The following is a 166,476-nucleotide window of genomic DNA, read 5'->3' as shown; positions in this document are numbered from 1 at the left end:
GCGAAAGTCAACAAAAAAGGGTGGCGAAGCCACCCACACATGTTGATGAAGAGCCCCTTTTTATTTATTCAAGTCAACACGAATTAATTGATGAAGAATATGTCCCGAAATTTAGTAGCCAATGTGCAGAAAATGAGGGCGAATTGACAGACCATCTGCAGGACGATAAATACAGATATTGGACCTGCGATAGAATTTTAAAGCCTTCTGTTTCTGCAAAGCATTATCTGTACGAACGTGCGCTGGAACTGAAAACCAACTGTGCGGAATAGGAACGTTTTCCTTTGAAAATTGAAAACTGGTTTGATGCGTAAAATCCATATAATACGCTATGAATCATATAGAAAGAAGTTTTCACGTTTTATCAAGGAATAGTTCAAAAACGCAATAAAAGCTCCTTCTCGTGGAAAATGCATTTTATAAATTCTTAGTATGAAAAAGATCGTTCTCTTAATTTGCCTTTGCTGCGCACTTGCCGCTGCAGAAGAAAACAGACACAAGTGGATTGTGGATGTGGGTGGCGGTTTTGCCTTTTGGTCCACGTTTGCTGACTTTGGTCTGGGGATGAGAGACTTTGACAGCGAAGAAGTGCAGGATGAAATTGATGGTGGCACCAATTACATTGTGGTGAACCTCGGCGCCCGTTACCAGCTCGCAAAAATGTTGGAACTTGGCTTTGCCACCGGCTACGAATATTACGCCTCCAAGGTTCACCCCTACCATAACGAGAAAGGCTATTTGAAATACGCCGACATCAAGGATAACCATATTGTTCACCTGGCTGTGGAATCGAAGGTGGACTGGGTTGGTTTTCTTGACCATGTGCAGATATACTCTCGTCTAGGTTTAGGCGGAGTCCTGGAAATTTCAAAGGTGGACGATTATGAGGTTGGCTTTGGACTGCCGAATTTCCAGTTCAGCCCCATTGGCATTGAATATGTAGGCACGGTGGGTTTTTATGCAGAGGCTGGTGTTGGTTACCGAGGCATTTATTCGGGCGGCGTGAGCTTTAGATTCTAGGCTATCATGATTAGAAATATCATCCGAAAACTAATGGCCTTTGTTACGGCGTTTTTTTGGACGGACAAGTCCAAGGTGTTTTCGGGTGTGTTGGCTTGCTTCTGGTCGGTGCAGCATATTGCCTGTGCCTATGGTACAGACGATGGCTTAGAATGTGACGATGATTGCCTTTACGATCCCGTAGTCGATACAGTTACCACGTTGGGTGATTTACCACCTTGTGACTATATCGGAACGGATGACGTTCCAACCTTTGTGGCAAGTGAAAATGCAGACTATTACTGCAGCGAGCATCAGTGGCTTTCAGCAACAGAAATTCTTTGCGAAGAAAAGCCGCCCATAAAGCCCTTTGAATACGAATTCTTCACTGATCCTCGGGATGGTTATGTCTATCGGCTGACAAGGATTGGTTCGCAGACATGGTTTGCCGAGAATCTCCGTTTCAAGACGGAAAAATCCATTGCTCCCGATGGCGAACTGTTTAACGTAGTGGGTCGCTATTATACCTGGAAGGATGCTCAGACAGCCTGCCCCGAAGGATTTCACATTCCTACTTCTGAAGAATGGAAGGAAATGTGGTTGTTTGTTACCGAGGATAATGGTTGTGAGAATGTAGGGACCAGCTTGAAAACGGATAGCCTCTGGAGCGAATATCTTAGGCCCAGTACAAACATTGTTCAGGGGAACGAAGATGAACTTGTTGGAACAAACCGCTACGGATTCAATGCCGTTCCTGCTGGCACCTGTTTTGAAAAATCCGACGAACTTTATCTTCTAGGACACTTGACCCGTTTTTGGTCAAATGATAACTACCGTGGTAAAATCGTGGCAGATTCCTGGGTTATGAATTTTTGGGGTGACAATTTCTTCGATGACGAGTCTGTGGATCCTAATTGGCGAATATCCGTCCGTTGTATAAAGAATATGGAATGAGAAACTTCTATTGCGTAGAATTCTTGGTCAAAATTGACGTATGAAAAAGGCTCCTTTTCAGGAGCCTTTTGCTTAATCGTCTTCTTCTTTTGGAGAATTCATCATGCAGCGAATAGGGGCGAGGTTATACTTGCTGATATCGCTAAAAACAGCTTTGTGATTGTTAAGGAGGCACATACAGATGGCATTTTTGCTGGGGTAAGTGTTTCCTATTGTAGATGTCCATACGCATTCTTGCAGCATCGACAATCCATAAGTGTTTTCGCCACCGTAATCTGTATAATCTCCATAATAATCTCTGTCCATCCAACCGCTAGCCGATTTTAGGTATAATCCTGCGGTTTCCGCTCCACCGACGAATTCAAAAAGATCTTCGTAGTTTCGTTTTGTAGCCAAATGCCAGCCATCTGGGCAGATGCCTGTTGGATTTTGTTGTATGTACCACGACTTGTAAACATCGAAATTTAAGGCATATCCATAGCCCACCCCTTTCATGTCTGTAGAATAGACTGCGGCGGAATCTGCTGCTGCTGCCCAAGTATAGTATCTGCCCTCTTCGGTGCAATTATCGTTGTCATAATAGCACTCGTTTTCATAGATAACGCGTTTGCCATTCTGGTAGATCTTATATATAAAGTCCAGGTTCTGGGCCATCCAAGTCTGTTCGCCGATTTTTATGGTGTTGTACACATGCTTGTTACGAATGTCCAAAACTTCTCCGTATTCGCCCTTTGCCAAAAGATCCTGATTCAAGTGTTCTGTTGGAGCACAGACGTATTTGTCGCAGTCGTAGGTGCCTAGGGGCATTACCGGAGTCGGGTTCTGGCTGGAGCTGGACAACGCTACACTAGAGCTGGATTCCGTGATGCTGGAACTTGATTCCGCAGAACTTGAACTGGGCTGGATTTCTTCTGTAGAGGACGAAGTTGCCGAGGATGAAGATTCTTCGGCTTCGCTAGAACTGGAATCGTCTTCTTTGGAACTGTCGTTACTGGAGGACGACTGCGGCTCTGAACTGGAGCATGAACCTGCATCGACATCGTTGCTTGACGAATGCTTATCGTCGGATTCGGATGTGGCTTCGCTGCTAGAGCTGGACTTGGCATCTACACTGGAACTGGATTCTTCCTTTTCTTCATCCTTTGACGAGGAACTTTGGGCTGTAGAAGATTTGCCGGATTCGGAGTCGTCCTTGTCGGAAATCCAGCTTGTTCCATCGCATTCGTAGTAGGCGTCTTCTTTTTCCACAAAAATGACTTCGCCCTTTCTATCGGAAACGCATTTTCCCAGATTGAAGATGGTTTCTACTCGATCATTTTTGGAGCTCTCGTTATCCGAGGTCGATGTGGAGGTTGAATCTCCACAGGATAGAAGAAGCATGCTTCCGACAGAAGCTACTAGCGTTAGTCCTACAATGCGCATGAGAGGCTCCTGTTTTTAATTAGTCCTTGACGCAACGAAGTGCGAATCCGCGATCCTTTTCATTGTACGATGCTTCGTAACTACGAATTGCACTTTCTCTGTAGTCGAGGTACCAATAAACTGCGCCGGTGTACTTTGTTGCTTCTGTTGCACTCCAGAAGTTGGCGAAATACTTTGCGTCGTCAAAAGCGTATCTACTATAGCTTTCGCTAGGATCAGCGTATCTTCCGTAATAAGCGCCTGTTGCAATGGCCGAGAATCCGTAGGAATCCGCGGAGGGCTTGGAGCTAGTTGAGTACGGATACCATCCCTTGGAGGACTTCATGATTCCGGTGTATGCTCCTGTAGAACCACCTTCCATTTTTGAAATGTAATTTCTCACCTGGAGCCATTCGGCGTTGGTGGGAACATGCCATCCATCGGGGCAGATACCCTTGTGGGGGCTTTCGACCAGGAAGTCGGCGATGGTCTTTGCATACTTAGGATCTAAATTCATTGCTGCAGTCCAGCTATAAAGACGACCGCCTACGTTGCAGTTGGCTTCTACGTTCTTGTAGCACCAGCTGTTGTCGACAAGGTTTGAATTGTTCTTGTCGTAGTAGTTCAGGTTTTCGGCCATCCATGTCTGCAAACCGATCTCAGTAGTCTTATAGGTCTTGCCATCGCGGGAATCCTTGAGGGTTCCGTACTTGTAGTCCGGATTCAAGTAGTATTCCTTCGGGTGGTCGTAAACGGTTGAAACTCGCCAGTTGCCGTTGCCTCCATCGCAGACATATTCCGTTTCACGGTCATACGCATCAAAGAGGGATGCAAAAGTTCCTTTTTGGGAGGCTGTACAGGTTTTGCCGAGTCTATTTTCGTTGGCGGTGGGGTAGCGCCATTTGGTGTCGTCGCAAGCGTAGAATTTGCCCAGGTTGTCGCTGTAGGCATTTGTCATCTTGATTTTTTCGCCGTCACGTTCGCCGTTGCAAACGCCGATGCCGTATACATTGCCAACAAAGAGGCTGATGTACTTTTCAAAGTTGGGAACGGTTCCTCCAAGTTCTTCAAGCTGAGTCCTTGTTTTGGAGAATTTTCTTGTGGTGTCCATGGCCCAGTCGGCTGCCTTTACCTTGGCGGCAGAATCGCTCCACAGACCGTCTTCTTCAAAGTCTGTAGCAAGAACGGTCAGGCGGCTGGTCATGTCTACGTCGCTCAAGCCTTCCTGGAGCAGGATTGATGCAGCCAGAAGCTTTGCGTCGTCTTCAGAGGTTCCGAAAATGGAAAGGTCTTCAAAGGCGTGATTGTTGGTCGGCCAGCCGAAGGCTGCAAGGACTTCCTTTTCGGCCTGGGACTTGGCGGCGGGAATGTTCTTGAACTTTCCGCTCTCGACAAAGAGATTCACGGCTCTCTTGTAGGCGAGATGGCCGAGGATGTTGATGTTTGCCGAAGTACGTCCGTTCAAGTCAATCAAGGATTTTAGACTCACCTGGTTGGCTGTCGTTTTAGCCGTATTTTCGTTGTAATAGTAGCCGTTTGCCTGGAGCAGGGCGTACTGGCTCTTGAGGGTTACCTTAGTCGAGGTGTAGGCGCCGAGATCGGATGTAACTTCCCAGTCGAATGTGGTGCCAGTCGGGTCCATTTCGTCGTCAAGTTCGGACAGCTTGATTGTCGTACCCGACATGTATGGGCCCTTTTCGGCAACACCAGTGAATGTCATCTTGGTGATGGCAACGTTTTCTACGACCTTATCAGAGGGAACGATGCTAGAACTGGATTCCTGAATGCTGCTGGAGCTGGATTCAGGAGTGCCGCTGGAGCTAGAATCGTCGGTGTCGTTGGAACCGGGATTTTTGGAGTCAGAGGATTCGGTCTTGTCAGGGGAGGATCCGTTTGAACTTTCAGGATTTTCAGTTGAAGAGTTGTCCTTTTGGGAACTGGAGGATCCGTCTTTTGCCGATGAGGAAGACTTGTCATTTGCAGAAGATTTTCCGTCTTCCTTGTCTCCGGTTTTTGAAGAAGAAGATTCGGACTTGCCGATGTTCTTCCAATCGTCGTTGACGCACTGGTAATCGGAATCTTCGTCCTCTACGTAGACAACATCACCTTCTCTATCAGAGGAGCATTTGCCTAGGTCATAGATGGATTCCACCTTGGTGGCGTAGGAATCCTTGTTTTCGGTATTAGACCCTGTAGAGGAATCATCTCCACAGGCAACGAATAATAGGGCTGCTGCACTTAAGGAAAACAGTTTTTTCATTCACACACCTCATTTGTCTTTTCGTACAATATAATTTTTTTACGCGATTATAGCTCGCCTAAGTGGAGCCGAATTCGAACTATTATGGGCGTTCAAACTCATATGATTCATTGCGAATCATATAGAACGGTTTGTTTCTTTGAAAAAGTGTGTTCCCGGTCACAGTGCTGCTTATTTGGCTGTTTTAGACTTATTGTGTGTTGAGGATAAAAAGGGAATAACCTACATTTGTAATAAATGTTGATATGGGCGTTGTTTCGCCTGAAGTAAAAATTTTTAGCGGGATGCTGGTATGAATAAAATTAAGTTGTCCGTCCTTGCAGCCTCCGTTTGTTCCGCCCTTTTCCTGGGCGCATGCGGAGAAGATTCTTCCACTGGATCGAATTCTGATGACAAGGTAACTTCCGAGACCTCGGTTGAGACTATCTACGATTTGGGAAAGTGTTCTTCAGAAAGAAAAGGTGAAATCATCTTTGTTGAAGAAAACGATTCGGATTATTTGTGTGATGGGGACAACTGGAAAAATCTTGGAACTCCGGAATCCTCCGATTCCAAGGACATGTCCTCCAACTCCAAGGAAGATTCTTCTACATCCAACGGTAATTCCTCCGATTCAAAGGACAACGTTTCCTCGACGGATAAGTCTTCCGATTCCAAGGACGGTTCGTCTTCTGCATCCAAGGATGAAAATACGTCTGTAGACAAATCTTCCGACTCCAAGGATGTTTCCTCGTCCTCGAAGGATGAACCCTCCGAAACTCCGGGCTCGTCCAGCAGTTCTGTGGTAAGTTCCAGCAGTGTGGTAGAGTCCAGTTCCAGTGTCCGCGGGCAGAATGAGGTCGTGGCCGATGTGGCTGTTTCTAAGCAGACCTTTACCGGCGTTGCCCAGAAGGGCCCCTTTACGGCTGGTTCCGTTGTGAAGCTGTCTGAATTGGACGATGTGCTGGATCTTACGGGAACTTCCTTTGAATGGGAAGTGACTACCGATCTGGGTGAATATACTTCTTCCAAGGTGACCTTGAGAAGCCAGTATGCGTTGATGCAAGTCAACGGTTTCTACTACAACGAGAATACAGGCAAGACTACTACGGGCCAGTTTACCTTGAAGTCCATGGTAGACTTGAATGAACGCAAATCCGCCAATGTGAACATCCTGGGTCATCTGACTCATAAGCGAATTGTAAACCTGTTTGCTGAAAGCGGTAAGTACAAGAATGTGCCTGCAGCAAAGTCCGCCGCAGAAAAGGAAGTGATGAACTCCTTCCACTGGACTGTCAATAACCATGCATTTGAAGACTTGAATATTTTCGGCAGTACCGAAGATGATGCCAAGCTACTTGCTGCATCGATTCTTCTGCAGGGTGATTTAAGCGATGCTGATTTTTCTAGCCGACTCGCTTCCTTGACCACCGATTTTGAAGATGATGGCGTATGGAACGATTCTGCCGCAAGAATCGCTGTGGCAGACTGGGCTATGGATACTACTAGGTCCTTTAGTAAAATCCGCGAAAAATTGCTTGAAGTGGGCCCCCGCGTTCCGAACTTCGAAAAGTATATCTACCAGTTTGCGGGCATTGTGTATGACATTGGCGTCTGCTCTGAAAATAGGGACGGCGAAAAGGTCAAGATTACGAACCCCTACAGTAAGAACCTAGGTCGAGAATACATTTGCGATAGCGGTAAGTGGCGTAAGCCGACTTCTACCGAAAAGCGTCTAGGTTTCGCATGTGCCGGTAAAAACAAGGGAACCATTGTACACGAAGGAACCACTAATGGAAATTTGGATTGGTTCTGCCCCGGTGACGGAAACTGGAGGCGGGCAGGAGTCTACGACTATCCCAAGAGCAACTATTTCAATCCCGTTATTAGTTACGGAACATTGAATGATTCCCGCGATGGAAAGATTTACAAGACCATAAAGATTGGAACCCAGACTTGGATGGCGGAAAACCTAAATTACTATGACAAGAATAATGCAAATTTACAGAAAAGCACCTGGTGTTATGAAGATGTAGAAGAAAACTGCGAGGTGGGCGGTAGGTTCTATACTTGGGCCGCTGCCATGAACCTTGACCCCAAGTACAATTCCGATTCTGCATCCGGAACGGGAGTCATCAAGATTCCTCATCAGGGTCTGTGCCCTGCGGGTTGGCATGTTCCTGGTACGGGCGAGTTCAGCGTACTTAGGGAGTATGTGGCTATGAGGGAAGGCTTCTCAAAAATTGACTTCAATGATGGTTCCGGACAGCTGAAGTCCGTGCTTGGCTGGCATGATTTGAAAAGTCCCTTTATTACGCCCCGAGATCCGTATGGATTCTCTGCAATTCCCACTGGAGCCTACTATGGTTCTCATAGGGATCCGGATGGGCAATTCAGCCGGTATGTCTTTGACGATGCCAGTTACTATGCCAACTACTGGTCTGCTTCAGAGGGCAAAAAGGCTACGGGTGCTGTTTACTGGTTCCTTGAGTACGGCAGTAGTACCTTTGATTATCACGACGCCCAATACAACGACAAAGACAGAGGCTACTCCGTTCGTTGTATAAAGGATTAATAAGATTCAGAACTTGAAGGAAAACTGCTATGAATAAGTTCGGTATTGCTGGTTTAATCTCTATTGCAGGCGCTGTATTTTACGCCTGTGGTGATTCCACGTCTTCAAATTCCACAATGGACTTGCCTGGGGATCAGGAAACTGTTACCGAGGTCGGCTCAGTGTATGAACTGGGAAAATGCAAGGACGACCGAAAAGGAACCATCATCTTTGTCAAGAACGAGAATAGAGAGTATGTCTGCTATTCTGGAAAATGGTCCCCTCTCGATGAAATCGGTTCTGTCGAGGAATCTTCTTCCAGCGTTCAGAAGGATGAACAATCGTCAAGTTCTGAAAATGGAAAATCCTCATCAAGCGTAGGGAAGGATGAATCATCGTCTAGCCAGGATGAGGGTGAATCTTCGTCAAGTCAAGATGAGGAAAAGTCCTCGTCCAGCCAAATGAAGGATGACGCTTCTTCAAGCAGTCAGAAGGAAGATACTTCTTCGAGTAGCCAGAAAGATGAACCTTTGTCTAGCTCCCAGGATGTGGAGGACAACCCGGAAGTCAAGGACGATGTGTCCTCTTCCAGTGAACAGAAAGAGGAATCTTCATCAAGTGTCAAGAGTGAAGAATCCGCTTTTTTCAAGGATCCTCGTGACAACCATGTGTATAGGATTGTAAAAATCGGCAATCAGACCTGGTTTGCCCAGAATCTGCAATATGCAGGTCCTGTAGGAAGCTCCCGATGCCATTCCGACGATTATATACAATGCGATGTCTACGGTCGCCTGTATCAAAGGGACAAGGCCATGACGGCGTGTCCCACAGGCTGGCATCTTCCTTCTCTTGATGAATGGAAGGTTCTTTTCGAATATGTGGGCGGAACCAATGTTGCTGGCATCAAGTTGAAATCTAGAAGCAACTGGGTTCTACAGGAAAACTTTGAAAAGTACGCTGGAATAGATGAGTACAATTTCTCAATATTGCCTGCTAGTTTTGCTACGTCAACTGGAGTCTATGGGTCAACAATCAAGTTTGACTCCCATCTTTGGACATCCTCCGTTGATGCTGATGGCTATAACGTGATGGTCTATTTCTTGCATAGCATGGGTGGCGTTGGAATAAGCAGTGTCTCCGAAAATCTGTACTATTCTGTCCGCTGCCTTCAGGATAACTAGTTCTGCATAATCTTTATCTAGAGGCTTTATTATGAAGTTTGGTTTTTGGAAAAGTTTGATGACTGCTTGCGTGGCGACTTTTGCCTCGTCTGCATTGGTTGCTTGCGGTGGTGACTCCAGCTCTTCTGCGGAATCTGGGATTTCCAGTGATTCCGGCCCAAGCGAAGAAGAAATTGCCCAGCGTTGCTATGAAAAGTTCGGTACGACGGAAGACGATACCTGGGCCACAACCCTTTCGGGTAATCAATTCATTGGCAAGCAGGTTTGCGAAAGCATTTCGGAATACATGAGCTACCAGCTTGCTTTCTATGCAAGGTGCACCTCTGCGGATTATAATTCTGCAAAGAACCGCTTCGATATCGAGGTCATTACAGAACAGAAGTATATGCATATCTGGGCGGAGATGGATGGCTGCAGCTATAAGCTGGGTACCGATGGCGACATGGAACCGCTTATTGCCAAGGGTCGCCAGTGGACTTTGGATGACTGCCTTTGCAAGGAAGAGGCTGAAAAGACCCTCTATCGAGAAATCAAGCCCGAGGAAAAGGTGGAATCATCTAGCTCTTCCGAGGATGTATCCTCCTCCAGTGTCATCTTGAATGAAAACGCCGGGGTTGATAGATCCAGTTCTTCGTCCAAAACAGAATCCAGTTCCTCTGTGGAAAAGGTCTCCAGCAGCAGCCAGCCTGTAGTAGGCGAATTTGTGAAGATTGGCGACCAGGAATGGATGACTAGGAATCTCGATGTAGATGTGGAAGGAAGTTCCTGCTACGGCGACAAGCCGGAAAACTGCGAGAAATATGGCCGCGTTTATACATGGTCCATGGCCATGGGCATTGACATTTCCTACGACAGAAAGAAGTACGGTGTGACCAAGGAACCACACCAGGGAATTTGCCCCGACGGTTCCCACCTGCCAAGCCATGAGGAATGGAACCAGCTGAACGAATTCATCAAGGCAAATCCGGAATACCTAGCCTATTTCCAGAACCAGTACGGCGGTGCCCTCGATTACCACGGTTATTACAGGGACGCAGGCACTGAAGTGAACTTCATGAGTTCCACGGAATACGACGTGTCAGGAACCTCCTATCCCTATGAGTTCGCCTGGCTCTGGTACATTCACGACGACTATACCTATTTCTACAAGGACAACGGCCACAAGTACACCGGTGCCTATGTCCGTTGCGTAAAAGGCAAAGCCGCTCCCAATACGGCGACCTCTTCCTCTTCTCAGAATTCTAGTTTATCTTCGTCTAGCAAGGCGGCTCCGATTCTCGAGGTAGCCGAAGGCTGTGACGACTATGGCTACAACAGCAACTGGGAATACTTGAATCCTGATGTGGAATACGGCTGCATCTTTGACGAACGTGATAGCCACTATTACAAGACGGTCATTGTGGGCGATCAGCTGTGGATGGCCGAAAACCTGCGCTATGAAGCAACCGCCGGAAGTTCCTGGTGCTTTAACGATGAACTAGACGAATTCGGCGATTGCAACAAGTATGGTCGTTACTACGGCGGCAACGCCATTACTACAGACGACCCCGTCTGCCCCGAAGGTTTCCGCATGCCTAGCCGAAGCGATGTAAGCAAACTTATTGAATACATGAAAAATCAAGAAGCGGATGTAGAAATTTTCATGGCAAAGACGGATCTGTGGGATCTGCCCAATGAAAACGCTTTTGAAGGAACCAATGCTACAGGACTTACTATGCTGCCGGGCGGCCTTCGCGGTTACGATAATGGACGTTTCTATGAGACCGGCGTTTATGCGGACTATACCCACCGATTCCACATGTGGCTAAGCGACAAGTATAACGGCCTTGTGGGCAATTACACATTTATGTTTGGTAATATTACCCAGTGGGGCGGCACTTATTCCATTACCGATAAGGAACGCGGCTTCGGAATTCCCGTCCGTTGCATCAAGGAATAGCTCGGCGCTACACCGGCGTCTTGCTTTTTTCGCCGGCGATTTCGCGGACTAGGCGGGGCACCAGATAGCCGGGAAGTTTTGTGCGGATTTCCGCAACCAGGGCCTTGGCCTGTTCGTCGTTGATTTCGTAGTGGGCAACGCCCTTGGCATGGTCCAGCTGGTGGATGTAGTAGGGGAGGACTCCCTGCTCGAAAAGCTTGCGGCAAAGCCTGGTCATGGTGTGGGCCTTGTCGTTTACATCTTTCAATAGAACGCATTGATTTAGCAGAGTCCAGCCGCTATACCTTAGCTGGCCGAAGATGTTCATGCTTTCTTCGTCCAGTTCGTCGGGATGGTCCACGTGGCTTACCAGCACGCAGTCGAAGCGGGCGGGCAGATCCCTCAGGAATTCGAAGTGCTGCTGCACCAGGTCGGGACGCATTACCGGCAGACGGCTGTGGATGCGTAACGTGGTGACGCTGGAGTGGTCTGCTATGGCCTCGATCAGTTTCTGGAACTTGGAGGGGCTGAGCATCAGGGGGTCGCCTCCCGACAGGATGATTTCCCAGATATCGGTGTGGGTGTCGAGCCAGCTGCCAACCTCCAAGGCTATGTTAGGGCAGCTATGGAACGGGTAGTTCCGGCGGAAGCAGAACCTGCAGCGGACACCGCAGGTGGCGGTTGTAACAACCAGCGCCCTGTTGTCGTATTTCTGGATGACGCTTTCGCTTTTGCCTGCAGGAAGGTCTCCGACAGGATCGTCTACGAAGCCCGGCACATCCGCATACTCCTCTTTTGTGGGGAGAACTTCACGCAGTAGGGCCGCCGGTTCCTTGGCGTTCTTGATCAAGTCGGCATAGTGCTTGGAACAGCAGAAAGGGAACGTGGGGGCGCGGTCCAAGTTGGCTAAATAGGGCGTATTGCCGATCAACGAGGCAATTTCCGGACCCAAATAGTCCAAAAAGTCTGAAATTTGCGTGAATGTTAATGCGGTTTGTTCCATTTCATTACTAAATTTAGCAACATAAATATCAAAAAGAGGATAATATGGGTACTGTAAGCACCAACGAATTCCGCAAGAAGCTCAAAATCATCGTCGACGATCAGCCGTACGAAATCATCGAAAACCAGTTTGTGAAGCCGGGTAAGGGTCAGGCTTTCAACCGCGTTCGTATCAAGAACCTGGTTACCGGCCGTACTCTCGAACGTACCTGGAAGAGCGGTGACACTGTTGAAGAAGCAGATGTAACCTTTACCGAAATGACTTACCTCTACAACGATGGCGAAACCTGGTACTTCCTGGATAACGACACTCAGGAAACCATGGAAATCCGTAAGGAAAGCCTCGGTGGCTGCGAAGTATGGCTCCTCGACGGTGCAACCGTTGAAGTGACCTGGTGGAAGGACCCGAAGTCTCTGGCTACCATCCCTGTTGAAGTGATTCCGCCGACCTTCGTTGACCTCATGATCATCGACGCTCCTCCGGCAGTTCAGGGCAACACCAGCGGTAACGTTCTCCGTGAATGCACCGTTGAAACTGGCGCCAAGGTGATGATTCCGCTGTTCATCGAAAACAACACCAAGATCCGCGTGGATACCCGCGACGGTTCTTACCTCGAACGCGCTAAGTAATTCATCGGGCAGGTTGCCTCCGTTCACTTGGCACTTTGTCGGGTGAGGAGCGCGTACTTTCAGGTTGAATTAAAAAAGCCTCGGTTAATAGCCGAGGTTTTTTGTTTGCCTTTAATTCAATTTGTTTTAGGGAGGAAGGTTGTTCTTATTTCAATGCGTCGCGGTAGGCCTTGGCTACGGCGTCGGGATTGTCCGACTTCAGCCAGCTTAGGGTTTCGGTGCCGCGGTAGCTCCAGGCGAAGATGTTGTCGATGCCGGCCTTGCGGCTTTCGGTGACTGCGATGGCAAGGTCGTTCTCTCGGCCGCCCTCGATCTGGTAGGCCTTGATCCACATCTGCACGTCCTTGCCGTACTGCCTGGCGACATCGGTCAGCTTGCGGGCGGTCTCGGCGTACTTTTCGCGGACCCATTCCTCGGCGGCTCCCTTTTCCCAGTAGGGGTCGCTGGCCACTTCGTCTACGGATTCCAGTCGGGCAACCTTGCTCCAGTCGTCGAGGCCTGCAGGGAACCAGGGCGGAAGCATGCAGACGCAGTTGCGCTTGCCTCGGGCGTGAACGTCTTCCGTCATCTCCTTCAAGAAGTCGATGAGGCTGTCTTCGCGGAACTGCAGAACGTCGCGGGCCTGGTCCGGCTCCATCTGGTCGAAGGTGGCTGCAGGCATGTCGTATCCAAAGCGTTCGCGGAACTTGGCGCAGCATGTGGTGCAACGGCAGCTCCAGTTGCTGAGTCCGCCTTTCTCGAAGTAGAAGTGGGGCTCGTCCCAGAAGATGGTGTCTACCTTGGTGTTGCAGACGGACTCAATCCACTTGTGCATGTACTCCCTGAACTTAGGGTTGCTAGGGCAGGCTGCAACCTTGGGCTTTCCGTCCAGGGCCACCTGGCACATGTCGTGATCCCGGGCGGTAAGCTCGGAGTAGGCCTCACCGCCAAAAACGCGGCCTATACCCCAAGGATTTACGTAGACCTTCAGGCCCAGGTCCGAGGAGCCGTCTACGATTTCCTTCATGGTGTCGAAGTAGTACTGCTGGTCCTCTTCGCTCCAGGTGTGGAGTACGGCGTTGAATCCTGCGGTCTTGATGTCGGACATGTCCGCAAGAACATGCCTAGGGGAGCGCACGCCAAAGTAGCTTACGCCTTTAATCTTTACTTCCATAATCTTTCCTGAGATTTGTTTCGGCAAGTCGGATGCGGACTATTCGTTGCCAGCCCACTGGGGGGAGCCGTTACGCAGAAGGACCTGTTCCAGGGTTGCTGCCCATTCGTCTTCGCTGACAGGGCGGCGGATCCAGTAATAACTATCGTCGCTCTTGGGAAGCGGCATGGTGTCGGGCACAATTTCTACAATCCAGGATTCGGGGATGCCGTCGTGGAGCTGCTTGCTGAACTTGAGGTTCTGCTCGGTGGGGCGGTCTGCATGGTCCAGGATGATCAGTGCCGGGGATTGTCCTACGATGAGGGCCGTCTCCAGCAGGTTGGTTGCATCCTCTACGGAATTGCAGGTATACATGGTGGCGTCGTCTGCCAGGTCTCCATGCTCCAACAGCCAACGGAAGGTCCATTGGCTAAGCTTGTCCAGGCTACCTGGAGAAGAGGGGGCTATGAAGAATATGTGTCCCATGTCCATAAATTTAGATTAATTCTCTTTTTTTTACGATTCCTGAGTTGATGTTTTTGCCCTTTTTGATCAGCGCGGCCTAATTATGAGGTATGAATTATGATTTATCAGATTTAATAAGGCGCCTTTGACGCGATTATAGATCTCGCACTTCGTACATCGTAATTCGTAGTTATATTTTGCCCATGTTTCCCGATGTCCCTGAATTTCAGTTTATTGATAAATTGCTCAAAAACGCAGCTCCCTTGAGGGAAAATTCCCCAAAGGTTAGATCCTGGCTTGGGGTTGGGGATGACTGCGCTATTTTTGACGGCTGGCTGGCCACCAAGGACCTGTCTGTAGAGAATTCCCATTTCAGGTTGGACTGGTCTACGCCGGAGCAGGCTGTAGAGAAGCACATCGTGTCCAATGTCTCGGATATTTCCTCTATGGGAGGTCGTCCCCGCATTGCCTTTCTTGGGCTGTGCCTAAATCGGAACTGGCCCGAGGAAATCAGGAATCGTGTTCGTGACGCCTTTGCCCAGGGCTTTGCCAAGCGGGGAATCACCTTGCTTGGCGGTGATACTGTTTCCGGAGACGTGGGCATGTTTTCTACCACGTTGCTAGGGGAACTTGCCGGGAATGAACCCTTGCTCAGGTCCGGTGCTCGTACGGGGGATAATTTGTATGTAAACGGGACTTTGGGAAAGTCTGGCGCAGGACTTTGGCTCCTGATGAATCATCCAGAAGACAGGAGCCTGTTCCCGGAGTTGGTGGAGTACCATTTGAATCCCCGGATCAAGGAAATGTCTGGCGCAACCCTGGTGGAACTTGGCGTAAGAGGGGCCTGCATGGACATCAGCGATGGACTGTCTTCGGAGCTGAACCATCTTGCCGGATCCTCTGGCGTAAACCTGCGGATTTTTGAAGAATTGCTTCCCATAGACCCGGAAGTAAAACGAATGTGCGACCATTATGGCCTAAATCCTCTGGAATTTGCCTTAAATGGGGGTGAGGAATACCAGTTGCTTTTCTCCGCCGCCGATTCAGATAGTATATTTAGTGGCGAAAACAAAAATTTGGGTAAGGTGTATCGGATTGGATTGGCCCTGAATAAAGGCGCGTCGCCCAAGGTCGAAATGCTTTGCCTGGATGGAGAAGATAGGCCCGTGCAACCGCGGGCATGGTCACATTTATGATTAGTAATACGAAGATGAATTTAGGTCAGCTTCTCTTGCGCCAGGGTGTCCTGGACGAAGACCAGCTGGCTCATGCCGAGGCGGAACATAAGCGTACCGGTCTTATGCTCAGCAAGATCCTGGTTCGTCTGGGCATGGTGAGCGAAGATACCCTTACAAGCATTCTGGGTGTGCAGATGCAGTCTACCACCAAGATGCGTATCGGTGAGATGCTCCTTGCGCAAGGTTTCATCAATGAAGAACAGCTGAATCAGGCTCTGGAAACTCAAAAGTCTTCCGGCAAGCGCCTTGGACGTACCTTGGTGGATTTGGGCTTCATGCCCGAGGAACGCCTGATCGAGATTCTGTCTAGGCAGTTCGAGGTTCCCTACGTCAAGCTGGATTCCTTTGCCATCGACCCGGATGCCTACACCTACCTTCCCGAAGACATGTGTAAGCAGTACAAGGTTGTTCCGCTCTTTGTTCAGAATAACGACGACGCCCGCTTTGGCCAGCGTTCCGTAATGACCATCGCCATGACGGACCCCACCAACATGCGAACCATCGGTGTGGTCAAGTTCAAGGTGAAGATGGATGTGGACGTTGTCATGGCTTCCGAAGCCGACGTCCAGAAGGCTATCGAACGAGTTTTTGCCGGTCATGGCGCTACCGAAGAATCCTTGGCCGACCTTATCGGCGAGTCCAAGGAAGGCGAGGAACTGGAAACCGTCGAACGTGGCGCAAACAACGACGAACCGGAACTGTCTGACGAAGAAGGCCGCCAGGTGGTGAAGATCGTGACGACCCTGATTCACGAAGCTATCGCCCGTAAGGCTTCCGATATTCACCTGGAACCTCAGGAAACCTACCTGAAGCTCCGCTACCGTATTGATGGTGACCTGCAGGTCATGTCTCCCATTCCTGCTCGTCTCATGCCCCAGATTCTTTCCCGTATCAAGCTGCTTTCCAAGATGGACATCGCAGAAAAGCGTAAGCCCTTGGATGGTCGTTTTACGGTGCGCTACAAGGGTTCCGAAGTTGACCTTCGTGTGTCTTCGTTCCCCATCTCTCTCCGTAAGCGCGGCGTTTGCGAAAAGATCGTTATGCGTATCTTGAACCCGAACTCCGGTCAGTTCCCCTTGAAGGACATGGGCTTTGACCCCCGAGTTCTCAAGCAGTTCATCGACGCCATTAACGCTCCTAACGGCATCGTGCTTGTTACCGGTCCGACTGGTTCCGGTAAGTCTACTACGCTTTACGCATCTATTGGTGAAATTCTTGATAGTACTATTAACATTTCTACCATGGAAGACCCTGTGGAATTGAATATCGACGGCGTCAACCAGGGACAGATCAACAATGCGGCCGGGTTTACGTTTGCCGCGGGCATTCGTGCCTTGCTCCGTCAGGACCCTGACGTGATCATGATCGGTGAAATGCGTGACCAGGAAACCTCTTCAATGGCTATCGAAGCTGCTTTGACGGGTCACTTGGTCTTCAGTACCTTGCATACCAACGATGCTGCCGGTGCATTCCCACGTCTTTTGGAAATGGGCCTGGAACCCTTCCTTGTGTCTACTGCAATCAAGGGCGTTCTTGCTCAGCGACTTGTCCGTCGTATCTGTAAGAACTGTAAGGAACCCTACGAAATTTCCCAGGAAATGCGCGACGAACTTCACCTGTCTCCGGATATGCAGTTCTATCATGGCCGTGGCTGTGAAAAGTGCGACGGTTCCGGTTACAAGGGTCGTGCCGGTATCTACGAGTTCCTGGTGCCTAACGAATCTGTTCGTAACCTGATTATCAAGCGTTCTTCCGGCGACGTGATCAAGCGCGCCGCTATGCAGGAATGTGATATGATCACCTTGCGTATGGACGGTATTTCCAAGGCTCTGCAGGGCATTACCACGCTGGAACAGGCCGTGGGCGCATCCGCTGCGGATGACTAATCCCTCCTAGGATTTGAAGGCTCCTGGCGAAAGCTGGGAGCTTTTTTTATGAGAAAAAGTTTTTATGAATTTGTTCAATGTTGTTCTGGTCGGTGTCGTTTCCGTGGGCACGCTATGTTTTTCTGCTCCAAGGGATGTGTACTTGGAAGATGGCAATATCAAGGCTGCAAAGATTGGGAACCTGGTATGGACAACCGAGGATGCCGGTAACGCGGCCCTGTTCTCCGAGATTGACTTGACGAACGCCTGCCCTGTGGGGTGGCATGTGGCAAGGATCGAGGACTGGTCTAATTTGTTTAATGCCATTGGTGCAACTCAGCAATGCCAGAGCTTTGGTTATGAAGGTTCTTCGGATGAATGCGACTATTATGTCTGGAAAAACGCCGGGTTGCTTTTAAAGGAAAAGTCCTTCAAGGGTTTGGACAAGTTCGGCTTTGCGGTACTTCCCAACGGGGATGCCTTTGGTCGAAAGGGGTACCAGGCGACCTACTGGGCCCTTGGCGGAAACAACAACTGGGTTTGTTTTTCTGATGAAGACTACGCCTCTGATTACTGCGGGCAGGATTCTGGTGAAAAGTATCTGGTTCGTTGCGTAAAGGACTAGGTCCTTGATTCCCCAAAATACTATATTGCACATTTGTATAGACTATTGGAGAGTTCATGGCGAATATTGTTGATGGAAGCGTTCTTGATAGGGAATTGAATCCGGAGCAGGCTGCTGCTGCTAAGAAGATTGACGGCCCCATGCTGATTCTTGCCGGTGCAGGTTCGGGAAAGACCCGTTGCATTACCTATAAGATTGCCCATCTTGTTTCTAGCCATGGGGTGGATTCCGACCGCATTCTTGCGGTGACTTTTACCAATAAGGCCGCTCGCGAGATGAAGGACCGTATCCAGAAGTTGCTGGACGCACGTCTGTCCTTCAGCTGGATGGGAACCTTCCATTCCGTATGTCTCCGTCTGCTTAAGCTTTGCCTGTCCAAGGAATCTGTCGTAGCCGCCATGGCTGGGCCAAACGGCAAGTGGTACGACGGTAATTTTTCCATCTACGACGATGACGACCAGAAGCGAATCCTCAAGGAAATCCTGAAGGACGACATGGGGGATGACTTTGACGCCGCCGAGGTGAAGAAGATCCATGGTGCAATTTCTAGATACAAGAATACGGTTCTGTATGGCGTCAACAAGATGCCCCAGCTGCAGACTCCCGATGTTGCATTACAGCGTGCAGACTACAGCGATGAGGAGCGCCGCGCCAGATATTATGCGGCCTACCAGAAAAAGCTGATGGAGTCCAATGCCATGGACTTCGACGACCTGCTGTTCAATACAGTCTACATGCTGCAGAAATTGCCCAACCTGGCAACCCAGCTGGCAACCCGCTTTCAGTACGTTGTGGTGGACGAATACCAGGATACCAACGACGTCCAGTATGAACTGTTGAAGTTGATGATCAACGCCCAGAAGAACGTTACCGTGGTCGGTGACGACGACCAGAGTATCTACGGCTGGCGCGGTGCGAACATCAAGATTATCCGTAATTTCCATCAGGACTTTACTCCTGTGACTATCGTGAAGCTGGAACGGAACTACCGCTCCACTGCAAACATCGTGAAGGGCGCCGGTTCCGTAATCGCCCATAACGTGCGACCTGCCGAGATGCAGAAGGTGGTTTTCTCCAAGCAGGAGGCCGGCGAACTGATTCATGTTCGTCACTTTATGGACGACCGCTCCGAGGCAAGCACCATTGCCGATACGATCGCCAAGGCCGGTCCTGATTTCTATTCCAAGACGGCTGTGTTCTACAGAACCAACGCCCAGTCCCGCGCCCTTGAAAAGGCATTGAACGACCGCCGTATTCCCTCGGTCATTTTCGGTGGAACAAGGTTCTGGGACCGCAAGGAAATCAAGGATGTTATCGCCTATCTCCGCTTGCTGGCCAATGACCGCGACGATGCCGCCTACCTTCGCGTTATCAATACGCCGCCCCGTGCCATCGGAAAGACTACCGTAGAGAATATTCTAGAACGAGAACGCAACGGCGAAGGATCCTTCTGGGACAATCTGTTGCAGGAGGCAAACAGCCCCGGTCGCGCCGCCCCAAAGCTGAAGGGCTTTACCGACCTTGTCCTGGGTTGGCGCTCCCTTATTGCGGCAGGGGAGACTCCGCTTCCCATTCTTGCAGAACGGGTCATCAAGGACATTGGCTATAAGGATTTCCTGCGTAAGGAAGATGAAATTACTGCAGACGAACGCATCGGCAACTTGGACGAAATGGTGAACGCCATTCGCGAATTTGACGAAGACCATCCCGGTGCAACCTTGGACGCCTTCCTTCAGGATATCTCCCTTTTGACCGATGGTGACAAGAAGGTGGATACCTCCAAGGGCATGGTCACCCTCATGACCATCCATATGGCCAAGGGCCTGGAATTCAATACGGTCCATATCGCCGGCTGCGACGAGGAAATCTTCCCGCTGGTTCGAGGCAGTATGACCATGTCTATGCAGGAGCAGAACGAGCAGATGGAAGAGGAACGCCGCCTGTTCTACGTGGGCTGCACCCGCGCCGAAAAGACTCTGTACCTCTATCATGCAGAACGTCGCTTCTTCCAGGGAAACATCCGCCCCTTCGCTCCTTCCAGATTCCTGAAAGAACTGGACCCGACCGTAGTTGACTTCGTTCCCTGTAACGATTTCGGTGGTGGTTTCGGCAACAGCTTTGGAGGCTTTGGCGGAAACGACTTTAACCAGGATTTCTCCGGCGGCAGCGGTTACAGCAGGCCCATGCGTCCCAATCTTCCGCCGCCGATCCCCCGCAGGCCTTCCTCCGGCAGTTTCAGCGGTTCATCCCGTGGATACGGAAGTTCCTATGGCGGCAACAGCTACAGTGGTGGCTACAGCCGTCCTTCCGCGGTTCCCGATTCCGTCCGTAAGAACGACAAGCGCATCGTTTACCGCAATCCGGTAAAGATGGCTGCCCCGGCGCCTGCCGCTCCCTCCGGCCCTCACGTGGTCTACGACGAGTACAGCGAGAATCCCTACCATCCGGGAGTAAGGGTGCGCCACGCCAAGTACGGCATCGGCGTCATCCAGAAGTGCTACGGTACCGGAGACAACGCCCGTGTGGATGTGCGCTTTGCAAACGAGTCTACCACCAGGACCATTATCCTGAAGTACGCCGCCCTGCAAATCATAGGATAAAAGTGAAAGATGAAAAATGAAAGATGAAAAATGAAAAGCAAATCATCCTTCATCCTTCATTCTTCATTGTTTTGCAACCTATGGTTGACATCGGCTCGATTTATTTTTGCTAAATTAAGCTTCGTATTAGAAAAAGAGGCAATATGCTTGAACGTGAAGAAGTATTGAAATTGGCAAAGCTTTCCCGCCTGAGCGTTTCCGAAGAGGAAATTCCCGCTCTCAAGGGTCATCTGGACAACATGCTCAACCATCTGGAAGCTCTCAAGGCTCTGGACCTTTCCCATGTTGAACCCATGACCGCTGTCGAAAACGGCGCTACCATCCTCCGTGAAGATGTTCCCGTACAGGGCTTCTCCCTGGATCAGGCTTTTGCCAACGCCCCGGCAGTGGAAAACGACCACTTTGCCATTCCCAAGGTGATTGGCGGCTAGTCCGTCTCATTTTTGGGGGTAAAACATCTAATGTCCGTCCATTGTGTCGTTCCGGCCCGCATGGGTTCATCCCGCTTTCCGGGAAAGCCCCTGATTAAGATTGCCGGCAAGGAGATGATTGTGCGGACTCTCGAAAGAGCCCTGCTGGCCGAGTGCTTTGAACGCATTGTCTGTGCCACGGACTCTGAACAAATTGCCGAAGTAGTTTCTAGGGCCGGTTTTGAGTTTATCTTGACCGGCCCTGCCCATACCGGTTCGGACCGTGTGTCCGATGCCGCCAGGGCCTTGGATCTTGACCTTGTGGTAAACCTTCAGGGTGACGAACCCCTGGTGGAACCCGATGTTCTTGCCCGGGTTGCTGCAGACCTTGAACAGCATCCCGACTGCTGGGTGACGGTGGCCTGCCCGCTGAAGCCCGAGGAAGCCATGGTCAAGACCGTTGTTAAAGTTTTAGTAAAAGACGGTCTCGCCGTTGATTTTACCAGGGAAGTGCCTCCTTCAGAAGCCCACCTCTGGTATCAGCATCAGGGCATCTACGCCTATTCTAGGGCTGCCCGTGACGAGTTCTCATCTTTACCGCAGAATCAGGTGGAACTGGAACGTTCCCTGGAGCAGATGCGCATCTTGGGCCGTCGCCCGATCCGTATCGTCCAGAGTGAATATCCGTCCATCTCTGTGGATGTTCCCTCCGACGTTATTGCGGTGGAAGGGGCATTACGTAAGTTCTCTAGATAGTTCCTAGATACGTTATTAGATGAGGATCAACATGCGAGAAATAAATGAATTCAAACGAAAAGAAAATCCTTAACCTGGCCGTCTTTCTTTTTATCCTTGGGGTGGTGATTCGCTTTCTGCCCTGGGGCTTGCCTTCCATAGAAACTTTCCAGGTGGGGGAGCCTGTTGTGGTTCCCGTTTCGGACCCTGCTCCTGGGGGTGGGCTCGCTCTGGAATCCGACGGATCGCCCTCTGTGCCCCATAAGGAGGCTCTGTCTGCGGAGAGCCCGGAACTCTCCAATCAGGATTTTACAGACAAAGTAAATAGAAAGAAGGCGAAATCGACGAAGCGGAAGGTTCATTTGCCCCTGGCAATTAACAGCGCCTCTGCCGAGGATCTTTGCGCCTTGAACGGGGTTGGGCCTAAGCTTGCCGAGAAGATTGTTGCCTACAGGGAGGGGGCTGGCCCCTTCAAAACTCCCAAAGACCTTGAAAAAGTGCCCGGAATTGGCAAGAAAAAGTTGGAAGCGATGCTTCCTGGGGTGATTTTTGATTAAATTTTTAGGTATAAAAATCTATCTAAGTCGTTGATATTATGAGTGATACGAATTTATACCTAGGAATTGAAGCCGCTGATGCTTCTTTGAAGGTGGCCCTTGTGGACGCTAAGGAACGTCGTGTTCTGAAGACTGCTATTCTCGAAACCGAGACTAGCCCTCTCGACGATGTCTATGCCTTTGAAACAGTCCTTGAGGGCTGGATGGAATATGCAAAGATCGAAAGCGTCGATGCAGTCTCGATCTCGATTCCGGCCTTCCGCTCCATTGTCCGTCAGATTTTTGTTCCTGGCGAAGCCGCTGGCAATCTGGACGAATACCTCAAGTGGTATGTATCCCTCATTACCAACACCGAGGCCGATGCCTATATCATCGACCATCAGGTACTGCAGGGCGATGCAAACCTGGGCCTTACCGTAATGCTGATTGCCGTTCGTCGTGAATGGGTGGATAATCTCCGTAAGGGCTTCCGCAACAAGGCTCTTGCTCCCAAGGCCATGGACGTGGATGTGCTGTCGCTCATGAACTTGATGGATTTTGCTGAAAATGTCAACGAACTGGAATGCGTCATCAAGGCTGACTACGCCGGCGTGACCATGGTCTGGCTTACCAAGGATAACCTGCGCGCCTTGCGCTGTGTCTCTACGTTGTCCCTTGTGAACAAGTCCCGCGAAGAGGCTTACCAGATTCTTGCCGATGGCATTGCTGAACAGATTAAGCTGGCCAAAGAGGAAGATGCTTCCGTGACCACCAGCTTGGTAAACCTTTGCGGTGAAATGGCTGCCGACCTGATGTTCGTGGAAAAGCTCCGCCAACAGCTCACTGACTGCCAGTTCACCTTGATGGATTCCTTCTCTAACCTTCGCCTGCCTGTGGAGGCCGAGGATGCTGCCGCTGTGCTTAGCTGCACTGGCGCCATCGGTGCCGCCCTGAATGTGATGGAGGGTGTATGATTCACTTGAACTTGATTGATGCTGCTGAACGTCTGACTACCGTGGATACTGTTTCCCCGGTACATGTGACCAGCATTGATGACCTGAACAAGAAAAACCGCAAGAAGTTTGTAACCTCCGCTGTTGCAGCTCTTTTTGCCGTGGTTGCTTTTAGCTGCTTCCTTAGCGTGTGCGGTGTTCCCGCTCCGCTTCAGGGCTTGCTGCCTCCGGCTTACCTGTCTTTGATTGGTGCCGAAGATCCTAGCCGCTCTGCCCTTGCCTCTGGTGTGGGTCAAAGGACTTCCGCCGGTGGTTCGCTCGAGGCTCAGGCCAATGCCGCCGCAATGGCTGCCCAGCAGCGCGACAACATGACCGCTAAGCAGGTCGTGGGCGAAATCAATCCCCAGGCTCTGTACAACAACAAGCGAGTTGATTACGCAACTTACCTGCCGCTGGAAAAGGCTTCCTACCAGAAGTCTGCCGTGGGTCAGTTCGTAGCTTTCCTGAATACGGCAACTCCGGATGACGTGGGCTTCTCTGACTGCGTCTTCGAGGCTCCCAACTTCTATTACGTCCGTGGCGTGGCTGCCAAGCCTACTTCCCAGCGTAGCTTCCTTGACCGCATCAAGAGCGTTAGCTCGGACTTCAAGACTCCTCCTCTGCCGGAAAATGCTCCTGCCACAGATATTACCGCTTACGGTCGTTACAACGTGAACAACCCGAACCTGGCTTCTGTGGGCGCCTTTGTTCCCTCTGCCGATGCTGCCAACGAAATCAAGAGTCTGAAGGCTCTTGCCAGCAACAGCAAGGTTCAACTGGCTGGTCTGGACAAGCCTGTTGTCGAGGACTTCGGTGTGTACAAGCGCTATGCCTTCAATGCAACAAGCTCTGCTGATTTCAGCGATCTCCAGGCTTTCATTTCCGCTTATGCCGCATCACCTCTTCGCGTAGGCGTAAAGAAGCTTGAAATGAGACTTGTCAAGAAGGACATTGCCTCTGTTATCCGCTTCGAAATGTTCGTTACTCCGTAACAGTTTGTAGTCTATGCCTATTCGCATTACAGGCGGACTTTTGCGGGGGAGGAACGTGCCGTCTCCCGATACATCCAAGACAAGGCCAACAGCATCTCGAACTCGAGAGGCCTTGTTCAATATTCTCCAGGACGTAGAAAACTTCAAGGTCCTGGACTTGTTCGCTGGAACAGGCATCATGGGTATCGAGGCCATTAGCCGCGGTGCTGCTACGGTGACTGCCGTGGAAATGGCTCACGTTCAGGCTCAGCTGATTCATGGCGCTTACAAGAGCTTATCCTTGCTGGATAAACTTACTTTGTTAGAAAAGAACGTGCTTACCTTGTCTCGAAAGGATGTCTGTGGTGATGATGGCTTTGACTTGATCTATGCGGATCCTCCTTTCAAGGGTGTAGAATACCCTGACTTGCGCCCGTTTGTGGAATGGCTCAATCCTGGTGGAGTCGCTGTTTTTGAAGCCCCCAGCCGCGATTTGCCTGCATGGGCCAAGGAAGCCGAAGAGGCTGACGTTGCCCGCATCCGCAAGTACGGTGAATCCTCCTTGGTTATTTTCCGTAAAGCTTTGTAGATTGGATCCCATGAGGTTTCGGTTATGGATTGCAAAATGAAAGAACCCGAAAATAAGATAAAATTGCCGGAGGCCGCTGCCGTAAAAATTGCGGTCTTTGCAGGATCCTTTGATCCTTTTACAATAGGCCACCTGGATATTGTAGAGCGTGCCGCGTCCATGTTCGATGAACTGTGGGTATTGCTTGCGGTAAATGCCTCCAAGAAGTATATGCTGTCACAGGATGTTCGCTTGGAACTTGTCCGCCGCGCTGTGGCTCATTTGCCCAATGTAAAGGTAGCCGCCTTCGATGGGCTAACTGTTGATTTCATGAAATCCGTGGGAGCCAAGTTCTTGGTTCGTGGAATCAGGACCGGCGCCGATCTGGATTATGAGCAGACCGTTTCTTGGAACAACAAGATCCTTTACCCTGAATGCGAAACTGTTTTGCTTTCAAGCGCACAGGAACACTTGGCTATTAGCAGCACCGTTGTCCGCGAACTTTTGAAGTGCGGCGTTGCCCACAACGAGAACGGTGGCGAAATTTTGACCAGGTATGTTCCTGCAGGCCTGATTGACTTGCTTCTTGAAAATTTTGGAAAGTAGAAAATGAGACCATTTAAGTTTTTGCCCAAGTGCTTGCAGGTTTTGCTGATTGCCAACGCCGTCGTATTCTTCTTGGCTTTTGTCGTAGGAGGAATCCTTGGCTTGCATATTAATTTGCCTGGCGTAGGAGACGGAAATCTTAGGGAATATATTTCGATCTTTGGCGCCTTCTGGCCCTTTGCTCCCGAGCAGGCCTGGCGCTTTGTCACCTACATGTTTGTCCATGTGGATTTCTGGCATTTCCTGTTCAACATGCTGATGCTTTGGATGTTCGGCAGTGAAGTTGCCGACATGATGGGGCCGAAGCATTTTACAGGAATGTATTTCTTCTGCGGTATCTTTGCCGCTGTGTTCAGCCTGGTCATGCACTGGGTTGGCTTTACCCATAGCCCCATTATCGGTGCGTCTGGCGCCTTGATGGGAATCTTTGTGGCCTACTACAAGTTCTTCCCCAATCGCATGCTTTTGATGTTCTTCTTTTTCCCCATGCGCATAAAGTACGCCATGTGGTTCATGGTAGGCATCGATGTATTCATGGCACCTTCTGGAGATGGCGTTGCCCACTTGGCTCACTTGGGTGGCGTTGTGGGAGGCTTCCTCTACATGCATCTTTATGAAGGTGGTTTCGGCGGGTTGCTTTCCAAGGCGGAGCGGGCGGTCAAGAATGCCCGTGCGCCCAAGTTCAAGGTCCGCGACGGCGGTCGCGACGAGTCCCGCGGCAATAAGGAGTCTGACAACGTCAAGGAACCCGAAGTCCTGGAGGGCGAGGTGTTCTATGTTGACGAAGAAAAACGCATGGATGAAATTCTCAGGAAGGTCAGCAAGGAAGGCCTTAATTCCCTGACAGATGCGGAAAGACAATTCCTGCTGAAGGCTGGCGACAAGATCCGTCGTCGCCGTGGAGGCTTGTAATGAAGACTGTTCTTGGTGTTGGTGCCGCCCTTGTAGATATTCTTGCCAATGTCAGTGACGAATGGATGGAATCCCAGGGAGTCAAGAAAGGCGGAATGAATTCCGTAGATTGGCCCCAGATGGAAAAGTTTCTGAAGGCCCTCGAGAATCCTTTGCGCGTTCCGGGTGGTTCTACCTGCAATACCATGGTGGGCATTGCCAAGTTAGGCGGCAAGGCAGCCTTTATCAGTAAGGTGGGCCGAGACGAACTGGGCGAACTTTTCCAGAAGCATTTGGTTGATTCCAAGGTGGAATCCAGAATGGGCATCGCCGATGCCGCCACGGGTTGCGTGTTCAGCGCGGTAACTCCCGATGCGGAACGCTCCATGTGGACATTCCTCGGTGCATCCAGCAACCTTGGGGAAAATGATTTTACTCCCGCCCTCTTCGATGGGGTTGGCTTGCTTTTTGCCGAAGGCTATAATGCCTTTAATACGGAATGCTTCAAGAAGTCTTTTGCTCTAGCCCGTTCGCTTGGTGTGGAAACCGCCCTGGATTTCAGTTCCTTTGGTGTGGTGGACGCCTGTCGCAAGACCTTTGACGAATTATTCGAAGACAAGATGATCGATATCGTCATTGCAAACGAGGATGAAGCTTTTGCCTATGCCGGAGTCAAGGAAGAGGCTGCTTTGGATGAAATTGCCAAGAAGGCCAAGGTGGCTGTGGTAAAGCTAGGCAAACGCGGTGCCCTGATTGCCAAGGATGGCGTGGTAACCCGGGTTGGCGCCGGTGCCGCAAAGGCTATCGATACCACGGGAGCCGGCGATCTTTGGGCTGCAGGATTTATCTATGGCTACATGAACGGCTGGGATATGGAACGTGCCGGTAAATTGGGCAGTGTGGTTTCCAACGAAGTAGTCCAGGTCATGGGCGCCCAGATTCCAGAAAGTGGCTGGGACCGGATTCGAAAAGAGCTGGATTAGATTGTTTGATTTGTGTTTTGGAGGATTGAAAATGAAAAAGTCTATCAAGTATGTTGCTGCGGCATTGATGCTTGCGGCTACAGCCTTTGCCCAGGATAAGGACGTTTACATTCGCAACGTGTGCGATACCTTGCCTGAAAGTAAGAAGCCCGAGGTGAAACTTGCCCTGGCCTATGTGGAAGAAACCACATGGACAACGGACTATAAGTACGAAAACGAAAAGGATAAGCAGACCACTCGTAAAAAGAGCCTCGACGAGGTTGTTCCCTTGAGGAAAAAATTTGAATATGGTCTGCCTGTTTCCGTGACGGCAAGTTGTAGCGAAACCGAGAACAACATTTACGAGGAACTGAACTGGAATGGATCCCAGTGGGATGCTGTGTATAAGAACTATGCTACGGTCATCATGGATATCCATGGAAATACGGTAGGACAGTTCAATGAGGAAAATACCAACAACCTGTTGCTAATGTCCCTTGGAACATTGCCGGAAAACAATTCCTACAAGGCTTATGAAATCCTTCCGTCAAAGTCCTATGAATTTCAGTTTGAATGGTGGGCTGTGAATATTGTCTACCGTACGGAAACCATCACCAAGACAGAAAATCCTGATGGAAGTTCCAAGACTGAGGTTCACAATGCCTACTCGACCAAGTCTTCCTTGGGCAATGACTACGAATCTGTCATGAAAATTGCCAAGTTGTCTTCTGTGGCAAGTTCAGTGACTGACGTTTCTTTCCAGGTTCTTCACGGCGTGATGATGGATTCGACAAAGATAAAGCCTGAAGAGCTGTTCTCCAGTTCTTCCGAGGCTACAAGCAGTTCTTCCGAGGAAATCGCATCTTCCAGTAGTGTTGAATCTAGCAGTAGCGTCAGCTCCAGTAGTTCCTCAAGCGAGGTTGCCACAGGAATTGTCCGTCTGGATAAACGCCCGGTTCAGAATGCTCGTAGCGAAATGCGTCGTCTGGACGGAACCTCCGTGAAGAATAACGAAAAAGTTGTTCCTGGTGTATACTATGTGAAGGGGGCAGATGGCCTCTGGAAAAAGCAGATGGTGCTGCCTCGCTAATATTTTTTAGAAATAACGGGTTGTCAAATTCTTGGTTTGCTATATTGTGGACATGAAGAATTTGATTGCTACTCTTTTTGCAGTCGTCGTTCTTTCGGCGACTTTTGCTTTCTCTGAACCAGCCGTTGCGACCGCTGAAAAATCCACTCCCGCTGAAAATGCAGCTCCTGCAGCAGAAGTTGCAAGTTCTGCCGAAACGCCTGTGGCAGGCAGCTCCGAGGCCGCGCCGGCAGCCTCTGTCGAAGCGGAACTGAAACAGGAAATCGCTGTCAGGGATAGTGTCATGGAACTCCAGGCTAATTCCTGCTCTGTAGAAAAGGATTCCCTGAAGAAATCCCTGGAAGTGGAACAGGCAAAGAGTGCCAACTGGGAACAGAGCTACAATACTCTTAAGCAGAATAACGCTGCTTGCGCTCAGGCTTTGAGTGTTTCCATTGGAGTCAACGAAAAGAAAAAGGAAAAGGAAAGCATGGATCGCCAGCAGGCTGCCATGATGTCCTCTACAGCCTTTATGGGCGGCCTTGGTCTTGGCATGCTCCTGTTTTGGTTGATTTTCGACTAACTTACGAGGGCCACTAAGATGGTTCGAGTCTATGCCCGAATGCTCCTAGCGGCTGCCTTGATTTTGCCCGCCTCCTTGTTTGCAAAGAAGGCGGTTTTTGCTGATGGCCCTTTTGTTAAGGGAAATGTCCTTGAAGAGTACTCCCGCATTGAGTTGAAGACGGCTGAAATTGCCGCCTATATGCCTGCTACGAAAAAGCTGTTCGTGGTGGGGGACGAGAACGTGATGGAGGTGGTGGACCTGTCCGACGCCAAGAATCCAAGACGTATTGAGTCCTTTATGCTGGATGGGGAAGCTACCAGCGTCACGGCCCACGGAAATTTTGTGGCGGTGAGCCTGCTTGCAGACCCTGCCTGGGAACGAGGGAACGTAGAACTGCTTGAGGTTACAGAGGGCGCGGTCCGTAAGATGGGCGTGTATGGAGTCTGCTTCCATCCCGACATGCTGACCTTTACTCCCGATGGCAAGAAAATCCTGGTTGCCTGCGAAGGCGAACCCAGCGAAGACAAGTTGCACGATCCCGAGGGTGGAATCGCCATTCTGGATATGGACTTGATTTCTCAAGGTAAAAATCCCGTGATAACGATTCCTCTCCACGAAGCGGATTTTGAACCGGAATACATTACGGTTTCAAAGGATTCGAAGACTGCCTGGGTAAGCCTGCAGGAAAATAATGCGCTTGTTCGTGTGGATGTGGAACACGCTCATGTGGATACGATATTTGACTTAGGCTTTGTGGATCATACCCAAAAGGGTTTTGCCTTGGACGCGGTAAAGGATGGCAAAATCCGCATCGAAAATGCGAACATCCGAAGCCTTCGCCAGCCCGATGGAATCAAGGCCTTTGAAGTGAATGGCAAGACTTACGTGGCTACTGCTAATGAAGGGGAGGATGGTGCCAAGGCGAATCCTCGATTTGCAGAAACAGTTTGCGGTAAGGATCCAAACTGCAAACTGATGTACGGGACCCGTTCCATTTCCATCTTTGACGGAACCACGGGAAAGCTTGTATGGGATTCCGGGGAACAGCTGGAAAGAACTTTCGCAGAAGTTGCGCCGGAGTATTTCAACTGGAATTCCAAGAAAGGAAAGAAGAAGGTGGATGCCCGCAGTGATGACAAGGGCTGCGAACCGGAAAATATTACAGTGGGAAACTTGAAGGGCGCTGATGGAAAAATTCGTCGGTTGGCCTTTGTTGGATTGGAACGCATGAGTGGTATCGCCACCTTTGACTTTACGGATATTGGAGTCAACGGCAAGATGCCGAAGTTGGTTGGTTACTACATGGACCCCAAGGATCGCGGTCCCGAAGGCGTACTTTTTATTTCTGCAGAAGAAAGCCCCGTTGCAGGCACCGCTCTGCTTGTTGTGGGCTACGAATACAGCAAGACCCTTGTGATTTATAAAGTGAAGTAAAAACGGACCCCGAATTCGCTAAATAACGGCTTCCGGCCACGGGTGTTTGGGGTATCGTCCTCTCAGTTCCTTTCGTAACTCAGGATAGGTGTTTTTCCAGAATCCCGTAAGGTCCCAGGTCTTTTGCATGCTGCGGAAATTTGGCGCCAGAATGTCGTAACGGACTCGCAGTTTCTTGTCTGCAATCCAGTGCTCGCCTGTAATTGGCGAAGCTATTCCTGAGGCGCGGTCCACCTGCATAAAGTCCTCGATGCGGGCGGAAACTTCAATGAGGACGCCTTCTGCGCTCTGGGTCATGAGGTTACTGCCTGGCGTTCCCGGCTCGGGAACATCGACTTCCTGATAAGTATAGCGGGCCTTCTTTCCGTTGGGCAATACGAAATGATCCGGGAAAGTCTTGTGAAGCCACTGGAGCATGGACTTCCCGAAGTACTCTTCTAGAATGTTGCGGTAACGGTCTTCGTTCAGGTCTCTAAGGAGGAAAATGCCGTTGGTGAATTCGTCAAAGATCAGTTCCATGTCTTCTTCGTTGAATTCCGGCAATGCGAACTCCGGATAGAGTTTTGCCGCAAGGCGCATCTTGATGAGAAGCGTTTGCAAATCTTCTGTAAGGTAACGCCCGGTCCAGTTTTCCTTTTCAAGCTTTTCCTTCCAAGCGTCTACGGTCAGTTCCTTCAGCTTGGTTAGTACCGCGGGGGAGGCCTCCTGCGGGAGAATTTCACGTTCGGCGGATCCCTGGATTTCCTTTCCGATAAAACGTTCTTGGCCGTTGCGCCACAGCAGTTCGTATCGTGCAGGCTCGTCGTTACCTGCGATAAACTCCTTAGCAACAGGAACGTAAAGATTCAGACGAAGTTCTATCTTGGAACCAGTTCCGGTACGGAGCATTCCCATGGCCAACAGGGCGAAGGGCGGTTCCGCGACCTGCAGGCGAATTACGTTCTGGTTTTCAAGCTTGTAGGCTCCTGTAGACGTGGGGGAGGCCAACCTGTCAGGATAGGACTTCAGCAACAGTTTGATGGTTTCGCTTTCGTTGTTGGGAGCAGTCCTGTAGTTTTCTTTCTTGCAGTAATCCTGCAGTTGCCTTAAGGTCAAGGTTACTTCGCGAGGAACGCTGACGGATTTGCTTGCCGTGTCATTTGCCAGCATCATAAGGCTGACAGGCTGCTTGTTTTTCTGCAGGGCTTCTCCGCCGGAGTGGATCCAGGCCATGGCAGAAAGAGTTAAGTCGCTGATTCCCGATTCCTTGGCTGAAATAAGCATCAGTGCCAGGTGAATGTCTGAAAGGGGCGTGTGTATTGCCTGAAGTCCAAGGGAGGTGATTGAACCATCTTCGGACAACATGCCCAAGCGCTTCAATAGAGAATTTGCGGTGGCTTCACGATTGCCTGGAATTGCCGTGGGAAGAATCAGCTTGAGTGCGCCTGCATCGTCAAGATATTTTTCCAGTGCGGCCTTTTGCAGAATGAGTTCCGTCGGTTCAATCTGCGTTACCTCAGGAATGATTCCCTTGGGCATACGCTTTTCTGCATCTTCGCTCCAGAGGCGTATGGCGCAGCCGTTCTGTGTACGGCCGGAACGTCCCGAACGCTGTATGGCGTTTTGCATGGAAATGGGCGCCGTCCTTAGTACGTTGACATTCTCGCTGTCGTCGTATTCGGATATGCGTTCCACACCGCTATCCACCACGCCGCTTACGTTTGGTACGGTTATGGATGTTTCTGCAATGTTTGTGGTAAAGATGACTCGCGGGTTTTCCGTTTCCTCAAAAATACGGTCCTGGGTCTCCCGGTCCTGACCGCCGTACAGTTCAAGAAATTCCGCAGAACTTGTTCCCAGGGCTTCTTCTGCGGCTGTCTTGCATCGGGCGATTTCGCCCTTGCCTGGCAGGAACACCAGGGTGGTTTTCCAGATGTTGTTGGCCTTCAGGGTTCGTAGAGCCCTTACCACTTCCGCTTCCTGGGGATTGCCTGTAATGGGGGCCTGGTTCAGGATCTGTACCGGGTATAGAGGGTGGCCAAGTTCGAGGCATTTCACGCCGAGGGCAGTTTCCATTTCTTCCCGGTTCAGTTTCGCAGACATAACCGCGATTCTCGGAACCTTCGTTGAGTGTTGTTCGCCGCCCTTCGTATCCGTGGCCTGGAGCTTAAGCAGGTAAGAGAACAGAAGGTCCATGTCGGCCTTCCGTTCGTGGTATTCGTCGAACAGAACCCATTCCGCGTCCATCTTGCCGTGGAGCAGTTCCTGCAAGAAGTTTCCGTAGGTCTGGAACAGGATGCGGGTTTCCGCAGACTTGCAAGTGTCCTGTCTGAACTGGTAACCGACGGTCTTGCCGCAGGGCTCGTTATGCAGTTTCGCAGAATATTGCGCCAGAGACAAGGCGGCGATTCGTCTGGGCTGCAGCACCACTACACGTCCACTGCAATGTCTGGACAAGAACCAAGGGATATAGAGGGACTTACCCGAACCAGTGGGCGCTTCCACCAGCAGGTTTTTGGAGCTCTCCAAGGCTGCTTCCAGCTTTCCTTCTTCTTCGGCAATGGCTAGGTCGTTGTAATGGCGCATGACGATTAACAATTAACAATGAACAATTAACAATTAACAATGAAGAATGAGTCGCTTTTCACTTTTCATCTTTCATTCTTCATTTTTCATTTAAAAAAAGCGCGACTTTCATCGCGCTATTTCTTTAAACTTAAACCTTTAAGCTTTAGGCTAGCCGCGGGGGAACTTCAGCTTTTCGCCGGTAGCCACATCCACATAGGGCTTCTTGCCTTCGCGGAACTTCTGGTTGATGACCAGGTTCTCGATACGGCGCTTGACACCTGCGTCAGTCTTGCAGAAGAAGTAGACGACCTTGTTGGTGCCCGGCACCAGGAACATGGCCAGCTTGTACTTCTGCTTAACGGCGTTGCGGAACAACTTCAGGTCTTCCTTCTTGGGGATGACGTAGCTGCTACCATCCTTGATTTCGCAAATCATGTCGGCATCGGCCAGGAGGGCTTCGGACTTCTGCTTGAGGGCGGCGAAGTTGGGCTCGGTGTTCTTCTTGATGGTTTCAACGCTGAAAGCGCCACCGCCTTCCTTCAGTGCCTTGCGGACACCGCGGATGGCAAAAATAACCAAGACAATAACTACCAAAAGAATCAGGTAGGGCCAGTAGTTGGCGAGAAAGTCTAACATAGATACCTCGAATATCTCTTTGTTCGCTGCCAAATATAGAAAAATAAGAATCGATATTTATGCAGTACCCGTGTTAAATATTTTATCTTTTGACCCATTAGAGGTCCCATGTTTCATAAATTGAAAAGAATCTGTGCAATTTGTACCCTTGCCCTTTGCTCTGTGGAAGCGGCAGCGGCTTCTTGCGCTGATGGGACTAAGATCGGGGCTATCCGTTTCGAAGGCCTGGAACATACCAAGCCCCGTGTGGTGGAACGGGAAATTCTTCACAAGGTTGGGGACGCCTACTCCGCAGAAACCTTTGAATCCGAAAAGCTGAAACTCCAGGATCTGGACCTCTTTACCGACATTTCCGCGGAATGTGAAACCTCCGGTTCTTCCGCGACCTTGACTTACAGGTTCAAGGAAATTTTCCGCTGGATTCCGTCTCCTGCAGGCAAGTCCACTGACCGCGATGGACTGATGATAGGCCTTGCCTTGGCGAACTTGAATGTGCTGGGGGAGGACATTCGAGCCGAGGTGCAATACCGTACGGCGGTAGACCCGATTTTTGAAAGCAACGAATATGCCTTCTACGCAAGTTCTCCCTACCTGTTTGGAATTCCGCTGGGCTGGAACTTTGAATTCCTGAGGACGGACAGCTGGGACGATATCCGCGGTTTCCAGGATGACAGTTATCTGGCTGACCTGGATTTGGATTATCAGTTCTCTGCCAATATGTCCCTGCTTGGAACCTTGGCCTTTCGCTCTTTGAAGAATGCTGCAACCCTGCCCGAGGCTGGCCTTGGCTTTGCCTTTGATTTCCGCGACAGCAAGCTGGACAGCCGAAAGGGCGTGTACTTCGAGTACATGCTGACCCACGTTGGCATGGGCGATACGAGTGATTCGGGTTGCAATATTAATGCAGTTGAAAATACAGAAGCTGCTGGCTGTAACGGCATGGGTGGCGAAAATTTCTGGGAGTACCTGGTGGACGCCCGGGCATATTTCAGCCTTTGGCGATTTGTTACGGGAACCACAGCCCTTGTGCGAGTGCGCCCCGGCGATGTGGAGCGCTATGACTACTTCTACCATGGCGGTGCAAACACCTTCCGCGGTCACGAGGCCGACAGCAATAGTATCGGAGTTCACGAAGCCCTCCTGACCTTGGAAGAACGTTTTGTTCTGCGTGAGCGAAAGCCGGCTTCCTTGTGGGGAATCAATTTCTTCTATGGAGTCCAGTTGGTGGCTGGTCTTGATGGAAGCCTCCTCTGGGATGAGGGAACTCCCAGCTGGAAGAATTACGAAGGTGCTGTCTATGGTGGTCTTCATCTTGTGATTCCTGCGCTGGATCGCGTTCGCTTTGAAGTCGGTTACAGCCCAGACCGTGGTGAACCCGTCTTCTATTTTGGTTTGTTCGACAAGACGACCTCTGCTCGCTGGCGCAGCAGGTAAAAAGCTCGAACCTGGCGCCTCGAACCTACTTGACTTTTTATAAATAATTGCTAACTTTTCGTTACATATTCTGAAAAACAAAAAAGATTAAAGTCCATGGTGGACTTTTGTGGAGTATAAATGGCTATTAACTATTTGGATTTGCCTATCGGACGTAAGTATCCTTACGAAGTGGATTGCGTCGTTGAAATTGGTAAGGATACTAACCTCAAGTACGAGTACGATGAACGCCTTCACGTTTTCCGTTTGGATCGTTGCCTTCTGAGTTCCATGAGCTATCCCTGTACCTATGGTTTTATTCCCAGCACTAAGGCCGACGATGGCGATGCCTTGGATATGCTGATTTACAGCCCGGCTTCCATGATGACCGGTAGCGTTTGCACTTGCCGTGTGATTGGCGCTCTTGACATGACCGACGGCGGCAAGAAGGACTACAAGGTTTTGGGCGTGCCCGTGTTCAATCCCCGTCCGATCAAGGACATTACCGATGTAGACCAGATGTTCCTCCGCATTACCAAGAACTTCTTCCAGAACTACAAGGAATTGGAAGGCAAGGATGTTCAGATTGGTGAATGGATGAATGCTGAATTTGCCCGCGAAAAGGTGATTGTGGCTCATCGCGCCTACTTCCAGAACCAGGTGCAGATTCCTGAAACCTGCTACCAGGAACCCGAAGGCGTCACCAACCTCCCTCCGGAAGAGCTTATTTAGGGCGAGTGTCGCGAATAATCATCGCAAAAAAGAAAAGCCAGCGTTAAGCTGGCTTTTTTTGTATTCACTAGAAAGTTCTTACCTGTACCGGAATCTTTTGCACAATCTTTCTGGCCGTATCCTCCAGGAAATCCTTGGGCAGCGGCAGCACATCGGGAATCATGGTCTGGCGGATCACCGTGTAAAGCTGTACTTCCACAAAGTGCTCCGGACAGGAATTGTAGATGCGGGTAAGATTCTGGATGTACTGTTCCACTTCCGTTTCGCTGGGGGAGTCTCCCTGGAGACTGCACTGCATTGTCTGGATGCAGATGGGGTACATCTTGATGACTTTTTCCAGGTTGGAAAGAATGGTGTCGAACTTCACTGCGGAACGGTTCATTCGCTTGTACCATTCCTCGGTGCCTGCGTCCAGCTTTGCCCAGATTTCGCCGTCGCTTTCCAGCAGGTATTGCAGGGCTTCTTCCACCTTTTCGTTCCCAAGACGGCTTGCGTTGGTAATCAGGCGCAACTTGAAATTACCAAGACCGCTGGGATCATCTTTTGTATACTTTGTCTGAAATTCCTTCTGGATTTCTCTCATGCGCTTGCACACATCAGGAAATTCCTTGACGATGGTGGATTCTCCGTCTCCGGAAAGGCAGAGGTCCTTGATAATCTTCTTGTCAGAAGGTACGTTCCCGAAGAAGTCGCACTTGTCGAATTCGCCGCTTTCGTAGAATGCCAGGAACTGTCGCAGTTCGCGTTCTACGCCGTCTACGTCGATAGGTACAGAGGGATGGCCGTCTTGAGGGCCGCTCTGGCAGTAAGCGCAGGAAAAGGAACACTTATGGTCGGGATTCAGGTTTATACCGACGGAGAGCCCGCCTGCACGGCGGCTGATAACGGGATAGACCCAGGTGTTGTCTTTCCAAAGGCGGGAGTGGTCGCTCCACGCTGCAATCAAAGCCTTTTCTTGTTCAGTCATGGCTTAAATATAAAAATAGAAGGCCTTTGTTTGCTACATTTCAAATATGCAGTTGCAAAAAAAATTGACAAGTTTTTTCTTGAAAGCCGCTTTTGTGTCCTTGGCCGTTTTCGCCTTGGCCATACCCGCTGCTGCCGACGGCATTATGCCTCAGGCTCTTTCTGCAGGTGGTGCGGTTACCCGTGATAGACAGTTGAATGAAATCCGTGAAGTGATGCGTGGTGGTCGAGGCGGCTATATTGATGCCGGACTTTATTACACCCCTTCTTCGGAACAGCTTCCGCTCCAAAGTCAATATGGTGAACATGACGGTTATGCCTTTAGGCATCATTTGGCTGGTTTTGGATCCGGCTATGTAGGCAATAACAACCATGTGGGATTCCTCCTTTGGTTCGACCGCTCCGGTTGGGATGGTGAGGATTTTCTGTTCTTCCCGCAGTATAATGATTTTGCCATGGAACGTTCCGTAACAACTTGGGGCGTTACCTACACCAATACGGTGGCAAACATGACTCTTGCTGCCGGTATGCAGCACCAGAATGTGGAACATGTCGGCAAGATCTATCCTAACGAGGATGATTCCCTGGCTTACAGCTGGGCTCACTTGCGCTGGAATAATATAAGTGTTCAGGGAAACCTGTACAAGTCCGACTGGCGTAGCGTCCGTATTGCTCTGGACCTGGAATCCCGAATGATCTATGGTGGGCGAGTGAACGGTCCGTTGACCTACCTGCCCAATATCGACTTGACCATTTTCAACAATGACGACGACAAGAACCTTCGCGTTACCTGGGAACAGAACCTGTTTGCCCAGCGCTTTTATGCTAAGGGAATCTTTGATGTTAACGACAAGAAGTTCCACTCTGCAACCTTGACCTATTATCCAGACCCTTCCAGAATGGTGGGCTTCGAGGCTTCCTGCCTGTGGCGTGGTGACGACTATAGCGATGTGCTGATTGGTGGTGCCATCGACCTGCTCTTTGTTCGACTCAGCTATAATTCTGCTTACGATTACGACAATTTCTTTGGAGCAAAGGGAACCTTCCTTGCCGAAATCAAGTTCAGCTTGGCAACCATCGATGGATTCCTCTTTGGCAGGGGTGCATCCAAGACCGCTCCTCTTGAAACCAGTGTGCTGAAGCAGAAGAACAAGGACATGCCTCCCGAGGGTGGCCTGATGCAGGCTAATCCTGCCGAGCCAAAGACTGTAGAGGCCAAGGGTGTCCGTTATGAAAGGGCCGGAGGTAAGAAGTAATGTCTGGATTTAAAAAGTTTATGCCCCTGGCTGTAAAGGTTCTTTTTGTCTTGGTGGTTTCTGTCTGCCTTTCCGGCTGTATCAGCCATTATGTTGAGGAGTCCACCAGCCGTCTCCAGGTAGAAAACGCCACTGAGGATTATTCCATCTTGGCTGTGGATGTGGTCTCCATGGATGGGCAGTCTTCCAAGTCCTGGATCAAGGAAACCGTCCTTCCTGGTGAGCGCAGTCGCGTGGTGGAAGAAGACTGGGTCGGGGAGTTTACACTCCGTTTCAAGTACACCAAGTCCACGGATGGTTCTGGCGAAACCCTGGTAGATACCCATAAGTTCAGTCTGGAAGGTGGAAGTTTGTACTTAGTGGTTGAATCCGACGGGGATTCTTTGACATATCGCTTCCGTTAACCCAACGATTTTAGCCTATTTTCTAGATTTAGCCTGTGCAGATTACAAAACTAAAGATTTTTGGATTCAAGTCCTTTGCCCAAAGGACCGAAGTGAATTTCCCTACCAAGGGCCTTACGGCTGTGGTGGGTCCCAATGGTTGCGGTAAGTCTAACATTACCGATGCTATCCGCTGGGTGCTTGGCGAACAGAAGGCCGCTGCACTTCGTATGGGCAAGATGCAGGACGTGATCTTTAGCGGTACCGAAGAGCGTGCCGCCATGAGCCTTGCAGAAGTCTCCATCGTCATCGACAACAGCGATGGAACTTTGAATTCTGAATATTCCGAAGTGGTGGTTACCCGCCGCGTCCATCGTGACGGTTCCGGCGAGTACCTGATCAATAACCAGGAATGCCGTCTTCGCGACGTCCATGCCCTGCTTTTTGACTCCGGTCTTGGTTCCAGTACTTATTCCCAGATGAACGCCGACATGATTAAGGCGGTTCTTTCTGACAAGGCCGATGACCGTCGAGTTCTTTTCGAAGAAGCCGCAGGCGTCAGCAAGTATAAGCAGCAGCGTAAGGAAACCCGCCGCCAGTTGGAACGTGTGCAGATGGATATGGACCGCGTCGAGGACAACCTCCGTAATGTCCGCCGTTCTGTACGTATGTACGAAACCCAGGCCGAAAAGGTCAATGAATTTAAGCGCTTGAATAGGCGCCTCCGTGAACTGGACCTGTCTATCAGTATCGACAAGTACGAAGACATGAAGGACGGTCTTTCTACCTTGGATACCACATCTCGCCGTATGAACCACGAGGTGGAATCTGCAAAGACCAAGGCCACGGAACTCCAGACCAAAATCGACGAGAAGAAACTTCTCATTAGCGAAGACGAAACCGCCTATCGCGACTTGGAACGTGAAGTCCAGAAGGCTACCATTAGCCTTAACGACTTGAACAACAATTTTGGACGAATCCGCGATACCATTTCTGCCTTGGAAAGCGCCAATGATAAGGCCCAGGAAGAAATCACCCGTAGTCAGGGCAAGGTGGAGGAACTGACGGTTGAACAGTCCCGCCTTGAAGAAGAAAATGCGGTTCTTGGTTCCGACAGCGACATGGACGAGATGAACGCCCTGCTGGAACGTGAACGCGAAGTATTGCAGGTCATGCGCGACAAGCTGGATGACCTTCGCCAACAGTCCAGGGAACTTTCCAACGAACGCCTCCAGGCAACCAACAAGGCCAACTCCCTCAGGAGCCGCTTTGAACGTATGGATGCCGAGTCTGCCCTTCTGCAGGGCAACCTGGAAAAGTGGAACAACGAAATTGAAGGCCTCAAGTCCCAGAAGGCTGAGGCCGAAGATGCCATCCGCGATATCAAGGATGGCGTGGACCAGGCTAACGCCAACCTGGAACGTCTTGAAGAACAGAAGTCTACCCGCGAGGATCGTCTGGATGGCGAACGCGGCGAATTGACTGATGCCCAGAAGAAACTGCAGGATCTGAAGAACGAAGAAACCCGTCTCCGCTCCAGAATCGACGTCCTGCAGAGCGTGGCTAACGAAGGTACCGACGCCAGCCGCTGGCTTGTAGAAAACAAGGCTGAGCTCATAGGCGGAATCCTTTCCGAACGTATCGAGGCTGTTCCCGAATATGCATCTCAGGTGGAAGCTGCCCTTGGCGACTTGATGGATGCTGTCATTGTCTCTAACGAAGGCAACGCTTCTGAAATTGTGGAATCCATGAAGGGCTACAACGTGGGGAAGGCGCTTCTCGCCCTTACCCAGGTTCCGGCTCCCGCATATCAGGGTACCGTAGACGGTGCCGGTGTGGTGGGCTGCCTGAACCAGTTCGTCAAGGCCGATGGCGAAATCAGCGGTTGGCTCTCTGGAATTCTGTCCCGCTACTATGTGGTGGACTCCCTCCAGACTGCGCTTTCGCTGGCCAAGAACATGCGTGACCAGGACCTTTGCTTTGTGGCTCCCGATGCCATTGTACGTACCAGCGGTCTTGTCAGTAGCGGTGCGGCTACCTCCGGCGCCCTTTCCCGCAAGAACGAAATCGCCGAGGCTAACGCCCTACTTGAAAACGTGCTGGCTGAAGTTGAAGTCCAGACTGAGGAAATCGGCCGCCTCCAGGACCTTGTGGACGAAGACGTCCAGATGCTGGAATCCATCGTAGATGAAATTCGAGAACAGCAGGAAACCCAGCGTGGCGCTAACTCCGCTGTTGCAATCCATAACAATACGGTCTTGAGCTGCGAGCGCCGTCTGAACCAGTTGGAAGCTGAAGTCCAGAACGCCATGGCCAAGATTCAGGCTGCCGAGGATTCCAAGAACAGCGATGCTGAACTTGCCGAAGCCCAGTCCGCCGTGGAACGTGCAGAAGAACAGTATTCCTCTGTCAACGACCAAATGTCCGAGCAGGAAACCATGTATCGCGAAAAGGAAGAAGAAGTTCGCGAACTGGAACGCGCCGCTCAGGACAAGAATGCAAAGCTTGCCCAGAATACCAACCGCCTTCGTGGTATTGCCGAACAGATTGAATTCCTGGAAAACTCCATCCGCAATCGCAATGCAGAAATCGAGACCAACCTCCAGAATATCGACAAGAACAACGAAGACTCCAGGGATCTGGAAACCCAGATCCAGAGCAAGGATTCTGAACTTCGTGACTTGGAACAGCAGCGTGACCTTGCCCGTGAGAAGTACGAACTTGTGTCCGGCGATATCGAAGACTGGCGCTCCGAAGTAAACACCCTTCGTGACGACATGATCGAAAAGATGAAGGAATTGAATGATGTGGGCCGCCGTCAGGAAGCCTTGCAGGCAAACCTGGATCGTCTGGTGGAACGCATCACCAATGAATGGTCTGTAGATCTCGCCAATCCCGAAGACGTTGAACGTGTGGAATACAGCCAGCCCGAAGCCGATCGCGAAGTCCGTGAACTCCGCGGCAAGATCAAGGAACTGGGCCCTGTCAATGTCAACGTGATGGAAAACTACGAAGACGAAAAGAAGCGTCTCGAGGAAGTGGAAAAGCAGTTCGACGATCTCGATCGTGCCCGCGCCTCTCTCGACCGTACCATCACCAAGCTGGATGACATCGCCCGTCAGCGCTATCTTGAAACCTTCAGCCGTATCCAGAAGAACTTCCAGTTTGTCTTCAGTAAGCTGTTCCTGAACGGCGAAACCAAGATGAGCCTTGTGGAAAAGGTGGATGAAATGGGCAAACCCATGGATATCCTAGATGCAGACATCGAAATCAACGTTCGACCCACCGGTAAGAAGATGCGCGGCATCAAGGCCCTGTCTGGTGGTGAACACGCCTTGACCGCTACGGCCTTGCTGTTCGCTATCTACATGGAAAAGCCGTCTCCCTACTGCGTGCTGGACGAAGTGGATGGTCCTCTGGACGACGCCAACGTGGGTCGTTTCATGGCACTCCTCCGCGAATTCAGTAAGCAGACCTTGTTCATCGTGGTGACCCATAACAAGCGTACCATGGCCGAAGCCGATATGCTTTACGGTGTGACTCAGGAAATCAAGGGCATTTCCCGCATTGCGAGCGTCCAGCTGGCCGATGCAACCAAGTTCGCAATCTAAGGGTAGTTTTTTACGTCATCCTGGAACGAGCGAAGCGAGTGATGGGATCCATGATCGAATCGGCTCAAGGTAAAGCAAAGGGTATTCTCTACGGTTGTGGTGCCGCCATCTGCTACGGCACCAATCCTCTGGGAGCCCTCTTCCTTTATCGTGAAGGACTCACTCCGGAAGCAGTCCTGTGTTACCGTTTTGCGACGGCCGTATTCCTGCTTTTCCTGTTGATGCTTGCAAACCGCATGAGCTTCAAGGTTGAACGCCGTGGGGTTCCTGTTCTTGCCGTTCTCGGCTTTCTCTTTGCTGTTTGCGCCTTGGCACTTTACGCATCCTTCAATTACATGGATGCAGGCCTTGCCTCTACCTTGTTGTTCCTTTATCCATTGGAAGTCGCCTTGATCATGGGGCTTTTCTTTAAGGAAAAGTTGAACTTGACTACGGCTTTGTCCATCGCCATATCCTTGGGAGGGATTGCGTTACTTTACAAGGGCGGTGAAGGTGGCTCTGTCCTCAATACAACGGGGCTTTTGTTGGTACTAGCTTCATCTTTTGCGTATGCCATTTACATTGTGATTGTAAGCAAGGCGCGCCTGAACATGGGGGCGGTAAAACTTTCTTTTTACGCCATGATTTTCTGCCTCATGTTTCTGTTGTTGTATTCTGTAACCTTGGGAAGCGGAACACCTCCGGTCTTGACGTCTGCTAGCCAGTGGGGGTGGGCTTTAATGCTTGGCTTTGTTCCAACGGTGCTCTCTCTGGTGTTTATGGCCAAGGCAGGAAAGTTGGTCGGTTCTACGCCTACGGCGATTATGGGTGCCTTGGAACCATTGACTGCTGTGGTTATTGGCACGGTGATTTTTGATGAATCATTGACCTTGCGCATAGTCCTTGGAATTATGCTGATTTTGGCTTCGGTGGTTCTTTTAGCTTTAAAAAAGAAGTAAATTTCGATTGTTATATATTTCTTATTTGTGTAAGTGGGGTTTGTTATGTTGAAAAAATTGTGGAATACGTTCATCTATGCTGGCTTGACCAAGGATGAATGGCTGCAGGTAGAAGATCGCTTCCTTAAGGAGAATCATTCCTTGCTGACCGCTTTTTCTACGGTCGTCTGCATACTGATGGGTCTTCTTGCTGTTTACACGTATTGCTTTGATGATGTTTATGTGGCGAACGTTTTGCCCTACAGCATGCTGTGCATCTTGCAGCTAGGGATCTTTTGCCTAACCAAGTTTGTTGCTTCCAAGCATCCGGCTCTTATAAATATCCTGATAGTAACCTTTGCTGCAACCATGTACGCCTTTGGCATCGTGCTAGGTTCTGTCTTTGATACGAGCAACTACGCCTTGGCTTTCATCATCCTTATTATCGTTGTTCCCCTTATCTTTTTTGACCGCCCTGTCAGAAGCTTGACCTTGGCCTTTATCATGAGCATTATTTTCGTACTGTTCTGCTACATGTACAAGGATGCTCGCGTATTTAGAGTCGATGTATTGAATGTTTGTGTGTGGGGTATTGCAAGCATTGGATTGAGCTGCGTCTTTTCTTCTATCCGAGCAAGTAACCATCTTGTGATTAAGCAGAAAATGGAGGCTGAAGAAGCTTTACAGAAATCCATTCACAGTCGCGAAGAGCAGATGGCTGTTTTCCAGTCCTTGGGTAATGTCTTTTCTTCGCTGTACTATGCGGACATTGAAAAAAGGACTTTTGTCAGCCTGACCAATAACAAGGTCGTTAGAGACGTAATTGGCTCTGAAGGAGACGCCGTGGAACGGATTACCTTCTTTGGATACAACAAGGTCCGTGCGGAACATCGTGCTGATTTCTTCAAGTTCATGGACTTTAATACCCTTGAGGAGCGTCTGCGTGTTTCTCCCATTATTGCCTCACAGTTCCAGTCTACCCTGGTTCTGGATAACCGTAACGAATACGAATGGGCGGAAGCCTACTTTATTGCAGTGAAGGATCTTGAGGAAAGTCCTGATGCTCCTTTGAAGCATGTCATTTTTGCGACCAAGACTATCAATGATGAAAAGCTGAAGGAACTGGAACAGATGGATAAGTTGCAGAAGGCTCTGTCTGCAGCCCAGTCCGCAAATAAGGCCAAGACCACCTTCCTGAACAATGTAAGCCATGACATCCGTACTCCCATGAACGCGATTATCGGATTTACGGGCCTGGCCAGAAATCACATTGATGACCAGACGGTTGTAGGCGATTACCTGACCAAGATTTCTACATCAAGTAGTTACCTGCTGTCGTTGATTGATGATGTCCTCGATATGAGCCGCATCGAAAGTGGAAAAATCAAGCTGTCTACCAAGGTTGAATCCTTGCAGGAAATTGCAGATGAGTTAAAGACCATTATTGCCGAAGATATTCTTGCAAAGCAGCTGGAACTGAGTGTTCGTTTTGAAGATGTCAAGCACGACAAGGTTATTTGCGATAAGCAGCGCCTGATGCAGATTTTGCTTAACTTGCTTAGCAACGCAATCAAGTTCAATAGGGAAGGTGGCAAGGTTGATTTTAAGGTCAAGGAACGTTTCTCTCCGGTACCGGGATTTGCATCCTTTGAAATCAAGGTTCGCGATACGGGCCTTGGCATGAGCGAGGAATTCCTGAAGCTGATCTTCCAGCCCTTTGAACGTGAACAGACCAGTACGGTCAGCGGCATCCAGGGAACGGGTCTTGGCATGAGCATTACCAAGAATCTGGTGGACATGATGGCGGGAACCATCGAGGTGAACAGTGCCCTTGATGTTGGTACTGTATTCAATGTCCAGCTGAACTTCAGAATTGGAGAGAATACTCCCGACGAAAAGAATGAGCCTGTTGAGGCTAGCAAAAATCTGTCCGTTGAAGACATGAATCTTCTGAAGGGAAAGAAGGTGCTTCTTGTGGAAGACAACCACATGAACCAGGTTTTCGCTCAGCATTTGCTCAAGGATACCGGAGCCACAATTGAACTTGCCGAAAACGGCTTGGTTGCCTGCGACAAGTTGCTTGAACGAGGTGGCGGCTATTACGACCTGGTCTTGATGGATGTTCAGATGCCTGTAATGGATGGCTATGAGGCAACCCGCAGAATTCGTGATTTCTCCGACAGGTCTCTGGCCTTGGTTCCCATTGTGGCTATGACCGCCAACGCCTTCGAAGAAGACAAGAAACTAGCCTTCTCCTACGGAATGGACGGCCATGTGGCAAAGCCCATTAAACTCGAAAACCTGCTGACGGTTCTTAGAACCGTGTTTTCAAAGTCCTAAGAAAAGGTTTGAAAAGTCGTAAAAAAAGTCCTGAGATTTCAGGACTTTTTGACTTAGTATTGTAGGGTGCCGACTGCAGTTGCGCGGTATCCTTCGTAGTCGCCGAAATAACGAGAATATCCTGCGCGGATTGTCATCCAGCGGCGTGGGGCGAATTCCAGGTTTCCTCCCAGTTCCACATAGTTCAAGGTGGTGGCGTCATCCAGGAACTTCTTGTCGGTGGCGCTTTCGGGAGTGTGGATGTCTGCAATGTTGCCGCCGAAGGCGGTGTCCTTGGCTACGGCGCTTCCGTGGAGCGTTCCCTTGAGGAAGGCGTCCTTGAGGAATCCGGTCTTGAAGGTATAGGCTCCGCTTAATTCGGCGTAGAGTTCCTGGCTATTGGGACCAAGGTCTGTACCCAAACTCTTTGTGTAGCTGGCGTAAGTATAGGCGCCACCCTTATGATGTGTGTAGACCCAGGGCTCTACGCGGGTATATTCCGTATACCAGTTCCAGTAAGTACTTCCCAGACGGATGCTGTCGCGGGCTACGCCGACGGAGGCCGCCCACTTGTTGCCCCACCAGGAATCGTCAAACATGCTGGTGGGTGACTTCATGTCGTCCCACATCAGTTCTCCGTAGAATTCCCAATGGGGAATGGTCTTGACGCTAAGGTCAAACGACAGCGAGATGTTGTCCTGGTCGCCCTGCAGGTGCTCCTGGAAGACGTAGGGAATGAAGGGTATCATGTAGGCCCACTCAAAGTCGCGACCGCTGCTGTCTGCGTCCATGTTAGGATTGCTTCCGGCGGGTTCAACGGTAGAGCCGTATAGGGATGTCTCGGAAAGCCCTAGGGTGATCTTTGCCGGCAGGCTCAGGTCTAGACGATGGGCGTGCAGATACTTGCCGAAGTTCTTCTTCTCGAAAAGCTTCATGCCGTACTGGGTATAAACCACCGGGCCGATCTCGAACTGGTAACCGAAATAAGGCGTGGGAGCGGCTTCGTGAATACGGCTGGTGGAATCTTGCCAGGGCCTGTAGTTGTTTTGTTCGCCGCGCAGTATCACGTGGTTTCGTCGGGCGGGGCCCCAGGCCAGGTAGTCAAAGCCGGCCAGCAGCTTGACCGCGTCCAGGTCGTAGTTAACGTTGGCGCCGAACAAGTCCCAAGTTCGCTTGGTGTCGCTTTGCTTGTTGTAGGGAAGGCCTTCGTTAGGATTGTAGAAATGGTCTGCGATGTCGCGGTTGGTGTAGTCCGTGTGGATCTTTACCCTGGCGTCAAAATTCAAGCGGCTGGTAAAGTGGCCATCCAGAAAAAGACGGACAGACATGGAATTGTCATAATGGGTGGGGGCGTTATTCTGCCCGGGAATGTTCCCGAAGTTGGTAACGGCCACGGAGTCCACCAGCTGGCCATGAATGTTCACCTGATGGTTCTTGTCGGCGTTTTCAAAGGAAATGTGGGCCTGGGCCGGATTGGAAAGAAACCCGACGGAGATGCCTGCGAAGGCGGCGGCCGAACATACAAACTTGAAAAAACTTTTCTTAAACATGGTCATAGAAACCACCGTTCTTTATGATAAAATTCCTGAAGGCGTTTCGTGATGAAATAATCCTTAGGATGGTCACCACACGATTGAACTGCCCGCGCTTTAGACGGAGGCCCAGGCTAATCAGCAGCCCTACGAAAATACCGTAGGCAGGGAAGCCGTTGGATCTTGCGAAGTGAATGCGGTTACGGATCATCAGGCAGTCGATGAAGAAGGGAACGCCGCCCTTACGGATTTCGCTGCCGGTACTGGAGCCTATGTGATGGGTAATCACGCTGTCGGTTGCCCAAGCCAGGGTAAGCCCTGCCTTTTTTGCCTTGAGACAGTAGTCGCTTTCTTCGAAGTACAGGAAGTAGTCTTCGCTGAGGGGGCCGATCTTGGCTAGACACTGAGGCGAAATCAGGAAGGAAGAACCTTCGATGTAGTCGAAACGTTCCGGCTGCTGCAGACTGCCGCGCTTGACGGAAGCGAACTTGGGATGTACAAGCCCGACGCCGCCAGAGAAATTCCCGTTGGAATCGTAGATGGCGGAACCCGTTATGCCTGCGCCGGTCTGTTCCGCTTTTTTCAGCAGGTTCTCCAGCGCGGTGGGCGTCGGTTCCGTATCGTTGTTCAACAGCCAGACGTAATCGTCGGGCGTCTCCTCCATGGAACGTCTAATGCCCTGGTTGCATCCGGCGGCAAAACCTAGGTTTGCAACATTCCAGATCCATTCCACGTCCAGATCAAAGCTTTCCTTAAGGAAGGCTGCCCTGGAGGTTTCGGTGCAGGAATTGTCTACCACGAATACACGGCGGGGCTTGACGGTCCCTCTTTCAAGGGCCCTAAGGCAGTTGATGGTCTTTGCCTCGTTCCTGAAGTTTACCAGTACGGCTTGAACGTTCACAGTAACCTCGGGAACCTAGCTTTTGCCTAGGAATTTCGTAGCGAAAGGTGCGCCCACAATACCGTAGGCCACCAGGGGAATAAACTTCAGTTTGCTCTCGATGTGGGGGAAAAGACTGCGGGCATTCCTTGCTACCCATAAAACGTAGGACGGCAGGAAGTAGCGGGACAGTCGCGTTTCCGTATAGCTGACGTAGGTGGTCAGGAAATCCTGGTCGGCCTTGCTCAGCTTTTCAAAATGGGGAACCTGGGTCAGCATCTTTGCCCACTGCAGGTTAAGCTTCAGGTTACCCGTCCAGGTATGGCTGTGGCCAAGGCCGATGGCATTCTGGTTGTGAATGCGGTACTGGATGACGGGTTCCTTGATGGAACGGTATCCGTTTCTTGCCGCAGCGCAGAAAGTAATCCATTGATCGTGTACGGGAACATCTACGGGAATGGGCAGAACGTCGCCAAGGAGGCTAGACCTGAACATGACCATGCAGCCGGTAACGTTTGTAAATCCGGTCATAAGGGCTCGCAGGGTCAGACTTTCGGGAATGTGGTCCAGTTTCCTCCAGGATTCTGCAAATACCTTGCCTTCTCCGTCAATGACCTGGGCGTCGCCAAAGACCATGTCGGGGCAGGTTCCGTTTGTATCCGCCTTCTCCATTTCATTCAAGAGAATTTCGTGTTTTCGGGGGAGCCAGATGTCGTCTTGGTCGGCCAGGGCGATGAACCCTTCTTCATCAGGTTTCAGTTCCTTACCGAAGTAGTCCCGGGCCATTTCCAGGGACTTTGAAAATGCGGCTCTGTGTCCCTGGTTCTTGGGTGAAACGAAGATATCCAGGGGGAGTTTTTCCTTGTAGCTTTCAAGAATGGAAACGGAAGAATCCTTGGAACCGTCGTCTACCACGATAATCTTTTCGGCGGGCCTTGTCTGGGCAACAAGAGAATCCAGCATCTGACCTAGATACTTTTCTCCATTATAGGTTGCCATTACTACGCAAAGCTTTGCCATGGGCTACAATATATAAATATTGATTTTTTTATAATTGATGATGTGAAGAAAATCCTTTTTATTTGCGACAAGAATGAATGTACCAGCTTTGGCCGGTTGACCTTGAACTTGATTAAGGCCGTGGCTGGAACTTTTGAAGCCCATGTGCTTTGGCTCAAGACTCCCAAGTTTTTCCCGGATCCCGAGAAGACTGCCGAGGGGGCCAAGCAAGTGGTGGACTCTTCGCTGTATACGTCCCATGAAGTGTGGGCCAAGTCCCTGTACACCGGATTCATTTCGTTCCGCAATCCTTTGAAAAAAGTGATTCGTCAGGTTCAGCCCGACACTATTTTCTTTATCCGTCCGGAACTGGGATTCCTGATTGGTGCAGCCAAAAGTGCAGCTGGTTCCCAGGCAAAGACTGTGATGTTTGTTCACGATACCTTCGCCGAGACTCTTTATCCGGGCAGCGTCAAGTTCAAGCTGTTGAACATGTTCTACATCAAGCCTACGGTCAAGGCGGATTCGTTTGTCTATAATTCGGAATGGACCCGCGGGGAGGCTGCTTCTCATTTCGGCCCCCGTATGGCCAATGCGCCTGGCACTGTCATCGGATGCCCCATTGACAGTGCCCTGTTCTGCAAGCCCGAAACGCCCATTACGCCAGAAGAAAAAAAGGCGTTCCGTCGCAAGTACGGCATGCGCAATTACGATGGCATGTGTCTGAATGTGAGTCTTGATGAACCTCGCAAGAATATCGAAACCTACTTCGAGATTGCAAGGCTTCGCCCTGATGTAGCATTCGTTCGTGTGGGAAAGTTTTCTGAACGTCATCGCGAAATCATTAACGCTAAGAAACTGCTGAACGTTTTTCATTTCAGCCAGTTCAACGCCGAGGAACTTCGCGACTTCTACCGCCATAGTGACTTGATGGTTTACCCCAGCCTTCTGGAAGGTTTCGGCCTGCCGCCGCTGGAGGCGTTAAGCTGTGGCACACCTGCGTTGGGCGCCGCCACATCTGCGGTCAAGGAAAATCTGGAGGGAGTCTGCCCCCTCATTGATCCGCCTACAGACGCAGAAGCCTACGCCAAGGTTGTCGACCGCGTTCTCGCCGGAGAAAAGGTTGTGGACGAAGAAAAAGCAGCGGAACTACTGTCCCGCTGCTCCATGGAAGAATTCTCGAAACGCGTCTTGGCTGCCTTGCACCCGGTAGAAACCGAAGTGATTTCCTAGATACATCTCGCTAAACGTCATCCTGGAGGGGCTCCGCCCCGATAGGAACCAAAGTGATTTCCCAGATACATCTCGCCACACGTCATCCTGGATGGTTCCGCATACGTCATCCTGGAGGGTGCCCTGCACCCGATAGGATCCAAAACAATGTCCATAGATCCTATCACTCCACTACGTTCCGTTCCAGAATGACGAAAAAGAATAAGCTCCGATAGGAATCAGAAACGTAAACTACACACGTCATCCTGGAGGGGCTCCGCCCCGATAGGATCAAAAATGTCTAAATATGACATTTGAATATGTGTATCTTTCTCAGCATCATTAGGAGGCTAGAAATGCAGGATAAATCATACACATACATCTTATTCAATAAAAGAAATGGAACATTGTATATTGGTGTCACCAGTAACCTTAAGAAGAGAATATCTCAACACAAGAATAAGACGTTTAAAGGCTTTACTCAAAAATATGGAGTTGATAAGCTAGGGTATTTTGAAGAATTCTCAGGAATTCGATTTGCTATAGCGAGAGAAAAATCCTTGAAGAATCTGGTGCGACGCAAAAAGATTGATTTGATAGAGTCTGTTAATCCTGAATGGCGAGATTTATTTTTCTTGTTGTAAAAAAGACTTCTCTGTGGAGAAGTCTTTAGGATCCTATCGCCTCTTCGAGGCTCCAGGATGACGTTATGAAGTCTTAAGTCCTTTGGATCCTATCGCCTCTTCGAGGCTCCAGGATGACGTTACGAAACTCGATGCTTCATGACATGGATGTGACGTCTTCCTATCGGGGCCTTGCACCCGGTAGAAACTATTTCTTCCAGACGCCGATGAGGCTCTTGTTCTTGCGGAATGCAAGCCACAGGGTAGGCCAGATCAGAATCAAATCGCGGATCAGGCTGGTCCAGGCTTCCGCCTTGTCCTGAGCGCCTTCCAGTTCAAAGCAACCGCAGGTGATTCCCAGGTCGTTCCACAGGGCCCATGCCAGAGCGATGATAAAGCTTACGAACATCCAGAAGATGGCGAAAGCACTTTCCTTGACGAAGGGGGTAAAGATCATGGCCAAGCCGAACCACAGCTCAAACTGGGGATAGACCAGGGCGAAGAAGTTGTTGGCGAAATCCACATGCAGTGCAGAGAAGAACTGGTACTGCGCAACCAGGGTTGCAAACTGGTGTGGGTCCTGAATCTTGTAGATGCTGGCGAAGATGAACATGCCGCCGATACCCACGCGGAACAAGGTTTCCAGGGCGCGGATGGCAAAATCCTTCTGCAGTCTGTAAGCAGGAACGCAAAGCCCGGTTGCAATCACGATGGCGCCAAGGCCAACGTGAATGTTGTAGCGGTATGCCTTGGGCCACAAGTCAATAAGCCAGTCCTGGTCCGTAAAGGTAAGGAAGGATTCCGGGAAGGAAATTTCTGCAACGCCGATAGCCACGAGGACGGATGCCACCAAAAGCAGTGCGGCGGAGAAAACAGTCTTTTTGCAGCAGGCGCAGGTCATTAGAGTACCTCCGCGGGCTTTTCAAGAACGTCCTGGGTTCCAATCCATTCGACGGACTTGGCGTCGCTGGCTCTGGGGTCGCCCAGACGGATGTTGTTGATTACAGCAAGGGCGATGCAGAATGCCGCAATGCCCAATAGGACAATCCAGTTCAAGGATTTAAGATAGGTGAGGGTCCAGCCCCAAATCTTTTGAAATTTTTCTTTCATACTTTAAAAATACAAAATATATAGGAATTGACCAAATTCTAACCTTTATTTATGCTATCTTTAAAATATGAAACTTAGGGGTGCTGCATCTGAGTGGGTGTGGCTGAGATACACCCTTTGAACCTGTGCCCGTAATGGGGCCGAAGGAAAAGTGAGGTTCTTATGGAGTCTCTGCAGAGACCGTTTATGAATTCCCGCAAGGTCTATGTACCGGGAAAGATTTATCCAGACATTCGCGTTGGTATGCGCGAAATTGCAATCGAAGATCCGGAATTTCCGTCTATCACTGTTTACGATACCAGCGGACCTTACAGCGATATCGAAACAAAGATTGACGTAACCAAGGGCATTGAACGTTTCCGTGAAAGCTGGATTATCGAACGCGGTGACGCCGAACAGCTGGACGACATGACTTCCGCATACGGACGCGCCCGCCGCGAAAATCACGACCTGGACCACCTGCGCTTCAATGCGGAACATCATCCCATGCGCGCCAAGGCTGGCCACAAGCTGACCCAGCTGGATTATGCCCGCGCAGGCGTCATCACCAAGGAAATGGAATACGTTGCCATCCGCGAAAACCAGCGCATCGACGAACTGGTTGCCGCGGGCAAGCTGAAGGCAAACGGCAAGCCCATTACGCCGGAATTCGTTCGCGACGAAATCGCCGCCGGCCGCGCCATCCTTCCGGGTAACATCAACCACCCGGAATGCGAACCCATGATCATCGGCACCAACTTCCTGGTGAAGATCAACAGCAACATCGGAAACTCCGCCATTACCTCTTCCATCGAAGAAGAAGTAGAAAAGATGGCTTGGTCCGTACGCTGGGGCGCAGACACCGTCATGGACCTTTCCACCGGTAAGCACATTCACGAAACCCGTGAATGGATCATCCGTAACAGTCCGGTACCTATCGGAACCGTGCCTATCTACCAGGCTCTTGAAAAGGTGAACGGCAAGGCAGAGGAACTGACCTGGGAACTTTACCGCGATACCCTGATTGAACAGGCTGAACAGGGCGTGGACTACTTTACCATTCACGCAGGCCTTCTCATGGAACACATTCCCATGTGCGCCAAGCGTACCACAGGTATTGTGAGCCGCGGCGGTTCCATCCTGGCTCTGTGGCAGATGCGTCACAAGCAGCAGAACTTCCTGTACACCCACTTCCGCGAAATCTGCGAAATCCTGGCCCAGTACGACGTTGCTGTTTCCTTGGGCGATGGCCTTCGTCCGGGTTCTCTGGCAGACGCCAATGACGAAGCCCAATTCGGCGAACTGGATACCCTTGGCGAACTGACCAAGATTGCCTGGGAATACGGTGTTCAGGTGATTATCGAAGGTCCGGGTCACGTGCCCATGCACAAGATTCAGGACAACATGGCCCGCCAGCTGGAAAAGTGCCACGGTGCACCCTTCTACACTCTGGGACCTCTCACTACCGACATTGCTCCGGCTTACGACCACATTACATCCGCTATCGGTGCCGCCCAGATTGGCTGGTACGGAACCGCCATGCTTTGCTATGTGACCCCCAAGGAACATTTGGGCTTGCCGGACCGCGACGACGTTCGCGCAGGCGTGGTGACCTACAAGCTTGCCGCCCATGCTGCCGACATCGCCAAGGGCCATTTTGCAGCCCAGTTCCGCGACGACGCCCTGAGCCGTGCCCGCTTTGATTTCCGCTGGAACGACCAGTTTGCTTTGTCCTTGGATCCCGAAAAGGCCATGGAATATCACGACAAGACTCTCCCTGGAAACCAGGCAAAGTCCAGCCATTTCTGCTCCATGTGCGGCCCCAACTTCTGCAGTATGCGCATTACCCGCGCCATCCGCAATTTTGTGGCAACCGGTGAAATTGGCGACGTTTAATCCTTGGTAAAACGGAGCCGCTAACAAATCCCGACGTTTTTAAGACGCCGGGATTTTTTTATGTGTAAAAATGACTTTATTCTGTAATTTGATTGTATATTCAAGTAAAATAGTGTTGAGGTTAGGATAGTCGAATGAAAGTCAAGAATTTTTCCTTTACAAACGTTGATGATTTCAAGAGGGCACTTTTTGTGCTTAAGGCCGAGTTGGGTTCCGTGGATCCGACCCGTCTGTACTTTCAGATTCATTCCGTAGTCCTCGACGAACAGAAACTTCAGCCGGTGTGGAATGCCATTGAGGAGATGTTCCCTGGTACACCCTGGTTTGGCAATTCCACCAGCGGAAATATCGTGGATTGTGACGGCGCCGCCGAGATTTCTGTGACGGCCACCATCTTCGAGAAGGATTCTACCCGCTTTAAGCTGTTCCAGTACGACTTGGGCTCTGCTCCCTCCTGCGATATTGCCAAGCAGATTGTTGCTGAATCAAAGAACCATCCCTGGGTAAAGGCCATCGAGATGTACCATACCATCTCTGCGGAATCTACTACCAGTTTTTGCGAAGGCATGGATGGCCTTGCTCCCGAAATCCAGATGTTCGGAGCCATAGTCTGCTCTCCCGACATAACCAGTTCCAAGAGTTGCGTTTTTTCCTCCGAAGGGGGCTTTAACAGCAAAGGCCTGCTGATTCTGTTCTTTGGTGGAGATGAATTCTATGTGGAATCCCTTAAGATCAGCGGATGGAAATCCATCGGTAGGCACTTCCTGGTGACCAAGGCCGAGGGGAGCACTTTGTATGAACTTGGGGGTGTGCCTGCTTACGAAATTTACCGCAAGTATCTTGGCATCCAGAACGACGAAAACTTCTTCTACAATGCGTTGGATTTCCCGATTTTGTACGAGCATAACGGAACAAGCATTGTGCGTGCCCCTGCCGCCAGTAATCCCGATGGTTCCTTGACCATGAGCTCTGACGTGGAGGTTGGTTCCGTCATTAGCCTGTCCTATGGTGAACCTCTGACCATTGTGGATTCCATCCAGCAGGAAAGCGAAAAGATCAAGAAGATGAATCCCGATGTGCTTCATATTTTTGACTGTGCCGCACGTAAGGCTTTTTGGACGGGCCAGGATTCAACTCTTGAAATCCAACCGTTCAAGCATATTGCAGGCTCCTCCGGATTTTTCTCCCATGGGGAGTTCCTGAGGGAAAAGGGCCACCTGAATCAGCATAACATCACGCTGGTGGTGGCTGCCATGCGCGAGGGATACGGCAAGGGCTTGCAGGCTTCCGCGTATAGAAAGCAAGAAATCAAGACGTCCAAGCTTCCTCTGGCAGCCCGCATGGCGACCTTCATTCGTGAAACTTCTGCCGAGGTTGATGAACTGAACAAACAGCTGGATGCCTATAAGCGCCATTTCAACGAAACCCGCTGATTTCTGCGACAAACCATCCGCGACAAAACATCCGCGACGAACCATCCGCGTCGAAGTTTGCAATAATTCGCTGTCGAAAATGCAAAAAGAAAAACGTCCCTTTTCGGGGACGTTTTTTGTATTCGATTGAAATATGACGAGGTGCGGTTTGCGTCGGTCAGGAATTATTGGACGTCAATCTGTACCTTGTACATTGCCTTGCCCTTGTGGTTTACCAGTTCGCTACGGGGAGCGGTTTCCACGGTAACGTTCTTCTTGGTGACACCGCTTTGCTGCTGCAAGGTCTTGAGCAAATCCTGGTTGCGCTTCTTGGCCATTTCAAGGATTTCTGCTTCCAGGGTCTTGCGGTCCAGCTTGGAGGCATTTGCTGCAGCGTAGGCTACATAGGCGCTGTCCTTGTCATCGATGGCGATGATGCTCTTTTCGTCAAGCTCGTTCAAGGTTGTCTTGCCTTGGCTCTGCTTGTAGAAATCGGTTTTCAGCTTGCGGGTTTTGTAGGCCTCAACAGTCTTCTTCATGTTGAAACTCTGAACAAAGTTCATCTTGAGTTTCGGGTCCTTGGCTAGGGCGGAAACCATCTTGCTTGCCTTGGCGTAGTGCTCGCTTTCCAGTACGTTGTTCAGCGGGTCGATGACGATTTCGTCGTTCTTGCCTAGGTCAAGGCCCACGGCGCTTGCTCCGCTGTTGGCAACGTTACCCACAATCTTCAACGGAGAGAGGGCTACCTTTACCAGCAGGTTCATCACGGTCTTCCATACAATCTTCAGGTAGGAGAATTCCGGATCCTGCAGGTTGCCCTTCACCGGAACATCAAACTGGATCTTGTCATCCTTGTCCTTAAGGATGTACAGGCCAACCTTCATGGGAACGGTGAATTCCGGGTCTGCGTTGGGATCCTTGTCTGCCACGTCGATGTTGTAGATGTCGATGGTGTTCTTGCTGTCTAGCTCGTACTTGTTAATCTTGTTGTCGCTGGCGAAGGCCATGGTGCCGGAGCTGATGGGGTAGCCGGTAAAGTGATAGCTGTAGGGGCTGAAATGCTTCAGGGCCAGGTTCTTGACGCTGATGTAGGCGTCCATGGTGCTCATGTCGGAAAGAGCTCCCTTGTACTTTACGGAGAGGCTGCCGCCCTCGGGGAAGGCTGCGCTTACATTGACTGTGCAGGGGGTGTCAAAGTTGATGTTGCTTCCGTTGACGGTAATGCCGCTGACCTTGTAGTTGAAGGGCTTCTTGATGGTGTTGTCGTTGGCGGAAACGGAGGTGTTCTTTACCAAAAGCTGATGCAGAACGAACTTTAGAGGCTTCTGTTTTTCGGCGGCCTTGTCTGTCGTTGCTTCAGCCGGCTTGGCTTCGGATGAATCCGCCTTGGCGACTTCTGCAGGGGTTTCCGTTACGGTGGCGTTATTGAGGGCTGCTGTGGTGGAGTCCGTGGAATCCACTTCTGCTGTGTTGCCCTTGGGATTCAGCAGTACGTCGATATTGGTCTTGCCGCCCTTGTACAAATCCAGGTGGGCGAAGGCTCCGTCGACAATGACGGAATCCACTTCGAAATTCATTTCGTTCAGGTTTGCCTTGGCGATACCGACGCCAACGTGGTTCACGCCGATGGTCTTTTCGGAGACTTCTGTCAGCACGATGCTGTCCAGGCCAACGGTACCCTTGACGTTGGATGCCAAAACGTCATTGACGTTTCCGTTTACGTTCAGGTTGACGCTCAGGGCGCCACTGAAATCCTTGTAGTTGATGAAGTCGTTCATGTAGGGCTTGACGCATGCCAGGGCAAACTGGTTCAGAGCCACTGAAACGTCGAAGTCCTGGTTCCGCATGTTGAAACTGACCTTGACGCCCAAGTCTCCGCCGTCAGCAAACTTCAAGTTCAGACCGATGTCTGTAGCCTTGTTGTTGAAGTAGACTGCGGGAATACCCAGGGAAAAATCCTGGATGTGGAACTTGGAGCCCACCTTGCGATCTTGATAGATGATATTGCCCTTTTCAAGAACGATGTTTTCGATGGCTACACTGAAACCGATTGCTTCGGAAGGGTCCAGGTTCATGGGCTTGTTGGCGTCGGCGCTGTCCACGGAAGCGCTGTCGGCAACAGCCACGGTGTCGGCCACTGCGGCACTATCTACCGCGGCGGAATCTGCGGTGCTGTCGGCGGCGGCAAACTTATCCAGAATGTCGCTGAAGTTGAAACGGTCTCCGTCCTGAACCACCTGGGTGTACAAACCCTTCAGGTAGATTTCGCTGACGCTGATTTCCTTTGAAATCAAACGAGTTGGGTTCACGTTGATGCGGAACTTGTCGAAGGCGACAAAGGGCGTTGCTCCGTCCTGTTCGTAAATGGCGAACCCGTCTACGGAAACGGTAAAGGTAAGAGGACTGAAGCTAATGCTTTCGATCTTCATCTTGCGGCCAATCAATTCCTCGGAATGGTCAACCACGTAGTCCTTGGCGACTGAAGGTGCAATTTTCAATGCGGCAATTACGATGACGAAAAGTACCGCGAGAATGATGAGGGCGATATAACGTTTCTTCATGGCTCTAAAAATAGAAAGTTGATACGAGAACCAAAACAGACAAAAATGATTATTATATTATTTCATGGAAAAGTGGTGAATTGTATGGCTTGTCAAAATGTTTTTTCTTTAAGGGGTGCAACTTTTTTTGCGATCCTCCTTGTATCTTTATTTACACAAAATGTATTGGCTCAGGAATCTGCGGAAAATCCTTCCGATGCATCTGCTTCTGATTGGTCCTTTTCTCTTACAACCCTGGCGGCCAGTTATGTTGAACGAAAAATTGAAACGGGGAATGATCACTTTGCTTCGGTGGCAAGTCCCTTCGACGGCGCCAAGGCCTTGACTACCTTTAATGCCACGTATACGTTGCCCACACCCTTGGGCTCACACTGGTTGCTTAGTGGCGCCAATGTCGAATTGACTGGAGCCTTGGAACTTTCACCTGTTTCCTTGCGACCCAAGTTGGGCGTTGACTTTACGCCTGTTCCTTTCTTGGTTTTTGGTGCGGGTGCGTCCATTGGTTCCGGCTGGAATCCTCTTGGATTTGATGGCATGAGCAAGTACAATTTCAAGAAGGCGGAATACGAATCCCTGACACCCTTTGCTCACTACTATTATGATTACTGGGCCTCGGCTACATTCCAGTTTGATACGGGAGCCTTGATTGAGGGTGATTGGAGCCATGTGGTAATGGTGGCTTCGTACAAGTGGATTTATCAGGGCATAACAGGCGTGGATGATGGTGAAATTTGGGAGTGGCAGGTGTTTCCTGGCTGCGCCAACGGCTGGCAATATTCTGTAACAGGTGTTCTTGGTTACCAGATGCCCCTGGTGCTGAATATGGTTGGTGTCATGGGCGAGTTCTACGGTCACTATGATCCCGCCGACTATGGAAAAGTTGGCCGTACTTTCGATGGCGATTTCATGTGGATCGACTTGAGTCTCCTTATGAGTTTTAAATTGAATGAAACGAATTCTTTGACTACTCTCTACACTGTTGAGGGGGAGCGAAGCTTTGCGACCAAACACGAAAAAGCCGATGAGGAACCGCTGTTGGTAAAGACCGGCCGAGAATGGTTCTTCTATCGAATTGCTCTGAGCTGGAATCATAAGTTCTAGTTTTGAAGTTCGTCGTAATTTAAAGGCCCCTGTGAAATTTGGAGCCTAGTCTTAGGGTGAGGTTTTCTATTTTTGTAAATGATGGAAAACGATAAATCCAATAAATTGAACGTCTTGATTTTGGCGGCTGGTTTGGGAACAAGACTACGTCCCTTGACCAACGATGTGCCGAAGCCCTTGGTTCCTGTGGTGGACAAGAGTATCCTAGAGCAGCAGGTCATTAAGGCTAGGGCGATTGTTGATGATGCAGCAATGGCTTCTGATAAGGACTGCGCAGGGGTTCGTCTTCATGCTAATGCCCACTATTTGGCTGAACAGGTTGTGGCCGAAGGGGAACGCCTTGGCTTTGAAAAGGTCTGGGTGGAACCGGAAATTTTAGGAACGGCAGGACCCTTAAAACGTATTTGGCGAGAAGGATACCGCGGTGGACTCTTGATTATGAACGGCGACGCCTACTGCAGTTTTGACTTGAAAAAGTTTGTAGAAAATGCGAAACGTGCATTTGCTGCGGGCGCACAGAATGGTTCTGTCGCCGACTCTCCGGAGAGTACTGCGCCGGGCGTTGCCTTGCTGGCAGTGGATTTCCCGAAGGTGAATACTTTCCGTGTGGATGGGGAAGGTCGCCTGGTGGGTGTGGCTGGCCGCTTTGGTTCTGAAGTGGGGGCTGCCGCTACGTTCTCGGGAGTTTCCTATTACAGCGACGAGGCTCTGGCCCGCATTGCCGATGGGGAGTTTGACATCCGTGAATTCTGGAAACAGGAAATTGCCGCAGGCCGCCCGCCCTTTGTAGACATGAGCCAGATGGATGCCACCTGGATTGACATGGGTTCGCCCGAGGGCTTGTGGAATGCTACCGCCGCCCGCTTGGCTGAACTGGGTGTAGATTCCTGGCAGGATGACCGCTTGACGGTAAGTGGCAAGAATCGCTCTATCGTGTTCGCGGGCGCTGACCTTGCGGAAGGCGAAGTGGTGCAAAACGAAATCCGCGGAAAAGATTTTAGCTGGAAGATTTGACCCCGGTGTCATCCTGAGCGATTATACTGTGTCGTCCAGAGGAGCGAACCTTCAGAGTCATCCTGAGGAGTAAGCCTTCTGTGTCATCCTGAGGAGTAAGCCTTCAGTATCATCCTGAGGAGCGAAGCGACGAAGGATCTAGAACGTTTAGAATTAAAGGAAGAAAATGCGAAAATTTAGAGTTGTCTTAGTTGAACCGGAACATCCTCACAACGTGGGCTTCGTGGCCCGCGCCATGCATTGCTACGCCTTGGATGAACTGTACATTGTTTACCCCAAGCGCAACAAGGTCATCGAAAATTCCTACCACACTGCAGCCAACAGCCACGACATTCTGGACAAGGCGACCATCGTCCATTCCTTCCAGGAAGCTATCGGCGATTGCTCTTGCGCAGTAGCCTTCAGCCGCCGCATTTTCGGTAGCGCTATCAAGCATTGCATGGTGCCCGACTTGTCTGACATGTTGCCGGATGACGGAACCATCGCCTTGGTGTACGGTCGCGAATCCTGCGGCCTCGCTCTTGAAGAAGTGAACGCTTGCACCTACCAGTGCGAAATTCCGGTACCGGGCCTCATGAGCTTGAACTTGGGTCAGGCAGTTTCTGTTTCGCTGTACGAACTTTGCCGTTCGGGAGCGCTTGCCAACGGCGAAGGCCGTGCCAAGCGCGGCTCCAAGGGAGCCTGCGAAACCCAGCCCGCCACCATCGACCAGATCAACGGCTTCAAGAAATTCCTGGACCGCTATTTGACAGGTCAGTACCACGACCAGGCCTGGCGCGACAACTTCCTGAATACCTTGCTCCAGCGCCTGCACCCCACCCGCAACGAACTGAGCGCCTTGTTCGGCTTGCTTCGTAACGTCGCCGGAAAGCCCGCCCGCTTGGAACAGGCCGAAGACCGCGCCAAGGCTGCTGCCGCAAAAGCCGCAGAAGCAACCTCCGTTGAAAATTCGGAATCTGCGGATAAGTAAAAACACGTCATTCTGAACGAAGTGAAGAATCCAGGGGAAAACATGGCTTCAAAGAAAATCACCATCCAATATCTTGACGACACCATCCCGCGCCTTACGTATGTGGGCGGAAAGTCCGACTGGATCGACCTGAGTGCGGCAGAAACTGTGACCCTCAAGAAGGGCGAGTTCAAGCTGATCCACCTAGGGGTAGCCATGAAGTTGCCCGAGGGCTACGAGGCACACCTGGCTCCTCGCAGTTCCACCTTCAAGAACTTTAAGATCCTGCAGACCAATTCCGTAGGCGTGGTAGATTCCAGCTACTGTGGCAAGGGCGACTGGTGGAAAATGCCGGTGTACGCCACCGAAGACGTGACCATCGAAAAAGGCTCCCGCATAGCCCAGTTCCGCATCATGGAAATCCAGCCTACTCTGGAATTTGAAGAAGGCGATCTCAATGACAAAGACCGCGGCGGCTTTGGCAGCACCGGCGTTAAATAATCTTGCTGCAACGCTTGTTAATCAAATCGTTAACTAATGCGTTGGTTTTTGATGGAATTTCGCCATGATTGGTTAACGAAATCGTTAACAAGCGCTGAAAATCATTTTTTTGCAAAAGATGCTTGGAAAACGGTAAATTCTGGATTTACAAAAATTGTAAAACAAAAAGTGTAAAAACGTTGATTTTTACACAAAATGTAAAGAAAATGCCGAAAAATGCCTTTTCTCTCGTAAAAATAGGCAAAAAACTTGTAGTTTTGTTTTTCACTCTTTGTTATTTTTCCCACTGAAAAATTTAAAATAAACTCTCAAAAAGCCCCCTATAAGGACCTTTATTATGGCAAAAATCGCTATTCTCGGTTATGGTAACTTGGGCCGCGGCATCGAATGCGCAGTCAAGAAGACTAAGGACATGGAACTGGTTGCAGTGTTCACCCGTCGTGATCCCGCTACTGTCAAGATTCAGACCCCGAACATTCCCGTTCTCAACGTCTCTGAAATCGAAAAGTGGGCCGACAAGATCGACATGCTGGTGATCTGCGGCGGTAGCGCTACTGACCTTCCCAAGATGACTCCGGAAATGGCTGCCAAGTTCAACGTTATCGATACTTTCGACACCCACGCCAACATTCCTACTCACTTTGCAAACGTTGATGCTGCCGCCAAGGCTGCAGGCAAGATTGCCATGATCTCCGTGGGTTGGGATCCGGGTATGTTCTCCCTGAACCGCGTCTATGCAAACGCAATCCTCCCTGATGGCAAGGATTACACCTTCTGGGGCAAGGGCGTTTCTCAGGGTCACTCCGACGCTGTCCGCCGCATCAAGGGCGTGAAGAACGCCAAGCAGTACACCTGCCCGGTTCCGGAAGCTCTTGAAGCTGTCCGTAGCGGTTCCATGCCTGAACTGACCACCCGTCAGAAGCACACCCGCCTTTGCTATGTGGTTCTTGAAGAAGGCGCAGATGCAGCCTACGTCGAAAACGAAATCAAGACCATGAAGAACTACTTCGATGAATACGACACCACCGTAAACTTCATCAGCGAAGAAGAATTCAATGCAAACCACAGCGGTCTCGCTCACGGTGGTTTCGTGATTCGTACCGGCAAGACCGGCATGAACAACGAACACACCCACGTGATCGAATACAGCCTGAAGCTGGACTCCAATCCGGAATTCACTACTGCTGCAGTGATCGCGTTTGCCCGCGCAGCACTTCGCATGAAGGCTGAAGGCAAGACCGGTTGCTTCACCGTTCTCGATGTTCCTCCTGCATACCTGAGCGAACAGAGCGGCGAAGAACTCCGCGCACACTTGCTGTAAGAGTTCCGCGCAGCCTCGTGGCCGCGTTAGCCTGGCTTTTTTGAAATACTCCCCGTTACAAGACGGGGGGTATTTTTCTTTTAAAATATGGACATGTGCCCTTGATTACAGAATGTTCGCCTTGTTTTTTACTAAGTTATGGACAGATAGAATTTAACACTAGTGTGTTTTACGGGTTTTCTTATGCAACGTTTTGAGAAAAAAGTTTGGTTGTCTAGTCCCACCATGCATGGTGATGAAATTAAGTTCGTTCAGGAAGCTTATGAAACTAACTGGATGAGTACCGTTGGCGCAAACATCAATGAAACGGAACGTCTTGTTGCTGAAAAGGTTGGCTGCAAATATGCTGTTGCCTTAAGTGCTGGCACAGCTGCTCTTCATCTTTGTGCAAAGCTGGCCGGCGAGGCCCTTTACGGAATGCCCAAGGTGGGCGAGGGTAGCCTCAAGGGGCGCAAGGTTTTTTGCAGCGACATGACTTTTGATGCTACGGTGAATCCCATCGCCTATGAGAATGGCGAGGCTGTTTTCATCGATACGGAGCGTGATACTTGGAACATGGACCCCGTTGCGCTCGAAAAAGCTTTTGAAATCTATCCTGAGGTCCGTTTAGTTGTCTTGGTCCATTTGTATGGAACTCCTGCCAAGGTAGATGAAATTCGCGAGATTTGCCGTCGCCATAATGCGCTAATTATTGAAGATGCTGCAGAAAGCTTTGGCGCTTCCTATAAGGGTAGGCAGACTGGAACCTTTGGCGATTTCAATGCCATTAGCTTTAATGGCAACAAGATCATTACAGGAAGTGCTGGCGGCATGTTCCTTACCGATTCGAAGGATGATGCTGAAAAGGTTCGTAAATGGAGTACCCAGAGTCGCGAAGCCGCCAACTGGTATCAACATGAAGAAGTTGGCTTCAACTATCGCATGAGCAACGTGATTGCTGGCGTTGTTCGTGGCCAGATGCCTTATCTCGAAGAGCATATTTCTCAGAAGAAGGCTATTTACATGCGATACAAGGAAGGCTTCAAGGGACTTCCTGTTCAGATGAATCCTTATGATGAAAAGAATAGTGAACCGAACTTCTGGCTCAGCTGTATGATTATTGACAAGGAAGCCATGTGCAAGCAGGTCCGTGGTGAAACGGATGCCTTGTATATTCACGAGAAAGGCAAGAGTTGTCCTACAGAAATCTTGGAAAAGATTGCTGCAATGAATGCAGAAGGTCGCCCAGTGTGGAAACCTATGCATATGCAGCCTATCTATCGCAGTCATGCGTTCATTACTGCACAGGGAAATGGCCGTGCTCGTACCAATGCCTACATCGATGGATCTGTTGAAGATGTTGGCGCTGATATCTTTGCTCGTGGACTTTGCCTCCCTAGTGACAACAAGATGACCCCGGAACAGCAGGATGCGATCATCGCGATTATTCGTGATTGCTTTGAGCAAATCAAAATTTGGCTGATAAAAAAGGGAAGTTGATTGCTCAACTTCCTTTTTTGCATAAAGTAATCTTCTTTTAGAAGCTCAGATCCACGCCCAAGGCCACAATCTGGTTTTCTCGGTCGTAGTTGTTCTTGCCGTAGGCTTCCTTGTCGCCCTTCCATTCGTAGTAGAAGCTGTGGAAGTAGCCGGCGTTGATTCGCAGCCAGTCGGTGGCACGGAAGGCGAGGCCGCCGCCGTAACTGTTGGCGTCTACGTTCATGTTCATTTCTGTCAGGTACTTGTCGCTCACGCCAATGCGGGAGAACTGAGCGCCTGCGCTAACAGTCCAGCGATTCAGGAAATCCCATTCCATGCCAACCAGCATTTCGTTGGTGCCGTCCAGATATTTTTCAGCACCGTTGGCGTAGTTGGCGGCGGCATCAAAGAACCTGTGGTAACCCAAGGATCCGCGGAGGCCGTCGATAAATTCGTATTGCAGACCGAGGGACAAATAGCTGGGCATGTCAGCATCGGTCTTTACGCCGTCGGCATAATTCTCGAAGCTGCTGGCAAGAACCTTGGGCATGTCCTTGGTATCGTTCTCCAGTTCCAGGCGGGTGCGGTACTCGAACTTTGCAGCCGCGGTCAAACGCTTGTACTTAAAGTCGACGCTCAGAATCGGAGTGACGCCGAAGCCGGTCTGGTCTACGTCCATCTTGGCCTTGCCCATACCCAAGGTAGACAAGTCGGCGTTCACCTTGTAGTTGTTGGTGGCGTAGTTGAATCGTGCGCCCACGTAGCCGGAGAAGTATTCCATGAACTTGTAGGCTCCACCCAGGGTGAAACCGAAGATGTAGCTGGAACCTTCCAGATCTGCACTTCCGCCCAGGTCGCTAAGCAGTTTGCCCGGGGTAAGAGGGTTGGCGAGGGTGAATGCGTCAAACATGGGGAGGCCATCGTCGTAAGTGACGGTTCCGCCGCCGCCTGCGATGGTGAATGCTCCGGATACGGTTACATTATTGTGGTGCCAGGCGGCAAGAAGGCTAGGCATGCTGGGGACGAAGGCCTCGCCTTCGTATTCCTTCTTTGCGCCGGTAGCGAACGTGGTGTTAATGATGCGGCTCTGCCAGACAGTCTGAGTGTTCAGGGACACGTTCCATGTTTTTTCGAAGAAGGCCGTTCCTGCAGGGTTTGCGTAGACAGCATCTACGTCAGTGCTGGCGTCGCGGGCCACGTTGCGGATGAAGTGCGCAGACTGGTTGGTGTTGTGGGTGAGGCCGCCGGCAATTGCTGCTCCGGGAATAACCATAGCCAAGGCCAGGGCGGACTTTAAGCCGAAAGAGAACTTCTTCATGATATCTCGTTTGTTTGTAATGATTCTTTTCGGCGCAAAGATACAATAAAAATTACTTACAAACGAAATGAATAACTTACCATTTTCTTACAACCGGGAAGGCGCTTTTTTGATTAATTTCCACGAATTATCTATATTTGTGTTGATGTACAAGAATTTCTTTAAGCGAATCATTGACTTTTTCTGTGCTTTGGCTGCAATAATTTGTTTGAGCCCTCTTCTGCTGTTCTTGATTGTGGTTGGGGCCATCAAGATGAAGGGCAATCCCTTCTTTACTCAGCCTCGTCCGGGCAAGAACGAACGTATTTTCAAACTAGTGAAGTTTCGCACCATGACCAACGCCCGCGATTCCCAGGGAAACTTGCTCCCCGATGACGTGCGCCTCACCAGTTATGGAAAGTTCCTGCGTAGCACCAGTTTGGACGAACTGCCGGAACTCTTTAACATATTGAAGGGCGACATGGCTGTTATCGGACCGCGCCCTCAGTTGGTTCGCGACATGGTGTTCATGACACCCGCGCAGCGTAAGCGACACACCGTGCGTCAGGGCCTTAGCGGTCTTGCTCAGGTTAGCGGCCGAAACGCCATCACTTGGGAAGCAAAGATTGATTACGACCTTCAGTACATCGAAAACATTACCTTCTTCGGTGACGTGAAAATTATCCTTACCACCTTGAACAAGGCTTTCATTAAGCGCGCAGACATCACTGAAGAAGATTGCGATACGGCAACGGATTTGGGGGATTATCTGCTTGCGTCTGGCCGCATCAGCCAAACCGAATACGACGAAGGCCAGAAGCTTGCAAAGAAACTGATTGCAGAATCCTGCTGATTTACGCGACGCTGTGCTAACTAATGTAACACAGTGCAGACTAGCGTCACGACGAGCGGACTAGCTACGCTTTTCTTCGATGGCTGCAGTAAGCATCGGCACGACGTCCAACTTGCGGCTAAGCCTGCGCTGGCAGAAAATAACGCCCGGCAGAATCGATTGCCCGAATGCTCGTTCGGCAATGCCTTGGCAAGTTTCGCTTCTTCCCAGAATTTCGCTTTGATTCCCGTCTTTGTCTAGAATTTCGCTTCCGCAATATAGAATGTAGGACGTTTCCTTGAATCCCACTCGGCAGAAAGCCATGTGGTAGGGGGCGTTCGAGGATTCGCGCCTAACGATCTCTTGCATCACCGAAAGCATTCTTTGGTTGAACGAGTCAATGGATGATTCGTCGTTCCAATCCAGACTCCCAAGGCGGAATCGCAGTCCGGCAATTTCATAATCCTTGGCGTCGGAATTGAAAATTTCCTCGTCGGTCATGCCATCAAAATTTTTGGCAGCCTTGAACATCTCTTTATAGATGCCGTTGATTTTCAAAAGCTCGTTTTCGAAGGGAACGTTTTCGTCGTCAGCAAGGATCTTTACAAGTTCGTTATAAATGGCTCGGTCTACAGAAGTGCAGGTGACCTTGGCATGATTCAGCGTGTCGGACAAGATGCCCGCGAGTAGAATCCTGGCGACGAACGGCGTAATCTCAACGTTCAGTTCCCTATAGCTGGTATAGACGATGCTGCAGGTGGAACCCACGGGCATGTACTTGGCGTAAAGCAACTTGGACTCAGTGATGTCGCCAATGCCGTGATGGTCGATGACCTGAAGGATTCTCGCGTCCCTTGCGCCATCGATAGCCTGCGCGTAGTCACTGTGGTCTACAAGAATCAACGGAGCCTGTGCCTCAACGTTGTTCAAGATTTCGGGTAATTCAAGGTTGAATGCCTTGGCCGCGTAAACCGTCTCGTTGTTCGCTTTCCCTGCCATTTTGGCAGTTGCTTCGTAGCCCAGTTGCTGCATCAGATGGGCGTAGGCGAGGGCCGACATCACGGAATCGCCATCGGGTGTCTTGTGCCCAATGACGATGGCTTTGTTCCAGTTTAAGGCGGCAATGGCTTCGCGGTAAAAATTACACATGGGAATTTATTCCTTTTGGAGTAATCAAAATATAATTCAATTTTGTATAGTTATATAAAAGAACTGCTTAGCAAAGTTCTTGCCAAGAATAAGCCCATGGAAGAAATTGTTGAATTTTCTGGACTCTCTGGTTTGAAAAATCAAACTGAATCTTGCAGGCCGAACATCTCTCGTAAATGACTTTTCCGCCTCAAGGGAACTGGTTTTACAGAGAGAACCCTTGACTTGGTGCATCAAATGGATGTATATTGTAATGGTTGGATTCGTAGCGAATGCAAGGAGATTCTGAAAGTGGATTTTGTGAGACCCCCGTATAAGACTGTGGCAGATGCCATCCGCGAAGAAGCTATCGAAGAAACTACAGCTTCTGTTACCGCATCCGTAACAGAGTCCGTTTCTCGCGCAGCGATTATCAAGGCTCTCATACGAGGCAAACTGACTTTGCAGGAAATTGCCGAGGATAACAGCGTCTCCGTAGAACGCGTGCTAGAAATTCAGGCGGAAATGCAAAAGTCGTAAAAAACCAGCAAATAAATTTCGAAGCTCCCGACCATTTGGCCGGGAGTTTTTTTTGCGATAAAAATTTGTATATTTGCTGCTGCATTGCAACATCAATGCTTTTTTATATCTGGCGATTCTTTTTCTCTGCGCGTCTTTTTGCAGATAAGAATTAGCTCGCAGGATTCGGCCCAGTCTAGGCGATTCTTCTTTTGTTATATGAACGCTGTTTGGCAAATACTTGCCAAGGTCTATAATGAATAAAAAACTTCACGACTCCTTTTGCAGGGGAGTTCTTTCCCATGTTCCAACATTTTTGGAACTGGTCCACTACCTTACAACCGTCGACAACGAATTAAAGAATGTCGTCGATCTTCTTGACGAAAATTCCTTTGTTCGCATTCCCGGGGATTACAGCAACACGGAAACCATCGGTTATGCAGATCTCGCGTTCCTTGCCAAGCTGAAAAATTCCCTTGGAAGTCCTGTTCAGCTCAGCGTAGGATTTTTGCTGGAACACAAGTCATACCCCGACGACGGTGTGATGATGCAGCTCCGCAAGTACAATTATCACCTGATGTTTGAACACATGGCGGAAAATGCAGGTAAGGGAATTCCTTCCATCGCAATCATTCTTTACAACGGTAGGGAAATCTGGAACCCCTTGACTAAAGAGGTCGCCGCCTATCCAAAAGAGTTTCAGAAGTTTATGCTTCCGTTCAAAGGGATGATGCTTGATGTAGAAGATGTGTCAGACGAGGCTGTTGAAAAATTCGGGCCACGGCTTGCAGCGCTCATTTGCTCGTTGAAGTACGCTCGAGCCCCTGATGCAAACCGGGCATCGTTCAGTCATATTGTCGATAGAGTGCATACAGAACTTCCCAAAGAAGAGTCCCTTGACATTCTTCGTCAAATGGATGTATATTTGAATGGATGGGTTTTCCAAAATTTCATGGAGGCATTTAAAATGGACTTTATTCGACCTAATTACAGAACCGTTGGCGATGTCCGGTTTGACGAAGGCGTAGAAAGTCATGCCGTGGAAACCGCCCGAAAGATGCTTGCCAAGAATAAGCCTATGGAAGAAATCATTGAATTCTCTGGGCTCACCGAAGATCGCATCCATGAAATTCAGGCGGAAATGCAAAAATCGTAAAACTCCGGCAAATAAATTTCGAAGCTCCCGACCTAGCGGCCGGGAGTTTTTTTCGATAAAAATTTGTATATTTGCAGCTGCATTGCAACATCAATGCTTTTTTATATCTGGCGATTCTTTTTCTCTGCGCGTCTTTTTGCAGATAAGAATTAGCTCGCAGGATTCGGCCCAGTCTAGGCGATTCTTCTTTTGTTATATGAACGCTGTTTGGCAAATACTTGCCAAGGTCTATAATGAATAAAAAACTTCACGACTCCTTTTGCAGGGGAGTTCTTTCCCATGTTCCAACATTTTTGGAACTGGTCCACTACCTTACAACCGTCGACAACGAATTAAAGAATGTCGTCGATCTTCTTGACGAAAATTCCTTTGTTCGCATTCCCGGGGATTACAGCAACACGGAAACCATCGGTTATGCAGATCTCGCGTTCCTTGCCAAGCTGAAAAATTCCCTTGGAAGTCCTGTTCAGCTCAGCGTAGGATTTTTGCTGGAACACAAGTCATACCCCGACGACGGTGTGATGATGCAGCTCCGCAAGTACAATTATCACCTGATGTTTGAACACATGGCGGAAAATGCAGGTAAGGGAATTCCTTCCATCGCAATCATTCTTTACAACGGTAGGGAAATCTGGAACCCCTTGACTAAAGAGGTCGCCGCCTATCCAAAAGAGTTTCAGAAGTTTATGCTTCCGTTCAAAGGGATGATGCTTGATGTAGAAGATGTGTCAGACGAGGCTGTTGAAAAATTCGGGCCACGGCTTGCAGCGCTCATTTGCTCGTTGAAGTACGCTCGAGCCCCTGATGCAAACCGGGCATCGTTCAGTCATATTGTCGATAGAGTGCATACAGAACTTCCCAAAGAAGAGTCCCTTGACATTCTTCGTCAAATGGATGTATATTTGAATGGATGGGTTTTCCAAAATTTCATGGAGGCATTTAAAATGGACTTTATTCGACCTAATTACAGAACCGTTGGCGATGTCCGGTTTGACGAAGGCGTAGAAAGTCATGCCGTGGAAACCGCCCGAAAGATGCTTGCCAAGAATAAGCCTATGGAAGAAATCATTGAATTCTCTGGGCTCACCGAAGATCGCATCCATGAAATTCAGGCGGAAATGCAAAAATCGTAAAACTCCGGCAAATAAATTTCGAAGCTCCCGACCTAGCGGCCGGGAGTTTTTCCGTTCAAGGGGATGATGCTTGCAAACCGGGCATCGTTCAGTCATATTGTCGATAGAGTGCATACAGAACTTCCCAAAGAAGATTCCCTTGACATTCTTCGTCAAATGGATGTATATTTGAATGGATGGATTCATAGTGAATTCAAGGAGATTCTGAAAATGGATTTTGTGAGACCCCCGTATAAGACTGTGGCAGATGCCATCCGTGAAGAGGCTATCGAAGAAACTACAGCCTCTGTTACAGCTTCTGTTACCGCATCCGTAACAGAGTCCGTTTCTCGCGCAGCGATTATCAAGGCGCTGAAAGGTAAAAAACTTTCTGTGCAAGATATTGCCTCTTACAATAGCGTCTCCGTAGAACGCGTGCTAGAAATTCAGGCGGAAATGCAAAAGTCGTAACCTCCCGGCAAATAAATTTCGAAGCTCCCGACCTAGCGGCCGGGAGTTTTTTTGATTTTCTTCCTATAATCGTCCATTTTGGACGGTCTATGCCGCGTATTTTATCGTTCTGCTTTGATGATTTCGACTCGAAAATGTAAATTTAAGTCAATAAATAATATAGGGAAGTGTTGAAAAATTGCTTTACGAAATAGCGCATATTGTAAAGGACAAATGCTCGTGCATATGGAATGCCATCGAATGGGGTAACTCGATGGTGTTTGTGTTGCAGCATCGCAACGGCTTAAAGCAAATTCCGGAGATCCTGGAACGTAATTCCAAGGATTACCAAATTAAGCTTGTCGAGCCTAGTGATGTGGAGGATTTGGCCAAGTTTTTTGAAGACCAGCCCAAGGAGGCCTACGAGTTTTTCAAGCCTCACGGACTCGATCGCCAATCTCTTCACCAGATTGCTCGGTGTAAGTCTTTCTTGACCTTTATCGTCAAAAGTGGCGATACGGTGGTTGGCTACTTCTTCCTCCGCTGCTTTATGAACGGAAACTGCTTTAGGGGCAAGATTGTTGACTATCGCTGGCAGGGAAAGGGCATTGCTAAACTTATGGGCAAGATTATGACCGAGATTGCCGTAGCTCTTCATGTTCGGATGTTCGGAACCATTGCTCCTGAAAACTATGCTTCCATGGCGTCGTCCAAGGCTGTGAATGAAGTCAAAATCCAAAGAACATTGGATAATGGCTATTACTACATCGAGTATCTGCCGAAGAAGTAGGATGTCCTTGTTATGAAAGTTCTTATTTTGGCAAATAAACCGACAGGATTGTATAAGTTTAGGGGCGAGTTGTTAAGCGCCTTGCTTGCTTCAGGGCACGAAGTGATCCTGTCTGTGCCAAATGGTGACTTTGTCAAAGAAATGGAACAGATGGGGTGCAAATTCATAGAAACCCCTGTTTCGAGGCATGGAGTCAATCCGTTGACTGATTTAAAATTGTTGGCTAGATATAGGTCAATTATAAGGTCTGTTAGACCGGATATTGTATTCACTTATACGATAAAGCCGAATGTCTACGGTGGATATGCTTGTCAAATCTGTGGCGTGCCTTATGTGGCCAATGTGACGGGCTTAGGTTCTGCAGTTGAAAATGGAGGCCTACTTCAGAAGATTACCCTCGCCTTGTATAAGACAGGTTTACGCAAGGCTCAAAAGGTCTTTTTTCAGAATTCCGAAAACCGTGATTTTATGCTTAGGCATAATGTCGTTGGCCCCTGTAGTGAATTGATTCCCGGCAGTGGAGTAAATCTTAAGCATTTCTCCCCACTTCCGTATCCTGGTGAAGAAAACGTCAATTTCGTCTTTATTAGCAGAATTATGCGCCAAAAGGGTATCGATCAATATTTGGAAGCGGCACAATATATTTCAAAGAAATATCAAAACGTAAAATTCCATGTTTGCGGATACTGTGAGGCTGAGTACCAGGGAAAACTGGATGATCTTGTAAAGGATGGAACTATCATCTATCATGGCATGGTCCGGGATGTTCGCGAAATTCAAAAATTGAGCCATTGCACCGTGCATCCGACTTTTTACCCGGAAGGCTTGAGTAACGTTTTGCTTGAAAGTAGTGCATGCGCAAGGCCTATTATTACCACGGATCGAAGTGGTTGCCGAGAAGTGATCGATGATGGCGTGAATGGTTTTGTTGTAAAGCAACGGGATTCTCAGGATTTGATTGAAAAAATTGAAAAGTTCCTTCAACTTTCATGGGAAGACCGCAAGAAAATGGGGGAGGCCGGTCGCCTTAAGGTTGAAAAGGAATTTGATCGCCAGATTGTTGTTGATGCGTATTTGAAGGAAGTTGGTTGTTAAATGGATGGTTATAAGAAGCTGATAAAAAGCGCAAGCTTGCGCAGAAAGATTCTAAATATTCTTCAATTTATTCCTGATTCTTTGATGCTTCGGTTTCAATATCGTGTCAAGCTACATCGATCATTGAATTTGAAAAAGCCTTTGCGCTTTACTGAGAAAGTGCAGTGGTATAAGCTGAATTATAGAAATCCGGTAATGCATCAATGTGTTGATAAGTTCCTTGTTCGACAATTTGTGGAATCTAAGGGCTTGAAGAATATTCTTGTTGACTTGTATGGATACTTTAGTTCTGTCGATAAAATTGATTTTGAAAAATTGCCAAAGAGTTTTGTTATCAAGACAACTCATGGTGGTGGGGGAATGAATGTGGTTGTCTGCTCGGATAAATCAACACTTGATTATGATCTGCTTAAACAAAAATTGATTTTGCCAAAACATCCGGTGAAAAAAACTTTAGGCCGAGAATGGGCTTATAGTGGTTTGATGCCTGGAATTATTGTTGAAGAACTCTTGGTTAATACGGATAATCCTGATGCTGGAGTGAATGACTATAAAATATTCTGCTTTAATGGAAAACCAGAATATTTGGTTGTGGATGTTGATCGTTATATTGGCCATAAACGTAATTTTTATACAGCCAATTGGGATCCGTTGAATGTGTCCAGTGATTGTCCTCAGGCTGATTACGATATTCCAAAACCAGATAATTTTGATGAAATGATTAAAATTGCTTCAAAATTGTCAGAAGATTTTCCGTTTGTTCGTGTTGACCTGTATAATATTTCTGGCAAGATTTATTTTGGTGAGTTGACATTCTATCCGTGGAGTGGTTACGTTCAATATACCCCGGATGAAGCTGATTTTGACTTTGGAAGATTTTTCTGTGTTTAAGTCAAAGAGGAAATGAAATTTTGACTAGTCCAATACGAATACTTCAAGTTTTTGGAGCGTTGAATCGTGGTGGCTCTGAAACCATGATAATGAATCTATATAGGAATGTTGATAGGTCAAAGATTCAATTTGATTTTGTAAAGCATACGGGTGAAAAATGTGCTTATGACGATGAAATTATTTCATTAGGTGGTCGCATTTTTTCTGCACCAAACTTTAAAATTTATAACATTTTTAAGTATAAAAAATGGTGGAGAAATTTTTTCAAAGATCACCCTGAATACAAAGTTGTGCATGGGCATCTTTTTACAATAGCATCCGTATTCTTTGATGTTGCTCATGAATTCGGTTTGGTTTGTATTGGACATTCCCATGCGACAAAATCTCCCATTTTGTCGTTGAAAACCTTGTTGCGTAAACCGTTTATTAATCGCTTGTCAAAAACATCTGATTATCGATTTGCATGTTCTGAAGATGCCGGACAATGGATTTATGGAAAATCGTCGTTTACTGTACTGAAAAATGCCATAGATTCTCAACAATATATCTATTCGGAAGAAAAGAGAGCTTTAATTAGAAAGGAATTCTCTTTGGATGGAGAATTTGTAGTTGGAAATATAGGTCGTTTAACAGAACAAAAAAATCAATCCTTTGTTATTGATGTCTTTGCAAAATTTTACCAAAAATATCCAAATTCTGTACTAATAATTGTTGGTGTAGGAAAACTTGAAAATTTCCTAAAGAATAAGGTTGATTCTTTGGGGCTGAGTGGTTGTGTTCGTTTTACGGGGGCTCGGTCCGATATCCCAAGTATACTTTCTGCCATGGACTTGTTTATTTTCCCTTCTTTATTTGAAGGTTTGGGTATTGTTGCTGTTGAAGCTCAGGCTGCAGGATTGAAAACGATTTGCTCAGATAGGGTTCCTAGAGAGGCTAAGGTGTCAAATCTTATTGAATATCTTTCTTTAGAGGCTCCTATGGATGTTTGGGTTGATCGCATGTTGGATTCGTGTGAAACTTCAGAACGAATGAATATGCGAGACAATATAATTACTGAAGGATATGATATAAAAACGACTTCGGAATGGTTGCAAAACTTTTACCTAAAGTTGAAATGAATTGTATGGAAAAGACTTTTTTACTATTGACTCAAAATATGATTGGCAATTTTGCCACATCGGAATGGGCGAAATATGACGTTCCTGCCTATCTTCCTTTTTATAAAGTGAACAAATTTTTGCGTGGGATACGACGCTTATGGATGCAATTTCATATACCATTTGTATCGGTGTGGTATTCAAAAAAATGGGTAGAATTGGCAAAAAAAAGTGATGTCATTATCGTCCACATGACTCGTATGACGCTAGACTTGCCTCTTTATATAAACAAACTGAACCCTAAAGCAAAAGTGATTGCGTGGTATTGGAATATAGTTAATTCTTCTACTAACCCCAAAAAAGTGAAGGGAAATTGTGAATTTTGGTCGTTTGATCCAAATGATTGTTTAAAGTATGGAATGAAATTTAATCACCAATATTACTTTAAAACATTGGTGAAAAATACAAAAGAAACAGAACAAGACGTTTTTTTCTGTGGTAGTGATTCCGGTAGAGGCGAAACACTGGTGTCGTTGTACAATGAATTTACAAAGATGGGACTTAGATGCTTGTTCAGAATTGTATATCCCCTGCATCAAGGAATTCCTGAATCTTTAAAATCAAAATCGGTTGATTACAACGAATTACTTGAACAAAATGTTAAAAGTAAAGCTTTGCTTGAAGTTGTTCGTCCTGGACAAGTTGGGGCGACTGCTCGCCAGATGGAATCCCTTTTTCTACAAAAAAAATTGATTACAAACAATGAAAGCGCCGCGAATGAATCGTTTTACAATGAGAATAATGTATTTATTTTAGGAAAAAGAGAACTGAAAGATTTGAAAGATTTTGTCTTATCTCCCTATGATCATAGTTCTGATATGTTTATTGAACAATATGATTTTGCAAGCTGGCTTAAAAATTTTTTAGAAGATAAATGATTTCTTTAGCCTGCGTAATAGGAATTTTGTTGTTCCTTTTTTTGGATTTCAAAATAGTCAGAAATCTTGCTAGTCCATTAGTATTGGCTGGTGGTATTTGGCTTATGCAGTACATTTTTGTTTTGATTTTTATGCCGTTGTCTTTTTCTGATGATTGGCGAATGGGTTTGTTTTTCATATGTTTCGTTTCTTTTTTCGTTGGGTTTAAATTTTTTACATATAATCGTTTTTCTACAAGTTTTTGGAGATGTCAGAAATATGCGTGGAATCCAATTATAAGGATTCCGCTAATTATTTCAATGTATGTGTTTTCTGCAATAACTATTGCCAAATGTTGGAGCGAATTAAATGTGCGTTCCGCCTCAATTTGGCAGACTATGATTTATTGCATGAATGAAAATGACTTGTTTGAAAGTGGAATTTCCGTGATTTTTTTGAACCTGATTCCCATAATTTTTATGGTATCTGTTGGAATTTTTACCTATAATCCCTCTTCTGAAAATCGCAACAATATTTTATTTATGTTGCCGCCGACCATGTCGATTTTATTATTCTCTTCTAGAGGTGGGTGGTTTTTACTGTTAATAGCATTGGTTTACATCTATGTATTTGTAAAAGAAGTGTCTAATAAGAAAATACTAGTATTTTCAACGGTGATGTTGGTTTTGATGTTTTTTATATGGGGATATTCATCGCTTGATAAGTTTGCAACAACGTATGCTCATTTGAGTGATTTTGAAAAACTTCAATATCTTTTTTCTAGTTATTTCATCAATCCAACTTTGAATTTCTTGTATTTGTTTGATAATATTCAAGAATTTGGTTATGGAAAGTACACATTTAGATTTATTTGCGCGGTGTTGTCTTCGCTGTTTCCTGATGTTGAAGTTGTTGAAACGATTTCTCCGTTTCTGTATTTGAATGGTGCTAAATCGAATGTGTATACTGCGGTTGGTTGGGTTTTTCGAGATTTTGGCATGATGTGGGTGTATTTTGTATTTTTTGTTATGGGTATATTTTATGGGTTTATGTACAAAAAGGTTGTAGAAACAAAAGAAATTTTTTTTGTTGTTCTGCTTTCGGTTATGATGACTCCCATTGCTTATTTCTTTTTTGATGATATTTTCTTTTCTCGTTTTTCATTATGGCTTCAACGTTTTATTTTCGTACTTGCTTTAACTAGTCCTGTGTTGTTAGTAAAAGAGAGATAGCTGCTAGATTATGCCTTCTGTCCTTAAAAACATATCTTACACGTTTCTGTCCAACATTGTTTGTTTGCTGGTTTCTGTGTTTGTTGCCTTTTTTGTTCCAAAGGCCTTAGGCGTAGAAAATTACGGTTTCTTTCAGTTATACCTTTTTTATATCAACTATACTGGTTTTCTGCATTTTGGTTGGGCTGATGGAATATATCTGCGGTATGGTGGCGCTTATTACGAGTCGTTAGATAAAAAACTTTTTCAGTCCCAGTTTGGGATATTCTGTCTTTTTGAAAGTGCCTTTAGCATCTTATTCTGCATTTGCGCTTTGAAATTTGCCCCCACGACAGAGAAAACGGTTGTATTTACCTTAATAGGTTTATGCATTCTTTTTTTAATGCCCAAAACTTTTTTGCAATATGTGCTGCAAGCGACTAATCGAATCAAGGAATATTCTTTCCTGATTATGATTGAACGAGCTTGTTTTGGTTTTGGTTCGTTGCTAATTGTGTTTGTTGGCTTAGATAGTTTTGCCCTTGTTATAGCTGCGGATTTGTTTGGAAAGTTTGTTTCCATGTGTTATGGAATCTTTCAATGTCGAGATCAAATTTCACTAAAGATTTCTGTTTCAAAGAAGGTCTTAAAAGAGGTTTATGAAAATATTTGCGTTGGATCAAAACTGATGTTTGCAAATATTGCGAGTCTACTTATTTTAGGACTGGTTCGTTGGTCTATAGAACGTAAATGGGATGTGTCTACTTTTGGTAAAATATCTCTAACCTTGACAATCTCTAATCTTGTTATGGTGTTTATCCGTTCTGTATCTATGGTTTTACTTCCTACTTTGCGGAGAATTGATGAATCAAAGTATTCGGAAATTTATCGTGAAATGAAAGTGGGACTGATGCTTTTCACGTTTGGGATCTTATTTGCCTATTATCCCCTGTATGTCTTTTTGACATACTGGTTGCCAAGTTATGCCGATTGTTTGAAATATATGGCGATACTGTTCCCTATATGCTTTTATGAAGGAAAACTCAGTATGCTTGTTGAAACGTACTTAAAAACACTTAGAATGGAAAAAAAGATCTTTTTTACGAATCTTTTAACTCTTGTGTTGAGCGCCGTTTTGACATGGACGAGCATATTCCTCTTGGAGAATTTGACTTATGCGGTTTTTGCTATTTTGATAATATTTGCGTTTCGAACATCGTTGGGTGAGTTTTTCCTTTCTAAGAAAATGCAACTGTCATTTGTAAAAGGTTTGATTATAGAATCGTTTATGATTGCTTGCTTTGTTTGTTCAACATGGTTTATTGACGGCTTTAGTGGATTTTTGCTGTATTTGCTTGTATACATGACTTTTCTTTTTGTTCATCGGCATTATTTGAAAAATATTATTTGTCGAATAAAAAATCGTCGGAAGCTTTAGCTTAATTTTTTTTTGATTTAATTTGAAAAAAACGATCATGATTAATAAAAAAATCAACAACTTTCTTCAATTTAGCTTGAAGCTTATCCCAGATGTTCAGGATAAACTTTCCCCGGCTGAATGGCTGGAGTTGTTTGATTTTGCTGTAAAGCAATCGATGCTGGGGATTTTTTATTCCGGGGTGGAACGATTGCCCGCGGATTTAAGGCCGCCAATGGAATTGGTCTTTCGATGGTCTTTTGAAACGGAACGTATCCGCGGCCTTGGCAAGAAAATGTCTGAAATTTCATCGGAGTTGACAAGGCTTTTTGCGGAGCAGGGGCGCCGCAGCGTTATCCTGAAGGGTTGTGCAAATGGTGTTCTGTATCCTGACCCAGAACTTAGGCAGTCTAGTGATGTCGATATCTGGATAGATGGATCCCGAGAAGAAACTCTTGAACTGATAAAAAAACTTGGCCTGCAAGATGGCATGACGGTCGGGGAACATGATGCACAGCTTGCGCCCAAACACTTCTTGGTGCCAGTGGAAATTCATTTTAAGGCTTGCTCTGGCAACAGGAATCCCTTTTCCAATCGGCGGTTGCAGAAATTCCTGGAAGGGGAGCTCGTGCATGTTCCTTCTTGCGAAACGACCTTAAAAGAAGGGCGCTTTAATGTTCCGACAATGACGTTTGCTATGGCGATGCAGCTTTCCCACATTCAAAGGCATTTTCTAACCTTGGGAATAGGCTTGCGGCAGCTTGTGGACTATTTCTTTTTGCTTAAGTCGTCTACAAAGGCTGAACGTTCTGAATTTGGTAACCATCTTGCCGACTTGGGCTTGAAACATACCGCAGGGGCCCTGATGTGGGCTCTTCATGAAATGTTGGGCTTGGAACCGGAATATTTTGTGTGCCCTCCGGATGAACGTCGTGGCCGCGCTCTTTTAGACGAGGCGTTTGCTTCGGGCGACTTTGAACGTCATTTCGATAGGAGAGGCCGGTCTGTCTTTGTTTGGTGGTTGCGTAACAAGGTTCGCCTCTTGAAAATGCTCTCCTTTGATTTTGTAGAAGTTGCGTGGCAGCTTTTTTTCATGGTTGTAGGCTTTGTTTTTTACATTCCAAAACGCCTTAAGATGGCTGATGACATGGAGAAAATGTGAAAATTTGCCCAAAAATCTGATTTTTGAGTGATTTTTGTGACGTATGTTACTTGCAAGTTCTTTGTAAATTTTTAAATTTGTGACAAGTTTTTTTAAGATGTAGGTTATATTATCATGAATAACGCTCTTAAAGCTACATTGTTTGCCGGTATTGCCGGATTTGTGGGTGCTCAGGCTGCTACCCAGTATGGTGGTATTTCCATTGAAGAAGTTGATGGCAAGGTTGTTGCCACGATTGATGGCGAATCCACCGAGACTATCGATATTCCCGAAGATGTTGTTGTAGACGAGGTCGTCTACGTTCGTAAGGGCGCTCCTGGTTACGTTCCCGAAGATCATAATGCCGCCGGTCAGGCAATCCAGACCATTGTAGTCCCCTTTACCTCTCCCTTTGGCTGCTTCTCTGGTTTCCAGCTTTTTAGAGTTGTCGATATTAAAAAGGATTGGGACGGCGGTCCGTGGAAGGCTTACGCTCAGCAGAACGTGGACCCTCTCGAAGCCAATACACCCTACATCATGGTCCCCCATGATGAAAAACTGGTTCTTAAGAAGAACGATTCCCAGTGCAGCAGCAAGCAGGTTACCTTCAATACTTCCGAGGGTATCAAGAAGGTTGCTTTCGGCAATTGGGAATTCCACGGAACCTACGAATACAAGAAGTGGGCTGAAGGTGATCCCGACCTGGGCTGCATCTTTGGCTTTGCCGGCAAGAACAGGCCCGACATCAACGTTACCGAAGGTCAGTTCGTAAAGGGTAAGGCCGGTGCTTCTATCAAGCCCCTTCGTGCTTACCTGTACTACAACAAGAACGCCACTGCCGGTGCTAAGCGTACCGCCCTGGCTTCCAACGAAATTGCCTCTATTGAAGAACTTCCGTCTTCTATCGATGTCGAATTCCTGAATGAAGAAGGCAAGCCCATGGCTATTGGCCGCATGAATACCTCCACTGGTGCTGTAACCATGCAGGACCGTTGGTTCGACCTTAAGGGTCGTATGCTCGACCATAAGCCGACTGTTAAGGGTACTTACTATCACATGGGCCAGAAGGTCATTGTCAAGTAGGAGTTGAATATGATTAAGAAAGAATATAAAGCTCCGAAGATGAACATCCTGGACATGAAGTCCCAGATGAGTTTGCTGTCTTGCTCTGGTTTCTCTGACTGTCCCGATGCTACCGAATACGATGACGAATTCGGTTTCTTTAACCGTCAGGACAAGAACCGCCAGGCTTAGTCTAGTGGAATCTATTTACAAAGTTGCCGGGCATTGCTTTTCTGTTTGTGTGCAGAAAGGTGCCCAGGCTGAAATTTTTAAAGGGCTCATGGACAACTATGCGCCCTTTTTCGTGTCTGCGGGGCAGCCGGCGGGGCAGTCCGCGGCTGAATCGGAAAAGCCTGCGTTGGTGTTCTCTCTTGAAATTTGCGATGGAGAGCCGCCGCGGGATTTTGATGTAGAGATTACCCAGGACGATGAGGGCCAGGAGATTGTCTGCGGTCATACCGCCAATGGCGATTCTGTCTTTGAGTTCTTCCACGGTAGGGTTTCTGCCGGTGTGCTGGTTTGTACCAACAGTTATTCTTGTGGAACGTTGTATGTAAACGACGACTCGCCGAAGTTCGCCCTGGACAATGCCCTCATGATCATGTTCGCGCTTGCGACCGCAAATAAGAATACGGCTCTGTTCCATGGTGCTGTGGTAAGCTACCAGGGCAAGGGCTATATGTTCCTTGGCAAGAGCGGTACGGGCAAGAGTACTCATGCCCGCCTGTGGCTCAAGCATATTGCTGGTACGGAGCTGGTGAACGACGACAATCCGGTTGTGCGCCTGTATGAAGACGGTGCCGTGATTTACGGTTCCCCGTGGAGCGGCAAGACCCCGTGCTACAAGAATCTGCAAATGCCGTTGGGGGCTGTGGTCCAGTTGGAACAGGCCCCGGCAAACGAGATTTCTCGTTTGAACGGGCTTATGGCTTATGCGGTTCTGGTGCCCAGCATTTCGGGCAAGCGTTGGGACAAGGCTATTGCTGATGGTCTACACAAAACTGAAAATGCCTTAGCCCAGAATGTTCCTGCGTTTTATTTGAAGTGTCTTCCTGACCAGGCTGCCGCGGAACTTTGTAATAGGACCATTGCCGGCGACGTTCCTGCCTCCAAAATTGCCAATGTACCTGCCTCGGCAGAAAACGGCGGTTCGCAAAGAGATTAGAAAATGGTTGGCGATATTACCATCATCGAGGAGGCTGTCCGCCTGGTGGGTGAGGGCGTTTCGGTTACGTTCCCTGTGAGGGGCCGTAGCATGTTGCCTTTCATTATCGGCAGTCGCGAAAGTGTTGTACTCCAAAAGCCCGAAAAAGTCTGGGTGGGGCAGGTTGTGCTTGCCCTTGCCGATTCCGCCGATGGCGTGGGTTGGGCTGGCCGAAAAAATCATTACGTTGTTCATCGTGTAGTAGCAGTTGATGGCGATCGCGTGACCCTTATGGGCGATGGCAACCTTGCTGGCCGCGAGTACTGCGACATTGCCGGAATCAAGGCCGTGGCAACCCATGTGGTAGATGCCAAGGGCCGTCGTCACGATCTCTATTCGGGCCCTCGATGCGCTGCTGCCCGGCTATGGGGCCGCCTGCAGCCTGTCAGAAAATGGTTACTTTTGTTTTATAGAGTCTTAGAAAAGGTAAAGCTTGTATGAAAATCAAGAGCGGATTTGTATTGCGTGAAGTCTGTGGCGAACAGGTAATCATGGGCGAGGGCCTTGGGGCGCTGGACTTTGGGCGTTTGCTTTGCCTTAACGAAACGGCGGCGTGGCTTTGGAAGGCTGCCGAAGCCGCAGGCGAATTTACAGTGCAAAGTCTCGCCGCAGCGCTTTGCCAGGAATATAATGTGACTACGGAACAGGCCGAGGCCGACGTGGCGGGCATTGTTGCCGAATGGCAGAAGGTTAACGTTATCGAATGAAGTACGTAGCCTGGCTTTGGCGCAACACGGCAGGTGCGCGGGCAAGCATTGCCTTGCGCGTCCTGGTGGGCATAGCCCAGGTAGCCCTTGGGCTGTCCGTGGTGTGGCTAAGCAAGGAATTCATCGACGTTACCATACATACCGGATCCAGCGAAGATATCGTTAAGAATATTGCACTGCTTGTGCTTGCTGTTGTTGGCGGCGTAATCTTTAGACAGGCGGGCTTTTACCTTATTGTGTCGGCCTCTGTCCGCAAGACCAACGAGCTTCGCCTGGAAATCTACAGAAAACTTTTCAAGACAAACCTCTATGGCGACGAACGTCTTCATTCCGGCGACGTTACATCCAGGTTGTTCAAGGACATCGAGACTGTAAGCGATGTGGCTACCTCCGACATTCCCCAGATGATGGTAACCATGATCCAGCTGGTGGGTGCGTTCTTGATGATGCGCTGGTTCGACCCGCGCCTTGCCTGGTTGTTGCTGCTGCTTTCGCCGGCGGTAATGGTGTTGGGTAAGCTTATCGCCCACAGGCTCAAGAACATGACGCTCCAGATTCGTAAGGACGAAAGCCGCGTTCAGGTGCATGTGCAGGAGTCAGTGGAGCACAACGAGGTCCTTCGTTCCCTGGATAGTGAATCCTGGATGAGCGGCACCCTGAACAGCTTGCAGCGCGGGCTGCAGGGCAACGTTTTGCGTCGCGCCCGTTTTACGACCTTGACCCGATTCCTGCTGGGCTCCGTTTTTGGACTGGGCTACATTCTTGCCTTTATCTGGGGCGGTCTGGGCCTTAGGAGCGGGGCGATTACCTTCGGTGTTATGACCAGTTTCTTGCAGTTGGTTGGCCAGATTCAGCAGCCTATTTTCAGTATGCTGAACATGGCGCCCGACTTTATCCATGCAACCGCCAGCATCGACCGACTGGAGGAACTGGGCGCGCAGTCCCAATCCGCGCTTCACCCCGAGCAATCCCAACTCGCGCAGCCCGGGCTGGTCCGCTTTTCCGACGTTACCTTTAAGTATCCCCATTCCGATCGAAAAATCCTTGAGAATTTCTCCCACGAGTTTAAACCGGGCAGCAAGACTGCGATTATGGGGGAGACCGGCATTGGAAAGACTACTTTGTTCCGCTTGATTCTCGGCTTTGCCCAGCCTGAATCTGGCAACGTTGTTGCAGATAAATTAAATCTTGTGCTGGTTCCTCAGGGAAATTCCCTGATGAGCGGAACCATTCGCAGCAACTTGTTGATTGCAAAGCCCGAGGCAACCGATGCCGAGCTGGAACGTGCCATCCATACGGCCTGTGCAGACTTTGTGATGGATTTGCCCCAGGGCCTTGATACGGAACTGGGCGAGCGTGGCCTTGGCTTGAGCGAAGGTCAGGCCCAGAGAATCGCCATTGCCCGCGGCCTTTTGCGCGAGGGTTCCGTGATGCTCCTGGATGAAATCAGCTCCGCGCTGGACGAATCCACCGAGGCTGAACTTTACCGCCGCCTTTTTGCGGAGTTCCCCCACAAGACCTTTATCTTGATAACCCACCGTTCCGTGGTGGGTGAACAGTGTGACGAACGTCTCATTTTGGCGTGAAAAAGCCAAAGAATTGCCCTTTTGGGGCTTTTTTTTGTATGTAAAAAACTTACAATATTCTATCTTTTAATTGTAAATTTTAGAATACGATTTTTAGATGAAAGAAAACAATCAAAACACCGCTCCCGCCGCAGCTACAATCAACCTTGCCGCCTTGCAGGGTGTAAAGCCTGCCGATACAATCACCCTTATCGATGCAATTGCCATTCTGTGGAAGCGTCGTTTTCTTCTGCTGTTTTTTGCACTGATTGGTGCAGGCATTGGCGTTTTCATGGGCAACTGGATTCGCCCCCAGTACAGCAGCGATGCCTTGCTCAAGTTGGATGTTAAGGGTAACAAGGCCGGCCGCGCCATGGGCGAGATGGGTATGCTTCTCGAAATGGCTAGCCCTGCCGATGCCGAAATCCCGGTGATCAAGAGCCGAAAGGTGCTTAGCTACGTGGTAGATGCCGAAGCCCTTTGCTATAACGCAACTCCCATTGGTTTTATGGAACGTATTACCCACCGCGAAGGCCGTATGGACCTTGGTGGGCTGACTCTGCCCGTGGAAAACCGTGGTGGCTGGACTGCAACAATTACCGATGAAAATACCTACGACATGTTCAGCCCCGATGGTAAGAAAATCCTGAGTGGCGAGGTGGGCGTCGAGGCCTTTGCCGTTTACGAGGGTGATTCTGTAAGTATCCTGGTAAATAAGATTAAGGGCAAGCCCGGCCAGAAGTTCGCTCTTTCTTCTACATCTCCGTTGAAGGCTGCTCGAGCCTTGGCTAGGTCTCTTAAGGTTGCCGAACAGGGCAAGCAGACCGGTGTTATTGGCATCAACTTCTCTCACCGCTATCCGGACCGTGCTTCCTCTATCTTGAATACCGTGGCTAATGTGTATTTGCGTCAGAACATCGAAATGCGCAGTGCCGAAGCAGAAAAGACACTGGGATTCCTCGAAGCTCAGCTCCCCGGTATTAAGGCAAAGCTTGATTCCGCCGAAAAGAAATTGGCTGATTACCGCCACAGCGTTGGTTCCGTGGACATGTCCGGCGAAACTAGGGCTCATCTCGAAAAGGAACAGAACCTGAATATGCAGTTGCTGGCCTTGGAACAGCGCCGCCAGGAAGCCACCCGACTTTTCAAGAATGAACATCCTTCTGTTCAGACCATCGTAAAGCAGCAGAACAAGGTTCGCGGTGAATTGGCCAAGTTGAAGTCTTCTGCCGCAAAGATGCCTTTGACCCAGCAGGAAATTTTGAGCCTGCAGGAAGAAGTGGCTGTGAACAATGCACTTTACACCTCCATGCTGAACAACATCCAGCAGCTGCAGGTGGTTCGTGCCGGTGAAGTGGGTACCGTGCGTGTGGTTGACTACGCTGTTGAAGACCCTGTACAGACCAAGCCCAAGAAGGCTAACATTTTGATTTGCTCCGTTGCTGCCTCCTTGATGGTGGGTGTGCTGCTGGTGTTCCTGATCCGCATGCTCAAGAACGGTGTGCGCAATCCCCTTGAAGTGGAACGCGAAACCTGCGTTAGCGTTTACGCCAAGATTCCTGAATCCGGAAACAAGGCTCTTAAGCGCCGCCGCCGTATGCGAGAACTCCCTCTGGTGGTTCATTCACCCGAAGATGCCGCCAGTGAAGCCCTGCGCAGCTTGTTCACCGCAGTGGAATTCTCCCTGAACTCCGAAAAGCCTGTTATCATGGTGGCGGGCCTTGTGGCTGGGGTAGGTAAGTCCTTTATCTCCAAGAACCTTGCTGCCCTCTTTGCAAATTCCGGCAAGAAGGTGCTCTTGATCGATGCCGACATGCGTCGTGGCGTGGTTCACAGCAAGAACTCTCACGGCTTGGCCGAGACCCTTGCTGGCATGTACACTCTTGACGAGGCTATTGCCGAATCCGAAATGCAGGGGCTTTACGTAATCGGTGCAGGCCATGCCAAACAGGCTCCTACCGACTTGCTCCATGGCGATACCTTTGGCAATCTTCTTGAAGAAGCCAAGTCCAAGTTCGACGTTGTTGTGGTGGATACTCCGCCCATTAGCCTTGTTGCCGATACAGAACTGATTCTGCCCTTGGTGGACTTTGCTCTGTATGTGCTCCACTATGGCCGCCATTCCATGGACCAGGTGAAGGAAGCCCTGAACAAGATCGACCGTTTGAGCGAAGCTCCCAAGGCCTTTGTAATGAACCACTGCGAACGCGAAGGTTCTTACCGCGAATACGGTTACTATGGCCAGTACGGCTACTACAAGCGCCGTCGATAATTCTGTAGTTGTTTGTTGTAGGGAATGTTTGGTATGAACAAACTGAAGGAATTGTTTAGCAGTTTTAGGATGCGCAAAAGGGTGTTGGCCTTGACCGATGCCTTTATCGTGGGTGTATCCGGTTTGATCTCGAACTTTCCGCTGCCGTTGTTTGCTGACCGCATTGGCCGTGGCGACTTGCTGATTGTCTTTTTGGTTAGCATATTCTGCTGCTTCAGTACCTTGCTGTTCTTTGGCGCCTACAACAAGCTGTGGCGTTACTTTGGCAAAAAGGATTACCTGATTTGTGCTTACGGTACAGTAGCGGGTATTGCCGTTGCTGCGTTCCTTATCTTTATTATTCGTGGAGACCTGTTCTGGGAATTTGCTATCCTGCACGCTATCATAGCCTCTGCGGGCATTTGCCTTTTCCGCGTGCTGTTCAAGGACACTTTTGTGACCTTGGTAGAAACGGGTCACAAGGAAGCCGAGGTCAAGCGTACCTTGATTGTTGGCGCTGGCTCCGCATGCGATATTTTGCTTCGCGAAATCCGCAACAGCCGTACTAGGGATGGCCACAACGAGGATTCCTTGGCCAGCAAGATTTACCCGGTTTGCATTGTGGATGACGATCGCCAGAAGCTGGGAACCTTTATGCACGATGTGGTGGTGGCCGGTGGTACCAGCCGCATTCCCGAAATCGCCAAGCACGAACGTATCGAGCAGATTGTGTTTGCCATTCCCAGCTGCCCCCCGGCAGACCGCCGTGCCATTCTCGACATTTGTGGCAAGACCGGCTTGCCGGTTAAGGTGTTGCCCTTTGTGGGCAGCCTTCTTGACGCATCGGGTATTGGCGATGGCTCTACTAATTTCGTTAACCAGATTAGAGATATTAAAGTCGAGGATCTGCTTGGACGAGAGGCTATCAAGTTCAATAATGCAGATATCCGTAATTTTATCCAGGGCAAGGTTTGCATGGTATCGGGTGGTGGTGGCAGTATTGGTAGTGAACTTGTGCGCCAGATTGCAAAGTACAATCCGAAGCAGGTCATTATTGTAGACATTTACGAGAATAATGCCTATGAAATTCAGCAGGAATTGGTGATGGAGTATGGCTCTAGGCTGGATTTGGTTACAGTGATTGCCAGTGTTCGTGACTACTTCCGAATGAATGAAATTTTCAAGAAGCATACTCCGGATGTTGTTTTCCATGCTGCTGCTCATAAGCACGTACCCTTGATGGAAAACAACCCTATGGAGGCTATTAAGAACAACGTAATTGGCACGTTTAACATGGCAACTCTTGCCTTGCAGCATAATGTGGGCAAGTTTGTAATGATTAGTACCGATAAAGCGGTGAACCCCACTAACGTGATGGGGGCAAGTAAGCGTTGCTGTGAAATGATTGTTCAGTATCTTGCCCAGCAGGAGGGGAGCTCTACTGAATTTGTGACGACACGCTTTGGAAATGTTCTTGGCAGTAATGGCTCTGTGATTCCTTTGTTCAAACGTCAGATTGAGCAGGGAAAGCCTGTTACTGTGACTCATCCGGATATCATCCGTTATTTTATGACTATTCCTGAGGCTGTGAGCTTGGTTCTGGAGGCCGCAAGTCTTGCCAAGGGCGGTGAAATTTTTGTTCTTGATATGGGACAGCCTGTAAAGATTGTCACCCTGGCAGAAAACTTGATTCGTATGTACGGTAAGGTTCCTTACAAGGATGTAGAAATCAAGTTTACGGGTCTTCGTCCTGGTGAAAAAATCAAGGAAGAACTTCTGATGAACGAGGAAGGCTTGGAGAAAACAAAAAATAAGCTAATTTTCATTGGAAAGCAGATTGAAATTCACTCTGATTTTATAAATCAGCTTTGGGAATTGAAAAATGCGGCTAATGAAAATAAGGATGAGGTTGCCATTGCCGCTTTACGTAAAATTGTGCCGACATTTACGACTCCAGAGGCTTTCAACAAAAAAGTTATTGGATAATAGGTTTTTCTGCCTATAAGAGAGAAGCTCATAAAGATGGGCTTCTTTTTTTTTATTTAGATTTAGAAGCGATTAATATAAGGATTTTTATTATGCAGATTCTTTTGTGCGGTGGTGCGGGCTACATTGGTAGCCATACGATCATTGAGCTGGACAAGGCCGGCCATTCCGTTGTGGTGGTGGACAACTTGGTGAACTCCAGCCAGGAATCTCTCCGCCGTGTTTCCGAGATTATCGGCAAGCCGGTTCCTTTTGTAAAGGCCGACGTGCGCGACGCCGAGGCCATGGACAAGGTGTTTAAGCAATACAAGATCGACGCCTGCATTCACTTTGCTGGTCTCAAGGCTGTGGGCGAGTCTGTTGCAAAGCCCCTGGAATACTACGAGAACAACATGAACGCCACCTTCGTGCTGGTGGATACCATGCGCAAGAACGGCTGCAAGAACATTATTTTCTCTTCTTCTGCAACGGTGTACGGCAATCCGGCTGTGATTCCCATTACCGAGGCTTGCCCCAAGGGCGAGTGCACCAATCCTTACGGCAAGACCAAGTCTATGCTTGAAGAGGTGTTGAGCGATGTGCAGAAGGCCGACCCGGAATGGAACGTGGTGCTGCTGCGCTACTTTAACCCCATCGGTGCTCACCAGAGCGGCCGCATTGGCGAAAATCCCAACGGCATTCCCAACAACCTGATGCCCTACATTACCCAGACTGCGGTGGGCATGCGCAAGGAGCTGGGCGTGTTCGGCAACGACTACGATACTCCCGATGGAACGGGCGTTCGCGACTATATTCATGTGTGCGACTTGGCTGCCGGCCACGTGTGCGCGCTGCAGGCTATCGAGCGTAAGTGCGGCCTTGCCGTGTACAACCTGGGTACGGGCCACGGTTATAGCGTGCTCGACGTTGTGCATGCCTTCGAGAAGGTGAACGGCGTAAAGGTGCCCTACAGCATTAAGCCCCGCCGCCCGGGTGACATTGCTACCTGCTATTGCGACCCTGCCAAGGCCAAGGCCGAGCTGGGCTGGGAAGCCAAGTACGGTATCGAGGAGATGTGCCGCGATTCCTGGAACTGGCAGAAGAACAACCCCAAGGGTTACGAGGGATAGGTTTTATGAAGTTTGCAAAGAGTCTTGCTGTGCTGGTTTTTGGCGCCGTGTTGGGCGGCCAGGCCATGGCCCAGGATGTGAACCATTTCGAGTACTTTGACTGCTGGCTTGAGAAGGCTGCAAGCATTGTGCCTGCGGAACGTGCCCGCATTGGGGCCAAGATCGACAGCGATGCTGTTTGTGGATGTTTCAAGGTTCGCGAGAAGGGCGGCTTTGGCTGGCGCGGTAACGACGAGCCCAAGCAGATTACCCGCGTGTACGAACTGCCCAAGCCCCGCCTGATTTCTTGCGCCGACGGTTCCTGCGATAACGGAAACGCCCTGCAGCAGTGCATGGACAATGTGCGGCAGACCAGCTTTGCCTTGTCTGACTTTGTAGACGGCCACCCTATGGCCGGCGTTGTACCTCTTGGCTTTGACGAAGGCTGGGAGATGACTCCCTTTGGCGAATACTTTAACAAGCGTGCGGATCGCGCCCGCGATATCACTTGCTTCTTGAACGTGCACGGCCGCCCGGATGCGGATCCGGCGGGGGAACGTAATAGTTCTGGCGTGTTCAGCGTTTCGGGCCTGCCGAAGAAGCTGATTCCCGAGGCCATGGGCCGCTTTACGGACTATAGCGACGTGCGCTGCCTCGACGGTGGCGAGCTGACGGGCTTTGCTTTTAACGGCTACAAGGAGAACGTGCGACATGTGGACGCACAGGGCTTGCTGAGCGGCGAGGAAATCGGCTACATGAACGACCCCACGTACCCGACCCGCCAAGACAAGAAGTGGGGCCAGGTGCTGTGGACATCTAACTATAAGAACGGTATGCGCGAAGGTGTTTCGACTTTCTACAAGTCCAGTGTTTATGATGGAGTTAATAATTCCACGTACTACTTTAAGCATCTCGAAGTGCCTTACAAGCAGGGTTATGTGGATGGTAACGTCAAGATGTTCAGCGACAAGGGCTTCTTGATGGCCGAGTTCTCTGTAAAGCGCGGCGGTCTCCACGGCCGTACCGTGATTCACAACCCGTTCAAGAAGAAGAATGTGAACCTGACTTTTGCTGCCGGCAAGCTTGAAGGCTTTGTGGACTTCGGCGAGTTCGGTGGCGTGTTCCACGAGGGCCTGCCTAACGGCGTGGTGACCTTCTGGTCTGTTCAGGATACCTGCTACGACTGGATGCCCGGCGCAACTCTCTGCTATACGGAACGAGTCAAGAAGCGCCAGTGGGGCGCCTACAAGATGGGCGTATTCCAGGGTAAGATGGAATGCTATAACGGCAGCAAGGGCGGCCTTGATATGAACTGCCCCGACCCGGTGCTGGATTCCATTGCCCGCGACCCCCACGAGATTGCGCGTGTTGCCCGCGAAAAGTCCGAGAAGGCTAAGGCCGAAGTCAAGAAGGCTCAGGAAATTCTTGCTGTTGCCCAGCAAGATCTGAAGCGCGCCGAGGAGACCGCCGCCAAGGCCGAGGAAGAGGCTGTTGCCGCCGAGAAGGCTGCTGTTGCAGCAGATTCTGCCAAGGCTGCCGGAGATGGTGCAGCTGTTGGCAATGCCGCCGCTGCAGGCAATAGCGCCACTGCAGATAATGCCGCCTCCGCAGACAATACCGCCGCCCCTAAGGCTGGCTCGGAAAAATCAGCCAAGGCTAAAGGTAAGGCCAAAGCCGACAAGAAAAGCAAAAAGAAAAAGTAGGCTCGGTCGGTTAGCCGCTTAATAGGCTGGTTGGTCGCTCAGAATAAACGCGAAATTGGCTCAAGTTAGGACTAAAACCTCGCAACGACGGGTTTAGTCCTATTTTTTGTACCCACCGGGTAATTTTGGGCTGTTGTATTCGCTGTGTGTAGGACTAAAAGTTGTGCCCACGCAGATTAGTCCTAGATTTTTAAGAAATTTACAGCAATTTTTGTTACTTTGTCTGAAAAATCTAGGACTAAAAACCACCACCCCGAAGATTAGTCCTAATTTTCCCCAGAAAACACCCCAAAAACGCGTTACTTTGTATAAAAAAGTAGGACTAAAAGGCGTACATCATCCTTTTAGTCCTAAAATTGGCATAACGGCCGCATCAAACGGGCTCGTCAAAAAGATTTAATCATGAATGCTGTTCTTAAGGCTTTCGATTAAGCGGGCGAAGCTGGGGTCGGTTTCCATTTCCTTCTTCACGCTCTTGATGGCGTGAACTACGGTAGAGTGGTCCTTACCGCCGAAGCGGGAGCCGATGCTCTGGAGGCTGATGGGGGAGCATTCGCGCATCAGGAACATGGCGACCTGGCGTGCCTTGGAAATTTCCTTGGTACCGCGTCCGGATTCGATAAGCTTTGCTTCGGGCACTTCGTAGTGCTTGGAGACGGTATGGAGCACTGCGTCGAGGCTTACGCGGCGGCGGAGCGTCGGGGCGATTTCGGCCACAACCTTCTGTGCAATGCTCATGTCGATATCGTGGTTCAGCAAGCTGGACTGAAGCGTGAGCTTGATGATGGCGCTTTCCAGGCAACGGACGTTACTTGCGATGCTTTCGGCAAGATAATGCAGAACTTCGTCACTGATTTCAAGGTGACGTTCTTCGGCCTTCTTGTGGAGAATAGCTTCGCGGGTTTCTACGTCGGGCGGCTGGATGTCTACCGTAAGGCCCCATGCGAAACGGCTCACCAAGCGGTCGGAAAGGTTCTTGACTTCGGCGGCGGGTGCGTCGGAGGTAAGCACGATCTGCTTGCCGGCCTGGTGCAGTGCGTTGAAAATCAGGAAGAATTCGTTCTGGGTTTCGTACTTGCCGGTCCAGTTCTGGATATCGTCGATCAGCAGGATGTCTACTTCGTTACGGTAGAAGTCGGACATTTCGGTGATGCGCTGTTCACGCAGGCACTTCATGTACTGCTGGGAAAAGTCTTCGGAAGTCAGGTAGCACACGCGCTTGGCGGGGTCTTCTTCCAGGATGTAGTTACCGATGGCCTGCAGCAGGTGGGTCTTGCCCAAGCCGCTGGAACCGTAGATGAACAGCGGGTTGTACTGGGTGCCGTCGGGATTGCGGGCTACAGCGAGGGCTGCGTTGAATGCCAGCTGGGCCTTGTCGCCGGGCACGAAGTTCTCGAAGCGGAAACTGCCGGACAGGGGAACGCTGGGCTTGATAAAGTCCTTGAAGGTGTTCTGGGAATTCACCATGGGCTGCGGGATAGATTCCTGCTGCTGGAACTCGAACTCGATGGGGGATTCGTCGTGGGTGGCTTCTTTCCAGCCGAGGCGAATCAGTTCCTTATAGGCGGAGTAGACAGCGGTGTCTAGGCCGGCGGGAATGGTAACGATGGCGTGACCTGTTGTAAGGTTTGTCAACTTGGTCTGAGCGAAATAGGTCTTGTAAACCGTGTCGGAGAGCATTCCGCGGAGGTAGTTCAAACATCTTTCCCATTCAACTTGCATCTTGATTCCTTTGCCGTCTAAAATCTATCAACAATTAGGTTATCAAATGTAACAAATTTACGAGAGACTGTTGATAAGTTTTGCCCAAAAGGTGCAAAAGATTGTGTAAAATAAAAGTTTACATTGTTCGTAACTATTTGATATTCAACGGGTTGCAAAAGCGAGTTTGTTGAAAATTGGTGTTTTTGGTCTAAAAAGGGCAATTTGCCCCGCTTTGGGGATTGTTGATAAGATGGTGCGCCTGGATTTTCCTAAATTTGGTATGTTATGGATATTCTGCCTACTATGGACTATTGGTTTTGGACGCCCGTGCTTTTTTGGGTGGGCCTTTTTTTCTGGTTTTATAGGGTTTCTTACCCCACTTATCTCAAGAAACAGATGAGAAAGGGTAAAAAATGGGCTTTCGTTCCCAAGTTTGGGGGCCAAATCGTCTTTTTTGACGTGTTTTTTACCCTGGTCATGGCAATTTTCTCTGCAGTTCCCGCCATTTGGGTGGTTTATCGCTGGACCACGGAGGAATGGTACCTGGGTTTGGCGGTTTGCCCCGTGTTTTTGATTGTGGGCGTGGTCATGTGCAAGGTGGCCAACAAGAAAATCGGAGATTTGTTCCAGTCCGCTTATTTCTTGGAGTACCGTAAGGTCCGTTACAAGACCGAAATCAAGGGTAATTTCAGAAATGAGATGGATGTGCATAACCAGACTATCTGGAGCTTTACCAAGAAGCTGAAAAATGCCGAGGCCCACGGCCGTTTGTGGAAGTATGTGAATGCCATGGCCAGGACCAAGAAGATCCCTCGCGACGTTTATGCGGAGACCATGTATGGCTAATATTTTGGATCAGGTTGGGATGGGCGAGTCTGTGCTGACTGGAAAGAAGGCATGGAATTACGCCGAAGAGATTTTGCTGCAGGTTTCCCGCACGTTCGCCCTGAACATCAATGTTCTCAAGGGCAAGTTGCACAAGAGCATTCTGCTTGCCTACCTGTATCTGCGCATTGCGGATACGGTGGAAGACGATCCGGACATGACTGCGTCGGAGAAGGAAGTTCTGCTGGACAAGTTTGCGAAGATTTTTAGGACGGCGGAACTGCGCGAGGAGGACGTTAGCGCTTTCGAGGAAGCGCTGCCTGCTGGATGGCGGGCCCGCGGGACTGAGCCCTACTTTGACTTGTGCTTGCATACTCATGCGGTGGTCCCGCTGTTGAAGGAACTGCCGGAGGTGTATGCGGCTCCTGTTCGTGATGTGACGATCGAGATGTGCGGCGGCATGGCGAAGTTTGCCAAGCGCCAGGAGGCCGCCCTCAGTTCCGGATGGTTTACGCTTGAAAGCGTGGCGGAGCTGGATGAATACTGCTACTATGTGGCGGGTATCGTCGGGAAGCTCCTGACGCACTTGTTTGCTGCAGACACCTGCCTTATTGGGGATGCCCGCAAGGCCCAGATGCAGAAGCTGGACGTAAGCTTCGGTCTGGCACTTCAGGTGGCCAACATCGTGAAGGACTGCCGCGAAGACTCCGAACGTAGGGTCTGCTTCGTCCCCGAGGAAATCTGCCGCAGGTACGGATTCGAACATAGCTACGATATGTTTGATGGCGGACGCCTGGCTGCAGCTGACGCCGCGGGCGAACGCGCTGATTTCGAAAAGCGTCGCGCCGCCGTGATGAATGAACTGGTTCAGAAGACGTGGAAACATCTAGAAGACGCCATCGCCTACACCAAGTTGATTCCCAACGTCAAGATGCGCACCCGACTGTTCTGCCTGTGGCCGCTGTTCATGGCCGCGGAGAACATGAAGCTTATTGGCGACGGTTCGTCGATCTTCGCCAGCGACAAGAAGGTGAAAATTACCCGCGACACGGTGAAGGAAATTGTGAAGTCCACCATGAAGCATTTCTACAGCGACAAGTGGATCGATAAGAAGTTTGGTGAGGTTCGTTCCTAATGAAATTTTATAACAAATTGCCATTCCATATCGCCATCATTATTTTCAGCATTGTGTCTGACCAGCTCACAAAGCTGTGGGCCTTGGCTCGTTTTACCAACGAAACGGGCGCGCCCAATCACGAGGTCATCAATGTGATTGGAGAACTGGCCCGCTTTCAGCTGGTGTTCAACAAGGGTGCCGCCTTCAGCAGTCGCCCTCAGGACCTGATGCCCTTCTTGCCGCCTTGGCTCTTTTTCCTGCTTTTGTCCATCGTTGCCTCTGTTGTGCTTGTTTGGTTCTACAGGAGTATTGATAAGCGCGACTACTTGAGCCGTATGGGCGTTGTCATGATTATGGGCGGTGCCGTAGGCAACTTCATCGACCGCATGCGCCTGCAGATGGTTGTAGACTTTATCGACTGCGATTTCCCTGACTTTATTATGACTCGTTTCCCCACCTTCAATGTGGCGGATTCCTTTGTGACTGTAGGCGTTGCCCTGGTGATACTTTCTCCTGTGATCTTGAAGAAACTGCATAAGCAGATCAAGGAAGAGGAAAAGGCTGAGAAGGAAGCGAAAGCTGAGGTAGGTAAGGCTGAATAGCTGCTGCCCAAACGTTGTTAAAAGGATGTTTGACGATCTGATGCACGTTTGATGTTCGTTTAAAATTCGTCTGCAGTCGTTTGATAAACATTTTAGGACTAATAATCGAAGTGTCGGTTATTAGTCCTATTTTTTTTACTTGTGCTACGGATGCGCTAGGACTAATGTTTGCGGTGTTTGTAATTAGTCCTACGTTTTGCGCTTTTTTTCGCTGGGGCTTAGGACTAGAGCGCGGGGGCGTGAGATTTAGTCCTATGAAAAAGCTCCTTTGAGGGGCGATTTATGCGAAATGCTAGTACTAAAAGGTGTTGTGGGAAAAATTAGTCCTATGGCAGCGTCGTAAACCGCAATTTTACTAGGACTAATTGAACATTCTCCCCAAAATAGTCCTAAAAACAAAGGCGAATCGCTCAAATGGGGTTGCCTAGCCAATTCCATGTAAACAACTGATTGCAAAATGATGCAATTTGTGCGAAATCCTAGTTCGAAATGTTGGAATTTGAGATATTGCCTGCGATTGGTTTATCTTGTTGTTTACTTAGAAGGAGATTATCTATGGCTGAACGTTTACTGTCTGCGGAATTTTGCAATAGCCTGAAGTCTCAGGTTTCAATGCTGAACGAATTGTATCAAGAAAAGCTTGCGGCTGTGAAAAATGCGCCCAAAGGTCGATTGCGAATAATGCAACAGGGACCAAATAAGCTTCCTCGCTATTATTTAGTGAAGGGGAAGTATTCCAACGGAACGTATCTTGATGGCAAACATTTCACCGATGCTTGCAGGCTGGCACAAAAAGCGTATGATGAAAAGCTGTTAGCAGAAATTGCGAAAGTAAGAGGCTCATTGAATGCGCTGTTGGCCAAGATGGAAAAGACTGATCTTGATGGCGTTTATGAAAATCTCCTGGAAGGGCGTAGAGATGTAGTCAATCCGTTTAGGCTTGGCCTTTCGGATTTTGCGGAACGATGGCAAAATGTTGAATACGAGAGGAAACCGTTTGAGGAAGATGGCGCAAAGATTCAAACGTCCATGGGATTCTTCGTTCGGTCCAAGTCGGAAATGATGATTGCCGATACGTTGTCTTATATGAAAATTCCCTTTCGTTACGAACAACCGCTGAAAATTCGCGGGATGGGAACCGTGCATCCTGATTTTACATGCTTGAACAAACGAACCGGGAAGGAATATATATGGGAACATCTTGGTATGATGGGGCAGGAGGAATATGCCTGCAAGGCTATCGAAAGACTTCGTCATTACCAAAACGCCGGGTACTATTTTGGTGATAATTTGATTTGTTCAATGGAAACCAAATCGTTGCCGCTTAATTCGTCCATGGTGAAAAAGATTGCCGAACATTACTTGGTTTGATTTTTCTATTTTTTACATGTATGAATTATCTTGTAGACGAAAAGAAGAATGGTGAACGTATCGACAAGTTTTTGACGAGCGTTCTTGAAAATGTGTCCCGCACCGACGTGCAGAAGATGATCGCTGCCGGCGAGGTGAAGGTGGGTGGGGTGGCCACTCCCAAGAACTTCCGTGTAGAAACGGGCATGGTGGTGGTCTGTGGCGAAATTCCCGAAAAGGAAGCAAGCACCCTGGAACCTCAGGAAATTCCTCTGGATATCGTTTACGAAGATGACGACATTGTGGTGATCAATAAGCCCCGCAACCTGGTGGTTCATCCGGGTAATGGCGTGAAGGATGGAACCTTGGCCAACGGCTTGCTGTACCACTTCAAGGAAAATCTTTCTACGGTGAATGGTGCGCTGCGCCCAGGTATTGTTCATCGCTTGGACAAGGATACTCCGGGTCTTATGGTGGTGGCAAAGAACGATAACGCACACCGTCACTTGGCTCACCAGCTGGAAACCCGCACTTTGCATCGTACTTATAATGCATTGGTGTGGGGCCATGTTCGTGACTTGGAAGGTACTATCGATGCTCCCATCGGTCGCAATCCCAAGAATCGCTTGAAGATGGCTGTGGTCAGCGGCGGTAAGGAAAGCCGTACGCACTATACTGCCAAGAAGTTCTTCAACTTCGCTACTTTGCTGGAACTACAGTTGGAGTCTGGCCGTACCCATCAGATTCGCGTGCATAGCCGCTACATGGGTCATCCTGTTGTTGGTGACCCGCTGTACGATGGACGTGAAGGTTGCATTAATCGCGTGTCTCCCTTGATGCGTGAATACGCCGAGAAGGTTTTGGAAATCGCGCCCGCCCAGCTGTTGCAGGCTGTGAAGATTGAACTGATTCATCCGACCACGGGAAAGAAGATGAAGTTCAAGGTTCCTCTGGAAAAGCCTTTCGACAAGGTCCTGAAGCTGTTGAAGAAGGAATGTCCCGAAGACGCTCCCAAGTTTGATGTTGAAGACGATACTGCGTTCCGTGAACTGGACCCGGAAATGCGTTTTGAAGATGATGGCGATGATTACTTCGATGAATACGCAAGCGATGAAATCCTGGCCATCACTCCGGAAGAGGCTGCTCCCTACAAGGAACGTAAGACTCGTGCTCAGCGCCTGGCAGAACGTAAGGAACGTGCTGCCGCCCGCAAGGCCAAGGCTGCAGAACGTAAGCTCATCAAGCAGATGAAGGCCGCCCGCCGCAAGGGCATTGCTGCTGAAGACTTCGTTGAACCCGGTTACGAACCCACAATTGACCCGAACCTTTTATAAATGAACAATTAACAATGAATAAAGCAACGACGTTATTAATTGTTCATTGTTAACTGTCAATCATCAATTATTATGTCTTCTTATTTCTTTATCGGTGTTGCTGGTGTTGGCATGAGTGCCATCGGTCAGTACTTGGTGGGCCGCGGTGTTGAAGTTCGCGGTTCTGATCGTCAGTTTGGTGAATATCTTGCAGGCAACTGCGAGAAGCCCCGGGTTATGGAACAGCTGGAAGAGTGCGGTATCAAGTGCTTCGCCCAAGACGGCTCTGGTGTAACTGCGGATCTTTCCGCCGTTGTGGTCAGTACCGCCATCGAAGATACCAATCCGGATCTGAAGCGTGCCAAGGAACTTGGTGTGAAGGTGATGCACCGCAGCGAAATGCTGGCCAAGATTTCCAAGGAAGCAAAGACCATTGCGGTTAGCGGCACCAGCGGCAAGTCTACTGTGACTGCCATGATTTACCACATTTTGCAGTACGCCGGATTGCAGCCCTCTGTAATGACCGGCGCAGGCCTTGTGAACCTCCAGAAGGAAGGCAAGATCGGTAATGCTGTCAGCGGCAAGGGCGAATGGCTTGTGGTTGAAGCTGACGAAAGCGATGGAACGTTGGTCCGTTACGAACCCGAAGTTGGCCTCATCCTGAATGTGGACAAAGATCACAAGGAAATGAGCGAACTGCAGGAAATCTTCGGCAAGTTCCGCGACAACATTTTGAATAACGGCAAGACTTTGATTGTGAATGACGCTCACCCGCTGGCAAAGCCTTTCAGCCAGGATCGTCACAACGACTTCGGCACCGAAAGCTATGTGGGCGTCCAGGGCATTGACTTCCGCACGGATGGCCCGGCAATTGTTTTCCGCTGCCGTCACAACAATGAACTGGTGAAGTTTACCGTGCCTATGCCGGGCCGCCACAATATGGAAAATGCCCTGGCTGCAACCGCTGCCGCGTTGCAGGCCGGCGTAAGTCTTAGGACTTGCGCGGACGCCCTCAGCTCCTTCCCGGGCGTGTTCCGCCGCCATCAGATTCTTGGCACCTTCAACGGCGTGACTCTGGTGGATGACTTCGCCCATAATCCTGCAAAGATTTCTGCCAGCATCAAGAGCGCCCAGGGCTTTACCTCTGGCCGCGTACTTGCCTGGTTCCAGCCCCACGGCTTTGGCCCCACACGTTTCCTGCGCAACGACCTGGTGGAATTTATCAACAAGGCTCTGCGCAACCCTGGTGCAGAAATTGGCGCTGGTTCCAACGACCGTATGTACTTCAGCGAAATCTACTACGCTGGCGGTACCGTGACCCGCGATATTTCCGCTGGCGACTTAGTTAACGATTTGATTAACAAGCACTCCGACGCCATCTACATCGCGAACCGCAATGAATGCGCCGCCGCCATGGTGGCCGACGCCAAGCCCGGCGATACCATCTTGCTCATGGGCGCCCGCGACCCGTCTCTGGAAAAGTTCGCCCAGAGCGTGCAGAAAATGCTGGAAAGCAAGTAGGGCGCTCATGCCGTGAGCCGTAGGCGACTCGTATCGACAATCCGTCGCAGGCGAGAGTGAGGCTCATCTGTAAACAGAATAAAGCGAATATCAAAAAACGCCCCGAAATTTCGGGACGTTTTTTTACTTAAAACAGAACGAACGCTGGTTAGAAAAGCGGTTTTTCGTTTACTTACTTTCGTGCTTGCTCATGCAGTGCAGGCTACCGCCTTCCTCAATGACGGTGCGGCAGTCGATGCCGATAACCTTCAACTTGGGGAATACGCTTTCGAAATACTTCTGTGCGACAGCGTCCTTCGGGCTCTTGTACTTGGGGAAGATGAGGGCGCCGTTCACGTGGATGTAGTTCATGTAGCTGGCCGGAAGAATCTGGCCGTCTTCAAGAACGCGCTGGGGCGGCATGGGGAGGGTGTCCACCTTGGCCTTCTTGCCGTAGTGAGCCTTCATGAATTCTTCAATCAGGTGCTTTGCCTCGGCGAGTATGGGTGTGTTGGGACTCTTCTTGCTTTCTTCCCAGCACATGACCACGCGATCCTTGGTGACAAAGCGGGCCACGTTGTCGATGTGTCCGTCGGTGTGGTCGCCGTGGAGACCGTGGGGGAGGATCAATAGGGACTTGAGGCCGAATGCGTTGCAAAGTGCCTTGATGACTTTGGTCAGGTCCTTTTCTGCATTGCGGTTCTTGCCGATGAGACAGTCCAGAGTGGTGATGCCCAGACCGTCGCCGTTGACTTCGATGGCGCCGCCTTCAAAGATGTAGGGAACACTCTTGTCCATCTTGTAGCCAAAGGCTTCCGCGATGGTTTCGGGAATCTTGTCGTCGTGATTCCAGGGAGGGAACTTGGCGCCCCAGGCGTTGAACTGGGTCTGGGAAATAACGGTCTTGTCGCCCTTCTTCATGAAGAACGGACCATAGTCACGGATCCAGATGTCGTTGGTCTTGAGGAAGATGACGCTTACCGGGAAGGGGCGGTCGGCCAAGGCCAACTTTTCGTCAAAGGTCAAGAAATTCTTGGAAGGGATCAGCACGTTCACCGGCTGGAATTCGCTGATGGTCTGGATCAGGTTGATGTAGAACTTGCGAATCTTTTCACCGCGTTCGCCGTACCAGTTCTTCTTGTTGTGGGGGAAGGCGAGCCAAGTTGCCGCCTGTTCTTCCCATTCTGCAGGATAACGCAATGTGTTGTTCTTTGCGGTTGCCATAAATACTCTTTAAATGAAAGATGAAATGTGAAAAATTAAGAATGAAATAATCGAAGCGAGGAGTCCTCTATAATGAAGCGCGAAGCGCCATTAATATCATTTTTCATCCTTCATTTTTCATTGTTAATTTCCTAGTCGCACCAGATTTTCAAGATATCACCGTACAAATCCACGCGGCGGTCACGGAAATGGGGCCACCAGCGGCGATTGAATTCGGTTTCGCCCAGATCGATTTCCACAATGGATGCGCCCAGGAAGTCCGTGTCGCATTTCTTGATGAGGTAGCCATCGGGGGCTGCCACAAAGCTTGTTCCCCAGAAGGTCAGTTCCCCTTCGGTACCGATGCGGTTTGCTGAAAGCACGAAGGTGCGGTTTGCGATGGCGTGGCCACGCATGACGGTAGTCCAGCTGTCCTGCTGGCGGGGGTAAAGTTCTGCGGGTTCGGATTTCATCCAGCCGATAGCGGTGGGGTAGATCAGCAGGTCTGCGCCCTTCAGGCTCATGATGCGGGCTGCTTCGGGGAACCACTGGTCCCAGCAAATCAGAACGCCAATCTTACCGGCAGAAGTCTTGATGGGCTCAAAGCCGGTGTCGCCGGGAATAAAATAGTACTTCTCGTAGAAGGCGGGGTCGTCGGGAATGTGGCTCTTGCGGTAGAGACCTGCGATGCTTCCGTCACGTTCAAACACGAAGGCGGAGTTGTGATAGATTCCGCGGGCGCGCTTCTCGAAGAAGGGGAAAACCACTACTGCGCCTAATTCGCGGGCAATGTCCTGCCATTCCTTCACGATTACGTCGTCTTTTTCGATTGCCATATCGAAGAAGTCTGCGTTTTCTTCAAAGGGGAAATAAGGTGTGTGGAACATTTCCGGGAGAACGAGGATGTCGATTCCCTGGCCTTTCAGCTTGAGGGCTTCGGCCTTGTACCATTCATTGTTGGACTTGGTGTCGCCAGTCCACTTGCCTTGCAAAGTTGCGGTCTTGATTTTCTTCATGCAAATAAATTTAGAAAATTTGTCTATATTATCCGTCCGGAATTTTCTAGAAGGAGAAAATATGAAACAAAAATTCGCTACTATGCGTTGCGTAGCAGTCGCTTTGTCGGTGCTTGCCTTGCTTGCCTCTGTTGCCGGTGCTGCAGAACGTTACAAAGACAGAATGTTCGAAGTGGAAGTGACCAAGGATTGGCCCATTGCTCAAGACGTTCCGCATCTCAGTGAAACCCATTTTATTACCGAAGCCCTGGAAAAGGTTTCCGATGTGAAGGGTGATGGCACGGTCGCTTATTTCTACAGCAGCGAAAGCAAAACCAAGAACAAGTCTATCCTTGTGGATGTGTACATGCCCAAGAAGGATACGGTGACTGATCGCCCCATGGTTATCGTTTCCCATGGTGGAGCATTTGTTGCCGGCCATAAGGACGACAAGTCCCAGAAGACTGTTGGCTATTGCGATTCCCTGGCTGCTCGCGGTTACGTGGTCATGTCTCTGGAATATCGCCTTGGCGTGACCTTGGAAGGCAAGGAATGCCCCATCCTGGATAAGACCTGTCAGCTTTCTATTGATAGCGCTAACTTTGCCCGCTCTGTGTATCGTGGCGTTCAGGATATCCGCGCCGCCGTTCGCTTTGCTCGCAAGAATGTAGAATCCCTGGGAATCAATCCCGGTCGTATCTACCTGATTGGTAACAGCGCTGGTGCAATCCTCAGCCTTGAAAACATCTATGCTTCCTCCGAGAAGGATTTCCCGTCCTACATTGAGAAGGAACCTTTGCTAGGCGCTCTTGATGAATACGGCGAACCCGGTACTGATTCCCGCGCCAATGGCGCCGCATCCCTGTGGGGTGCTGTTCACAACTTGGATATGATTGGCGACAACGAGACTCCGGTGCTTTTGATTCATGGCACTGACGACGGTACGGTTTACTTCAAGACGGGTCGCCCCCTGAGCAACGTGGCTGGTGTATTGACAAACCTGATGCCCAGTACTGCAGCATCCATTGCAGCAATCGGTCTTGATTTGCACGCTCCCACTCTTTATGGTAGCTACGTCATTGATTCTCTCTTGACTGCAAAGAAGATTGAACACGAAACCTACTTTGTGGAAGGCGTCAAGCATGAATTCTACGATGACGATCCCAAGTACGCAAAGGAAGTCCAAAAGCGTGTATTTGATTTTCTTTATAACCTGACCCAGGGCCCTGCCGGCGTCGTGAAGAATCCGGCTGTGATGTTGACTCGTGCTGCTGCCGTACACATGGGCGAAAACAACCTGAGCTTTAGCGTGAGCCGCGGTTCTAACCTGAAGTACGTGGTGGTTGACCTGCGTGGCCGTGCCGTTATGAACGGCGTTGCTTCTGCTGGCAATACTGTGGAACTGAATGTCTTGAACAACGGCGTATACGTCCTGAAGGTTCAGGGCGAACGCGCCATCAAGTTCGGCATTAGAAAATAAGATTAGCGGAGGGTGTCCCTGACGAATCCGTTTTCAGGGGCGCCTTCAAATACTTCGAATGCACTGGAGCCGATAACGGCTCCATTTTTGTATGCGGTTTCCACGCGGTAGATTCCGGGTGGAACGTTCTTCTTCTTGGAGAAGCTTCGGAAACCAGACTCGCGGCCGCCATTAATGGTCATGCGGCTAGAGGATATCTTGTCTGTCAGTTTGTACTTTCCGGTGGAGGGTTCCTGGTAGTACCAGCGGTATTCCAGCTCCGCTTTCAGCTTTGCCGGGGCGTAGACGGAGGAGAGGAAGTAGACTTCGTTTCCGTCCATCCGGTGGACCGTGGGAGACTTTAGCCCCACCTTTTGTAGAAAGCTGGGTGCGTCGATATCGCAGGTGTATGTTTCCTTGTCGAAGTTCTGGCAAGCCATCTGCTGCTTAAGAACAAGAGGCACCGGCGGGACCCAGTTCATCAGGTAGGCAACAATCAATAACACGCTGATGACGGCCGGCGCAATCAGAACCTTCTTGGTTCGTCGGGAGATTTTCCATATCAGGGCGCAAACCCCGAAGGACAGCATGGTACTCAGGAAGAACCATCCAAATCCGATGCTGTGAACCAGGTGGGGAATGGTGAAGTTAAGTACCATGGTTCCAAGGAGGCAGAACATGGTGAGGTTCAGGCCGAAGCTTTCGTAATGCTTCTTGAGGAATTCGTTACCCACCAGAAGCATTGCTAACAAAATAACAAGAATGAGCGATGCTAGGGAACCGCTACTTTTGAAGTAGCAGACTACAAGTGCGCTGGAAATACCGCCGAAGAAGAACTGCAATGCCCAGGTAAAACGATCCTTCCAGACGGGGGACCATTCGCGATCTAAAAAGTGGTGCTCTACAACGATGGCGTTCTCGGGAATGGCTGTTTTTTCGAGTCCAACTTTTTCTGCCAGCTTGTCTGCGGCGCTTGCGACGGATGAGGCTGCGGAGGTGGCTGCATTTGCGACTGTTGATGCCGCGGTGGAGGCTGCGTTGCCGATCTTTGTGGTGGGTTGCCTTGGTGGTTGTTTAGCTTCTTGTTTCGGTGCCTGCTTTTGAGGCCTTGCGGCGGCTGCGGCCATGATGCGTTCCGCTGTCCAGCCTTCGGGATGTTCAAGCCTTGCAGACAGAAGTACAACAAGAATCAGGGCGCCGGTGTAGTACGCCAGGAGAAATACCAGGTCGCTATCGTCGATGGACATGCCCAGGGTAATTGAGTCCCACCCGAAACCGCCAAGAAAGGCTATGGCGGGGAAGAACTTTTCAATTTTTTTTACAAGGGGCTTTTCACGAAGTTTATCAACGAATTCCATATCCCATAAGATACAAAATTTGATGTGTCGCCCTACTTTTTTCTAAATTATCCCTCGAATTTAATAGGTGGGCCCTGTTTACCGGGCTCGTCAAAAGGAAAGAAAAATGAAACTCTCTAAGTACTTCTATGTCACGCTCCGCGAAACGCCCAGCGACGCAACTATGCCCAGCCACATCTTCCTGATGCGTGGCGGCTATATCAAGCCTGTTTCTACCGGTATCTACTCCATGATGCCTATCGGCTACCGCGTGATCCAGAAGATTACCAACATCGTTCGTGAAGAAATGAACAAGATCGGCGGTATCGAAGTGGACCTGCCCGTGGTCCAGACCGCAGACCTGTGGAGCGAATCTGGCCGTTACCAGGCCATCGGCGAAGAACTTCTCCGTTTTAAGGACCGTAACAACCACAACATGGTGCTGGCCATGACCCACGAAGAAGCCATGACCGATATGGCCCGCTACGTGCTGAACAGCTACAAGCAGCTGCCCTTCATGCTGTACCAGTTCAAGACCAAGTACCGCGACGAAGCCCGTGCCCGCGGCGGTCTGATCCGTGTCCGCGAATTCCTCATGAAGGACGCCTACAGCTTCCACTCTTCTCAGGAAGACCTGGACAAGCACTATCAGGAAGAATACGATGCCTACCTCCGCATTTACCGCCGCGTAGGCATTGAACCGGTGGTGGTCCAGAGCGATACCGGCATCATGGGCGGAAAAATTGCTCACGAATTCATGCTGGATACTCCCAACGGCGAAGACTACCTGATTCTCTGTAAGAAGTGTGGCTACCAGGCCAACCGCGAAATCGCAAAGTTTACTCGCGAAACCTACAAGGGCGACGCTAACGCCATGCCCGAAAAGGTTGAAACTCCTCACTGCCCGTCTATCGAGGAACTGAGCGCATTCCTGAAGATCGACCCCAAGTCCACCGCCAAGTGCGTGTTCTTCGACTTCGAAGGCAAGCTCATTACCGTCATGGTTCCGGGCAACTTGGACGTTTCCGAAATCAAGCTCCACAACCTGCTGAAGGCCAAGGAACTTTACCCTGCAGACGACGCCCTCATCCGCCAGTGCGGCATGGTGCCTGGCTTTGCTAGCCCCATCGGTGCTCACGACACCCGCATCATCGTGGACGAAGCTCTGGCTGACGCCTGCGATCTCGTGATGGGCGCCAACGAAGAAAACTACCACCTGATGCACTGCACCCCGAAGCGCGACTTCCCGGCATTCGAAGTGGCCGACATCGCCGAAGCTCAGGGCGGCTGCAAGTGCCCGAACTGCGGTGAAGAACTTTCCGAAACCCGCGGTATCGAACTGGGTAACATCTTCAAGCTGGGCACCAAGTTCTCTGAATCCATGGGTGCCAAGTACCTCACTGCCGAAAAGACTACCGCTCCCGCCATCATGGGTTGCTACGGTATCGGTATCGGCCGCCTCATGGCTTCCGTTGTTGAAAACAGCCACGATGACTTCGGCCCCATCTGGCCCAAGTCCATCGCTCCCTTCCAGGTGGAAATCGTTCCCATCGGCAAGGAACCGGAACTGGTGGAACTTGCAGAAAAGTTCGAAGCAGAACTTGAAGCTAACGGCATCGACGTTCTCGTGGACGATCGTGACGAACGTCCGGGCGTCAAGTTCAAGGATGCCGACCTGTGGGGCTCCCCGGTCCGTATCGCTATCGGCAAGAAGGGTCTTGCCAACGGCGAAGTGGAATGGAAGTTCCGCAACGAAAAGGAATTCACCATGGTCAAGGTCGAAGAAGTTGTGGCCAAGGCCAAGGCTTACTTCGCAGAATAAGTTTGAATAATTAGGAGATTAAAAATGAACATTAAGAAGATCGCATTTGGCGCTGCAGCTCTTGCTCTCGTTGCTTGCAATGAACAGTCTGCTGCTCCTAAGAAGGTTGCCATTGACGCTAACACCTCTGACTTCGATAAGTTTGCCTACATGCTGGGCGCTCAGTTCGGCGGTCAGAACTTTACCTTGATTCCTCGCCAGATGGGTGAAGAACTGAATGAAGATGCTGTAATCCAGGCTATCCGCGATAATGTCAAGGCAAACAACGATACTGCCTTCAAGCTCCAGATGACTCCGGAACAGATTCAGGAAATCGGTCAGCATTACACTGTTATCGCTCGTAAGCGTGCCGAAGAAATTCGCCCGGATAGTGCAACTCTCGCAAACCTCGGTGATGACCAGGCCAAGGTTCGCGCCTACATTGATTCTGTTGGCCGCGCTCAGCCCATTGCAAAGACTACTCCCTCTACCGGTGCAGCAGTGGTCGTGAATGCAGAAAGCTCCAACAACATCAAGTTCTCCTACCTGATTGGTCTTCAGTTTGCAAACCAGCTGATCGGTATCGGCAAGCAGTTCGAAACCACTCTGGACGAAGACTACTTCATCCTGGGTGTCAAGGAATCTTCTGCAAAGGTTCAGGACTCTACCTTTACTCTCCAGCTTCCCGAAGATTCCCTCGCTGCTATCGGTCAGCGCTTCCAGGCCAAGGCCCAGGAAATGCGCGCTGCTGCAGCAAAGAAGTTCGAAGAAGAACAGCAGAAGCTTAAGGAAGAAGTTGCCGGCATGAAGGGCGACACTCTTCTTAACGGCATGCCCAAGCTTATGAACTACAAGGTGAAGGTTTCCGGTATCTCTGCCAAGGCTGACGATATCACCGCCTTTGCAAACAAGTCCTTGCTGGTGTTCTACTTCTCTGCAACCTGCGGCCACTGCGCTCATGCAGCTCCCCAGATTCTTGAAATCGCCAAGGAATTTGCCAAGGATGGCTTGACCACTCTCGCTGTGGCTAGCGGTGGCAACAACAAGTCCGGCATCCGCAAGTTTATGGATAACGCAAACTGGGATGCAACTGTTAACGTGGTTTGGGATGAATCCCGCCAGTTCGGTGAACTCTACAGCGATGGCTACGTTCCCAAGGTTTACCTGGTGAACCCGGATGGCTCCTACAAGATGTACGCCGCATTCGAATCTGAAAAGGATACTTTGAAGGCAGAAATCGCCGCTCTCCTGAAGGGTAAGAAGGTGGAATGGAATCCGGAAGATCCTCGCAAGGCTGAAGAAGCCAAGGCAGCAGAAGCTCCGGCAGCTGCAAAGTAATTTGCCCTAAGACAAAAGACGATAGACCTTCGAGTCTATCGTTTTTTTCAAGTTCCGATTCGAGTTCCCCTAATCTTTAACTAATCCCTTTTTAACGAAAATGATTCTCGCTGAATACGATGTTGTTGTGGTGGGTGGCGGACATGCCGGCATTGAGGCTACTCATGCTGCATGGAAGCTTGGTGTAAAGACCGCCATGTTGACTATGGATATTGATGCCATCGGCCGCATGAGCTGTAATCCTGCTGTGGGCGGTGTGGCCAAGGGCCAGATTGTTCGAGACATCGATGCGCTTGGTGGACTGATGGGCCTGCTTACAGACAAGGCTGGAATTCAGTTCCGCATGTTGAACATGAGCAAGGGGCCTGCCGTATGGGGCCCTCGTGCCCAGTGCGACATGAAGTACTATAGCGAGGTGGCCCGGGAAGTCATTACGTCCTTGCCGGGATTAAGCGTTATCCAGGGGGAGTTGGCCTGCTTTGAACGTATGGCCGATGGTCGCTTGGAACTGACCTTGCTGAATGGCGACCGCTATATCACGAAGTCCATTGTGGTAACCAGCGGTACGTTCCTTGCTTCCAAGATGTTTACTGGCCTTGATACAAGCATTGGTGGGCGAGTGGGCGAGCCTAGCTCCGATAAGCTCTCCGAATGCCTAGCCCGGGCCGGTGTACGTCTTCGTCGCCTTAAGACCGGAACGCCTAGCCGTCTTGATCCGGACTCCATCGACTTTAACGAGTGCGATGTGCAGCGCGGTGACGACCAACCTTGGCCCATGAGCGACCGCCATCAAGATCCGGTTCGCAACGATTGCGTCTGTTGGATTACCCGTACCAACATCAAGACTCATGACATCTTGCGTAGCGGCTTCAAGGACAGCCCCATGTTCAGCGGCCGTATTCAGGGACGCGGCCCTCGCTACTGCCCAAGCATTGAAGACAAGATTAATCGATTCGGCGACCGCGATGGCCACCAGTTGTTCCTGGAACCGGAACAGGCGGACATTGGACGCGTCTACATTAACGGCTTCAGCAGTAGCTTGCCTGCTGATATCCAGCTGGCTGCAATCCATACCATTCCCGGTCTGACTCGAGCACGGGTGCTCCAGATTGGCTATGCGGTGGAATACGATTCCGTGGACGCCACCCAGCTGTATCCGACTTTTGAATGCAAGAATGTTCCGGGCCTGTACTTCGCAGGACAGGTCTGTGGAACCAGCGGCTACGAGGAGGCTGCAGGCCAAGGCCTCATGGCCGGCATCAATGCGGCTCTCAAGGTGAAGGGGGAGGAACCCTTTATTCTTGGTCGTTCTGAAAGTTACCTGGGTGTCATGGTGGACGACCTGGTCAACGTCCTGCTGGATGAACCTTACCGTATGTTCACCAGCCGTGCGGAATACCGTCTGTTCCTCCGTAGCGATAACGCCGACGCCCGCCTTAAGGAACATGCCCGTCGCATCGGTATGCTGACCGATGTTGATTATAATGCCTGGATCGCCCGTAAGCAGCAGATGGAATCCATCAAGCGTCGCCTTACGGAAGAATCCGCTACGCCCGAGGACGCCAACAAGATTCTCGAGGCCGGCGGTCAGGCTCTTGCTACCGAGCGCACCCGCTGGATCAATGTGCTGCGCCGTCCGGGCATCGATCCCGAGATGTTCTTCAAGGTGGCTGTGCCAGACCAGAACGTGCTCCGCCGCGATCAGTGGTTCATGTACGCCGAAGAGATTTATGCTGGCTTCTTCGACCGTCAGGCCCGCGAAATCGACGACCAGAAGAAGATGGAATCCGTCAAGCTGTCGCCCGATTTTGACTACATGTCCATTCCGGCCATCAGTATCGAGAGCCGCCAGCGCCTGAACGCCCAAAAGCCCTTGACTTTGGGCCAGGCAAGCCGAATTCCCGGTGTACGCCCTGCGGATATCACCGTTTTGGCCCACTGGTTGGAAAATCGAACATAGACAGAGGGTTGAATTTTTATTATCTTTGGCCCGTCAATAAAACATTATTTTTCAAGAGGTATATCATGGCAGAAGAAAAAGTCGAAGAAGTTAAGGTAGAAGCAGCTGCAGAAGCTAAGGTTGAAACTAAGGAAGAAGTGAAGACTGCCGACAAGAAGAAGGCTCCCCGTAAGGGTGGCAAGCGCCCCTTCAAGAAGGGTGGCAAGTTCGGTGCAAAGCCGGCTGCTCCCAAGGCTCCCAAGGTATTTAGCGACTCTCTTGAAGACCGTTTCCCGGCTCTGGCTGCAAAGCTCAAGAAGCACATCGAAGACGGCATTAAGCAGAAGATCAAGGACGCTCAGAAGGACCCGAAGGTCGCTGCAGCTTCTAAGAAGTTTGCTGACAAGTAATCGGTGCTTCGCCTAGAATCTTGAAAGGAACCTCATCCATTGGATGAGGTCTTTTTTTATGCAATGCATTTTTCTATCTTGTAGCCCGTATAAATTTTAAAGGAGAATACTATGCGTAAAATTTTTGCTCTCTTGGCTCTTGGCCTTAGCCTTTGCTTTGTTGCATGCAGCAGCGGTGGTGGTAGCAAGGTTACCCGTATCGATGCAAATTCCACTACCGACCTTTCTGGCAAGTGGAACGACACCGATTCCCGCCTGGTTGCCGACGAAATGATCATGGACTGCCTGACCCGCCCCTGGTACGACAAGATGTCTGCTGAACTGGGCCGCGTGCCCACCGTCGTTATCGGCAACGTTCGCAACAAGAGCCACGAACACATTAGCGTAGAAACCTTTGTTAAGGACATGGAACGCGCTCTCATCAACTCCGGCAAGGCTGACTTTGTTGCCAATGCAACCGAACGTCAGGAACTCCGTCAGGAAGTCATGGACCAGCGCGGTAACGCCACTGCAGAAACCACCAAGGAACTTGGCATGGAACAGGGCGCAGACCTGATGCTCACCGGCACCATCAATTCCATCATCGACCAGGAAGGTGGCAAGTCCGTTGTGTTCTACCAGATCGACCTGGAACTGACCGACCTTCAGACCCACAAGAAGCTCTGGCTGGGCGACAAGAAGATCAAGAAGTTTGTTTCCAAGGACGCTGTTAAGCTTTAATAGAAATCTATGATCAGTATTACCAAGCTTTTGATGGATGCTCCGAATTACGGAGACCAACTTCGTTACACTCCCAAGGCTCACGAAGCTAAGAACGGCGTTTCCGAAGGCCGTGGCCCGGTGGTGGTGTGGAACTGCACCAAGACCTGTAACTTGAAGTGCGTACATTGCTATGCCCGTTCCGAGGCCATCAAGTACCAGAACGAATTGACTCACGAAGAAGGCTTGGCTCTGATTGATCAGTTGGCCGAATTCAAGGTCCCGGTGATCCTGTTCAGCGGTGGTGAACCGCTGCTTCGCCCCGACTTCTTTGAATTGGCAAACTATGCTGCAAGCAAGGGCATTCGCCCCACCATTTCTACCAACGGTACCTGCATTACTCCCGAAGTGGCAGAAAAGCTGAAGGCCATGGGCGTTGGATATGTGGGAATTAGCCTTGATGGTAACGAGCAAACTCACGACAAGTTCCGCGGTAAGGAAGGTGCCTACAAGCTTGCCATCCGCGGTATCCGTAACTGCGTGGCTACCGGCCAGAAGGTTGGTCTTCGCTTTACCATTACCAAGGACAACTATCGCGACCTCAATTCTATTTTCGACCTTATTGAGTCCGAGAACATCGATCGCGCCTGTTTCTACCATCTGGTCTATAGCGGCCGCGGCAGTGGTATTGTGGACCACGACCTGAGTCACGAAGAAAGCCGCCAGGTTATGGACCTGATTATTGACCGCGTTCTCGACTTCAAGAAGCGAGGCCTGAACAAGGAAATTCTGACGGTGGATAACCACGCCGATGCTGTGTACCTGTACCAGCGTATGAAGCGTGAAGATCCGGAACGCGCCAAGAAGATTCTGGAATTGATCCAGAGCAATGGCGGCAACCGTAGCGGCATGGCCTTCGGTAACATCGATAGCATTGGCAATGTCCATCCGGACCAGTTCACTCAGTACATTACCCTGGGTAACGTTCGTGAACGTAAGTTCGGCGATATCTGGACCGACGTTTCCAATCCGATCATGGCTGGCCTTAAGGACCGCAAGCCCTTGCTGAAGGGTCGTTGCCCCAAGTGCGCTTTCCTGAACCTTTGCAACGGTAACTTCCGTACCCGAGCCGAGGCGGTTACTGGTGACTTCTGGGAAATGGATCCTGCTTGCTACCTGACCGACGACGAAATTAATGAATGATTGATGATGAATGGTTGATAATAATCATCAATCGTCAATTAAATTGTCATGACTGAATTAGAACAGCGAATTCTTGATATCATTCAGGACGGTTTTCCCATCGAAGACCGTCCTTATGCTGTTATCGGAAAGTTGGTTGACGAAGACGAACAAACGGTTTTTGAAGCTGTAGAAAAACTTCGCACTTCTGGCGTGATTCGCCGCATTGGCGGTGTGTACGATACTAAGCGATTGGGCTTGGTAAGTCGCCTGTGTGCAGGTCGTGTGCCGGAGTCGGACTTCGATTTTGATGGAGCGACGGATCATCCGCAGACAGAACTTGAAAAGTTTGCCGCAGTCGTGATGGATGTTCCTGCCATAACCCACAACTACGTTCGTTCCCACGAATACAACGTTTGGTTTACGGTCATTGCCGAAAATGAAACAGTCTTGCAGTCTATTATAGATAAATTAACGAAAGTAACTGCGCTGCACGATGTTCATTCCATGCCGGCAAAGAAGATGTTTAAGATCAATACGGTAATGGGAAAGGCTGCTGGCTCTAAGCAAGAGTCTGGCGAAAAAGTGGACCGTCACGGAATGGGTGGCGAATCCGCTGGAAAGGCCGTGCCACTTTCGGAAATGGATAAGGCTCGCATTCGTTTGCTGAGCGGAGACTTGCCTCATTCTTTGACACCCTTTGCTGATTTATTCCAAGGTGTCATTCTGAGCGGAGCGAAGAATCTAGAGACCATTCTTGGTGAGGCACGCGCAGATCTTACTTCAAAGCGCATGCGTCGTTTTGGAGCTGTACTTCGCCATCAGCAGGCGGGTTTCCCTTGCAATGCCATGGTCTGCTTTGATATCGGAGCATCTGGCGAATTTTCCATGGATGCTTCCGCAGCAGGCGCAGTTCTTGCTGCAAATCCTCATGTTTCTCATTGCTATGAACGTCCGGCATTTGAAGGTTTTCCTTATAATGTCTATGGAATGTTCCATGCTCAGAGCGACGAAGAGCTAAGCCAGTTTGTGACCGAGACCACCGCAACTCTTGGAAATCCGAAGTATGTTGTTCTTCATTCTGTTCGTGAATTGAAGAAGACCAGTTACAAGTATTTTACGGAATAGAATTCTTTTTTCTACATTTGCTGCCATGCGAAAGATTTACATGGCAGGAATGAGTCATAAGGTGGCAGAAATTGCCATCCGTGAAAAGTTCTACATCACGATGGAAATGAAGGCCGAGGCTCTTCAGCATTCCAACTTTGATGAACTTTTGATTCTTGCTACTTGCAACCGCACCGAAGTCTATGTGGCCAGTGACCGCCCCTTGGAAGAAGGCGAACTGGTTCGCTATGTGTGCGGCCTTGCTCACCAGAATTACGAAGATTTTGCCCAGTTCTTCTATAGTTACGAAGGAGATGCGGTTGTTCATCATGTGATGAATGTTTGCGCGGGCCTTGATTCTGTGGCTGTGGGCGAGGACCAGATTTTGCATCAGATTGGTCGAGCCTATGAAACCGCTCATCAGGCAGGTACGACAGGCGTAAGCTTGAATAAACTTTTCCAGGGTGCAATTCACACTACCAAGCGTATCAAGACCGAAACCAACCTGAGCAAGCTCAGTTGCAACATTCCGTTCCTGGCTATGAAACAGGTGCAGAAAACTTTCGACGATCTGGAAAATCGTTCCGTGTACATTGTTGGCCTTGGCGAAATGGGTTCCCTGATGTTGAAGTACGTCCAGGAAAATACCACCAGAATTTTTGCCTCCAGCCGTACGTTTGCCAACGCCCAAAAGTTTGAGGATGTGCTGACTCCGGTACGTTTTGAAGACCGCTATAGTGTTATGGGCAAGGCGGATGTGATGATTCTTTGCAGTGCCTGCCAGGAGCCAATTGTAACGAAGAATGAATACGCTAAAGTTTTGCTGAAGGTCGCGGAGAATTCGCAGGATAGTTCCGCCGGCCATCATCAGGATGGTTCCGCCCCGCGCTTGGTTATAGACTTGGGTAGCCCTCGCAATGCAGAAGCGTCTATCGGGGAACTTCCCGGTGTTCAGTATGTTTGCGTAGATGACCTGGAAAAGATTGTTTCAGAAAATCGCCGCCTTCGCATGATTGAACTGGAGGCTGCCCAGAGGATCCTTCAGGAAGGTATCGAGGAATTTTTGCAGTGGTACCGCATGGACGATGTGGCAAAGCGTATTAACGTTCTTGCTGGCCAAATGGTGACCACTGCGGAAGATGAATGCGAAAAGTTGTTGCGTTCCATGCCGGACTTGTCTCAGGAAGATTCCGATCGCATTCAGATGATGTATGTCCGTTTCGCAAAGAAGATGGCCAACGATTATCTGTACAAGGTGAAAGCAGAAAATTCTGCAGAGGATGTGCAGAAGTATTTGGAATGTTTATCGAAGGCGTCTTCCTGATGACATGTGAGCAGAACCATCATAGTGTCATCCTGAGAGGCGAAGCCGCGAAGGATCCTGCAAGAAGGTCTTGTGATGAAACTTAGAATTGCTACTCGTAAAAGCGCTTTGGCTCTTGCCCAGACTACTATGGCTGCCGACGAAATCGTGGCTGCCAACACCGACCTCAGTTACGAACTGGTTTCCATGACTACAGAGGGCGACCGCCGTCTGGACAAGTCCCTCGCCAGCTTTGGCGGTAAAGGCGTCTTCATTAAGGAACTTGAAGTTGCTCTGCTTGAAGGTCGAGCAGATATTGCCATTCATAGCCTGAAGGATATGCCTGCAGAGGTGTTGCCGGAATTCAAGCTGGCTGCGGTTCTCAAGCGCGAAGATCCGCGAGATGCGTTCCTTGCCCGCGGCGGTAAGGATGGCTGCCGCTTTATGGATCTGCCGGCAGGTGCGAAGGTGGGTACAGGAAGTATCCGCCGTGTGGTCCAGCTGAAGGCCTTGCGTCCGGATCTGGAATACGTGTCTATCCGCGGAAATATTCAAACTCGCATTTCTAAGTTGGCTGAATTGGATGGCGTCGTTCTGGCTGCCGCTGGCCTCAAGCGCATGGGCCTAGCAGATCAGGTGACGGAATATTTCGACACCGACAAGATGCTTCCTGCAAGCGGTCAGGGAATTCTTGCCATTGAAACTTTGAAGAACGGCTGCGCTTCCGAAGTGACTGCTGCATTGAACCGCGTCAACCATTTAGAAACTTACTGCATTGCCGTTGCAGAAATGGCTTTCCTCAAGGCTCTTGATGCTGGCTGCCAGTTCCCGGTGGCAAGCTTTGCTGAATTCGCGAATGTGCCAACCAGCGGATGTGCTGGCAATCGTATGCTTAGGATTCGCGGTATCTATTGGGACGAAACTACCAAGCGCCTGCTTCGTGCAGAAGACTCGGCAGCCTTTGATGTTGCCGCAGTAGAATCCGTGCAGAAAGCTAAACAGCTGGGTGTATCCCTTGCGGAACTCATCAAAAAGCAACTCAATCCATAGAAACCAAAATAGCCGATCTGCATAAATTCTAAATTTCATTACGAAATGAAGAATTTTGGTAAAGTTTATTTGATTGGCGCTGGTCCTGGTGACCCGGGACTTTTTACTCTGAAGGGCAAGTCCATTTTGGAGAAGGCCGATGTAGTCGTTTATGACCGTCTGGTTTCTCCTGCGATTTTAGCCATGAGCAATGATAAGGCTCAGATGGTGGATGTGGGCAAGATGCCGACCCATCACAAGGTCAAACAGTCCGAAATCAATAAACTGCTGGTGAAGTTTGCCCAGGAAAATCCGGGTGCAGTAATCGCTCGTCTCAAGGGTGGCGATCCTTTCGTCTTTGGACGCGGCGGTGAAGAATGCTTGGAACTTGTAGAGGCCGGAATTGAATTTGAAGTGGTTCCTGGCGTAACTGCTGGAATTTCTGTGCCCGCCTATGCGGGAATTCCTGTGACCCATCGTGGCATTGCAACAAGTTTGCACATCATTACCGGACACGAGAAGGGTTCTGCGGAAGGTCATAGTGATGCAGAACTGGGCCTCGACTTTGCAACTTTAGCCAAATGCCCAGGAACCTTGGTGTTCTACATGGGTATTGCCAACATGGATTTTATCGCCCGCCGCCTGATGGAATGCGGCAAGGATCCCAAGACTCCTTTGGCATTCATTGAAAAGGGAACTACGCCTTATCAGCGTACGGTCGCATGCACCTTGGAAACAGCGGGGGAGACCATCCTCCGTGAAAACGTGACCGCGCCCGCCATTACCATTATGGGTGATGTGGTGGATCTGGGCAAGTCTCTCGCTTGGCGTAAGGATTTGCCGCTGTCCGGTAAGCGTCTGGTGATTACTCGAGCCGCAAAGCAGGCTGGGGGAATTGCTTCTCGCCTTACAGCTCTCGGTGCTGAAGTCATTGAAACTCCCATGATCGAAACCCGTGGTGTCGAACCTCGCGTAGGTTCTTTGGATGGGGCTGTTGCTGATTTCGCAGACCTCGCAAATTTTGACGTCCTCGCATTTACCAGCACCAACGGCGTTGATTCCTTCTTTGAATCTCTCTTCAAGGCTGGCCTTGACATTCGCGTTCTTGCCAGCAAGAAAATTGCATCCGTCGGAAAGATTACCGAAAAGAAGTTGCTGGAACGTGGCATCCGCTGCGACTACGTTCCCGAGGATCATACCGGCGAAGGCTTGGGCAAACTGCTTGCAGAAAAGTGCACCGCCGGCGAATGTGGCGAATCCCGCATCCTCCTTCTCCAGGGCAACCTTGCCGACGAAACCATCTTGAATTTGCTTCCGAAGGCAACCCGCTGGGTAGTATACGAAACGCTGCCTGCAGCATCCATGCCCGACTGGAAACGTGAGGCTGTCGCAAACGCCGACGCAGTTGTATTTGCTAGCTCCAGTGCCGTAGAAGCCTTCGCCAAGGCGACCGCAATTTGTGGCACCGAGGGCAAGACCCTTCATTCTGAACTCAGCCCCCGTCATTCTGAGCTGAGCGAAGAATCCAGTGCAGTTCCTGTCCTCGCTTTCTCCATCGGTCGTCTCACAACCGCTACTGCCAAGAAGTACGGCTTCGATGTTGTGGAAAGTGAAGAAACTACCATGGACTCCCTGGTCAAAAAAATTGCGGAGTATTACTCTGTATGAAAGTCGTTTTGATTATTGCCCATAACTGCATCCGTCCGGGAGCCTACAGCGCCTTTGAAGTGGTGCTGGACCGCTTGCGTCACGATATGCCTGACGCCCGCATTGCAAGTACAAGCCTGCTGGATTTGGACAATGACCTGCGCGCCCTTTTGCGTGAGGATGTGGAGTCGGTGACTTTGCTTCCGTACCTGCTTTTGAGCGGCCAGCATTCCAAGGGCGATATCCCAGCTATCGTGGCTAACGCACAGAAGGATTTCCCGCAGATTCCGCTGACCTTGTTGCCGCCTCTTGGCGAGTGGAATGGCTTTGCTGACATGGTGGTGGCTGGAGTCAAAGGCGCTCAGAAAACCAGAAAGACTGCTGAGTCTTCTACGCATTTCAATTCCAGCATGTTGGCAATTGAGGTTAAGCTGGAAGGTAAGAGCGTACTGGTTGTGGGCGGTGGCCGCATTGCCTTACGTAAGGTAAAGACTTTGTTGCCTACAGGAGCCCGCATTACGGTGGTGGCTTCACAGTTCGATCCCGAGTTTGCAAGTCTGCAGATTCCCGAGGGATCTATGACCATGTTGAATCTGGTGGAACGTCCTTACGATTCTACGGATCTTCGCGGTGTATCCATGGTGTACATCTGCACGGACCAGCCGGCTGTAAACGCGCAGGTCAGCAATGATGCCCGTGCTCGCCGCATTATGGTGAACAACGCCTGTGATTATCTGGATGGAGACTTTATTGTTCCCGCCCGAATGGACTTTGGGGAAAACATTACCGTCACCGTTTCTACCCGCGGTCGCGCACCCAGTCTCGCCAAAAAACTGAAACAGAAAATCCAGACCGACTGGGGCCAGGATTTGGAACAAATTGAAAAGAATTTCCTCGACCCTACAACCGTGTCATAGTTTTTTCGCGTTTAAAAAATCTAAACTCAAAACTCAATACTCAAAACTCAATACTCATTATGATCGTCCGTCCTCGTCGTTTACGTCAGAATACCACCATCCGCAACATGATTGCGGAAACTTCCGTCAGCCCCGATTGCCTCGTTTACCCCATGTTCGTGGTAGAAGGAGAAGGCGTCAAAGAAGAAATCTCCAGCATGCCTAACCAGTTCCGTTTCAGCATCGATGAACTGCTGAAGGAGCTCGAAACCTTCGGACCGTTGGGTCTCAAGTCTGTGCTGCTCTTTGGCATTCCCGACCATAAGGACGAAATGGCTTCCGAAGCTTACGGCGAGAACAGCATTGTCCAGCGAGCCGTTCGCGCCATCAAGGCCAAGTTCCCGGAAATCTACGTCATTTGCGATGTGTGTCTCTGCGAATACATGAGTCACGGTCACTGCGGTATCATTAAGGATCACGATGTGGATAACGACTCCACTCTGGAACTGCTGGCAAAGACTGCTGTTTCTCAAGTGGCTGCCGGTGCCGACATGGTTGCCCCCAGCGACATGATGGATGGTCACATTACCGCTATCCGTGAAGCCCTTGACGAAGCAGGCTTTACCAATACGCCGATCATGGGGTACAGCGCAAAGTTCGCCAGTGCCTACTACGGCCCCTTCCGCGATGCCGCTGACTCCGCTCCCCATTTCGGCAACCGCAAGACTTACCAGATGGATGTCCGCAATGGTCGCGAAGCCATGCACGAAGTGGAATTGGATCTAGAAGAAGGTGCTGATATCGTCATGGTGAAGCCGGGCCTCGCTTTCCTGGATGTGCTCCGCGGTGCTGCAGAAATCAGCAACGTTCCCGTGGCCGTATATAACGTCAGCGGCGAATACTCCATGGTGAAGGCCGCCGGTACCCTGGGCTGGATCGACGAAGACGCCATCATCCGCGAAAACATGATCGCCTTCAAGCGCGCCGGTGCCGACATCATCATCACCTACCACGCCAAGGAAATTTTGGAAAAGAATTTGCTATAGCAAATAAAATTTGCTCTTGCAAATTCTCAATTTTGAAAAGAGTGGTTTGTTGAAGTAAATTCTCAATTTTGAAAAGAGTGGTCCGTTAAAGTAATTTACAGATTTTTAACAAAGTAACCCTTTACAAAATAACCCTCGTTTCTATATTCCCTCCCGAGCGTTACGAATAGTCTCCTGAACACCTGATGAAAAATCAGGTGTTTTTTTTGCAGAAAAAACTTCGGTTCGGCCATGCCAGAACGCAAGCGTTCTGTCGCGGCTCTCACCTTGTGTTTTTTTGTTTTTTGCAAAAAAGTTTTTTTCAAAAAAAGGAGATGCTATGCCTAAAGTAACTTAAACCAATCAACCATGCTGAATTGTACAAGAACAATCTCTACATACTGTGTAGAGAATGTTTCGTTGAATATTAAAAATCCCAAAATAAGGTGAAAAAATGGCAGAATCTGCTGTATTGTGTCAAAATAGCTTGCAAAATGCAAGCGAATGTATTACATTGTCGGAAAATGGAGGTATAGCTATGGCTCTTTCTACAATTTCCGCACGAATCGAAACCAAGGATAAGGAACGTTTCGACAAGTTCTGTAAGGAAGTAGGGCTATCCACATCCTCTGCCCTCAACTTGTTCGTCAAGGCGGTCTTGAGAGAGAACCGCATTCCTTTCGACGTCGCCGCTCCGGATCCATTCTACAGCGAAAGCAACATGAAGTTCCTGGAAGAAAGCGCTGCCGCCATCAAGGCGGGGAAGGTTATCGTAAAGACAATGGATGAGTTGGAGGCTATGGAGAATGAGTAAAATCGCTTTTTCTGAAATCGCCTTTAGCGACTATGTGTACTGGCAGTCCCAAGACAAGAAGACTCTCAAGCGCATCAATCAGCTCTTGAAAGATGTTGAGCGAAGCGCCGAAGACGGCATCGGCAAGCCCGAACCATTGAAAGGGAATCTCACGGGATTCTGGAGTCGTCGAATCGACGATACCAACCGCCTGGTCTATCGGGTCAACGGAGACATTATCGACGTGATTTCCTGCAAGGGCCATTACGAAGGTTAGCGGATAGAAGAGAACACCTGATACATGTCAGGTGTTTTTTTCTACCTTTCCCCTTATGAATCATTCTGTTAGTGAAAAGCTGTTTGCTGAAGCAAAGTCCCTGATGCCTGGTGGCGTCAACAGTCCTGTTCGTGCGTTTGGTAACGTGGGGGCGACACCTCCGTTCATTGCCCGAGCTAAGGGCAGCCACATCTACGATGTAGATGGCAACGACTATGTGGACTATGTGGGTTCCTGGGGTCCCATGATGTTGGGTCACGCCCATGATTCCGTCATCAAGGCGGTGGCGGAAACGGCACAGAACGGCTTGAGCTTTGGTGCTCCTTGTGGATTGGAATCGGAGCTTGCAAAGCTGGTGATGCAGTTGGTGCCCAGCATCCAGATGATTCGTATGGTGAACTCCGGTACCGAGGCCACCATGAGCGCTATCCGTGCGGCTCGAGGCTTTACCGGTCGCGACAAGATTATCAAGTTTGAAGGTTGCTATCATGGTCACAGCGACAGCTTGCTGATTAAGGCTGGCTCCGGCATGCTGACTACTGGCAAGCCTAGCAGCAAGGGCGTTCCTGCAGACCTTGCCAAGTACACCTTGACTCTGCAGTATAACGACGTGGCTCAGGTTCGTGAAACTTTCGACAAGATCGGTGATGAAATCGCCGGTGTCATTGTGGAACCTGTGGCTGGCAATATGGGCGTTGTGCCTGCTTCTAAGGAATTCCTCCAGACCCTTTCCGACGAAACCAAGAAGCATGGCGCTCTCCTGATTGTGGATGAAGTCATGACCGGTTTCCGAGTGGGTATTCACTGCGCTCAGGGCCTGTACGGCATTACTCCGGACCTTACTACCTTCGGTAAGATTATCGGAGGCGGCATGCCTGTGGGTGCATACGGCGGCCGCTTGGATGTGATGCAGCAGATCGCTCCCTTGGGCGGAATCTATCAGGCTGGCACCTTGTCTGGCAATCCGGTGGCTATGGCTGCAGGCCTTGCCACCATGCGAGAACTCAGCGGCAATCCCGAACATTATATCCGCGCCGAACGATCTACCACCACCCTCCTCAAGGGCTTGAAGGCAGCTGCAGACGAGGCTGGCCTTCCCATGACTACCAACCAGGTAGGCTCCATGGGTTGCGTCTTCTTTACGCCCGGTCCGGTTACTTGCTTTGCCGATGTGCAGAAATCCGACCTGGAACTGTTCCGCAAGTACTTCCTGGGAATGCTGGATGAAGGCATCTATCTGGCTCCCAGCCAGTTCGAGGCCATCTTTGTGAGCTCCGCCCATACGGATGACGACATCGAAAAGACTATCGCCGCAGCCCGCAAGGTCTTGAAAAGCCTGTAGGTTTTCGCTCTATCCCGCTTGTGAATAGATGAAGTTTATAGTAGTCTTCATTTCGCTGCTAATGCTGTCTAGCTGTGCCACCATTATGAATGGCGGTAGGAAGACTCTTAATTTCTATTCTGCAGATGACAATGCCGACATTTCTGTAATAACCAATGAAGGTGAGTTTTCGGGGCGAGGGCATGTTTCTGTACAAGTTAAGAGTGGTACGGTCAGTGTTGTCGCCAGGAAAAAAGGTTGCGAAACTGCGCATCAGACTGTTGAATCTCATTTTTCTGGTGGATGGTACATTGTAGGAAATCTATTCTCATGGGTTTATTTTGGATGGATTTTTGACCCGATTCTTGGTGGGATGAATTATTACGAAAAAAAAGATTTTGATATCGTATTGAATTGCGGCAATCCAAATTACTCAGAGCCTGATGATGCTTGGCAAAGACCAGCTACTCAAAAATTTGAGAGTGACGTCAAGCAACCTGCAGCCCCGGTGGATGCACCTGTTACAGAAAAAGATTATCCGACGACGTACGTTGCTGTGCTCGAAACTGCGGCGGGGGCAGAACTCTTGGATTATAACTCTCGCCTTTTCTTGACCGATGTCCTTCGTGATGCGGCAAGCCGTACATTGCCGGCAAGGCAGGGCTTTGTTGTGATGACTCGTGAAAACATCAGTGTCATGCTTCCTCCCGGAAAATCCCTGGAAGAATGTGAGGGAAGCTGCCTGGCAGAAACAGGACGGAACATTGCCGCTGATTTTGTGACTCAGGCTCGCATTGGAAAGTTCGCCTCCTTCATGACCATCACCGTAGAATTGTATGAAACAAAAACTAGCAAGCTGATTTCAAGTATTACAGCAAAGGCTTCTAATGAAGAGCAACTTCTTGAGGAGATCGAAAAGAACGCAGGGACGCTCTTCGGTAAGGTAATCGAAAATCGCTAATCTACCTTAGAACAAAATAAAGGCCTTCGATAAATAAAATCTATCGTGGTTAATTAAGAAAAAGTATAAGGGAATAGCCTTGCTATAGAATAGGACTATTTCTATTTTTATGATGGATTTAGAACAAAGTGTGTAAGGTATGGAAAAGAAGACGAGCATTTTTACCAATGGCATTATATGGTTTGGCGTTGCCATTTCAGTTTCTGAAATTGAATGCGGTATTGAAATTGGTGCCGCAAATACTCCCGATGGTCTGTGGCTTCCGCTGATTCTTGGCCATGTCTTGGGCGGCATCATGCTGTATTTCGTTGGTCTTATCGGTGCCAAGGTTCGCCTGAATGCCATGGAGACTACTGCGTCTACCTTCGGTAAGTATGGTTCCAAGTTTTTTGCATCCTTGAACCTGTTGCAGCTCATTGGCTGGATTGCTGTCTTGAACGCTCAAGGCGCTCTTGCCTTGGCGGGTTTGAATCTGCCCATTTCTTTCCCTTTGACTTGCGTGCTGTTGGCTGTGCTGATTGCCGCCTGGGTCTTTGTGGGACTTCGTAAGACGGCGAAGATTACTACTGTAATCATGAGCCTTTTGACCATTCTTCTGGTGGTTTTGACTGCAAAACTTTTCGGAGTGGATACTGCCGCAGTGGCATCCGATGCTGCGGCTTCCCAGACCGCCCACCAGTTTGGTTTCTGGACGGTCTTTGAAATTTCCATTGCTATGCCTTTATCTTGGCTGCCGGTGATTTCTGACTACACCAAGGATGCGGAACGCCCTACGGCGGCGACTGCTGTTTCCGCGGTTTCCTACACGATTGCGAGCTTTTGGATGTACTTTATCGGTCTGCAGATTGCGGGTCTCGGTGTGGGAACCAACATTGCCCAGGCTATTCTTTTGGCGGGCATAGGTATTCCGGGAATTCTCATCGTGGCCCTTTCTACGGTGACTACCAATTTTTTGGCGGCAAATTCCGCAGGCGAATCTGCCAAGGCCATTGTTAACAGGCTGAACCCTAAAATTACTGGCGTTGTGGTTTGCGCACTCAGTACGGTTCTTGCCATCTGGGGCATTGTGGATCACTACATTCACTTCCTGTACATGATCGCCTCTGTCTTTGCGCCCATGGCCGCCGTGCTTCTGGTTTCCTTCTTCTTTGTGAAGGAACACCTGGAACAGAAGGGTTTCTGGATCTGGAATCTGTTCTCCTGGCTTGCGGGTTTCGCAGTTTATCAGGTTGCTGTTACTACGGGCTTCGAGGCTGTCGGCCCCACGCTCCTGGCTGTAATCGTTTCTGCAGCGTTGACTATTGCTGCCAAGGTTAAGAAGTAAAAATAATTTTTTCAGCTCTTCATCGCTATGTAATTTGAGAAGGTTCCCCCTTGTGGGACCTTTTTTTGTTACCCGTGTTTTTTTATACAAAATAAAGAGTATATTGGATGTAAGTGTTTATGGGAGATTACATATGAAATCATCTGTTTTGGATGCTGCTAAATTTTTTGCAGTTGCGGCTGTTTGTTCATCGTCAGCGTTGGCTGCCGGTTCTTATATTGAAACGTTTGACAGTTCCGCTCCAACTAATTTTACGTACGGTTCCGGTGGTAATAAGGCTGCGTTCACTCATATTTCTGGCTACGAGTCTCCCGATGAATCGGGCACGAAGGTCCTCCTGCTGGAATTGGACCCTACGGAAAAGGCGGGAGCCTGGCAAGGCCCAAACTATACATCCAAAAAGATGGGACATTTTGGCCGTTACGTGGCTCGCATCAAGACCGCATCTGCCCGTGGTTCCGAGCAACCTAAGGCAGGAGCTGTCGTTGGCTTCTACACATATTACAACGATAAGTATGGTTCTGCCCAGACGCCGGACATAAATGGCAATGGCATTCCCGACAATTCTGAAATTGATTTTGAATGGCTTATAGCGGATCCTCGTATCGTCTATATGACCGCCTATACGGACTTCAATGATGAAACCGGAAAGATGGGGAAGGTGAACCGCACCATCAATCTTGCTACAGGAAAAATAATCAGTACCACTTACGCGAATTCCTGGAGCGGCGGCGCGCGCTTGACAGGTGATGAAAATTTGCCGGAAACCATTCCTGCCATCGAAGGTTACGATGCCAGTGCGCAGTTCTATACCTACGGCTTTGACTGGATGAGCGATCATATTCGCTGGTGGATTGTCAACCCAAAGGATGAAAAGGATACCATTACCCTGTGGGATTATCGCGGTCCTAAGGAACGCATTACCCAGAAGCCGGCTTCCCTAATGATCAATTTCTGGCATACCAACGACTGGTCCGTAGAAGGGGTGGCTGGCAGTACCGAAGCTCCTCGGCTTAAATTCCAGACACAGATTGATTGGGCTAGCTATACTCCGGAAGAAGAAATTCCTGTTGCCGAAAGCAGTTCTTCTTTTGCGGATGTTCCCGGCAGTTCTTCCTCTGTGATAAACAGTAGTTCCTCAGTTGCAGAATCCAGTTCTTCGGAATCGGTGGATGTCTTGAAGGCTTTCTTGCCAAGAGAGAATGTGAACGAATCCGTAGATGTCTTTGATTTGAACGGTCAATTCATGGGAAAATTTTCAGGATCAAGGGAAAACATCTTGAAAGGCCTTCCGAATGCAGGGGTTTATCTGCTAAGGTTTAAAAATCAGGTCAAGAAAATCAGGGTGTCCGATTCCAACTAGACTTTGTAAGTTCTATGTAGAAAGGAAATCCATGTTAATTTTTTCCGTTTTCTATATTTGACTCGAATAAAAAGAGGATAATCATGATCGTTTCTTGGATGACCACCAATAAGTGCAACTTGACCTGTAAGCATTGCTACCAGAACGCTGGTGGTACCAGGGACCGTGAACTGACAACTGCCGAAGGCCACAAGCTCATTGATGAAATCACCAAGGCCGGTTTCAAGATCATGATTTTCAGCGGTGGTGAACCCATGACCCGCCCGGACATTTTGGAATTGGTGGAACATGCTTCCAGGAATGGTCTCCGTCCTGTATTCGGTACTAACGGAACCATGATTACTGCAGAACTGGCTCAGGGCCTTAAGAAGGCCGGAGCCATGGCCATGGGTATCAGCATCGACAGCATCGATCCTAAGCGTCATAATGATTTCCGTGGATTGGATAACGCCTTTGAACTGACCATGGCCGGTATCGAAAACTGCAAGGCCGCAGGTCTCCCGTTCCAGATTCATACGACCATCATGGACTGGAATCAGGGTGAAATTTTTGACATCATGGATTGGGTCAAGAGCATCGGTGCGGTAAACCATCAGATTTTCTTCCTGGTGCCTGTGGGACGCGGCAAGGAAATTGCAGATCATGCCTTGAAGGTTGCCGAATACGAAAAGCTCCTTCGTGGCATCATGGAAAAGAGCCGCACCTTGGGCATTCCTGTAAAGCCCACTTGCGCTCCTCAGTTCCTGCGTATTGCAGACCAGCTGGATATCAAGACTCGCTACACCCGCGGTTGCCTCGCGGGCCTCGACTATTGCATTATCAACCCGGTGGGCATTGTTCGTCCCTGCGCCTACATGCTGGAAGATGCCGGCGATGTTCACGACACTCCCTTCGATGAAATCTGGGCCAAAGCCGACGTGTTCAAGAAGCTTCGTACCAAGGAGTACAAGGGTTCTTGCGGTAGCTGCAAGTTCAATGACCGTTGTGGCGGTTGCCGTGCCCGTGCCGCCTACTATCACGATGGCGACTACATGCACGAAGACAATAACTGCGCCTATGGTCGTGGCGTAAAGTAATCAAGGCGTTTAAAATGGCTGAGGTAAAAGAAGTTATTTCAGAACTTCGTGAGAAGGACCGCGAGCACGACGCCCGCCTTGATGATCTGGTGTCCCAGAATCAGAATCAGGATTTTAAGTTGAAATCCCAGGCTGCCAAGGACAAGGAACACGATTTCCGTCTGGATTCCCTGAGCAACAAGAATGATGTCCAGGACGAGGAACTTCATCGCCAGGCTGTAAAGGATGCGGAACATGACCGTCGCTTTGCTGCCTTGGAACGTCGTTGCGAAGCCCTTGAGGCTCAAGTGGAAATGCTTACGCAGAAACTCAAATCCATTGTCGGACAGAATTTAGGATAAAGTAATGGCTGAAGTGGATCCTCTGGAAATTGCTGCACAACTCTTGGCTGAGGAAGACAAGCGTTTTATGCGCATGGCTCTTCGTGAGGCTCAGCAGGCTTTTGACGAAAAGGAAATCCCTATCGGCTGTGTCATCGTAAAGGACGGCGTCGTAATAGGGAAGGGACATAACCAGATCGAAATGTTAAAGGATGCCACCGCCCATGCGGAAATTCTCTCCATCGGGACTGCCGCAAGCAAACTTGATAACTGGCGCTTGGATGGCTGCACCTTGTACGTTACCCTGGAACCTTGCCCCATGTGCGCTGGCGCTATCCTCAATAGCAGAATCAGCCGTGTGGTCTATGGCTCGCCTGATACTCGCTTTGGTGGCTGCGGTACGACAATCGATGTCATTACGGATAATGCGTTAAAACGCCCGGTCCCTGTTACTGGAGGCGTTCTTGCCGACGAATGTCTCGGTTTATTGAAGTCTTTTTTCCAACGGATGCGCCTGGAAAAGGGGGATAGTGGGGCAAAGCCCAAGGATGTAAATCCATAGGGGGTTTTTGACCTTTAGAAAGCGGCTCAACGGGATGTTGAACGCTTTTTTTTCTACATTAAAAGCATGACTTTTATTAAATCTCTCGCCGGCTCTGCCGCTCTGTTAATTTTGTGTGCTTGTGAAGGTCAGAATTACGTTCTTGAGTTCAATACCAAGAATACTCCGGCCCAGACTTTTTACCTTGAATCATCCCTGAATGCTATCTTGCCGGGTGATTCCATTGGTACTCCGGAAGCTATGAATACGAACCTTGTGGTTCGCGCTACCAACAACTTGCTGACTGCCTACGACGATGGCTCCGCAAAGTTTGAAATGAAGATTGATTCCGTGGATTACAAGTCCGACAAGCGAACCGTTGAAGAGTTTCGCAATATGGAACGTTACATGTCCACTGAACATTTCCAGTTCAAGATGGCCAAAGATGGTACCGTCAGCGATCCTGTCATCGAAGATTCCGTGATGCTTGGCACCGAGGCTCTTGACCTGATTCGTCTGTTCCTCAAGGTCCAGCCCCAGCTTCCGGGCAAGGCTGTCGCCATTGGTGAAAAGTGGGAACGCGATATGGTGATTCCCGGTGCCAGCGGTCCGACCTCCGTCTATAAGACGTTTACTCTCCAGGACCAGTATGTCCACGATGGTGTTCAGATGGCTAAGGTGGAAATGAATGTCCGCTACAAGGAAGTTGCCGACTCCTCCTCTGACCTCCGCATGGAAAGCAAGGGCTTTATCGTGGGTTCCGGTTCTATTATTTTCGATATGACTCACGGAACAATTTCAAACGTGAACATGGAACTTTCCGGAGACCTGAGCGTTAAGGACCTGGTTGCAGAATCTGCCATTCCTGAAATGCACGTGATCCAGAAGATTAAACTGAGGAGTGAACTTTAATGCTCCGTAGATTTAAGAGTTTTGTTGCTCTGGCCCTTTGCTCCCTTGTTGGAGCGTCCTTTGCACAGGTGCCTTTTCCTCAGACCGAAAACGGTAAGGTGAAGCTCCTTGAATCCGACAGCCCCTATGTGTTGGAACAGGGTGTGGTTTTTTCTGCGAATGATACCTTGATCGTTGAACCGGGCGTTACTGTCCTGATGGGGGAGTATGCCAAGTTGATGCTTAGAGGTCCGGTCAAGATTATCGGTACCGATGCAAAGCCTGTGGTATTCCGCAGTTCCGATCCAAGCGAAACATGGAACGGCCTTCATTTCGTATCTTCCAACCGCCCCTTCGAGGTCAAGAACTTGGTGGTGGAGAATGCCTTCCGTAATACGGTGTTCCGTTCCAAGGGTATCTTCGAAAGCGTGAAGTTCGTAAACAACTACTATGGTCTTTGGGTTGATGACGTTCCCGAAGTATTCCTGGCTCGTTGTGAATTTACGAGAAACCGCTTTGCCCTTTCCGTTCGTGCCGGTCAGGTCCTTTCTGCCGATACAAAGATTTTCAACAATGTCTACGGGTTGTATCTTGAAGCCGGTGGAAAGTTCGAAGGCGACATGAGCTTGATCAAGAATAATCTTGAGGCCGACGTCCGCAAGGAAGCCGATGAACTTTCTAGTCAGGGTAAGCGTGTCAACCGCAATGTCTGGCATCGCATAGAGACTGGCTTCTAAGGGGTAAGCGTGCAGGAAACTTTCCGCAGATCCATACGCAAGATGACGGGCAACAGTGTCCGTCTCTCGGTGCGCCCCAATAGGTCGTCTATGGTGGCGAACCTGTCGCAGTCCATGATGGTCACATGGTCCATTGTTCTGTACGAACATTTGGATGCCATGCTGAACGATCCTTCTGTGAACGTGGGTTCCTCGGAATTGATTTCCTTTAGCGAAACTGCCTGGAAACTGGCCGATGCAAGCTTCCCGCAGATTATTGCCGACGCAAATAAGCTGTATGATGAATTCCGCACCAAGTGGATGCAGCGATTCTCTACCGAGGAGGTGACCCGCCTACTTCTTGAAGGCGGCGATTTCCTCCATCACGACGATGAGAAGGGCTGGGCGCTTACTGTCAAGAACAACAAGCAGGATATCAACGCCCTCTACTCGGCTACGATCCATCTTCTGGTAAGCGATGCGGAACCACTCTTTGTACGTATGAACGGTCGTGTGATGCAGCTTCAGGAAAAGCTCTGCAAGTACTGGCATTCCGAAAGTGCCGTGGACGCTGTATCCAAGTTGCTGCCTTGCCTCGAGGCATCCCTCAGGGACAAGGAAAGTGCCATGGTGGTGTCTCTCCGCAGTACCTTGAATGCCCTCGCCAAGAAGCGTTTTGCTGCAGCCTTCAATACCAAGGGGCCGACCCGTTATTACACTTCAGCCACAAGCTGTGCTCGCAATGTAGGCCGTTACTGGAATCCCCACTACGCCTACGAAAACGGCTTCCTGGCCTTTACCGATGATTTTTGCGATTATGCCCGCGGTCTTACCATCCAGATTATTGAATGGTACCAGAGCAAGTGGGCTTTGTTCCTCCGCGGTTTCAGCCGAGGTCAGTTGAATTTGTTTGAAACCTCAGCCTCTTACAAGGCTTAAAATAATGCAGGTATAAAATGAAAAATGCATTTACTTCCATCCTCTTGCTAACCGTAGTCGGTCTTGCTGTTTTGCTGGCAGGTGCCACCTACTTTGGCGCCCCCTTGTTTGGCTGGGTCATTATGGCAGCCATCTTTGTGGTGTTCATTGTAGAGCAGGTCTCCGCCCTCAAGAAGACAAAGCAGATCGCTGCCGAAACAGAAGTCCTGGAAACCTGCGAAAGCCGCGGCTCCTACAGCGTTGCCGGCGATGGCGTTGTGGCCGAACGTTTCAAGCTTGCCCGCAAGCTTTTGTCTAAAAACGTCCGTCTGGATTCTCCCATCGCTTACGAGGTGTTGAGTAACAGCGTTTCTATCTCGGTTCCCCGCAGTGCCGGCGGCTCCGTGATTCTCCTTGGCCTGATGGGTACTTTCTTTGGCCTTATGTATTCCGTGGCAACTGCCGGCGGGGCCATCGACAATTCTACGACCCAGGGAACTCTTGATACAATCCAGCTGTTGTTCCAGGGCATGAAGGGAATTTTCGGAACATCTCTTTGTGGCCTCTTTGCCGCTCTTATCCTGAATGCTTCCCGTAGCCTTTTGGTTTCTGCTCGCGATTCTTTTATGGCTCGCCTTGATGCACTTACCTTGAATATGCAGGGTGATTCCGCTGACGAAGAACAGCAGAGCAAGAATGAACTTGAACGCCTTTTCGAATCTGTGGAACAGAACTTGAAGAGTGTAACTGCCGCAGTGCAGGCCGGTCTCGTTGGTGTTGTGAACAAGGTGGGCGAGGAACTGTCCGCAACTACAGCTAAGATGAACCAGAATGTGGCAGGATCCGTAGAAAAGGTTTCTGCAGAAATGTCTGCATCCGTAAAGAACTTGAACGAAGCCCTTTCCTCTGCAATGGCCAATATGAATAGTTCCATGCAGAACCTTGGTTCCTCTGTCAGCGCTTCTCTTACTGGAGCTTTCACTCCCATGGAACAGAGCGTCAAGGCCCTGTCTTCTTCTGTGGAATCAATCCCGGCAAAGCTGGACGACAAGTTGAATGGCCTTTCCGCCAATATGGAAAGCGCTCTTTCCAAGGTTGCTTCTGATGTTAAGTCTGGCTTGGATTGCGTCGCATCCGATGTCAAGGCCGGTCTGGATGGTGTTGCCTCTGCCGCAGAATCTGCCATGGCTGGCACAACACAGAATATCGCTGCCTCTGTTTCCGATCAGGTTAAGCAGTCCAACGAACAGTGGAATTCCTTTATGCAGCGTCTCGAAGAACGTGCGACCTCCAATGTGGATGCCCAGCGCGAAGGTCTCGAGACTCTCAAGAACGTGGCTCTGCAGGTTGCCGAAAAGGCTCAGGCTGGTTCCGCCGAACTTTCCGCCTCTGTTTCCGAAAAGCTTGGAGCTCTTTCCAACGACATCCTGGATGCATTCCAGAAGCTTTCCGAAACTTCTGCTGTGCTGCTTGAGGCCCAGAAGGCTCTTACTGTCAGCATCGATGAACGGGTTGTCAAGGAAAAGGAAGCAACCGACGCTCTTGGCGGAAACATTGTGGAAACCGCAGAACTTATGCGCGTGAACCAGTCCGAACTCAGCGCCAATCTCGAAATGCTTCGCGCCGGTCTCGAAACGATTCTCGAAAAGCTCAGTGGTGATACCGCTGAACACGAGGAAGAAGAAAACTTTGTGGAACACCTCAACCAGTCTCTGGAAGCCTTCCACGAACGTGCAAGCGAAGTCCTTATGGAAAATGCGGTCAAGACCCAGGAAATCCTCCTGGAAGTTTTGGAACAGACTCAGCGAGCTTCCGCAAGTAGCGTAAGTGCTGCTCCCGCAGTTGAAGAGCCGAAGGTAGAGGGCTAATCCATGCGTTTCAAGAAAGACGATAACAGCAATCCTTGGATGGCCTACACGGACCTGGGTGTTGCCCTGGTGTCGTTGTTCATCCTTGCCTTTGTAGCCATGGCTACCCTTAAGGAACAGAAGGCCGAGGACTTGACCCGTACCGAAGAGGAAGTGCTTAGCTGCCAGGAAGAAATGCGTAAGATTGCGGCGGAACGTAACGCCCTTCTTTCCAAGAGTCTACAGACTTCCATCGAGGCTGGCTTGATTGCCCTTGAAGGCGGGAAGATCCAGATTCAGGCTCAGTTCCTGTTCCCGATTAACGGCGCAGACCTGACTCAGGAAGGTGTGGGTGTGATTCGCGGCATTAGCAAGGGCTTGCTGGAGGCCATGGATTCCACCGATGTAATCATGGTCAGCGGCTTTACCGACGATACTCCGGTGAAGTCTAAAACTTATACCAACTGGAATCTTTCTACGGAACGTGCCGTGAACGTGGTTAAGACCTTGATAGCCCAGGGCTTTCCGCCGGATCGTTTGTTTGCAGCTGGCTTTGGCGAACATCAGCCCAAGTATCCTAACGATAGCGAGGAGCATCGTCGCTTGAATCGTCGTGTGGAAATCGGTGTGACTCCGCTCCAGATGATGGACAGGCAGAAGTAGTGAGCTAGGTAATATGCAGGAACGTTTAGAGAATCTTCGCCTGAATATCGACGCTATCCGCAAGAGCGGAAAGCTGCCTCACTGGCGTATGGTCTATGCGGACAACCTGCTGAACCGTGCCGGCGAATATGTGGCGGTAGATCGCTTGCCGGAAGCCCAGATGGTTGCCGAAAAACTGGAACGTTGGGTTAAAACGCACAGTCCAAAGGAAGATGCGGACGTCCGCTTTGCGGAAAATCCCATTGTTATCTGGAAGGCTCCTCTGCTTCAGAATATTTCTGGCCAGATTAAGGCAACCTTGGCCAACAAACGCCAGCTGATTCCGGCAACCGAACGCGATGCTATTCTACGCCGCTTGAATCTGGTGGAATCCTGGATTAACGCAGGGGAGTTCCTTCAGGCGCATGATGAACTGCTTTCGCTACGAGCAGCGCTAATCGCCCGACTCCGCCGTAGTTATCGTGCCCGTCAGGCGGTGTTCTCTGCCGGCATGATGGGCGGAATGGCTCAGCCGGCTGGTGCCTTGATCGGCCCGTATAACGCCCGCCACACTCTGGAAGAAACCTTCCACGTGGTTGGCGAGCGCGATCCCATCTGGATTGAAGACTTCCTGGAAATCTATAACGACCTTTTCCGCATTGTGGAACGCCTGGTTCCTCAGGATAAGAAGTAGTTGTAGCCTGTTTTTCTCCAAACTTTGTTGTTTATGGAAGTTTACGAAAAAAAACAAGCTTATTCCGTACTTGTTACTTATATTACCCCTTGTATTAGGGGTTATATGAGATTTCTTTTAGCATTAGTTCTTGTAATGTCTGGATTTTTGTTTGCTCAAGAATCCATTCCTCATTTTGATTTCAAACGGCCCATTGTCTATGAGGCTGAACCTGCCAATGTTCCGACAGACGTGTCGGTAAGCAGTTCCGCAACGGAAAATCATCGTGGCAAGGGCTTTAATTACCAGTTGCTATTCGCCACTCTTGGCTTCGCATTTTCCGTTAGTAGTTTGTTTGATGGGTTGGACTGTGATGATGACGCTGTAGATTTGGTTCGCAGTCGTGACTTTAGCTCGGAATATACTTATCATAGAAATCGAGAAAAAATCAAGGATTTGCAGTCGGAAAGAAATGCTGACTATATGCTTTCTGTGGGGTTGCTTGCAGCTGCTGTGTACTTTATGGTAAGCTACGTCTTATTCTAATGGGGGACAAATGAATAGAATGAAATGGATTTCTGGTCTTTTTTTGGCAGGTGTTCTTTGCAGTTGCGCGGACCATGTGGCGGACTATGATGACGCATATGATGATTACATGAGATCGCTCAAGATTACGGATAACATCTTCAAGGATTCCCGTGACGGAAAAAAGTATGCCGTTACGGTAATTGGCGATAAGGTCTGGATGGCCGAGAACCTGAAGTATAAAGGAAAGTCCTCGGATAAGGTACTTAAGGGAAATACGTGGTGCTACGAAAATGACGAAGAAAACTGTGAAAAGTATGGTCGTCTTTATTCTTGGACCGCAGCGCTGATGGTGGATTCTAGTTTTCAGTATAAGGACAAGATTTATAGTGATCTGCAGGGGGTTTGCCCTAATGGCTGGCGCTTGCCTATGGAGTCTGATTGGGTTGCCCTTGCAAAATATGTTGACCTGAGAAATGGCGTGGAAAGTGTTGGCGCTAGCTTGAAGTCCAAGTCGGGTTGGAAAAAGTCTGATTCCGTGGCCGTAGGCGTAAACCGCTTTGGTTTTAACGCCCTTGCTGCCGGCCGACGCAACAACGATGGCGAAGATTTCATGGAAACAGAAAAGTTCGCTTTCTTCTGGTCTGTAAATGAAATTGATGCTGGTACAGCTGCCGGCTGGACCTTACGTTACGACAACAACTTCCTGGATCATGGCGAATATTACAAGGGCCATGGAATGTCTGTTCGCTGCATTACCGATACGTCAAGGGTTGTCTTTGATACGACGAAGGCCTTTGTGGCAGCGGAAATCCCTCCCGTCGATTACGGTTATGGATCTTTGAAGTACGAAGGTAAGACTTACAATACCATTGAAATTGATGGACTTGTATGGTTTGCCGAAAATCTTGCTGTAGACAAGGGCGATAACTGGTGCTATAAGGATGACGCCGATTCTTGCGCCAAGTACGGTCGTCTGTACAACTGGAAGACCGCAATGGAAATTTGCCCCGAGGGCTGGCGCCTGCCGACTTCCGAAGACTTCTATGCTCTTTTCAATTATGCCGGTGGCGCTTATGCCCTGCAGACGGAAAAGGATTGGGCTAAGGGGAAGGGCGGTGACTACTATGGTTTCTCCGCCAAGCCTGCTGGCGGTTTCGATGGCGATGGATTCTATGATTTGCACCAGAGTGCCTATTTTTGGTCATCTGTAGAAGCCGACGAGAATACCGCTTATAGCTTGTTCCTGAATTTCTATAGCAATTTCAGCGATGGCCACAAGGACAAGAAATCCAATGGGCTTTCTGTCCGCTGCGTCAAGAATGCTAATGATGAAATTTAAATGGACTAAAGCCATGTCGTAGCTCTTCTCGCGAAAATGATATTTCATTGCTTGTTAACGATTTCGTTAACTAATGACTGAGTTTTTTGAACAATTTAAGGGTTGTTTATTAACGATTTCATTAACAAATGAAAAAAAGAAAACCGCAACCATCGGGCTGCGGTTTTTTAATGTAATTTACGTGTCACTCTGTGCTCAGACAACTTGCACGTCATTCTGAACTCGGACTACTCACTCGTCATTCTGAATCCAGACAACTCATGCGTCATTCTGAACCCCGATAATTTACGCGTCATTCTGAACCCCGTTAGGGGTGAAGAATCCAGAGACTATCCTGCATCAAGCCTTACGCTTTCTTAAACTTCTTGAGAAGAGCGTCGGCCTTTACGAACTGCTGTTTCACGGACTTGGGACCGGTACCGCCTTCGATGTTACGGCGGCTGACGCTGTATTCGAAGGTGAGGGTCTTCTTCATGCGGGCGACGTCGGGAACGCCGGCGGCTGCCCAGGATTCGTCGGACAGGTCCGTAAATTCCTTACCCTGGCGGGCGGCTTCGCCGACCAGGCTACCGACCACGTGATGTGCGTCGCGGAACGGAACGCCAGCTTCCACCAGCAAGTCTGCCAGGTCGGTAGCCAGCAGCGCCGGCAGCATCTTGGCCTGCATCTTGTCGAAGTTGAAACGTGCTGTTTCCAGAGCTTCCTTCATAACGCGGAGGATCACCTTTACGTTGTGGACGCTATCGAAGACAGGTTCCTTGTCTTCCTGCAGGTCGCGGCTGTAGGAAAGGGGAGCGCCCTTCACCAGAGTGTACATGGCGCTAAAGTTACCCAGCATACGGCCAGACTTACCGCGGATCAGTTCCATGGAGTCGGGGTTCTTCTTCTGGGGCATCATGGAGGAACCACTGCTGAATGCATCGTGCAAGGTGAGGAAGCCGAATTCGCTGGTGCTCCAATTCACGAAATCTTCGGCGTAACGGCTCATGGTGTTTGCGATGATGGCGAGGTCAGCGTTGAATTCCAGCATCATGTCGCGATGGCTTACGGCGTCGATGGAGTTGGGGCTCACGTCCTTGAAGCCAAGTTCCTTTGCAACCAGGGCGCGCTGGTAGGGGAATGCGGAACCAGCCATGGCGCCGCTACCCAGAGGCAGCTGGGAGTGCAGTTCCAGGAAGTTGTCCAAGCGCTTGACGTCGCGACTTACTGCAAAGAACATGCTCATGAGGTAATGGCTGAAGTAGATGGGCTGTGCCTGCTGCAGGTGGGTGTAGCCCGGCATCAGCTTGCCGAAGTACTTCTTGGAAAGGTCCAGGACCACGTCCATCAATTCCACTTCGAGTGCGCGGATTTCTGCAGCGCGGTGACGCATGTAAAGCTTGAAGTCGGTGCAGACCTGGTCATTGCGGCTACGGCCGGTGTGGATTTTCTTACCCAGGGCGCCAATGTGTTCGGTAAGTACGCGTTCTACGGCCATGTGGATGTCTTCGTCGGAAGGCTGCCACAGGTTCTTGCCTGCGTGGTAATCGTCGAGAATGGTCTTGAGACCGTCGCAAATCTTCTTGTATTCAGCCTTGGTTAAAACGCCGGATTCTACCAGGCCCTTGCCGTGACCGATGCTGCCTTCGATGTCTTCTTCAATGAGTTCTGCGTCGAACTGGAGACTGAAGGACAGGTCCACCATGGACTGTGCCATACCGCTGGCGAAGCGGCCGGTCCACATGTTGGTCTGGGTGCCGGACTTGCCGGAAGATTTCTTTTCAGGCTTTGCAGCGGGCTTTGTTGCCTTTGTAGAAGCGGCCTTTACGGTCTTGGTATTCTTGGACATTATAAAGTTCCTTTAGTAACTTCGTTATGATTTACAGCGTAAAGATAGAAATTTAAAGCGCGGGAATCACCGGCTTGTTGAGGTCTTCGCCGTTCAGAATCTTTTCTACGGTGGAGATGATCTTGTCACGCTCGCCGCACCAGTCCGGAGCCAGCAGCATGTCGCTGGGGCTTTCTCCGCTGAACCGTTCGATGGCGGTTTCCATGCCGATAATCTTGATCATTTCGGCAACGGCATAGCAGTAATCCTCAAAGGACAGCAACTTGAATTCGCCTGCGGTAAACTCCTGGGCCATGACGGTTCCCGTGACAATGTGGAGAGGATGAATCTTGACTGCAGCCAAATGCAGGTCTCGAACCACCTGGGCGGTCTTCTTGAAATCCACCAAGGTTTCGCCAGGAAGTCCCACGATGACATGTGTTGTAACGGTAAGGCCCGCGGCCTGGCAACGCATGACTGCATCCTCGAACTCCTTCAGGGTGTGACGACGGTTGATTCCTGCCAAAGTCAAGTCGTTGGCTGTCTGCAAACCGATTTCTACGATGATTGGCTTTTTCTTGTTGAGACTTGCCAGGTAATCCACTTTCTCCTGTTCCAGGCAATCGGGGCGGGTGCCGATGGCGAGCCCAGCCACTTCAGGATGCTTTATGATCGGGTCAATAATGCCTTTCAGGTGCTCCAGGGGAGCATGGGTATTTGTGTAGGGCTGCAGGTAAGCCAGGATTCCTGCATTGGGATACTTTTCGCGAAGCTTCGGAACGAACTGGTCCAGCTGTTCCTGGATGCTGACCTTTGCCAAGTCGTATACCGGGCTGAAACTGCGGTTGTTACAGTAGCTGCAGCCCGAAAAACCTTTGGTGCCATCCAAGTTGGGGCAGCTCATACCTCCATTCAAGGGCAGTTTTCGCACCTTGAGATAGTTTGGGAAAAGCTTTAACAGTAAATCGCGATATGGAGTGTAGTTCATGCTAAAATTATAACTAAATGCACGCAAGATTAAGGTTTCATTTGCGACTTAAGTATCTATATTTTGTAGGGTGTCGGGGATTTAGAATGTTATTTGGGAGGAAACATGAATAGTCGTATTCTTGCTGCAATAGTTCTACTATTGTCAGTTTGTTCTTTTGGGGCCAAGTATTACATACCCACCGATTTTGCAGAGCCTAAAAAAATAGATGGTTGCTACCAGATTTCTAACCGTAGCGAACTTTACGGTTTTGCCCACATTGTAAACGGAACCTATGCCGATGGCCGTAAGCCCGAGATTTCCGCCTGTGGTAAATTGACTGCAGATATTGAATTCAATGATACTGCGGATTCCCTTGCAACCTGGATTTCCATCAAGGAGTTTTCCGGATTATTCGACGGACAGGGACATACCATCGAAGGATTTCGTCTTAGGGAAAAAGCTACAGACAATGTCGGCTTTATAAATAAATCTGTTGGAGGTACAAAGGACAAGCCCGTTGTAATTCAAAATGTCGTGATTCTGGATGCCTATTTCCAGGGGCATAAGAATGTGGGTCTTGTGGCAATAAACGAAGGCTATCTCCTTGTCGAAAACCTGTTTTTTGATGACTGCATGTTTACTGCAGATTCAATTGCCGGTGGTGTGGTTGGCTTGAACGAAACAGGTGCTAGTTTGCAAATCTTAGCTACGGATGGTGGCTTTCGAAGTGTTTGGGGCGATACCATTTCGGGGGGCCTAATCGGGTACAACGCCAAAAATGCAACTGCGCAGGTGATCAATTCAGAAACAAGAAGTGCTTCTGGAGGATATTACGCCCTTGGTGGATTCCTTGGCTTAAATGAAGGCTCCTTCACCTTGATCAACTCTTTTGCAGACAGTTATCGCGAAAAGAAAGAAGACAAGGACAAAGGGGCTTTTGTAGGTTTGAACATGGGCTCTTACGAAGTGGAGAACAGTTTCTATTGCGGAAACTGGCCTGAATCCAAGGGAACCTTTGTGGATGAACTTGAGTTGAAAAAGGGGGCTGCAACGGTCCAACTGCACAACTACAGCAAGAATGGAATTTCTGGAAAAATCTGGGGGCAGGATTCTCTTCGTGCGATTCCTTTCTTAAACGATCCCTATGGATCCTATTCCTTTGACGTTGGCCTGTATTCCTTTGTAGATACTTTGTCTGAAATCAAGAGCTATACTTATGGCAAAAAGGTTACACTTCCTGTTCTAAGTAAAATCGGCTTTGGTTTTGAAGGCTGGTATACCAACGAAAAATTTGAAGGAAAACCGGTGACCGAAATTTCTGACACCGATGCGGGCAGCAAGAAATTTTATGCCAAGTGGGAAGGTGTTCCTGTAAAGCCTGCAAAGGGTGACGATGGCTGCTACCAGATTTCCAACAGGGGAGAACTGTTTGGCTTTTCTGAGATGTTCATGCACTGGAGCAATCTTTATGAAGAAGGTATTGTTATTGAATGTGCCAAGCTGACTGCTGACATCGAGGTGAATCCGTACATTCCTCAACTGGATAGCGGCGAAGTGAAGGATTCTCTTAGACTTTGGGAACCCATTCGTGGATTTGAAGGCGTTCTTGATGGCCAGTATCATACGATTTCTGGTTTGTATATGATGTCGGGCTTTTTTGATGAAATTCAAGGAGGTTCAACAGAAAAACCGGTGGTCATTAAAAATATCGGCATCGTCAATTCAATGAACTACGACTACTATGGTTCCAACATTTATGGCGATAACGGAGGCTTTGTTGAAATTAATTCCGGCGTACTGGAATTTGAACGGGTATTTAGCGGAATCAACTTTGTTAATCCTTCATCATTTCAGGTTGGAAGTATGGTTGGTCGAAATAAAGGAAATCTAACCATTCGAGAATGCGCTAATGAAGGAAATATGTATGCTTCCCATAGTAGTAACGTGGGAGGGCTTGTTGGCGAAAACTATGGTGATTTGCATATTGTGAATTCCTACAATGTGTCTGATATCGAGGGACGTTACGAAATTGGAGGCCTCGTGGGAATTTCCACAAAACCTCTTGTGATCGAAAACTCTTTCAATTACGGATCTGTTTCGGGTGAACTGCGGGCGAGCCCCATCGTAGGCAGTAAGTATGAGCCTGTTGTAAAATTCGATGCTGTATATTTCAGCAAAGGATCCGAAGAATTTGAGGGTGCTGTCAAAGTCTCCTCGAAGGACTTTGCCGATGGTACCGTATTCAAGGCTTTGCAGGAACATCCTGATTATGGCGGTGTCTGGAAGCAGAAAGTCGGTGTTGACGCATACCCGGTTCTAGACTGGATGAGTGGCATTGAATTGCATCCTGTTGAAAAGGACACGCTGGATAAGGATACAACGGATAAACCGGATCCAGAAAATCCTGTTGCCGTTTCGGTAGCCTCCAGGGGTTTTGCCGGAAAGATTTACGCAGAGGGCTTAAGCCTGCATATTGAAGGCCTAGCCATTGGCAAGACCGTTGCCGTATTTGATATCCAGGGCAGGGTTGTTGCTAGGCCAAGAGCTTATCAGGAAGGCATGACACTGAACCTGCCTAATGTGGGAACATACATTGTCCGTGCAGGGGAGACGACCCACCGAATTACAGTCAAATAGGTTCTAAACTTGTTGAAGGAGTTTGCCGGTCTCAAGTTCATGGATGCTGAACTTGGGACCGTTTTCATTAGCAAGAGCGCTGTCGTAAAGGCCGAAGGTTGCCGGATTGCCTCCCTTAGGCAGGCTGGTGGAACCGGGGTTCACCATGAGAACACCCTTGAAGTTCTTCTGCAGCTGGTAAATGTGGGTGTGGCCGTAAAGGTAGGCGTCGATGGTTCTGCCCTGGGCTTGGTCGGCGCTGTTGCTAGGTGCGGCCGGTTCCAGTTGGTCCAGGGCGTTGGCAGGAAAACATTCCGGCATAAAGATGTGACCGTGACTTAAGAAGAGGCGGATGGTCTTCTGCTTTCCCGCGGCGTCCGTCACTTGATCTTCCACGACGGCGTATTCATCCTCAATCTTTACGAAGTCAAGCATCATCAGGTCTACATCGGCGTCGCAGTTGCCGCGGACCGCCACAATCTTGTTTCCGTAGGGACGCAGTGCTTCTACGACACCCATAGGACCGTGCCCCTCGGGAAGCGGATTTCGGGGACCGTGATAGAGGGTATCTCCCAGCAGGAAAATTTTGTCGCAATGAAGTCGCTCAAAGTGGGCGAGGGCCTTTCGGGCTGCGGCTGCGGAACCATGAATGTCTGAAAGAATTAAAGCGCGCATGGAAATTAATTATGAATTACGAATTTTGAGTTACGAGAATGAAGTTTGACGGTAAAATACAATCTACAATTTATTTAGGCGAGTAGGGCCACGATGCCGCTGATGGCCATGTACACGTACACGATTTTCTTGAGAACCTTGTGGGGAATCTTCTTGAATACCTTTCCGCCAATTGCAGTCCCGATGATTACCCCAACGATGCCGCAGCCGTAGGCGATTCCCACAGAAGTTGTCACGAATCCGTTTCCGGCTCTGAAGAAAGTCATCATCAAGTTGCCTAGGGCGAAGTACACCTGGCTGTGGGCGATGTACTTCTCCTTGGTTTCGCAGGAGGCCAAGAAGTAGAGCATCGAGGGTGGCCCCTGCATGGCGAAAAGCCCGCCCATGACGCCGGACAATGTTCCCAGCCCGACCTGCGCAGGGAGACTCGGTTTCAGCTTGATCTTTTCGCTGATAAAGAAGAAGTAGATGCTGATGACAATGAGGATCGCCCCGAGGATATGCTTCAGGAACTTGTCGTCGAAACTTGCCACGGCTCCTACGGCAAAAAAGCTCACGACGGTAAAAATGCCAAGGAGGGGGAGAACCTGCTTCCAGACGATGTACTTTCGCATGCGGTAGGCCACCACCAGGGACATGGAGCAGGCCAGCATTCCCGAAAGGGCGGTGGCTTCGCCGTAGCTAGGCAAAATGTGGGGGAAAACGGTCATGACAAAGATGCCGAACCCGAATCCGCTGACCCGTTGGATAAAACTGCCCATGCAGCTCATCCCAAAAAGTATGCCTATAACGCCAAGTTCCATTTTTCGGGGCGAAATATAGGTTTTTGCCCCTTCCATGGCTACAAATTGTGGGGAAGGGCTGCCGGCGGCGGTTTGACCCCTTTTCCCTTTCACCTAAAAGTGCTATATTTAGGGCGTAAATTTTTCAACACCTTATTAAGGAAGGTAAAATCATGGCAAGAAAGAAGATTGCACTCGTTGGTGCTGGTCAGATTGGTGGTACTATGGCTCTCGTCCTCGCTCAGAAGCAGCTGGGTGACGTGGTCCTCATCGATATTCCGATGACTGAAGGTATGCCGAAGGGTAAGGCTCTCGACATTATGGAAGGCCGTTCCGTTATGGGCACTTCCTGCAACCTCTCCGGTTCTACCAACTACGACGACATGGCTGGTGCAGACGTCGTTATCGTTACCGCTGGCGTTCCTCGTAAGCCGGGCATGAGCCGTGACGACCTTCTTGGCATCAACTGCGGCGTCATCAAGGACGTGGGCCTCAAGATCAAGGAAAAGGCTCCTAACGCATTCGTTATCGTTATCACCAACCCGCTGGACGCAATGGTGTACAACATGCAGAAGGTTACCGGCTTCGATTCCTCCAAGGTGATCGGTATGGCTGGCGTTCTCGACTCTTCTCGTCTCGCTTGCTTCGTTGCTATGGAACTGGGCGTTTCTGCTGAAGACGTTAAGGCTATCGTTATGGGCGGCCACGGTGACACCATGGTTTCCCTCTACGACTGCGTTTCCGTCGGTGGCATTCCTCTGCCGCAGCTCATGAGCAAGGAAAAGTTCGACGAACTTGCTGCTCGTACTGCTAACGCTGGTGGCGAAATCGTTTCTCTCCTCGTTCGCGGCTCTGCATTCTACAGCCCGGCAACTTCCGCTATCAAGATGGCTGAAGCTTACCTCCTCGACAAGAAGAGCGTTCTTACCTGCGCTGTTAAGCTCAACGACGAATACCAGGGTAAGGGCAAGGGCCTCTACTGCGGCGTTCCCTGCGTGATTGGCGCAAACGGTGTCGAAAAGATCTTCGAAGTGAAGATGAACGACGCTGAAATGGCAGCTTTCGAAAAGTCTATCGAAGCTTGCAAGAAGAACGCTGAATGGGTTGACGCAAACACCTAATGTGATGTAAGGGGCTCCGCCCCTTAGAACCCTTGGCAAAAATCCCTTGCTGAATAAGCAAGGGATTTTGCGTTAAAAAGGCTGGCGCTAATACTTAATAAAGACCGTTTGGCTCTAAGAGTAGGATAAGAACCTGCGACTGAGCCTCACTCTCGCTAAAAAGGACCTGTCGATAAGACAGGTCCTTTTTGCTCACTTAATTAGACAAGGGAAGGCCCCGCCTTCCCTAAGACCCTCCTAAGAAAATACCCTTGGTACAACCAAGGGTATTTTCGTTTTCAGGTGAAAACTTTGGGTAGTCATCCCCTGCTGGACAAGTAGGGATTTTTTTGCTTGTTAATCAAATCGTTAACAAATACCTTTGTTTTTAGCGGAAAAATTCCATTGTTAGTTAACGAAATCGTTAACAAGCGGTGAAAGTTGTTTCTGGCGCAGAGGCTTAGACTTGGATTTGGGCTTTGGTTTAGGCTGTGGTTTAGACTGGGGCTTAGACTTTGTTTTTTTGTATAAAAAAATCATCATATTTTTTTATGAGAATCGCCCTTTTGGAAAATCTTGAGATAGATTTCCTTAAAAAGGAGTTCTTATGACTGCTGTGATGATTATTCAGCTGTTGATTGTGCTGGCTGCCCTTTACGTGGGTTCACGTTACGGCAGTCTTGCCTTGGGTGCAATTTCTGGTATTGGCCTTGCCATTCTGGTGCTAGGCTTTGGCATGGCTCCGGGTAAGCCGCCTACCGATGTTATTTATATCATCATTGCCGCTGTGACCTGCGCTGGTATTATGCAGGCTGCCGGCGGTATGGATTGGCTTATCCAGATTGCGGAAAGGCTTTTGCGTAAGCATCCCAACCAGATTATTTTCCTGGCTCCGCTTTGCACGTTCTTCCTTACGGTTCTCGTAGGTACCGGCCATGTGGTTTACACCTTGATGCCCATTATCTGCGACATTTCCCTGAAGAAGGGCATCCGTCCGGAGCGTCCTTGTGCCGTGGCATCCGTCGCTTCCCAGGTGGGCATTACCTGTTCTCCCATTGCGGCTGCGGTGGCATCCTTCGTAGTGATCTCCAATGCCAACGGTTTTGAAATCAACAACCTGCAGGTGATTGCGGTGACCATTCCCGCTTGCCTTTGCGGCCTGATGGCTGCCGCCGGCGTTAGCTACAAGCGCGGCCTCGACCTTGAGAAGGACCCGGTGTTCCAGGCGAAGCTGAAGGACCCGCAGCAGCGCGAATACATGTACGGTAACACCGCTTCTGTGCTGGACATGAAGGTCTCCAAAGAAGCGAAGCGTTCCGTGTACATCTTCCTTATTGCCCTTGCTGTGATTGTGATGTTCTCTCTGTTCCAGATTGCGGGGCACGATATTCGCCCTGTTGTTCCTACAGGTAAGATTGTAGATGGCGTCGCCCAGGTGAAGCCTATCGGCATGAACATCATCATTCAGATTGTGATGATTTCTGCAGCCGCCTTCATGATTATTTTCTGCAAGGCTCAGCCCAAGAAGGCTGTGGCTGGTGCTGTTTGGCAGTCTGGCATGGTGGCTGTGGTTGCCATTTACGGTATTGCCTGGCTTGCCGATACCTACTTCGCCAACTACATGGATGTGATGCAGGGTGGTCTAAAGGATATTGTGCAGCATTATCCCTGGGCAATTGCTTTTGCTTTCTTCGCCGTTTCTGTGCTGATCAACTCCCAGGGCGCCGTAGTGGTGGCCATGCTTCCGCTGGCTTACAGCCTGGGTATCGAAGGTGCTGTGCTTCTGGGCGTGCTTCCCAGTGTCTACGGTTACTTCTTCATTCCCAACTATCCGTCCGACATTGCAACGGTGAACTTTGACCGTTCCGGCACAACGGTGATCGGTAAGTATTTGCTGAATCACAGCTTTATGTTGCCGGGCCTTACCAGCGTCATTGTTTCAACCATCGTGGGCAGCCTGATTGTGAAGGTGTTCTTCTAAATTTTGAGAAATATTGCATTTCATAACCCGATGGAATACGGTTCGTCGGGTTATTTTTTTATAAACTGACGCTGTATTTGATTTTTTTTAAATTTGGTGCCGTGGAAAAAATACATGATTATTTAATTGAATATCCTATTGTGAAGCAAGTGCTTTTGGTGCTTCTCGTCTTTGTGGCGGTGAAAGTCTTTGTATGGTCCTTTAGAAAATTCCTGCTCCGTATGACCAAGAGGGGGATGGATCCTGCTGCGGTTCCCCTGATTACCGATCTTATCAAGTATGTAGTGTACATCTCTGCGTTGATCGTGTGCTTGAACATTTTCGGTGTGAATACCACCGGCATTGTTGCCATGATCAGTGCCGCAAGCCTTGCTATCGGATTTGCCCTTAAGGATACCCTTTCCAATATCGCTTCTGGTATAGTCCTCCTTTTCCTTCGCCCCTTCAAGGCGGGGGATTTGATTGAATGTGGCTCCATCAAGGGAAAAATTCTAGGGATCGGCCTCTTCAACACCACCCTGGAAACACTGGATGGTTTGTACGTTTCAGCTCCAAATAGCTCCCTTTGGGGAGCTCCTATCGTGAATTTCAGCAAGAATCCCTATCGCCGTTTGGAAATTACGGTTGGGATTTCCTACAACACGTCCTTGGACCATGTGATGGAAAGTCTGAGGAACATGGTGGCCGGCGAAACTCGCTTTATGCGAGATCCGGAGCCTTCCTTCTTTGTGTCAGGGCTGGACGATAGTGCCGTTACCATATCGGTTTACGTGTGGGTACGTTCTTCCGAATTTGGCGCGCTGAAGCGTGAGTATACCGAGGCGGTCAAGCGTCTGTTTGATGAAAAGGGAATCGAGATTCCTTATCCTCAGCGTGTGCTGCATGTTTTAAATGATACTTCGAAGTTTTCCCAAAAGTAGACATAAAATCCTTAATTATGAAAAAAGAGAGGCACCGAATAAAAAGATCGGAGCCTTTTTTTTCTGCCAATTGCATTGAAATTTTAAAATTTTGCGTGTTTTTTAAGGTTGGATGACTGTGGACTTTTTATCCATGGTAATGTGGACAAGAAGTGACCGTTTTATTATTTGTGGGGTTTATATTTATATTGGGTAGGTTGGGTACGTTAAAAACGTCTTTATGGGTATGTGTATGAAAAAAAGGAATTTAGTTTCGTTTGCAGGTGTGTTGGCGATGGGGGCCGCATCTGCACTTGCTGCCGACTGGTATGCAAAGGATAACTTGCAGCCGGGCCATGATCCTACCATGATCCGCTATGAGGACGGCTATGCCCTCATGACAACCAACAATCAGCTGTCCCTCTGGACTTCGGAAGACGCCTACAGCTGGAAGGCTCATGGCAAGACCATGACCAAGTTTCCGCAATGGATTTACACTTACGCCCCCTCCATGGAAGATGTGTGGGCTCCCGATCTTTATGTGATGAACGGTGAATTCCGAGCCTATTATTGCGGCTCTGTTTTTGGCAAGCGAACTTCGGCCATCGGCTATACAGCATCCAAGTCCATCGTTCCTGGAACAGAAGGATACGGCTGGCAGGATCGCGGTCACGTTTTTCATACGGTGGCGACAGACAAGTATAATGCCATCGACCCCGATGTAATCAAGACCTCCAAGGGCGAATTCTGGATGGCATTCGGATCCTTTGGCCTTGGCATTCAACTAATCAAGCTGGATCCTACTACAGGCTTGCAGGCGAATGATGATAAGACTGTCTACAATATCGCCCGCCGTACCAGTTCCGCCAGCGGTGGCGCCGAAGAAGGCCCTAGCCTTATCGAACATAATGGTCAATACTTCCTCTTTACCGCCTGGGATAAATGCTGCCAGCAGGGAGCAAACATCGAGCAGACTACTTACAAGACTGCTTATGGCCGAGCCGACCAGATTACTGGACCCTACAAGGATCGTGCAGGCTATAATATGGCAACCGGCGGTGGAACCATTGTTCTTGAACGTTACGGACGTTATGTTGGCCCGGGTGGTGGCGAACCCTTCCAGGACTTGAATCGTGTCCGCTTTGTCCATCATTACTATGATAACGCCGGCGACAAGTACAACCACATCCATATCCGCGACATCGTTTTCACCGACGACAACTGGGCAGAAATGGGTCAGCCTTTCCTTGGACGTTATCTGAGTGCCGAAGCTGAACACGGCGTATTGACACGCGCTGTTTCTGGCGACTTGGCCGTAACCCGTGGAACCAAGGCTTCCGGCAATGAATACCTTGGCTACATCAATACCAAGGGTTCCAAGATTCATTTGCCCATGAACATTATGCAGGCTGGCGATTACCTGCTTCGCTATCGTTATGCCAACGGCGGTGCTGGAGTTGCGACCCATAGCGTGACTATCAATGGCAAGGCTCAGGAAGTGAAACTTCCTGCAACAGGTGCCTGGGGTGAATTCCCAGAAACTTCTGTGGCTATGATTCCTGCCAAGCTAAAGCGTGGCGGCAACTTCATTGATGTAAGCCCGGTTCCCAATGGTGAGAATTTTGCAGAGCTGGACCGCATCGACTTCCTCCGCATTATTCGCGATACCATCCCCGGTAACGGCTTTGATAACGGTATCCGTATTCGCTTGAATGAAAAGGATGAGCTTGCCATAAAGGATGGTGGCTATGCCCTCTTTGAAAACGTGGTTACCGATTCCATCAAGAGCACCAACGTTTCTGTTCAGGTAAAGGACGGATCCGGCAAACTTTCTCTGCGTGCGGGTTCCAAGTCTGGAACAGTGCTTTCTGAATGCGACCTGAGTGCAGCTAAGGCTGGCGAAAACGGTTGGTCCGTTGCTGAATGCTCCGAAATGAAGGCTCAGAAGGGAGTCCAGGACTTCTTCCTCACAGCCTCTGGAGTTTCTGGCGAAGTAGCCGTGGGTAACATTATGTTTATTGCCCCCAAGCCTGTTGAGCCGGAGTCCAGTTCCAGCGAAGAAGAGGTTGAATCTAGCTCTAGCGAAAAAGCTGAATCCAGTTCAAGTATTATAGGACCTGTTGGTGAAGGTTGCGAAGATCCGAATGCCCCGGGCTACGCAGAAAATTGCATTTCTGATGCTATTGCTCCTTCTGTTGCTCCTATGGCAGCCCGTTATACAGTAAACCGTATTGGTGGAGATTATCAGGTCCGCCTGAATACCGCAGGCAACCATCAGGTATATCTGCTGAACTCCATGGGTCAGATCATGGATCGCAAGGCTGTCCGCAGCGATCGCGCTGGCGCCGAAGTGATGTTCACGAACCTGCCCAAGGGCAACTACATCGTCAAGGTGAAGTAAAACGCGATTCCTTCTTACGTCATGCTGAGCTTGTCTCAGCATCAGCAATCTCTTTTGCGAGCCATGCCTCGCGTAAGCAATGTCTCAGCATCAGCTGCAAACTTAAAAGACTCGGCCTAAAAGGTCGGGTCTTTTTTATATGCTTGAATCTTTTCTTTTCCAATTCTTGTAAAAATATGATGAATTTCTTGCTTTGTAAATATGGGTTTACATATCGCGGTTGTTTTAGAAAAGGGGATTTGATGAATTAAAGGAAGCTTTCTATCTTATTCGAGAATATTCTTTAGAAGGATGTCTTGTATGAGAAAAGCATCTGGTTATGAAAAGTTTAATTTGCTACGCAGTTTATTTCTTACTGTGGCGGTAATCTTTTTTACCGCGTCAAATGCTGCTGCGTTGAATAAGGTAAATGGTGTTTACCAAATTGGCTCTTGTCAAGACATGGTCGACTTTGCTAAAGTGGTGAATGACGGGTCCACTAGTGCCAATGCTGTTGTTACGGCACCAATTGACATGAGTTGCTCTGGCAACTTCCCGATGATCGGTAACGGCTCTAAAAAGTATTCCGGTTCCTTTAACGGACAAGGTTATCCTATCTCTAACCTGAAGATTGTTGGCTCTGAAACCCAGACGAACGTAGGTTTATTTGGTGTTATTTCTGGTGGTTCTGTTTCTAACATTGTTTTGGCAAATGCAAGCATTTCTGCCACAAAGCCTGGTGATGCCGCAAGTTCCCTGAATCCGATTAATGTGGGTGTTGTTGCTGGCTTAATTGAAAATAACGGTTCTATTGATAAGGCTTACGCTTCCGGTTCCATTACGACTTCTGGTAACAATCAGGATGTGGGTGGCGTTGTCGGTAATTTGACTAAGGGTTCCGTGAAGAATGCCCTTAGCACAGTGTCTATTGCAAGTAACGGTAAGTCTGCCAAGATTGGCGGTGTAGTGGGCGAAAACAAGGGTACTGTTACACAGAGTGTTTACGATGGAAAGTCCCTGAACAATAACGGTAATAGCGGTAGTGTTGGCGGCGTTGTTGGCTCTGGTAATGCTGCAACAAAGAGCTATTCTGGCTTGACTGTAAATGTAAATGCTCCAGATAAGGTTTGTGTTCTTAATGGCGGAACCTGGTCCAGTGGCAAATGTAACGTAAACGGAACTGTATGGAGTGTTGGCGAAAATATTGTAAACTCCGGTATTACCTTTAGTGGGTCAACCACGCTTGTTGCTGCGACCTTTGATGCCAATGGCGGTAAATTCTCTTCTGGCAGTGCTAGTCTTGTGAAGGGTTTTGGCATTGGCGCTTCCATTTATTCTTCTGGCATTGAAAAACCGACAAGGGAAGGCTTTACCTTTGCTGGTTGGGCTTTGACAAAGAATGCTGTTGAAGCATCAAACGATTTTGGAAATGCTGTCAAGGGCACAACGCTTTATGCTGTATGGAAAGAACAGCTTACAATCACCTTTAATATCAATAGCGAAGTTGCCAAGTTCCCTGGTTCTGTGACGGACCTGACTCGTAAGTTTGACCTTGGTAGCAAGATCTCTTCTGAAAGTATACCTTCCCCAGCGGATTATGAACACGAGGGAACTTCTTACAAGTTCCTGGGCTGGGCTTTGACAAGCGATGCCGGTGTGCCGGCTAACCTTGGGGTTGCAGATGTGGCTAAGGTTGTCTATGCAGTCTGGAAAGAAACCAAGTCTACATTCTATAAATTGACTTTTGAAATGGGTGGCCATGGCTTTGTCCCTGCACAGAATGTGGAGGCTGGGACCAGGGCTGTTAAGCCGGAAGAGCCTAGTGCTGCAGGCTATATCTTTGACGGCTGGTATACAAGCAACCTCTACAATATTCCATTTAGCTTTGTAACTGAAATTACAGGCAATACCACTGTCTACGCCAAGTGGAATGCTGTTAGCTACACGATTACCTACCATCTTGATGGGGGTGTAAACAGCAAGCTGAACCCTTCTGTATATACGGAAGAATATGGAACAATCCTTTTTGAACCAGCGGTGAAGGATGGCTTTGTCTTTGAAGGGTGGTTCGCCGATGAAGAAAAGACCATTGCAAAAAATTCCATTCCTGAAAATGAACTTGGCAATGTCGTTGTGTATGCCAAGTGGCGCGCCGCAACTTACAAGATCAGCTACCTTGCCGGTGGCGATGGAGTTGTTGGCAATGTGGCTGCTGGTGAAAAGGCTCACGGTGCGGATTATACCTTGTCTTCTGATGTGTTTACCCGTGCGGGCTATACCCAGAGTGGGTGGTCTACTGTAGCTGGTGGTAACAAGGTTTATGAGCTTGGTGCGACCTATGCAGAAAACAAGGATTTGACCTTGTATCCGTACTGGGGTGAAAATGGCAAGTATTCCTTGAAATACGATACCACGAGCGCAGCAGGGAAGACCGCGAACTATTTGACTTTGATGGTTGAAGCCAAGGCTCCCCATTACTTGATTGATGTTCCAGAGAAGGACGGCTACAAGTTTGGTGGCTGGAAAGTCACGAAGGGTGGGGTTACTGTATCCAATGGTAAGTTCAGTATGCCTTCTACAGCTGTAGTGATTAGTGGTAAATATGAACTGATCAACTACACGGTTTCTTATGAGACCAATGGTGCTGCTCCAATTGCTTCTACAACCTATAATGTGGAAAATGCCGTAACATTGCCTGTTGGTGTTTCTAAGACTGGCTTTACCTTTGAAGGTTGGTACGATAATCCATATTTTAATGGTGAACCTGTTACTGAAATTGTGAAGGGGGATTTTGGCGACAAGACCTTCTACGCCAAATGGCAGGAACAGCCTAAGTTTAACGTTGAATATTTCATTTTTGATAAAATTGGAAATCTTCGTCTGTATCGTGTAGATAAGGTGGCTGCAGGGGATAAGTATACCTTGGTTAATGCTCCCGATGCAAATGCAGGATATAGCTTTGATCAATGGAAACGAGTCAATGGTGAAAATTTTGTTCCAGTAGAGGCGTCATTCATAATGCCAGAAGGCGATGTGAAATTGGCTGGTCGGTTTATTGCGAACAAGTATGTTTTGACCTGGAATTTTGATGGTGGCGTTGCTACGGGAACTGCTGGGGAGGATTATACATCTGATGAAACCCCTGTAGCCTATTTGACCACACTGCGCGCGCCAGAAGTAACTAAGACTGGTTATGAATTTGCTGGCTGGTCTCCTGCTGTAGATAAAGCAATGCCTGCAAAGAACGTGACCTATACTGCAATTTGGAATCCTGCCGAAGTTGCCTATAAGGTTAAGTATAATTTCCAGAATGTCAGCGGAAGCGAATATACTCTGGATGAAGCAAAGACTGTTGATGTAAATGGTTTGACTGAATCTGTAATTGCATACGAAGACAAGTGCGGTGATGGCTTTACCTTGAATTCTGCAAAGTCCGAAACGAAGCGTATTGCTGCAGATGGTTCCACCGTCGTGAACGTTTACTGCGATCGCAACGTCTATGAAGCTGTATTTAAGGCTGAAGATGTGGTTCTCTATACCGCTCAGGTGCGCTTTGGTGCTACTCCGGAATACATTGGCTCTACGCCGACAAAGGCTGCAACTGCAGAAAAGAGTTTTGTTTTTGAAGGGTGGGAACCTGCTGTTGACGCTATCTCCGGTGCTACGGAATACTCTGCAAAGTTTGCAGAAACTGCAGTGAAGTACACCTTGACCTGGAATTTTGACGGAGGTGTTGTTTCTGGGGAATACACTAAGGGCGAAGTTACAAATGGTGCTAAGATTGATTATCCAGCATCTGTGACAAAGACTGGTTACGAATTTGTCTGGAATCCTGCAAGTGTTGTGAACATGCCTGCGAGTGACTTGCTGCTTACTGCAGTATGGTCTCCGGCGATGTATGTGGTAACCTTGAAAAATGCTACAGCGGACAAGGATCCTGTAGATGGTAAGTATGCCTATGGTACTGAACTTACTCTTACGCCGGAGGCTCCTGAAAACAGTCGCTTTACTCAGTGGTCCGACGGGATTGCAGTCGAAAATCGCAAGGTTGTGGTGACAGGTGATGCAGAATATGTTGCTGAATTTGAAGCCAATACCAAAAAGCTTACTGTTACTTATAAGGTGCCGAATGGCGTTGAAACTCCTGTTACCGTAGAAAAGTTCCTGAAGGTAGGGGAGGATTATAGCGTAGTATCCCCGGTTATTGAAGGTTATACGGCTGATGAGCCAAATATTACTGGCACTATGGCTGGCGCCGATGTCAATAAGATCGTAACTTATACAGTCAACAAATTCTCTGTGACTTACAAGATTGTTGGCGAAAATTTTGCCAACGAATCCTTTGATGTAAAGGAGAATGTTGCTTATGGTTCTGCTCTTACGCCGACAACAAAGTCTGTTGTTCATGATGGCTATTTCTTCAGCGGATGGAGTGGCCTTCCGGCAAAGATGCCGAACCATGATGTTGTTGTAACAGGTTCCTATTCGAATGTTGAGCCTGAGTCATACAAGGTTACATTTAAGAATGGAGATGTAGTTCTTCAGGAAAAAACAGTTGCTGTTGGAAATGAAACCCCTGCCTACGATGGTGCGGAACCGACAAAGGCTGCAACTGATAAATACTCCTATTCTTTCAAGGGCTGGAGCCCGGCAATTGCTGCCACCGTAACAGGCAATGCCGAATATGTTGCTGAATTTAATGAAACTTTAAATCGTTATACCATTATTGTGACTGGTGCGAACGTAACGCCTGCTGCCGGTGAAGACGGCAAGTATGCATACGGCACCACGTTGACTTTGACCCAGAATATTGCTGCTCCTAATCACTTTATCAAGTGGAGTGATGGCGCTACTGCAGAAAACCGCACAGTTATTGTTACTGGTGATGTATCCTACACAGCAGAAGGAGCTGTAAATACCCATGTCTTGACTATTACCTATAAGACTCCTGCAGGCGTTACTGCACCTGCTAAGGTTGTTAAAACTTTTGAAGTCGGTGAAATGTATTCCGTTGCTTCTCCAGCAATTGAAGGCTATACCGTTGATAGGGAAACTGTATCCGGTACAATGCCTGATGCTGATGAGAATGTGACTGTAAACTATACTCCAAAGCGTTTTGCTATTGAACTTGTTAGTGCTACGGCAACTCCTGCAGCCGGTGAAGACGGTAAGTATGCATACGGCACCACGTTGACTTTGACCCAGGCGGTTAAAGCTCCGCATCACTTTACAAAATGGAGCGATGGATTTGCTTCGGAAAGTCGTACAGTCATTGTTACTGGTGATGCTACCTTCGCTGCTGATAGTGCAATCAACACCCATATCTTGACTATTACATACAATGTTCCTGAGGGCGCTACAGCACCTGCCAAGGTTGTAAAGACTTTTGAAGTCGGTGAAGTGTATTCCATTCCTTCTCCTTCCATGGTTGGTTATACCGCAGATCCTTCTGCTGTTTCGGGAACGATGGATAATGAAAATGTGGATGTAACGGTAAATTATACCGCAAATTCCTATACAATTACTTTGAATACCAATGGTGGCGAATCTCTAGAAAATGTTGTTGCTGAATATGGCGCTGCAGTAAGCGTTCCTAATGCTTCTAGGCCAGGTTATACCTTTGCCGGTTGGGTTCCTGCTGCACCTGCAACCATGCCTGCTGAAAACATTACGCTGACCGCTTCCTGGACGGTAAATCAGGCGACCATTACCTTTAATACCAATGGCGGAAACGTTATTCAGCCCATTGTAAAAGACTGCGATGCTGCAATTTCTGCTCCTGTTGCTCCTACAAAGAAGGGCTATGTATTTGCCGGCTGGTACAGCGATGAAGCCCTGGAAAATCCGTTTGTCTTTAACAAGATGCCTGCTGAAGATGTAACTGTTTATGCAAAGTGGGTGGGCAGTGAACGTACTATTTCCTTGAACTTGAATGGCGGTACTTTAGTAGATGGTGATGAAAATCCCGTTAATGCTATTACTGGGCCTTATGGCAACGCAGTTCCTGCACTTGGCTCTCCAACAAAGACCGGCTATAGTTTTGCCGGCTGGTATGCAGATACCAGGTTTACAAAGGCTTACACGTTTACCACGATTCCAATGGAAGACATTATTGTCTATGCCAAGTGGAATGTGGATGACTTTACCATTAAGTTCAACAGCAATGGTGGTTCCGCAGTTGCCGATGTTAAGCAGCCGTTTAATTCTATACTCAAGGTTCCTACAGCTCCCACAAAGACTGGCTACGAGTTTGTTGGCTGGTATAGTGATGAAGCGTTGAATAACGCTTATAGCTTTGCGACGATGCCTGCCGAAAATATTACGGTGTATGCAAAGTGGGAAATCAAGCAGTATGAAATTGCCTTTGAAACCAATGGCGGAACTTCTGTCGAAAAAATTGTTCAGGATTACAATAGCGCCGTAGTAAAGCCTGCCGAAGACCCTTCCAAGACTGGTTATACCTTTGCTGGCTGGTATGCGGATAGCGACTTGAAGACTGTTTATGTCTTCAATAAAATGCCTGCAGAAAACATTACCGTTTATGCCAAGTGGAAGGTTAAACAGTATACCATTACCTTTGTAAGTGATGGATCTGCTGTTTCTCCAATTACTCAGGATTTTGGTTCTGCCATTGAAGCTCCTAAGGCTCCTACAAAGGTTGGCCATACATTTAAGGATTGGGAACCGACACTTCCAGAAACCATGCCTGCAGAAAACATTTCGTTAACAGCCACATGGACTGTTAACGTCTATACAATTACCTACGAATTGAATGGTGGCGATGGCATTGCCTCTAGCGAACATCCTTATGGCTCCGCTGTGACTCCGCCAACTACGCCGACAAAGAGAGGTTATGTATTTGATGGCTGGTATGCAGAAAAGGCTCTCGTCAACAAGTATACTTTCAGCACGATGCCTGCAAAGCCCTTCAAGCTTTATGCCAAGTGGGCTCCACATGAAACGACTGAATACAAAATTGCTCGCTATTTCCAAAATGTAAACGATGATGGTTATACTTTGGATGAAGACAAGGCTCAGGTTTCTGAAGGTCCTACGGGTTCTATGACAATTCTTGAACCTGCCGGATTTAAGGGCTATGAGGGCTTTTCTCTTAATGAAACAAAGTCCAAGGCTGTTGCCATTGCTGCGGACGGATCTACAACAGTCAATGTCTATTATGATCGTAATGAATACACTGTAACCTTCAAATCGGAAGGCGTAAATTTCCAGGTTGCATCTTTCCGCTATGGTGCGGAACCCAAATTTGTTTCTGACCGAGTTCCGGAAAAGAAAGCCGACTTGACTTCTATCTATAATTTTGTTGGCTGGGAGCCGCTTCTCCCTGCAAAAATGCCTGCAGAAAACATTACTGTAAATGCTGTTTTTGAAGATGGTACCAAGGTCAAGTACCAGTTGGTCTGGGATTTTGATGGTGGTGTTGCCGAAGGTGTCGCAGGAGTGAACTACTCTGCAGGCCAGGTAACAAATGGTGCTCGAATTACATACCCGACAAAGGTGTCTATGGAAGGTCATACTCTTACCTCCTGGATTCCTGCCGGTGTAGAATACATGCCTACAAAGAACTTGACACTCAAGGCTGTTTGGACCGCAAACGACTATACAATTACCTTGAAGGGTGCTACCGTTTCTGTAGGTGGTATAAAGAAGGATGCTGAATCCTGTGATGAAAACGGTTGCGTATACATATTCCCTTATGGCACACAGCTTTCCTTGCTTGCCGATATTCCTGAAAATAGTGATGAACATTTCGTAAGCTGGAAGGATGGAAGCGAGGCTAAGCCTATTTACGATAATCCGAGAAAGGTCGTGGTGAAGGGTGACGCTACTTACGAAACATCTTATGGCACCATTTATGAAACAGAAACGGATAAGAATTTCCACAAACTGACTATCACTTATGTGGCTCCAGAAGGTGTTACGATTCCTATGGAGAATGTTTATCAGTATGTAAAGAATGGAGAAACCTATAGCGTAGAAAGCCCTAAAATTGAAGGTTACACAGCTGATAAACCGGTCGTTTCTGGAACCATGCGTGATCAGGATGTTAGTGTTACGGTCACCTATAACGTCAACAAGCATAAGATTGTCTACAAAGTTACTGGCGAATACTTTACCGACAAGGTCTATACTTTTGAACGTGAATATGGCAAGGTTTTAAGAGATGACTCTCAACTTGCAGAGATGACTAACGACAAGATGGTTGAAGAAGGTCATACCTTTGGTGGCTGGGAATCGCTTTTGCCGTACAAGATGCCTGACGAAGACATTGAAATCACTGGTTCCTATACACGTAATTCCTACAAGTTGCAGATTGTGTATGTGCTGAAGGATGGCCCGTTGCGCGGTCAGTATACCACAAGTGGTTCATATGAAGGACGTATTATTGTTGTTGATAAAGAAGTCTTATTCGGCGATTCTTACTCACATTCCGTGAATGAAACGTTCACAGATAGAAATAATGTGGAATACACGATTGGTGTTTCTGGAAATAAAACCGTTGATTATACGGTAGACCGCATGGTTGTTGCTGCAGAACACATGCCTGCTCATGATGTTCGTGAAGTCGTTAACTTTACAGCAAATAAAAGTGATATTCTTGCATACTATGAGTATGGAAGCGATGGTTCAAAAAATAAGTCCTATAAAGTCGAGGGTATCCCGAATGTTTATAAAGGTAATGACGCCATTACGAAGGTAGACTCTGCTTTAAAGCGACTCTACTACTATCCACCAAAGCCTACGGACGAATCTTTATATCTTGATTCCATTCTAGTTTTTGACAAATGGTCTATAAATGAAGACCGTAGCGTGTTTACACCGACATTTAAGTACATTAAGAGAGATGAAAAGACTGTTCAGGTTTCTTATGTAGATGCTAATGGAGATACCATTACTGTAGACGTTAAAATTTTTGAAGGCATTTCTGCTGATCAGATTAGTCAAATGATTACAGATGCTATTAAAAAATCAGATCCTACAAATGCCCCAAAATCCTATAGCGATACCTATTATTGGCATGAATTTATTGGTTGGAAAAAATCAGGAGACAAGTATGTTCCTGATTATACTCATCATGTTCGTGAATTGACTGTGAAGGTTGTCTATGATGAAGATGCTAATCCTGAAAAAACAACCAATGTAACAATACGAAGAGTAGACTTGAATCCTGATAGTGCACTGGCAGCAGGCCATGCAAGGGATCCTATTGCCGTTATTACTGCCTACATGAATGCAAATGGCTATGCTCCCGAAAAGAAGAGCGATGTTCAGTACCATTATTCCTTTGTGGTTGGAACCAATCTTTATTCCAGACCAGATTCTATCAATGGGTCATGGATTTCCCGCCCGGATTGGACGAAGACTCTCCGCAAGTACCCAATTACATTCAAGAATGGAAAGACCGATCTAAAGACAATTGACGTTGACTACGGAACTGTTCCTGTGTATGATGGAACTCTTCCTGTGAAGGAATCTACCACAGAATACTCTTATGAATTTGATGGTTGGGATCCTGATCTTGAAAGTGTTTCTGGTCCGTTTGAATATGTAGCCAAGTTCAAGCCAGTTCTTAGAAAGTACAAGTTAAACTATGCTGGCGCAGTTGCAGAACCTGCAAGCGCTGATAGCACATACGATTATGGTACTGAAGTCATTTTGAAGGCAGCTCCGGAAGAATTCCATCACTTCACCCGTTGGAGCGATGGCGTCACTCAGGAAGAGCGTAGTGTTACTGTTGATGAAAAGGCTGTTCGCTATGAAGCTGTTAGCAACCCAGACAAGTTTATCTTGACAATTGTTTATACCACGCCTAACGAAGGTCGTAAGGAATCTCATGAGGTGATGGCGTACGGGGAAACTCGTAACTTTACTTCGTCCGGCATTGACGGTTACAGAGCTGTCCCTGCAAACTTTACTGTAACGATGCCTGGTAAGGATTCTAGCGTTGCTGTTCGTTATGAGGCAAATAGCTATGAAATATCCTTGACAAATGCTTCTGCAAGCATTGGCACTGGAGTTGAGAAAGAACCGAAATCTTGTGACGAAGAATCTAATACATGCGTATATGTATTTGATTATGGTACAGTGCTGACCTTGACTCCTGCAGAAATGAGCAATCATTTCTTTACCAATTGGAAGGATGGTGTTGCTGATTCGCCGCGTACAGTGGTGGTTACTGGCGATGCTGAATATGAGCCCGTGTATGCATTGAACTACCATGTGTTGAGAATTGTGTATTCTACAACTACAGGTGCTGAAGCTCCAAAAACATACGAAAAAACCTTGGATTATGGAACTAAATATTCCGTAACGTCTCCGGAACTGGAAGGCCACACTCCTGACAAGTCTGTGATTGAAGAAACATTGATTGCTGATGCTGAATATGCTGTTGTATATTCACCTAAGAACTATCCGCTTACAATTCATTATAAGAAGGCTAAGAATGGTGTGACTGTTGCGGAAGATCATGTTAGCGAAGTTGCTTACCTTTCAAATTTCTCTGTGACAAGCCCTGTGGTGGATAATTATACCAGTGATTCTGCCATTGTAAATGGCGTGATGAATTCCTCTGTTGGACTTGAAATTACTGTTACCTATACAGGCACGCCTTACAAAGTGATTGCCAAGTACATTCCGAAATATGGCTCTGAAATTACAGAAGAACAACTCGTGGTTGTAACTTATGATGATGACCATAGTGATATTGAACATGCTATCAATGATGCCCTTGAAAGTAACGATCCTGTGATTGTTCCGCAGAAAACCTACACACTTACGGAAAAGTTTACCTTCAATAAGACTTGGACAAAGGGTGATGACGGAAAGTATACGCCGAACTTCAAGGTTGATTCTCGTGATACCAGAAACGTAATTGCAGTTGTCAATGGTAATGATTATACGACAGTAACAATTCCTAGTGACGAGCATGTAACGGAAGAAGAAATTCAGGCTTCTCTTAACAAGTATTTTGAAGACAGATCTATTACACCGATCAAGGCTTCTACTCTTGATATTGATTACAAATTCAATAGCTCTTGGATATTGAATGATAATGGCAAGTATGAACCGAACTTCAACGAAAGTGACCGTCCGCAGATTACCGTTACGGCTGTAGTTACAAGTAGGGATGCCGTTGATAAGGAATACACAGATATTTATGTTCCTGAGGACGGTTCCGATGCTGAAATCTATGCAGCAATCAATCGCTACTTTGACGGAAAGAACTTTGACGGAAAGAAAATTGTTCCAATCAAGGCTTCTACATTAACTGAAAACTTCAAGTTTAATGAAACTTGGACTTTAGCTGGTGGCAAGTACACTCCGAACTTTGATTCCAGTGTAAGAACGCAGAAGACGGTTACGGTTGTCGTTAACAATACGAACCAGTCAGCAAAGGTACCTGCAGATGGAAAGATCGAGGAAATTGATGAGGCCATAAGCCTTAAAATTCTTGATACTTTAAGGATTGATCCTAAACAGGCATCTTCCTTGACCCATGATTACCGCTTTGTGATAAGGGAGGATGTCACGATTTCTCATTGGAAGGAATTTGACGATGACATCTATATTCCTGTCTTTGACTCTACAGCTCGTGCACAGAAGTATGTTGTTGCTGTAGCAAATGGCACTAATGATACAATTAGTGTTCCAAACGATAATAAAGTTACTGATGCAGAAATCAATACTGCAATTAATCATCATTTCTCGGACAAAAAGATTAAACCTGCGAAGGCATCTACCCTTGATCATGACTATGCCTTTACGGATACTTGGAATAAGAATGGCTCCGTTGGCGAGTTGGATCGTTATTTGCCGATTTTCAAGGAAAGTGACCGCCCGCAGACCAAGGTGAAGGTACAAATCGCAAGTACATTGCATGAAAATGTGAATGTGCCTACCGATGGTACGGTCGATGAAATCTACGCTGCCATTGTAAGGGAATTCAGTGATCATCCACAAAAGGCGGAAGATAGGGATTCTACCTATACATTTGCCTGCTGGACTCCGGAACCGGATATTTCCTGTAATACAGCGAGAACTTTGTCGGGTAAGATTACAAATAAGACAACTCCGTTCATTGCCAACTTCAAGAGTACTGTTAAGTTGACGTCCGTAGTTGTTGCTTATGAAAAGAATGATACGACCTATGCTAACGGTGACCAGGTCAAGACCATTGAAATCCATGTTCCGGACTTGAAGACTCCTTCTAAGGTCCTTGCCAAGGTGAAGGCTGCTGCAGATGGTAGCAAACCTTCTAAAATTGGTTATACCTTTAATGAATGGAATGCCTATACATTTAGTCCTGTCAAAGTTGCAGACTTCAATGCAGTTCACGAAGCTTTGCCTGTAAACGGTACTGCACCAACGAATATCGTTTACCTGGCTGGTTGGAATATTAACCAGTATACCATAACCTTTGATTGCACAGGCGGTAACATTGACGGCAAGAATACTGTTGTCATTGAGCAGGACTATAATTCCGACGTGACCGCGCCGAAGTCCCCAACAAGAACGAATTATTCTTTCGATGGTTGGGATACTGAAATTCCAGCAAAGATTCCTGCAGAAAACATCACTATCAGGGCCAAGTGGAAGAAAAATGTGACTGCTGTTGTTCTTTCTGCTGATCCGATTTATACAGGTTCTGCAATTGCACCGACAATTACAGTGAAGAGCGTTGACGGAAATGTTTCCGAAGCAAATTACGTAGCTACCTGGGATAAGGATGGCTTTATCGATGCTGGTACATACACTGTAACGGTTAGGGGTAAGGAAAATTCAGAATACACCGATACTGTATCGGTGACTGCAACTTACACAATCAAGAAGGCCGATCCTAAGATTACTGTAACTATGGCGGGCTGGACTTATGGCGAAGCTGCCAAAGCCCCTGTAAAGAGTACGGATTTTGGTGCCGCAGAAGAACCGACTATTACTTATGCAAAGAAGGGGTCTTCTGATTGGAGCGCTGACAAACCTGTTAATGCAGGATCCTATGTGGTAAAGGCTTCCGTTGCCAATACGGACAACTACAATTATGCTGAAAAGACCGCTGAATTTACCATTAGCCAGGCTCCGATCAAGATAGCCTTGTCTGCATCTGAAGGCACCTATACAGGCCTTGCACATGTTATTCCGACACATACGGTTAATAGCACTATCGGTGAAAAACTTGATGTGACTAGTGATGCAAACGCTTATGATGCAAGCTGGAACGACTCTAGTTTCACAAATGTCAAGACCTATACCATTACCGTAAAGGGTAAGGGAAATTACACTGGTACCCAGACGCTGACCTACGTCATTAAACCTGCTCCTGTAACAGTGACTGCTGTTGCTAATACAAAGGTTTATGGTGTTAAGGATCCAACATTCACGGCGACTGTAAAGGGCCTTGTGAATGGCGAATCTGAAAATTTGATATCCTACACTTTGCCGCGTGATGTTGGCGAAAATGTAGGAACCTACAAGATCAATCCGACTGGAAACAAGGATCAGGGCAACTATACCGTAGCCTATGTCCCTAACGACTTTACCATTACCAAGGATGAACATAATACGCTGTCCGTGGCAATGGAAGGCTGGGTTTATAGCGGCAAGGCCGATAAGAATCCTGTTCCAACATTTAAACAGCCTGAAGACGGCATTAATGTAAAATTCCATGCCGAAGGTGAACCGACTTATCAGTATAAGAAGGACGGTTCTGAAGTTTGGACGGACAAGATTCCTGTGGATGCTGGTTCGTATACTGTAAAGGCATCTGTTAAGAATACTAATAACTACAGTGCAGTCGAAGCAGAGAATACCTTTACCATTGAAAAGTTTATGGGTAATGTGGTAACCATTACCTTAAATGACAACTGGGATTACGATGGCAAGACCTACGCTCCTAAGACTAGCGTTCGTTTTAAGAAGTCTGTGGAACCGGTCATCCAATATGCAGTCAAGAAAGCTGGTGATGAAGGCTATGTTGCCGAAAAATATGTGGATGGAGATTGGTCTACTACAGCTCCTGTAAATCAAGGAACCTACGTTGTAATGGCTACTGTTGAAGATACGGATAACTACAACGGAACAACCGCAACTAAGGTGTATACAATCAACCGTGCCGATGTTGCAAAGTATGCAACTATTTCCGCTATGCCTTCCGTTTACTATGACGGCAACAAGCATGCTCCTACTGTAACCGTAACCGAGAAGAGGGGAGAAAATGCACTTGTTGAAGGTGAAGACAAGGACTACACTGTAGCATGGGATAAGGATGGATTTACCGACGCAGATACTTACACTGTTACTGTAACCGGTCAGGGTAACTATACAGGTACGAAGACTGCTAAATATATTATTGAGCAAGCTCCGATCCAGATTGTTCTTACTGAAAAGAATGTGTACAATGGAGATAAACAAATTCCAACGGTAACACTTAAGAATAGTAAGCATAATCAGGTTCTTGTGACTGGAGATGCTCCGTCTGTTGAATCTACGGATGATTATGTGATTTCTTGGAGCTACAAGTATAACGGCAAAGACTCAACCTTGGCTGATGAAGACTGGTTTAAACATGCTGGTGTTTATACCATTTCTGTGACGGGTAAGGACAAGTCTGCCTCTGGTACGGGTAACTATAGTGGAACCAGGGTAACAGCTAGCTATACCATAGATTACGCTCCTGTAACAGTGACCGCTGTTGCAAATACAAAGGTTTACGGTGATGATGATCCTACACTTACTGCTACTATTGCTGATGTTGTAGAAAATGAAAAAGAGCATGCCGCAGAATTGATTAAGTATACTGTTTCTCGTGCTGAAGGTGAAAATGTCAATAAATACACCATCACGCCGATGGGGGATGAAATTCAAGGAAACTACAAAGTTTCTTATAAAACCGCTGAATTCTCTATTACCCATGCACCGGTTGTCGTAACCGCAGAGGTAAAGGAAAAGGTGTATGGTATTGCTGATCCTGAACTGACTGTGAAAATTGACGGTCTGAAGAGAAACGACCCCGAAAGCAAGATCAGCTACAGCATCGTTCGTGATAAGGCTCGTACATCTGAAGGCGAAGTCGTTGGGGTATATACCATCACCCCGAGCGGCGAAGCATCCCAGGGTAACTACAGTGTATCTTACGTACCTGCAACTTTGACTGTAACAAAATCTCCTGAGAACAGCATTGAAGTTTCCATGGATGGCTGGACTTTTGGTCAAACTGAAAATTCTCCAGGTAATTTCACGAAACCGACCTTTGATACAACAATCGTCAAGTTCCATGGTGAAAACGAACCTGTAATTGAATACGCTACAGTAACTGAGAATGAAGGGGTTTATAGCGTTGGTTCTTGGAGTACCGAAAAACCGCAATACGTGGGAATATATACTGTAAGAGCTACTGTTGCTGAAACGCGCAATTATGTAGGTGCCGTTGATACCGCCATCTTCAAGATTGAAGCTGCTCCGATCCAGATTGTAATGGATCCGACAGAAGTTCTTTACAATAAGACAGTTCAGAATCCTTCGTTCTATGTCAAGAGTGAAGTCAGTGGCCTTACATTGACTGAAGGTCCAGATGATGATTATACCGTAACATGGGATAAGGCAGGAAAATCCGAATTCAAGGACGTTGCTGTCTATACTTTGACGGTTGATGGTGTTGGTAACTATGCTGGAAGAAAATCTCAAACTTACGAGATTAAGAAGAATACTCCGGAACTGACCGTTGCTATGGAGGGGTGGTTCTACGGAGAAACCGCAAAGGAACCAGTCGTTACAAAGAGCCCGTGGGTTGATGGCGACGAATCAATTGTCTATGCAGTAAAAAAATCTGAAGGAAGCTATGTTGACGAGGATTGGAGTGCCACCAAGCCTTCTAGCGCTGGCACCTACGTTGTGAAGGCTATTGTTGATGCAACGGCTAATTATGAAGGTAAGTTCGCAATAGATGAATTTACCATTGAGCTTGCTTCGATAGAAATCGCGGTTTCTGCAAATGTTGTTTACACTGCAGAACGTCAGGCACCTACATTGACCGTCAAGAATACAAAGAATAATGAAGTTGTGATGACGGAAGGTTCTGACTATACTGTGGAATGGAAGAACCCGAAGGGTGAAACATTCGCATGGAATGCGGAAAGTGAATTTGTTGCTGCAGGAACATATACGGTTTCTGTGACAGGTATAAACAATTATACTGGAACAAAAACAACGACTTATATAATTGCCCCTGCTGCAATACAGGTGGCAATTTCAGCTGACGTGGACTATACGGGTGCAGTTCAGGAACCTACCGTTACCGTGAAGAGCGGTGAAACCGTAAATGGTGGAAATACTGTTCTTGTTGAAAACACGGATTATACAGTTTCCTGGAATAAGGCTGGCAAGACAGAGTTCAAGGATGCTGCCGACTATGTCGTAACTGTAACCGGTATGGGTAACTACACTGGTGAAATTGAAAGAACCTACAAGATTAAGCAGGCTCCAGAAAATGCTGTTACTATTACAATGGCTGGCTGGACCTATGGCGAAACAGCCAAGGATCCTGATCCTAACGCAGTCTTCCATGCGGATGGCGAACCTTCAATCACTTATGCAGTCAAGAAGTCCGGTGACTACGCCGAAAGCGACTGGAGTTCCATCAAGCCTTCTACTGCCGGCACTTATGTGGTCAAGGCAACTGTAGCCGAAACAGCCAATTACGTGGGCGGTTCCGCAACAGCAGAATTTACCATTGCTCCTGCAGCAATCCAGATCGCCCTCTCTGAAAACAAGACCTATAACGGTCTTGCCCTGACGCCTACACTAACCGTAAAGAGCACAATTGATGAATCCGCAGTTCTAATCGCTGGCGAAGACAAGGATTACGTTGTAACTTGGGACAAGACTGGTTTCGTGAACGCCGGTTCCTATACTGTAACCGTATCTGGCAAGAACAACTACAAAGGAACTGAAATAGCAACGTATACTATCGCCAAGGCAACCCAGAACGATGTTACCGTAGCGATGTCCGACTGGACCTATGGCGAAACTGCCACAAGCCCGACTGTAACTGCCGACTTCGCCGCGGAAAGTGAACCTTCAATCACTTATGCAGTCAAGAAGACTGGCGACTACGTTGAAAGCGACTGGAGCTCTGTCAAGCCTTTTACCGCCGGCACCTATGTGGTCAAGGCAACTGTAGCAGAAACCTCCAACTACGTGGGCGGTTCTGCAACGGCAGAGTTTACGATTGCACAAGCAAAGATTCCTGAAATCGCGCTCTCCGCAACTGGTGCAACCTACAACGGTGAAGAACAGAAGCCGGTCGTAACAGTCACCTTCAATGGCAATGCACTTGTCGCAGGCACAGACTATACCATCGACTGGGGCGAAGGCAACTGGACTGACGTTGGAACATACACCGTCAAGGTAACCGGTAAGGGCAACTTCAGTGGCGAACAGACCGCCGAGTTCAATATCAACAAGAAGGCTGTCACCATCACCGTTGCTAACGCAAGCAAGACCTATGGCAATGAGGATCCTGAATTTACCGGTACCGTCGTTGGGCTCGTGAATGCATCCGACCTTGGAATAGTCTCCTACAGCCGTAGTGGTGTAGGCCAGAGCGCAGGTACTTACACAGATTCCCTTGTCGTAAGCTACACCGACAACAGCAACTACGCCATTACGGTGAAGAACGGTACGTTCATCATCGACCGTGCTGAAGTCACTGTCACTGCGGATGCTCTGACCAAGCAGTACAATACAGCCGACCCGGATACTCTCACCACCGAAATCAAGGGTCTTGTTAATGGCGAAGCAAGGACCCTGATCGACTTCACCATCGTCCGTGAAGCCGGTGAAAACGTTGGAACTTATGCAGTAACATTGACCGGTGCTGAAAACCAGGACAACTACCATGTGACCTACGTTCCTGCATCCTTTACCATTACTCAGAACCAGACCAACGAAGTCACCGTGGCAATGGACGGCTGGACCTACACTGGCTCCGCAGAAAAGTCTCCCGTGACGAACGCAACCTTCAAGGCTGAAGGCGAACCCGCCATTACCTACGTCAAGAAGGGTACCGAAGACTGGTCTGCAACAGTTCCTGTAAATGCAGGCACCTACGTTGTGAGGGCAACCGTGAAGGAAACCGCCAACTATGTGGGCGGATTCGCAACTGCAGAATTTACCATTGCTCCTGCAGCAATCCAGATTGCCCTCTCTGAAAACAAGATCTATAACGGTCTTGCCCAGACGCCTACACTAACCGTAAAGAGCTCAATTAATGAAACCGCAGTTCTAATCGCTAGCGAAGACAAGGATTACGTTGTAACTTGGGACAAGACTGGTTTTGTGAACGCCGGTTCCTACACAGTAACTGTGGTCGGTCAAGGCAATTACACCGGAACTAAAACAGCAACGTATACTATCGCCAAGGCAACCCAGAACGATGTTACCGTAGCGATGTCCGACTGGACCTATGGCGAAACTGCCACAAGCCCGACTGTAACTGCCGACTTCGCCGCGGAAAGTGAACCTTCAATCACTTATGCAGTCAAGAAGACTGGCGACTACGTTGAAAGCGACTGGAGCTCTGTCAAGCCTTTTACCGCCGGCACCTATGTGGTCAAGGCAACTGTAGCAGAAACCTCCAACTACGTGGGCGGTTCTGCAACGGCAGAGTTTACGATTGCACAAGCAAAGATTCCTGAAATCGCGCTCTCCGCAACTGGTGCAACCTACAACGGTGAAGAACAGAAGCCGGTCGTAACAGTCACCTTCAACGGCAATGCACTTGTCGCCGATGCCGACTACACCATCGACTGGGGCGAAGGCGCATGGACGAATGCCGGCACCTACACCGTCAAGGTTAAGGGCCAGGGCAACTTCAGCGGCGAACAGACCGCCGAGTTCACGATCGGCAGAAAGGCAGTAACCGTTACCGCCGTCGCAGCCGGCAAGGTCTTCGGTACCACCGACCCGACCCTTACTGCAACTGTCGAAGGTCTCGTCAAGGATGAGACAATCTCCTACACAGTCGGCCGTGCTTCCGGTGAAAATGTCGGCATCTACGCAATCACCCCGTCCGGAGCTTCCGAACAGGGTAGCTACAGCATCACCTACAATGCCGCCGACTTCACAATTACAACTGCAACAATCCCAGAAATCACACTCTCCGCAGACGTGACCTACAACGGCACCGAACAGAAGCCTAGCGTAACGCTTACCGTAAGCGATACAGCCTTGGTCGCCGATGCCGACTACACCATCGACTGGGGCGAAGGCGCATGGACAGCATCCGGCACCTACACCGTGAAGGTAACCGGTAAGGGCAACTTCAGCGGTGAACAGTCCGCCGAGTTCACGATCGGCAAGAAGCCAGTCGTAGTGTCCGCCGAAGCCAAGAGCAAGACCTACGGCAGCGCCGACCCAGAACTCACCGTATCCATTGTCGGCCTCGTCAATGG

Annotated in this window: 128 protein-coding genes, 1 pseudogene and 1 riboswitch; of the genes and pseudogenes, 105 read left to right on the top strand and 24 right to left on the bottom strand. The window is 49.0% G+C overall.

Annotation, left to right across the window (positions count from 1 at the left end):
• The 3 genes from MJZ26_04040 to MJZ26_04030 all read left to right on the top strand — a co-directional run.
• The coding region (locus tag MJZ26_04040) for a hypothetical protein (protein MCQ2104945.1) at positions 1 to 272 on the top strand (272 nt) is incomplete at its 5' end.
• Positions 273 to 432: 160 nt separating this feature from the next.
• A complete protein-coding gene (locus tag MJZ26_04035) occupies positions 433 to 1,020 on the top strand; it encodes a hypothetical protein (GenBank protein ID MCQ2104944.1) in 588 nt (195 codons plus the stop codon).
• 6 nt (positions 1,021 to 1,026) lie between these two features.
• Positions 1,027 to 1,953, top strand: coding sequence for a hypothetical protein (locus MJZ26_04030; protein MCQ2104943.1), 927 nt, complete (start codon positions 1,027 to 1,029; stop codon positions 1,951 to 1,953).
• Between the two features lie 72 nt (positions 1,954 to 2,025).
• On the opposite strand, the gene MJZ26_04025 is transcribed toward MJZ26_04030, so the two are convergent.
• Together MJZ26_04025 and MJZ26_04020 are read right to left on the bottom strand one after the other, a co-directional pair.
• Positions 2,026 to 3,375: a hypothetical protein gene (locus tag MJZ26_04025; GenBank protein MCQ2104942.1), complete on the bottom strand. Its 1,350-nt coding sequence runs from the start codon at positions 3,373 to 3,375 to the stop codon at positions 2,026 to 2,028.
• 19 nt (positions 3,376 to 3,394) lie between these two features.
• Complete coding sequence (locus tag MJZ26_04020; protein MCQ2104941.1) at positions 3,395 to 5,614, bottom strand: hypothetical protein; 2,220 nt, start codon at positions 5,612 to 5,614, stop codon at positions 3,395 to 3,397.
• A 292-nt stretch (positions 5,615 to 5,906) separates the two neighbouring features.
• On the opposite strand from MJZ26_04020, the gene MJZ26_04015 reads away from it, so the two are divergent.
• Genes MJZ26_04015 through MJZ26_04005 form a run of 3 tightly spaced genes read left to right on the top strand, consistent with a single transcriptional unit; the run spans position 5,907 to position 11,267 of the window.
• Entirely contained in the window at positions 5,907 to 8,168 is a 2,262-nt protein-coding gene (locus MJZ26_04015) for a hypothetical protein (GenBank protein MCQ2104940.1), read from the top strand.
• Positions 8,169 to 8,197: 29 nt separating this feature from the next.
• Complete coding sequence (locus tag MJZ26_04010; GenBank protein MCQ2104939.1) at positions 8,198 to 9,328, top strand: hypothetical protein; 1,131 nt, start codon at positions 8,198 to 8,200, stop codon at positions 9,326 to 9,328.
• 31 nt (positions 9,329 to 9,359) lie between these two features.
• Positions 9,360 to 11,267, top strand: coding sequence for a hypothetical protein (locus MJZ26_04005; protein MCQ2104938.1), 1,908 nt, complete (start codon positions 9,360 to 9,362; stop codon positions 11,265 to 11,267).
• A 7-nt stretch (positions 11,268 to 11,274) separates the two neighbouring features.
• On the opposite strand, the gene MJZ26_04000 is transcribed toward MJZ26_04005, so the two are convergent.
• Positions 11,275 to 12,198, bottom strand: coding sequence for a KamA family radical SAM protein (locus MJZ26_04000; protein ID MCQ2104937.1), 924 nt, complete (start codon positions 12,196 to 12,198; stop codon positions 11,275 to 11,277).
• Between the two features lie 95 nt (positions 12,199 to 12,293).
• Here MJZ26_04000 and efp point away from each other — a divergent pair, with 95 nt between their 5' ends.
• Positions 12,294 to 12,878, top strand: a complete 585-nt coding sequence (efp, locus tag MJZ26_03995) for an elongation factor P (protein ID MCQ2104936.1) — start codon at positions 12,294 to 12,296, stop codon at positions 12,876 to 12,878.
• Positions 12,879 to 13,023: 145 nt separating this feature from the next.
• Here efp and MJZ26_03990 read toward each other — a convergent pair whose 3' ends face one another.
• A complete protein-coding gene (locus MJZ26_03990; GenBank protein ID MCQ2104935.1) occupies positions 13,024 to 14,031 on the bottom strand; it encodes a hypothetical protein in 1,008 nt (335 codons plus the stop codon).
• 39 nt (positions 14,032 to 14,070) lie between these two features.
• Entirely contained in the window at positions 14,071 to 14,496 is a 426-nt protein-coding gene (locus tag MJZ26_03985) for a hypothetical protein (protein MCQ2104934.1), read from the bottom strand.
• Between the two features lie 242 nt (positions 14,497 to 14,738).
• Between MJZ26_03985 and thiL the strand changes: the two genes are divergently transcribed.
• The 16 genes from thiL (at position 14,739) to MJZ26_03905 (ending at position 30,542) form a co-directional block, all read left to right on the top strand.
• Complete coding sequence (gene thiL, locus MJZ26_03980) at positions 14,739 to 15,671, top strand: thiamine-phosphate kinase (protein MCQ2104933.1); 933 nt, start codon at positions 14,739 to 14,741, stop codon at positions 15,669 to 15,671.
• The gene (gene tadA / locus MJZ26_03975; GenBank protein MCQ2104932.1) at positions 15,668 to 17,599 is read left to right on the top strand and encodes a Flp pilus assembly complex ATPase component TadA; all 1,932 of its coding nucleotides are present in this window, start codon (positions 15,668 to 15,670) and stop codon (positions 17,597 to 17,599) included. Before thiL ends, tadA (MJZ26_03975) begins: the two co-directional genes overlap by 4 nt.
• 64 nt (positions 17,600 to 17,663) lie before the next feature.
• Positions 17,664 to 18,203, top strand: a complete 540-nt coding sequence (locus MJZ26_03970) for a hypothetical protein (protein ID MCQ2104931.1) — start codon at positions 17,664 to 17,666, stop codon at positions 18,201 to 18,203.
• Between the two features lie 56 nt (positions 18,204 to 18,259).
• Positions 18,260 to 20,803, top strand: coding sequence for a UvrD-helicase domain-containing protein (locus MJZ26_03965; protein ID MCQ2104930.1), 2,544 nt, complete (start codon positions 18,260 to 18,262; stop codon positions 20,801 to 20,803).
• A 143-nt stretch (positions 20,804 to 20,946) separates the two neighbouring features.
• Positions 20,947 to 21,234: an Asp-tRNA(Asn)/Glu-tRNA(Gln) amidotransferase subunit GatC gene (gene gatC, locus MJZ26_03960; protein ID MCQ2104929.1), complete on the top strand. Its 288-nt coding sequence runs from the start codon at positions 20,947 to 20,949 to the stop codon at positions 21,232 to 21,234.
• 30 nt (positions 21,235 to 21,264) lie between these two features.
• Positions 21,265 to 21,969 (top strand): NTP transferase domain-containing protein, encoded by a 705-nt coding sequence (locus MJZ26_03955; GenBank protein MCQ2104928.1) that lies wholly within the window; start codon positions 21,265 to 21,267, stop codon positions 21,967 to 21,969.
• Positions 21,970 to 22,013: 44 nt separating this feature from the next.
• The gene (locus MJZ26_03950) at positions 22,014 to 22,505 is read left to right on the top strand and encodes a helix-hairpin-helix domain-containing protein (protein MCQ2104927.1); all 492 of its coding nucleotides are present in this window, start codon (positions 22,014 to 22,016) and stop codon (positions 22,503 to 22,505) included.
• Positions 22,506 to 22,543: 38 nt separating this feature from the next.
• The gene (locus tag MJZ26_03945) at positions 22,544 to 23,458 is read left to right on the top strand and encodes a hypothetical protein (GenBank protein ID MCQ2104926.1); all 915 of its coding nucleotides are present in this window, start codon (positions 22,544 to 22,546) and stop codon (positions 23,456 to 23,458) included.
• On the top strand, positions 23,455 to 24,468 hold the full coding sequence (locus tag MJZ26_03940; protein ID MCQ2104925.1) for a hypothetical protein: 1,014 nt from the start codon (positions 23,455 to 23,457) through the stop codon (positions 24,466 to 24,468). Before MJZ26_03945 ends, MJZ26_03940 begins: the two co-directional genes overlap by 4 nt.
• A 13-nt stretch (positions 24,469 to 24,481) precedes the next feature.
• Positions 24,482 to 25,036: a 16S rRNA (guanine(966)-N(2))-methyltransferase RsmD gene (rsmD, locus tag MJZ26_03935; GenBank protein MCQ2104924.1), complete on the top strand. Its 555-nt coding sequence runs from the start codon at positions 24,482 to 24,484 to the stop codon at positions 25,034 to 25,036.
• Positions 25,037 to 25,072: 36 nt separating this feature from the next.
• Complete coding sequence (gene coaD / locus MJZ26_03930) at positions 25,073 to 25,621, top strand: pantetheine-phosphate adenylyltransferase (GenBank protein MCQ2104923.1); 549 nt, start codon at positions 25,073 to 25,075, stop codon at positions 25,619 to 25,621.
• A gap of 3 nt (positions 25,622 to 25,624) precedes the next feature.
• Complete coding sequence (locus MJZ26_03925; GenBank protein ID MCQ2104922.1) at positions 25,625 to 26,533, top strand: rhomboid family intramembrane serine protease; 909 nt, start codon at positions 25,625 to 25,627, stop codon at positions 26,531 to 26,533.
• The gene (locus MJZ26_03920) at positions 26,533 to 27,495 is read left to right on the top strand and encodes an adenosine kinase (GenBank protein ID MCQ2104921.1); all 963 of its coding nucleotides are present in this window, start codon (positions 26,533 to 26,535) and stop codon (positions 27,493 to 27,495) included. Before MJZ26_03925 ends, MJZ26_03920 begins: the two co-directional genes overlap by 1 nt.
• 31 nt (positions 27,496 to 27,526) lie before the next feature.
• A complete protein-coding gene (locus MJZ26_03915; protein MCQ2104920.1) occupies positions 27,527 to 28,564 on the top strand; it encodes a hypothetical protein in 1,038 nt (345 codons plus the stop codon).
• A 52-nt stretch (positions 28,565 to 28,616) separates the two neighbouring features.
• Positions 28,617 to 29,126, top strand: coding sequence for a hypothetical protein (locus MJZ26_03910; GenBank protein MCQ2104919.1), 510 nt, complete (start codon positions 28,617 to 28,619; stop codon positions 29,124 to 29,126).
• Positions 29,127 to 29,144: 18 nt separating this feature from the next.
• On the top strand, positions 29,145 to 30,542 hold the full coding sequence (locus MJZ26_03905; protein ID MCQ2104918.1) for an alkaline phosphatase: 1,398 nt from the start codon (positions 29,145 to 29,147) through the stop codon (positions 30,540 to 30,542).
• Between the two features lie 18 nt (positions 30,543 to 30,560).
• On the opposite strand, the gene MJZ26_03900 is transcribed toward MJZ26_03905, so the two are convergent.
• On the bottom strand, positions 30,561 to 33,107 hold the full coding sequence (locus MJZ26_03900) for a hypothetical protein (protein ID MCQ2104917.1): 2,547 nt from the start codon (positions 33,105 to 33,107) through the stop codon (positions 30,561 to 30,563).
• 150 nt (positions 33,108 to 33,257) lie between these two features.
• The gene (locus MJZ26_03895) at positions 33,258 to 33,725 is read right to left on the bottom strand and encodes a DUF1248 domain-containing protein (GenBank protein MCQ2104916.1); all 468 of its coding nucleotides are present in this window, start codon (positions 33,723 to 33,725) and stop codon (positions 33,258 to 33,260) included.
• 108 nt (positions 33,726 to 33,833) lie between these two features.
• Here MJZ26_03895 and MJZ26_03890 point away from each other — a divergent pair, with 108 nt between their 5' ends.
• Both MJZ26_03890 and MJZ26_03885 read left to right on the top strand, forming a co-directional pair.
• Complete coding sequence (locus MJZ26_03890; GenBank protein MCQ2104915.1) at positions 33,834 to 35,159, top strand: BamA/TamA family outer membrane protein; 1,326 nt, start codon at positions 33,834 to 33,836, stop codon at positions 35,157 to 35,159.
• 120 nt (positions 35,160 to 35,279) lie between these two features.
• A complete protein-coding gene (locus MJZ26_03885; GenBank protein ID MCQ2104914.1) occupies positions 35,280 to 35,870 on the top strand; it encodes an inorganic diphosphatase in 591 nt (196 codons plus the stop codon).
• A gap of 67 nt (positions 35,871 to 35,937) precedes the next feature.
• Here the strand turns inward: MJZ26_03885 and MJZ26_03880 are convergent, their stop codons facing one another.
• The gene (locus MJZ26_03880) at positions 35,938 to 36,837 is read right to left on the bottom strand and encodes a hypothetical protein (GenBank protein MCQ2104913.1); all 900 of its coding nucleotides are present in this window, start codon (positions 36,835 to 36,837) and stop codon (positions 35,938 to 35,940) included.
• A 94-nt stretch (positions 36,838 to 36,931) separates the two neighbouring features.
• On the opposite strand from MJZ26_03880, the gene MJZ26_03875 reads away from it, so the two are divergent.
• Genes MJZ26_03875 through MJZ26_03855 form a run of 5 tightly spaced genes read left to right on the top strand, consistent with a single transcriptional unit; the run spans position 36,932 to position 45,343 of the window.
• Positions 36,932 to 38,092 carry a hypothetical protein gene (locus tag MJZ26_03875; GenBank protein ID MCQ2104912.1) on the top strand — a complete coding sequence of 387 codons (1,161 nt, stop codon included), beginning with the start codon at positions 36,932 to 36,934 and terminating at the stop codon, positions 38,090 to 38,092.
• Positions 38,092 to 38,496, top strand: coding sequence for a hypothetical protein (locus MJZ26_03870; GenBank protein ID MCQ2104911.1), 405 nt, complete (start codon positions 38,092 to 38,094; stop codon positions 38,494 to 38,496). Before MJZ26_03875 ends, MJZ26_03870 begins: the two co-directional genes overlap by 1 nt.
• A 35-nt stretch (positions 38,497 to 38,531) precedes the next feature.
• Complete coding sequence (gene smc / locus MJZ26_03865; GenBank protein ID MCQ2104910.1) at positions 38,532 to 42,086, top strand: chromosome segregation protein SMC; 3,555 nt, start codon at positions 38,532 to 38,534, stop codon at positions 42,084 to 42,086.
• Positions 42,087 to 42,127: 41 nt separating this feature from the next.
• Entirely contained in the window at positions 42,128 to 43,024 is an 897-nt protein-coding gene (locus MJZ26_03860; GenBank protein ID MCQ2104909.1) for an EamA family transporter, read from the top strand.
• 45 nt (positions 43,025 to 43,069) lie between these two features.
• A complete protein-coding gene (locus MJZ26_03855; GenBank protein MCQ2104908.1) occupies positions 43,070 to 45,343 on the top strand; it encodes an ATP-binding protein in 2,274 nt (757 codons plus the stop codon).
• A gap of 53 nt (positions 45,344 to 45,396) precedes the next feature.
• Here MJZ26_03855 and MJZ26_03850 read toward each other — a convergent pair whose 3' ends face one another.
• From MJZ26_03850 to MJZ26_03840, 3 genes are read right to left on the bottom strand one after another with little or no spacing between them, the layout of a single operon-like run.
• The gene (locus MJZ26_03850) at positions 45,397 to 46,878 is read right to left on the bottom strand and encodes a capsule assembly Wzi family protein (protein MCQ2104907.1); all 1,482 of its coding nucleotides are present in this window, start codon (positions 46,876 to 46,878) and stop codon (positions 45,397 to 45,399) included.
• Positions 46,865 to 47,755: a glycosyltransferase family 2 protein gene (locus MJZ26_03845; protein ID MCQ2104906.1), complete on the bottom strand. Its 891-nt coding sequence runs from the start codon at positions 47,753 to 47,755 to the stop codon at positions 46,865 to 46,867. The genes MJZ26_03850 and MJZ26_03845 overlap by 14 nt, the downstream gene beginning before the upstream one ends.
• Positions 47,756 to 47,770: 15 nt before the next feature.
• Positions 47,771 to 48,733: a glycosyltransferase gene (locus tag MJZ26_03840; GenBank protein ID MCQ2104905.1), complete on the bottom strand. Its 963-nt coding sequence runs from the start codon at positions 48,731 to 48,733 to the stop codon at positions 47,771 to 47,773.
• A 63-nt stretch (positions 48,734 to 48,796) separates the two neighbouring features.
• Between MJZ26_03840 and MJZ26_03835 the strand changes: the two genes are divergently transcribed.
• Complete coding sequence (locus MJZ26_03835) at positions 48,797 to 49,966, top strand: glycosyltransferase (GenBank protein ID MCQ2104904.1); 1,170 nt, start codon at positions 48,797 to 48,799, stop codon at positions 49,964 to 49,966.
• Positions 49,967 to 50,301: 335 nt separating this feature from the next.
• Positions 50,302 to 50,589, top strand: coding sequence for a GIY-YIG nuclease family protein (locus MJZ26_03830; protein ID MCQ2104903.1), 288 nt, complete (start codon positions 50,302 to 50,304; stop codon positions 50,587 to 50,589).
• 187 nt (positions 50,590 to 50,776) lie between these two features.
• Here the strand turns inward: MJZ26_03830 and MJZ26_03825 are convergent, their stop codons facing one another.
• Positions 50,777 to 51,469, bottom strand: a complete 693-nt coding sequence (locus MJZ26_03825) for a hypothetical protein (GenBank protein ID MCQ2104902.1) — start codon at positions 51,467 to 51,469, stop codon at positions 50,777 to 50,779.
• Positions 51,469 to 51,678: a hypothetical protein gene (locus MJZ26_03820; GenBank protein MCQ2104901.1), complete on the bottom strand. Its 210-nt coding sequence runs from the start codon at positions 51,676 to 51,678 to the stop codon at positions 51,469 to 51,471. The genes MJZ26_03825 and MJZ26_03820 overlap by 1 nt, the downstream gene beginning before the upstream one ends.
• A gap of 66 nt (positions 51,679 to 51,744) precedes the next feature.
• Positions 51,745 to 51,844, top strand: a riboswitch (TPP riboswitch).
• Between MJZ26_03820 and thiC the strand changes: the two genes are divergently transcribed.
• Together thiC and MJZ26_03810 are read left to right on the top strand one after the other, a co-directional pair.
• Entirely contained in the window at positions 51,841 to 53,553 is a 1,713-nt protein-coding gene (gene thiC, locus MJZ26_03815; protein ID MCQ2104900.1) for a phosphomethylpyrimidine synthase ThiC, read from the top strand. Its footprint overlaps the riboswitch before it by 4 nt.
• Before the next feature lie 134 nt (positions 53,554 to 53,687).
• On the top strand, positions 53,688 to 54,986 hold the full coding sequence (locus MJZ26_03810) for an FIST C-terminal domain-containing protein (protein MCQ2104899.1): 1,299 nt from the start codon (positions 53,688 to 53,690) through the stop codon (positions 54,984 to 54,986).
• A gap of 164 nt (positions 54,987 to 55,150) precedes the next feature.
• On the opposite strand, the gene MJZ26_03805 is transcribed toward MJZ26_03810, so the two are convergent.
• On the bottom strand, positions 55,151 to 57,526 hold the full coding sequence (locus MJZ26_03805) for a DUF748 domain-containing protein (GenBank protein ID MCQ2104898.1): 2,376 nt from the start codon (positions 57,524 to 57,526) through the stop codon (positions 55,151 to 55,153).
• 165 nt (positions 57,527 to 57,691) lie between these two features.
• Between MJZ26_03805 and MJZ26_03800 the strand changes: the two genes are divergently transcribed.
• The 6 genes from MJZ26_03800 to MJZ26_03775 all read left to right on the top strand — a co-directional run bounded on the left by MJZ26_03800 (position 57,692) and on the right by MJZ26_03775 (position 63,891).
• The gene (locus MJZ26_03800; GenBank protein ID MCQ2104897.1) at positions 57,692 to 58,627 is read left to right on the top strand and encodes a hypothetical protein; all 936 of its coding nucleotides are present in this window, start codon (positions 57,692 to 57,694) and stop codon (positions 58,625 to 58,627) included.
• Between the two features lie 78 nt (positions 58,628 to 58,705).
• Entirely contained in the window at positions 58,706 to 59,641 is a 936-nt protein-coding gene (locus tag MJZ26_03795) for a nucleotidyl transferase (GenBank protein ID MCQ2104896.1), read from the top strand.
• A gap of 166 nt (positions 59,642 to 59,807) precedes the next feature.
• On the top strand, positions 59,808 to 60,611 hold the full coding sequence (locus MJZ26_03790; protein MCQ2104895.1) for an RNA methyltransferase: 804 nt from the start codon (positions 59,808 to 59,810) through the stop codon (positions 60,609 to 60,611).
• A 42-nt stretch (positions 60,612 to 60,653) separates the two neighbouring features.
• Complete coding sequence (locus MJZ26_03785; GenBank protein MCQ2104894.1) at positions 60,654 to 61,091, top strand: dUTP diphosphatase; 438 nt, start codon at positions 60,654 to 60,656, stop codon at positions 61,089 to 61,091.
• A 337-nt stretch (positions 61,092 to 61,428) separates the two neighbouring features.
• Positions 61,429 to 62,412, top strand: a complete 984-nt coding sequence (locus MJZ26_03780) for a diaminopimelate dehydrogenase (GenBank protein MCQ2104893.1) — start codon at positions 61,429 to 61,431, stop codon at positions 62,410 to 62,412.
• A 183-nt stretch (positions 62,413 to 62,595) separates the two neighbouring features.
• Positions 62,596 to 63,891: a DegT/DnrJ/EryC1/StrS family aminotransferase gene (locus tag MJZ26_03775; protein ID MCQ2104892.1), complete on the top strand. Its 1,296-nt coding sequence runs from the start codon at positions 62,596 to 62,598 to the stop codon at positions 63,889 to 63,891.
• A 37-nt stretch (positions 63,892 to 63,928) separates the two neighbouring features.
• Here MJZ26_03775 and MJZ26_03770 read toward each other — a convergent pair whose 3' ends face one another.
• On the bottom strand, positions 63,929 to 65,188 hold the full coding sequence (locus tag MJZ26_03770) for a hypothetical protein (protein MCQ2104891.1): 1,260 nt from the start codon (positions 65,186 to 65,188) through the stop codon (positions 63,929 to 63,931).
• A gap of 145 nt (positions 65,189 to 65,333) precedes the next feature.
• On the opposite strand from MJZ26_03770, the pseudogene MJZ26_03765 reads away from it, so the two are divergent.
• Positions 65,334 to 65,903 (top strand): annotated as a pseudogene (locus MJZ26_03765) (sugar transferase).
• Between the two features lie 177 nt (positions 65,904 to 66,080).
• On the opposite strand, the gene MJZ26_03760 reads toward MJZ26_03765, so the two are convergent.
• Positions 66,081 to 67,148, bottom strand: coding sequence for a DHH family phosphoesterase (locus tag MJZ26_03760; GenBank protein MCQ2104890.1), 1,068 nt, complete (start codon positions 67,146 to 67,148; stop codon positions 66,081 to 66,083).
• A 237-nt stretch (positions 67,149 to 67,385) separates the two neighbouring features.
• Between MJZ26_03760 and MJZ26_03755 the strand changes: the two genes are divergently transcribed.
• The 22 genes from MJZ26_03755 to MJZ26_03650 all read left to right on the top strand — a co-directional run bounded on the left by MJZ26_03755 (position 67,386) and on the right by MJZ26_03650 (position 90,489).
• A complete protein-coding gene (locus tag MJZ26_03755) occupies positions 67,386 to 67,667 on the top strand; it encodes a hypothetical protein (GenBank protein MCQ2104889.1) in 282 nt (93 codons plus the stop codon).
• Between the two features lie 235 nt (positions 67,668 to 67,902).
• A complete protein-coding gene (locus MJZ26_03750) occupies positions 67,903 to 68,802 on the top strand; it encodes an Rpn family recombination-promoting nuclease/putative transposase (protein MCQ2104888.1) in 900 nt (299 codons plus the stop codon).
• A gap of 233 nt (positions 68,803 to 69,035) precedes the next feature.
• Positions 69,036 to 69,935, top strand: a complete 900-nt coding sequence (locus MJZ26_03745) for an Rpn family recombination-promoting nuclease/putative transposase (protein ID MCQ2104887.1) — start codon at positions 69,036 to 69,038, stop codon at positions 69,933 to 69,935.
• Positions 69,936 to 70,145: 210 nt separating this feature from the next.
• Entirely contained in the window at positions 70,146 to 70,385 is a 240-nt protein-coding gene (locus MJZ26_03740) for a hypothetical protein (protein ID MCQ2104886.1), read from the top strand.
• A gap of 253 nt (positions 70,386 to 70,638) precedes the next feature.
• A complete protein-coding gene (locus MJZ26_03735; protein MCQ2104885.1) occupies positions 70,639 to 71,154 on the top strand; it encodes a hypothetical protein in 516 nt (171 codons plus the stop codon).
• 12 nt (positions 71,155 to 71,166) lie between these two features.
• Complete coding sequence (locus MJZ26_03730; GenBank protein MCQ2104884.1) at positions 71,167 to 72,249, top strand: glycosyltransferase family 4 protein; 1,083 nt, start codon at positions 71,167 to 71,169, stop codon at positions 72,247 to 72,249.
• Positions 72,250 to 73,140, top strand: a complete 891-nt coding sequence (locus MJZ26_03725; protein ID MCQ2104883.1) for a hypothetical protein — start codon at positions 72,250 to 72,252, stop codon at positions 73,138 to 73,140.
• A 59-nt stretch (positions 73,141 to 73,199) separates the two neighbouring features.
• Positions 73,200 to 74,258 carry a glycosyltransferase family 1 protein gene (locus MJZ26_03720; protein MCQ2104882.1) on the top strand — a complete coding sequence of 353 codons (1,059 nt, stop codon included), beginning with the start codon at positions 73,200 to 73,202 and terminating at the stop codon, positions 74,256 to 74,258.
• On the top strand, positions 74,225 to 75,175 hold the full coding sequence (locus MJZ26_03715) for a hypothetical protein (GenBank protein MCQ2104881.1): 951 nt from the start codon (positions 74,225 to 74,227) through the stop codon (positions 75,173 to 75,175). Before MJZ26_03720 ends, MJZ26_03715 begins: the two co-directional genes overlap by 34 nt.
• Positions 75,172 to 76,386: an oligosaccharide repeat unit polymerase gene (locus tag MJZ26_03710; GenBank protein ID MCQ2104880.1), complete on the top strand. Its 1,215-nt coding sequence runs from the start codon at positions 75,172 to 75,174 to the stop codon at positions 76,384 to 76,386. Before MJZ26_03715 ends, MJZ26_03710 begins: the two co-directional genes overlap by 4 nt.
• Before the next feature lie 10 nt (positions 76,387 to 76,396).
• The gene (locus tag MJZ26_03705) at positions 76,397 to 77,803 is read left to right on the top strand and encodes a hypothetical protein (GenBank protein ID MCQ2104879.1); all 1,407 of its coding nucleotides are present in this window, start codon (positions 76,397 to 76,399) and stop codon (positions 77,801 to 77,803) included.
• Between the two features lie 22 nt (positions 77,804 to 77,825).
• Positions 77,826 to 78,944: a nucleotidyltransferase family protein gene (locus MJZ26_03700; GenBank protein ID MCQ2104878.1), complete on the top strand. Its 1,119-nt coding sequence runs from the start codon at positions 77,826 to 77,828 to the stop codon at positions 78,942 to 78,944.
• A 114-nt stretch (positions 78,945 to 79,058) separates the two neighbouring features.
• Positions 79,059 to 80,006, top strand: coding sequence for a hypothetical protein (locus MJZ26_03695; protein ID MCQ2104877.1), 948 nt, complete (start codon positions 79,059 to 79,061; stop codon positions 80,004 to 80,006).
• 9 nt (positions 80,007 to 80,015) lie between these two features.
• On the top strand, positions 80,016 to 80,177 hold the full coding sequence (locus MJZ26_03690) for a hypothetical protein (GenBank protein MCQ2104876.1): 162 nt from the start codon (positions 80,016 to 80,018) through the stop codon (positions 80,175 to 80,177).
• 4 nt (positions 80,178 to 80,181) lie between these two features.
• The gene (locus tag MJZ26_03685) at positions 80,182 to 81,150 is read left to right on the top strand and encodes a hypothetical protein (GenBank protein MCQ2104875.1); all 969 of its coding nucleotides are present in this window, start codon (positions 80,182 to 80,184) and stop codon (positions 81,148 to 81,150) included.
• Positions 81,151 to 81,153: 3 nt separating this feature from the next.
• Complete coding sequence (locus MJZ26_03680) at positions 81,154 to 81,630, top strand: hypothetical protein (GenBank protein MCQ2104874.1); 477 nt, start codon at positions 81,154 to 81,156, stop codon at positions 81,628 to 81,630.
• Positions 81,627 to 81,896: a PqqD family protein gene (locus MJZ26_03675; GenBank protein ID MCQ2104873.1), complete on the top strand. Its 270-nt coding sequence runs from the start codon at positions 81,627 to 81,629 to the stop codon at positions 81,894 to 81,896. Before MJZ26_03680 ends, MJZ26_03675 begins: the two co-directional genes overlap by 4 nt.
• Entirely contained in the window at positions 81,893 to 83,482 is a 1,590-nt protein-coding gene (locus MJZ26_03670) for an ABC transporter ATP-binding protein/permease (protein ID MCQ2104872.1), read from the top strand. The genes MJZ26_03675 and MJZ26_03670 overlap by 4 nt, the downstream gene beginning before the upstream one ends.
• 97 nt (positions 83,483 to 83,579) lie before the next feature.
• The gene (locus MJZ26_03665; GenBank protein ID MCQ2104871.1) at positions 83,580 to 85,733 is read left to right on the top strand and encodes a polysaccharide biosynthesis tyrosine autokinase; all 2,154 of its coding nucleotides are present in this window, start codon (positions 83,580 to 83,582) and stop codon (positions 85,731 to 85,733) included.
• A 33-nt stretch (positions 85,734 to 85,766) separates the two neighbouring features.
• Positions 85,767 to 87,698: a polysaccharide biosynthesis protein gene (locus MJZ26_03660; protein ID MCQ2104870.1), complete on the top strand. Its 1,932-nt coding sequence runs from the start codon at positions 85,767 to 85,769 to the stop codon at positions 87,696 to 87,698.
• Between the two features lie 92 nt (positions 87,699 to 87,790).
• Complete coding sequence (galE, locus tag MJZ26_03655) at positions 87,791 to 88,807, top strand: UDP-glucose 4-epimerase GalE (protein MCQ2104869.1); 1,017 nt, start codon at positions 87,791 to 87,793, stop codon at positions 88,805 to 88,807.
• Positions 88,808 to 88,812: 5 nt separating this feature from the next.
• A complete protein-coding gene (locus tag MJZ26_03650) occupies positions 88,813 to 90,489 on the top strand; it encodes a hypothetical protein (protein ID MCQ2104868.1) in 1,677 nt (558 codons plus the stop codon).
• 396 nt (positions 90,490 to 90,885) lie between these two features.
• Here MJZ26_03650 and dnaA read toward each other — a convergent pair whose 3' ends face one another.
• Positions 90,886 to 92,211: a chromosomal replication initiator protein DnaA gene (gene dnaA / locus MJZ26_03645; GenBank protein MCQ2104867.1), complete on the bottom strand. Its 1,326-nt coding sequence runs from the start codon at positions 92,209 to 92,211 to the stop codon at positions 90,886 to 90,888.
• A gap of 459 nt (positions 92,212 to 92,670) precedes the next feature.
• Between dnaA and MJZ26_03640 the strand changes: the two genes are divergently transcribed.
• The 6 genes from MJZ26_03640 (at position 92,671) to MJZ26_03615 (ending at position 98,921) form a co-directional block, all read left to right on the top strand.
• Positions 92,671 to 93,039: a hypothetical protein gene (locus MJZ26_03640; protein MCQ2104866.1), complete on the top strand. Its 369-nt coding sequence runs from the start codon at positions 92,671 to 92,673 to the stop codon at positions 93,037 to 93,039.
• The gene (locus MJZ26_03635; protein ID MCQ2104865.1) at positions 93,032 to 94,153 is read left to right on the top strand and encodes a squalene/phytoene synthase family protein; all 1,122 of its coding nucleotides are present in this window, start codon (positions 93,032 to 93,034) and stop codon (positions 94,151 to 94,153) included. Before MJZ26_03640 ends, MJZ26_03635 begins: the two co-directional genes overlap by 8 nt.
• On the top strand, positions 94,153 to 94,737 hold the full coding sequence (gene lspA, locus MJZ26_03630) for a signal peptidase II (protein MCQ2104864.1): 585 nt from the start codon (positions 94,153 to 94,155) through the stop codon (positions 94,735 to 94,737). Before MJZ26_03635 ends, lspA begins: the two co-directional genes overlap by 1 nt.
• Positions 94,738 to 95,292: 555 nt before the next feature.
• Positions 95,293 to 96,108, top strand: coding sequence for a hypothetical protein (locus MJZ26_03625; GenBank protein MCQ2104863.1), 816 nt, complete (start codon positions 95,293 to 95,295; stop codon positions 96,106 to 96,108).
• 20 nt (positions 96,109 to 96,128) lie between these two features.
• Complete coding sequence (locus MJZ26_03620; GenBank protein MCQ2104862.1) at positions 96,129 to 97,421, top strand: RluA family pseudouridine synthase; 1,293 nt, start codon at positions 96,129 to 96,131, stop codon at positions 97,419 to 97,421.
• A 72-nt stretch (positions 97,422 to 97,493) separates the two neighbouring features.
• The gene (locus tag MJZ26_03615) at positions 97,494 to 98,921 is read left to right on the top strand and encodes a Mur ligase domain-containing protein (protein MCQ2104861.1); all 1,428 of its coding nucleotides are present in this window, start codon (positions 97,494 to 97,496) and stop codon (positions 98,919 to 98,921) included.
• A gap of 168 nt (positions 98,922 to 99,089) precedes the next feature.
• Here MJZ26_03615 and MJZ26_03610 read toward each other — a convergent pair whose 3' ends face one another.
• Both MJZ26_03610 and MJZ26_03605 read right to left on the bottom strand, forming a co-directional pair.
• A complete protein-coding gene (locus MJZ26_03610) occupies positions 99,090 to 100,124 on the bottom strand; it encodes an agmatine deiminase family protein (protein ID MCQ2104860.1) in 1,035 nt (344 codons plus the stop codon).
• Positions 100,125 to 100,255: 131 nt separating this feature from the next.
• Complete coding sequence (locus tag MJZ26_03605; GenBank protein ID MCQ2104859.1) at positions 100,256 to 101,119, bottom strand: carbon-nitrogen hydrolase; 864 nt, start codon at positions 101,117 to 101,119, stop codon at positions 100,256 to 100,258.
• Between the two features lie 61 nt (positions 101,120 to 101,180).
• Here MJZ26_03605 and MJZ26_03600 point away from each other — a divergent pair, with 61 nt between their 5' ends.
• Positions 101,181 to 102,578, top strand: a complete 1,398-nt coding sequence (locus tag MJZ26_03600; GenBank protein ID MCQ2104858.1) for a carboxylesterase family protein — start codon at positions 101,181 to 101,183, stop codon at positions 102,576 to 102,578.
• Between the two features lie 2 nt (positions 102,579 to 102,580).
• Here the strand turns inward: MJZ26_03600 and MJZ26_03595 are convergent, their stop codons facing one another.
• Positions 102,581 to 103,915 carry a DUF2914 domain-containing protein gene (locus MJZ26_03595; GenBank protein MCQ2104857.1) on the bottom strand — a complete coding sequence of 445 codons (1,335 nt, stop codon included), beginning with the start codon at positions 103,913 to 103,915 and terminating at the stop codon, positions 102,581 to 102,583.
• Between the two features lie 106 nt (positions 103,916 to 104,021).
• Here MJZ26_03595 and MJZ26_03590 point away from each other — a divergent pair, with 106 nt between their 5' ends.
• From MJZ26_03590 to MJZ26_03450, 29 genes are all read left to right on the top strand, one after another.
• Positions 104,022 to 105,716: a proline--tRNA ligase gene (locus MJZ26_03590; protein MCQ2104856.1), complete on the top strand. Its 1,695-nt coding sequence runs from the start codon at positions 104,022 to 104,024 to the stop codon at positions 105,714 to 105,716.
• Positions 105,717 to 105,740: 24 nt separating this feature from the next.
• Positions 105,741 to 107,033: a redoxin family protein gene (locus MJZ26_03585; GenBank protein MCQ2104855.1), complete on the top strand. Its 1,293-nt coding sequence runs from the start codon at positions 105,741 to 105,743 to the stop codon at positions 107,031 to 107,033.
• 100 nt (positions 107,034 to 107,133) lie between these two features.
• Positions 107,134 to 108,993: a tRNA uridine-5-carboxymethylaminomethyl(34) synthesis enzyme MnmG gene (gene mnmG / locus MJZ26_03580; protein ID MCQ2104854.1), complete on the top strand. Its 1,860-nt coding sequence runs from the start codon at positions 107,134 to 107,136 to the stop codon at positions 108,991 to 108,993.
• A gap of 65 nt (positions 108,994 to 109,058) precedes the next feature.
• Positions 109,059 to 109,382 (top strand): hypothetical protein, encoded by a 324-nt coding sequence (locus MJZ26_03575; GenBank protein ID MCQ2104853.1) that lies wholly within the window; start codon positions 109,059 to 109,061, stop codon positions 109,380 to 109,382.
• 111 nt (positions 109,383 to 109,493) lie between these two features.
• On the top strand, positions 109,494 to 110,102 hold the full coding sequence (locus tag MJZ26_03570) for a penicillin-binding protein activator LpoB (GenBank protein MCQ2104852.1): 609 nt from the start codon (positions 109,494 to 109,496) through the stop codon (positions 110,100 to 110,102).
• Positions 110,103 to 110,111: 9 nt separating this feature from the next.
• Positions 110,112 to 111,284 carry a putative heme d1 biosynthesis radical SAM protein NirJ1 gene (gene nirJ1 / locus MJZ26_03565; protein ID MCQ2104851.1) on the top strand — a complete coding sequence of 391 codons (1,173 nt, stop codon included), beginning with the start codon at positions 110,112 to 110,114 and terminating at the stop codon, positions 111,282 to 111,284.
• A gap of 48 nt (positions 111,285 to 111,332) precedes the next feature.
• Positions 111,333 to 112,391 carry an Lrp/AsnC family transcriptional regulator gene (locus MJZ26_03560; protein MCQ2104850.1) on the top strand — a complete coding sequence of 353 codons (1,059 nt, stop codon included), beginning with the start codon at positions 111,333 to 111,335 and terminating at the stop codon, positions 112,389 to 112,391.
• 25 nt (positions 112,392 to 112,416) lie between these two features.
• Entirely contained in the window at positions 112,417 to 113,694 is a 1,278-nt protein-coding gene (hemA, locus tag MJZ26_03555) for a glutamyl-tRNA reductase (protein ID MCQ2104849.1), read from the top strand.
• Between the two features lie 75 nt (positions 113,695 to 113,769).
• The gene (gene hemC, locus MJZ26_03550) at positions 113,770 to 114,723 is read left to right on the top strand and encodes a hydroxymethylbilane synthase (GenBank protein MCQ2104848.1); all 954 of its coding nucleotides are present in this window, start codon (positions 113,770 to 113,772) and stop codon (positions 114,721 to 114,723) included.
• Positions 114,724 to 114,768: 45 nt separating this feature from the next.
• Complete coding sequence (gene cobA / locus MJZ26_03545) at positions 114,769 to 116,370, top strand: uroporphyrinogen-III C-methyltransferase (GenBank protein MCQ2104847.1); 1,602 nt, start codon at positions 114,769 to 114,771, stop codon at positions 116,368 to 116,370.
• A complete protein-coding gene (locus MJZ26_03540; protein ID MCQ2104846.1) occupies positions 116,367 to 117,266 on the top strand; it encodes a siroheme synthase in 900 nt (299 codons plus the stop codon). The genes cobA and MJZ26_03540 overlap by 4 nt, the downstream gene beginning before the upstream one ends.
• A gap of 59 nt (positions 117,267 to 117,325) precedes the next feature.
• Positions 117,326 to 118,291, top strand: a complete 966-nt coding sequence (hemB, locus tag MJZ26_03535; protein MCQ2104845.1) for a porphobilinogen synthase — start codon at positions 117,326 to 117,328, stop codon at positions 118,289 to 118,291.
• Positions 118,292 to 118,808: 517 nt separating this feature from the next.
• Complete coding sequence (locus MJZ26_03530; protein MCQ2104844.1) at positions 118,809 to 119,084, top strand: type II toxin-antitoxin system RelB/DinJ family antitoxin; 276 nt, start codon at positions 118,809 to 118,811, stop codon at positions 119,082 to 119,084.
• Positions 119,077 to 119,340 (top strand): Txe/YoeB family addiction module toxin, encoded by a 264-nt coding sequence (locus MJZ26_03525; GenBank protein MCQ2104843.1) that lies wholly within the window; start codon positions 119,077 to 119,079, stop codon positions 119,338 to 119,340. Before MJZ26_03530 ends, MJZ26_03525 begins: the two co-directional genes overlap by 8 nt.
• Before the next feature lie 55 nt (positions 119,341 to 119,395).
• Positions 119,396 to 120,682 (top strand): glutamate-1-semialdehyde 2,1-aminomutase, encoded by a 1,287-nt coding sequence (gene hemL / locus MJZ26_03520; protein ID MCQ2104842.1) that lies wholly within the window; start codon positions 119,396 to 119,398, stop codon positions 120,680 to 120,682.
• Between the two features lie 28 nt (positions 120,683 to 120,710).
• On the top strand, positions 120,711 to 121,622 hold the full coding sequence (locus MJZ26_03515) for a hypothetical protein (GenBank protein MCQ2104841.1): 912 nt from the start codon (positions 120,711 to 120,713) through the stop codon (positions 121,620 to 121,622).
• A gap of 139 nt (positions 121,623 to 121,761) precedes the next feature.
• Positions 121,762 to 122,946 (top strand): cytosine permease, encoded by a 1,185-nt coding sequence (locus MJZ26_03510; protein ID MCQ2104840.1) that lies wholly within the window; start codon positions 121,762 to 121,764, stop codon positions 122,944 to 122,946.
• 133 nt (positions 122,947 to 123,079) lie between these two features.
• Entirely contained in the window at positions 123,080 to 124,309 is a 1,230-nt protein-coding gene (locus tag MJZ26_03505) for a T9SS type A sorting domain-containing protein (GenBank protein ID MCQ2104839.1), read from the top strand.
• 83 nt (positions 124,310 to 124,392) lie between these two features.
• On the top strand, positions 124,393 to 125,385 hold the full coding sequence (gene nirJ2, locus MJZ26_03500) for a putative heme d1 biosynthesis radical SAM protein NirJ2 (GenBank protein MCQ2104838.1): 993 nt from the start codon (positions 124,393 to 124,395) through the stop codon (positions 125,383 to 125,385).
• A gap of 14 nt (positions 125,386 to 125,399) precedes the next feature.
• Positions 125,400 to 125,726 (top strand): hypothetical protein, encoded by a 327-nt coding sequence (locus MJZ26_03495; protein MCQ2104837.1) that lies wholly within the window; start codon positions 125,400 to 125,402, stop codon positions 125,724 to 125,726.
• A 4-nt stretch (positions 125,727 to 125,730) separates the two neighbouring features.
• Entirely contained in the window at positions 125,731 to 126,267 is a 537-nt protein-coding gene (tadA, locus tag MJZ26_03490; GenBank protein ID MCQ2104836.1) for a tRNA adenosine(34) deaminase TadA, read from the top strand.
• A gap of 66 nt (positions 126,268 to 126,333) precedes the next feature.
• On the top strand, positions 126,334 to 127,158 hold the full coding sequence (locus tag MJZ26_03485; protein MCQ2104835.1) for a hypothetical protein: 825 nt from the start codon (positions 126,334 to 126,336) through the stop codon (positions 127,156 to 127,158).
• Positions 127,158 to 127,874, top strand: a complete 717-nt coding sequence (locus MJZ26_03480) for a hypothetical protein (protein MCQ2104834.1) — start codon at positions 127,158 to 127,160, stop codon at positions 127,872 to 127,874. The genes MJZ26_03485 and MJZ26_03480 overlap by 1 nt, the downstream gene beginning before the upstream one ends.
• A gap of 9 nt (positions 127,875 to 127,883) precedes the next feature.
• Positions 127,884 to 128,792: a hypothetical protein gene (locus MJZ26_03475; GenBank protein ID MCQ2104833.1), complete on the top strand. Its 909-nt coding sequence runs from the start codon at positions 127,884 to 127,886 to the stop codon at positions 128,790 to 128,792.
• Positions 128,793 to 128,809: 17 nt separating this feature from the next.
• The gene (locus tag MJZ26_03470) at positions 128,810 to 130,639 is read left to right on the top strand and encodes a fimbrial protein (GenBank protein ID MCQ2104832.1); all 1,830 of its coding nucleotides are present in this window, start codon (positions 128,810 to 128,812) and stop codon (positions 130,637 to 130,639) included.
• A 3-nt stretch (positions 130,640 to 130,642) separates the two neighbouring features.
• The gene (locus tag MJZ26_03465) at positions 130,643 to 131,281 is read left to right on the top strand and encodes an OmpA family protein (GenBank protein ID MCQ2104831.1); all 639 of its coding nucleotides are present in this window, start codon (positions 130,643 to 130,645) and stop codon (positions 131,279 to 131,281) included.
• 13 nt (positions 131,282 to 131,294) lie between these two features.
• On the top strand, positions 131,295 to 131,954 hold the full coding sequence (locus MJZ26_03460) for a hypothetical protein (GenBank protein ID MCQ2104830.1): 660 nt from the start codon (positions 131,295 to 131,297) through the stop codon (positions 131,952 to 131,954).
• Positions 131,955 to 132,059: 105 nt separating this feature from the next.
• A complete protein-coding gene (locus tag MJZ26_03455) occupies positions 132,060 to 132,479 on the top strand; it encodes a hypothetical protein (protein MCQ2104829.1) in 420 nt (139 codons plus the stop codon).
• A gap of 10 nt (positions 132,480 to 132,489) precedes the next feature.
• On the top strand, positions 132,490 to 133,800 hold the full coding sequence (locus MJZ26_03450) for a hypothetical protein (GenBank protein ID MCQ2104828.1): 1,311 nt from the start codon (positions 132,490 to 132,492) through the stop codon (positions 133,798 to 133,800).
• 346 nt (positions 133,801 to 134,146) lie between these two features.
• On the opposite strand, the gene argH is transcribed toward MJZ26_03450, so the two are convergent.
• Both argH and MJZ26_03440 read right to left on the bottom strand, forming a co-directional pair.
• The gene (argH, locus tag MJZ26_03445; GenBank protein ID MCQ2104827.1) at positions 134,147 to 135,628 is read right to left on the bottom strand and encodes an argininosuccinate lyase; all 1,482 of its coding nucleotides are present in this window, start codon (positions 135,626 to 135,628) and stop codon (positions 134,147 to 134,149) included.
• A 52-nt stretch (positions 135,629 to 135,680) separates the two neighbouring features.
• Positions 135,681 to 136,511, bottom strand: coding sequence for a TIGR01212 family radical SAM protein (locus MJZ26_03440; GenBank protein MCQ2104826.1), 831 nt, complete (start codon positions 136,509 to 136,511; stop codon positions 135,681 to 135,683).
• Between the two features lie 189 nt (positions 136,512 to 136,700).
• On the opposite strand from MJZ26_03440, the gene MJZ26_03435 reads away from it, so the two are divergent.
• Positions 136,701 to 139,214, top strand: a complete 2,514-nt coding sequence (locus tag MJZ26_03435; GenBank protein MCQ2104825.1) for an InlB B-repeat-containing protein — start codon at positions 136,701 to 136,703, stop codon at positions 139,212 to 139,214.
• A 3-nt stretch (positions 139,215 to 139,217) separates the two neighbouring features.
• On the opposite strand, the gene yfcE is transcribed toward MJZ26_03435, so the two are convergent.
• The gene (gene yfcE, locus MJZ26_03430) at positions 139,218 to 139,868 is read right to left on the bottom strand and encodes a phosphodiesterase (protein ID MCQ2104824.1); all 651 of its coding nucleotides are present in this window, start codon (positions 139,866 to 139,868) and stop codon (positions 139,218 to 139,220) included.
• 74 nt (positions 139,869 to 139,942) lie between these two features.
• Complete coding sequence (locus MJZ26_03425) at positions 139,943 to 140,629, bottom strand: sulfite exporter TauE/SafE family protein (protein MCQ2104823.1); 687 nt, start codon at positions 140,627 to 140,629, stop codon at positions 139,943 to 139,945.
• Between the two features lie 194 nt (positions 140,630 to 140,823).
• On the opposite strand from MJZ26_03425, the gene mdh reads away from it, so the two are divergent.
• The 5 genes from mdh to MJZ26_03400 all read left to right on the top strand — a co-directional run.
• Positions 140,824 to 141,771 (top strand): malate dehydrogenase, encoded by a 948-nt coding sequence (gene mdh / locus MJZ26_03420; GenBank protein MCQ2104822.1) that lies wholly within the window; start codon positions 140,824 to 140,826, stop codon positions 141,769 to 141,771.
• 586 nt (positions 141,772 to 142,357) lie between these two features.
• On the top strand, positions 142,358 to 143,731 hold the full coding sequence (locus tag MJZ26_03415) for an anaerobic C4-dicarboxylate transporter (GenBank protein MCQ2104821.1): 1,374 nt from the start codon (positions 142,358 to 142,360) through the stop codon (positions 143,729 to 143,731).
• A 140-nt stretch (positions 143,732 to 143,871) separates the two neighbouring features.
• Positions 143,872 to 144,651, top strand: a complete 780-nt coding sequence (locus MJZ26_03410) for a mechanosensitive ion channel family protein (protein ID MCQ2104820.1) — start codon at positions 143,872 to 143,874, stop codon at positions 144,649 to 144,651.
• A gap of 232 nt (positions 144,652 to 144,883) precedes the next feature.
• Positions 144,884 to 147,031 carry a family 43 glycosylhydrolase gene (locus MJZ26_03405; protein MCQ2104819.1) on the top strand — a complete coding sequence of 716 codons (2,148 nt, stop codon included), beginning with the start codon at positions 144,884 to 144,886 and terminating at the stop codon, positions 147,029 to 147,031.
• Between the two features lie 300 nt (positions 147,032 to 147,331).
• On the top strand, positions 147,332 to 166,476 hold a 19,145-nt coding region (locus MJZ26_03400), incomplete at its 3' end, for an InlB B-repeat-containing protein (GenBank protein MCQ2104818.1).

It is taken from the genome of Fibrobacter sp. (assembly GCA_024398965.1).
Taxonomy (GTDB): Bacteria; Fibrobacterota; Fibrobacteria; order Fibrobacterales; family Fibrobacteraceae; genus Fibrobacter.
This window is presented reverse-complemented; position numbering and strand designations above follow the sequence as displayed.

What these genes read in the sequence shown, in the direction of transcription:
- MJZ26_03805 (MCQ2104898.1), bottom strand. Translation starts at nt 57,526, where the DNA reads ATGAAGAAACGTTATATCGCCCTCATCATTCTCGCGGTACTTTTCGTC.
- tadA (MCQ2104932.1), top strand. Translation starts at nt 15,668, where the DNA reads ATGATTAGTAATACGAAGATGAATTTAGGTCAGCTTCTCTTGCGCCAG.
- MJZ26_03785 (MCQ2104894.1), top strand. Translation starts at nt 60,654, where the DNA reads ATGGCTTCAAAGAAAATCACCATCCAATATCTTGACGACACCATCCCG.
- MJZ26_03790 (MCQ2104895.1), top strand. Translation starts at nt 59,808, where the DNA reads ATGCGAAAATTTAGAGTTGTCTTAGTTGAACCGGAACATCCTCACAAC.
- MJZ26_03795 (MCQ2104896.1), top strand. Translation starts at nt 58,706, where the DNA reads ATGATGGAAAACGATAAATCCAATAAATTGAACGTCTTGATTTTGGCG.
- MJZ26_04005 (MCQ2104938.1), top strand. Translation starts at nt 9,360, where the DNA reads ATGAAGTTTGGTTTTTGGAAAAGTTTGATGACTGCTTGCGTGGCGACT.
- MJZ26_03435 (MCQ2104825.1), top strand. Translation starts at nt 136,701, where the DNA reads ATGAATAGTCGTATTCTTGCTGCAATAGTTCTACTATTGTCAGTTTGT.
- MJZ26_03515 (MCQ2104841.1), top strand. Translation starts at nt 120,711, where the DNA reads ATGAAGTTTATAGTAGTCTTCATTTCGCTGCTAATGCTGTCTAGCTGT.
- MJZ26_03530 (MCQ2104844.1), top strand. Translation starts at nt 118,809, where the DNA reads ATGGCTCTTTCTACAATTTCCGCACGAATCGAAACCAAGGATAAGGAA.
- hemC (MCQ2104848.1), top strand. Translation starts at nt 113,770, where the DNA reads ATGAAACTTAGAATTGCTACTCGTAAAAGCGCTTTGGCTCTTGCCCAG.
- MJZ26_03945 (MCQ2104926.1), top strand. Translation starts at nt 22,544, where the DNA reads ATGAGTGATACGAATTTATACCTAGGAATTGAAGCCGCTGATGCTTCT.
- MJZ26_03570 (MCQ2104852.1), top strand. Translation starts at nt 109,494, where the DNA reads ATGCGTAAAATTTTTGCTCTCTTGGCTCTTGGCCTTAGCCTTTGCTTT.
- MJZ26_03650 (MCQ2104868.1), top strand. Translation starts at nt 88,813, where the DNA reads ATGAAGTTTGCAAAGAGTCTTGCTGTGCTGGTTTTTGGCGCCGTGTTG.
- MJZ26_03480 (MCQ2104834.1), top strand. Translation starts at nt 127,158, where the DNA reads ATGCTCCGTAGATTTAAGAGTTTTGTTGCTCTGGCCCTTTGCTCCCTT.
- MJZ26_03595 (MCQ2104857.1), bottom strand. Translation starts at nt 103,915, where the DNA reads ATGGAATTCGTTGATAAACTTCGTGAAAAGCCCCTTGTAAAAAAAATT.
- MJZ26_03950 (MCQ2104927.1), top strand. Translation starts at nt 22,014, where the DNA reads ATGAATTCAAACGAAAAGAAAATCCTTAACCTGGCCGTCTTTCTTTTT.
- nirJ1 (MCQ2104851.1), top strand. Translation starts at nt 110,112, where the DNA reads ATGATCAGTATTACCAAGCTTTTGATGGATGCTCCGAATTACGGAGAC.
- MJZ26_03670 (MCQ2104872.1), top strand. Translation starts at nt 81,893, where the DNA reads ATGAAGTACGTAGCCTGGCTTTGGCGCAACACGGCAGGTGCGCGGGCA.
- MJZ26_03600 (MCQ2104858.1), top strand. Translation starts at nt 101,181, where the DNA reads ATGAAACAAAAATTCGCTACTATGCGTTGCGTAGCAGTCGCTTTGTCG.
- MJZ26_03830 (MCQ2104903.1), top strand. Translation starts at nt 50,302, where the DNA reads ATGCAGGATAAATCATACACATACATCTTATTCAATAAAAGAAATGGA.
- MJZ26_03560 (MCQ2104850.1), top strand. Translation starts at nt 111,333, where the DNA reads ATGACTGAATTAGAACAGCGAATTCTTGATATCATTCAGGACGGTTTT.
- MJZ26_03870 (MCQ2104911.1), top strand. Translation starts at nt 38,092, where the DNA reads ATGTCTGGATTTAAAAAGTTTATGCCCCTGGCTGTAAAGGTTCTTTTT.
- MJZ26_03770 (MCQ2104891.1), bottom strand. Translation starts at nt 65,188, where the DNA reads ATGAAGAAGTTCTCTTTCGGCTTAAAGTCCGCCCTGGCCTTGGCTATG.
- MJZ26_04020 (MCQ2104941.1), bottom strand. Translation starts at nt 5,614, where the DNA reads ATGAAAAAACTGTTTTCCTTAAGTGCAGCAGCCCTATTATTCGTTGCC.
- MJZ26_03735 (MCQ2104885.1), top strand. Translation starts at nt 70,639, where the DNA reads ATGGTGTTTGTGTTGCAGCATCGCAACGGCTTAAAGCAAATTCCGGAG.
- MJZ26_03730 (MCQ2104884.1), top strand. Translation starts at nt 71,167, where the DNA reads ATGAAAGTTCTTATTTTGGCAAATAAACCGACAGGATTGTATAAGTTT.
- MJZ26_03450 (MCQ2104828.1), top strand. Translation starts at nt 132,490, where the DNA reads ATGAATAGAATGAAATGGATTTCTGGTCTTTTTTTGGCAGGTGTTCTT.
- MJZ26_04015 (MCQ2104940.1), top strand. Translation starts at nt 5,907, where the DNA reads ATGAATAAAATTAAGTTGTCCGTCCTTGCAGCCTCCGTTTGTTCCGCC.
- MJZ26_03915 (MCQ2104920.1), top strand. Translation starts at nt 27,527, where the DNA reads ATGAAAAAGTCTATCAAGTATGTTGCTGCGGCATTGATGCTTGCGGCT.
- MJZ26_03885 (MCQ2104914.1), top strand. Translation starts at nt 35,280, where the DNA reads ATGGCTATTAACTATTTGGATTTGCCTATCGGACGTAAGTATCCTTAC.
- nirJ2 (MCQ2104838.1), top strand. Translation starts at nt 124,393, where the DNA reads ATGATCGTTTCTTGGATGACCACCAATAAGTGCAACTTGACCTGTAAG.
- MJZ26_03775 (MCQ2104892.1), top strand. Translation starts at nt 62,596, where the DNA reads ATGCAACGTTTTGAGAAAAAAGTTTGGTTGTCTAGTCCCACCATGCAT.
- MJZ26_03850 (MCQ2104907.1), bottom strand. Translation starts at nt 46,878, where the DNA reads ATGACCATGTTTAAGAAAAGTTTTTTCAAGTTTGTATGTTCGGCCGCC.
- hemL (MCQ2104842.1), top strand. Translation starts at nt 119,396, where the DNA reads ATGAATCATTCTGTTAGTGAAAAGCTGTTTGCTGAAGCAAAGTCCCTG.
- MJZ26_03610 (MCQ2104860.1), bottom strand. Translation starts at nt 100,124, where the DNA reads ATGGCAACCGCAAAGAACAACACATTGCGTTATCCTGCAGAATGGGAA.
- MJZ26_03925 (MCQ2104922.1), top strand. Translation starts at nt 25,625, where the DNA reads ATGAGACCATTTAAGTTTTTGCCCAAGTGCTTGCAGGTTTTGCTGATT.
- MJZ26_03705 (MCQ2104879.1), top strand. Translation starts at nt 76,397, where the DNA reads ATGCCTTCTGTCCTTAAAAACATATCTTACACGTTTCTGTCCAACATT.
- MJZ26_03405 (MCQ2104819.1), top strand. Translation starts at nt 144,884, where the DNA reads ATGAAAAAAAGGAATTTAGTTTCGTTTGCAGGTGTGTTGGCGATGGGG.
- MJZ26_03525 (MCQ2104843.1), top strand. Translation starts at nt 119,077, where the DNA reads ATGAGTAAAATCGCTTTTTCTGAAATCGCCTTTAGCGACTATGTGTAC.
- MJZ26_03620 (MCQ2104862.1), top strand. Translation starts at nt 96,129, where the DNA reads ATGAATTATCTTGTAGACGAAAAGAAGAATGGTGAACGTATCGACAAG.
- MJZ26_04030 (MCQ2104943.1), top strand. Translation starts at nt 1,027, where the DNA reads ATGATTAGAAATATCATCCGAAAACTAATGGCCTTTGTTACGGCGTTT.
- MJZ26_03910 (MCQ2104919.1), top strand. Translation starts at nt 28,617, where the DNA reads ATGAAGAATTTGATTGCTACTCTTTTTGCAGTCGTCGTTCTTTCGGCG.
- MJZ26_03505 (MCQ2104839.1), top strand. Translation starts at nt 123,080, where the DNA reads ATGAAATCATCTGTTTTGGATGCTGCTAAATTTTTTGCAGTTGCGGCT.
- MJZ26_03860 (MCQ2104909.1), top strand. Translation starts at nt 42,128, where the DNA reads ATGGGATCCATGATCGAATCGGCTCAAGGTAAAGCAAAGGGTATTCTC.
- MJZ26_03880 (MCQ2104913.1), bottom strand. Translation starts at nt 36,837, where the DNA reads ATGACTGAACAAGAAAAGGCTTTGATTGCAGCGTGGAGCGACCACTCC.
- MJZ26_03465 (MCQ2104831.1), top strand. Translation starts at nt 130,643, where the DNA reads ATGCGTTTCAAGAAAGACGATAACAGCAATCCTTGGATGGCCTACACG.
- MJZ26_03665 (MCQ2104871.1), top strand. Translation starts at nt 83,580, where the DNA reads ATGAAAGAAAACAATCAAAACACCGCTCCCGCCGCAGCTACAATCAAC.
- MJZ26_03675 (MCQ2104873.1), top strand. Translation starts at nt 81,627, where the DNA reads ATGAAAATCAAGAGCGGATTTGTATTGCGTGAAGTCTGTGGCGAACAG.
- MJZ26_03660 (MCQ2104870.1), top strand. Translation starts at nt 85,767, where the DNA reads ATGAACAAACTGAAGGAATTGTTTAGCAGTTTTAGGATGCGCAAAAGG.
- MJZ26_03990 (MCQ2104935.1), bottom strand. Translation starts at nt 14,031, where the DNA reads ATGGAAGTAAAGATTAAAGGCGTAAGCTACTTTGGCGTGCGCTCCCCT.
- coaD (MCQ2104923.1), top strand. Translation starts at nt 25,073, where the DNA reads ATGAAAGAACCCGAAAATAAGATAAAATTGCCGGAGGCCGCTGCCGTA.
- MJZ26_03470 (MCQ2104832.1), top strand. Translation starts at nt 128,810, where the DNA reads ATGAAAAATGCATTTACTTCCATCCTCTTGCTAACCGTAGTCGGTCTT.
- argH (MCQ2104827.1), bottom strand. Translation starts at nt 135,628, where the DNA reads ATGTCCAAGAATACCAAGACCGTAAAGGCCGCTTCTACAAAGGCAACA.
- MJZ26_03615 (MCQ2104861.1), top strand. Translation starts at nt 97,494, where the DNA reads ATGTCTTCTTATTTCTTTATCGGTGTTGCTGGTGTTGGCATGAGTGCC.
- MJZ26_03970 (MCQ2104931.1), top strand. Translation starts at nt 17,664, where the DNA reads ATGAATTTGTTCAATGTTGTTCTGGTCGGTGTCGTTTCCGTGGGCACG.
- MJZ26_03725 (MCQ2104883.1), top strand. Translation starts at nt 72,250, where the DNA reads ATGGATGGTTATAAGAAGCTGATAAAAAGCGCAAGCTTGCGCAGAAAG.
- MJZ26_03745 (MCQ2104887.1), top strand. Translation starts at nt 69,036, where the DNA reads ATGAATAAAAAACTTCACGACTCCTTTTGCAGGGGAGTTCTTTCCCAT.
- cobA (MCQ2104847.1), top strand. Translation starts at nt 114,769, where the DNA reads ATGAAGAATTTTGGTAAAGTTTATTTGATTGGCGCTGGTCCTGGTGAC.
- MJZ26_03540 (MCQ2104846.1), top strand. Translation starts at nt 116,367, where the DNA reads ATGAAAGTCGTTTTGATTATTGCCCATAACTGCATCCGTCCGGGAGCC.
- thiC (MCQ2104900.1), top strand. Translation starts at nt 51,841, where the DNA reads ATGGAGTCTCTGCAGAGACCGTTTATGAATTCCCGCAAGGTCTATGTA.
- mnmG (MCQ2104854.1), top strand. Translation starts at nt 107,134, where the DNA reads ATGATTCTCGCTGAATACGATGTTGTTGTGGTGGGTGGCGGACATGCC.
- MJZ26_03755 (MCQ2104889.1), top strand. Translation starts at nt 67,386, where the DNA reads ATGGATGTATATTGTAATGGTTGGATTCGTAGCGAATGCAAGGAGATT.
- hemB (MCQ2104845.1), top strand. Translation starts at nt 117,326, where the DNA reads ATGATCGTCCGTCCTCGTCGTTTACGTCAGAATACCACCATCCGCAAC.
- MJZ26_03575 (MCQ2104853.1), top strand. Translation starts at nt 109,059, where the DNA reads ATGGCAGAAGAAAAAGTCGAAGAAGTTAAGGTAGAAGCAGCTGCAGAA.
- MJZ26_03635 (MCQ2104865.1), top strand. Translation starts at nt 93,032, where the DNA reads ATGGCTAATATTTTGGATCAGGTTGGGATGGGCGAGTCTGTGCTGACT.
- galE (MCQ2104869.1), top strand. Translation starts at nt 87,791, where the DNA reads ATGCAGATTCTTTTGTGCGGTGGTGCGGGCTACATTGGTAGCCATACG.
- MJZ26_03680 (MCQ2104874.1), top strand. Translation starts at nt 81,154, where the DNA reads ATGGTTGGCGATATTACCATCATCGAGGAGGCTGTCCGCCTGGTGGGT.
- MJZ26_03895 (MCQ2104916.1), bottom strand. Translation starts at nt 33,725, where the DNA reads ATGTTAGACTTTCTCGCCAACTACTGGCCCTACCTGATTCTTTTGGTA.
- MJZ26_04025 (MCQ2104942.1), bottom strand. Translation starts at nt 3,375, where the DNA reads ATGCGCATTGTAGGACTAACGCTAGTAGCTTCTGTCGGAAGCATGCTT.
- MJZ26_03460 (MCQ2104830.1), top strand. Translation starts at nt 131,295, where the DNA reads ATGCAGGAACGTTTAGAGAATCTTCGCCTGAATATCGACGCTATCCGC.
- MJZ26_03625 (MCQ2104863.1), top strand. Translation starts at nt 95,293, where the DNA reads ATGGCTGAACGTTTACTGTCTGCGGAATTTTGCAATAGCCTGAAGTCT.
- MJZ26_03690 (MCQ2104876.1), top strand. Translation starts at nt 80,016, where the DNA reads ATGATTAAGAAAGAATATAAAGCTCCGAAGATGAACATCCTGGACATG.
- MJZ26_03810 (MCQ2104899.1), top strand. Translation starts at nt 53,688, where the DNA reads ATGAAAGTCAAGAATTTTTCCTTTACAAACGTTGATGATTTCAAGAGG.
- gatC (MCQ2104929.1), top strand. Translation starts at nt 20,947, where the DNA reads ATGCTTGAACGTGAAGAAGTATTGAAATTGGCAAAGCTTTCCCGCCTG.
- MJZ26_03840 (MCQ2104905.1), bottom strand. Translation starts at nt 48,733, where the DNA reads ATGGCAACCTATAATGGAGAAAAGTATCTAGGTCAGATGCTGGATTCT.
- MJZ26_03485 (MCQ2104835.1), top strand. Translation starts at nt 126,334, where the DNA reads ATGACTTTTATTAAATCTCTCGCCGGCTCTGCCGCTCTGTTAATTTTG.
- MJZ26_03710 (MCQ2104880.1), top strand. Translation starts at nt 75,172, where the DNA reads ATGATTTCTTTAGCCTGCGTAATAGGAATTTTGTTGTTCCTTTTTTTG.
- tadA (MCQ2104836.1), top strand. Translation starts at nt 125,731, where the DNA reads ATGGCTGAAGTGGATCCTCTGGAAATTGCTGCACAACTCTTGGCTGAG.
- MJZ26_03695 (MCQ2104877.1), top strand. Translation starts at nt 79,059, where the DNA reads ATGAATAACGCTCTTAAAGCTACATTGTTTGCCGGTATTGCCGGATTT.
- MJZ26_03965 (MCQ2104930.1), top strand. Translation starts at nt 18,260, where the DNA reads ATGGCGAATATTGTTGATGGAAGCGTTCTTGATAGGGAATTGAATCCG.
- mdh (MCQ2104822.1), top strand. Translation starts at nt 140,824, where the DNA reads ATGGCAAGAAAGAAGATTGCACTCGTTGGTGCTGGTCAGATTGGTGGT.
- MJZ26_03750 (MCQ2104888.1), top strand. Translation starts at nt 67,903, where the DNA reads ATGAATAAAAAACTTCACGACTCCTTTTGCAGGGGAGTTCTTTCCCAT.
- MJZ26_03640 (MCQ2104866.1), top strand. Translation starts at nt 92,671, where the DNA reads ATGGCAATTTTCTCTGCAGTTCCCGCCATTTGGGTGGTTTATCGCTGG.
- MJZ26_03455 (MCQ2104829.1), top strand. Translation starts at nt 132,060, where the DNA reads ATGAGATTTCTTTTAGCATTAGTTCTTGTAATGTCTGGATTTTTGTTT.
- MJZ26_03955 (MCQ2104928.1), top strand. Translation starts at nt 21,265, where the DNA reads ATGTCCGTCCATTGTGTCGTTCCGGCCCGCATGGGTTCATCCCGCTTT.
- MJZ26_03825 (MCQ2104902.1), bottom strand. Translation starts at nt 51,469, where the DNA reads ATGACCTGCGCCTGCTGCAAAAAGACTGTTTTCTCCGCCGCACTGCTT.
- efp (MCQ2104936.1), top strand. Translation starts at nt 12,294, where the DNA reads ATGGGTACTGTAAGCACCAACGAATTCCGCAAGAAGCTCAAAATCATC.
- dnaA (MCQ2104867.1), bottom strand. Translation starts at nt 92,211, where the DNA reads ATGCAAGTTGAATGGGAAAGATGTTTGAACTACCTCCGCGGAATGCTC.
- MJZ26_04010 (MCQ2104939.1), top strand. Translation starts at nt 8,198, where the DNA reads ATGAATAAGTTCGGTATTGCTGGTTTAATCTCTATTGCAGGCGCTGTA.
- MJZ26_03890 (MCQ2104915.1), top strand. Translation starts at nt 33,834, where the DNA reads ATGTTTCATAAATTGAAAAGAATCTGTGCAATTTGTACCCTTGCCCTT.
- MJZ26_03605 (MCQ2104859.1), bottom strand. Translation starts at nt 101,119, where the DNA reads ATGAAGAAAATCAAGACCGCAACTTTGCAAGGCAAGTGGACTGGCGAC.
- yfcE (MCQ2104824.1), bottom strand. Translation starts at nt 139,868, where the DNA reads ATGCGCGCTTTAATTCTTTCAGACATTCATGGTTCCGCAGCCGCAGCC.
- MJZ26_03780 (MCQ2104893.1), top strand. Translation starts at nt 61,429, where the DNA reads ATGGCAAAAATCGCTATTCTCGGTTATGGTAACTTGGGCCGCGGCATC.
- MJZ26_03495 (MCQ2104837.1), top strand. Translation starts at nt 125,400, where the DNA reads ATGGCTGAGGTAAAAGAAGTTATTTCAGAACTTCGTGAGAAGGACCGC.
- MJZ26_03440 (MCQ2104826.1), bottom strand. Translation starts at nt 136,511, where the DNA reads ATGAGCTGCCCCAACTTGGATGGCACCAAAGGTTTTTCGGGCTGCAGC.
- MJZ26_03940 (MCQ2104925.1), top strand. Translation starts at nt 23,455, where the DNA reads ATGATTCACTTGAACTTGATTGATGCTGCTGAACGTCTGACTACCGTG.
- MJZ26_03820 (MCQ2104901.1), bottom strand. Translation starts at nt 51,678, where the DNA reads ATGAAAGAAAAATTTCAAAAGATTTGGGGCTGGACCCTCACCTATCTT.
- MJZ26_03905 (MCQ2104918.1), top strand. Translation starts at nt 29,145, where the DNA reads ATGGTTCGAGTCTATGCCCGAATGCTCCTAGCGGCTGCCTTGATTTTG.
- lspA (MCQ2104864.1), top strand. Translation starts at nt 94,153, where the DNA reads ATGAAATTTTATAACAAATTGCCATTCCATATCGCCATCATTATTTTC.
- hemA (MCQ2104849.1), top strand. Translation starts at nt 112,417, where the DNA reads ATGCGAAAGATTTACATGGCAGGAATGAGTCATAAGGTGGCAGAAATT.
- MJZ26_03715 (MCQ2104881.1), top strand. Translation starts at nt 74,225, where the DNA reads ATGGTTGCAAAACTTTTACCTAAAGTTGAAATGAATTGTATGGAAAAG.
- MJZ26_03510 (MCQ2104840.1), top strand. Translation starts at nt 121,762, where the DNA reads ATGGAAAAGAAGACGAGCATTTTTACCAATGGCATTATATGGTTTGGC.
- MJZ26_04035 (MCQ2104944.1), top strand. Translation starts at nt 433, where the DNA reads ATGAAAAAGATCGTTCTCTTAATTTGCCTTTGCTGCGCACTTGCCGCT.
- MJZ26_03415 (MCQ2104821.1), top strand. Translation starts at nt 142,358, where the DNA reads ATGACTGCTGTGATGATTATTCAGCTGTTGATTGTGCTGGCTGCCCTT.
- MJZ26_03740 (MCQ2104886.1), top strand. Translation starts at nt 70,146, where the DNA reads ATGGATTTTGTGAGACCCCCGTATAAGACTGTGGCAGATGCCATCCGT.
- MJZ26_03760 (MCQ2104890.1), bottom strand. Translation starts at nt 67,148, where the DNA reads ATGTGTAATTTTTACCGCGAAGCCATTGCCGCCTTAAACTGGAACAAA.
- rsmD (MCQ2104924.1), top strand. Translation starts at nt 24,482, where the DNA reads ATGCCTATTCGCATTACAGGCGGACTTTTGCGGGGGAGGAACGTGCCG.
- MJZ26_03425 (MCQ2104823.1), bottom strand. Translation starts at nt 140,629, where the DNA reads ATGGGCAGTTTTATCCAACGGGTCAGCGGATTCGGGTTCGGCATCTTT.
- MJZ26_03585 (MCQ2104855.1), top strand. Translation starts at nt 105,741, where the DNA reads ATGAACATTAAGAAGATCGCATTTGGCGCTGCAGCTCTTGCTCTCGTT.
- MJZ26_03900 (MCQ2104917.1), bottom strand. Translation starts at nt 33,107, where the DNA reads ATGCGCCATTACAACGACCTAGCCATTGCCGAAGAAGAAGGAAAGCTG.
- MJZ26_03855 (MCQ2104908.1), top strand. Translation starts at nt 43,070, where the DNA reads ATGTTGAAAAAATTGTGGAATACGTTCATCTATGCTGGCTTGACCAAG.
- MJZ26_03590 (MCQ2104856.1), top strand. Translation starts at nt 104,022, where the DNA reads ATGAAACTCTCTAAGTACTTCTATGTCACGCTCCGCGAAACGCCCAGC.
- MJZ26_03985 (MCQ2104934.1), bottom strand. Translation starts at nt 14,496, where the DNA reads ATGGGACACATATTCTTCATAGCCCCCTCTTCTCCAGGTAGCCTGGAC.
- MJZ26_03920 (MCQ2104921.1), top strand. Translation starts at nt 26,533, where the DNA reads ATGAAGACTGTTCTTGGTGTTGGTGCCGCCCTTGTAGATATTCTTGCC.